This window comes from Devosia faecipullorum, assembly GCF_015158295.1.
Lineage (GTDB): Bacteria > Pseudomonadota > Alphaproteobacteria > Rhizobiales > Devosiaceae > Devosia > Devosia faecipullorum.
Map to the genome: position 1 here is coordinate 741288 of NZ_JACDXV010000001.1, position 227173 is coordinate 968460.

Below are 227173 nucleotides of genomic sequence, written 5' to 3' on the forward strand. Positions count from 1 at the left end.
GCCGGCACGATCCCGCTTGTTTTCGGCACCTCTGGAAGTGCCCTGCCGCACGACGCACTCAAGATCGGACCGGACCGCATCGCCATCATCGGTCGCCACGCCAGCGCCTCGCCCCAGTGTCTCGTCGAAGTCTGGGATCTGACCTGACCTGCACACGACCTGCTGGTGACCTGCTGGCAGGTCACAAACCGCCAGCATCCAGAATTCGCTATCAAATTCCGAGGGTTACCGAATGGACTGGGAAGCCGAAATCGCAGGACCCGCTCTCGAAGAAGACGGCGTGCCGGCACGGTACCGCAGCGCCGTCGATGGCGAGCCCGATGGCGTGATTGATCGCGAGCTGACCGTCCTCTTCCACGAAGGCTATGTCGAGAAGGTGGTCCAAGGCGCAGCGGTCGCCGGCGATGAGGTGGCTGCGCTCGCACCCAGATCGGCATTGTCGGATGCAAAGACCGGCGGCCTACTCACGGTCGACGGCAGGGTTTTTGTCGTCCGGTCGAAGCCCGAAAACGACGGCCGTGTGTGGATCAAGCTGAAGCTGGAGTTCGTCGACGTTGCTGGCTGATATCGAAATCGGAACAGACGATCTGGTGACCGTGGCTGTGGCCGCGGCTCGAGATCTGCTGTCCGGCATCGAGATCGACGGCAAACCCATCCCCGTCAGGATGGGTCAGGTCTATCCCGAGGCTGTCGAGGATCTGCCGGTGCTGCAGGTGTTCTCGACGTCCGAGGGCTACCAGTACGGCGCCGGTCGGGTCGGTCATCGCATGGTCCGCATCGACGCCACGATCACCGTCGCTTTGCTCTTCGCGCTGCCGATCATCAAGCTCGAAGAGCTCGATCGCAAGATAGGTCGCGTCCGCGGCCAGATCAAAGCCCGCATCGCCGCCGATCCGCACCTCAAGATCGACGGCAAGGTCTGGGCAACCGACCTCGAGATCCAGTCCATCCAGAAGGGCTTGGCCGGTGCCGGCAAGGCCACGCTGGCGATCAATCAGCTGCAGCTCGGCTGCAGCATCACCCATCGCGAGGGATCCCTGATCCCCGCTCACTACAACTAAGGAGGCTCTCATGCCCGCTATCGCCGATTATGGGGATCTGAGCCCCGGTCTGTACCAGATCCAGAACTGCGAGATCCTCGCCCGCAAGCCGGGAGAGGAGCATTTCGTGCAGTTCGCCGAGTGCAACACTGCTCGCATCAACATCACGGGCACGTCGATCAAGCGGAAGGCCAAGAACAAGCGCACCCGCTATGTCGTGGTCGAGCACAATATCGACACCGAGGCCACCCTCGATCTCGAGGCCATGACCTTCACCCGTATCGTCAACGAGCTGCGCCTGCAGGGCGATGGCGAGGACCTCGTCCAGGCTGCTGGCGCGTGGACCTTCAACATCAAGCACGCCCAGATCGGTGGCATCTACAACGTCGGCAAGCACAACATCGCCGCGATCGTCACCGGGACCGAGAACGTCTACGACGAGAACACCGACACCTACACACCCGGTGCCGCGCTCGCTGGCCTTCAGTACAAGGTCGTCGACGAGGCCGATGGCAACGTGCAGCTGCTGGGTGGCTTCGCCAATGGCGATTGCATCCAGATCGCCGGCAACGCCACCGAGATCACCGCCGCCGAGGCCCTGCTGGGCGTCGACTTCGGATCGAACCTCAATCAGGAGCTGGAGCTTCGCGTCCGCGGCCTGTCCGAGATCGGCACCCCGTTCGTGTTCTACGACCTGTTCTGGAAGGGCAAGCCGAACGGCATGGACCTGATCGGCGGCGACGACTACTCGGCCCAGAACTTCACCGGCACCCTGACGGGTCGCAATGGCCGCATCGGACGCTGGCAGCAGCTGAGCGTCTGATCATAGGCGGGGGCAGCCGCCCCCGCTCTCATTCCCCGGGAGAACATCATGAGCCGTTTTGAGAAGGCCGTTCCGACCGCCACGTTCGAGGTCGCCGGCGTCGCCTACCCCAACCGCAAGATGGGCCACGTCGCCATCTTCGACACCGTGTGCCAGTACGATGGCGTCGGCCCATTCATCGAGGAGTTCCTCGACGGCCTGATCGACATGAACGACGTCCGCAAGTGGATCGCCGGTCGTGTCGCCAAGGGCGAGACCGAGCTGACCAAGGACGAGATCAAGATCGCCCAGGTGCTCGCCACCAAGGTGCTTGCTCGCATCGAAGCCATGGATCTCACGATCGGAGGCGTCGTCTGGACCATCATCTACAAGTTCCCCGGGCTGATCGCCGAGCTGCTGCTCCGCTGCGCGGTGTTGAACGAGGACGAGGGCGACACCGAGGACAAGTTCCTCGCATTCATCGACGCCCGCTCCCTGCCCGAGATGTTCGACCTGTGCCTGCAGTGGTACCGGTTCCAGCTGGAGGACGACCTGCGCCCTTTCGTGGAGAAGGCGAAGGCAAAGGCCGTCGCCGCAGCCGCTTCGGTGAAGGACGCGGCCAAGCCCGACAGCAAGCCGGCAAAGGCCCCAAGCAGGACGGCAAGCAAGAGACGGGCCCGCGGCTGAAGCTGTTCGACAGCTGGAAGCTCATGGCCTTCGAGCTCATGACCGAGGGGGGGCTTCATCCAGATTGGGTGGCGAACCTGTCCCCGGGCGAGCTCAGGGCCAACTACAACGAGTTGGTGCGCCAGCGCGCCGCCCGCCAGAAAGAGCAGCTCCACATTCAGGTCTCGGCTGCTGCCGTCGTCGCGGACGGTGGCAAGATGGCGAAGGCGCAAGAAACGGCATTGTCCGATGCAGCCTCACGCACGACCGTTCGCTCCGAACCTGCGGGATCGGAGAGACCAAAGACCTTGGATGAAGCCGCCAAGGTCCAACGCGACTTCGACGAGACCGCCCATCTCTGGAAGAGCTGATGGCCGTCAACATGTCCAAGACCCCGACGATCTCCGCGCGCATGCGCGTGCGGGGCACGGAAGAGGTCAACAAGAGCTTCGATGACGTCAAGGCCAAAGGCGAACAGACCTTCGGTGCCCTCCGTCGTTCCGCTCAGACCGTGGGCACGGCCGTCCAGCAGACGGCCGATGTTGCCGTCAACACCACCAAAATAGCTGTCAGCACCGCCACCACGGGCGTGTCCGTCATCAGCAGCGTCCTATCCGGCCTCGCTGGCGCGGCGACCTTCGTCGTCAACGCCGTGCTCGGCATTGCCGGCGCCATCGCCAAGGGCGCGACGCTCGTTGCTGGTGCCGCCGTTGGTGCCTATGTCGCTGCGCGGTCGTGGGTGACCTCGATCGCCGAGGGCAATGACGAGGTGGCGCGCCAGGCACAAGCCATCGGCATGTCCGTGGAATCCTTGTCCCGCTGGCAGGCTGCCATCCGGATCGCTGGCGGCGACAGCAAGGCCGTCGTCAGCGCCTTCGAATCCGTCCGCAACAAGATGCTGGAAGTGGCGAAGGGCACGCAGGGCGCCGACACCGCTTTCCGGCAGCTCGACATCCGCGTCCGCAACAGCAACGGATCCCTGAAAAACAGCGAGGAGCTGTTCGACGAGGCCATCGATCAGCTCGCCAAGATTTCGGACGAAGGCATCAGGTCCTCGGCGGCATACGACCTGTTCGGCAGCGCCGCCACCAGCCTGCTGCCGGTGCTTCGCCGTGGCAGCGCTGGCCTGAAGGAGCTGCAGCGGGACGCGGAGCGGTATGGCACCGCGCTGACGACGGCGCAGGCAGCCGAGAACAATGCGCTACTGGAGAAGAAGCGGCGCATGGACGAGGCGCTGCGCGGTGCCAGCAATCGCATCTCCGACGCCTTCCTGCCGATCTTCACCGCGTCGGCCACCTCGATCGCGAATTGGCTGGAGGCCAACGGCGGCGCCATCGAGACATGGGCCAACAAAGCGGCGATCACGCTCAGCACCTTCCTCGACGACGTGAAGTCGCTGTTCGGCGATCCGTCCGCGCGCGAGCTGACCCATACGTGGCTGGCCGACCTGCAGGGGCCGGCTCAGGTCATGAAGGGGCTTATCCTCGACATCATCGACAGCATGGCCGGCCGCGGCGTGTCCAGGACACCGTGGCTGTACGACTTCATTGACACGATCGGCGAGGCCTACAACGCCAGCAAGTCGCTGGTGTTCATGTGGTCTGAGATGATGGGCATCCTCGACGAGGACTTCGACCTCGCCCAAAATCTGCGCGACGCGACTGCCGCTTTGATGGGCTTCCAGCAGGGCCTTGCCGGCGGCGATAGCGATGTCCTGTGGGCGTCCAACCTCGGCCAGACCGTTGCCTTGCTATCGGTTGGCGTCGGCGCTCTGGCCGGCACGGTCGCGGACAACAAAGAACAGATCACCGCATTCGCCATCGACGTCAGCTCGGCATTCGCCGATCTCGCCGATGCGATCCGGGGCATCCTGAATGGTGGTGGCGTCGCCGAGGGCAACTCGTTCGCTTGGCTGGAGCCGGTCGTGGCTCAGGTCATCGCCCTGTTCGAGCAAGTCAAAGCCGTGGGCGTCGAAGTCTGGTCCGAGATCGTTCGCAACTGGGACACGCTGCAGGCGGTCGGTCAGGGCATCATCGACGTCATGGACGGCATCGCCAAGGCCCTCGGTCTCGGCGACTGGAAGACGCTCGGCATCATCCTCGTCATCGCCCAGCTCACCGGCGCGCTGAAGCTGGTGTCGACGCTTGCGGTCTTGTTCGGTGGTTTGGCGACGGTCGTCAACAATGCGATCGGCATCATCGCCGGCCTGTGGCCAGTCATCGCCGCTGTGGGTGCGAAGGTCGGCGCCGTGCTCATGCCCATGATCGCCTCAGTAGCCGCCTTTCTCGGCATTCCAGTCGCGGTCGTCATCGGCATCGCCGCTGCCATCGCCGGCATCATCGCGCTGCTGGTGATCTTCCAGGGCGACATCGGGGCCGTTTTCCGCTTCATCTGGGACGTCATCCGCTGGCCGTTCGAGCGCCTGTGGGAGCTCAATCAGTGGGTCTGGGCGCGCATCGGCGACGCGGCGAAAGCAGCCGTCGATGGATTGAAAGTCCTATTCGCCCCGCTTGGCGGTTTCTTCGGCGCGATCTTCGACGGCATCGGCTCGATCTTCTCCGGCGCATGGGATCTGCTGTCGTCCGGGGCGCAGCGCGCTTGGGATGGCATCACCGGCGTGTTCTCTGGATTCGGAGACTTTTTCCGCGGCCTCGTCGACCAGGTCACCGGCATGTTCACCGGGCTCTGGGACGGTCTGAAGAATGGTGCCGCTGGCGCGTGGGACGCCGTGAAAGGCTTCTTCGGCTTCGGTGGCGAGCCCGCTCCCGGCAATGGTGGCCCGAGCTATGACGTCGGTACTGCCCGCGTGCCGGGTGCCGATGGCCAGCCTATGCGCGCCACGATCCACGGCGGCGAGCGCATCCTGACCGTGGCAGAGAACAAGAAATGGGGCTCGCTGCTGGACAGCCTAGCCAGCCTTACCACACTGCCAGTGAGCGAATTCGCCCTTGGTCCGACCGCGGTGCCGACCGGTGCTGGCGGTGGTGGTGGCTCTGGCTTGCAGCCCGTCAACGTGCAGGTCGGAGGCCGTACCTACAGCATGCAAGGACAGCCCCTCACCGTGCGGTCGTTCCAATCCGGTGTGCGTCGCCACGCCCGCATGATGGCAATGCCGGCACCTCGCTGGAGGACCTCATGAAGGATTCGAACTTCACACTTCTGTCGATCGGACAGATGGCCGGCAGCCATCGCGGCATCCGGCAGGAGATCTCGCCGATCGCCAACGGTCGCATTCGGCGCAAGCTCAGCGGACGGGCGTATTCGACGGCCCGCGGACAGTTCAATGTTTTCAGGACAACGGTCTATTTCGAGGACGTCTGGCCCCCTGCATTGGGTGGGCTATGGGTCGGGCAGCGCGTGACGATTGACTGCGCCGTAATGCTGCCCCAACCACAGCTCGTCGGCTCGGCACCCATCCGACCGGTCGTGCCGGGCACGTTGAAGTTCTACGACACCGACATGGACGAGGTCCTTGAGGGTGATCCTTCCGCAGCATGGTTCAACTACTGCCCCCGGCTGGAGGTCCTCGTCGAGCCTTGGAATCTGCAGGAGGACGAATGGGGCGCGGTCAGCTCTGGCGACATCACCTTCATTGAAGTCGAGGTGCCAGGTGTGGTCTGACCTCTTCATCGCCCTGGTGCCCGATGGCACCCCATTCGACCCCGTGGCCCATCGCCGCCGGGACCTCGACGTGGACGAGATCACGGAAACGTCCACGGAAGCGTCCGGGCGCACGCTCTACACGATCGTCACGGATCGAGGCGATCCCGGCATCGCTATGCTCGCGGTGACGTCGTGGTGCCATGTCAGCCGCGAGCTGGAGGACGGCACGCTCAAGCATCTGGCTCAGGGCTGGATCGATCCGCTGGTCATGCAGACGCAGGACGAGGACCTCGTCAGCCTGGACATCGTGTGCTCGCCACGCGACTGGGAAGCCGCCGTCGCTGCGGTGTTGGCACCCTACAAGGTTTTGCCCGGTTTCGACCCTGTCCTCGTCGCCCCCGACAAGCGCGACGATCCCGTCGAGATCTTGGACGGCTACAGCAAATCCGTGTTCTGCCATCCGTCGACCCACGCCATGTCCGTCGTCGACATCCACGGCGTCGGGCTGCCTGTCGTCGAGATCGCCGACCCCGACTTCCCCGGCCCCCAGCCCGAAGCCGCCACCCGCCCGATCAGCCGCGTCGATGTCAGCGTCCGCACGGAGTGGGTCGAGACCCGCAACGGCACGATCGTCTGCGGCGCCGAAGTCGAGGGCGAATTCGAGCTCGACAAGGCCAACACGCTGACGCCGGACGCCTTCGAAGCCTCCTTCCCCAAGGCGGGTTCGATCATAAACGGCGACAGCGGCTACACGATCGGACGGTCGGTGCTTATGCGCCGCGACGACCTCGATATTGGGATTTATCCCAACACAGTAGGCCCTGTCCGCGGCTCCAGCGGCGTCTACAATTACGTCACCGATCCCGACCTTCTCTCGCCAGAGGCGCAGGGCTTCGACCTCGAACGCGTCTGGTACGACCTCGAACTCGATATCGACTGGAAGGTCTCGCAGAAGCGCATCCAGATCGCCCGCTTCTCCATCGTCAACGGATCGCCCGCCGCCGCCGGGGGAAGGATTGAGGCGCTAGATCTTACCACCGATGACATCAGCCTCGACGACACCACCCCCGAGTGGACCGCCGACACCTACTACAATGTCGGTGCCATTCGCCGCGTCGGCACGCAGAACTGGCGCTGCACCGTTGCCCATATGGCCGGCACGACGTTCGGCGGCAGCCTCTACTACAGCCATGGCGGTGGCCTTGGATACGGGTCGCGCTGGGTCCGTGAGCCGGTCAATGGCTCGCCCCTCGGCAGCCTGAATGCCCAGAGCTATTTCCACCTGCCCCGCGGTCGGCAGACGCTGGAAGCGGCAGCGCTGAAGGCGCGCGCCATGCTGGCCGACAGCATCCGCAACAGGCCCTTCACGTTCGACACCGAGGTCACCGACGAGCTGCTCGGGCTGACGACGGCGACGGTGGTGAAGGTCATGAGCGACAGCGGTTGGATCACCGGAAAGGTAACCAAGATCGAACGTGTCAGCTCGCCCGACGACGAGGTCCTGACCATCACGATCTCGCCCGCTGCGGGATCCGGCATCGCCGTCGCTGGCGCCGATCCGCTCAGCCAGACAGGCGAGGACTGGGACCGCATCTTCCTGGGCGATATCGACGACCAGCAGCCGGTCGAGCTGCCGATCCCCGGCGGCACCGTCCGCATCGACAACACCGCGACCGAGCAGCTGGCATACGTGCAGGCCAATGATTTCAGCCCGGTTGATGGCCGCATCGATCCCGAAGCCAACGACCCCACCGAGCTGCTCAAGGACGTGCCCACGACGATGGTCCTGTCGCTGACGCAACTCAGTGGCCGCGAGGCGCTGGAGCAGATCATCGACGTGCCTGTGGCCGCGCCATGGTCCGGCCCAGCGCAGCAGGAGTAGAGATATGTCCCTCGTCACCGATCTGACCGGCGAGATCAGAGGCTCCAAAGCACCCGATCGCAGCAAGGGCCACACCGCGCCATCGACCGGTGCCAGCGGGCAGGCCCCCGCGGTCACGCCCCCTGCTCCCGTTGCCGCCCGCGGCAGCCAGGCGGATTTCCCCGTCGAGGGCGTCGGCGGCCCGGCTCGTCGCGATCAGGCCAATCATTTCGGCTGGAAGCTGCAGGCGGGCATGGAGATCCGCAGCTATGCGGAGACCGTGGCCGAGCGCGCCGTCGACAGTGGCGACATGCTCGAGCTCGATCCGGCCATAGCCACGATCTACGACATCAATGCCGCCGGCTCGCTGATCCTGACCGTCAAGGACATCCCCGAATCCACGGTCGGCGGCGAGACTGCCAGCCGCGTGGTCAGCCTGCTGCTCTACATCAGGCGCGTCGCCGGCGGCACCATCGTCTGGCCAGCTGGGACGCGGTGGTCCCTCGAGGTCCGCGATCCGGACGGCGACGGCGACACCGCCGACAATCTGCTCGGCCCCGCCGACGCCGCTCGCCTCGACATCTTCGTGCTGCACCGCCTGCCCAGCCTCGGCTGGATGGGGGCGATCGCAGGCATAGACATGAAGGTGCTCTGATGCTCGCCCGCCGCCTGATGATGGGCCGTCCTCGATTCCAGCGCGAGCCCGAGTTCGTGCCAGTGCTGTCGCATCTGGCCAGCACGAATTATTTGACGCCGCTGCCGCCCGAGCCGCCTATATGGGACGGATTCGTGGAGATCGCCCCGGATGGCGCGCCGCTTTTCGTCGGTCGGTCGGTACCGCAGCAATTCGTTCGCCTGCCTGCCGAAGCACCGCCGGGATCGCATGAGAACCGGACGATCACTCTGACCGATCAGAGCCTTGGTTCGTGCCTCTTCCGCTGCGAGCCAAGCGGCATCGATCCCACGCCGCTCGAGATCCTGCCCTATGGCGGCGGAAGCAACAAATTCAGGCATCTTGGGGCCTCGCCGGCGATGGAGCCCATATTCTCCGGTTCGTCGACTCTCCGCGAGACGGGGCAGATGTACGTCTTGAATGGGCGCACTGGAGTGGAGGACCTGCTCGGGCCGGTGAACATCAGGACGAACCCGGGGCGCTGGTCGCGATGGATCAACAACGGCGACCGACTCGTCTGCCTGCAGAGCATGGGCATGACGAACGACACGGAGACCACCGCGCCGGCCATCACATACGCCGGTCATGGATTGACCCGCCAGTCCAGCAGCGGGATGCTCCTCGTTGCCAACCGCGATTGGACAGGACCGGTCCGCTGCGTCATCAGCGCCCTCGACGACGTCGCCACCGACTATGCCGATCTGCGGCACGAATCCTTCGCCGAGGGCGATGTCGCGCTGACATGTTCCTGCAGCATGAATACGGGCCTGAGCGTCATCACCAACAACACCGCCCGCCGGCTAGGCCGGCATTACTCAATCGCCGACGTGGTGATAGTGGAAGTCCGGCGTACACCATTCGATGCCCCGATCAGCTCGGGCGGCTACAGCAACCTGCCCTGCACCCTGAAAATCCGAGCCACCCGCCGGAAGGGATTGCTGGTAGTGCAGCCGGACGGTGCCGTCGAATTCCACGCCATGTGCCTGGAACGCTATGCCGCCGACATAGCCGCCTGGCGGCGGACCGTTGGCAGTAGCACAGGCTTCGTGCAGGCCGGTGGCGGGGCATGGCCGATATTGCCGACCAATATTCCTCTCGCGCTCGTCGAGGACGGCACGATCCCCAGCGTCGCTCGCCCCCACGCGATGAGCGACCGGCTTGTCGAGTTGACCTCCAGCGAGATCCGCATGTGGGGCTTCGATGGCACCTATCTCGGCGCCAACGCCATTCCCACCGGCGTCAGCGTCAGCCGCCTGCAGAACACGGATCTGTTCTGGAATCGGAACACGCGCTGGCGCACGCTCGATTTCGGGGCCACGTGGGCGCAATTCGACGACGGCCACCCCGACCTCTTCCCGGGGCCCTACACGTCCGTGCAGCTCTACTGATCCAGCATTTCTGCCTTTGAGGTGGCGATTGCCAAGGCCGTCGAAATCTCGACTGGCACGTGCGTGTTCGCCGAGACGACGGCAGTGTCGTAGAAGTCGAACTTCGGCTGATACTCCAGCTCCGGCACGATCAGAGCGAGATACTGCAGCTGCTCGCCGGGCATGCGGCGAGCCAGGGCGATGACGCCCTTGCCTTGCCGTAGCTTCGTCCACCACGTCCATCCCTCATCGAGGCTCTGCTGAATGTAGCCGCGGGGGATGTTGCCATGCTTGTCCACGATGCCGTGCGGGCCGGGCATCAGGACGCCATATTCCGTTGTCGCATAGTCGCCGGCGCGCCTGACACCCCCGTCGATCTGGTATTTGAGGTATTGCGACTGCATCGACCGGACGAAGACCGTGAATTCGATGTCGTCCTGGCGCGTCCCCGACTTGTAGATACCGATGCCGCGCTTGGTGAAATCGACGGGCATGTCGATGTCGCGCTCGAGCTCGGCGGTCAGCTCCTGCCGCACTTTCTCCGCTGCTGCCTCCAGCCCCGCCGCGATCGCCGGGCGCACGGTCGTGTCGATGTACGCCGATGCCTCGGCGGCGAACTGGCTGCTGTCGTAGTCTAGATCGATCCTCATAGACGCAGCCTCGACCGCGGCCATGCATCCTTCAATGCCGATCAGCCGGCCTCGGCACCCGGCAGGTAATCGCCCCTGCCCAACTTGATCTCGAATTCCGACCGCGGGATCTCGGCGTCCATCTCGCGATGCAACCGGGTGACCTCGGCTTCGAGGGCGGCTTGATCGTCTCGCGCCACGTCCCTCTTGTCGACTGGCTTCCGCTTCGCCGCCGGCGCCACCAGCCGTGCCGGCTTCTCGACGAGATCTTGGGGCAACTCGCCGTATCGCTCCGACAACGCTAGCCAAGCGTCGACGGGATCGCCATCGACCCAGCCCGCCAACACAAGCGCGCGACGTCGGCGTCCTGGTGCCGACGCCAGCTCATAGCCAGTGCTTGCGAACGCCGCTGCGAAGCGATCGCGGAATCGCTTGTCCTTCGGCAGGACCTCTTCGATCATCGCAGGCAGATCCCTGCCCTGCAGAAGCTCTTGGGCGCCTGGCACCCTTGGCGTTACGTTGTCCGCGAGCACGCCGCCGCTGATGCGCGCCAGCTCGGCGACGGGGCTGATCTTGATCATTGACTGCATCTCGACGAGTTCGTCCACGACAATGCCTTCGGGCAGGATCTTGCCCACGGCCAGCCAGACAGGCGGCGGCAGATCATCATCGACACCGCGATAGACAGGCCGCAGACGGCCTACGAACTGCCTGATTTCTTCTTCGCGCCACGACTCCTCGAGCTCGGTCGCCCATGTCCTGTGGGTGGCCTTCAACCGGCCATCAGGCCAGCGCTCTTCCCTCTTCGGCATCTCTGGGACAAGGTGCTCGACGTCCTGACCAGACCGCATCTGGATGGTGCGCCAGCCTTGCTTGCGGAACAGGACTTTGCCTTCGGTCGTGATGCCGGTGCCAAGGATGTCGAACGGCTCTTCAGGCTCGTCGTCGTCGTAAGTGAGCGCAGCCCTATATCCATCGACGATGCCAATCGGCTGCTCGGACCTGCCGATGCTGATGGCGGCGACGTGGTGCTTTGCGAAGTCGAGGCCGCGCAGGGCACCAAAATGGACGACGTCGATGTTCGGTGGGGGCGTCCAACCACCACCGGTCAGGACTTCCCGGATGGCGATCGTGGTGCCGACAAGCACCCTGCCATGGCCATAGAGAACGGCCGTCGTCGTGATCAGGCGGCGGGCTTCGGAGATCGTCTGCGCGATGGCTTTGATCTCATCGGGCGTGGAATCGGGGCGTGGTACGAAGGACGAGTTCGACCAGGTGCGCTCGATCATCGCCACGGTCCGGACGTGCAGGGGGGCTTCGACGGAGCGGATCACCGGCTGATAGCCATAGGTCTTGCTGATGATGCGCTCGTTCGCCGAGGCGTCGAGGAGGAGCATCGGAATTCCCGACCAGTTCGGGCCACGGCGCCATGATAGTCGAATGTGCGGTGTCCACTCGACCTTCTTGCCCTCGCCAGTCTCCTTGGTCTCCCAGTCCATCACGCACTGCCACCGCATATCGACCCTCCCCTTGGCCGTGCCTGCGCGGGTCCATTCGATCCGTGAGCGGACGGTCTTCCAGAACCGGATTTCGGAAAGGAGGTGGCTGCCGACCGGCTCTTCCGAAAGCGTGACCACCTGCTGCGCGGTCAGATCGGGCCGGACCTCGCGGTCAAGGGTGTGGCTGCGGTCGCAAACCGTAATGGCACTCATCAATAGCGTGTCGCACCGGTCGTGCTTCATCAGCTCCGCGGCCACGTCATGACCGTCGATCAGCCATTTCGACGCAAGCGCGCAAAGCTCCTCTCGGTCCTGGACCATCGATTCAGCGATCTGTTCGTCGCTGGCACCGGGATTGAGCTTTCGATCGAGCTTGGTCACGTGCGGTTTCTGGCGAGGCATATTGAGCGTCGATAGGGGGAACCGGGTCTGCTGCAGCAGGCTGTATGTCGTCGACTCGTCGATCACGACGGCCCGTGGATTCTCCAGCTCCTTCGGCATCTGGTGAAGCGTCAGGTAGGCATGCGACACGATCACGATGTCAGCGGTCTTCAGCGCTTCGAATTGCTTGTAGTACTCGCACAGTCCCTGCTCACGGAAAGGGCAAAGGATCTTCATGGTCTTGAGCTTATCGCCCTCGCGCCATGCCATGCGCTGCTCGAGGTCCGTGGCTGGGCGCTGGAATTCGCCATCGTCGATCGCAGGCACTCTGGCCTCGCACAGTCCGGTGGCGCGAACGCCCTTGTCGGCCAGCGCGCGGAATTCGTCCTGCCGCTGGCAACCGCTGGCTTCACGGCCTTTGAAATGGACGATGCGGACACCGACCTTCGCGGCCTCGACAATGGCGCGGTCGATCTCCTTCTCCATAGCCGGCGTGATCATGCCCACGCGCTCGGCGGTGGCCAGCGCTTCACTGGCATTGGCGTGGGTGGGTGGCACGAACAGGATCGGACCATTCTCATGCGTCCGGGGGTTCTGCTGGCAGAAGGGGAACAGGCGACCGAGCACCGAAACCGTCTTGCCGGCACCGGTGGGCGCGCGCAGGACCCACGGCGCTTCGGGCGATTTCACTTCTTGCCGCAGGTACGGCAACACCGAGTCCGTGAGCCAATCGCCGATGTGACCACCGACCGCAGCGCTGACGGCATCGCCGGTGGCCTTCCGCTGCTGTTGGGTGTCGATCAGCTGCCGTGCCGCATAGTCGCGGAAGATCTCCTCGGCCTTCTTCTTGACGATGGTGGTCTTCGCCCGGGGCTGGATGTCGGAGAATGCCGCCACTGGGCACGTGTCGACCGGCAGCCAGTCCAAGCTGCCATCGGCCGGCCGCTCCGACCGAATGCGCTGGGGCGTGGGACGCCGGCCGTCCGATGCCACAGACCACGGCACGGTGGCCTTGTGATAGCCATTGCCGCGGGCGAAGGAATCCAGCGACGCTTTCCACTTCTCGACCGCGCGCTTGAGCTTGGTGACGACGGCACGCTCGACCGACGACTCCGTGCTGAGTGCTTTGTTCTCGCGATGCACGCTCAGGAGCTTGCGCTTCGCCAGTGAAATCAGCCCTTCTTCGATGTATTGAACACCCAGCCGATCGAGGTCATGGGCATTCGCACCACACGCCGCCCACACTTGATCTGTCAGCCACTGCTCGGCGCCGTCGATGACATTGCCATTTTCGTCGAGGGACCAGTCGCCACTGCCCGCGCTGGGAATCCACAGGCGGCGGCCATGGTGATCGCGCTTCTCGCTGAAATCAGTGATCGTCGCCTTGCCGCCGAATGGATTCGATGAGGCTCCAGCCCTCGTCTTGATGATCGGTCGGTATGACTGGACGGCATTCACGAAGTCCCGCATCATCGCCTTCGTGATGATGGGCGCATGCTCGGGCCCTGCGGCTGCAGGATGCAAGGTTCCGGTCGACCAGTCGAAGTCTCGACCCGTCTTATGATGAAGCCCGTAGGCGGTGATGATCGCGCCTTCGGCAAGGAATTCGATGATGTTGAGCGGCTTGCCTTCGGCGTCGAGATCCGGATTGCCATCGGCATCGCCGAGGACCATCGTCTCCTTCTTGAGCGCCAGATCCTCCTCGCCCTCCATGCGATAGATAAGCATCAGCTTGGGCGCGGCCCCGATACGGACGAACGGTGTGACGCCGAGGTGCTTGAACGCCAGCCCCTTGACCGTCTCGGCGACGTCGGGGGTCCTGCAGTCGATGTCGAGCGCACGGGTGTTGCCGGAAGCGGCGCAGCACTGAATCGCAAGGTTCGCCTCTAGCAGTTCGTGGAGCTGCACGAACTGGCGCAAGGTCATGAGTTGCTCGCGCCACTTCGCCGGATAGAACTGCTCCCAGAAGACCTTTGCCTTGCCCTTCGTTTCATATGAATACGGGACGCGCGAGGGCTTGCGGGTCTCGCCGCCATCTGGCGCACCCCACGTTCCTGAGCGATCCTGCGGAACGACGCTCCAGCCATTGACGAGGCAGGCCCCGCCAAGGTGCTGCACAGTATAAAGGTGGGAGTACGGACCGGGCTTCTCGACACCGAAATTGCCGATCACCTCGGCATTGTTATCGACGTAGATCTGCTTGAGCTCGTCGTCCGTCAGCGCCCACGCCGTCACCAACTTGGGATTCGTATAGCGGTGACCTGCGAGGATCTTGAGCTGCTCGGCGGGCCGGTTCGCCGGGTCGCGCCATGATGGCTGGCCCTGCCCTGCCCGGCTTGTCGACCGGTTCAGCGCAGCAAGAGAATTGAGTTTCATTGGTTCGTCCGTGGTCTCGATGTGTCAGTCGCGGCGTTTCCAGCGCCGACCATAAGATCGCCTAGTGTCTCGAAATCCGCAAGAAGAAATCGTGCAGTCCTTCAAAGTTTCTATACGACAATTTTTTGTCTTATAGATTTTGCTGAACAGCGTTCAGTAAAACAGGACAGCACAATCAATCCATCACATTTTACGGATTGTGGAACCACTGCTTGATGCTTTCATCGATTCGCAGCACGATTTCTAGGCACACGTATCGAATCGTCCGTGAGTTCTTGAAGTGCGTCCAATTAAGCCTGACAAGCATCGGTCACATCGAGAGCGGAATTTCCGCGACCAAGTGATGACGGCCGTTCGCAAGAAGATCTACGCCGAGCGCATCCCGTGCTCCGAGATCATCGTCTCTGGCCGGCCCATGCTGACGGCGGTCCGCGCCCGCATCCTGCGCGGCGAGATCGACGACATCTCGCTCTCGAGGGCCTTGCTGATCGCCGATGCGGTCGGCGTCGATCTTCGCGACGACCTCGTTCCTCGTCCTGCGCCACCAGCGCCGAAACCGGAACCGGCAGGACCGACCGCTGCCCAGGTGCTGGCCCAGATCGTCGCCGACGCCAAGGCGGCGCAGCAGGAAAAGGCGGCGAAGAAGGTCAAGCGGCCTTCGCCCATGGAAGGGACGCCGACGTTGTTCGAGCTGTCGGCCTGACGATCGGCATTGTTGGATGCATGGCTCGCCACGACCCTCCTTGAAAATTGGAGGCCGTGATGAGCCAGACCCCAGAATTGCCATGGATCGCCGAGGCTCGCCGCCATCTCGGGCAGCGCGAGATCCCCGGAAACAAGCACAACCCATTCATCGTGGGCATCTGGTCGGCCATCGGCGCCGGGTGGTTCAAGGACGACGAGACGCCATGGTGCGCGGGGTTCGTCGCCTACTGCCTGAAGAAGGTCCATCGCCCGATCCTCGGGCCGGCACAGGTCGGTCGTGCGCTGGCATGGGCCGACTATGGCGTGAAGCTCGACAAGCCGGCCTACGGCTGCCTCGCGATCAAGAGCCGCAATGGTGGTGGCCACGTCGGCTTCGTCGTCGGTCGCAATCACCTTGGCCAGCTCATGGTCCTCGGGGGCAACCAGGACAACTCGGTCTCGATCGCGCCCTACAATGAAATGGTCTTTCAATCCTTCCGCTGGCCGTCGATCTGGCCGACCGAGCAACGCTGGAAGCTGCCGGTCCTGCAGGGCAACGGCAAGCCCGTGATGAGCGAGGCCTGACCGTGCCCCGTCCCGTCCAGCGCGCCCTCGATCTGATCACAGGCGACACGTGGCCCAAGCGCCGGCGCGTCGTCTATGTCGCGTTGCTGTTCTGCGCGCTGGTGATCGCCTACGCGCTGGGCGCCGCCACGGCTGCCCGGGACATGACCGTGGTCAAGGCGATCGCGGAGATGTCGTTCTGGCTCGGTGGCGGCATCATCGGATCGTACGTCTTCGGGTCGATCTGGGACGACACGAACAAGCGCAAGCACCTGCCGCCTGCATCGACGCCGCCGGCGCAGGCAGGTGAGGAATGAATCCGCAGCTCGCCGCCATCCTCGGTGCCGGTGCCATCATGCTGGGGCTGTCCGGCATGGTCTGGATTCAGTCGCACCGGCTCGACATCGCCGAGCAGGAGCTGAAGGTCACCCAAGAACGGCTGATAGTCACCCAAGAACGGCTGGCATCGACGACCCGTGCCCTCGACGAGCTTGAGCGCGACTACGAACGGAGCCTTCAGAGAAAAACGGCCTCTAGGAACGCGCAGGAAGCCATCAAACTCGCCCCCGAGGGCGACAACGGCGCGGTCGCACCAATTCTCGTCTATGGGCTGGAGCAGGCCGATATCGTCGGTGGTGCTCCATGAGAGCGATTTTGGCCATCGCCGTTGCCGTCATGCTCGCCGGCTGCGCCTCGACGACGCCGGTCGTGCCGGCCGCACTGCTCGATTGCGAGCCACACCCCGTTTCGCCGGCATCCGATCCGGCGATCACCCAGCGCGATGTCGCTGTCTACGTCGTCCAGCTCGCCGAGGCCGGCGCGGACTGCAGATCGAAACTAGGCTCCGTGCGGCGCCTGCTGACCCCGGAGACCACCCGATGAATTGGCTTGAGAACCTGCCTTGGGGTTCCATCATCACCGCCACCGTGACCGTGACGCTGGCGGCGTTGGCATCGTGGAGCACGTACCTGGTGTTCCGCACGAAGACCGAAACCGGCCTGACCGCGATCGACGAGAAGATCGCCGACACCAATCGCCGCGTCAGCGATCTCGCCGCGGGCGTCTCGCAGATCAAAACCGAGCTGCTCGAATTCCGGCAGCACGTCGAGCGCCACTACGTCGAGAAGGACGAGATCGCCGAGCTCAAGCTCAGCTTCGAGCGGTCCATCGATCGCATGCAGCAGTCCCTCGACATCGCCACGGCCACGATGGGCGACGTGCGCGACGCCGTGCTGGTGCTGACGGCCAAGGGGAACAAGCCGTCCGTGCCACCTGCCCGGCGCAGGGCCACGACCAAGCAGGTACCGTGATGCACATAGCCCTGGACTACGATGGCACCTACACCCTGAAGCCTGCGGCTTGGGACGCCGCTATCGAGGCCCTGATCGCCGGCGGTTTCCGCGTCAGCATCGTGACGGCTCGCGACGACCGGCACGACAACAATGCCGACCTGCAGCGCCTAGCCGCCCAAGGGTTGGCGGTTCACTTCACCCGCGGCTTCGCTAAGCAAGCGTGGATGGCACGCGAGGCCACCGACCCGGTCACGATCTGGATCGACGACAACCCCGAATCCATCATCGAGAATTCCCGCATGACACGCGACGAGCTGAGCGTGTGGCGGGCCAAGCAACGGAGGACTGGCTCATGAGGAAGCCGCAGCCCGTACCGAAGAGCCTGAAGCATCGCGGCATCGACTGGCGGCTCCATGTCCACAAAGCTCCGGACCCAGTGAAGGTCGCCCAAATCATGGAATCGCATGGCTACCACGCCGCCGTCGAGCGCTGGGGCTGGTTGTCGGCCGCAACGGTGTCTCACCTTGCCGCCGAAGGCCGGAGGCGGATGGGCGCGAGATAGTCGCCTTCACGAAATCTTTCGGCTTTGCTGGCCAATTTGCCCTCGGGGATAATCTCGGGGGCGCAGGTGAAGGCATCCAGCATCAAGAAATACCTGCGTCCATCGACGATCATCGGCCGCAAGAGCACTTTCGCAAATGCCTTCGCGTCCGCGCTCGCTCCGCACGATGTCTATTCGCCAGAGCTGGTCGACGCAGCCATCCGCGATCTAGGCCAAGACCCTGATGCCGACCTCGAGTGCGTCTATTGCGGTCGGGAGGCGGCGACGTGGGACCACGTGTTCAATCGGGTGACCAAGGGCGAGTTCTCGGGACATGGTCATCGTGTCCGGAACCTCGTTCCTTCCTGCCGAACCTGCAACGAGAGCAAGGGCCAGAAGCCGTGGCGCGACTATCTCGATGCCCTCGACCCGCCCGACAAGCAGGCGCGCATCGACAGGATGGAGAAATTCCTCAGCAGCGCCGACGCCCAGCCTGTCGGAATGGACGACATGCGCCACAAGGCTCACGACGAGCTCGAGCGCTTCTTGGAGATCCGCAAGCAGGTATTCGATCTGATGGCCGAAGCGGACCGGCTGGCGGTCGTGATCAGGCAGAAAGCTTCGCACTAGCCAACGCTACGGCCACACCCATCCCAGCTTGCCCTGCAGGCGATCCTCGAACTCAGGCAGGGTCGTCGGATTGCCGGCGGTCAGGCCTTTGATGGCACCGTCGAGGGTCGTGTAGATCATCTGATCGATGACCAGCGTCGCCTTGCCGGGATCGACGGTCTCGTCGTAACCGACCACGACCCAGACGATGTCGCAGTTCGAAACGTGGTCGACGGTCTCCATCTCGTCCATGGCGTCGAGGAATGGCCTGTCGATCACTACAACCATCTTCTTGCCCCACCGGCGCAGCGAGGGCACCTTGATCATCAGCTGCGGCATGAGGCGCTTGGGGCCGCTGGAGCGGAAGTCCGGACGCCGCGCGCCACCGGGGAAAGGCACGCCATTGGCGTTGGTATGGTTGCGGATGTTGTCGTTGTCCTTCGACATCGCCTTGCCGCTGAAATAGACGGCCTGCAACTCGACGGCGCACCAATTGGTCTGGTCTTCGGGATGCACGAAGACGAGGTCTATTCGACCGACGTCCTCACGACCGGCATCGGTGCCATCGGACGAGATGACGTCCTCCTCGTCCTCCTCTTCCTCGGTCTCCGCGATGGCCTCGCTGGCTGCGCGCGACTTGGGCTTGCGGAGGAACGGCAGCTCCTTGGCGAAGCGTGGATTGTCGGTCCCAAGGATCTCCTTGGCGATGGCCTGGACCATCGTGCCACCCTCGAGGAACCGATTGGGGCAAGTGGTGACGATGGGGCCGAAGGCGATATCGCCCTCCTCGCCGACCTCGGAGAACTTGCGGAGCGAGCACACGCCGCCGGCCTTGTTGCACTTGGTCTTGGGGGCCTTGGCCTTGCTGTCCCACGGGGCCAAACTGGGCACGTCGCCCATGAATGGGCATTCGGGCGCCGGGCTGATGTCGAGCAGATCTCGTCGCCGGTCGGGGCTCAGCAGCTTGAACAGCTCGCCGTACCACTCCCCTCGACCGTAGTGCGTCTTGTCCTTAGACTTGCTGCTCTTCTTCGCCATGCATCATGCGAACGCCATCTCAGGCTGATTCGGCAATATGCGGCGGTCAGAATCTTGGGCAGCGGCAGCGCTTTCCAGCAAAGCCATCCCGATCGCACGGCCCAACAGCGGCGGCACGGCATTGCCGACCTGCACGTATTGCTCGGTTCGGCTGCCCTTGAACTCGAAGAAATCAGGGAACGACTGCAGGCGAGCGGCCTCGCGCACCGTGATGGCGCGGTCCTGCTCGGGGTGGATGTAGGCTCCCCAGTGCACGTCGCACTTGGTCAGGATGGTGCACGACAGATCGGTCTTGCGCGGGCGACCGTAGCGCTTGGTGTGGTCGCTGCGCTTCGCCCGTTTCATGCCCTCAGGCAGCAGGTCGAACGGGATGTCGCGCCAAGAGCCGCCGGCGGGAATGTGCTTCATCCGCTGCAGGTTGACCTGCGACAGGCGAGACGCGGTGTGGTTGGACAGGCGCTCGACGTCGGCGCGCAGCTCCGCCTGGTACGCGTTGACTGGCAAGGTGGCGTAAAAATCCGCGCCCGCCGTGTCGCCATTGACCAACACCGGCAGGTCCGAGATCGCGTCCCAGATCGTCACGTACGGAAGCAAGCCGGGGCCGTGCGTCGGGCGTGGAAATTCGATGGGCGCGCCAATACGGTTGGCGATGAACACGATGCGCCGGCGCTCCTGCGGGACGCCGTATTCCTCGGCCTTCAGGATCTTCCACTTCACGCGGTACCCGAGGGCGCCCATGCCCTCTTCGATCTCGCGGATGATGCCGCCATCGGCGATGGACGTCAGGCCGCTCACGTTCTCCATGACGAGCCACTTGGGCATCAGGCCCTTAACGATCCGCAGGTATTCGCGGAACAGGCCGGCCCTCGGGTCGTGAACGCCGCGGCCATGGTTGTAGACGGAATAGCCTTGGCATGGCGGGCCGCCAACGAGCACGTCGAGTTCGCCCTTCTTCAGGCCGGTGGCGCGCAGCAGCTTTGCGACGGTCAGGTCCTGAATCGGTCCGAGGAAGAACTCGGCCTCCGGATGGGTGGCGACGAACGTCTTGCCGGCGGCATCGTCGATGTCGGAGCCTGCGAGCACGCGGAACCCTGCCTGACGAAGGCCCTCGCTCAATCCACCCGCACCGCAGAAGAGGTCAACGACCGTTCCAGCGTCTCTCATTTCATCACCCGCATGCATACGCGCTCCCCAGTACAAACAGGGAACGGTTAAGGAACCGTCTCTTATCGGGTCCGGTTGCCTCTGGCCAATCACGGTTCAGAGGGGCCGCCATTGATTCTCGCGCATTATCGTAACACGCCGATGGCTCCCGCCTACCCGCCAATTTGCTGGTCGCTCCTGCCCGCGGCAAGCCGTCACCACCGGGTTTCCACCGCGCAATAGCACTCGTCGAGCGACATGACCTGTCAGCACCCTGCCCGCGACCTGCCAGCAGATCATCATGATCTGCAAATCGCCAGCACCCCGAATTAGCTATCATTTTCAACGCGCTACCTCCCCCACTTCGACGACCAAATCCTCGACGAACCCGCTATCCTCACCATGATCTGGCCCCTGATAGCCCCGGGGGTTCGCCAGAATCCTTGTGTTTCCAATGCGATAGTCGTGATGCTGGTGGACATGCCCATGCACCCACAGCTCGGGCTGATGTCGCATGATCATCTGCTCGAGATCCGAGGCAAAGGCGGCGTCGGCGAGATCGACCGCGCCGGCGATTGAACGGCGGCTGGGCGCATGGTGCGTCACCACTACCGTGGGGCCGGCGAACGGCTGAGCGAGCACGGCCTCGATGGCAGCGCGGTGGTTGGCGTGGGCTGCGCTGGTGTCCGCTGGCCAGATCGGGCTGCCGTCCGAGCGCACGACGCGCTGATATTCCGGCATGTGGCGGGCGGCCCAGCTCTCGCTGCCGTAGCGATCGTCTGCCAGCCCGAAGTCGGTCCAAAGAGTGCCGCCGACGAAACGGACGTCGTTGAGGACGACAGACTGCCCGCTCGAAATCACGTGGATGCCGCGATCGAACAAGTCCTCGTTGTTGCGATCCCATGCGTCCAGCGCGACGCCCATGACATCATGATTGCCAGGTACGAAAATGATCGGCGACGGCGACCATCGTTCCAGCATCAGCAGCGTCTGCTCGGTGTCGGCTGCGGATTTGTCGACGTCGCCTGCGACGATCATGACGTCGTGCCCGGGGGTGCGATCGGGCACCCAATATGTGCTGTCCATGTGGAGGTCGGAGACGATCCAGATCATCATCGTGACCACGCCTCCATTTCTGCAAGCGATTTCCGAACAGCAGCGATCGCAGCCGCCAGCGCTTCGTCCGCTGCCGCATCGCCATGCCTCTCCTCGACGAGATGAAGCAGCGCCCGCGCTCGCCGATGTGCCGGCCTCAGGATTTCGGTGATGCCGGGATCGAGTTCCATTTCGCGGATGCGCGGGACGAGATCGGAGCCGTACAAGCCGGCGAGGCGCTCAAGGCGTTCGGCCGGGCCGTAGAAATCGATGAGGATGGCTTGCTGATATTGAGTCTCGAGATCATCGCTCATTCGCCATCTCCCCGCGGCCGTGTGATGCTTGTGTCCTCCCAGCGCGCGTCTTTCTTGTAGACGCGGCGCAGGTACTCATCGCCGCCGTCCACGGCGATGCTGCCGCAGCTGCAGTATTTGAAATCGTGGCGATGCACGCTCACGATCTCGTCGCCGCAGTCGAGGCAGCGAGCGCTATTTCTCTCAATGATGTCGCCGTAGTTCATTCCTGTTCTCCCAATACGTCTTCAGCGCCGGCGACGCCGACCTGCGCTAGCGCTTCGAGCAGCATGGGCAGCCATGCTTTTCCGGCACCTGCAGTCAGCAGGGCGCGGACAGTGATCGGCGTCGGATGCTCGAGCGCCGCCGATGCCAGGACGGCGACGGTAGGGTCGCGCTGCGCGATCATGCCAACGGCGACGCGGTATGCGCCGACAGCGAGGCGACGGTCGGATTCACGGATGACCATGTCAGCACCTCGCCATGTGCTGCTCGCGGGTGGCGAGCATGGCGGTGACGATGCGTGTGAGCTTCCGGATTGATCCGCCGGGCCAAGCTGCCCTGATCAGCTCCATCTCGTCGCCGTCGAAAGACGGATACCATCGCCGGTCGATACCTCGCTCCCGAGCGATGCGATCAACAATCTGGTGCGTCAGCGTCCCAACGTGCTCCCATGTAGGTTCCGGCATCACCAGAATCCTCATGCGGTCGCGCAGCGGCGCCGGGATGCCGTCGATCGTGTTCGCCGTGCCGAAATGGCTGACGAACGACAGATCGACTTCGGCTTCGAGCGCGAGGTCGCGGAATCGCTTGGCTTGGTCGGCCTCGAGCAGCGGCAGCATGGCATCCAGGGGACTGCCATTCTGGCTGCCGATGCTGGCCTTTTCGACTTCGTCCCAGACGACGGCGACCGACGCGGACTTCGACCGCTTGATCACCTGCAAGGGCACGCATTCCCGTGCCGTGCTCCATTGAGCGCTGGTGCCAACGAGCGAGCTATCGGCCATGCCGGCGAGATTGTAGAGGTCGTTCGGCAGCCCGATCTGATCGCAGATCGCCCTTGCCAGCGAGCTCTTGCCCGACCCGGGGGGCCCGACGAGCAGCGTCGGTCGAAACTTGACCTCCTCGCGCGGCGCGAGGTCGCCAAGCACCACGTCGATGACGTCGGTGGCATGCGGCCAGCGCTCGACCAAAGCTCTCCGATGAGCGGCCACGTCGCCTCGAAGCACCACTGGCAGCGCCTGACCGTCCATGCCCGCCCATGACTTCTGGATGTCCTTCTTATGCCCTGTGCCGCCCTCGGGGAACGAGGGGACGACGACGATCTCTCGGACCCGCGGCGACCAGAATTCCGCACGGTCCTCCATAACGGCGCGGATGAAATCCTCGTCGTCCGGATCGGCACCGCGGACAGCTGCGAGCAGTTCAGTGAGAACCATGGGATCTCGAGCAGGAGTCTCGGCGGCCTTCTTCTCTTCGGCCTCGACGGCCGTCTGGGCCACCTCGAGCTCGATGAACAGCCGCGACCGCGTGGTCATCAGCGACGAACCGGTATTGGCATAAGCGAGCATGCTCTTGCGATTGACGCGCAGCAGCCCACCGACGACCGCATCGCACCAGGCGGCGTCATAGTCGTGCCGATAGCGGCCCGTGTCGATGATGTGCGCCGCCAGGGCATCGGCAGTGCCGTCGACGCGCATGCACGCTTGATAAACACGCATGCGCCATTGGTCATCATCGTGCTGGTCTGCGAGCAGCAGCCGGACGCGCTCGATGGCATCGGCGCTGCAGGTGTCGCGCAGGGACTTGATGGCGCGTCTCAGCACCGCCGACAGCTTGGGCGATTGCATGGCATCGTCGCACCATGCCTGGATATCTCGCTCGATGCTGTCGCCGAAGAAGGGGGCGCCTTCGAACAGCTCTTCGAGGCCCGGTAGCAGGCCGGCTCGGATGAGATTGTGGCGAGCACGACGCTCGCGGAATGCTTCCACAGCCGCCGGATTGGCGGTCGTCTTGTCCTTTGATGTCATGAATTTCTTGGGGTGGAGCCGGTTCCCAGCTCACGCCCTGTAGCCGTCCATCGGACGATGGTGTCGGCTCAGGGTGCACGGCCGGCGCACGAATGCCCGGCAATCCGAGGACATAGCTAGCCTGGAATGCGGTCGCTGTCCGGGGGATTTTTCGATGGCATTTTACGTATCAGCCAAGCGAGAGCCGTCCCAATCCCGTCCCATCGCCATAAACAACAAAGGCGACCCGAAGGTCGCTTGTCGTAAACCCTTGTCAAACAAGGAAGGCTTTGGTGGGTGCACAAGGGCTCGAACCTTGGACCCGCTGATTAAGAGTCAGCTGCTCTACCATCTGAGCTATGCACCCGAGGGCGGTTCGTGAACCGCCGTCACCAAAGTGCGGCTTCTCTAGCAAAGCGATTCCGACCTGTCCAGCACCCGATTTCACTTTGTTGCCAGAAATTGCGATGCGCCCGGCCGATTGGGCCGGGCAGCATTGGCTTATGGGCGCAAATGCCTGAAATCGTTGATTTCAACCACATTGTCGGCCGTAGCGATTGGTTCGGGGCGAATTTCGTCCAGCAATCCGATCGTACGTTCGATGATATGGCGCAATTGCCGGGAACGCTGGTCCGCCCCCTGCAGGATGGTGGCGGCGCGCTGGAGATGATCACGCGCAAGCACATAGGTTGGAGGCACAGGAACTCTCCTTCAGACTAACCGATTTTTGACAGACGCCGGGAGCTTTGGCGCCGGCACAAACTGAACCCGACCGGTTCGCGTATCCTTGCCGGAATACATCGCATTTTATCCAAACCGCCGTTTTTTACCCCCTCTCCCGGAAAGTCTCGGAGCGGCGGGCGTTTGACGGCCGCGAAGATTTTTCTGCCCTGTGCAGAAATCCGGGGATGAAAACCCGACCCGTCCCACGCTCGGGCCAGCAGGGCGAAAATCTGCCATTCCGCCGCTTTTTCGCCCGCTGGCATCCGCGCCTGGGCCGAATAAGATACCTCTCGGATTCGACCGCCCGTTGATTTGCCAGCAAGGTTAGTGCCGTGCCCGTTCCGCCCTTTACCGCCATCGTCGACGACCTGCCCGAAACCGTGCCCTTTGTCGGGCCGGAGGCGCTGGAGCGCCGGTCCGGCGTGCCGATTCGCGCCCGGCTCGGCGCCAACGAATCGGGTTTCGGCCCCAGTCCCAGGGTGATCGCCGCCCTTGCCGAGGCTGCGCCGGATCTATGGTGCTATCCCGATCCGGAGAATCACGATCTGCGCACCGCGCTGGCCCAGCATCTGGGCATTGCCCCGGACGAGGTGGTGATCGGGGAAGGCATCGATGGCCTGATGAGCCTGGTCGTGCGCCTCTTCATCGCCCCGGGCGATGTGGTGGTCACCTCGCTCGGTGGCTATCCCACCTTCAATTATCACGTCGCCGGCTTCGGCGGCGATCTGCAATTGGTGCCCTATATCGGGCGGCACGAAGACCTCGAAGCGCTCGCCGCGCGGGCGCGCAAAACCCAGGCCCGCATGGTCTATCTGGCCAATCCCGACAATCCGATGGGCTCGCACTGGCCCGCCGAATCGGTCGCGGCCTTTGCCGCCAGCCTGCCCGAAACCTGCCTGCTACTGCTCGACGAAGCCTATGGTGAAACCGCTCCCACCGGCACGCTTCCGCCTATCGACACGTCCCTGCCCAATGTGCTGCGCCTGCGCACCTTTTCCAAGGCCTACGGACTGGCCGGCCTGCGCTGCGGCTACGCTTTCGGCAATGTTCGCCTGGTCCGCGCCTTTGAACGGGTTCGCAATCATTTCGGCGTCAATCGGCAGGCGCAGATCGCCGCTCTGGCCGCACTCGCCGACCAGACCTATCTGCACCAGGCCATCGCCGCCATTGCGCGCGCCCGCGATTGCATTGCCGATATTGCCCGCGACAACGGCTTGCAGGCGCTGCCTTCGGCCACCAATTTCGTCACTGTCGATTGCGGCCGCGATGGCGATTATGCCAATCGGGTGCTCGGCGAACTTGCCCAGCGCGGCGTCTTCATCCGCAAGCCGATGACGCCCGGCCTCGACCACCATATCCGCATCAGCGTCGGACCCGATACCGAACTGGACATTCTGGCCGCGGCCCTGCCCGAAGCGCTTCAGGGTGCTGGATAGATCGCCACCTCGGCCCGCAACGGGCGATGGTTCGAGCCCAGATTGTCTCCGGCCTCCAGCGTCAGCAGCCGCGCATTGCCGCGCGTGAACACATTATCGATGGGTACGCCGAACGGTCCCAGTCGCACCGGCCATGTAGCCGGCATGGATGGCCCCGGAATCAATTGCTGCCGCTTGGCCAGCAGCGCCACCGGCTCGGTCCATGGCGCGGCATTGAAATCTCCGCCGAGCACCAGCGGCCCTTCGATCCTGCCTAAAATAGTATTGATCTCGCGCAGTTCCACCCATGAAGCCTGATCGAAATAGGGCTTGGACAGGTGCAGGCCGGCAATGGTGATGTCGTGTCCGTCGATGGTGATGCGCCCCGACACCAATCGCTCCAGCCGGAACGGGGGCACCTTGTCGATCCGCCCCTCCGAGATCGGGAAGCGCGAATGCAGCGAAATATCGCAGCTCGCGCTTTGTGAGCAGCCGATGCGGTAGGGCAAGACGCTGGCAAGCCGGTCGAGATAGTGCTCGATGCCGGGCGTTTCCATCACCAGCATGACATCCGGCGGATCGGCGATGATAGCCTCGACCAGCTCTTCCGCGCGGGCATTGCCGGTCAGGACATTGAAGCTGAGAAAGCGGAACGTCGCCATCGCCTCTTCCGTGGCCGGCGCCCGCCTTTCGTAATAGCTCCAGACCGAGGCCGCGCCATGCCCGGCGCCCACCAGCACCGCCAGCAGCACAAGCAGGCCGCGCCAGCGCGCGCCGCTTAGCATCGCCAGAACGGCCAGCACCAGTCCCGCCACCACGAGGTGAAAGCGCAGGCTTTGCAACAGCAATTCGCCCGGCAGGCCGGGCGTTGCCGAAACCACGGCGAGAACTACAATCAGGATTGCCGAAATGGCCAGTATTCCGCCGCGAAACTCCGCCTTGCTCAGCATCGGGCCCCCAGAATTCGGTGCGCAATGGCTAGAGCAGCTTCCAAACCGCCGCGCAAGCGTTTCTGCGATGCACGGAAGCCCGCTTGCCGGGCTTCCTTCCATCCGTCGTCATTGCCCGGCTCGTCCGGGCAATCCCGCTTGCGCTTTAGCCAGCCAGCGCGCCCTGTGCTGAGGCGCCGCGTTCGATCATCACCCGGTTGAGCGCGTTGAGATAGGCGCGCGCCGAGGCGACCAGTGTATCCGGCTCGGCAGCATTGCCCGAGGCGATCCGGCCATTCATCTCCAGCCTCACATGGGCCGAAGCCTGCGCGTCGGTGCCCCCGGTCACCCCGTCCACGGCATAGAGCACCAGATGCGGATTCTGTCCCGATGCCTGCTTGATGGCGTTGAAGATGGAATCCACCGACCCCGTTCCCTCATAGGACACGGCGGTTTCTTCGCCATCGATGGTCACCACCAGATTGCACTTGTGGATGCCGCCGGTCTTGCTGACCACTTCCATGTCCACCAGCCTGATCCGGTCGCCCACCGAGCCGACTTCGTCATCGACCAAGGCAATGATGTCGGCGTCATAGACGTGCTTCTTGCGGTCGGCCAGATCCTTGAACCGCTGGAAAGCTTCCTGGAAAGCATTGTCGCCCAATTCGTAGCCCAGTTCCTTGAGCTTGTCCTTGAAGGCGGCGCGGCCCGAATGCTTGCCCATGACCAGCGTGGTTTCCTTGATGCCGACGCTGGCCGGGGTCATGATTTCATAGGTCTCGGCATTCTTGAGCATACCGTCCTGGTGGATGCCGCTTTCATGGGCGAAGGCATTCTTGCCCACGATGGCCTTGTTGTACTGGACCGGGAAATTGGAGGCCGCCGAAACGATCTTGCTGGCGCGCGACAGATGCGTGCTCTCGATCTCGGTATAATAAGGCATGGCGTCGCCCCTTGTGCGCAGCGCCATCACCACTTCTTCCAGCGCCGCATTGCCGGCGCGTTCGCCCAGGCCATTGATCGTGCATTCGATCTGGCGCGCACCGCCCGCCACACCGGCCAGCGAATTGGCGACGGCCATGCCCAGATCGTCATGGCAATGCACCGAGAAGATCGCCTTGTCGGCGCCCGGCACGCTTTCGATGATCTCCTTGAACATGCGGAAATGCTCTTCGGGCACCGCATAGCCGACCGTATCGGGCAGGTTGATCGTCGTCGCACCGGCCTTGATCGCCGTTTCCACGCAGCGCTTGAGGAATTCCATCGGCGTGCGGGTCGCGTCCATGGCCGACCATTCCACATCGTCGATCAGGTTGCGCGCCTGGGCCACTGTGCGGGCGATGATCTCGATCACTTCGTCTTCGGTCTTCTTCATCTGGTGTGCCAGATGAATGGGCGAGGTGGAAACGAAAGTGTGGATGCGTCCCTGCTGGGCATGGCGCACCGCCTCCCCCGCCCGGTCGATATCGGCGCTGATTGCCCGCGCCAGCCCGGCGACCCGCGCGCGCTTCACATGCTTGGCCACCGCGACCACGGCCTCAAAATCGCCTACCGAGGCAATGGGGAAACCGGCCTCGATAATATCGACGCCCATCTCGTCCAGCGCGTCGGCCACCTGGAGCTTTTCTTCCAGCGTCATCGTCGCGCCGGGCGATTGTTCGCCGTCGCGCAGCGTGGTGTCGAAAATGAAAACGCGTTCTTTGTTGGAATTGGTGGCGGAAGCAGTCATTTCAGGCTCTTTTCTCATCGGCCCCGAGGCAATGGCTCGCTGGACCGGACATTTTTACTGTTCGGTTGATGGCGCATTCCCCTGACGACCCGTTCGGTTATCCGAACTGCCGGTGATCAGGGGCTGATAAGAAGGAGGAGCAGCGCGGGCAGCAGCAAAAGGCCGGCAGCGATCGCCAGCCTGGTCTGGACGACCTGCTGTTGTGCGATGGCAATGGCTTTGGCCTGGCGGCGTTGCATAGGGGTACGCTCTGGTACGCTAGTCTTCTGCAAGAAACATGCGCCAAACCATCCCGCCTTGCAAGGCCAATGCTCGGAATTTTCGGGATTTTATTTCGCCCCGCCCAGCGCCATGCCGGTTCGTGCACCATTGCCCGCGCGCTGGGCCTGCCATTGGCGGCGTCGGCGAACCGTCACCGCCCCGCTATTCGTCCAGGTCCAGCACGCCTTCCGCCACCACCACCGCATGGCCGCCTATGGCGCCATGGGTCAGCGCATCGTCCTGCTTGCGGAATTGCAGCGCGATCCGGCATGGTCGCCCCATCTCGACACCCTGCCGCAACACCCGGTCGAACTGGCCGCTGCCCGCTTCCTGCTCGGCCAGCAGCCCGATCAGCGCCGCAGCGGCCGAGCCGGTGCCGGGATCTTCGCCCAGCCCCATGCCGAACATACGCGCGGCAATGTCATTGTCTGGCTCGTCCGGCGTCAGCGTGAAGACATAGGCCGAATGATGATCGTGGTGGAACACCTCGTTCCATGCCGTCCGGTTGGCCGAGACGCGCCGCAGCACATCGGCATTGCGCACTGGCACCAGATGAAACGTCACCCCTGCCGAGAACACGGCCGGCTTGAACATGTCGCAGCCGATATCCTCGACCTCGATGCCCAGCGCCTGCGCCAATGCCAGCCTGTCGGCAAGATCGGCGATCCGCACCGGCAATTTCGGCAGCGCGAACCGCGCCTCGCCGCGCCGCCGATCGGTGCGCTCGAACAGGGCCGTCACCAGCCCCACCTTTTCCTCGATGCGCAGCGCCGACACCTTGTTCTGCAAGCCCAGCACCACCGCTGCGCCCACTGTAGGATGCCCGGCAAAGGGCAATTCTTCATAGGGCGTGAAAATCCGCACCGAAGCCGAATTGCGCTCGCGCTGCGGCTTGCACAGAAACACCGTCTCGCTGAGATTGAACTCGCGGGCAATGGCCTGCATCTCGCCATCGAGCAAGCCGTCCGCCTTCGGCACAACCGCAAGGGCATTGCCTTGCAGCGGATTCTGCGTGAACACGTCGAGGATCAGATAGGGCAGCTTCAATTCTATGCCTCCGGCAGCGCATAATCGGCGCGCGCCATGCCGAGATGGTCACAGAGCGCGTCCACCGCCACGCCATGGTCCTTGCGCCCCGGCAGCCCCGAAATCGTCAGCGCCCCGACAATACCCGCACCCTGCACACGAATGGGAAAGCCGCCGCCCGCGATCACGTAATCGGCCGGATCGGCGCCTGATTGCACGCTGAACGGCCCCTCGCCCCGCTCCAGCACCAGCCGATAGCTGGCGCGCTGGAACCTGCGCACCGAATTGATCTTGCGCCGCACCCATTCGGCATTGTCGGCGCTGGTCCCCGGCGTCGCCGAAAAGAACAATTGCCGGTCCCAGGTCCGCAGATCCACCACCAGCGACAGCCCCTCGGCCAGCGCTCGGGCGCGAATGGACGAGCCGATTTCGAACGCCACCGCCTCGTCGAACACGGACAGGACAAGCTTGTTTTCCTGCCGGATTACGCGGGCGATTTCGTCATTGTCACTCATGTCTTGCTCCTGCCACGAGCCGATGCCCGTCCCCTGATGCATAAAGCTCTAGAGCTTTTGCGGCGCGAGTTGAAGCCGTCCCGCCATCGCAACCAGGAGCACGCTGTGGCGCACATTCGCTCCAAAAGAAAACGGGGGCCGCAGCCCCCGTTCCCTCGTCTCTTAGTTCTTCGCCTTGTCCACCAGGGCGCCGGCCTTGATCCAGGGCATCATGTCGCGCAGCTTGCTGCCGACTTCCTCGATCGGATGCTCGTCGGCAAGGCGGCGGGTAGCCTTGAAGCGGGCGCCGCCGGCCTTGATTTCCTGCATCCACTCGGAGGTGAAGCGGCCCGACTGGATATCGTGCAGCACGCGCTTCATCTCGGCCTTGGTTTCCGAGGTGATGATGCGCGGACCGGTGACATATTCGCCCCACTCGGCCGTGTTGGAGATCGAGTAGTTCATGTTGGCGATGCCGCCCTGATAGATCAGGTCAACGATCAGCTTCACTTCATGCAGGCATTCGAAATAAGCCATTTCCGGCGCATAGCCGGCTTCCACCAGCGTTTCGAAACCGGCGCGGATCAGTTCCACCAGACCGCCGCACAGCACAGCCTGCTCGCCGAACAGGTCGGTCTCGCATTCCTCGCGGAAATTGGTCTCGATGACGCCCGAACGACCGCCGCCGACACCCGAGGCATAGGCCAGCGCGATGTCATGGGCATTGCCCGAAGCGTCCTGATGCACGGCGATCAGGCACGGCACGCCGCCACCCTTCTGATATTCGCCACGCACGGTGTGACCCGGGCCCTTGGGCGCGATCATGATCACGTCGACGCTGGACTTGGGCTCGATCAGGTTGAAATGCACGTTGAGGCCATGGGCGAAAGCCAGCGCGGCGCCGTCGCGGATATTGGGCTCGATATGTTCCTTGTAGATATCGGCCTGCAATTCGTCGGGCGTCAGCAGCATGATGACATCGGCCCAGGCGGAGGCTTCGGCGACGCTCATCACCTTGAGGCCTTCGCTCTCGGCCTTCTTGGCCGAAGCCGAACCGGGACGCAGGCCGACCGCCACATTGGTCACGCCGCTGTCGCGCAGGTTCAGCACATGGGCATGGCCCTGCGAACCGTAGCCGATAATGGCCACTTTCCGCGATTTGATGATGTTGAGATCGGCATCACGATCATAATAGACGCGCATTGGGGCACTCCCTCGGAAAAGCGGCTTGTTATGTGTTTGTCTTGGCGCCGTAAAGGGCCAGGAACTGGTCCGTTGCGATCTTCACATCGGCTTCGACGTTGGATTCGACATTGGATTGGGTGAGGCCCTTGTCGCCGAGCAGCAGACGGATTTGCACGTCGCGCACGACCAGGCCAAAAAAACTGCGATAGGCTTCCTCGCTGGAGGTAAAGCGCAACAGGCGCGCATCGCGCGCCGCCTCAAGAATCGGTTTCAGCCGGCGGCGGATCGCCATCGGGCCGTTTTCGAGCACGATATTGCCCAGGCTGTCCTTTTCCTGCGCCGCATGCGTGACCGCGGTGCGGTTCAGCGTGATCGACACTTCCCCGATGATCGTGGTCAGCAGGTCGCGCGCGAATTGTTCCAGGCTGGAGCGCAGCGTCTTGGCGCTGAGATGGGTCCGATCCACGAAGGGCATGCGCACCTTGGCCGCCTGCCATTGCACCGTGGCCGTCAACAGCCCCTCGCGGTCGCCGAACCATTTATAGAGGGTCTCCTTGGAGCAAGACGCCCGCCGCGCCACCGCCGTCATGGTCAGCCCGTCGCCATTTTCGACGAGCAGGTCCAGCGCCGCCGTCAGCACGGCCTGCTGGCGGGGGGTGAACGTCTCCTCAATGACCTTGATGGCCAGCGCCACGGGAACTCCTCCAAACCGGCGCGCAAAAGCCGCGCCACATTTTCCTGAGCAGGCGTACCGTACGGTACGGTTCTAGGCAAGCCCCTTTCTGCCTCGCTCCACGAAATGACTTGGATGAACGAGTCCGCCATGATCCAAAGTCTTTGGCGAATATCGCTGAAAAACTTCACCCAGATCTGCAAAGTGCGATTATTGCCCCTCCGCGGCACCTGCGCCAGGGAAACGGCGTCTACCGCTGCTGACGGCCGCAGCGTCTCCCGCGATACGGAGCGACCTTCTCACCGCGAATTCTTTCCCGCCTGTTCGGCAGAAAAAAGCCATAGGACAAGCAAGTTCGACAAGCGGCAGGTTTTCGTGACCACGCACACAATGTGCCAGTTGGGCCTGCTCAAGGATCCGACGATCGCTCCCGGATCTATGGCCCTCATCGCCGCCAATTTAATGCGCCTATCCTGGCCTCGGACGCAGATCGCGGCGACGGCCGTCGGCGCGTCAAGGCCAATTGTGTTCAGCTGCGCATGCGCCCTACCAGCCTAGCCGACTTTCCATCCGGCGGGCGCTTTCGCGTACCAGCGACACCAGATTCGGCTCCTGCTGATGCACCTTGTTTTCCGGAACCACGATCGACATGGTCGCCTGACATATGCCGGATTTGTCGCAGACTGGCGCCGCAATGCAGGCCACGGCGAAGTCGGATTCCCCCGCCTGGATGGATAGCCGCTGTTGAAGCGCCTGCCGAGCACTGGTGGCGAGCACATGGGGGTCGGTTTCGGCGCGGCCCGTCGGTGACGGGCGAGCGATACGCCGGAACAATTCTACCAGCTCGTCCTCTTCCATATAGCCGACCAGCAGCCTGCCAGAGGCCGACCAATTGAGCGGTGTGCGTGAACCCACGCGGGAGGTAACCGAAAAGGCGCCGCTGCCTTCTTCCATGGCCAGTACGATCATCACGTCCTGGTCGCGGGCGCAGACCTGCACCGTTTCTCCCGAAGCGCGGGCCAGCTCGTGCATCTCCCGGGTCGCCGCTCCCAGCAGGTCCAGATTCCGCGCATAGGACAGCCCATAATGGTAGAGGCGGCGACCGAGGCTGATCGTTCCGTCCCGGTTGCGGTCAAGCAGGTTCTTTTCCACCAGATCGTCGATGATTGTATAGACCGTCGAAATCGGCGCGCCGACGGCGCGCGCAATCTCGTAGGCCGTGGCCTCCTGTTCGGCCTCCTGCAGATGGTCGAAAATCTGCAATGCGCGGTCGATGCCGCTGGTGCGTGAACGCCGTGCCCCGCTCGATTTCGTGTCAGTCATGGGCGTTTCCGTTCGACACGGCCGCTGGCTAGTCCGGCCACTTGAGGATGTTCTTCTCCTGCGCCAGCAGATGCTGGGCATGCGGGGTGCTTATGGTCTCGTTCGAGCGGCGGGCACGATCAAGTTCCTCCAGCAGCCGCGCGGCGACGATGCTCTCTTCATCCGGGTGCAGATTGCACGGATCCAAGAGTAAATAACCCTGCTCGGCCTCATGGTCACGCACAATCACCGGGTGCGGGCCGCTGGCCAGCATGCTGGCCAGATCCCAGGCGGTAACGCGAGCCGCTTCCGGGTCCACCACGACTTTCAGCCGGTCAAGCGGATTGCCCGTCGGATCGGGCACGATGTGCGCGGTGATGCCGTCCCTGCCCGTCAGTGTCTTTAGCCAAAGATCGAGTGCCCGTCGTTCGCGGGCGCGGATGCCGGCATGGTCGCGGTTCTTCCATGCCTGCAAGGCGGCAATGACGCCCGCAACACCCTCCTTGCCCACTTTCATGCCGCGCCCGATGCCGCGATTTTGCAGGTATATGTTGCGGATAAAGTCCTTGCGACCAGCGCAGATGCCAGAGGTCGGGCCGCCGAGGAACTTATGGCCCGAATAGAGCACCACATCGGCGCCGTCGGCCAGGAAGCGCCGCAGGTCATATTCCGATGCCGCATCGACGATGACCGGAACGCCGCGAGCATGGCAGATATCGGCGAAGGTCTTGAGGGGAATCTGTCCGTAGTCGACCACGTGGTGCGAAACGACGTAGACAGCTGCCGCCGTCCGCTCGCTGATGGCGCCATCAAGCTGATAGCCATGCGCACTGGTCGCCTGACCGACCGGCACGACCTTGGCACCGGCAAGACGGATCGCCTGATCGACCGGCGCGCCGTAGCTCACGATATGGCCGGCCTGGATCAGCACTTCGTTGCGCAAGGTGCCGGTATCGGGCAATTGCTCGATGGCCCATAGATTATTGCCGGTCATCGCTGCGGCCACCGCCAGGCTGATACCCGCCGAGCATGACGCGGTGACAAAGCCGGCCTCGGCGCCGGTCAACTCGGCAATGGTGTGGCTGGCCTGCCGGAGCAGGTCACCCATTTCGACGAATTCCGTCATCACCCGGGTTACCGCGGTCACGGCCTCGGGCACCACGATCGATGCGCCGAGCGAGGTCATGGTGCCCGAAACGTTGATCACCGGCCGCAATCCCAGTTCGGCCCGAATGTCGTCGTCGGACGCCTTGGTCATTTGCTGTTCCCCCCTAATCAAATGCCACGATGGCTTCGATTTCGACAGTAATCTGGTTTGGAAGCGATCCGAAGCCAACTGCCGAACGCGCGTGGACGCCCTTGTCGCCGAACACGGCCAACATCAAGTCCGAGCAGCCGTCGATCACCGCCGGATGGTCGTTGAAATCCGGCACCGCGTTGACCATGCCGAGCAGCTTGACGATGCGGCGCACCCGGCGAAGGTCGCCGAGCGCGGCTTCCAGAACCGCGATCAGATTGATGCCGGTCAGCCGCGCATGGGCATAGGCGTCCTCAAGCGAAACGTCTCCGCCCACCTTGCCCTTGTGCAGGCGCCCATTGACCTCGCTTGGCCCCTGGCCCGACAGAAACAGCAGCTTGTCCTCGGTCACATGGGTGACGAAATTGGCGATCGGCGCTGGCGCTGCCGGCAGGACGATCCCCAGCGCCGCAAGGCGCTCATAGGGGCTGGCATCGGGGCGCGCGGCAAGCTCGGAATCACTCATGGGATACAACTCCGGATCAGGCGAGTTCGCCGTGTCGAATACAGGCGACGTGATGATTGCCACCGACATGCTCGACAGGTGGAACTACGCTGGCGCAGGCCTCGATGGCCATTGGACAGCGGGTGCGAAAGACACAGCCCGAAGGCGGGTTGATGGGCGAAGGAATGTCGCCGGCCAGCGGCACATGGGTTCGTTTGCGGGTCGGGTCCGGTATCGGCGCGGTCGCCAGCAGGGCCCGCGTATAAGGGTGCCGTGGTTGGGCATAGACCTGGCGCGACGGCCCCCGCTCCATCACCCGGCCCAGATACATCACCACCACCTCGTCGCAGAGATATTCCACCACGCTCAGGTCATGGGCGATGAACAGCATGGTCAGGCCCAGTTTGCTCTGCAATTCGCCGAGCAGGTTGAGCACCTGAGCCTGCACCGACACGTCGAGCGCCGAAACCGGCTCGTCGGCCACGATGAAGTCTGGTTCCACTGCGATAGCACGGGCAATGCCGATGCGCTGGCGCTGGCCACCGGAGAATTCATGCGGAAAGCGACGCGCATATTCGGTGGGCAGGCCCACCAGCGTCATCAATTCGTCCACCCGCGCCTTGCGCGCCGCGCCGCGTGGATAGCCGCAGGCATCCAGCGCCTCGCCCAGGATGGCGTCGATCCGCATGCGCGGATTGAGGCTCGAATAGGGATCCTGGAACACGATCTGCAACCGCTTGCGCCAGGCGCGCATATCGCGGCCATTGAGCGCAAAAATGTCGGTACCATCGAAGATGGCCTGGCCTTCGGTCGGCTCCACCAGGCGCAGGATGGAGCGTCCGACAGTGGTCTTGCCCGAACCGCTTTCGCCCACCAGCCCCACCGTGCTGCCGCGGCGGATATCGAAGCTGACATCCTCCACGGCATGGACCACGCGGCCATTGCGGCCCGGGAAACGCTTGACCAGGCCCCGCAGGCTGAGCAGCGGCTTGTCGTCGATTGGCTCGCTCATAGCTCATGGCTCCGGATACAGCGCGAAAAGGTTCCGGGTACCGCTTCAATCAGCGGTGGCAGGGCGCTGCGGCAGGCTTCGATGGCCATAGAGCAACGCGGCTCGAACGCGCAGCCTGGCGGCAGATTGGTAATGGGCGGCACCGACCCGGGGATGGAATAAAGCGCCCGTCGCGCCCCATCGACACCCAGATCGCGGCTGGCGTCGGGCGTACAGGCCAGCAGACCCTTGGAATAGGGATGGCGCTGATGGGCGAAAAGATCGTTGACCGGCGCCTGCTCCACCACGCGCCCGCCATACATCACCACCACGTCATGGGCGATCTCCGCCACCACACCCAGATTATGGGTAATGAACATGATCGACATGTCGAACTGGGCCTGCAGGCGCTGCAGCAGGTCGAGGATCTGCGCCTGGATGGTCACGTCCAGCGCCGTGGTCGGCTCGTCGGCAATCAGCAGCGATGGATTGCAGCTCAGCGCCATGGCGATCATCACCCGCTGGCGCATGCCGCCCGACATCTGGTGCGGATAGTCGTCCAGCCGCCGCGCCGCATCGGGAATTTCCACGTGCCGCAGCATTTCCAGCGCCCGCGCCCGGGCTTCTGCCCGGTTGAGCGTGGTGTGTAGGGCAATCATCTCGCCGATCTGGTCGCCCACCGTATAGAGCGGGTTGAGCGAGGTCATCGGCTCCTGGAAGATCATGGCGATTTCGCTGCCGCGCATGGCGCGCATCTGCCGCGGGCTGAAGCGCGCTAGGTCATGCACGGCGCCGGCGCGATCACGGAACAGCACTTCGCCGCTCTCGATGCGCCCCGGCTTGGCCAGAAGGCCCATGACTGAAAGGCTGGTCACCGATTTGCCGGACCCGGATTCGCCCACCACGGCCAGCGTCTTGCCGCGCTTGAGGTCGAAGGTCACGCCATCGACGGCCTTGGCCGTCAGGTGCCGGCCCTTGAACCAGGTCTTGAGGTCGCGGACAGATAGGATCGTGTCCTGTGCCAGGGGCGCGCTCATGCCGAGCCTCCGCAATAGGGGCAGTTCCGCCCGGTCGTTAAGCGATTATCGAGCATCACACGTCCTTGGCGAGGCGCGGGTCGAGGAAGTCGCGCAGCCCGTCGCCCACCAATTGCAGGGATAGAACGGCCATGATGATGGCGCCGCCGGGGAACCACATGATCCAGGGAGCCTGTTCCATGTATTGGCGGCCCGCCGAGATCATCGTGCCCCAGGTGGGAATGTCGGGCGAAATACCGACGCCCAGGAATGACAGGCCGGCTTCGGCCAGGATCGCATTGGCGAAGATGAAGGTCGCCTGCACCAGCAGCGGCGAAGTGATATTGCGCAGCACGTGGCGCACCAGCGTCACCTGCGTCGGCACGCCCAGCGCCCGCGCCGCCTCCACATAGGGCAGTTCGCGGATCACCAGCGTCGAGGCGCGCACCACGCGGGCCAGGCGCGGCGCATAGACCACGCCGAGCGCGATCACCACATTGATGGCCGAAGCGCCCAGCGCCGCCACCAGCGCAATGGCCAGAAGGATGTCGGGGAACGCCATCATGGCATCGATCAACCGCGATACCGGGGCGTCGAGCTTGCGGAAAAAGCCCGCCATCAGCCCCATGAACACGCCGATGATCGAGGCGAAGATCACCACGGCAAAGCCGACGGCGATCGACGTGCGGCCCGAATAGAGCACCCGGGTGAAAATATCGCGCCCCAGATCGTCAGTGCCGAACAGGTGCAGCCAGCTCGGCGGCTGCATGCGATTGCGTACGGCCAGTTGCGCTGGGTCATAGGGCGAGATCAGCGGCGCCAGCAGCGACAGCGCGATCAGGGTGACCAGCACCACCAGCCCCGCCATGGCCGTCGGCCGGCGGGCCATCTTCATCAGCAGATTGGGTTCGCGGAACCCGCTTTGAGCAATAGCGGCCATCAGTAACGCACCCGCGGATCAACGATGAGATAGAGCATGTCGATGATGAAATTCACCAGCACATAGAGGCCGGCCACCACCAGCAGCGCTCCCTGGATAACGGGATAGTCGCGCCGCAACACGGCCGAGACGATCAGGCTGCCGACACCGGGCAAGCCAAACACCGTCTCGGTGACAATGGCGCCCGAGATCAGCAAAGCCGCGGTCAATCCAACCACGGTCAGAATGGGAATGAGCGCGTTCTTGAGCGCATGCTTGACCACCACGCGCCATTCGCTCATGCCCTTGGAACGTGCGGTGCGCACATAGTCGTCATTGAGAACATCGAGCATCGAGGCGCGGGTAAAGCGGGTGATCAGCGCCGAGCTGATCAGGCCCAGCGTCACCGCCGGCAGCACCAGATGGTGCATGCGCTCGGCAAAGCTGGCGCCGGGCCCGCCATAGCCGGAAGCATCGAACCAGCCCAGTTGCACGGCAAAGACCTGCATCAGCACCAGGCCAAGCCAGAAACTGGGGATGGAGGCGGCAAACATCGCCATGGTCGTCGCCGCCTGATCGAAGAACGAGCCGCGCCAATGGGCCGACAGCACCCCCACTGGCAGGGCGATCAGCATGGCGATTGCCAGCGAGAACAATGTCAGGAAAAACGTCGGCTCCGCGCGCTGCATCAGCGCCTCGGTCACCGGCATATTGAGAAAGATCGACTGTCCGAAATCGCCCCTCAGGATGCCTCCCACATAGGAGACGAATTGCTCGGGGATCGAGGCATTGAGCCCCAGCCGCTCGCGCAGGCTTTCAATATCGGCGGCGGTGGCGTCGGGACCGAGCATCACCGCTGCCGGGTCGCCCGGGGTGACGCGCACGATCACAAAGACGATGGCCACGACCAACGCCATCACCACCAGCATCCCAAGGATGCGGTTGAGTGCGGAACGAACCATAAAATGCTCCTCTGGACCCGCTCTGGCTCCGGCCGGGCCGGAGCCGCGCGTGCTGATGCCGCCGCAGCCCGAAGGTTGCGGCGGCGCTCGGTCAGCTTACGGCGCGGTGACGTAGGCGTTCCAGAAATACGGCCACGGTGCCGGGGTCACGCCGTCCAGTTCTGAAGACTGGGCAGCCAGAGCATTGAAATTGCCCACCTTGTAGGAGGGAGCTTCGTCGTAGATGACCTTCTGGACTTCCGCGAACAGGGCGATGCGCTTGGCCGGGTCGCTTTCGGCATTGAAGGCATTGACGGCGGCGTGCTTGGCCTCGCTTACCCACCAGCCGGGCGACGCATCCGACATCACCGCGTTCAGCGATGGCTCCGGCAGGAACGGGCTGTGGGTGATATAGATATCCCAGAGCGCGGAATCCGCGCGGTTGGTGGTGAGGGTCGCCCATTCCACGACGTCGAGCTGCACCTTGAAGCCGGCGAGTTCGAGATAAGCCTGGGCCACCAGCGCCATCTTGTAGTGGAATTCATACTGGCGGCTGGTCAGGATGCGCACGGGCGAGCCGTCATAGCCGGCTTCGGCCAGCAAGGCCTTGGCGGCTTCGGTATCGCCCATGGGCTTGTACGCCTCGGTGCCGGCATCGGTGTGCCACACGAAGCTGTCGGGATACCAGGCGCCGTCCACCGAGAAGAAGTCATCCGAGCCAAAGGCGGCCAGCATCATGTCCTCGGGCGCGAGCGCTGCCTGGATGGCCTTGCGGTTGCGGATGTCCGAATTGAGCCCCTCCTTGGTGTTCATTACGAACATCGGCCAGCCGAACGGAGCCAGCAAGACCGGGTCGGTCGCGCCATCGGCGATTTGCTGGAACGACTCGACCGGCAATTGGTCGACATAGTCGTACTGGCCGGCCATGGCCACGCCGATACGGGTGCTGGGGTCCGGCACGGGAACGAAACGGATCTCGTCCAGATACTGGTTGCGGGCGCCGCCATAACCGTTGGGCTCGCCGCCCAGCGACTGGTAGCCATCGAAGCGCACCAGCTGAATATATTGGTCAGGCACACGCTCCTGCAGCTTGTAGGGGCCGGTGCCGACAAAGGTTTCCAGCGGGTCCTGTTCGGCATTGGCAGCCGGGATCACGATGGCGGCAGCATTGTTGAACGACAACAGCGCGACCAGAGGCGCATAGGGCGCACTGAGCGTGATGGTTACGGTGGCATCGTCGGTCGCTGCGATGCTGGTGATCACTTCGGCGGCCTGCTTGCCGCGGGTCGCGATACGCGTCCAGCGCTGCAGGGACGCCACCACATCGGCTGCGGTCATGACGCTGCCATCATGGAACTTGATGCCGGTGCGCAAGGGGATCGTATAGGTCAGGCCGTCTTCCGAAATGGTAGGCAGTTCGGCAGCCAGCAGCGGCGTCGCGCCCCACTTGGCATCGAAGGTGTAGAGCGTTTCGAACATATGCTGGCTGATGATGCCGACCAGGTCAGCCGTGGACGCCATCGGATCCAGGGTCGGCGGCTCGCCGACAGTGGCGACGTCAATCGTGCCGCCCTGGGTCTGGGCGAAAGCAGCAGCGTTCACCGACAGAAGTGCCGCGATACTGGTGGCCGCAAGCAATGCCATCTTGTTCATTAAAGTTCCTCCGCATTCCATTATTGTGGAATATATTTCGTAGTTGCGATGTAAAATGTCATCGTCACTTGTTGCCGTCAAGTATATCGGGACAACCGATACTTCCCGGGCCGCACGCCAACCACCACCCTGTCAGTGGCCAGGGCCAGGGCCATCTACAGCCCGAACGTCCCGGATCTGGTGCTATAGCCGCCTCGTTCCAACGGTTCGGGCATTGTCAACCAGGCCGCTATCTCGTTGTGACACCTGAATTTTGGTTCGCGCGGATTGTTGCCGTCCAGGCATGAATGACGTCCCAGCGTGTTGTAGAACTCGCTGATGTACTGGACGATGGCAGCGTTCAATTGCGTGCCTGTGGATCATTTCTGCCGCTGGCTCACGAAGAACTGCGCAGCCTTTTTACGATATCCCGCCCGCCCAGAAGTGCGCTTCTATCAAGGCAAAGGCGCTCGTTCTCGCGGGCCAGATTCGCCTGCCGCGCCGACTGTAAATCAGTTGGCCAATAGCTTGCTGGCCACTTGCCAGATGTGGACTTGCCCATCCCCGGATCGGCAGCACCCTGCTCACGCGAAAGGCCTCTGGTCGGCGTAAAACCGGCACAAATCCACCCGACGCCAGCCTCCTAAATTCTCAGCCCGGTGGTCCAAGATCGGGTCAATCGCCGTGCGGCGGACTTTGCCAAAATCTGGCAGAGGCACGGGAGCTTGGGTCACCAGGCTTTTTCTATTTGTCAGTCTTCGGACTACGGCGGGCGGCTAGATGACTTGGCGCTTCCACAGCACCATGAAACGTCCTAAGCCAGCGTCAAATATCAAACCCGGACTTATTGCCATGACCGATACCGTCCTCGACCGTTTTCTCCGCTATGTCGCGATCGACACCCAGTCGGACCCCAATTCGCTGACCCAGCCCTCGACCGAGAAGCAGAAAGATCTCGGCCGCCTGCTGGAAGCGGAATTGCAGGCCATCGGCCTTGCCGACGCCCATCTCGACGAACATGGCTATGTCTATGCCACCATTCCGGCCAACACCGACAAGCCGGACGTGCCGGTCATCTGCTTTTGCGCCCATATGGATACCGCGCCCGATTTCACCGGCACCGACATACGCCCGAAACTGCATCGGAATTATGCCGGAGGCGACATCGCGCTGGGCAATTCCGGCCGCGTGATCCGCGTCGCCGAGCATCCCGAACTGAACAACCAGATCGGCAATGACCTGATCACCACCGATGGCACGACCCTTCTGGGCGCGGACGACAAGGCCGGCATCGCCGAAATTGTCACCGCCGCCGAAATCCTGCTCAACGACACCTCGATCCGCCATGGCGCCATCCGCCTGCTCTTTACCACCGATGAGGAAATCGGTCGCGGCGTGGACAAGGTCGATCTCGAAAAGCTCGGCGCCCGCTTCGCCTATACGCTGGATGGGGAAACCGCCGGCACCATCGAAGATGAAACCTTTTCCGCTGACATGCTGGTGCTGGACATTACCGGCGTCGCCATCCATCCCGGCTTTGCCAAGGATCGGATGGAAAACGCCATCAAGATCGCCTCCGCTATTGTCGCCCGCCTGCCCCGCAACGTCGCCCCCGAAGGCACCGAGGGCCGCGACGGCTTCGTCCATCCCGTCGATATTTCCGGTTCCATGGATCAGGCGCAACTCAGCCTCATCGTCCGCGATTTCACCGAGGCCGGGCTCGCTGAAAAGCATCTCATGGTCGAAGACATTGCGCGCGATGTGCTGACCGGCTTCCCCGGATCATCCTTCACCGCCACGCGCAAGCAGCAATATCGCAATATGAAAGTGGTGCTCGATCAGCACCCCGAAATCGTCGACAACGCCGTCGAAGCCATTCGCCGCGCTGGCGTGGATCCCATTCGCGGCTCGATCCGCGGCGGAACCGATGGCTCGCGCCTTTCCTTCATGGGCCTGCCCTGCCCCAACATCTTCGCCGGCGGCCACGCCTTCCACTCCCCCCTCGAATGGATCAGCCGTCAGGACATGGAAAAGGCGGTAAGAACTGTGATCGAGCTGGCCAAAATCTGGGAAGAACGCGCCTGACGCCGAAACAGGCGTTTTGCGCGACCGAAACAACTCCGACAAAACGCCCGGCTCCATCGCTCCCTCGCCCCTCCGGGGAGAGGGATGGGGTGAGGAGAAAAGGAACTTCGACGGCAGCGTTTCCATCCTCCACACACGCAATCCCATCCTGCGTCACCACCGGGCTTGTCCCGGTGGTCCACGCCGCCACGAACCGGGTCGCCAAAAACGCCGGACAGCCCCCTGCTCAGCCCCGATACCCCAACACCCGGTCGGCAATGCGTGCATTGCGTCCCGCCACGATGCCGGGGATCAGCAGCGCGTCCACCAGCCACCACAACCCGACGATGACCCAGAGAAAGCTCAGGAAGCCGAAGCTGACCAGTGACAGGACCAGAATGATGGTGGAGAGCGCCAGCATGACCAGCCCGCTCAGCGGCCTGCCCAGATAGAAGCGGTGCGCGCCGACATAGCCGAGAAAGGCCCAGAGCACATAGGCTACCAGCAATGATTTCTTCTCGATGTCGTATTGGGCATAGGCGCGATCGAGTGTCATCTCTTCTCCTTGCATTGTCAGTTCATCTGGTATTGCTGCGGCCTCCGTTCAAGTCCGGCGATTTCCGGCGTAAACATAGTGCCCCCGCCCCAATCCTGCCCCGAATATGGGGCCAAACAATCCAGCAAAAAGAGACCCGACCATGCCCAACGACCCCCAAACGCTGATTGGTCTTGCCGTCGGCGCGGTCATTGTCGTCTGGCTCGTCTTTTCGGTATTGCGCAAACTCTTCGGCCTTGCCCTGCTTGCCGCCATCGTCCTTGGCGCCGCCGTGCTGTGGTTCAATCCCGGCCTGGCCCAGCTCGCATGGACCAATCTGCAAGCCTTCCTCGGCACCCGCTGATCGCTGCCATGCGAAACCCGCAACGCGGCCTGCCATTCATCGGCACTTGCCGATGAAGCACAAAAGAGGCATTTAGCACTCCAGAACCGTCCTGCCTTTTTCCGCCAAGGAACCATCATGTCCAAGCTGATGTCGCCCATTGCCCTGCGCGGCCTTACTCTGCGCAATCGCACTGTCGTCGCCCCCATGTGCCAATATTCAGCCGTGGATGGCTTCGCCAATGACTGGCACATGGTCCATCTTGGCCGCTTCGGCATTGGCGGCTTTGGCCTCGTGATCCTCGAAGCAACAGGCATCCTGCCCGAAGCCCGCATTTCCTATGGCGATCTTGGTCTGTGGAAGGACGAGCATATCGCCCCTCTCGGCCGCATCGTCGATTTCCTCCATTCTCAGGGCGCGGCAGCCGGTATTCAGCTCGCCCATGCAGGGCGCAAGGCCTCGACGCCGGTTTCATGGCGCGGCGCCGCCGACCTCGCCACCGATGAACAGCGCCACGCTGCCGGCTACGAGCATTGGCTCCCCGTTGCTCCGAGCGCAGAATCGCATGATCCCGCCAATGCCGATTACCAGGTTCCCGCCAAACTGGACGCGGAAGGCATTGCCCGCGTCATCGACGGCTTCGTCGCCGCCGCGCGGCGCGCCGATCAGGCCGGTTTCGACACGGTCGAAATCCACGCCGCCCATGGCTATCTGCTCAACCAATTCCTCTCCCCGCTCGCCAATCACCGCACCGACGCCTATGGCGGCTCCCGCGAAAATCGCATGCGGCTGGTTCTGGAAGTGACCGAAGCCGTGCGCGCCGTCTGGCCCGAGCACAAGCCGCTGCTGGTCCGTCTTTCTGTCAGCGATAATGCCGAGGGTGGCTGGAGCGTCGAGGACAGCGTGGCGCTGGCCCTCGAACTCAAGGCGCGTGGCGTCGATGCCATCGATTGTTCCAGTGGCGGGCTCGCCCAGGGGCGCATCCAGTCCGCCCCCTCCTATCAGGTGCATTTCGCCCACGCGGTGAAGTCCGGCGCGAACATCCCCACCATGGCGGTTGGCGTGCTCGGCGACTTTGCCGCTGCCGAAACCATTCTTGAAAACGGCGAGGCCGATTTCATTGCCCTGGCCCGCGGCGCTCTCGCCGATCCCAACTGGCCGCTCCATGCCAATACGGCCCTTGGGGGTGATCATTCCATCTGGCCGGTTCAGACCCGCCGGGTCGCCGATTATGACCGGATGATCGCGGCCGCCAGGGTTTGACATCTGGCCTGGCCGAAATGTTGGCAATGTGTTGGCACTTGGCCGTCAGATGATGACCTGCGTCCCGATTTCGACGACTCTGCCGGTGGGAATGTGAAAATATTCGGTGGCATCGCTGGCATTGCGCGCCATGCGGATGAACAGCCGGTCCTGCCAGAAGCCGAACAAGCCCTTGCGCTCGCCCAGTTTCAGCGAGCGCCGGGACAGGAAGAACGACGTGGACATGATGTCGAACTTCCAGCCCAGCTTCCGCGCCAGCGCCAAGGCCTTGGGAATATTGGGGCTTTCCATGAAACCGAAGGTCACCACCACCCGGAAGAACAGTTCGTTATAGGCGTCAATGGTCACCTTTTCGTCGTCCGGCACGCGCGGCGAGGTCGAAGTCCGCACTGTCAGGATCACGTTCTGCTCGTGCAACACCTTGTAATGCTTGAGAGAATGCAGAAGTGCCGTCGGCGCACCCTCGACATCCGAGGTCAGGAAAATCGCGGTGCCCGGCACGATGGTCGGCTTCTTCTTGGCCAGATTATTGACCAGAAATTCCAGCGGCACCTCGTCGCGCCGTGTCTTGTCCGACAGCCGCTTCCGCCCCGCCATCCAGCTCCACATGATCACCGCGACGAAAGCCGCGACCACGGCCGGCACCCAGCCGCCCTGGAACAATTTGGCGGCATTGGCGGCAAAGAACGAGCCGTCGATCACCAGAAAGAGCAGCGCGAAACCGACGACGACGGCGGGATGCCATTTCCAGTTGCGCCACATCACCACGACCAGCAACGCCAGCGTCACGATCATGACGCCTGACACCGCGATACCATAAGCATTTGAAAGCGAAGCAGAACTTCCAAAGGTTGCCACGAGGATCAGCACGCCGATCATCAGCATGGTGTTGATCTGGGGCATGTAGATCTGCCCGCTCTGGGTCGCCGAAGTGTGTTGCACCACCATGCGCGGCAGCATGTTGAGAGCAATGGCCTGCTGGGTAAGACTATAGGTGCCGGTGATCACCGCCTGGCTGGCAATGATGGTCGCCAGTGTCGCCAGAATGACAAAAGGCAGCAGCGCCCATTCCGGCTGCATCTGGAAAAACGGGCTCGCCACATTCTCGATTCCGGCATTCAGCACAAAGGCGCCTTGGCCGAAATAGTTAAGCAGCAAGCACGGGAAGACCAGCGAAAACCAAGCCAGAACAATGGGTTTGCGGCCAAAATGCCCCAGATCGACATAGAGCGCTTCGGCGCCGGTCACCGCCAGGAAAACCGCCCCCATGACCACGAAGGCGATGCCGAAATGATTGAACAGGAAGCCGAAGCCCAGCAACGGGTTAAGTGCCTGCAGCACCGACGGATAGTCGATGATCTGTACCAGCCCGGAAAAACCCAACACCAGAAACCAGACGGCGGTAATGGGGCCGAACACGATCGCCACTTTCGCGGTGCCGAAGCGCTGTACCGCAAACAGCCCCACAATGAGCACCAGCGTGATCGGCACCACCCAGCGCCCCATTCCGGGCGCCACCAACTCCATGCCTTCGACCGCCGAAAGCACTGAAATTGCTGGGGTAAGCAAGGCATCGCCATAGAACATCGCCGCGCCGAGCACGCCGAGCACGGTGATCCAGGCCGGCGGATTGGTGAAGGTCTTTCGTGCCAAAGCCATCAGGCTCAGCGTGCCGCCCTCGCCATTATTGTCGGCGCGGGTAACAAAGAAAATGTACTTCAGCGCCACCGTCAGCGTCAGCGTCCAGACGATCAGCGACAGCAGACCGAGGATTTCGATATCGGTCGATGTCGCGCCGGGCCGCACATGCGTCGCCTGGCGAAAGGCATAGATCGGGCTGGTCCCGATATCGCCATAGACCACACCGATGGCGCCAAGTGTTAGAAGCGGCAAGCTGCTTTTTTTGTGGCTTGCCAGCGGGTTCGCCACGTCGCCAGCATGTTGGCCGGCATTGTCAGTGCGCGTCATGAGCTTTGGCGCTCTCGTTGTTTCAAGGCGGGCGCCGCTATACACCCGCCGCCCGAGACAAACAACACCCCGACCGGCGAATGGTTCAAAAGCCGGCAGGGATCGTCCCTTTCGGAGCGATCCCTGCCAGACAAACGATGATTTGGAGGCCTTCGCGAAGTTACGCGGCGGCGCGGGCAGCCTTGGCGGCATTGCCCCACCAGGTGAGCTGGTCGAGCATATCCTTGGCCGAGTTGCCGATCGAGGCTTCAATATCCGCCAGCGATTTCGTACCGCCGAAACCGGGATGAACGGACATGAAATCGGCGCCGGCAATGTGAACAGCCGAGCGTGTGGAAACCATCTGCAATTCCACGCCGATGGTGCGCAGGTTCTCGACGGCGCGGGCTCCACCCACGCTGCCATAGCCGATCGCGCCGAACGCCTTCTGGTTCCAGTTGGTATAGGCCTGATCGATCGCGTTCTTCAGCGCACCGGTAATCGCGCGGTTATATTCGGCGGTGACAAAGATATAGCCATCGAACTCGGAGATCTTTTTCTGCCACTTCACGGCATTGGCGTTCTGCGATGGCGCCCACGCATTGGAGGCGACTTCGTCAAAGAACGGCAGGTCGAATTCGCGCAGATCGACGATTTCGGCTTCGATTTCGGGGCGTTCATTGGCCTTGTCCAGAATCCACTTGGCAGGGATTTCACCGAAGCGCGTGGCGCGGGTGGACGAGATGATGATGCCGATCTTGAGCTTGGACATTAAACTGCCCTCCTTGGTAACAAATCGTAACTGAGGCGGTATATGTGCCTGCCACCGAATTGCTCAAGAGGGCACCGTTCTGTCAGCGAGGGACAAATAGGTGCCCCGGTTACATTTTTGTAAGCATTTGCAATATAAGGAATTTTTTAGCAGCCACGACCTACGGACCTCCATCCGCAGGCGAATGCGCTCATTTCCCAAACGGATTGTTCTCGGTGTACGAACGACGCCGGCTAGTCTTTCAGCACGGCGATATAGCGCCGCGTAGCCTCGGCAAACCCCATCAGCAAGGCATCGGCGGTCAATCCGTGCCCGATGGACACCTCGGCCACGCCGGGCACCGCTGCCTGGAACGCCGGCAGGTTATCCAGCGTCAGGTCATGTCCGGCATTCACCCCAAGTCCCGCCGCCTTCGCCGCACGACAGGTTTCCGCCAGATCGCTCAGCGCCGCCTGTGCCGCTACGGTATTGTCGTAGCAGGCTCCATAGGGCCCGGTGAACAATTCCACCCGATCGGCGCCGGTGCTTTTGGCCGCCAGCACGCCCTCTTCGCCGGCATCGGGATCGCAGAACAGCGAAATGCGGCGCTCGGGGCGCTTCAGCCGCTGCACTACCGAGCGCAAAAAATTGCCCTTGCCGACAAAATCCCAGCCATGATCGGACGTCGCCTGCGCCGGATCGTCGGGCACCAGCGTAACCTGCTTCGGATTGACCGTCTCGATCAGTTCGAGAAAGTCCTCGCTCGGATAGCCTTCGATATTGAATTCGGCCTGTGGATAGTCCCGGCGCAGCAATTCGGACAGCTCGAAGACGTCGCTGCGGCGGATATGCCGCTCGTCGGGCCGGGGATGGATAGTGATGCCACTCGCGCCCGCGTCCAGCACGACCCGCGCAATGCCGGTAACGCTGGGCCAGGGCAGGTCGCGCCTGTTGCGCAGCTGAGCGACGGCATTAAGATTGGCTGATAGCAGGGTCATGGCAGGTCTCGAACACTTCGAGCCCTGCCATACACCAGACTTCACGCCGCGCCCAATCGAACCTTGTGATAAGGGCGATCAGATTTGGCGTTCACATGCCGTCTGGGCCGCGCGCAATGGCGGCAAGCCCAGTGCGCACCACTTCGACCAGCCCGAGCGGCGCCATCAGTGCGATGAAGCTGTCCACTTTTTCCGGCTTGCCGGTCACCTCGAACACGAAACTTTCCACTGTCGCATCGACGATATGGGCGCGGAAGGCATCGGCCAAGCGCAGCGTTTCGGCGCGATGGTCACCTGAGCCCTTCACCTTGATCAGCGCCAGTTCACGTTCGAGATAAGCGCCCTCGGCGGTCAGGTCATGCACCCGATGCACCGGCACCAGGCGCTCCAGATGCGCCTTGATCTGCACCAGCGTCTTGGGTGTCGCCACCACGACCACGGTGATGCGGCTGAGCCGCCTGTCATGCTCGGTCTCGCTGACGGTCAGGCTTTCAATATTATAGCCGCGCGCCGAAAACAGGCCGACCACGCGGGCGAGAATACCGGGCTCGTTATCCACGAGGACCGAAAGCGTATGGCGCTCGGATTGCTGGGTTTCCTGCGTCAGGAAATAGGCGGAGCCGGTGGGCTGCAAATGTGCGTTCATGTCGTATACCTCCGCAGCCGGCCTAGACCAGCGCGCGTCCCTTCTCGTCGATGATGTCGCCGATATTGGCGGTGTCGGGCAGGATGATTTCGTTGTGCGGCTTGCCCGAGGGGATCATGGGCAGGCAGTTCTCATCCTTTTCGACAATCACGTCGAACAGGACCGGGCCGTCATAATCGATCATTTCGGCAATGGCCGCATCGAGCTCTGCCGGATTTTCGCAACGAATACCCTTGGCGCCATAGGCCTCGGCCAGCTTGACGAAATCGGGCAGCGATTCCGAATAGGAATGCGCATAACGTGAGCCATGCAGCAGATCCTGCCATTGGCGAACCATGCCCATGCGCTCATTGTTGAGGATGAACACCTTGATCGGCAGCCGATATTGCACTGCCGTGGACAGCTCCTGCATGGTCATTTGCACCGAGGCCTCGCCGGCAATGTCGATCACCAGCGCGTCAGGATGCGCCACCTGCACGCCCACCGAGGCCGGCAGGCCATAGCCCATCGTGCCCAGCCCGCCCGAGGTCATCCAGCGATTGGGCTGCTCGAAGTGGAAATACTGGGCCGCCCACATCTGATGCTGACCCACTTCGGTGGTGATATAGACTTCCTTGTCCTGCTTTTTCGTCGCATCGTAGAGCCGCTGGATCGCCCATTGCGGCTTGATGACCGAATCCGAATTCTTGTAATTGAGCGAACCGACTGCCCGCCAGGCCTCGATCTGCGCCCACCACGGCGCAATCGCCTCGCTGCGCGGCTGGTTGGTCCGGCTGCGCCAGATGCGGATCATCTCTTCCAGGACGCGGTTGCAATCGCCCACGATCGGCACGTCCACGCGAATGATCTTGTTGATCGAGCTGGGATCGATATCGACATGAATCTTGCGGCTATGCGGCGAGAAGGCATCCACCCTCCCGGTAATGCGGTCATCGAAGCGCGCGCCGATATTGATCATCACGTCGCAATCGTGCATCGCCAGATTGGCTTCGTAGGTGCCGTGCATGCCCAGCATGCCCATCCATTGCGGATTGGAGGCGGGGAAGGCCCCCAGCCCCATCAGCGTGGAGGTGACGGGGAAGCCGGTCAGCTCGGCCAGCTCGCGCAGATTTTCCGACGCTTCCGGCCCGGCATTGATCACGCCGCCGCCGGTATAGAAAATCGGCCGCTCCGCCTTGAGCATGAGATCGACGGCTGCCTCGATGGCCGCGAGATCCCCGTCCATCTGGGGACGATAGGACTTGTGCCGCAGCGTGCCGGGCTCGGGCTTGTAGTAATCGCCGACAGCGAATTGCACGTCCTTGGGAATGTCGATGACCACGGGGCCGGGCCGGCCGGTCGTGGCAATATGGAAAGCCTCATGCAGCACGCGCGGCAGGTCGGCGACATTCTTCACTAGGTAATTGTGCTTGGTGCAGGAGCGGGTAATGCCAACGGTGTCGCATTCCTGGAAGCCGTCCGTGCCGATCAGCGTGGTCGGCACCTGCGCGGTGATGCAGACCAGAGGAATGGAATCGAGCAATGCGTCGGTGAGCCCGGTGACCGCGTTGGTGGCGCCGGGGCCGGAGGTGACCAGGACCACGCCGGGCTTGCCGGTCGAGCGCGCATAGCCCTCGGCCATGTGCGTCGCGCCCTGCTCGTGCCGCACCAGGATATGCTTGACGAAATCCTGCTGGAACATTGCGTCATAGATCGGCAGCGCCGCCCCACCCGGATAGCCGAAGATATGTTCGACACCCTGATCGGTCAGCGCCTGGATCACCATTTCAGCGCCAGTCATTTTTTCGGCCATTGTCAGCCCTTCCTGAATTCCTGCCCCTCCCGGGGGTCTGTCCGTCATTTCCCGCCTCATCCCGCGCGGCGGAAAAAGGCAATAAAAAAAGGCAATAAAAAAGGCCCCATTCGGGACCTGTTTTCGGCGCACCAGCATTCGCGCGGGGTTTTACCCCACGTCGCCGATGCGCCTGCATACTACGAGAATGAGTGCCCGCACTGGACCGCTCCAAAATTCTAGACGCGGCATTGTTAAAAGTAATGCAGCCGCAAAGTCAAGCCAAAGCCACCATGCCCCCGAACGCCCCGCAACAGGGGGTAAAGCCGATGCGTGGCGTTTTGGGGGATTGCAGTGCCGCGCAGGGATGCTAAAGCCCCAGCCAAATTCACGATGACAGTGTGATGAAATGAGCAAAAGCGCGCTGGACAAGGACTTGCAGCGGGTCACGGGCCTGGAGATCGCCACGCACGATCTGGGCCGCAAACTCGCCGCGCCGGGCATTGCGCTGGTCTTCCTGCTGCTCGCGGCGCTGTGGGGCAGTTTCGTCGTCGGTGATGGACCCTCAGCCTATATCGTGATCATCGGAGCCGCCATTGCCGGCTATATGGCGCTCAATGTCGGCGCCAATGACGTGGCCAATAATATGGGCCCCGCCGTGGGCTCCCGCGCCCTCACCATGGTCGGCGCATTGATCATCGCCGCCATATTCGAGGCCGCTGGCGCCCTTCTCGCTGGCGGCGACGTGGTCAATACCGTGGCGCGCGACCTGCTGCTGGCGCCGGAAATCGAGGCCACCACCTTCATTCTCGTGATGATGGCGGCTCTGCTCGCTTCGGCCCTCTGGGTCAATCTGGCCACCTATATCGGCGCGCCGGTATCCACCACCCACGCCGTGGTCGGCGGCGTGGTCGGCTCGGGCATCGCCTCCGCCGGCTTTGCCGTGGTAAACTGGCCGACGATCGGCGCCATTGCCACGTCCTGGGTCATCTCCCCCGTCCTGGGTGGCTTGTTCGCGGCCCTGTTCCTCATCATTGTCCAGAGCACCATTACCGGGCGGCTCGACAAGATTTCCGCGGCGCGGCTCTGGGTGCCCATCTTCGTTGCCGCCATGACCGGCATCTTTGTCATGTATCTGGCCACCAAGGGGTTGAGCCGGATCTGGAAACCGGACGGCGTCACCACGCTCCTGCTCGGGCTCGGCTTCAGCATTTTGGGCTGGCTCGTGGCCATGCCGTGGGTCCGCAAGCAGTCGCAGCACATGGAAAACCGCAAGAAACACGTGGCGACTTTGTTCCGGCTGCCGCTGATTGTCTCGGCGGCGCTGCTGTCCTTCGCCCACGGCGCCAATGACGTCGCCAACGCCATCGGCCCGCTCGCCGCCATTGCCAGCGCCGTCGAAACCGGCACTGGCGATGTCGCCGGGATCACCTTGCCCTTCTGGGTGCTGGCCATCGGCGCCATCGGCATTTCTCTGGGCCTGGCGCTGTTTGGCCCCCGCCTCATCCGCACCGTGGGCGAACAGATCACCAAGCTTAATGAAATCCGCGCGTGTTGCGCCGCCCTCTCCGCCGCCATCACCGTATTGGTGGCCTCGGCCCTGGGCATGCCGGTCTCGTCCACCCATATTGCGGTGGGCGCGGTCTTCGGCGTTGGTTTCCTGCGCGAATATGCGTCGCGCCGCGACATGGATGGCAGCTCCGTTCCGGTCAATGCGCGGTTCATGGATGCCAGCCAGCTCAATGCTACACCCGAAGACGCATTGGCCAATGCCCGCCAGCGCGAGGGCCGCCTGCTGGTGCGCCGGCAGCATGTCTACAGCATCTTCGCCGCCTGGGTCGTGACAGTTCCGGCATCGGCCCTGCTGGCCGGCCTGCTTTATCTGGGGCTGGACCTGATTATTTAGGTCTTGCCGATGCGCTGGACGTGCAGCATCTCGGCGAGGCGGGCGAGCGAACGGTCCGCCAGCAGGCGCCTGGCTTCGGACAGCGTCGCCCAATGGCGCAGGCGCTGATTGTCTTCGCGCCAATTGTCATGCTGCTGGGTCACCCGCAGCGGATATAGATCGACATCGACCAGCGTCACGCCATCATTGCCGATGCTGGCTCGATAGCTGCCGACCGGCGATTGCTCGATATCGCCGGAAACGCCCGCCTCTTCCAGCGCCTCGCTGGCCGCGCTGTCCCAGGGGGTGAAGCCCGGCTCGATCGCGCCCTTGGGAAAAATCCACTTTCCGCTGCGCCGCGAGGTGATGAGCAGGAAAGCCATGCGCCCGTCTACGATTGCATAAGGCATCGCCCCCGCCTGCCGCAGCCCCTCCGGCGTTTCCACCTTCGGGCTCCAGTTCTTGAGAAATTCGCGCATCGCCTCACCACAATATCATGTCAGCGCCGTTTGGCACGGCTGGGCCGCCGGAGTCCACCGTCCCGACGAAAAACAGGCCCCGAAGGGCCTGTTCGAATTCTTTGATGCGGGAGCGCGCCGCAAGCTGGCGACAAATGCCGCCTCGTCTTAGCTCAGCAGCGTCAGCTGGCCGGCGGAAACCTTGCCGTCACGGCCAGTTTCCAGCTCGAAGCTCACCTTGTCGCCTTCGTAAAGGCCCTGCAGGCCCGACCGCTGCACGGCGGAAATGTGCACGAATGCATCCTTCTCGCCATTGTCGGGCGAAATGAAGCCATAGCCCTTGGTGGTGTTGAAGAACTTCACGGTCCCGGTAATGGCGGCCATGGAAAACCTCTTGGTCTGTTATGCCGCATGTTGCGGCGTAAGGATCTATCCGGTGCAGGGCACCGCATTTACGATTCACGAGATCAGGAGGTAGCCTATGGTCCGGTCGAGCCGAACATTCAGGTAGCGCAAGACAAGTGGCACGCAAGCGATACTATCTCTTGGCGTCTTTGCTTTTTCAAGATCGATTCCGCTACACGAAAACACCCGGCTGGGGGGCCAGCCGGGTGTTTTTGCGCCGGGGAGGCGCTGAGCCGCAGGGGGCGCTGCGGCATTCGGAAATTCTTATCCGCGCGGTGCGCAGGTATCGATGAACTCGCGGCCATAGCGATCGACATAGACGCACTGATTGCGGGCCCGGTTGTGGACGCGAACCGCGTCGCCAACGGCAGCGCCTGCTACCGCACCGATACCGGCACCCACTGCCGTGCCGACGAGGCTGCCGCCAGTTGCGGCTGCGCCGACGACGCCTCCGCCAATGGCACCGACGGTTGCGCCCTGCTGGGTGGTGGTGCAGGCCGCCATCGACAGCGCGGTCACGGCAATGATCAGAATTTTGTGCATGGGATCCTCCAACAGCATATTTCTGCAATCTCGCAGTCTGAAATGCGCCTTCTCCTGAAAGGTTCCAGCGCGATTTTAATCTTTATTGATCTTTTTTCGATTGGGCCCGAAAAATCCGGCAAGTGCGACGAAGGCCCAACCCAGCATCATGCCCCCGCCACCAAGGGGCGCGGCGCCAGGGAAAAGACCATTCCCTGTCCATTCGCGCAACCCCAGATCGCCTGCGAAGACCAATGTGCCTGCCGCAAGAATCCAACCGGCAGCCAGCAACATGCGCGAGTTCCCAAACAGGCCCAGCGCCAGCAATGCCGGACCATGCGACAGGCCGATGGCGGCAATACCGGCCAGATTACGCGACTCCGCCATGTGCGAAGACCCCGCCGCTGCAGCGACCCCGGCAGCGCCCACAAGCCCCGCAACGACCAACAGAAGACCCTGCTTATAATGATCCATGATTTCCCACTGCTTTCCCACCGGGCCGGTTTCGACTACAGCATGGCTCGCAAGTGTAGGAAAAGACAATGAGTGACACAGTCGCGCCGGTCGAACGGGTGCAATCCGTGCCATCCGCGGCATTGAGCTGGGGCGAGGAACTGCGCGCGACCTTTACCCTGGCCTGGCCATTGGTCATCGCGCAATTGGCGCAGAACGCCCTGCACACGACGGACGTGATCCTGCTCGGCTGGCTCGGGCCCGCCTATCTCGCCGCTGGCACGCTGGGAACCACGTTTTTCATGCCCTTCCTGCTGTTTGGTGTCGGCGTCGTTGGCGCTGTGGCGCCGCTGGTGGCGCAGGCGCGCGGCGCCCGCAACATCAAGGCCATCCGCCGCATCGTACGGCAGGGATTCTGGGCGACGATCGTGCTGGCCACTCTCCTGCTGCCCCTGGTTCTCCAGATCAGGCCGATCTACCTGTTTCTCGGGCAGGATCCGGCCGCAACCGAGATGGCCGAGCAATTCGTCCAGATCGTCGCCTGGTCGCTTTTTCCGGCTATCGGCATCATCGCGCTGCGCTCCTTCCTCTCCGCCTTCGACGCCACCCGCATCATTCTGGTGATCACGCTGATGGGCGTCGTCATCAATGCGCTCATCGCCTATGCGCTGATTTTCGGCAATTTCGGTCTCCCTCGCCTCGAATTGCGCGGGGCGGGCATCGCCACGCTCACCACCAACATCATCATGTTCCTGCTGATGCTGGCCTATGTCGTGCGCCATCCCCGATTCGGGCGCTTCCATATCCTCATGCGGTTCTGGAAGCCCGATTGGGGCCATTTCCGCTCCATCTTCGCTATCGGCACGCCGATTGCCCTCACAATTCTGGCCGAGGTCGGCATGTTCACCGCCGCGGCGCTGCTGATGGGCCTGATCGGCACCGATGAAATCGCCGCCCACGCCATCGCGCTGCAATGCGCCTCCATGGCCTTCATGGTGCCGATGGGCCTCGGCATCGCCGCCACCGTGCGTGTGGGCGTCGCCTATGGCCGCCGCGACCGCGAAGGCATCCGCAAGGCCGGCTGGATGGCGCTCATGCTCGGCACCGGCTTCATGACCCTGTCCTGCCTCACCTTCCTGTTCTTTGGCCGGCCCATCGTCTCGATCTTTCTCGATCCGTCCGTCGAGGCCAACGCCCATGCACTCGGCCTCGCCGTGTCCTTCCTTGCCGTCGCTGCCATCTTCCAGCTGGTGGATGGCGCGCAGGTCACCGCCGCACACGCCCTGCGCGGCCTCAACGACACCAAAATTCCGATGGTGCTGGCCATTATCGGCTATTGGATGATTGGCTTGCCGACCAGCTATGTTCTGGGTTTCGTGTTCGACCTGCGCGGCGTCGGCATCTGGCTCGGCCTCGCGGTCGGCCTCACCTTCGTTGCCATCGTGCTGCTCACCCGCTTTGCACTGCGCGAAAGGCTGGGCCTTTTGGAAAAGATCGGGGTGGCACGGGGTTAAATCACCTGCGCCTCTCGCGGGGCCTTCCGACGGACCTGCCCACCCCATTGTCATTGCCCGGCTTGTCCGGCAATCCAATTCCCCTGCCGCCTAACCCGGCACGATGCGCGGCCAGTCTCCCATGCGGTTGCGAAACCAGGTCCGCTGCCTTTTGGCATATTGCCTTGTGGCGATGATGGCGCGCTCGATGGCTTCGTCGCGGTCCAGTTCACCGGCCAGCCATGCCGATATCTCCGGCACGCCGATCGCCTTCATTGCCGGCAACGACGGATCGAGCTGTTGTGACAGCACCGCCCGGACCTCGTCTACAGCCCCCGATTCGAACATGGCCTCGAAGCGCCGCGCGATCCGCCCCCTCAAGATCTCCCGGTCCGGCCACAAAACCATTTTTTCCAGCGACCACTCGGCGAGGAGCCCCGGTCGCTGATCGGCCTGAAAGCTGGAAAGTGTCCGCCCTGTTGCCCGCTTGACCGCCAGCGCCCGGATCGCCCGCTGCGGATCGGCCACGCTCAGCCGCGCCGCCGTTTCGGGATCTTCCTTCAGCAGCAATGCCATGCGCCCCGCTTCGTCCAGCGCTTGAATCTCTTGTTGAACTTGAAGCACGGCCGCCTCGCCGATCTCGGGAATATCGGCAAATCCCTTGGTCAGCGCATCGAAATAAAGCCCTGTCCCACCAACGAAAATCAGCTCGCGCGCTGGAGAGGCTTCGGCAATTATCGCCTCCACTGCCCGCACCCATTGTCCGGTCGAGAACCGCTGCGTCACCGGCACAAAGCCATAGAGCCGGTGTTCGGCGGCGGCCTCGTCCTCGGAGCTCGGTCGGGCGGTGACGATTTGCAGCGTGTCATAAACCTGCATGGAATCGGCATTGACGATGAGCCCGCCGCCACGCCGCGCGCGGTCCAGCGCCAGCGCCGACTTGCCGCTTGCGGTTGGACCCGCTATCAGCACTGCGCGCCTCTGGCCCATCAAATCCCGCCTCCGAAAGCTGCTGTCGCCATGCCGGTTCTATCCCTGATCGCCAATCCTGCCGACCCCGAACTCGACGTGGCCCTCGTGGCCAAGGTGGTCGCAAAAACCGGCGGCGAACTCAACTGGCAAAACCACGGCATTGCCTGCGAGATCTTTGAGCCTACCGCGCCGGATGCGCTTGAAATCGCTAGGGAAATCCTTTCCGGCAGGGCCGTTGACGCCAATCTGCTGCCCAGCGAAGGCCGCCGCAAGCTGTTGCTGGTCGCCGACATGGATTCCACCATGATCGAGCAGGAATGCATCGACGAACTGGCCGCAGCGCTCGATCTCAAGCCCCAGGTGGCCGAAATTACCGAACGCGCCATGCGCGGTGAACTCGACTTCGCCGAGGCTTTGGACACGCGGGTCGCCCTGCTCAGGGGCCTCGAAAACAAGGTCATCGAGGAAGTTCGCCGCGAGGCCATCACGCTGGCTCCCGGTGGCCGCGCCCTGGTGCAGACCATGAAGGCCTATGGCGCCTATACCTCTCTGGTCTCGGGCGGCTTCACCTTTTTTGCCGACTATTTCGCCAGGCGCATCGGCTTCGACGAGGCCATCGCCAATGTCCTCGAATTCGATGGCGACCGCCTCACCGGCACCGTCGCCAAGCCCATCGTGGACAAGAATACCAAGCGCGAACGGCTTCTGGCCCTGGTCGAAGAACGCGGCCTCGACACCAGCCAGACCATCGCCGTCGGCGACGGCGCCAATGACCTCGACATGATCGGCGTCGCCGGTTTCGGTGTCGCGCTGCATGCCAAGCCCGCCGTGGCCGAGGCCGCCGGCATCCGCATCGATCATGGCGACCTCACTGCCCTGCTCTATCTGCAAGGCTATGCCGAGGACGAGTTCGTTCGCTAGCGCATGTCTTCCGAAAGTGGCTCCGGTTTCAGGACGAAGACATGCGCCAAAACAAGATCTAAAGCGCAGGGCGCGAATCTGAAAGATCGCGACGCGCTTTTGCCAATCCTCTGGACATGATCGGCGTTTGTCCGCTTAGCTTTCCCGGGGAGCCGACGCGGCAGGAGGTACGTCCATTGTCGATGACCATTTTGGACGACCGAAGCTGCGGCACCTGCACCGCATGCTGTTCCTTCGCGCCCATCCGGGTCGAAACCCTGCAAAAGCCGGCCAATTCGCTTTGCCGCCATTGCGCGCCGGGCCGGGGTTGCACGGTCTATGAAGCGCGCCCCCAGGTTTGCCGTGGCTTTTATTGCGGCTGGTTCTTCCTGCCCGAACTTGGCCCCGCCTGGCATCCGGAATTGAGCGGCGTCGTCATCCGCTCCGAATCCTTCAACAACGACACCATCACCATTCTGGTTCTGCGCCTGTCGGAATTCCTCATTTCCGAGGATTTCGCCGGTCTGGTCGGCGCCTGGATCGAGGCCGGCATTGCCGTCGAATTCGAACGGGTCGGCCCCGAAGGCCACCTGCCGGCCAAGATGCGGGTCAACGAATTGCTTGAGGATGCGGTGGCCGCGCGCGACCTGCGGGAAATGCAGAAGATTTTCGCCTGGTCGCTGGCCCATATCGAGCAGTCACACACCTGGGAACGCGACGACACCGAATTCTTCAGCGCGCTGGTATAGCTTCCAGTTCACAAACCATCCGCGCATGCGGCAGCGCGTGACGAATCGCACTAGATTGACGTCATGCAGCCCTATCTGAAGCTTCTCTCCGACATTCTCGAACACGGCACCGACAAGTCGGACCGCACCGGCACCGGCACGCGCAGCCTGTTCGGCTACCAGATGCGCTTCGATCTCTCGAAGGGCTTCCCGCTGGTCACCACCAAGAAGCTCCACATCAAATCCATCATCTATGAACTGCTCTGGTTCATTCGCGGCGAGACCAATGTGCGCTGGCTGCAGGAGCGTGGTGTCACCATCTGGGACGAATGGGCTGACGAGAACGGCGATCTGGGGCCGGTCTATGGCAGCCAGTGGCGCAACTGGCCCGCCCCCGATGGCCGCAAGATCGACCAATTGCAGAATGTTGTCGACCAGATCAGGGCCAAGCCGGACAGCCGCCGCCACATCGTTTCCGCCTGGAATCCGGCGGAAGTGGACAATATGGCGCTGCCGCCCTGCCACGCCCTGTTCCAGTTCTACGTGGCCGATGGCCGGTTGAGCTGCCAGCTTTATCAGCGCTCCGCCGACACCTTTCTCGGCGTGCCCTTCAACATCGCTTCCTATGCGCTGCTCACCCATATGGTGGCGCAGGTCTGCGATCTTGAGGTCGGCGATTTCGTGCACACTTTGGGCGATGCGCATATCTACAGCAATCATTTCGAGCAGGCACGGCTGCAACTGAGCCGTGAGCCACGCCCCCTGCCCAGGCTGATCATGAATCCTGAGCGCCGTCGGCTGGAGGATTTCGTCTTCGAGGACTTTGCCTTCGAAGGTTACGATCCCCATCCACGTATCGCCGCGCCCATCGCCATATGAACCGCTCTCTGGCCGAACTCACCGCGCTGGTGGCGCAGGTATCCGACATTTATGCCGAGCGGAACGACATCGACCGCGACGACGATTGGGCGATCCTCAAATTGCAGGAAGAGCTTGGCGAATTGACCGCCGAACATCTCCGGCTCTCGGGCCGCGGCCGGCGCAAGGACCAGGACGAGGAGACGATCCTCGAAGCGCGCGAGGATGAGGCGGCCGACCTTCTGGCCATGCTGCTGCTCTATGCACGGCATAATAGCATCGACCTCGACAAGGCCCTGCAACGCAAATGGTTTCGGTATCTGAGCGAGTGATCGCCGCCGATGAAATCGCGCGCGCTCCCGGTCTTTGCCACCTTCTTGCGGGCGAATACAAATCTGCCCTTCGCACCGTCACCGGGAAACGCTAGCCTGTGTGCCGGAGATGCGCCTGACACATAAGGGAAGCAACATGCAGAAACTGGTCGTCGCACTGGCGATGAGCGCCTTGGCCCTGCCTGCCATGGCCAATGACACCATGGCCCAGCTCGGCACGGGCGGGCTGATTTTCGTCACCAGCGACGATATCAGGATGGCCTCCGAGCACCTGTTCGTGTCGCGTGACGAGATCAAGGTTGTCTACGAATTCGACAATGAGCTCGACGAGGCACAGGACATTCTTGTCGCCTTCCCCATGCCGGACCTCGAAGGCGGGCCCGAGCGCATGGTCGCCATTCCAGGTCTCTACGATCCCGAAACCGGCACCGAATCGAGTGATCCGGACAATCTTTTCCGGTTCCGGACCACGTTGAACGGCGAGCCCGTCGAGGCCCAACTGCATCAATATGCCTATCACAACAATATCGATTATTCAGCGATGCTGACCGGCTTCGGCGTGCCGCTAAATCCCAATATTGAGGCCACCCTTCCCGCCTTGGCCGCGCTTTCTGAAGAGCAGACCGCCGAGCTTCTCCATCACGGTCTCATCTTCGTGATGGAATACGATGCCGGCGACGGCTGGGTTTCAGAGCGCACGCCGCTTTGGTCCCTGCGCTCCACCTATTCCTGGGAAGCGAATTTCCCGCCCGGCGTCTCGGAGGTCGTTCACACCTATCTGCCCAGCGTTGGCGGCACGACCGGGCTCTCCTTCCTGCCCTATAATGACGAGGACGACTGGACCGAGCGCAATTTCCGCGACTACACCAACAAATATTGCATGGACGAAAAGTTCATTGCCGCCGCCAAGCGCGGCGCAGTCGAGAACGATGGCTGGACGCACTATCCTTACATGGAAAACTGGATTTCCTATGTCTGGTCCACCGGCAATAATTGGTCCGGACCCATTGGCAAGTTCACCCTGACCATAGACAAGGGCAAACAGGACAGCCTTGTCTCTTTTTGCGGAGAGAACGTGAAGAAAATCGGCCCCACCACCTTCGAGATGACCGAGACCGATTGGTATCCGCCCTGGAACCGCGAACTCGAAATCCTCATCCTCGACAAGCTGGATTGAGGCGATCCTCGATTGCGTGACCATGCTCCCGCTGCGGCGGGAGCAGATTTTTCCAAGGGCCGATATTCTGATTCACGAACGCCTCACCATCCGCCCCGCCATCGCCGCCGATGCTGCCACGATCCTGGACTTCATCCGCGCGTTGGCCGACTACGAAAAACTGCTGCATGAAGTGCAGGCCACGGAAGCCGACATCGCGCGCGATCTTTTTGGCACCGATCCCAAGGTATTTTGCGAAATCGCCGAATGGGACGGCAAACCGGTCGGCTTCGCGCTCTGGTTCTATACCTATTCCACCTTTCAGGGCCGCCACGGCATCTGGCTCGAAGACCTCTATGTCGACCCGTCCATGCGCGGCAATGGCATCGGCAAGGCCATGCTGGTCAATCTCGCCGCCCGCTGCCTGCGCGAAAGTCTGGGGCGCTTCGAATGGTGGGTTCTCGACTGGAATGCGCCCAGCATCGACTTTTACATCAGCCAGGGTGGCGTCATGCAGGACGAATGGACCAAGGTGCGCGTCGAAGGCGGGGCACTGGTAAAGCTGGGGCGCTCATGATCATCTCGCTCATCGCCGCCGTCGCGCGCAACAATGTCATCGGCGCCGCACAGACCATTCCCTGGCGCATTCCCTCCGATTTCGCCTGGTTCAAGCAGACGACGATGGGCAAGCCCATGATCATGGGCCGCAAGCAGTTCGAGACCTTCCCCAGACCCCTGCCCGGTCGCCCCCATATCGTCGTCACCCGCCAGCGCGATTATGCGCCCGAAGGCGTCATTGTCCGCCATTCGCTTGAGGAGGGGCTCGAGGCGGCCCGCGGCATGGCCGAGGCCATGCAGGGCGACGAAATCATGGTGATCGGCGGCGGCGACATTTACGCGCAGGCCCTGCCCCGCGCCGACCGGCTCTATATCACTCATGTCGATCTGGCACCGCAGGGCGACGTGCATTTCCCCCCGATCGATCCCCATATCTGGGAAATTGTCGCCCGACCGGACGTGCCGCGTTCCGAAAAGGACGATGCCGCATATTCCATCGCCATCTATGAGCGCGTTCACGCCTCCGCGCATTGATCGCGCGCCCGCCTTGCTTATATATGGCAGCACAGTTTCTCTTAGACACCGAAAGGAATGCGATGCCTTGGGAGAATAATGGAGGCGGGGGTGGCCGCAATACCGGCGGTCCCTGGGGCCAGGCACCTGGCGGTGGCGGCGGCGGCCCACGCCGTCCGGGCGGGAATACTCCCAATCTCGAAGACATCCTGAATCGCGGCCGCGACCAGTTCAAGGGCGGCGTGCCCGGTGGCCGCTGGGCCATTGTCGGCGGCGTGCTCGCGCTGCTGGCCTTTTGGGGCGTCAATTCCGTCTATACGATCAACCCGCAGGAAGTCGGCGTCGAGTTGCGCTTCGGCAAGCCCAAGGCTGAATTGTCCGGTCCGGGCCTGCATTTCATGCTCTGGCCCATCGATACGGTCGAGCGCGTCGTCACCACTGTCAACCAGACCCAGATCGGCGTGCAGAGCAGCGGTTCGCGCGCCAGCGCCGGTGATGGCCTGATGCTGTCGGGCGACCAGAACATCGTCAACGTGCAGTTCTCGGTCTTCTGGTTCATCAGCCAGCCGGTCGATTACATCTTCAATGTCCGCGACCAGGGTTCGCTGGTGCGCTATGCCGCCGAAAGCGCCATGCGCGAAGTCGTCGGCCGCCGCCCAGCTCAGGAAGTCTATTCGGACGACCGCGCCGGCATCCAGGCCGATGTGTTGCGCATCACCCAGAACACGCTGAGCAATTACGGTCTCGGCGTCACGGTCAGCCAGATCCTGATCGAGAATGCCAGCCCGCCGGCTGAAGTCATCGACGCCTTCAACGAAGTCCAGCGCGCGCGCCAGGACGAAACGCGCCTCCAGGAAGAAGCTCGCTCCTACGCCAATACCCTTTTGGGTGATGCGCGTGGCCGTGCTGCGGCCCAGCGTGAAGAAGCCGCCGCCTACACCAATCGCGTGGTGCAGGAAGCAACCGGTGAAGCCGAGCGTTTCAATTCCATCTATGCCGAATATGTCAATTCGCCGGACGTGACCCGCACGCGCCTTTTCCTCGAAACCATGGAAGAAGTGCTGGGCGGATCGGAAAAGGTCTTGATCGAGAACGGCACGCAGGGCTCGGGCGTCGTGCCCTATCTGCCGCTGCCCGAACTGCGTTCGCGCTCTAACTCGGCGGGGAACTGATCATGACCAATCGTCTCTTCATCATCGGCGCGGTCATTATCGGCGCGCTCTATGTCCTGTTCTCCTCCATCTACATCGTGGACGAGCGCGAGCAGGCCATCGTCATGCGCTTCGGACAGATTACCGATGTACGCACCGAACCGGGCCTTTATTTCAAGATCCCGACCGACATCGTGGATAGTGTGCAGATCGTCGATGATCGCCTGCTGCGCTACGACATCGCCAATATGCGCGTTCAGGTCTCGGGCAACGCCTTCTATCAGGTCGATGCCTTCCTGACCTATCGCATTGCCGATGCAAGGCTGTTCCGCGAGCGCGCCACTGGCCAGCTCTCAGTGGCCGAAGCCCGTATCGGGGCCAGCCTCGATGCCGCCCTGCGTCAGGTCTATGGTCTGCGCGAATTCACCGACGCCCTGTCCGACCAGCGTACGCAGATGATGCAGGAAACCCGCAGCCTGATCCGCCCGGATCTGGCTGAATTGGGTCTCGACATTGTCGATGTGCGCATTCTGCGGACCGACCTCGATTCCGACGTTTCCGCCACGACCTTCGAGCGGATGCGCGCCGAACGTCTCGCCGAAGCCGCCCTGCTCCGCGCCCGCGGTCAGGAACAGGCCCAGAGCCTGCGCGCCATCGCCGACCGTCAGGCCGTCGAAATCGTCGCCGCCGCCACCCGCGATGCCGAAATCATCCGCGGTCAGGGCGACGCTGACCGTAACCGCATCTATGCCGCGGCCTATGGCCAGGATCCGGAATTCTTCGAGTTCTATCGCTCGATGGAAGCCTATCGCAAGGCGATGCCCAATTCCGGCACCACCATGGTTCTGTCGCCCGATAGCGCCTTCTTCCGCTATTTCGGTTCGGACGGCGCGCTGCCGGAAGCCAGCACGACTTTTGGCACGCCGATCCAGCCGCAGGCCGTGCCCGAACTTCCGGCCACGACCGGCGAGCCCGCGCTCGATGGTCTTGGCATTGAGGAAACCGCCGCTCCCAGCCTGACGCTGGAAGACGGTTCGGAACTGGTCCCCACCCAGGGCACGGAAACCCCGGCCCCCGCCGAGCAGACCGCTCCGGCCCAATAGGGCAGGACGACCCACTCAAACAAAAGGCCGGCGCAACATCCTGCGCCGGCCTTTTTGTTTTGCGTCACCCATTTGCATCCCGCCCCCGGCTCACCTATATAGGTCTTGCCCGCAAGGGCTATGGCGATAAATGGTCATTGTAATAAACCCATCGGACCCGGGGGCAGTACCCGGCGTCTCCACCATCTTCCCCCTCGCGGGGAAGCCAATGGGGACGAAACAGGATCGACGAGGGCGTAAAGAGTGTGCTTTTGCTCGGTGAGGTACCACCGTTATCGGTCCGAAACTTATAGTTGCTAATGACAACAATAAGGCTCCGGTCGCTCTCGCCGCGTAAGCGGTGCTAGCACTGGGAATTAAAGTCCTCCGCTCCTAGCCGGGCGTCAGGCGGGGTTCGCAGGCACCTGGCAACAGAAGCCTGCACTTCCCTTTCAATCTTGTTCGTCTGCGGCCCCTTTCTCCTTGAAATATCATGGAACGTAGGGCTGATATGGGCCGTTCGGGATTCTATCGAAGGCCCGCAGCGTGCCGGGGAAAAGCGGAGCCCCCTTTTCCGGGTCGGTACCGCAATGACGACCACAAGGAGCAAGAGGCATCATGGCCGAAGACCACATGCGATACGACATTCTCGCCCAGGAAGCCCTGCGCGGCGTCGTGCGCAAGGTGCTGGCCGAGGTCTCTCGCACCGGCCTGCCGGGCGAGCACCATTTCTTCATCTCGTTTTCGACCCGCGCTCCCGGCGTTCGCATTTCCGAGGAATTGCTCAAGCAATACGACAAGGAAATGACCATTGTACTGCAGAACCAGTTCTGGGATCTCAAGGTCAATGAAAGCAGCTTCGAGGTGGGCCTGAGCTTCAACAGCCAGCCCGAATTGCTGGTCATCCCCTTTGCCGCCATCAAGGGCTTTTTCGACCCCTCCGTGCAGTTCGGCCTGCAATTCGATCCGGCCACCGCCGCGCGCGACGACGAGAGCGTCGAAGAACGCGCCGATGCAGCCACCGAAGCCGCCGCTGCCGGCGAGCCCGAAAGCACCGGCGAAAAAGTGGTCAGCCTCGACGCTTTCCGCAAAAAGCCCTGATCCGTCCGGGACCATGCAGAAGCGGTCCTTCTCCATTGCTGGTCACCGCACCTCGATTGCGCTTGAGCCCGATTTCTGGCGCGGCCTCGAAATCATCGCCGAAGCGCGCGGACTGAGCCTCGCCGCCCTGGTCCGCGACATCGATGAACACCGCGAGATCGCCAATCTGTCGTCGGCGGTGCGGCTAGCCGTTCTGGCGTTTTACCGCGACCGGGCCGAGATCATATCTGCGGCGACACCCCCGGCTGAAAACCGAGATTGAGCGGCATCGAGGGCGCGGTCGCGCCCGGCTCGATCTCCGGCTCCACCAATTCCTGCTCCTGCTGCAAGCGTAGGGCTTCTTCTTCCGCAGCCCGGCGCGCCGCCTCTTCCGCCGCCCGCTTGCGCTGTTCTTCGGCCAGCCTGTTGCGCTCCTCGGCGGCGGCGCGCTGACGCGCCTCGTCTTCCAGCCGCAGCCGGTCGAGACGATCCAGCTCCAGTTCATTCGCCCGTACCTGAATGGCCGCGACCATTTCCGCCAGATCGAGGTTAATGACCGGCGCCAACAATGTTCCGCCGATCCGGGTGATGATCCGCGCCGTTTCCGTCTCGATCAGCCCGCCCGGATCGACATAATTGCGCGGCGTCATCACGAAGCCACCATCGAGCCCCAGCCGGCTCAGGGCCAGGTTGAGACTGCCCGCCAGCCGCCCGCCCATCCCCTCGATGATCAGATTGGCGAACCGTGCCGAGCCGCCGGCAATGGTGAATGCGCCGCGCGCTTCATCGGCCTGAAACGCGCCCTGCGACAGCGCCAGCCCGATCAGCGTCTCCAGCGCGTCGGCATCCATGTTGAGCGGATCGTCGAGCCCCGCCAGCGTCGGAAAGGCCAAGGGAGTCAGCCCCGAGGCAGCGAAATCGGCAATGGCAAAATTGCCCTCACCACTGAGGCTGCGCACCACCTCCGCCAGGCTCTGCCCGCTGCCTTCGAACTGCGCCCCGGCGCTCAATGAACCATCCAGCCCCAGAACCGACAGCGGCAGCGCGGCAATCTCGATGCCGCTCAGCGAGAGCCGACCGCTGACGCTGCGCTCCGTCAATGGCCCGGAACAGCATTGGGAGAGGCTGAGGCCCAGCGTGCCGCCACCCGCCTCGGCCTCCATTCGCTCGAGGGCAATCGTCTCGGGAGACCATACATAGGAAAAGCGCGTATCGCCGAACAGCTTGAGGCCATTGGCCACCATTTCATCGGCGACAATGGCGATCTCCCCGCGCGATCCGCGCAGTGCCACATCCATTGCCAGCGGCCCCTCAGGCCAGATTCCGTCGCCGGGAGCGGCGATCGCCGCATTGCCGAACAGGGCCTTGCCGAGCCCGATGGCATCGACCGCTTGGGCGTGCAGCGTGCCGCTGACGCTCGGCAATTGCCCGAGCATTTGCATGGACAGCTCGCCCGAAAATCCGACATCCCCGCTCAATCCGGCAATATCGCTGAAGGCAAAGGCCCTGCGGCCGGAAAATTCCAGTGCCGCCGATGCGTCCACCTGCGGCAAGCCGCTTCCGGCCAAGCCCGCCAGCGCCCCCAGGCCGCTCGCGTCGTCGAGCACCACGTCCAGCGTGCCCTGCCCGCTCAATTCGCCATTGCCCGCGACATCGAGATTGCCGAAATAGCTGATCGATTGCTCCCCCTGGCTCAGCGTCGCCCGGCCGACAAATCCATCGGCGCGGCTGCCTTCCATGAACAGGCTGGCCAGAATACTGCCATCACCGTCGAAGAGAGCGACGTCCCCCAGCCCGAAATGCGCCTGCGCCGCGAGCGCGTCCTCTGCCTCCAGCGAAGCGATCAGCCGCAGATCGTCCTCTGCCAGCGCGCCGAGACCGCCCGCCATCTCGGCCCGCAGGTCGAGCGCCGCTTCGCCCAGCCTGCCCCCGAGCGCCAGCACCTGCCCGATGCCGTTTTCCGCATCGGAGAGCATGATCTGGAAATCGCCGGGCCAGGCCGCCGCCAGCCCCTCCTGCCAGACATAGGGCAATCCGCTCATTTCATAGATCACGGCGAGGCCATCGGCGTCCGCCGAAGCGATGCCGACCTGCCCCGATCCGCTGATGCGCGGCTCGGCCAAAGAACCGGAAAGGCGCAGCCCGCCATTGACCGACACGCCGCCCCAATCACTGGCAACGATCCTGGGCAGGCGCAATTCCGATGGCACCCATTGCCCTTCGACCGCCAGGTCACTGGCCGTCAGTCCAAGCAGATCGATGGCCTGCGCGGTCAGCGAAAAACTGCCATTGGGAAAGCTGACGGCAAAACTGCCGTCATTGGCGGCGTCGGGCAGCAAGGCGAGCAGACCGGCGGTTTGCGTCGGATTGAGCGAGCCGAGATGCACCACGCTGTCGAGCCGCTTCTCCTCCCCGAATCCCAGTCGGATTTCCACCGCATGGCTCTGCCCGGCGAAGTCCAGCCGGCCATTGCTGAAGCCGAAGGCGTCCCCCGCCAACATGAGCCGCCCGCTCAGCGCACCCGGCCGGTTGAACAGCGGATTATTCTCCCCCGTGCGTCGCCAAAGCTGGGCCAGCGCGTCGAGCCGCTGCGCGGTCACCGAAAGATCGCCCCGAAACCCCGCGCGGCCATTCTCATTGGTGGCAATGCCCGAGAGGCGCACTTCCGTGTCTCCGGGCATATGCGCCACCGCCTGCTCGATTTGCCAACTGCCGCCATCGGTGCTGGCGTCCAGACGAACCTCGCGCAGCGAAAAACCACGCAGGCCGATCTCGGCCAGGTCCAGGTCCAGGCTGCCCGGCATGGGCGGCAGCGGCGGCGGACCGATTTCGGAAAGGAAGCGCACCAGTTCATAAGGCAATTGCGACGCGACTTCCGTCGCCGGGCGCGGCGGCAGCGAAAACACCCCGCCCGATATGACCGCATCGAAGCGGCGACGGGCGCCGAGCTGGATATTGGCCGAGCCGGTCAGGCGCATTCCGGCGCGGTTCTCGTCGGGATGCAGCGTATAACCGGACAGCACCAACCGGTCGGTGGAGGCAAGAAGGCTGCTTTCCAGCACCAGCGCGCCTCTGATCCCATCGGCGCTTTCGGCGGCTGGGGGCGCCTGTCGATAGGTGATCGCGCCGTCAAATCGTGGCGCCATGCCGGGCGTCAGCATGCCTTCCGCCGTCACCGAATAAGCGCCGCCCGCCTCGCGCAGAAAGGCGGAAACCCGATTGGCCCCCACGGCGTCGCTGGCGGCGGCATTGAAACGCACGTCATAGCGGCCCGCCCCGTAGTCGGCCGCACCCTGAAACTGGAACGGACCGGCAAAACTCGACAGGCGCAGATCGCCATCAATATCGGTGACGGAAAACACCTCGTCGGCGCGCAGATCGGTCAGGCGGATCGCGCCATCGGCAATGCGCGCATGGCCCAGCATGACGCTATTGCCCGCGCCCGATAGATCGACCCCGCTGCTGAACAGCCCGTTCTCGTCGAGGACAAGATCGACGACCGGCTGCACCAGGGTGAGCGCAGTGACGTTGTAGTTGTCGCGCAGGAAATCGAACAGCGCGAATTCGGCCTCGACCGCCGCCACCCTCGCCGCCGGCGATTCGATGTCGCCCACGATGACATCGGAGAATTCGAGCCGCGGACTGGGCAAAAGCGAGAATTCGATGTCGCCCCTGATAGTGACATCGGCGCCAAGCACATTGCTGGCCAGAATTTCCATGCGGTCGCGATAATCGCTCCACTGGATGAAGAGCGGCGCGACGAAAGCGCCGGCCAATACCAGAATGGCGAAAATGCCGACCACGATATAGATGCGATTGAGCACTGTGCGCGTTCTGTCCCGGCTGAAATCGGAGGGGAGTGTAGGCACTTGCGCCCGCTGCGCAAGCCGGAACCGGGCGATTTGAGCACGGGAAATGCAGCCGATGCCCGCAAGCGTGACCCGCGCCGCTTCTATACAGAGCCGGACGCGATCCCTATATTGCCAATGAGAACAAAAGAAGATTCGTCAAGCGCCGCCGTCGCCCCGGCCCGGCGCCATTGGAACATCAAGACAGGCATGGCCGACTTCGCCCCCCCTTTCCGCCCGCAAGGCGGACCGATCACCAGCCAATTGCGGCGGCAGGAGCCCGATTACCTGTCCGGGCTCAATCCCGAGCAGCGCGACGCCGTGCTCTCGACCGAGGGTCCGCTTCTTGTTTTGGCTGGCGCCGGCACCGGCAAGACCCGCGTCCTGACCACCCGCATCGCCCATATTCTTAACCAGCGCATGGCCTGGGGCAGCCAGATTCTGGCGGTGACCTTCACCAACAAAGCCGCCAGCGAGATGAAAAAGCGCATTCATGAGCTGGTCCCGAGCCTGGATGGCCTGCCCTGGATGGGCACTTTTCACTCCATCTCCGCCCGCCTGCTGCGCCAGCATGCCGAATTGGTGGATCTCAAGCCCAGCTTCACCATTCTCGACACCGACGACCAGATTCGTCTCATCAAGCAATTGCTCGCCGCCGAGAATATCGACGAGAAGCGCTGGCCTGCCCGGCAATTCGCCGGCATGCTTGACGCCTGGAAAAACCGTGGCCTCCTGCCCAAAGACGTGCCCGCCAGTGACAGTTCCTATTTCGCCAATGGCAAGGGCGGCAAACTTTACTACGATTATCAGGCGCGCCTGAAGACGCTCAATGCAGCCGATTTCGGCGACCTGCTGCTCGAGTGTATCCGCCTGTTCCGCGAAAACCCGGACGTTCTGGCCAAATATCACCGCCAGTTCAAATATATGCTGGTGGACGAATATCAGGACAGCAACACCGCCCAATATCTCTGGCTGCGCCTGCTGGCGCAGGGCAAGCCCGCCGCCGAGGCGAACATTTGCGTCGTGGGCGACGACGATCAATCCATCTATGGCTGGCGCGGCGCCGAGGTGGACAATATCCTGCGCTTCGAGAAGGATTTTCCCGGCGCCAAGGTGATCAAGCTGGAGCGCAATTATCGCTCCACCGCCAATATCCTCAAGGCCGCCTCGACGCTGATCGCCTTCAACGAGGACCGGCTGGGCAAGACGCTCCACACCGACATTGCCGAGGGCGGCGAGCCGATTTCCTTCACTCAAGTTTACGATTCCGAGGAAGAAGCACGCAATATCGGCGAGGAAATCGAGCAATATCAGCGCCAGGGCGAAGCGCTCAATTCCATGGCCATCCTGGTGCGCGCCTCCTTCCAGATGCGCGAATTCGAAGAGCGCTTCATCACGCTCGGCCTCAATTATCGCGTCGTCGGCGGTCCGCGCTTCTATGAGCGCAAGGAAATCCGCGACGCCCTTGCCTATCTACGGCTCGTCGCCCAGCCCGCCGACGATCTCGCGCTCGAACGCATCATCAATGTCCCCAAGCGCGGCTTGGGCGATTCCACGGTCAAGACGCTGATCGAGACCGCCCGCCACCAGAACATTCCGCTGCTCGCGGCCATCCGCCTGCTGACCGAAACCGAGGAATTGAAGCCCAAGCAGCGCACGACTTTGCGCGCTCTGGTCTCCCAGTTCGACGATTGGGCCTACCGCGCCGAAAGCCTGCAACCCTATCAGCTCGTCGAGCAGATTCTCGAAGAGAGCGGCTATATGGACATGCTGACGGCGGACAAATCCGCCGAGTCCGAGGGTCGCAAGGAAAACCTCAAGGAGCTCAGCCGCTCCATGGAGGAATTCGAGACCCTGGGCGGCTTTCTCGAACACATCTCCCTGGTCATGGATCGCGACAGCGCCGAAGCCAGCGACGCCGTCACCATCATGACGCTCCACTCGGCCAAAGGTCTCGAATTCAACACCGTTTTTCTTCCCGGCTGGGAAGAAAGCCTTTTCCCGCATCAGCGTTCGCTGGACGAGAGCGGGCGGGCCGGCCTGGAAGAAGAACGCCGCCTTGCCTATGTCGGCATCACCCGCGGCCGCAAGCGGGTGCGCATTTCCGCCGCGCAAAACCGCCGCATTCACGGCCTCTGGCAATCGGCCATCGCCTCCCGCTTCGTCGATGAATTGCCCCCCGACGTGGTGGAGGTGATCGATCGCGGCTCCGCCTATGGCGGCTATGGCTATGGCGGGGGCGCCGCCAGCCGCTTCAACAAGGCCGATCCCTTCGAGAGCCTTTACGAAACTCCCGGCTGGCAGCGCGCCCGCGCCAATCAGGCCAGCCGCAAGGGTGGCGGTCCGCTGACCATCGAGGGCGAACTCGTCGCCCGCTCGGTCGATCTGGGGGGGCAATCGAGCAGCTACAGCCTCGGCGATCGCGTCTTCCACCAGAAATTCGGCTATGGCGCGATCATGAGCATCGAAGGCAACAAGCTGACCATCGATTTCGAAAAGGCCGGCACCAAGAAGGTATTGGAGAGCTTTATCAGCAAGGGCTGATGGCCAAAGCCGCCATCTGCTTGCGGCCATTGACTTGCCGTCGTCTCCTGCGTCATTGGAAGCTCAACCAGACCGAGGACAATCCATGTCAGTAGACCAGCTTTCCGTGTCCCTCACCAAGGACCAGGCCTATGCGCTGGTCGACGCCGTTTCCGAGCGCGACGAATTGGCCCTCACCGCCTCCGCCCATGAAAACGAAGAGACCGGCGAGTGGATTTTCGAAGCCACCTGCGAAAGCCCGCCCGATCTCGACGCCTTCGCGGCGCTGGCGCAGGAAGTGCTGGGCGGCGATGTGACCTTTTCGGTCGAACCGATCGACCCGGAGGTCAACTGGGTTGCCAAATCGCTCGAAGGGCTGGCGCCGGTCATTGCCGGCGGTTTTTACGTCTATGGCGGCCATTCCACCGACCCGGTGCCCGAAGGGCTGACCCCGATGCGGATCGAGGCGGCGCAGGCTTTCGGCACCGGCCATCACGAGACCACGACCGGGTGTCTCGAAGCCATGGAAATGGTGCTGCGCAAGCGCACACCCAGCCGCATGATCGACATCGGCACCGGCACCGGCGTTTTGGCCATCGCCCTGGCCAAGCGCGTCGCGACGACCATTCTCGCCACCGACATCGACCCCATCGCCGTCACCACCACGATTGAAAATGCCCGCGACAATGGCGTGAACGAACAGATCCTCGCCATCGAGGCCACCGGCCTCGACCATGAAGAGATCGCCGCCCGCGCGCCCTACGATCTGCTCGTCGCCAATATCCTCGCCGGCCCGCTGGTCGAGCTGGCCCCCGGCATGGGCAAGATCGCCCAGACCGGCGGCACGGCCATTCTTTCCGGCATCCTCAATACTCAGGCCGATGGCGTCATCGCCGCCTACGAGGCCGCCGGTTTCGCGCTGGTCGACCATCTCCAGCGCAAGGACTGGACCATTCTGGTTCTGCGCAAGCTTTAGGCGCATCGCGCCACTTTCGCCCAACGGCAAACTGGATTGCCGGGACAAGCCCGGCAATGACGGCCGCGGCTAACGAGCGAACACATTTGCCGAGAGCCCGCTCCAGTCCCCTCCCCCTTGGGGGCAGGGTTTGGGTGGGGGTTCAATGACCCTGCCACGCCCTCATTCCCGCGTTCAAACCAAGACCGCACCCCCAAAAAACAAAATCCCCGAAGCATGCTTCGGGGATCGGGGCCTGATCGTCAGCGTTTCGCTTGCAGCAACCTTACGGGCGCTTTGTAACCGCGCCGATCAGCTGATGCTGCATGCGGTAGCTGACCTGACGGCTGGCTTCGCGACCACGGGCGTCGATAAGACCACCCAATGCGATGCGGAAACCATTCTTGCTCTCGATCATCTTCTACTCCATGCGCCGAGGTTTTTTGCCCCCGGCATCCTCTATCTAGGCTATTTGCGCTCGCCCGGTTAGGGCCGCACCGGCAAGCCAGCCATGCCTTTCCTGCAAGGCGGCATTAACGCCCGTTTACCTTGCCGCGCTGGTTGGGAATGTCGCTGTGAAACTGGGCGACATAGCGCTCCGCCTGGCGCATACGGCCTTCGATCACCGCATCAAGGGCCCGCTGGAAGAAATTACGGTTCTTGTTCATTTCACACTCCTTGTTCCTCCCGCTAAGATAGGATGCAATTTCGCGGCGACCACCGCCAAACCATCAAGCCAGCCATGACCGGAGCGCACTCCGGTGCCAGGATATTGTGATGAACGCCTCCGCTTTCCCGCCCGCCCGTTTTCAGTCCTTTGAGGAAAAAACCGATTCCTCCCAGGTCGCGCCACGCCTTGCCGCGCTCCGCGCCGCCATGAAGGCGGCGGGTGTCGACGCCTTCCTGATCCCCCGGGCCGATGCCCATCGCGGCGAATCGGTTCCTGCCAGCGAGGCGCGTCTGGCCTATATCACCGCCTTTACCGGCTCGGCCGGACTGGCCGTGATCGGCGCCAACAAGGCAGGTCTGTTCGTGGACAGCCGCTATACGCTCCAGGCCCCTGCCCAAACCGATACGGCGCTGGTCGAGGTGCATGAGGTCAATCAGGGCGGCATCAGCCCCGATGTGAAGCTCTATGTGCCCCAGGGCGGCACGCTCGCCTATGATCCTTGGCTGCACACGCCGGGCGAAGTGCGCGACCTACGCGAGAAGCTGGCTGGTCATGCCGAAATCGTCGCCCATGCCAATCTGGTCGATCAGGTCTGGGCCGACCGCCCCGCCCCGCCGGTCAGCGCCATCGAATTTCTTGGCCACAATCGCGCCGGGCGCACGGCCCAGGACAAGATTGCCGATCTGCATGAAGTGCTCGTCACCGAGGCCGCCGACGCAGTTGTGTTGACCCTGCCCGAATCGATCTGCTGGCTGTTCAACATACGCGGGCGCGACGTGCCCAATACGCCCTTCGTGCTCGGCTTTGCCATCGTGCCAAAATCCGGCCTGCCGGTACTTTATCTCGACGCGGCCAAGATCAATCCGGAGCTGGTCAAGGCGCTCGACGGCGTCGCCAAGATCGAAGCGGGCACCGATCTCCCCGCCGCGCTGGCGCAATTGGGCGCGGCGCAAAGCAAGGTGATCGTCGATCCCCAATCCGCCCCCGCGGCCATCGCCGATACGCTCGGCAGCGCCGGCGCCAAGGTGCTTGAAAAGCGCGATCCGGTTCTGGGCCCGAAATCCCGCAAGAACGAGGCCGAACTTGCCGGCATGCGCGAGGCACACAAGCTCGACGGCGTGGCCCTCGCCAAATTCCTCTGCTGGTTCGATGCCGAAGCCCCAAAGGGCGAACTGACCGAAATCGGCATCGTCACCGCACTCGAAGCCTTCCGGCGCGAAGAGGAAAGCTGCGTCGATGCCAGCTTCGATACCATTTCCGGCGCCGGCCCCAATGGCGCCATCGTCCATTATCGGGTAACCAACAAGACCGACCGCCGCCTCAATCCGGGCGAATTGATGCTGCTCGACAGCGGCGCGCAATATCTCTCGGGCACCACCGACATCACCCGCACCCTCTATACCGGCTCCGTCAGCGCCGAAGAGCGGGATCGCTATACCCGCGTGCTCAAGGGCATGATCGCCATTTCCGCCGCGCGCTTCCCCAAAGGCACGACCGGCGCGCAGATCGACGTCCTGGCACGTCAATTTCTCTGGCAGGACGGGATCACCTATAGCCACGGCACCGGTCACGGCGTCGGTGCCTTTCTCGGCGTGCATGAAGGCCCGGTCGGCATCGCGCCGCGCTACACCACGCCGATCGAGGCGGGCAATGTGCTTTCCAACGAGCCGGGCTATTACAAGGCCGGCGCCTACGGCATCCGTATCGAAAACCTGATCGTGGTTCAGGACGCCGAAAAATTCCCGTCCTATCTCGATTTCGAAACGCTCACCCTCGCGCCCATCGAAACGCGACTGATCGACATGTCCATGCTCACACCGAGCGAAAAGGACTGGCTCAACACCTTCCACGCCCGCGTCTGGTCCGAGATCGGCCCCCGCCTGGAGGGCAAGGTAAAAGACTGGCTGCAACAGGCAACGCGTGCGATTTAAAGCGCCCCGGATCTTCTCGAAAACCCGCCCTCCTTCGCGCTCCCCACCCCATCGTCATTGCCCGGCTTGTCCGGGCAATCCATTCCACACCTCTGTCGCAATGCCTGAAAAGGAATGCCCACTTCATCCGGGCAATAACGAATAACGCGCTGAATTAGGCCATCCGGGCGTTCTCAAACGCCCCACACCCTTCGTCGCCTCCGCCCCGTCGTCATTGCCCGGCTTGTCCGGGCAATCCATTCCACACCTCTCTGTCCATCCCATCGTCATTACCGTCGTCGAGGCAATGACGCATTCGGGACTGACTTCGCCCCCTATTCCGCGCCGGCTGAGGCCGCGAAGATCGCGCTCAGTCGATAGGGATATTCGGCCAGCTCGGATGCCACGTCGTCTATCTTCCAACCGCCATTTTCGAACACCAGGTCATAGATCAATGCGGTCGGCCGGCCGAAATTGTCGAAACTGACATTCACCTGCGCACTGTTCCCGGACAAAACCGGCTCGCCGATCACCAGATTGTCGATCTCATAGTCCTGGCCGTCGACATAGGGGTCAAAATCCAGCGCCCCCATTTCGCCAATGGGCGTGCGCGCGTCATCGTCGGCATAAAGTCCGTTGAGCGCCGCCGAGCGGAAGACGCTTTCGTCCTCGGCGAATTCATCGGTGAAATAGGGCTGGTAAAACGCCTCCAGCAAAGCCTTGGGACTATTGAACACCTGCGCCGCGACCATGCTGGTCAGCGCCAGAAACAACCCCACCGCAACAGTCACAAGACGCATGCGCCCCTCCTCGATCCTCAATTGAACCAGATGGCGAAATTCGGCCATCTGTCGCCAAACACCGCATTGCCCGCGGCAAAGCTATCCGCATCGGCGACCGGCCCTTCGCGCAGGAATGGCAACGCCCCCTGCCCGGTGAACAGCATGACCAGATCGGTTTCCTCTGCCGTTTCGAAATAGGCAGGAAGGCTGATACCTTGCGCGAAGCGCCAATGCGGCAGCAGCAATTCCCCGGCAAGAATGGCATCGACGCGCTCAAGTGTTTCCATCCATGCTGCGACAACCTCTTCGCTGACCTCCATGCCGGGCACAATCGAGGTCTGGCGCGGCGAAGGCACCAATTCACGATTGTCGTCGGTTTCGGCCAGGATCGCCTCCCAATTGCGCCGCGACAGGCCGGTCACCTCCTGCATGCGCGCCAGAACGCCTTGCAGCCGGACGGCATCGGCGACCGGAAAATCGGCCAGGTGGATCGCCGCGATCGCATCGGCCAGGAATGTATCGGTCTGCGGGTCCACGAACAGCGAACTATTGCTCTGATAATTCTGCATCGGCAGTCCCGCACTGGGGAAGACGCGATGGCCTATCGCGGTGAAAAATTCCGAGAAATCATGGGCCAGCAACAGATCGACCGGCGCAGCAATGATTTGGGTATAGCCAGCGAACCAGAACGCATCGGCCCGGTCGAAACCGATGGAGGTGTCGACCTCAGCCGTCTTGCCGCCCTTGCTCCTGGCTTGCGGCAATTCGATCATATCGCCCAGCAACACGGCCAGGGTTTCGGCCTCATCGGCCACGCCATCGCCATTGAGGTCCAGCCGGACGCGCAGCGGATCGATAGTGATGACGAAATCGTCTCCCTCGCCCGCCAGCAGAAAACTCTGCCGAGCCGCGTCGAGGCCGGTGATGAATTCATCGAGAATGGCGCGCAGCTTCTCATAGGTGATCGGCTCGGCGCCATCAGGCGGCGCGCCGCCCTCGACACCATCGGGAATGCCCAGCAACATCGCTGCCGCCGGCATGTCCGGCGCTGTGGCTCCGTGGCGATATAGGGCTCCGGCAAGCCCCTCCGCGGCTTTGACCACATCGATCATCCCGGTGCCGAAACAGGCATCGGCAGCGCCCGCTCTGCAATCGGCGGCGAAAAGGTCGCGCTGGTCCTTGGCGGTGCCGGCATAGAGCAGTTCGGGCAATTGCGCGCCCATAGGGCCCGCGAGCGCCAGCCCCGGCGCCATCAATCCTGCCAGCGCCAGTCCTGCCAATAAACGCATCATTCTCTCCTCGCTACGACCGGCCGACCCGCTCGAACCATTCGTCCTCGCTGATCACCTCGACGCCGTGTTCCTGCGCCGTTTTCAGCTTGGACCCTGCGCCGGGACCGGCCACCAGAATATCGGTCTTGGCCGAAACCGACCCGGCCACTTTCGCGCCCAACCGCTCGGCCATGGCCTTGGCTTCCGATCGTGTCATTTTTTCGAGCGACCCGGTAAACACCACGGTCTTGCCCGCAATCGCGCTGTCGGCGGCGACATTGATCACATAGGGCCTGGGCCGCACCTGGGCCAGCAGCGCTGCCAGCACCGCTTCGTTCCGCTCATTGCCGAAAAAATCGGCCAGGGCCTCGACCACGGTGCCGCCAATGCCGTCAACCGATGGAAATACTGCCATCGCATCCTCGGAAGCCGCCACCTGCTTGCCGACCCGGATAAGCTCGTCCATCGTCCCAAAGGTCCGCGCCAGTGCTGCCGCCGTGGTTTCCCCGATATGGCGGATGCCGAGCGCGAAGATGAAGCGGTCCAGTTCCGGTTCGCGCCGCGCATCGATGGCGGAAAAGAGCTTGTCCAGCCCCTCGAAATTGCGGCTTTCGGCGCTGCGCACGTTCTTGCGCACCTTGCCCGAGGCCAGTTCGCGCGCCCGCGCCTGCTCCTCGCGCCGCTCGGCCAAAGCCGCCTGCACCTCGGCGCGTCGCTCATGCAGCGTGAAAATTTCCGCCGGGTTGTGCACCAGATCCTTGGCGAAGAACAATTCGATATTCTCGGCCCCCAGACCTTCAATATCCAGCGCCCCGCGCGACACGAAATGGCGCAATCCCTCGACCGCCTGCGCCGGGCAGCTCAGCTCGCCCGTGCAGCGGCGCCGAGAATCTTCCTTGCCGGTCTTGTCATTGACCTCGCGCGTGGCGGGCGAGCCACAGACCGGGCAGGTATGGGGAAATTCATACGGCACGGCATCAGCGGGACGCTTGTCGAGCACGACGCTGACAATTTGCGGAATGACGTCGCCGGCTCGCTGTACGAGGACGCTGTCGCCGACGCGAATATCGATACCCTCGCGGATCGGCAGGCCGTTGCTATCGAGGCCCTTGATATAATCCTCGTTGTGCAGGGTGACGTTTTCCACCACCACGCCGCCCACGCTCACCGGTTCCAGCCGCGCCACCGGCGCCAGCGTGCCGGTGCGTCCCACCTGGATGTCGATCTTCCTGATCACGCTCGTGGCCTGTTCGGCCGGAAACTTGTGCGCGATAGCCCAGCGCGGTTCGCCCGTCACAAAGCCCCAGCGCTTTTGCAGCTCGATCTGGTCCACCTTATAGACCACGCCGTCGATATCGTAGCCCAGCGAAGCACGCTGCGCTTCGATCAGCCGGTAATGGGCGATCAGTTCGTCGGCGGAGGTGGCGCGCACCATGAGCGGGCTTATCGCAAAACCCCATTCGGCGAATTTCTGCACCGCCTCATACTGGCTTGCCGCTGGCTCGCCGCTGGCCAGCCCCCAGGCATAGGCGAAAAATCTGAGATTCCGGCTGGCGGTGATCGCGGGATCTTTCTGGCGCAGGGAGCCGGCCGCCGTATTGCGCGGATTGACGTAATCCTGCCCGCCGCTCGCCGCCGAACGCGCCTTCAGCGCCTGGAATTCGGCATAGGTCATATAGACCTCGCCGCGAATTTCGATCACCTCCGGCCAGCCCGATCCGGCCAGACGCTCGGGAATGTCCCCGATGGTCCGCAGATTGGCGGTGATGTCCTCACCCACGCTGCCATTGCCGCGCGTCGCGCCCTGCACGAAGACGCCATTCTCATAGCGCAACGAGGCGGAAAGCCCGTCGATCTTCGGCTCGGCGGTAAAGGCCAGTTCCAGCCCCTCGTCCCGCTGGAAAAACCGTTGCCCGCGCTCAATAAAATCGACCACGTCCTGGTCGGTATAAGCCTTGGCGAGGCTGAGCATGGGTGCGCCATGACGCACCTTGGCAAAGCCCTCGGCGGGCGCGGCGCCCACCCTGCCAGTCGGGCTGTCCTGCCGCACCAGTTCGGGAAAGGCTTCCTCGATGGCATCGTTGCGCCGCTTCAGGGCATCATAAGCAGCGTCGGTGATCTCGGGCGCATCGTTCTGATGATAGGCAATATCTGCCGCCGCGATCGCCGCGGCCAAATGCTCCAGCTCGGCACGGGCTTCCTCCTCGGAGAGATCGGCAACGTCTTTTTGGATCAGTTCGGACATGGGGATACTCAACGCTTCAATTGACCGGCGGATCGCGCCTCCCTCAAGACAAAAAGGCGGCTGAGGCCATCGCCTCGCAAGCGCTGCCACCGATCCGTCTCGCGCGGCGCTTCACCTTCTCCCACAGCGGGCGAGGGGACGAAAGCCTCAACCTATCCCACTGCGCCGAGCAATTTCTTGGCAGCAGCGCGCGCCTCATTGGTAATTTCAGCACCGGCCAGCATGCGCGCCACTTCCTCCTGCCGCGCCGGCTTGTCAAGCGGACGAACATGGGTGCGCATGAAGGCCCCCTCCTCCACCATTTGCTTTTCGATCAGCAGATGCCGATTGGCCCGTGCCGCCACTTGCGGCGCATGGGTCACCGTCAGCACCTGCACGCCCTGGGCCAGCCGCGCCAGCCGCCGCCCGATCGCATCGGCCACCGCGCCGCCCACGCCGGTGTCGATTTCGTCGAAGATCAGCACCGGCGCCGAGCCGCGATCGGCCAGCACCACTTTGAGCGCCAAAAGAAATCGGCTCAATTCACCACCCGAGGCCACCTTGAGCAAGGGGCCGGCAGCGGTTCCCGGATTGGTCTGCACGTGGAAAGTGATCTGGTCGAGCCCGGTCGCGGCCACCCGGCCCGCCTCGACCAGATGATCGACGATGAACTTTGCCGCGCCCAGCTTCAGATCGGGCAATTCGGCCTCCACCGCCACGCTCAGCGCCTGCGCCGCGTCCCTGCGGCCCTTGCTCAGGATCCCCGCTGCCTCGCGATAGCGGGCACGCGCATTGGCTTCTTCGCTCTCCAGGGCCCGCAGCCGGCTCTCTCCGCTTTGCAGATTGTCGAGGTCGCCCTGATATTTTTCCAGCACCTCGGCCAGCCCGTCGCAACTGGTCTGATGCTTGCGCGCCGCCGCGCGCAGCGCAAAGAGCCGCTCCTCCACCGCCTCCAGCTCGTCCGGATCGAAGGCCATTTCCCGCTTCAGCTCGTCCAGCGCCAGCCCGGTGCGGTCCAGCACTTCGAGCGACGCATCCAGCGCATCCACCATCGGCTGGAACAGGCTGGCCCCGCCATCGATCTTGCGCATCAGCCGCCGCATCAGCGAGGCCAGCGCCGGTGTCGGCGCATTGGGGCCATTGAGGATTTCGTCGATTTCCACCACGTCGGAAGCGGCCTTTTCGGCCTGCTGCAATTGCTGCCGCCGCGCCGCCAACTCTTCCTCTTCGCCTATATTCGGGTTGAGCTTGCCCAATTCCTCGACGCTGTGGCGGGCATAATCCTCGGCGGCGACCGCCGCCTCCACCAGCGCTTTCTGTTCTTCCACCGCCTGCTGCGCCTCGACCAGCAAAGCCCAGCTTTCCCGCACCGCCGCGACTTCGGCGCTGAGCTCGCCGAACGCATCCAGCGCCGCCCTGTGGGTCGCGGCATCCACCAGCGCCCTATCATCGTGCTGGCCGTGGATTTCGATGATCTGGCTGCCGACCTTCTGCAACAGCGAAGCGGAAACCGGCTGGTCATTGATGAAAGCGCGCGTGCGGCCATCTGCGAACTGCACCCGGCGCAGGATCACGTCCTCATCGTCGGCGATGGCATTGTCGCGCAACAGCGCCCGCGCCGGATGCTGGGCCGCCAGTTCCAGAACCGCAACGACCTGCCCGCTCTCCTGCCCCTGTCGCACCAGGGCGGCGTCACCACGCCCGCCCAAAGCCAAGGCCAGCGCATCGAGCAGGATGGATTTTCCCGCCCCGGTCTCGCCGGTCAGCACCGTCATGCCGGCATCGAGCGCCAGATCGAGCTGGTCGATAAGAACGATATTGCGGACCGACAGCGCGTTGAGCATGCGCGAATTCCCGAAAATGGACGTCTAGCTCAATATAGCATCGCCCCTGCCTCGGGACGGGGCGGCTGATCCCCATCCACAACAAAGACCGATGGCTGGAATCATAGCAGAAAAGAACAAAATGGCAACAAGATGCGCCACCGAAACAAGCGCCTCCCAGAGCGTCGTCATTGCCGGGTTCATCTCGACAATCCAGCGTGCCGCAATATCAAACGACCAAAGCGTCAAACCCAGCGCGACCGCCTGGGCGAAAGCAATGGCCAGTCAACGTAATAAAGAAGGGCTCATCGGGCCCTTCAAAATCGGCGATAACGGGGCATCCCGGCAATGACGATGGCAGGACAGCGTCCGTCGAAATGCTTCGTCGGAAACCTAGCTCCGGTGCGCCGCCAGCCAGCTGCCGGAATTGAGCTGCGGCGCCAGTCCCTGCTTGCCCAGCAATTCAAAGCTCCGCTTGTACCAGTCACTGGACGGATAATTGTGCCCCAGGACGGCGGCGGCCGACATGGCCTCGTTGGTAAGGCCGAGCAGCAGGTAGGATTCGGTCAGCCGGTACAGCGCTTCCTCGATATGGGTCGAGGTCTGCCACTTCTCCACCACTTCGCGGAAGCGGTTGATGGCGGCAGCATATTGCCCGTTGCCAAGATAATAGCGGCCCACCGACATTTCCTTACCGGCCAATTGATCATAGGCGACCAGCAGCTTTTCCTTGGCGTCGATGGCGTGTTCGGACTTGGGATAATTGTTGATCAGCAATTGATAGGTGTCGATCGCGTCACGGGACAATTGCTGGTCGCGGGTAATATCCTTGATCTGGGCGAAATAGGCCGTGCCCTTGAGCCAGAGCACATAGGGAACGTCCTTGCCCCGGGGATAGAGCGCCAGGAAGCGGTCCGCCGCCAGAATGGCCTCGTCCAGTTTGCCGCTGCGATAATTGGCATAAACCAGCATCAACTTGCCCTGCTCGACCATCGGGTCGCGCGGATGCTGGCGCTCAAGCTGTTCCAGCTTCTTGATCGCGGTCTGATAATATTGCCGATCCATGTCGTCCAGTGCGCCCTGATAGAGCGAGGCGGCGGGCACGATCGGCTCTTCCTTGACCTTGGGAGGGCTGAACAGGCTGCAACCGGCAAGCGCCGCGGCCACAAGTCCGATAGCGACGATCCGGGCGGCCCGGCTGGAAAACTGGCTCAAGTCGACAAGCTTCACGAACTGCCCCGTTCCTAAATCATTCCGCATGAGGGCTGCGGGTTAGTTGGCAAATAGATCAAAACTGTGACGCGGCTTTCCCGGGAAGAACCGGATCAGCGCACGGACCGCAGATAGTGATGAACCTCCAGGCCGTCCGGCTGGTCATCGAATGCCTCGAATTCCAGCGGCAGGTCTTCGGCGTTCACTATCTCATAATTGGCTTCGCTCGAAAAGAGACCGGCGAGAACCTGTGCATTGAGCGCATGGCCGCCCTTGTAGGAGCGGAAACGCCCCCAGATCGGCAGCCCGCCCAGCGACAGGTCGCCGATGGCGTCGAGCAGTTTGTGGCGCACGAATTCGTCTTCATAGCGCAGCCCGTCGGGATTGAGGATGCGGTCCTCATGCACCGTAATGGAATTGTCGAGGCTGGAGCCGAGCGCATAGCCGGCCTGGCGCAGGATCTTGGCGTCGCGCACGAAACCGAAGGTGCGGGCGCGCGACACGTCTTCGAAATAGCGGCGCGGGGTCCAGTCGAAAATCATCCGCTGCCGCCCGATGACCTTGGAATCGAAGTCGATCTCCAGGTCGAGCGCGCGGCCATTGTAGGGCTCGAGCGCGGCGAAGGCGTCATTGTTGCGCACGGTAACCGCGCGCATCACCTTAAGAAATTTGCGCTGCGCCGGCTGGATTTCGACGCCCCGCTCCATGATGGCGACGGCGAAGGGATAGGCCGAGCCGTCCAGGATCGGGCATTCGGGCGCGTCCAGCGTGATCAGCGCGTTATCGATGCCCATGCCGGACAGCGCCGAAACGACATGCTCCACCGTGGCGACACTGATGCTGTCGCCCAGATCGAGCGTGGTGCACAAAGTTGTGCGGCTGACACGCGAATGATGGACGGGCACGGGATTGGTCAAATGACCGTCGCCGAGATCGCGGCGGATAATAAAACCGCTGTCCGGTGCTGCAGGTCCGATAGTAAGCGTGACCGGCTGGGCGCTGTGAACACCATAACCGGCGAAACTGATCTCACCGGCGAGCGTGCGCTGGCGCGTGGTTAGCCTGTTCATATGTTGAAGTACCCCGCGAAATCGTCACGCTCAAAGAACTGTTAGCCAAAAAAAACTCGGTGCGGAAGCCGCACCGAGTCTGCATTTGATGAAAGATCAACAGAAGATCAACCGTGTTTACGCAGGAAGGCCGGAATTTCCAGATGCTCCTTCTGCGCCGACGCTGCCGGTGCGCGGCCCTGCGGGTCGAGTGCGCCACGTGCGCCCTCGCTGGAGGGGGGAACCCGCGAAGTCCTTGCGCCACCAGCCTCGATGGCGCTGCGCGCTGCCGCGTCATCGGCCATGGACGGCCTCGGCTCATTGCGCGGCTCGGCCTGTGCCGGGTTCAGATTGAGGCCCACATTGGAGGCCAGACGCTTGAACAGTGCCCGTGCATTGCGCGGCTCGGCATCCTGGCGTTCCGGCGCCGCCTGTGTCCTGCGGGCAACAGCGGGCAATTCGTCGGTGCGCGGCATGCGGCGCTGCCCATCGGGACGGGCGGCATGGGAAGGCACATAGACGCTCGGAATCGGCTGCTCCTGCATCACCGGCAGCTCTTCCGGCTCGGCAACGGCTTCCGCGGCGGGAACATAGGGCTCCACCACGATACCATCATCCTCATGCGCATAGGCGGGAGTCGGCTGCTGGGCGGCGAAAGCTTCGGCAACCGCCGCTTCCATCTGCTGGCCGATTTCCTCTTCCATCATGACCGGCTCGTGGGCCACGGCCTGCGGCACGACCGAACGCTCGGCCGGCACATGGCGCTTCACCGCCAGCGGGGTGCGCGAAGCATGCGGACGGGCCGGCTCGAGTGCCTGCACCATGGTGGCGTCAGTGCCCGTCGCGACCACCGAAACGCGGATCGTGCCGTTGAGATTGGGATCGTAGGTGGCGCCCAGAATGATATTGGCGTCGGTATCGACTTCCTCGCGAATGCGGCTGGCGGCCTCATCCACTTCGTAGAGTGTCAGGTCCGGGCCGCCGGTGATCGAGATCAGCAGGCCGCGCGCGCCATGCATCGACACATCGTCGAGCAGCGGATTGGCGATCGCCGCTTCGGCGGCGTGGCGGGCCCGGTCTTCGCCCGATGCCTCGCCGGTACCCATCATCGCCTTGCCCATGCCGCGCATCACGGCGCGCACGTCGGCGAAGTCGAGGTTGATCAGCCCTTCCTTGACCATGAGGTCGGTGATGCAGGCCACGCCCGAGAACAGCACCTGATCGGCCATGGCGAAGGCGTCGGCGAAGGTGGTCTTCTCATTGGCGACGCGGAACAGGTTTTGGTTGGGGATGACGATCAGCGTATCGACATGGCGGTGCAATTCGTCGATGCCGTCATCGGCGAGGCGCGTGCGGCGATTGCCCTCGAAATTGAACGGCTTGGTCACGACGCCAACGGTAAGGATACCCTGCTCGCGAGCTGCGCGCGCCACCACGGGCGCCGCGCCGGTGCCGGTGCCGCCGCCCATACCCGCGGTGATGAACACCATATGCGAGCCGGAAAGGTGATCGTTGATTTCGTCCCAGCTTTCTTCGGCTGCGGCCCGACCCACTTCCGGGTGCGAACCGGCGCCCAGCCCTTCGGTGACGCCGACGCCGAGCTGGATGATCCGCGGCGCCTTGCTGAGCGCCAGCGCCTGCGCGTCGGTATTGGCAACGACGAAATCGACCCCGTCCAGGCCGGATTCGATCATGTTGTTGACGGCATTGCCGCCGCCGCCGCCGACGCCGAATACGGTGATGCGGGGCTTGAGTTCCTGAATGTCCGGAATGGTGAGGTTGATGGTCATAGAAGGCCCCATACTGGCGTGTTGGTGAAGATTTACCCTCCCAAACGTTAACCACGCCCTAACAATTGAACCTTCCGCGTTAACGTGAACGCAATTTGCGACACTTTCCGGTTACGCTTTGACGCAACATTAACCACGCGAGGCGGGGCCCCGACGCCTCTACAGCCAGCCGCGGCGCTTGAAATAAAGATAAGGCAGGATGGCGGAAACGACCATCAATCCCAGCGAAAGCGGATAGCCGAAATCCCAGTGCAATTCGGGCATGATGTCGAAGTTCATGCCATAGATGGAACCCACCAGCGTGGGCGGCAGCAGCACCACGGCCACGACCGAGAAAATCTTGATGATCTGGTTCTGTTCGAGATTGATCAGGCCCAGCGTGGCATCGAGCAGGAAATTGAGCTTGTTGGTCAGGGTGCGCGCATGTTCGCCCAGCGATAGCGCGTCGCGCTGCACCAGCTTGCCCATCTGGCGGGCATCGCGCGCCGCCTTGCCTCCCTCCGCGATGGCAGCGCCATGATAGGCGGTGAGGCGGGAAATGCTGACCAGGCTTTCCTGGATCATGGTCAGCAATTCGGCCTTCATGCCGATCTGCTCGATGACCGAACGCAGGTCGCGCTGGAATTTTTCCGCCGACGTGCTCTTGCGGCGGAAGACGTGGCGCGAGACCTGGTCGATCTCATTGCCCAGCTTTTCCAGCGCGTCGGCGGTGCGATCGGTGAGCGATTCCAACAGGCCCAGAAACACCTCGGTGCCGGTGGCGCAGGGAATGGCACGGGGCCGCAGGGCACGCGTGAGATAGGCGTTGAAGGGGCGCGGATCGGCAAAGCGCACCGTGACCAGCACGCGCTCCTTGATCACGAAGGTGATCTCGGCCTTGGCCGGATCTTCTGTGTCCAGCCCCGACAGGGCCGTCATGGTCATGAATTCGGCCCCGTCCTCGGAATAGAGCCGCGAGGAGAGCTCGATCTCGGCCATCTCGGCCTGCGTCGGCATGGTGATGCTCAAAAGCGTCTCGACCAGGCCGATTTCGGCGGATGTCGGATGGAGAAGGTCGATCCACACCAGATCGGGGATGGTCTCGATGGCATCGCGGTCGACCTCGACCAGCATGTCCATATGGCTCTTGTAGCAGCGCAGCATGGGCTCACTCCTGGGCATTGGCCACCCAGGCCGGCCCGGACGTGATGGTCAGGCGCGGCAGGCGACCGATAGCGGCGACGTCGAACTTCGACTGTCGGGGTTCATTGGTTTCTTCTCGTGAAAGAAAATTGGCGTAACGCCGGGGCGCGGCCTTGATGCCCGCGCCGCCAGGCTCTGTCAATCGTTTCAAAAACTGCTGCGCAGCCAGTTTCCCACCCGCGCGATATAGCCATCCGTGCCGGTGAGCTTCCCCCTGCCCCGCGGCTCGACATATTCCTGCGCGCAGACCTGCGGATAGACCAGCATCCCGGCCATGGTGGCGAAGGCGGCGGTCTTGGCAATGTCGGGCAATCCGGCCACGCCCATGGGCCGGCCATTGCGCACATTGCGCGCCAGCGTGCGCCGCGCCACTTCCGGCAGACCGGTCATTTCGCTGGCCCCGCCGGTCAGCACGAACCGCCGCCCGCACACATCCATCATGCCGGTGGCCTGCATCCGGTCGCGGATGGCGGTGAGGATTTCCTCGATGCGCGGTCGCATGATCCGGGTCAGCACGGCGCGCGGAATCTGTCCCGGCGCTTCGTCATGGCTGGCGCCTACCGGCTGGATCGGGATCATTTCCCGCTCGTCGGCCTGTCCCGGCAGCACCGAGCCATGCAAGGTCTTGAGCCGCTCGGCATCGGCCACGCTGACCGAAAGCTGCCGGGCAATGTCGAGCGTCAGGTGATGGCCGCCAATGGCAATGGCGTCGGCATAGACCATGTGCCCGTCATTGAACACAGAGACCGTGGTGGTGGCGCCGCCAAAGTCGATGCAGGCCACGCCGAGCTGGGCCTCGTCATCCACCAGCGTTGCCAGCCCCGAGGCATAGGGCGTGGCCACCAGCGCCTCGATTTGCAGATGGCAGCGATGCAGCACCAGTTCGAGATTGCGCATGGCCAGCGTTTCCGCGCTCACCACCGCCACATCGACCCCCAATTGCTCCCCGACCATGCCCTTGGGGTCGAGAATACCCTTGCTGCCATCGAGCGAATAGCCGATGGGCAGCGCATGGATGATCGAACGTTCGGGCCGCACCGAGCGCGAATTGACCGCCTTGAGCACGCGGACGATGTCTGCCTTTTCCACCTCCTGGCCGTCCAGCGAGACGGCGGCGGAAAAGGTCTCCGAGCCGAGCCGTCCGGCGGTCACGTTGACCAATACGCTTTCCAGCGTCAGCCCGGCGGCGCGCTCGGCCATGCCCACGACATTGCGGATCGCCTGCTCGGCCTTTTCAATGTCGACCACCACCCCGCTCTTGACCCCGCTGGACGGGCCATAGCCGAAGCCGATGACCTCGGCCTGGTGCGTGCGGCCGCGAAGCGAGCGCCCTTCGGCGCGCGGGGACAGCCGGGCGATGACGCAGCAGATCTTGGTGGAGCCGATATCGAGCACCGCCACCAGCGTGGTCTTGCCGGGCTGAACCGGCCGCAGCCGGGATGTCATGGCATCGCTCATCATGATTTGTCGGCGTCTTCGTTTTTATTGGGACGGATGGCAACGGTATGGTCGATCCGCAGATCGATGATGGAAATGTCGCGGTCGAGAAGTTGGTAATCGGTCTGGTAGGACACCAGCCGGCGCAATGCCTGCGCCACGCCCTGCTCGGGCAATTGCACCCTGAGGCCGGTATCGTAGAGCATGTCCCAGCGCCGGTCGGCGATGCGCGAGAGCGCGATCAGCCCCTGCTTGAGGCGCGGCACGGTGTCGAGCGCCCGGATCATTGCCAGGGCGTCGTCGGCTGCGCCGTCCCCGATCACCAGTGGCAATTCTCCATAGGCGCCGCGATCCTCGCCGATCTGGTCGCCCTTGCCGTCGATCAGGAAAGTCACCCCATCCACCCGCCAGCGGGCCACCGGCGTTTTTTCCGTGATCACCACCGAGACGTCGCCCGGATAGGTCTTTCGCACCGTCACGGCGCTCACCGCCGGCAATTCGGCTATGCGCTGCCGGGCTTCTTCAACGTCGAAGCCAAGCGTCGAAGTATGGGGTGCGATGCCCAGCGCGTTGAAAATCGCCTGTTCGGAGGTCAGCGTCTGGCCGCTGATCGAGATTTCTCCGATAGCTAGGCCGGCCTGCGCGAAATTGCCCTGCGCGGCCTCGCCCAGCGTCCCGGCAAGAACCCCGATCGGTTCGCGCATCTGATAGAGGCCCAGCATGGCGGCGGCGAGCACGGCCAGCATGGCGCCGCGGCGAATGAGATTGCCATGCAGGACGAAGGCGCGGTTCAGCCTGTTGGCGATGCGCTTGTGCGGCGTGCGGACAGGAACAGGCAGTGCGCGTGGGTGAACCACCTGCGCTCCGGCGAGAAAGGCCTCGCTTTTTACCTGTTGCAACTCGCGTCCTCCACCATCCAGGAGACCAGATCTTCAAAACTGTGCCCGACATGGGCGGCCTGCTCGGGAGCCAGCGAGGTCGGCGTCATGCCTGGCTGGGTATTGATTTCCAGACAGACCAGTTCGCCATCCTCGCCCGCCGCGTCGTTGTAGCGGAAGTCCGTCCGCGTCACGCCACGACAGCCGAGCGCCGCATGGGCGGCAAGGCTAAGCTTTTGCACTTTGTCGTAAATTTTAGGTTTAACCTCGGCCGGCAGGATGTGACGTGATCCACCTTGGGCATATTTGGCTTCGTAATTGTAGAAATGCAGATCGGTGACGATTTCCGTCACCGGCAGCGCCACGTCGCCCATCACCGCGCAGGTCAGCTCGCGGCCCGGAATATAGCGCTCCACCATCAGTTCTTCGCCACCATTCCAGTCCTCGCCGAGGATTTCCTGCGGCGGGTGGGCCTGGTCGGCCTTGACGATGATGACGCCGAAACTGGAACCATCGGCAATCGGCTTGACCACATAGGGCGGCGGCAGCACATGGGCGCGCGCCACCTCGGCCCGGCTGGCGATCACATGGTCGGTCACCGGGATACCGGCGGCCTTGAGCACGATCTTGGCCTGATGTTTGTCCATGGCCAGCGCCGAGGCCAGCACGCCCGAATGGGTATAGGGAATGCGCAAAAATTCCAGCACGCCCTGGATCGTCCCGTCTTCGCCATAGCGGCCATGCAACGCATTGAACGCCACATCCGGGGCCAGTGCGCGCAATTGTTCGGCAATGTCATAGCCGACATCCACCTCGCTCACCCGATAGCCCGCCCGCCGCAACGCCTCGGCGCAGCCCTTGCCCGTGCTCAGCGAAACCGGACGCTCATTGGAGAGCCCGCCCATCAGAACGGCGACGTGCTTGGTCATGGGGATGTCCTGTCGAGAATATGGGAAGCGGGAAGAATATGCCTTGCGCGCCGCATACCTTCCGCGCTGGTTCTGGTTTTGCCGTCATTGCCCAACTTGTCGGGGCAATCCAGCGGGAGCCCCGCGATCGCGTGGATCACCCGGACAAGCCGGGTGATGACGCCGTGGTGGAACAAGTGATGTGCACCCCGAGGCCAGGGCTCGACCGCCATCACTTCGTCTCTTGCCCCATCAGCGCACCCAATTCCCCCGGCAGGGTCGCCGCCCATTGCGTGATATTGCCCGCGCCGAGACAGACGACGTAATCGCCGTCCGCGACGCGCGCCGCCACCGCCTTGGCCAGCGCCTCCTGCCCTTCCAGCACCCGTGCGTCGCGATGCCCGCGCGCCATGATGCGGTTGACCAGTTCCTCATGGGTCACACCGGCAATGGGCTGCTCGCCCGCCGCATAGATCGGCGCCACCAGCACGGTATCGGCATCGTTGAAACAGGCGGCGAAATCGTCGAACAGGTCGCGCACCCGGCTGAAGCGATGCGGCTGCACCACCGCCACCACGTCGCGCCGCGCCGATTGCCGTGCCGCCTTCAGCGCGGCGGCGATTTCCACCGGGTGGTGGCCATAATCGTCGATGATGGACACCCCGCCCACTTCGCCGGTCTTGGTGAAGCGGCGCTTGACCCCGGTAAAGCCCTTGAGGCCGCGGCGGATCGCTTCTACCGGCACATGCAACTGGTCGGCGACGGCGATGGCCGCCGTGGCGTTGAGTGCATTGTGAATGCCGGGCATGGGCAGTTCGAGCCCGTCGATGCGCAATTGCGTCTGGCGGATACGATCGCGGATTTCGACGGAGAAATGCTGCACCCCGTCGCGGTTTTCCAGATCGATCAGTCGCACGTCGGCCTGCGGATTGCGCCCATAGGTGATGACGCGGCGGTCGCGAATATCGCCCACCAGCGCCTGCACTTCCGGATGATCGAGACACATCACCGCAAAACCGTAGAACGGCACATTCTCGACGAATTGGCGGAACGCCTTCTTCACCCCGTCGAAATCCCCGTAGTGATCGAGATGTTCGGGGTCGATATTGGTGACCACCGCGACGTCGGCGGGCAGCTTGACGAACGTGCCGTCGCTTTCATCGGCTTCCACCACCATCCATTCGCCGCCGCCCAGCCGGGCATTGGTGCCATAGGCATTGATGATGCCGCCATTGATGACGGTAGGATCGAGATTGCCGGCATCGAGCAGCGTCGCCACCAGCGTCGTCGTCGTGGTCTTGCCGTGGGTGCCGCCAATGGCGATGGCGGTCTTGAAGCGCATGATTTCGGCCAGCATTTCGGCGCGGCGCACGATGGGCAGCGCCTTGGCCCGTGCCGCCATCAATTCGGGATTGTCCTTGCGGATGGCAGAGGACACCACCACCACTTCAGCCCGGCCCAGATTGTCCCCACTCTGGTCGATCTCGACCTTGATCCCCATGTCGCGCAGGCGCTGCACATTGGGATTGAGCGAGGCGTCGGACCCCTGAACTTCATAGCCCTGATTGTGCAGGATTTCGGCGATCCCGCTCATGCCGATCCCGCCAATGCCGATAAAATGCACCGGCCCGATATTACGCGGCATCTTCATGATTTCGGTCCTTTTTCAATCTTGGCATTCTTGCCCGCCAGCGCTTCTGCCAGGTCGGCAAGTTTCTCGACGGCGCGCGGCTGGCCGAGCGACCGGGCCGCATTGGCGGCCTGCTGCAGGCGCATCGGATCGGTCAGCAGATCCTCCAGCCGAGTGGCAAGCGATTGCGGTGAAAGCGTGGCCTGCTCCAGCACCCAGCCGCCGCCGCCCTGTTCTAGAAACAGCGCATTGTGTTTCTGGTCGGCATCGAGCGCGCCCGGCAACGGCACCAGGATCGCCGGCCGGCCCAAAAGCGCGAGTTCGGCGATGGTGGAGGCCCCAGCCCGGCAGATGACCAGATGCGCATCGGCGATGCGCTCCGGCAGGTCGGGAATGAAATTGGCGATTTCCACACTGGTCCGCGACCGGCGGTAACAGTCTGTTACCCGATCGATGTCTTCGGGTCGTGCCTGCTGCACGATTTGCAGTCGATTGCGCAAATCCTGCGGCAATAATGCGATAGCCTCGGGCACCACGTCCGACAGGATGCGCGCGCCCTGGCTGCCACCCGTAACCACCAGTTTTATAGGACTTTTTTCGTCCAGCAGTGGATAAGGGCGGCCCACTACGGCCCGCACCCGGTCGCGCACCGGATTGCCGGTGAGCACCTTTTCCAGTGCCCGCTGATTGGCGAATTTGGTTTCGGAAAAGCTCATGGCCAGCATGTCGGCAAAGCGCGCCAGCGCCCGGTTGGCCCGGCCCATCACCGCATTCTGCTCATGCAAAATGCCAGGGATTCCAAGGACATTGGCGGCAATGAACGGCGGAAAGGTCGGATAGCCGCCAAAGCCGATCACGGCATCGGGCCTGACCTGGCGCAGCTTGCCATGCGCCACCGCCATGCCGCGCAGGATCGTCAGCCCGGCCCCGATCAGTTTGAGAGGATTGCCCCCCGAAGGGGTCGCGGCCGGCACGATATGGATATTTCTCGCTGGAAAATCAGCACCATAGCTCTCCACCCGGTGATCGGTCATCAACTCGACCGCATGGCCGCGCCGGATCAATTCCTGGGCCAGAGCCATGGCCGGGAAAAGATGGCCGCCCGTACCGCCTGCCATAAGCACAAATGTTTTCATTCTGCGGGGGCTACCACGGCGCTGCGGTAGGAGGGAAGCCCGGTCGCCATGCGTTCTTCCGGCTTGGTGCGGGTCAGTGCCAACATCAGGCCCATGCCAAACGCGACCGCCAGCATGGACGTGCCACCATAGGAAACGAAGGGCAGCGTCATGCCCTTGGCCGGCATAAGATTGAGATTCACCGCCAGGTTAATGCCCGATTGCATGGCGAACTGCACCGCGATGGTCGAGGCGGCAAGGCGCGCAAACAGGCTGGTCTGCCGCTGCGCAGCGACCATGGCGCGCACCACGATGAAGCCGATCAGCCCCACCAGACCGATGCAGAACAGGATGCCGAACTCGCCCGCCGCCGCCGAAAACACGAAGTCAGCATGGGCGTCGGGGATCAGCTTCTTGGCCATGGATTCGCCCGGCCCCCGCCCGAACCAGCCGCCTTCGCTGAGCGATTGCAGGGCGCGATCGGTTTGATAGGTATTGCCGCCGCCATCGGGGTTGATGAAGGAATCGATGCGGCGGGCGAAATGCGGGAAGAAGGCATAGGCACCGAACAGCAACGCCCCGCCAATTCCGGCCAGGGTGATGATGATCCACCAGGAAATGCCGGAAAAGAACAGCAGGACTGCCCAGGTCGCCATCACCAGCGCCGTCTGCCCAAGATCGGGCTGCAACAAGAGGGCGCCGACAATAGAAAGCATGATGGCGGTGGCGATCAACCGCCCCGGCACGTTGCGATGGATCATATATTCAGAGAACAGCCACGCGCCGATCACCGCGAAGGCGGGCTTGACGAATTCGGTCGGTTGCAGCGACTGCCCGGCAATGGACAGCCAGCGCCGCGCGCCCTTGACCTCGGTACCGAAGCGCAGGGTCGCCCAGAGCAGCAGCACCATGACGATCAGAACGCCCAAAGCGGCGAAGCGCGCCTGTCTCTGGTTCATCAATGAGGTAACGACCATGATCGGCACGGCAAGCATGGCGAACATGGCGTGCCGAATGACGAAATGCCATTCATCGAGGCCGATGCGCTCGGCCACTGCCGGGCTGGCGCCGAAGCTGAGCACCACGCCGATCGCCAGAAGCATGATCAGCGCGCCCAGCAATTCCTTGTCGATCGACCACCACCATTCGGAAAGCGGGGTCTTTTCTGCACGGGAAAACATCATCGGGGCGGCCAGGAACTCGATACAAACTGTCTCGAATTGTAAGGCCGCTTTGGTTACCGATTTGCCAAGGTTTTCGCGTTTTGCGAGTCACAAGATGAAGAAAGTGTCCCGAGCCTAGCGCAGCTTGAGGCTGGACAGTCCGATCAGCGCCAGCACGAAGGAAATGATCCAGAAACGGATCACCACCTGGCTCTCGGTCCAGCCTAGATGCTCGAAATGATGGTGGATTGGCGCCATGCGGAACACGCGCTTGCCAGTCAGCTTGAAGGAGGTGACCTGCACGATCACCGAGACGGTTTCCAGCACAAACAACCCGCCGATGATCGCCAGCACGATCTCATGCTTGGTAGCGACGGCAATGGCTCCCAGCGCGCCGCCCAGGGCCAGCGAGCCGGTGTCACCCATGAAGATTTGCGCGGGTGGTGCGTTGAACCAGAGGAAACCCAGCCCTGCCCCGATCAGCGCGCCGCAGACCACGGCCAGTTCCGCCGTACCGGGAACCGCGTTGAGCAGCAGATAATCGGCATAGTTCTGCGAGCCGACCAGATACGCGATCAGCGCAAAACAGGCCGCCGCGACCATGACCGGCACGATGGCCAACCCATCGAGGCCGTCGGTGAGATTGACCGAATTGCCCGCCGCCACCACGACGAAACCGCCGAACAGGATGTAGAAATAGCCAAGATTCAGCGCCAGATCCTTGGCAAAGGGGAACAGCAGCGATGTGCCATAAGCCCCCTGTGCCAATTGGGAAATGGCGAAGGCGGCAATGCCGCCGATCAGCGCTTCCAGCAGCAGGCGCTGCTTGGAGCCGAACCCGGCATGGGTCATGCGCTTGACCTTGAGATAATCGTCATAAAAGCCGATGGCGCCAAAGCCGACGGTGACGAACAGCACGACCCAGACATAGCCATTGGAGAGATTGGACCACAACAGAGTCGAGATCACCGCGCCCGACAGGATCATCAGCCCGCCCATGGTCGGCGTGCCCTTCTTGGTCAGCAAGTGCCCGGCCGGACCATCTTCACGGATGGGCTGGCCGCGTCCCTGCTTGATGCGTAGCATGGCGATCATGCCGGGCCCGAACAGGAACACGAAGAACAAGGCCGTCACCACCGCACCGGCTGTGCGAAACGTGATGTAGCGGAAGACGTTGAAGGCGGTGAATTGTTCGCCCAGTTGGCCAAGAAAATAGAGCATTTATTCCGCTGTTCCGCCAGGGATGTCAGGTCTGTTCGAAGCGCGCGACAATTGCGCTTACGATGCGCGCCAGCCCGACACCATTGGACCCTTTGATCATGATTGCATCGCCATAGGCAAGATCGGCGACGATAACGTCTTCGGCTTGTTCAGCCGTTTGCGCATGGCTCGTCACGAGGCCGGCGGGCAGCGCAGAGGCCAGGGCCGCCATGTGCTGGCCGACCAGATGCACCCGTTCCGCTCCGCTCTCCCGAACCGCATCGGCGAGACCGGCATGGAGCGCATCCGCCTCGGCGCCCAGTTCGCGCATATCGCCCAGCACCAGCACCTTGCGTCCGCCGCGTGGCTCGATTGCTGCAAAGACCGACAGCGCGGCGACAACTGCCACCGGATTGGCGTTGTAGCTCTCATTGACCAGCAATAGCGGCGTATCCACTGGCCCCAAAAGTACCTGTTGACCCCGGCCCGCCTGCGCCCGCAGCCCCGCCAGGGCCCGCAGGGCATCCTCGGGGCGGATGCCGGCGACATGGGCAGCGGCCAGCGCCGCAGTGGCATTGGCCAGCATGTGCCGGCCCGCTATCGGCAGATCGAGATCGCAGTGCCGATCCAGATGCTGCACTTTTGCCGAACTGCGCTCCGCAGAGGATTGTGGATCGAGAATTTGCCAATCGACCCCGCGTGCGAAGCCATAGGTGATGACATTGCCGATATTCGCCGCTGCCGCCGCATCCAGAAGGAGCGGCAATTGCCCATGGTCGGCATTGATGATGGCGGTGCCACCCGGCTCTACCCCGGAAAAGATCTCGGCCTTGGCGCGGGCAATCGCCTCGATGCTGCCTAGCCCCTCAAGATGGACCGGCGCGATGGAGGTGATCACGGCCACGTGCGGACGCACCATTTGGCTCAAAGGCCGGATTTCCTCCGGCGCGTTCATGCCCATCTCGAAAACGCCGAACTGGGTGTTTGCTGGCATCCGCGCCAGCATCAGCGGCACGCCCCAATGATTGTTGAAACTTTTGATGGAAGCATGAGTCTGGCCGGCGGCTTCGAACACGACGCGCAAGGCTTCCTTGGTCGTGGTCTTGCCGACGCTGCCGGTCACCCCGACGATCAGCGCCCGGCTGCGCGCCCGCGCCGCCCGGCCAAGGTCGCGCAATCCACCCAGCGCATCGGCCACGAAAATACGCCCGGGCCCGGCGCTGCACCCCTCGCTGACCAGCGCCGCCACGGCGCCATTGGCCAGGGCTGCATCGACAAAATCGTGCCCGTCGAACCGATCACCCTTGATGGCGACGAAGAGGGCATCGGGGCCCAGTTCGCGGCTATCGATGGAGATTGAATTGATCTCGCGGGCCTCCACGCCCTCGGCCCGCCCGCCGGTGGCATCGAGAATTGCATCGAGGGTGAAAAGGGGAGTGGTCATAGCTCTAGCCGCAAACGCGATATGGCGCCCTGCCCCCCATGGGCAGGGTTGGAACCGGGCTGCCTATAGCGCGATGCATGAAGGCGCGCCAACATTCTCTCCCCCCTCCGTCACCGGCAAGGTGAGGCCGGAGGCGAGCCGAAGCCGCCGCGCGACTACTTTTTGACAGCCGCCTCGACCACTTCATGGTCGGAGAAATGATGCTTGGTGGTGCCGATGATCTGGTAGGTTTCGTGCCCCTTGCCCGCAACGAGCAGCACGTCGCCCGGCTGCAAAGCCTGCACGGCCGCCTCGATTGCCTCTTTGCGGTCGGCAATTTCACTGGCCCCCTTTGCCCCTGCCAGCACTTCCGCCCGGATGGTCGCCGGGTTTTCGGTGCGCGGATTGTCGTCGGTGACGATCACCACATCGGCAAGCTCGCTGGCAATTTCGCCCATTTGAGGGCGCTTGCCCTTGTCCCGGTCGCCCCCGCAGCCAAACACGACATGCAGCTTGTTGCTGGCATAGGGGCGAAGGGTCTTGAGCGCCGTGCGCAATGCCTCGGGCTTGTGTGAATAGTCCACGAAAATAGCCGCGCCATCATGTTCGGCCACCAGTTCCAGCCGCCCGCGCGCGCCGACCAGCTCGGACAGGGCCGCAAAGGCATCCGCCTTGTCCACACCCGACGACATAGCCAGAGCCGCCGCCACCAGCGCGTTGGACACCTGGAATTCGCCGGGAATCCGCAGATGAAAGCTGACCTTTTCGCCGATATGGCGAATTTCCACGCGTTGCCCATAGCCTTCGGGCTCGATGGAGAGGATTTCGATATAGGCGCCTTCACGCCCCACCGTCAGCAGCGTCGCGCTGGCCGAAAGCGCCGCGAACATGAACTGCTCGTGCTCGGGGTCGTCCACATTGACGATTGCCGCGCCACCATCGACCAGCAGGTCGGTAAAAAGGCGCAGTTTGGCATTGCGGTATTCATCCATGTCCGCGTGGTAGTCGAGATGATCGCGGCTGAGATTGGTAAAGGCGACGGCCTCGAAATGAATCCCGTCCATCCGGTGCTGGTCGAGACCGTGACTGGACGCTTCCAGCGCCACGTGGTCGATGCCCTGCGCCTTGAGCGCCCGCATCGCCTGGTGCAGCGTGCGCGAATCCGGTGTCGTCAGCGCCCCGTCTATCCGCCGCTTGGCCGTTTCGATCCCCAGCGTGCCGATGCTCGCTCCGGCCAGACCCGCATAGGTCCAAATCTGACGCACAAAGGAGGCGACCGAGGTCTTGCCATTGGTTCCGGTGACCGCGACCAGGATTTCCGGCTGTGGCTCGAAGACCCGCGAAGCGGCGCGCGCATAGGAGGCGCGGGCATCCTTGACCACGATCACCGGCACGCCCGGATCGCCGGGCGGCGCAATGTCGGTGACAATGGCCAGCGCTCCGCGCTGCACCGCGTCGTTCACAAACTGATTGCCGTGGACCTTGGCGCCCGGCAAGGCGAAGAAAATGTCGCCCGGCTCGATCCGCCTGCTGTCCGAATTCAGGCCAAAGACAGCGCCAAGACCCTTTTTGGGGCGGGCGCCGGAGCCTTCGAGCAATTGGGTTACACTGAGTGACACAGCTTCAAATCCTTCTGGATCGAACTAACGGAGAATGGGTGGAACAATCTGACGATCCAGCGCTTCGCTGAAGTCAGGTGCAATCCCCAACATGGGCGCCACGCGCTGGATCAACCGGCCGGTAATAGCGCCCGCGTTCCAACCCGCAGTGGTGCCCGATTGCGGATTTTCCGCCTTGGGCTCATCCACCATGATGACGATGGCATAGCGAGGATTGTCCAGCGGAAAAGCCGAGGCAAAGAAATTCGTGACCTTGCTGGAGGAATATCGGCCATCGACCACCTTTTCAGCGGTGCCGGTCTTGCCCCCGGCGCGATAGCCCTGCGCCGCCCTGTTCATCTGTGAACCCGAGCCTTCCAGGGCGTTGAGACGCATCAGGTAGCGCATGGAATCGCTCGTCTGCGGCGAGACGACCCGCTCATAGGAGGCTTCCGCTTCCGCGGCGTCGCGCTTGTAAAGGGTCGGCGCGATGTAATTGCCGCCATTCACCAGCGCGCCATAGGCAGCGACCATGTGCAGGGGCGACACCGACAAGCCATGCCCGAAGGATGCCGTCGCCGCTCCGACCTCCGAAAGCGACTTGGGCACGGTGGGCACGCGCATTTCCGGCAGCTCGAACGACACGCGCTCATCGAATTTCATTCGGCTCAGAAACTCGCGGAAATTGTCCTTGCCCATGGCCTGCATGATGCGGATCGTGCCGATATTGGACGAGTATTTATAGACCTCGGGCAGGCTCAGGATGCGGTGCTTGCCGTGAAAGTCGTCGATCGTGTAGCGGCCGAAGCGGATGCCGTAGCGAGCGTCGAGCTGGTCGGTCACCCGCACCGATCCGCTATCCAGCGCCCCGGCAATGGTGATGGTCTTGAAGATCGAACCCGGCTCGAAAATGCCTGAGGTAATCCGGTTGAACGTATCCTTGACCAGGGCGCTGGCCGGCTCGTTCGGGTTGAAATCGGGCAAGGATGCCAGCGCGATAACCTCGCCGGTATAGATGTCGGTCATCACCCCGGCTGCGGCAATCGCCTGATAGCGGGTCATGGCGTCCATGAGCTGATCGTGCAGCACATGCTGCACCCGCATATCCACCGACAATTCCACCGGTGTCAGCGCATTGCCCCGCGCCAGACCAAGTTCCTGCAACAATGCGATGGATTCGCTGTCCATGTGCCGCTCGATGCCGGCAATGCCCTGATTGTCCACATTGGTGGAGCCCAGAATATGCGCGGCCTCGTTCATGCCCGGATAGAAGCGCTTGGATTCAGTGATGAAGTCGATGCCGGGTATGCCCAACCGCATCACCTGTTCCTGCACCGCCGGCGTCAGTTCACGCCGTACCCAGACGAAACCCTGATCGCCGGTCAGCCTGTTGCGCAGCCAGGTTTCGTTGAGATCGGGCAGCACGGTGCGCAGCTTTTGTACCGCCTCCTCGACATCAATGATGCGGCGCGGCTCGGCATAGAGGGAGGGCACGCGAATATCGACGGCCATTTCCAGCCCGTTCCGGTCCAGAATCGGCGGACGACTGGCCTGGATGGCGTCGCGGGTCTGCCCCTCGATGGTCTGGTCGGTCTCGACCATGCCCAATTGAACCAGACGCCCCCCCACAAGAGAAAAACCGATCAGGACGCCGAGTATCATCCAGCGGATGCGCGCCTGCGTGAGGTTGCCGCGCTGCTTGCGCGCACCGTCCAGGGCGATTGTGGGCGAAAAACCTTCGCTGGCCAGGGCCATCACTCGATCCCCTCAAGTTCAAGAATTGCGTCGATGGGGTCGATACCCTGGGCAATGGCCTGAAACAGGGCGTCCATGGCCGCGCTGTCCGGCTTGGCGGGGCGCATGGGCAGGGCTGCGAAGGAGCCGAACTGTTCCTGTTTCACCGGCGCGATCAGCAATTCCGCCTCATGGCGGCGCACGATGGGATCGATATGGCCGGGCTGGTTCAGCACCGCCCAATCGGCCTTAAGCAGAGACAGCGCGCCCTCCTGCTCGGCGATCTTCACCACCAGAGCCGTCCGTTCGGCAGCGGTCCCCTCGATGGAGAACTTGAGCGCATAGACGCTGGCCAGCATGACAATGGAGACGACGATCAAAAAGATATTGATATTGCGGATCATTGCGTCCCCCCGATTGCCGGAACGCCAAGGCCACGCATCTGCACAGGCCGCGCCGGCTCGGCTGTACGGACCGCGCTGCGCAGCACGGCAGAACGCGCGCGCGGATTGGTCGCCAGCTCCGCCGCCCCCGCCTTGACCGCCTTTGCCACGCGCTGCCAGCGGCGCGGCGCGCTCTCGGCTTGCGGCAGATGCCTGGACATGGCCGGGCCGCCCTTGTCGGGGTCGAAAAACCGTTTAACGATCCGGTCTTCCAGCGAATGAAAACTCACCACGGCCAGCGTGCCGCCTTCACCCAGCAGCCGTTCGGCGGCGAACAGGCCCTCGACCAATTGGTCGAACTCGCCATTGACGGCGATGCGCAGGGCCTGGAAGGAGCGCGTCGCCGGATGGGCATCGCCCGGCTTGCGCCCGATGGCCTTTTCAACGATCCGCGCCAATTGCAACGTCGTGCGGATCGGCTCCTGCTGTCGCGCCGCGACGATGAATTGCGCGATGCGGCGCGACTTGCGCTCCTCCCCGAAGGCATAGAGCAGGTTGGCCAGGTCTTCGGCGTCGAGATCGTTGACCAGATCGGCGGCGCTGGGCCCCGAACGGCTCATGCGCATATCGAGCGGCCCGTCCCGCATGAAGGAAAAACCGCGCTCGGCTTCGTCAAGCTGCATCGAGGAGACGCCGATATCCAGCACGACCGCATCGACCGGCCCATGACTGGCGGCCAGATCGTCCAGTTCGGAAAAAGTGCCCGCGACGAAATTGAACCGGTCGGAAAATTCTTCCTTGAGGGCCGCTGCATAAGGCAGAACCGATGGATCGCGGTCAATTCCGATGACCTGCGCGCCCGCCTTGAGCAAGGCGCGCGAATAGCCGCCGGCTCCAAAGGTGCCATCGACGATGATACTGCCAGTCTCTGGCGACAGGGCCGCCAGAACCTCATCGAGCAGGACAGGAACATGAGGCCCGTCCGCCGCCTCGGTTTCGGGCAGGGATGGCTTGCCCATATCCGCCACAACTCCACTCCCGGCCATTGCCGGTTACATAAACTCCGGCGCAATTTGCCATGCCGACGCTTAACATTCTGTTTCCCATTTCCGAGGCGTGAAAAGAGGTTCGCGGCAGCCAAATCCCTGTGCTTTACTGGGGGCATATTGCCCTTGCCCCCGCTTCAGGCGATTAAGGCAGACAGAAACGAGGTGCCTATGCCGATAACCAGCAAGACCTTCGTACGTTCAACAGCTCTGCTGCTCTTTGTCGGCCTGCTCGCGCTGCTATCCATTGTGGGCACCACGCTTTGGCTGGTGGAGCGCACCCAAGTCTATTTCAACGAAGTGATCGAGGCACGCACCGTCCGCGCCGTGGCGGTGGATCTGCGCGCCCTGGTTCAGGATGCCGAGACCAGCCAGAGGGGCTATATCATCACTCTGGAGCAATCCTATCTTCAGCCCTACGAGGAAGCTCTGCCGCAGATCGAGGACACGCTCCGTCATCTCGAAGAGGTGCTGAAGACTGAGCCCAGGGCCGCCGAGCCATTGCGGCAATTGCGCCGGGACATCGCGATCAAGCTCGAGGAAATGGCCCTTACTCTTTCGCTGGCCCACGAGAATCGGCGCGCCGAAGCTATGGCGATCATTCGCGAGGACACCGGCAAGGAGGCCATGGACCGCTCGCGCCAGTTCTTTGCCGCAGCAATCGAAGCCGCCGACACGCGGCTAACTGAAGGCGCGGAGTCCCAGCGCAGTACGGCGAACCTGCTGCGTCTCGTTTCGCTGATCGGCGGCATCGTCATTCTTGCCGTGGTCGGCGGCGCCATCTGGGCGGTGCTGAACTACACCCAGGCGCTGAATCAGGCGCGCCGCGCCGTGGAACACGCCAATACCAGCCTTGAAGACCGCGTGCAGGAAAGAACCAACGATCTTTTCCGCGCCAATGAGGAAATCCAGCGTTTCGCCTATATCGTCACCCATGACCTGCGCGCGCCCCTGGTCAACATCATGGGCTTTACCAGCGAACTGGAAAACAGCGTCGGGGCGGTAAAAGCCTATATAGAAACGCAACCCGAAACCGACAACCCGCTCGCCTCCGAAGCGCGTCTTGCCGCCATCGAGGATCTGCCCGAAGCCGTCACGTTCATCCGCGCCGCAACCCGCAAGATGGACGGACTGATCAACGCCATCCTCAAGATTTCCCGCGAAGGCCGCCGTAAACTGAAGCCCGAGCCGGTCGATCTTCGCGAAATCGCCGATTCTGGCGCGGCCGCGCTTCATCATCAATTGGCCGAGAATGGCGGCGAAATCGCCACCGACATCCGTATCGGCAAGATCGTTACCGACAAGCTGTCCATCGAGCAGGTCTTGGGCAACATACTGGATAATGCCGTCAAGTATCAGCAGCCGGGCCGCCCGCTAAGGGTCAATGTCAGCGCCCGGCACCTGCCGGGGGACAGGGTTTTGATCGAGGTCGAGGACAATGGCCGCGGCATTGCCGAAACCGACCAGGAGCGGGTTTTCGAGCTTTTCCGCCGCTCCGGCTCCCAGACGCATCCCGGAGAAGGCATTGGCCTTGCACATGTGCGCACCATGGCACGCAGCCTCGGCGGCGACGTCACCTTGACCTCGACCTTTGGCCAAGGCACCACTTTCACAATCAACCTGCCGCGCGACCTGCGGTATTACCTGGGGAGTGCCTCGGCATGAACAACGCCCGTCCGGTCACCATCATCATGATCGAGGACGATGAGGGACACGCCCGCCTCATCGAAAAGAACATTCGCCGCGCCGGGGTTGCCAACGAAATCGTGCCCTTTGCCAATGGCACTGATGCGCTGGCCTATCTGTTCGGCGACGATGGCTCCGGCTCGATCAACAAGGGGCGCCAATTGCTGGTGCTGCTCGACCTCAACCTGCCCGACATGACCGGCATCGATATTCTCGAAAGGGTAAAGGCCAACGAGCATACCCGCCGTTCGCCCGTCGTGGTCCTGACCACCACCGACGACCAGGGCGAAATACAGCGCTGCTACGATCTTGGCGCCAATGTCTACATTACCAAGCCGGTGGACTACGACGGCTTCGCGAACGCCATCAAGCAACTGGGTCTTTTCTTCTCCGTCATGCAGATACCTGAGGCCGAATAATCCGTCATGCCGAACAGAACGCCACATGTGCTTTACATCGACGACGATCCGGGCCTGACCCGGCTGGTGGAAAAGGCCATGCAGCGGCGCGGCTATCTCTTCAGCCAGGCGGATAGTGCCGAAGCCGGGCTGGAAATCATGCGGCGGGAGGGCATCGATGTGGTCGCGCTCGACCACAACCTGCCCACCGGCACGGGTCTGGACCTGCTCAAGGGCATGGAAAATCTGGAAGACAGGCCCGCCGTGGTCTATGTCACCGGTTCCGCCGAAATGTCGATTGCGGTTGCCGCGCTCAAGGCCGGCGCGACCGATTTCGTCCCCAAATCAGGCACCGAGGAGTTCATGGAACTGCTCGGTGCCGCCATCGACCATGCCATCGCCCATGTTCGCCTCAACCGGGCCAAGGCGGCGGCGGAGCGCGAGATGCAGGAGGCCCGCGAGCGCGCCGAAATGCTGCTTGGGGAAGTCAATCACCGCGTCGCCAATTCCCTCGCCATGGTCGCCGCCCTGGTCGGCCTGCAAGCCAATGCCGTGGAAGACCAGGAAGCCAAGCGCGCCCTCAGCGAAACCCAGGCGCGTATTCAGGCAATCGCCGGCGTGCACCGCCACCTCTACACATCCGACGACACCCGCTGGGTGCAGATCGCCGACTATCTCAACGGCCTCGTCGGCGAACTCGAAACCTCCATGCAGTCGGAGGACCGCACCGCGTCCATCATGGTCAGGGTGGAGAGCTTTCCCCTGCCCACCGACAAGGTGGCGTCGCTCGGCGTTATCGTCACCGAACTGGTCACCAATGCGCTCAAATATGCCTATGTTGATCGTGACCCTGGGGAGGTCCGGATATTCCTGAACCGGGAGGGCGATCAGGTCCGACTGGTGGTGGAAGACGATGGTGTCGGCTGGAGGGGTATCGGCAAGCCGCAGGGCACGGGCCTGGGCAGCCGCATCGTCAAGGCCATGGCCCATAGTCTCGATGCCGAGATCGCCTATGGCGATGGGCCGGGCACCAGGGTGTTGTTCACCTTCGCCGCCTGAACCTGCCACCAACGAAAAACGGCCGGGAAAGTCCCGGCCGTCAGATCATCAGGCTCCGGCGCGGGCGATCCTGCGCCGCTCGTCACGGAACTCGACCGGGTCGAACGCCCTGTCGCCCTTGGCATCGCGAACCCGCGTCGGCAGGCCGATCCTGCCCAGCAGGTCGATGAACGGCACTGGCGGCAATTCCTCGACATTGGCCATGTGGTGGCAATCCCAATCGCCTTTGGCGATCAGCATGGCCGCGGCGATGGCAGGCACACCTGCGGTGTAGGAAATCGCCTGGCTATTGGTTTCGGCAAAGGCCGCCTCGTGGTCGGAAATGTTGTAGACCAGCAATTCAGTCTCGACCCCGTCGCGGACGCCCTTCACCAGGTCGCCGATAAAGGTGTTGCCGGTATAATCCGGCGCCAGCGACATCGGATCGGGCAGGACGGCCTTGACCACTTTGAGCGGCACCACTTCCAGCCCCTCGGCGGTCAGAACCGGCTTCTCGGACAGCAGCCCGAGATTGTTCAGCACCGTGAAGACATTGATATAGTGCTCGCCAAAGCCCATCCAGAAGCGGATGTCCGGCACGTCCAGATTGGCCGAGAGCGAGTGCACCTCGTCATGGCCGGTCAGATAGGTGGTATGCGTCCCCACGACCGGCAGATCGTCGGTGCGCTTGACCTCGAACATCTTGTTGGCGCGCCACTGGCTTTCCTGCCAGCTCCACACCGTTCCGGTAAATTCGCGGAAATTGATCTCGGGGTCGAAATTGGTCGCAAAATAGCGGCCATGGCTGCCGGCATTGACATCGATGATGTCAATGGAATCAATCCGGTCGAAATAGGCATTGGCGGCCAGCGCCGCATAGGCATTGACCACGCCCGGATCGAAGCCCGCGCCAAGCACGGCAGTCACGCCCTTGCGCTCGCATTCCTCGCGATGCTTCCATTCGTAATTGCCATACCAGGGCGGCGTTTCGCATACCTTGGTGGGGTCTTCATGGATGGCCGTGTCGATATAGGCGACGCCCATGTCGATACAGGCGCGCAACACGCTCATATTGAGGAAGGCCGAACCGGCATTGAGGACGATCTGGCACTTGGTCTGACGGATCAGGGCCTTGGTGGCCTCGATATCCATGGCGTCGAGTTGATGGGCGGCCAGGATGCCCGGGCGCTTCAGCGCCTTTTTGTCGAGTATCGAGCCAATGATGGCCTCGCATTTCGACAGCGTGCGGGAGGCAATGTGAATGTCTCCGAGCACATCATTGTGCATTGCTGCCTTAAACGCAGCGACTTGCGCGACACCTCCGGCGCCGATGATCAGCAGATTCTTTTTCAATTGGCACGAAACACCTTTTCAAGGGGTAACGGGATCAGCCTGTCCTAGGACAGACTGGCGACATAGTCGGCATACACGAATTCTTTCACAAGATCGATTGTGCCGTTTTTCCTGGCTATGGCTATAGCGGGCATTGCCACACCATTGAACCAGTTTTTCTTCACCATCGTATATCCGCCGGCATTGAGCAGCGAGATCCGGCTGCCGATTTCCAGCTTTTCGGGGAAATCGAACGCGCCGAACACGTCGCCAGCCAGACAGGATTTACCAGCGATTTCATAATGATACGCCCCCTCGCTGGGTGCGACAGCCGCCGATTCCCGGTAAACGAGCAAATCCAGCATATGGGCCTCGACGGCACTGTCGACAATGGCGATGGGTTTGCCGTTTTCCACAATGTCCAGCACCGACACTTCGAGCGTGGTCGTATCGGTCACGATCGTGTCACCGGGTTCGAGATAGACCTGAACCTCGAATTTTTTGGCAAAAGCTTTTAGCCGCGCCGCCAGCGCGTCGATGTCATAGCCCGGCTTGGTAAAGTGAATACCCCCGCCCAGGCTCACCCAGTCGAGGCGCGCCAGCAAATCGCCGATCCGGCTCTCGATCTGGTCGAGCAGGGCGGAAAACGCCGCCACGGAATCATTTTCGCAATTGCAGTGCAGCATGAAGCCGGAAACCCGGTCCATCACCTTCTCGACTTTGGCGCGGTCACTTTCGCCCAGCCGGCTGAACGGTCGCGCCGGGTCGGCCAAGTCGAAATGCGAATGGCTGACGCCGGGATTGACCCTCAGGCCCATGGGCAGGTGGCGGGCCTTGTCGCCAAACCGCTCCAACTGGCTCACCGAGTTGAAAATGATCTTGTCGGCATTGGCGATGGCTTCATCGATTTCGCCATCCGACCACGCCACCGAATAGGCATGGGTTTCGCCGCCGAACTTTTCCCGGCCCAGCTTCAATTCGTTGAGCGAGGAAGACGTGGTGCCGTCCATATGCGGCGCGATCTGCGCGAAAGTGGACCAGGTGGCAAAGCATTTGAGCGCCAGAAGGCACTTGGCGCCGGAAGCGGCACGCAAAAGGTCGACACGTTCGAGGTTTCGCGCCAGCGCATTTTCGTCGATCAGATAATAGGGGGTAGCCAGGGGCATCGCGCCGCAACTCCAGGGAGGGTCTCCAGAAAAGTGCCGCTTTCGCGGCCTGGAAACTCGACCAACAAAAAGGGCCGCAAAGGCCCCAGCGTGAGCCCGCCGGTTGAAGACGGCGGAAAGCAAGGCCATCGTTTAGCGACGATGGATGGGAGAAGTCAACGCCAGTTGACCTATAAGCCGGGTTCTGTAGGGCCGCTTGCGCGACGTGGTGACCATTCATCTATGGCGGCCATTGCTGGACGCGCTCGTGCAACCAACCCGGATGATCTGGCCTCGAAACAGGCTGGGCCGAAGCCCGCGTCATCCCTATTTGGTCTTGCTCCCGGTGGGGTTTACCGTGCGGCCTCTGTTGCCAGACGCCCGGTGCGCTCTTACCGCACCCTTTCACCCTTACTCCGGCGGACCGGAGCGGTTTGCTTTCTGTGGCACTTTCCCTGGGGTCGCCCCCGGCGGCTGTTAGCCGTCACCGTGTTTCGATGGAGCCCGGACTTTCCTCCAGCATGGAGTTACCTCCATGCCAGCGGCCACCCGGTCAACTGGCCGCGCTTATGTGCGCGAGCCGATTGCCGCCGTCAAGTGAGCAGCGGCTGCGGCTTGGGCCGGATGATCGCCTGATAGGCCAGATTGATGGCGGACATCTTGGCCGTCGCCATGTCGATCAGATCTTCCGGCACGCCCCTGGCGATCAACCGGTCGGGATGGTGCTCGGCCACCAGCAGGCGATAGACCCGTCGCACTTCCTCGGGCGGCGCATCGTGGGCAAGGCCGAGAACCTTATAGGGATCGACACCCGCTTCCAACACCACATGCTGGGAGGCTATCTGTTCGAACCTTGCCTCATCGAAGCCGAAAATCGCGCTGACCTCGCGCAGATAATCCAGTTCCGCTTCGTGCACGAGGCCATCGGCAGTGGCGATGAAAAACAGCCCGTCGAGCACGTGTTCAAGCGTCTCGGGGGTATCGGCGAAGAACCGCGCCACTTTGCGGGCATAGGCGTCGTAGCCGGCCACGTCCTGCTTGGCGAGGTTGAAGAGCTTTTCCACCTGCGGCGCATTGCCCTCGGCAATGTCGACACTGGCATTGAAAGCCCGCACTTCCGAGGCGGTCACCGCGCCGTCGGCAACCGCCATTTTGGCCGATAGCGCGATCAGCGCCAGCGTGAAGGCAGCCTCCCTTCCACCCGGAAGCCAGGTGTCGGGATCAAGAATATTGGCAATGCGTCCTGCAAGCCCGGTGCGGGCGGAAAACGAGCCGAGAAAGCGCGACAAATTCTGCCACACATCCCGGTTTTCTTCTGCCTTGCGCACGCAGCACAACATTTCGGACCTCTTCCAAATCAGCGAAAGACTAGCGCCTGCCGCCAGTCGGGTCCATGCCCCGACAAACATGGCCAACCTGCTCTATTGGCCGAATTGATAGTAATAGTAATCGTCATCATAGGCCGGAGGCAGTCGCCGATTGCCGCCATTGCCCGGCCCCTGGTCAAGCCAGAAGCCGCCCGGCTCATAATCGTTCGGCGCTGGAGCCGCCCTTTGCCCGCCGCGATTGGCCAGGAAATCGGACAATGGCCCGGTTTCCCAATCATCCAGATCCTGCGCGGTAGTGACCGGGCCCGCATCCTCGATGATCAGCGGCGGGTTAGCCGGCGCAATTGGCACGACCGGCGTTGCGGGAGCCGCCGCCACGCGCGGACGCTCCGAAACCGGGGTCGGGAATCCCGTCACCGCGCGCGGCATGGCGATCACGGGCCGCGTCGGCTGCGCTTCTGGCTGCGGCGCGGCATCGGCCTTCGGGACCGGGTTGGGAGCCGGTGCAGGCTCCGGAAGGGGTTGCGTCACTGACGGACGGGGCTGGGCATTGCCCGATGCAGGGGGCGTCGAACCACTGCCATTGCTGATATAGCTGGGAAGGGGTCGGCCCGATTGAAGATAGGAGTCGACCGCATCCCCCGCAGTCGCCGCCATATCTGCCGTCCGCGCCGGTTTAGCCTTGTCCGCAGGCTGCGCGGGCGGCACCGGACGAGGCTCAGGCCGTTCGACGGTCGGGGTCGGCAATGTGACAGCGCTTTCTGGCGCTTCCTGCACGATGGCGACCTGCGGCTCAGGCGCCGATGCGAACTGGCGGGCGATCAGATCGGCAACGGGAACCGCGACAATCAGCGCGGCCCCGGCCCAGGCCAGTCCATTCACGATGCGGCGGCGATCTATCAGCATAGGCTTTTTCCGAGGGCTCATGCCCAGAGGGGGAACATGCCCTTGTTCATGGCCAGAATATGGAAGGGCGGGAATCTCATCATCCCGCCCTATGCCTGAACCGGCGATGAACCAGCCCACCGGAGGCTGATCTAGGCTCGCCGCCCGAGCAGTCGCGCCAGCGCCAGCACCAGATTGGAGCGGTTGAGCGTATAGAAATGGAACTCCGTCACGCCCTCATCCAGCAATTCGGTGACCTGTTCGGCCGCGACGGCGGCGGCAACCAGCGCATGGGTTTCGGGATCGTCTTCCAGCCCTTCGAACCGCTCCGCCAGCCAATCCGGGATCGAGGCGCCGCACCGGGCGGCAAAACCGGAGATCTGCTTGAAGGAATGGATCGGCTGAATGCCGGGCACGATCGGCGCCGTCACCCCCGCCTTGCGGGCACGCTCGAGGTAACGCAGGTAATCGCCATTGGAGAAAAACATCTGCGTGATGGCGCGATCGGCCCCCGCATCAAGCTTGCGCTTCAAATTGTCGATATCGGCGTCCCAATCCGCGCTTTGCGGATGCTTTTCGGGATAGGCGGCCACCGAAATATCGAAATCCCCAATGCGCCTTATGCCCGCCACCAGATCGGCGGCATTCTGATAGCCATCGGGATGCGGCGTGAATTTCTGCCCCACGCCTTCTGGCGGATCGCCCCGCAGCGCCACGATGCTGCCGACGCCCGCCGCCTGGTAGAGGCGCACCACGTCATCGACCTCGGCCTTGGTCGCGCCAACGCAGGTCAGGTGGGCAGCAGCCGGAACGCCGGTATCGGCCTTGATGCGGCTGACCATGCGCAGGGTGCGCTCGCGCGTCGATCCGCCCGCGCCATAGGTCACCGAGACAAAGCGGGGATGGAGCGGAGCGAGCTTGTGAATGCTGTCCCAGAACCGCTCTTCCATCACATCCGTCTTGGGCGGAAAGAATTCGAAGGACAATTGCAGGTCCGGGCGCTGGTCGGCCGTCTGGCGGCTGGCGCGGAGATTGTCGTCAAGCATATCGTCTAGTCCGTTCTATAGCGGTCGCCGAGATGCCAGAGGCATACCGTCAGGCCGCGATCCTTCGTGTCACTGGGAAAGGCGCGCATGGACAGGACATCGAGCCCCGCCGATGACGCCCAGCCATTCATCTGTTCCGGCGACAGGCCGAGCCGGCGATGGGCATGCTCGCTGCGCAAAAATTCGAGATCGTGAGGCGCGAAATCAACGATGAGGATTTCCCCGCCCGGTTTCAGCAAAAGGCGCGCCTGCGCCAGCATGCGGCCCGGATCGTCGAAATAATGCAGAACCTGATGGATGACGATGACGTCAGCCGGACCGATCGCCGGATCGAGTGCGGCAATGTCGCCCAGCCGCACCTGCGCATGCGTCACGCCAGCGGCGGCAAGTCGCGAACGGGCCACGGCCAGCATTTCCCGGCTGGAATCGATCCCGATGCCATGCCGATAGGCCGGAGCCAGAACCTCCAGGATGCGCCCCGTGCCGGTTCCCAGATCGATCAGCAGATCGACGCTGCGCCCGCCCAATTGCGCCAGAACGGCCGCCTCCACCGCCCCCTCGGGCACATGCAGGGTCTTGAGCAAATCCCAGCTTTCCGCAACCTTGGCAAAATAATCCGCCGCCAAAGCCTGCTGCGCTTGCCGAATCTCGACCTGCCGCGCCCGGTCGCGCACGCGCTCGGCATCGTGCTGGTCGACACGCGCCGTCAGCCAGCGGGCGAGATCGGCCCCCTGCCCGGCCGGCGCCAGTCGATAATAGGCCCAGGCGCCCTCGGCGTGGCGCTCCACCAGCCCGGCATCCGCCAGCAATTTCAGGTGTCGGGACACGCGCGGCTGGCTCTGATCGAGGATTTCCGTGAGATCCTTGACCGAGTGGTCGCCGTCGGCGAGAAGCGCGAGCAGACGAAGCCGCGTGCTTTCGCCCGCGGCTTTCAACACTCCGACGAATTTGTTCAAGCTGCCCATGACGCCCTCGGATATAAAGATGTCTTTATATCCAGAATGGAGTTGAGGTCCAGCCCGTTTTTGGGTGATCGAATGCCTTCAGGCGCTCTGTCGATCTTCGGTCACGGCGCGCTTGCGGAAAGAGTGCGCGCGCCACAATTCAAAGATGTTGCGGGCATCGTCACCATCCAGCGCTTCGAACCGCGATAGCACCATGCGCTTGTCGGCTTCGCTCGGCAGGTCACGCCAGGGTAAAGTGGCGACGATGGCCTCGAATAGCGACGGGCTGAGCCGGGCCGCGCGCAGGGCGACAGTGACCGCAACATAATCCTGGCTGGCCAGCCATTTCACCACCACTTCGGGAGAAACGCTGAGGATCACTCCCATGGCCGCCGCCGCATGGTGCCCATAGCCGAAGCGGGCAAAACGGGCCAGCGCACGATCATCGAGTTGCTTGCGGTCGGCCAGGCCCTTGACCTGATTATAGGCGACCTTCCACTCCTGCGCATTGAAGCCGGCGCGGTTGCGGATGCGATTGTAGACGACGGTATTGACCTTGCCGGCAGCAACCGGGTCGAAGCGGCGCTCCACCTCGCCCAGCGATTCCAGCACCTTGCCGGCAACCTCATCGATCTCGCCGCGCAGTGACTTCCAGTCGATATCGGTGCGGCCGCGCAGGTCGGCGGCGATTTCGGCATCCCGGGTGGCGCGTTCCACCAGCTTTTCCAGCGTCGCGCGGTCGAGTTCGGCGCGATTATTGCGCACCAGTCGCACCACCGAGGCGGTTTCGCCATGCTCGACAATCGCTTCGCCCACGCGCTCATTGAGCCCGGCACGACCGGCAATGGCCAGGCGATGGCCTTCCGATTGCTTGGCGATGATGTCGATGAGATCGTCGTCGCTGAGCACGCTGGAAAATTCCAGCAGCGGCCGGGCGACTTCGATGTCGTCATTGGCCAGCTTCAGCACCACCGTGCCCGGAACCCGCTCCAGCGGGGCCAGCAGCTTGGCGACGTGAGCCCGCGCTTCGACCTCAACCAGTTCGGCGAGCTGACACAGCACCTCGTCATATTGGGCGACCTGTTCGTCGTCGCAGCGATCGGAGACGAAACTGAACAATTGCGCCATATTCCGAAACAATTGCTCGCGTTCGGACTGGTTGTCCTCGCCATTGAGCACACGGAAATTGGCGAATGCCCGGTGGCCTTCATCCAGTTCGGTCATCGCATCGCTCATCATCGTTCTCCCGGCTTCTGCCGTATATTCCTCCGCCACAATGATGCCGACCTGCTTGCGCGCCCTGAAGGCGGAAGCAGCGATTTTATTCAAATTGTATCTTTCTCTGTTCCGAAGCCCGTCAATGGCCAGCACAGCTCCGGAAAACGCAAAAGGCCCCGGATCGCTCCGGGGCCTCTCTTCTGGTCAATGGCGCGATCAGCGCAGGTCGAAACGGTCCGCGTTCATCACCTTGGTCCAGGCGGTGACGAAGTCGCGCGTGAACCGGGCCGGCGAATCGGCCTGCGCATAGACCTCGGCAAAAGCGCGCAATTGCGAATGCGAGCCGAAGATCAGATCGACTCGGCTGCCGGTCCATTTGATCTCGCCACTCTGGCGGTCGAGACCTTCGTAAATACCCTCTTCCCCATCCTTGGGCCGCCAGACCAGATCCATGGTCAAAAGATTGGTGAAGAAGTCATTGCTCAGCACTTCGGGGCGCTCGGTGAAGACGCCATGCGCGCTGACGCCGATATCGAGCACACGCAGTCCGCCCAGCAGCACCGTCAGTTGGGGGCCGGTCAGGCCGAGCAATTGCGCGCGGTCCACCATCGCCTCTTCGGGCCGCATGAACTGGCGGCCGCTGAGATAATTGCGGAACGCATCGGTGCGCGGCTCCAATGCAGCGAAGGATTCCACATCGGTCTGTTCGGCCGATGCGTCCATGCGGCCGGGCGTGAACGGCACATTCACCGCCTGCCCGCCGTCCCGCGCCGCCTTTTCAATGCCGGCGCCACCGGCCAGCACGATAAGGTCGGCCAGCGAGATCTTCTTCCCGCCGACCGAAGCGGCGTTGAACTCCGCCTGGATGGCTTCGAGCGTTGCCAGCACCTTGGCCAATTGATCGGGCTTGTTGACGGCCCAGTCCTTTTGCGGCGCCAGCCGGATGCGCGCGCCATTGGCGCCGCCGCGCTTGTCCGACTTGCGGAACGTCGATGCGGAAGCCCAGGCGGTGCCGACCAGTTCGGACACCGAAAGACCAGAGGCCAGAACCTTGGCCTTGAGCGCCTCCACATCCGCGTCATCCACCAGCACGTGATCGACCGGGGGAATGACGTCCTGCCAGATCAGGTCTTCCGCTGGGACTTCCGCGCCGAGATAGCGAGCCTTGGGGCCCATGTCGCGGTGCGTCAGCTTGAACCAGGCGCGCGCGAACGCATCCGCGAACAGATCCGGATTTTCCATGAAGCGGCGTGCGATTTTCTCGTAGACCGGATCGACTCGCAGGGCGATATCGGAGGTGAGCATGCGCGGCAGGTGCTTCTTGTCAGGATCGAACGCATCGGGAATGGTCGCACCGGCACCCTTGGCGCGCCATTGCTTGGCGCCCGCCGGGCTCTGCTCCAGCTCCCATTCATAACCGAACAGGTTCCAGAAGAAATTGGTGCTCCACTTGGTCGGCGTGCTGGTCCAGGTGACTTCGAGACCCGAGCCGGTCGTGTCGGGGCCGATGCCGGTGTTGAAACCGTTCTTCCAGCCAAGGCCCTGATTTTCCAGCGCCGCGGCTTCCGGCGCGGCGGCAATCAGCGACGGATCGCCGGCACCATGCGTCTTGCCGAATGTGTGGCCGCCTGCGATCAGCGCCACGGTCTCTTCATCGTCCATCGCCATGCGACGGAAGGTTTCGCGAATGTCGCGCGCCGAGGCCAGCGGGTCCGGATTGCCGTTCGGGCCTTCCGGATTGACGTAGATCAGGCCCATCTGCACGGCGGCCAGCGGATCGTCCAGCTCGCGCTCGCCGCTATAGCGGCTATCGCCCAGCCAGGTGCCTTCCGGCCCCCAATACAGCTCTTCCGGCTCCCACACATCCGCGCGGCCGCCGGCAAAGCCGAAGGTTTTGAACCCCATCGATTCCAGCGCCACATTGCCGGTGAGGATCATCAGGTCGGCCCAGGAAATGGCATTGCCATATTTCTGTTTGATCGGCCAAATCAGGCGGCGGGCCTTGTCGAGATTGACGTTGTCGGGCCAGGAATTGAGCGGCGCGAAACGCTGCTGCCCCATGCCGGCGCCGCCACGGCCATCGGTGATGCGATAAGTGCCGGCGCTGTGCCAGGCCATGCGGATGAACAGGCCGCCATAATGGCCGAAATCGGCCGGCCACCAATCCTGGGATTCGGTCATCAGCGCCTTCAGGTCCGCCTTGATGGCGGCCAGGTCGAGCTTGCTGAAGGCTTCGGCATAATCGAAGTCCGGTCCGAGCGGGTCAGACAGGTTGGAATTGGTGTGCAGCACCTGCACGTCAAGTACCTCCGGCCACCAGTCGCGGTTCGTCGGACGGCTGCCGCCACCATGAGGGAACGGACATTTGGCGGCTTCAGGCTTCACATTTGGATCGGTCATTTGAGGGCCCCTTTGGAATAGTTTGCACCCCTTATATGGGGATGGCATCCATTAGGCAAATCGATTAAACTTGGCATATCGATAGGAAAAAATTATTGTGCAGATATCCCTCAAGCAGATGCGTTATGCCGTGGCATTGGCCAAGGCCGGCCATTTCGGCAAGGCAGCAGAAATCTGCGCCATCTCGCAGCCGGCGCTGTCACAACAGATCCTGATGCTCGAAGCCCATTGCGGCGCAGCCCTGTTCGACCGGCTCAAAAGCGGCGTGCGTCTCACCCCGTTCGGGCGGGATTTCCTCGATCTGGCGCATGAAGCCATCCGCAGTGCCGATGCGCTGGAAGGCTTTGTCCTCAGTCATGGCGGCAAGCCCAAGCATCCGCTGCGCTTCGGCCTCATCCCCACCGTCGCGCCCTATCTGCTGCCGACGATTTTTCCGGCGCTGACGCGCAAGCTGCCCGAACTGAACTTCACCATCAGTGAAAACCGCACCGAGGCGCTGTTGTCCGGCCTGCATGAAGGCAGTCTCGACATCGCGCTGATCGCCACCGACCTGCCCAGCAGCGGGCCGAAATTGGTCAGCGCGCCGCTTTTCGACGATCCATTCGTGCTGGCTACGGCCAGCCATGAACGCAGCGCTGAACCCCTGTCCCTGGCCAATCTCTCGCCGGACCGCATCCTGCTTCTGGATGAAGGCCATTGCTTCCGCGACCAGACCATCTCGGCCTGCCGGCTCGACCCGGAGCGCAACGCCCGCACATTCGCCGCGACTTCGCTGTCCACCATCGTGGAATTCGTCGCCAATGGGCAGGGCGTGACGCTGCTGCCTCAGATCGCCTTGCAGAAGGAAGCCAGGGATCCGCGCATTGCCGTCCACCGGCTGAACGAGCCAGGCGCCGGGCGGCAATTGCGGCTGGTCTGGCGCGAAGCAACGCCATTCGGCGCGACCTTCGCCCAGATCGCGGCGATCATCCGCGACGCAGGGAAGTCAGGCCAGCCGCGCGCGCCGCTGGCGGAAACTGTCATAGCTGAACACGACCAATGACACCCAGATCAGCACGAAACTGAGCAGGCGCAGCCCGTTTAACTGTTCGCCGAACAACAGGATGGCCAGCAGGAACTGGATGGACGGCGCCAGATATTGGAACATGCCGATCGTGGTGAGCCGCAAGCGCCTAACGCCATAGGTGAAGAGCAGCAGCGGCACCGCCGTTGCCGGCCCCGTCAGGACCAGCAGCAGCAGCAAGGTGGGATCGGCATGCACGCCGGGGCCATTGGTAGCGAGGTCGAAGATCACATAGCTCATGGCAAAAGGCGCAACCACCAGGGTTTCGGCAAACAGTCCCGTCGCCGGACCCGCCTCGGCGGTCTTGCGGATGTAGCCGTAGAAACCGAAAGTGAATGCCAGGCCCAGTGCGATATAGGGCACATTGCCCAGGCCCACCGACTGGATCACGATGGCAATCGCGGCAATCCCGATGGCGATGGTTTGCAGCCGGTTCTGTCGCTCGCCGAGAAAGATCATGCCGATGGCGACATTGACCAGCGGATTGATGAAATAGCCGAAACTGGCTTCAAGCACCTGCCCGCTCTCAACGGCCCAGACATAGAGCAGCCAATTGGCCACCAGCAGAATGGCCGACAGCCCGATGATGCGCATCTTGCGCCAATCGCGCAGCAGATTGCGCACATCGGCCATGCCGCGTGTCGCCACGATGATCCCCACCAGCAGCAGCAATGACCAGAGCGTCCGCTCCGCCACGATCAGCACTGAACCCGCCTGCTCCAGCAGGCGGAACAGAATGGGCAGGAACCCCCAGAGCAGATAGGCCGACAAGGCCGCCGCGACGCCCTTGCTGGTTTCGCTGCTGCCAGCATTGGAGAGAGAGGCGGCCGGTGCGGCGACCTCTGGCGACTGCTCTGGAAGGGTCATGAATCAACTCCGCGCCACGCGGGCGCTCAGTCGATTTATCAGTCCCGCGCTGCTGCGACAAATCAGTCTTTGTGATCGCCATCCCTTGCAAAGCTTATGAGCCCCGCCAACCTTTTCCCCTAGTCGGACGTTTGGCTCAAAGGCCGCGACCCGCCTGTCGCGCTCGAACCCGTCCCAACGTGAGGAGCAGCAGATGAAAAAGACCGTAACCTGGATCCTTCTTGCCGATGGCACTCAGGCGCGCGTGCTGGAACATGCCGGCCCCGGAAAGGGGCTGGCCAGTATCAAGGGACTGGAATGGTCCATCCCGCCGCTGCAATCGAAAGAAATCGACACTGATCGTTCAGGCCGCGGCCCCACGGGCGGCGCGATGGAACCGCGCACCGACCCGGCCCAACACCGCGAAGCCGAATTCATCCGCGCCATTGCCGGCGCCCTCGACGAACAGGCCAAGGCCGGCACGTTCAACCGCCTGGTCATCGCCGCCGCCCCCATAGCCCTGGGCAATCTGCGCAAGGCGCTGTCCGAGCATGTGAAGAAAACCGTAGTGGCCGAACTCGACAAGGATCTGACCAATCTACCGACGCCGCAATTGACCCGGCATCTCGACGGCATCATCGCCGTCTAAGGTGGGGCCTAAGACCCGATTTCAGCACCTGCTGAATATCGCATTCCTTCGTCATTGCCCGGCTCGTCCGGGCAATCCACCTCTCGACGGAAATCTATTCACGATCAATGGATTAACAAGACACACTGAATCACTAAGACAATCACCTGAATCAGCCTCTGAGCGATCTGAATCACTTCATGATCGGCGCCGCGACCGATGTCCGAAAACGCGCCTAGTCCTCTGAATCCTCGTCGCTTTCATCGCCATCGAAAGCATCGAGGAATTGCAGCAGCAGGGAGTTGACCAGATCGGGACGCTCGATGCTCGGAATATGGGCCGCGCCCTCCAGCAGCATCGCGAAGGCATTGGGCATGGTCTCGGACAGCGTCTCGTGCCGATCGATGATGGCGGAAAAATCCTCGCTGCCGACGATCAACAGCGCCGGCGCATTAACCGCATCGAGGCGGCCCCAGGCATCGGGACGGTCTTCTTCCTGGGTGAGGTTCGGCTTGGCCAGCGCCAGCCCGTTCATGTCGAGAAACAGCGCCCGCGCCGTGCCGCCGACCCGACCGCTCTGGCTGCGCGGACCGTCCAGCCATTCGTGCGCCTGCACCTTGTTGATGAGCTCGAGATCGCCCCGTTCCCAGGCGTCTTCTTCGGCCATTTCGATGGCGCTCTCTTCAGCCGTGGCGCTCCACGGCGCCCCGGTGACCGAGGTGCCGACAAGCACCAGCCCCAGCACCCGACCGGGATGGCGCAATGCGAAATCCAGCGCCAGCCCACCGCCCAGCGAACTGCCCACGAACAGCGCCGCGTGAATGTCGAGCGCATCGAGAACAGCTTCGAGATCGTCGAGATGGCTAAACGCCTCGTCCGGACTTTGGCTTTCGCCATAGCCGCGCCGGTCATAGGCAATAGCGTGCCAACCGGCATCGGCGACAACCTGCATCTGGCTCAGCCACATGCGCTTGTCGCACACCCCGGCATGGAGAAACACGACCGGCAGGCCTTCGCCCTGTTCAATCGCGGCCAATACCGCATTGCCGATTTCAATCGAGAATGGCTCGGCGGGCTCCGCTGCGTCAGGGCTCACTGCAACAAAGCCGCGCAGAACTTGATATTGGCCTTTTCGCCCAGCCAGCAGCCGGGCTCATCCTCGATGGGCAGGAACGAGCCCAAATCCTGAGGATAGCGCTGGCCTTCAATGCCGAGATAACCGATCCCCGCGCCATCGGCGACATGAGCGAAGACAAAATTCTGTCCATCTGGGAGGGTGAAGGTGATGCCGCCGCCATCGACGGTCACATCGCAATCGAATGTGTCATAGCCGGTGAGCGAGCATTGTCCCGGTGCGGCATTGGCCGGAACGGCGAAGGCAAGGCCAGCCAGCAGCATCGCCCCCGTCACGAAAATCTTCATCCATTCCCCCAGACGACAAACCCTATCGGCCATTCTCGCCGTTTTGCACAGCTTATCGCAGAAAGTCCAGCGGACCCAATGGCTTTTCGCAAGGGCTTGGCCGTTTGGTAAAACGGGCGCAACTCTCCGTTGCGCCCCTTTCCCATCAGTTCCGAACCACCAGATCGGGCGCTTCTTCGCCCTCCGCCTTTGCCAAAGGCGCGGCTGGTGCTGGGCGCAAGGCTGGCGCGGTCACCGGCGGCTGGGCCGGCGGCGGGGGTGGCGCCAGTTTCGACGCCTCGCCGGGACGTTGCGCGGGCGGCGGCGGCGGAGCCGCCTTGACCGGAGCGACAGGCGCACCGGCGGCGCAGGGCGCGCCCGCCGCGCAGGGGGCGCCTGCAGCGGCGCTCGTCGTCTGCCCATAGACGGGGCGCGGTGGCACCGGCTTGCTCAGATGATCCGCGGCAATGGCGGCAGTGGTGACGGCCAGCGCCGCACCGAAAAGCAGAGTATTGCGGCCACTCATTTCTTGAACCCATCCAGACCGAAAACGGGGCGCAGCCAGACGCCACCGATGGAACCGACAAAGGCGGCGGCGAACCACAGCCAGCCATGCACGCTGCCGGTGGCGATGCCGGAGAACAGTGCCCCGATATTGCAGCCAAAGGAGAGACGCGCGCCATAGCCCATCAACAGGCCACCGATGATGGCGGCGAGCAGCGAGCCGAGCGGCAGCTTGGCCTTGGGCGCGAACTTCCCGGCAATGGCGGCAGCGGCGGCAGCGCCGAGCACGAGGCCGAAATCCATCACCGAAACGCTGTCCGCCAGCACGCTGGAATTGAGCGCCTGCGCCTGTGCCGGCCAGGTCCAGAATTCCCAACTCGCCACATCCACGCCGACGGCCTGGGCGATTTTCGCGCCCCAGAGGCCAAATCCATAGGTGATCGACCAGGGATGGCCGGCCAGCAGCAGCGTGGCGATATTGAGCAGCGCCAAAACCAATCCGGCGCCGATCAGCGGCCAGGGACCATAGAGCACCCAGCTCCAGCCCTGCCGCGCCGGGGCGGGTTCGGGCTCGATATTGCCATGCACGCGCTTTTCGATCAGCGCGGTGATCAGGGCGACGATGGCAAGCCCGGCAATGGTGGCGGCCAGGGCTAAGCCGACGCCCAGTTCCGCGCCGAGGCTGATCGCCGGCAGCGCCGGCTGTTCCAGCCAGAACGGCAGATGCGCCGTGCCGATAACGGCCCCGATGATGAAGAAAGCCAGCGTTACCAGCATGCGCGCCGAGCCACCGCCGACGGTGAACAGCGTGCCCGAGCCGCAGCCGCCGCCCAATTGCATGCCCAGCCCGAAAATGGCTGCGCCGAGCAGCACCGAGACCCCGACCGGAGCCATGGCCCCGACCATGGGCTGGCCACCGATATTGCCCGCCACCACAAGTGGCAGCATGGCCAGCGCGGCAACGCCGATGGTCAGCATCTGCGCCCGCATGCCGCGACCGCGCTTTTCCACCACCATGCGCTTCCAGCCGCCGGTAAATCCGAACGAGCCGTGATAGAGCGCCACGCCCAACCCGCCGCCGATCAGAAACAGCGTGCCCTGCCGCAGATCGACCTGCCAGGTGATGAAAAGAAAGCCCGCCACAAGGAAAGCGGCGGCAACGAGGAGAGGCGCGCGGTCCACTGCCACCGGGAGCAGGAATTTGGGCGCTGACGCTGAAATATCGCTCATGTTTCTCGAAAGTGAAGTGTTCAAAAAGAGTCTGGATGCTGCGACCTGCGGACGCAACATCCAGGATATGTCCGCTGTATTTTCGTCACCACCCGGCCTATCCGGGTGGTCCATCCTGAGTGACGCCGAAGCGCGTCATCGCGTCTTACTGGATCGGGCGAGCCGGATCGGCAGCCCATTCGGCCATCGAGCCGTCATACATGGCGGTGTTCTTGTTGCCGCCCACTTCGCTCAGCCCGAACCAGGCAATGGACGCCCAATGGCCGGTATTGCAGAAGACGATATTCTTCTCATCGGCAGCCAGCCCGGCGCCCGCTGCCAGAGCAGCGACGGTTTCGGGCAGCGCGAAGCTGGCATAATCGGCGCTGTAGAAGCTCGAATGCGGAATATTGCGCGCACCCGGAATGGTGCCTTCAATGCGCACGACTGGGCTCTTGCCCTGGCCAAGGAATTGCGCTTCCGGCCGGCCGTCGATCAGCGCCGTGCCGTCGGCCAGTGCGGCCTCGACATCCGGGGTGGTGGCGCGCAATTCGGGACGCACATTGATCGGGAACGTGGTGGCCACCGGCACGAAGGCTTCGGCGACGCGCTCGCCGCCGGCCGCGTCATATTGGCGCCAGCCGCCGTCCAGGATCGAGACCGCGTCATGGCCAAGATATTTGAACGTCCAGTAGACGCGGGTCGCGCCGCCGAATTCCGAGGAATCGGTGCCCCAGGGAATGATCACCACATGATCGTCGCCATCGATGCCGAGGTCGCCGATCAGCTTGGCGATTTCGGCATCGCCCGGAATCTGCGCCGGAACGCCCTGCACTTCCGTGCGCCAGCCATAGGAGCCATAAGGCGCGACGGGCGCACCGGCGACATAGGGCAGCTCGCCCAGATCGGTGTCGGCAACATTGTCGCGAATATCGAGCAAGACGACATTATCGTCGCCGGCATGGGTCTTGACCCATTCGGCCGTCACCAGCGGCGTCACATCCTGCGCCTGAACGAATACGGGGGCCGCAACGACGAAAGCGGCGGCGGCGACGAACGATGCGATACGCATGGCGAACACTCCAGAATTAGAAATTCATGCTTTTTCTACACTGGATTGATCGGGTTTTCGTGGATGCTTGCTCCAAAATGCGCAGGGGTCGGAGCAAAATAGGCTCATTCTGCGACCCAAAAAGAAAGAGCGGACCCATGGCCCGCTCTCCTCATGGCTACCGTGTCAGCGGCTTGTAGGTCGCCCGCCTGGGATTGACCGCATCGGCCCCCAGGCGCCGCACCTTGTCGGCCTCATAGTCCTGGAAATTACCTTCGAACCATTCGACATGGCTGTCGCCTTCAAAGGCCAGCATATGGGTGGCCAGACGGTCGAGGAACATGCGGTCGTGGCTGATGATCACAGCGCAACCGGCGAATTCCTCCAGCGCCTCTTCAAGCGCGGCGAGGGTTTCGGTGTCGAGGTCGTTGGTCGGTTCGTCGAGCAGCAGCACATTGGCGCCGCTCTTGAGCATCTTGGCCAGGTGCACGCGATTGCGCTGTCCGCCCGAGAGATTGCCCACCTTCTGCTGCTGATCGCCGCCCTTGAAGTTGAAGGCCGAGGTATAGGCGCGCGAATTCATTTCACGCTTGCCCAGCATCAGCACTTCGTCACCCTCCGAGATTTCCTCCCAGACGGTCTTGTTGGGGTCGAGCGCGTCGCGGCTCTGGTCCACATAGCCCAGATGCACGTTCTCGGCGACGGTGACACTGCCGCTATCGGGCTGTTCCTGACCGGTCAGCATCTTGAACAGGGTGGTCTTGCCCGCCCCGTTCGGCCCGATAATGCCGACAATGCCGCCCGGGGGCAGCTTGAAGCTGAGATTGTCGATCAGCAGGCGATCGCCAAACGACTTGGAAAGCCCTTCGACGTCGATGACATTGTGGCCGAGGCGTTCGCCGGGCGGAATGATGATCTGGGCGGTGTGCGACTGGGTGCGGGCCTCGTTGAGCTTGACCAGTTCGTCATAGGCCTTGATACGCGCCTTCGACTTGGCCTGCCGCGCCTGCGGCGACTGGCCCATCCATTCCTTTTCGCGCTCCAGCACCTTGGCGCGGGCCGCGTCCTCGCTCTTTTCCTGGGCGAAACGCTTGGCCTTGGCATCGAGATAGGCCGAGTAATTGCCCTCATAGGGCACGCCGCGGCCACGGTCGAGTTCGAGAATCCAGCCGGTGACATTGTCGAGGAAATAGCGGTCGTGGGTGATGATCAGCACTGCGCCCTCGAATTCGCGCAGGTGCCGTTCGAGCCATGCCGTGGTTTCGGCGTCGAGATGGTTGGTCGGTTCGTCCAGCAGCAGCAGGTCGGGCTTGGACAGCAGCAGCGCACACAGCGCCACACGGCGCTTCTCGCCGCCCGAAAGATTGGTGACATCGGCATCGCCCGGCGGGCAGCCCAGAGCCTCCATGGCCACTTCCACCTGGGATTCGAGATCCCACAGATTCTGCGCATCGATGATGTCCTGGAGCTTGGTCGCCTCGTCGGCGGTCTCGTCGGAATAATTCATCATCAATTCGTTGTAGCGATCGACGACGTCCTTCTTTTCCTTGACGCCCATCATGACGTTGCCGAGCACGTTGAGCGCCGGGTCGAGCTGGGGCTCCTGGGCGAGATAACCGACGCGGGCGCCATCGGCGACCCAGGCTTCGCCGGTGAATTCGGTGTCGATGCCGGCCATGATCTTGAGCAGCGTCGATTTACCCGAGCCATTGGGGCCGAGCACGCCGATCTTGGCGTCGGGATAGAAGGAGAGGTTGATGTTATCCAGCACCTTCTTGCCGCCGGCATAGGCCTTGGACATTCCGTGCATGTGATAGATGAACTGGCGCGCCATGGCGTCGAAACCTTTTGAAAATTGGGCGTGATTTGGCGCTTATGTAGGCTAACCGGCAGGAAGGGGCAACGGGGCGCGGCGTTTCGCCGATCCGGTCTCCAACCTGATGGCCGCGCGCTCAGCGCCTGGCGAAGCGCGGCATGGTAAAGTCACCGGAACCCACGACACGATTGCGCCCGCCGTTCTTGGCGGCATAGAGGCGACGATCGGCCTCCTCCATCATGGCGCGGCCGCCCGTTTCCACCGAATCCACCATGCCGATACTGGCAGTGACCATGAGGCCCTGCCCCAGATCGCCCCAGAATGTCGTGCCGATCGCTGCGCGCAAGGCGTCGAAAACCGGCCATGCCGCCGCCGCAGTGAAATCGGGCAGCAGCAGCGCGAATTCCTCGCCGCCGAGCCGGAAGGCCTGCATCTCCTCGCTCCAGCCAAGCAGCAAATGCCCGGTGCGCGTCAGCACGGCATCGCCCACCATGTGGGAATAGCGGTCATTGACCAGTTTGAAATGGTCCAGATCGAGAATGGCGAGCGAGAACACCTGCCCCTGCAAAGCATTGAACCTTGCATCGAATGCCCTTCGATTGGGCAGGCCGGTCAGGGCATCTTCATGAGCTTCGGTTTCGAGCCGCGAGACCTGGGCGCGCCATTGCCGGTTCTGCAATTGCATTTCGGCGATCTGGGCCCGGCGGCGGGTCAGATCGCCCATCTGCCGGACGAAAATCTCATGATAGGCGCGATAATGCTCGAGCGCCGACTGGAAGTCGCCCAGCCTTGCCTCGACCTCCGACAGGCGGCGCAGCGTATTGGCCTTGTTGTCGAGCTGGGAGCTGTTGGCGGCCAGCCGCGCCGCTTGATGGCATACCTGCAAAGCCTCTTCGGGCTGACCATTGCGCAGGAGAAATTCGCCGCGCGTATAGAGATAATGGACCTCTTCGCGCGGGCCGGTCCGGCCATCCAGATCGGCGCATTCGTCCAGATAGGCTTCCGCGAGGCCCAACTCGCCCATGACGGTATAGGTTTCCGCGCCATTGCACAGGGCAATGCGCAAATTCCACAAATCGCCATAGCCGCGCGCCACTTCAATGGCCCGGTCATTCGCCATGGCGCTGCGCTCCCACAGCCTCCGGCCCAATTCGACGTCGCCCTCATTCTCGGCCGCCTCGGCCTGGCTGGCCAGGGAATAGCCGATATTGATGAGGTTGAGGGCAATGGTGCACGCATCGCCGGCCCTGTCCGCCAGTTCCAGCGCTTCTTCCAAAATGGGCGTCGCCAGTTCGTCCTGCCGGCAGACGAGCAAGGTCATGCCCTTGCAACTCATGACAAAGGAGCGCAGGGACAGGTCATCGGTGCGCTCGGCAGCATCCAGCGCCAGCTTGGCTTCCTCGAAGGCCAGGTCGCTGAGCCCCAGTTCCAGCATGATCCAGGAATGGACGGCACTGGACAGCGCCAGTCCCCAATCGACCTCGAGCTGTTCGTAGATGCTGCGCGCCTCGACGACGCAGTCGATGCCTTCCTCGGCATAGCCCAATTGCAGGCAGAACCAGGCATTGCAGGTCAAGGCAAAGGCGATGGCCTTCTGGTCGCCAACGCGCCGCGCCTCGATCAGCAAAATCTGCGCCTCGACCAGCGCCTCGGGCGAACGGCCGGTCCGGCCCATCTCCCAGCACAAATCTAGACGTGACTTCAGTTCATTGCTCATGGCACTCGCCAAAAGGTATCAACCGGCAAGCGTGACGCCTTCACGTAAACAAAGCCGAAATGAAAACCGAAAATTCTCGATCAAGCAGGGCTTATGGTCACCGGCACCGATTTGAAGGCCGGCGTCTTGCTGCGTGCATCCACCTCTGTGCCCACCAGAACATTGGCCTCTGGATAATAGGCGAGCACCGAGCCCGCAGGCAGGTCGAACAGTGTCGCCACCCCTTCCATCCGCCCCGCATCGGAGCTGACGACAACCCGCTGCCCTTCCACCAGGCCGTGCGCCGCCATGTCTGCCGCACCGAGGAAAAAGGCCTGACGCCCCGCCTTGCCGCGATAGGAATCGGTTTCCTCATAGATGATGGAATTGAACTGCCCTTCGCTGCGCACCGAGGCCAGCATCAGCCGGTCTTCGTGTCTCTCGGGGATGGGCGTCACCACAAAATGCCCCTTGCCGTCCATCGTGCCGAATTCGGGCACATGCAGAACCCGGTTGCGAATGTGGAATTCGCGCTTGGCGACGTCGATATCGGCCAGTTCCTCCATGCCCGGCACGATGGCGGCGATGGCGTCGCGAATGCGCGCATGGCCGGAAAAGGCGGTAAAATCGATGGGCGAATGCGGCAGGATACGCTTGCCCAATTGCCCCAGGATCCAGCTTTCGGGGCGCACACTGCCGATGCGCTCGATGCCGCCATCGGAGAGGCGCACAAAATTGAACATGGATTCCTGCGTCGTCGGCTCCCATTCCTCGTCGCGGGCGGTGACCGGCAGGATCATCACCTCGCCATCGCCCAGCCCATGGACATGCCCCTGATTGAGCGTGGTGGTCAGGAACAGTTTGAACCCGATGGCTTCCATGGCGCGGGTGGAAAAAGCCGTGTCGGGCGTCGCCGCCCAGAGATTGCCGCCCATGATCACAGCGGCGTCGATTGCTCCGGCCTCCGCCCGCTTGAGGCAGGCCATGGTATCGAGCCCCTGCTCCTCGGGAAAACGCACTCCGAACGTCTCTTCCATTCTCGTCAGCACGTCGCGCGCCAGAACCGGCTTCACCCCGATCGTGCCGATGCCCTGCACATTGGAATGGCCGCGCAGCGGCAACAGCCCGGCAAAAGGCTTGCCGATCATGCCGCGCAGCAGCGCCAGATTGGCGATGGCTTCGACATTGGCGGTGCCGTGGATATGGTGCGTCATCCCCATGCCCCAGGCGAAAACCGCATTTTCGGCCCGGCCATAGGCGGCGGCGACACGGGCGATCTCATCGCGGGAAAGACCGCAGGCCCGTGTGATCTCATCCCAGTCCAGCGCATCCAGATCGGCCCGAAAGGCCTCGTAATCGGCGCCATGGGCGGCGATGAAGGCGCGATCCTCCCTGCCCTGCTCCACCACCGCCTTAGCTAGCCCCTTGAACAGCGCGATGTCCGAGCCGATGCGCGGTTGCAGATAGTCCGAGGCAATTTCGCTGCCGCCCTTGAGCATGGATGATGCCGATTTGGGCACCGCGAATTTCACCAGTCCCGGCTCCTTGGCCGGATTGATGACGATGACCTGCCCGCCCCGCTCGCGGCATTTTTTCAGCATGTGGATGAAGCGGGGATGATTGGAGGACGGATTGGCACCGATGACGAAAATCAGGTCCGTGCCGGTCAGGTCTTCCAGCTCGACCGTCGCCGTGCCCTTGCCGATCGTCGTGGCCAGCCCTTCGCTGGTCGCCTGATGGCAATAATAGGAGCAATTGTTGACATTGTTGGTGCCATAGGCCCGCGCCAACAATTGAAAGAGAAAGCCCGCCTCGTTGGAGGAACGGCCCGAGGAATAGAAAAAGCTCCGTCTCGGATCGGTTTCCGCCAGCCGGTGCGCCGCATGTTCAAGCGCACTCTCCCAATCGATGGGCGTGAAGTGCGAGGCCCCGGCACGCCGGAACAGCGGCGTGCCCAGCCGTCCGAGATGCTCCATCTCCCTGCCGGTCAATTCGGCCAGGTCGTCGATGGAATGCTCGAAGATCGGGTGCGGAATGGGCGGCTGGATATCGGTCGATTGCGCCTGCACGCTCTTGTTGCAGACCGATGGAAACTCGTCGAGTTCATTGGTCATGCCGCCGCGCTGCCCGCCCATGCCATAGGCGCAGGCTTTGCAGGTATTCTTGGCGGTCAGCGCTTTGGCGGCCTTGCCCACGCCCATCTTGCCGATTGTCGCCAGCGTATAGAGCACCTTTTTGGGGCCACCCCCGACAATTTGACTGGTATTGGGCATGCAATTCTCCTTGCCCGCATTGTGGGATGCAAGGCGGCGGGGCACAAGCGCCCCAGGAGCGGAATCCGTCTTCTTACACGGGAAGCCCGGTTCGCGCCTTGACGGTGCGGATGCTGAGATTGGAATGGATACGCGCGACACCTGGCAGGCGGGCGCTGAGACGCCGGTGCAGCCGCTCGAAATCTTCGTGGTCACGGCAGACCACGCGCAGGATGTAGTCGGACTGCCCCGCCATCAGATGACATTCCAGCACTTCGGGAATGTCACCCACCGCGGCCTCGAACGCTTCCAGCGCCGCTTCGCTCTGGCTGGTCAGGCCCACTTCGATGAAAAATTGCATCGTATAGCCCAGCCGTCCCGCATCGAGCCGTGCGCAATAGCCGGAAACCAGCCCCGCATCTTCCAGCGCCTTGATGCGGCGATGGCAGGCGGAAGCCGAAAGCCCCACCGCTTCGCCCAGAACCTGAACGCTGCGCCGTGAATCCGCCTGCAATTCCCGCAGCAATTTGCGGTCCGTATTGTCGATCAGCAAAGCCATTGCGCACGATCATGAAAAATTCGAACTCAATCCGAATTGAGAAGGATCAGGCGCAACAATGCAAGTGCCATAGGTAAAGGGTGCGAAACCGAAGCTTCGCACCCCATCGGGGACATCGGACAAAGGAGCGTCAGCCTTCACCCGCGTCCACCGTTCAAAGGTGAAGGCTCTGTTGGCGCTCCACCGGTTGCGGCCCGGGTCAAATCCCGGTTCGCTTTCAAAACGATGGAGGGTAGGCTCGGTTCCCATAAAATTGGGCGGGGCGCCATTCGTGATCGCCGGTCAGACCTTGCCGGCCAGCATCAGCCCGATAGTGCTGACCTCATAGGCGGCGCCCGTCTCCTCCACCTGCGCATGGCTGGCCTTGATTCCTGCTTCCAAGCCGGAGGCAAAGCTATGGGACACCGCGCCCCGCACCGTCCGATTGGTTTTTGTCGCGCTGTCGTCGTAAAGCCCCCGCTCGTGGCTGAGGCCCAGCCCCGCCGACACGGCGATGCTGTCCGTAAGTGCGAACCGTGCGTCCAGATCCGCCTCCAGCCGCCGGCTCGCCACCCCGTCCAGCGGATTGAACAGTTCGACGCCGGCAAGAGCGCGCGCGCTGATTGTCAATTGCTCGGAGACCACCATTTCGGCCTTCGCGTCGAGATAGGGCCAGAACTGCGTCAAATGCGGCGCGGCCTCCGGCCAGACCAGATCGCCGCCGGCCCGCGCCTCGACGCTCAACAGGCCTTGCCGCAGGCGAAATCCGCCCGCGAGCCGCGCGACACTGGCCGGTTGACGGCCGAAATCGAACCGGTCCGCTTCGGGGACGCTGGCAATTATCCAATGCAGACGCGCCAGACCAATGACATCCTGGCCGATTGCCCATTCGCCATCGACACGGGCCGTCACCTCACGCACTTCGGGGTCGATGACGGTCGGCGGGATCGGCAGACCGACGAAATCGGACAGGCCCGGTTGCCGGTGGCGCAGGTCCATTCCCATCGTGACCGCCCGCCCCGCATCCCCGACGATCAGTTCGCCCAATATTTCATGTTCGAGCGCCGGGCTGTTTATCACCAGCATGAGCGGACCCAGATCGAGCATTTTTCCGGTCCATTCCCCCGTCAGCGCGTAGCCGGTGCGCAGGCGCATGCCCTCGAACAGGTCGAGGCCGGCCTCGACGCCGCCGGTGATCGAAAGATCGTTCTCGCCATGATGCTGGCGAAAGACCTGCTGCTCCAGCAGCAATCCGGCGCGCAGCGACAGCGGCCCCATCACGCCTCGGGCGGACAGATCGTGATTGTGGCGAAGGTAAAAATCGGCCGCGCCGCCCGCGCTTTCCGTCGCATTCGACGTCCAGCCAGTCTCGACGCTGCTGACCAACTCGACAGGCGCCTGCCCCATGGCCGCGACCAGGCCCAGCGCATTGACAACCAGCACGATCAGGACACGCATCACCTTCTCCATCTCCATGCGGAGCAATATGAAACGCGCCGGTAACCAATATTATGCGTAGAAACTACGGACTTTCCCTAGGATATTCTTGGTTCAGATTAATGGTGAACACCACCAATAGCCTACGTAAGTATTTGATTAACTATATTAAATTTCCCAGCGCGCAAATCCTCGTCCGCATTCGGAAGGATTTGCGATGCACCAGCAAGCAAGCGATGTCTGTCAGGCCCTGCGCCATTGGCGCATCCGCTCCCGGCTGGGTCAGGCGGCGATTGCGCAATGTCTGGGGGTAACCCAGAGCCAGGTCAGCCGCTGGGAAAGTGGCCGCGACCTGCCGCGCCCGCATAATGTGGAAGCCATTCGCCGCCTGATCTGGGGGCCTGAAGCCGATCCGCTCCTGGCGCTCAGGCATTTCGTGGAGCAGTCCGGCCAGCACTTGCTGCTGATCGACATGCACCACACCATCATTGCCCGCAGCTTGCCCTTGCGCACCCAGACCAACCTGCTCGACCGCTTCGGCTGGGTTTTGGATCCGGCGCGCAATGCCGGTTTCGCTCCGGCCTGGCGGCGTTTCGTCGCCATTCTCGAACAGCCTTCCGGCGCAGTAGGGCTGACCGTCACCCTGCCCTTCACCCAGGAGGGCGAACAATGGTGCCTGACTTTGGGCATGATCGTCTATTCGCTAGGCGGCATTCGAGTTTGTCTGGCCGAACCGAGCTTCACCCCTTGCGATGCTCCCGGCGATATCCGCTTCGAGGAAGTCCATATCGCCGCCGATAATGGCCGGCGCCATGCGCTGACCCTGTGGCCGCAATCCCCCCGCCATTGACGTTTTCCCTGTTCCGCCATTGCCCCGCCAAAAATGGCGACCCGCGCCGAGGGCTGCGGCGCGGGTCAGTGAGGGAAAGGAGGCAGGTTCCCTCACGGGGTAGGAAGGCTTTACCAGCGCATGCCGGGCGCGCTCTTGTTGAAGCTGTTCCAGTTGGTGGACTGGCTGTTGCCGGAATTGACGTTGGTATTTTTCGTATTGCCCGAATTGATGTTCGTGCTGTTGCCGGAATCGACGTAGCTGGTGTTCTGCCCGCCAATACCCAGAATGCCGTTGCCGCTGCCGATATTGTTCAGGATCGAGCTGTTATTGCCGACGGCGACGGTGGTGCCGTTGAGCACATTGATCTTTTCCAGCCCGATGGCGGCGGTGACATTGCCGAGCAGCCCGCCGCTGCCCTTGCTGAAGAAGCCTCCGGCCTGGGCGGCAGGGGTCATGGCCAGAGCCGCGACGACGGAAAGAGCAATAATCGCTTTCATCTCAGGTACTCCCTTTTTCACTGATCCCTGAAGGACATGGATGAGGGAGCATCAGCCGTGGCGCCGAAGCAATTTCCGACCCCGATTTAATGCGTTGCATGCGCAAGATGCGCGAAAATAAGGGAAAGTGCGGAGCAATCGTCCAGTGTTCGCCACAGAAAACGGGCAGCACAAACGAAAGCACCCGGCAAGAGCCGGGCGCCTTGGAACAGAGCTGAAAGGGTCGATCAGTCGACCAGGCCAGCCGTGCGGCAATCTTCGAGGGTGATCGTGTCGAGATCCACCTTGGTCGAGGAATTGCGGGCCGCCGTGTCGGCCTCGAGACCGGTCGGCTCGCTGTCAGCCGCTTTGGCTTCGTCGCCCGTCGTCATTTCGGCGGCGAACTCATTCTGCTCATTGAGCAGCAGGGCGTCACATTGAGCCTGAACGTAAGGCAGGTCGGCGTCGGAAACGTCATTATTGCCAACCATGGTCTGCGCATAGGCGGAACCAGCGAAGGCCACGCCACTCAGCAGCGCGACAACACTCAGTGCGGATTTGATGTTCATTTCACTAATCTCTTGAAATTGCTAATTGAAAGAGCTTTTTGCTCCCCAAATGAACGGATGATCCCGCAGATCGTTGCAAGGAAAGCCGCGCCATTCGGAAAAGTGATTGGCGCTGGCCCGCTCCGCGCCGGCCGCCTTGGCCCATCCTCAACCCGCCAGATCATCGCCGCCGAAAAAAGGCCGCTGCCATGGCGCGCCGGAACGAAACCTGCTTTAAGGGCGCGAGTATTTTGAGATAGCGAAAAACAATGGCACACGATCACGCCCCCGATCCACAAGACCTGTTCCGGCGCCACCTCGCTGAAGTGCTTGCGGACCTGCAACAGGTTGTGGCCGATGACGGCGAGGCGGTGGCGATGATCGGCAGTCTGGCGACCGAGCTGTCCAGCACGCTTGGCGCGGTCAGCTGGGGCGCGGCCAAGGATGCCATGTCCGCTGCCAATTACGACGAATTGCTGCAATCCTTCGAAAAGAAGGGCAATGCCCTGCATCAGGCGGGCCAGACGAGGCAGGCCTATGCGGTCCAGGCTCTGGCGACTTCGCTGGTCGCGGCCACCATGCGCGGCGACCGCGTGATCGCGGAGGGCGAGGGCCTGCTCGACGCCCTGATCGACCGCGCTGTCGTGCTTTATCGTCGCCACCTAGCCAGCCTCAACTAGCCAATTCCCTTTCCGATGCCGCCGATTGGGCGTCCCTGGCACCAAGCAACAATAATGCGCCGTCTCACTTCCGCCGCCACCGGCTTGTGCAATACTGGCTCCGACCGCAAAAGGAGTCGCTTCATGAATCGCTTTTCCGTTCTGCCGCTCGCCACACTCCTCCTGGCGGTTTCTGCCCCGCTGGCCTTCGGCCAGACGACGACCGGCGCCAGCCTGACGCTGACCCTTGAGAGCGCGGGCAATATCGAGCGCAATATCGTCACCTATCAATGCGCCGACGAAGCGGCGCTGGTGGTCCAATATGTCAATGCCGCGCCCAATTTCCTCGCCATCCTGCCGGTGGATGGGGTGAACCACGTTTTCGCCACCACCCTTTCAGGCTCCGGTGCGCGCTATGTGTCCGGCCCTTATGAATGGTGGAGCCATCAGGGCGAAGGAACTTTGCGCGATCTGATGCAGGACGAGGACGCCGAGCCGCTGGCGGTCTGCAACGAAATCAGCAACACACCCTGAGGCCGGAAAGGCTCTAAATGGATCTCGCGCTTAGCCAGGAATTGTTCCCCCACGTGCGCGTCGTCATGGGCACGGTCATCGGGCTCGGGATCACGCGCCTGCTGATGACCGTCGCCGGCATCATCCAGCATCCGATGCGGGGCAAGGTTTCGGCCCTGCACATGTTCTGGGTCGGCTCGATGCTGCTGGAACTGATCTTGTTCTGGTGGTGGGAATTCGCCCTGCGCAGCTTCCAGTTCTGGAGCTTCGGCGTCGTCCTGTTCCTGATGATCTATGCGATAACGCTGTTTCTCATGGCGGCGCTGCTCTCTCCCGACAACATCTCGGAATATAAGGGCTACGAGGACTTTTTCCTCAAGCGCCGGAACTGGTTCTTCGGCCTGCTCGCCACCACTTTCCTGCTCGATCTGGTCGACACCATGATCAAGGGCGAAGCCCATTGGACCCGTTTCGACTGGACCTATTTTGCACAGGTGCCCATCGGCCTGCTGCTTTGCATCATTGCCTGGAAGAGTCGCGACCGCAGGGTGCATCTCATCATCGTCGGGCTGCACCTGCTGCACCAGCTCGCTCTCGTGCTGAACTTTTTCACCCCGGTCCCCTGAAGCGGGACGATCGGTGCCCGCATGTTACACTGGACGCTATCTGGGCGCTGGCATATGGCGCCGATAGCGCGTAAATGAAGCACGAAACGCGACGGACGAGGATTTGCCGCTCATGAACATGCTCATCTCGTCCTTCATGTTCATTGCGCTGTTCGCAATTGCCATCGCCCATTTCCTCTGGGCCTTTGGCCGGACATGGCCGATCCGCGACGAGAAACTGCTGGCCCAGACCGTGGTGGGCTTCAAGGACATCCAGTCCATGCCGCCGAAACTGGCCAGCTTCGGCGTCGGCATCGCCACCTTCACCGCCGGCATATTTGCCCTGGCTTTGGCCGACCACGACAGCGGCGGGCTCTGGCTCAATCTGGCGGGACTGGCGCTGGCGGCAATATTTTTAGCGCGCGGCATTGTCGGCTACACGCCCTGGTGGGCCGGCCTCACGCCCGAGCCCAATTTCCGCCTCAACGACCGCCGGGTCTATTCCCCGCTCTGCCTGTTCCTGGGCCTGGGTTTCCTCGTCCTGCTCTATCTGCGTCTCGCCTGACGCCATGGCCCAATATGTGCGCATGCGCCGGTATCTGGACGCAACGCTCACGCCCCCGGCCGCGCCTGCCGGCATCGCCCTATTGCCGCTCTGGCGGGCAAGACCCATCGAACTTCATGCCCTGCTGCGCGAGAGCTATGCTGGGGGTGGCGGCAGCGTTGGGGATTTTGACACCTGGTTCTGGCCGCTGGTGGAAGACAGCGAATTCGACCCCGGCCTCATGCTGATCGCCGCCGATGGTGAGGATCGCCCGCTCGGGCTGGCCCAATCCTGGACCAGCGGCTTTCTCAAGGATCTCGTGGTGGCGCCCGGAGCGCGGCGGCAGGGGGTCGGCGCCTTCCTGCTCGAAACCACCTTCAATGCCTTCCGCACCCGCGGCCTCGACCATGTCGACCTCAAGGTGGAAGCCGACAATTACGCCGCCCGCCTCTTCTATGCCCGCCATGTCATGGTCGAGATAGACCAGTAGATCAGGCTGGCGCGCCGGGGCGGATCAGCGCCACGACCGAACGCGGCGGCAGGATTGCGGTGCCCTCGGAGAACGCCACCGGGGCCGTATCGTCAGATTGAAGCCCCACGTCCCATTCCCCTTCGGGCAGGCGCGCCACCACTGGCTCTATCCGCCGGTTGAACCACACCAGAACCTCGTCGTCCTTGTGCCGCAGATGCATGCCCAGCACCGAGGCCCCGGACTCGTTCCAGTCGCCGTCATTCATCTCGCGCCCATCCGGGTGCAGCCAGATAGCATCGCGCAGCCCATGGCGCTCCTGCCCCGTCAGCCAGTGATCGTGGTGGACCGCCGGATGCGCCTTGCGGAAGGCGTGGGTCGCCGCGACGAAATCCACCAGCGTCCCATCGGCATTTTCCCAATCCAGCCAGGTGATCTCGTTGTCCTGCGCATAGGCATTGTTATTGCCCTGCTGGCTTCGATACATCTCGTCGCCCTGCTGGATCAGCGGCACGCCGCGCGACAGGAACAGCGTCGCCAGCATGGCCCGCACGTCGCGCTTGCGCGCCGCATTGATGCTCTCGTCGTCGGTCTCCCCTTCGACCCCGCAATTCCACGACTGGTTATTATTGTGCCCGTCCTGGTTGTTCTCGCCGTTCGCCTCGTTGTGTTTGTCGTGATAGCTGACCAGATCGCGCAGCGTGAAACCGTCATGGACGGCCAGCATATTGACGCCGTGATGCGGCTTCCTTCCCGCCACGTCGAACAATTCCGCCGAGCCCGAAACCTTTCCTGCCAGCGCGCCGATCTTGGCTGGCTCGCCCCGCCAGAACGCGCGGATCTGGTCGCGATAGGTGTCGTTGTGTTCCTGAAATTCCTGGCCAAACTGGCCCAGCGCATACCCGCCCGGTCCCGGATCCCAGGGCTCGGCCACAAGGATAACCTGGCTGAGCACCGGGTCTTGCTTGATCTTGCGCAGCATTTCGGCTTCGGGGTTAAAACCCGGCTCGCGCCCCAGCACCGTCGCCAGATCGAAGCGGAAACCGGCGACCCCAAGCTCCTCCACATAATAACGCAGGCTTTCGATCACCAGCCGCTGCACGGCGGGATGGTCGCAACGCAGCGTATTGCCGGTGCCGGTATCGTTGACCAGGTGCTTTTTTCCATCCACCTCGACCCAGCGATAATAGGTCTGCGGATCGAGCCCCATCATGGAGAGGATTGGCCCCTGCTGGTCGCCTTCCCCGGTATGGTTATAGACCACGTCGAGGATGACTGAGATGCCGGCCTTGCGATAGGCGTCGGTCATCACCCGCAATTCCTGCGGCCCGCGCGGCACGAGGCGGGGATCGACGGCGAAATAGGCAACCGGATTATAGCCCCAGGCATTGGTGAGCCCGAGTGCCGGCAAATGCCCCTCGTCGATCCAGGCCGCGATCGGCATCAATTGCACGGTATCGACGCCGAGATATTTGAAATGGTCGATCACGCGCCTCGTGGTCAGCCCCGCCACGGTGCCGCGCAGCGGCCCCTGCACGCTGGGATGGCGCATGGTGAAGCCGCGGACATTGAGTTCGTAGAAAAGGTTGGGCACCTTCTTCTTGCGCTGCTTGGCCTTGTCCTCGGCTTCGCCCCGCACGATGGCCTTGGGCACCAGCGGCGCGGTGTCAACCGCGTCCTCCCGCGCCAGCCGCAGCCGTGGCGAGCGCACGAATACCCGGTCGAGATAGCGCGCATAGGGATCGACCAGAAGCTTGTTGGGATCGAAGAACAACCCCTGATCCGGATCGTAGGGGCCATCGGCCCGCAGACCGTAGCGCGCGCCCGGCCCGACATTGGCGATCAGCCCGGCGCGGATATTCTCCGCGTGGACGTCCAGTTCGAACCGCTCGATTTCCTGATCCGCCTCATCGAACAGGCACACCCAGATATGGGTGGCGCTTTCCGAATAGACGGCAAAATTGACGCCGCCTTCGGTGATGGTGGCGCCCAGATGCTCAATGCGCCCGGCATTGGGCACCAGTTCCGGTTTCATCGACAAGGCTCGCTTAGGTGATGACGCTGGGTTCGCTTCGGCCAGTGCGCGCTCGGATTCCGGCAAGGCTTTCGATGATCCCGATAAGGGGCTCGAGGGCGAGCTGGGTATCGAGATCATGCCGTCCATCGGGAGCTTCATAACGTTCAAGGTAGACCCGCAACGTCGCACCCACGGTCCCGGTTCCTGACAGGCGCAGAACTATTCTCGATCCATCGGTAAAGCCGATGCGGATGCCCTGCCTGGCGCTGGTCGAGCCGTCCACCGGATCGAGATAGGTGAAATCATCGGCATAGGCGATCTGCAGGTCATCCTCGAACACCCTGCCCGGCAGTGCAGCCAATTGCCCCCGCAGGTCATCAACCAGATTATTGGCGATGGCGGCATCGACCTCCTCGTAGTCGTGCCGTGTATAATAATTGCGGCCATAGAGGCGCCAATGCTCGCGTACGATCGCATCGACGCCCTGCTTGCGCACTGCCAGAATATTGAGCCAGAGCAGCACCGCCCAGAGCCCGTCCTTCTCGCGCACATGGTTCGAGCCCGTGCCCGCGCTTTCCTCGCCGCAAATGGTCACCCGGCCCGCATCGAGCAGGTTGCCGAAGAATTTCCAGCCCGTCGGCGTCTCGTGCATCTCGATGCCGAGCTTTTCCGCCACCCGATCGGCGGCGGCGCTGGTCGGCATGGAACGGGCGATCCCGGCAATGCCGCCGCGATAGCCGGGCGCCAGATGCGCATTGGCCGCCAGCAGCGCCAGCGAATCCGAGGGCGTGACGAAGCGGTTCTTGCCGATGATCAGATTGCGGTCGCCGTCGCCATCCGACGCCGCGCCGAAATCGGGGCCGTCCGGCGTCATCAGCAGGTCATGCATCTCCTTGCAATAGACCAGGTTCGGATCGGGATGCCCGTGATTGAACGTGGGCGACGGCACGCCATTGATCACCGTTCCCTTGGGTGCGCCAAGCATCCCTTCAAGAATGGCATGGGCATAGGGCCCGGTCACCGCATGCATGGCGTCGAACGTCATGCGGAAGCCGGAGGCGAACATGCCGCGGATCGCGTCGAAATCGAACAAGGTCTGCATCAGCGCAGCATAATCGGCGACCGGATCGATGATTTCGACCGCCATGCCGCCCACCTGCTGGGTGCCGATCGTGTCGAGATCGATGTCCGGCGTGTCGAGCGTCCGGTAACTCTCGATCACCTTGCTCCGCTCAAACACCGCATCGGTGATCTTTTCGGGGGCGGGACCGCCATTGCCGATATTGTACTTGATGCCGAAATCTCCGTCCGGCCCGCCGGGATTGTGGCTGGCGGAAAGAACCAGCCCGCCGAACGCTCCATAATGGCGGATGATATGGCTGGCCGCCGGGGTGGACAGGATACCGCCCCGCCCCACCAGCACCCGGCCGAAGCCATTGGCCGCGGCGATGCGGATGGCCTTCTGGATGGCGACGTCATTGTAGAAACGGCCATCGCCGCCGATCACCAAAGTCTGGCCCTCGATCCCATCCAGGCTATCGAAGATCGACTGGATGAAATTCTCGACATAATTGGGCTGGCTATAGGCCTTGACCCGCTTGCGCAGGCCGGACGTGCCGGGCTTCTGGTCGGAATAAGGATTGGTCTTAACTGTCAGGATCGTCATTGAGCGTCATTCCGGTAAGCGAAGCGTAGATCTGGGCATAATGGGCGGCGCTGGAGGCCCAGCTCACGTCCGATTTCATCCCCCGCCTCTGCATTTTCTTCCAGGATTTCTGGTCTTTGTAGAGTTCGAACACGCGCCGGATCGCATTGGCCAGGGCCTGCTCGTCCGGCGGCGCGAATTGCACGCCCGTGGCCACCTCGGCCTGCAATGCCGCCACATTGGCGTCAATCACCGTATCGTTGAGCCCGCCGACGCGGCTGACCAGCGGAATGCTGCCATAACGCAGCGCATAGAGCTGGGTCAGCCCGCAAGGCTCGAACCGCGAGGGCACCATCATCACATCGGCGCCCCCCTGCATGAGATGGCTCAGCGCCTCGTTATAGCCGGTGATCAACCCCACCTTGCCCGGATGGCGCAGGCTTGCCGCGCGGATGGCGTTTTCCAGTTCGGCATCGCCCGAGCCGAGCACGGCGAGCTGCCCGCCCTGCGCCACCAGCATGTCGATATTGGCGGCCAGCAGGTCGATGCCCTTCTGCCAGGTCAGGCGGCTGACCACGGCAAAGAGCGGGCCGTCGAGCACATCGAGCCCGAAGGCTTCCAGCACCGCCCATTTGTTATCCGTCCGCCCCTGGATGGTGCCGGCGGAATAATTGCGCTTCAGCGCCGGATCGGTGGCGGGATTCCAGGCCTGCATGTCGATGCCGTTGAGCACGCCGAACACGGTGCCGGACCGGTTGTTGAGCAGCCCTTCCAGCCCCATGCCGAAAGCCGGTGTGCGGATTTCGTCGGCATAGGACGGCGACACCGTCGTCACCACATCGGCGCATTCGACCCCGGCCTTGAGATAGCCGACGCCGCCGTAATATTCGACGCCCTCCACCGAAAAGGCATGCAGCGGCAGGCGCAATTGCGAGAAAATATCCGCGCCGAACGTGCCCTGGAACGCCATGTTGTGGACGGTCATTACCGTCTTGAGCGTCGCGGAGGGACCGAATTTGACATAGGCGGGAACCAGGCCCGCCTGCCAGTCATGGGCATGGATCACTTGCGGGCGATAACCCTCCACAAGCCCCAGCCCAAGCTCCGACGCGACCCAGCTCAGGGCGGCGAAGCGCTTCCAGTTGTCCGGCCAATCCCAGCCCTCCGGCCCCATATAGGGATTGCCAGGCCGATCGTAGAGCGCGGGCGCATCGAGCACGATGAGGTCGAGCCCCTCCACCCGCCCGGCGATCAGCCGCCCGGTCACGCCGAACAGATCGTCGAACCGCGCCACTTCCCGCCCGCCCGCAATCCTGCCCACGACGGCAGGATAGCCCGGCAGCAGCGTGCGCATGGTGACACCCGATTCGACCAATGCCGCCGGCAGCGCTCCCGCCACGTCGGCCAGCCCGCCGGTCTTGATCAGGGGATAGATTTCCGAAGCGACCGAAAGAACCTCGATCATCGGTCCGCCAGATATTTGTTGATCATCGGCTGGGTGATCAACGTCACCCCTTCATCGGTGCGGTGGAACCATTTGCTGTCGAATTCGGGATCTTCCCCGACCACCAGGCCTTCGGGGATGTTGACCCCGCGGTCGATCACCACCTTCTTGAGCCGCGCATTGCGTCCGACATCGCAATAGGGCAGCACCACCGCCTCTTCGAGCACCGAATAGGAATGGACCCGCGAGCCGGTGGACAGCAAAGTGCGCTGCAAATGCCCGCCCGAAATGATGCAATCGCCCGACACCAGCGAATTGACCGCCGAGCCGCGCCGCCCGTCGAAATCATGCACGAACTTGGCCGGCGGGGTGATTTCCGCATAGGTCCAGATCGGCCAGTCGCGGTCATAAAGATCGAGCTGCGGATTGATGTCGGTGAGGTCGATATTGGCCTTCCAATAGGCATCTACCGTCCCCACATCGCGCCAATAGGCGATCTTTTCATTGCTGGAACGCACGCAGGAGCGGTTGAACCGATGCGCCCAGGCCGTGCCGTTCTTGACGATATAGGGGATGATGTCCTTGCCGAAATCGCGGCTCGATCCTTCGGTTGCGGCGTCGCGCTTGAGCTGTTCCATCAAGAAGCGCGTCTCGAAGATATAGATGCCCATTGAGGCCAGCGCCATGTCGGGACGGTCGGGAATGCCCGGCGGGTCTTTCGGTTTTTCGACGAAATCGACCACCCGGTCGCGTCCATCCACATGCATCACGCCGAAGCCGGTGGCTTCCATGCGCGGCACTTCCAGACACCCGATGGTCACGTCAGCGCCGGTATCCACGTGCTGGCGCAGCATGATTTCGTAGTCCATCTTGTAGATATGGTCGCCCGCGAGAATGACGATATAGCGCGCGCCGTAATCCTCGATGATGTCCATGTTCTGATAGACGGCGTCGGCGGTGCCTTCATACCATTGGGTTTCCGACACCCGCTGGGAGGCCGGCAATACGTCAAAACTTTCATTGCGTTCCTGGCGCAGGAAGTTCCAGCCCCGCGACAGGTGGCGGATCAAGCTGTGCGCCTGATATTGCGTCGCCACCGAAATGCGGCGAATGCCCGAATTGATGGCATTGGATAGCGCGAAATCGATGATGCGCGCCTTGCCGCCGAAATAGACCGCAGGCTTGGCGCGCCGGTCGGTCAGTTCCATCAGGCGGGTGCCCCGCCCACCGGCGAGCACATAGGCCATGGCTTCACGCGCCAGCGGCGACGGGACTCGATAATCTGCCATTCTTCTTCCCTCCACTTTTGCCCGGATTGAACCGGAACGTATCCAGATAAGCCGGCCCTATTCCGGCTCGTATTTCAGGAACAGGGTTGCGAGCGGCGGCAGATGCAGTTCCGCCTCCGCCGGCAAATGCCGCCCCTCAACGGCATAGGCGTTGATGCCACCCTGATTTCCGCTATTGCCGCCGGCATACCAGCCGGCGTCTGTATTGATCCGCTCCACCCAGCGCCCCACCAGCGGCAGCGGCACCTTGTAGCCGCTGCGCGGCACCGGCGTTAAATTGGAGATCACCAGCACCGGATCGGCGCCCGGCGCCTTGCGCAGCCAGGCCAGCACCGAATTGGCATGGTCATTGGCGATCACCCATTCGAACCCTTCCGGCTCGCAATCGCGTTCATAGAGGGCCGGCAGGCTACGATAGGCGGCGTTGAGATCGGCGACCAGCCGCCGCAGCCCCTCATGACCGGGCGCATCGAGCAGCCACCAGTCCAGCGCCTTGTTCTCCGACCATTCCTCGCGCTGCCCGAATTCCTGGCCCATGAACAGGAGCTTCTTGCCCGGATAGCCCCACATATAGGCGAGATAGGCGCGCAGGCCGGCAAATTGCTGCCAGTCATCGCCCGGCATCTTGTTGAGCAGCGAGCCCTTGCCATGCACCACTTCGTCATGGCTCAGCGGCAGCACGAAATTCTCGGAAAAGGCATACATCATGCCAAAGGTCATGTCGCTGTGATGGAACCGGCGATGCACGGCATTGCGGCTCATGAACCGCAATGTGTCGTTCATGAAGCCCATGTTCCATTTGAACCCGAACCCCAGGCCCCCGGCATAGGTCGGCGCGCTGACGCCCGGCCATGAGGTGGATTCCTCGGCGATCATGAAGGCGCCGGGAAATTGCCGATAGACCTCGGCATTGACCCTTTGCAGGAAGGCCACGGCTTCCAGGTTCTGGTTGCCGCCATGCTGGTTGGGCACCCATTCGCCCGGCTGGCGCGAATAGTCGAGATAGAGCATCGAGGCCACCGCATCGACGCGCAGCCCGTCGATATGGAATGTCTCGAACCAATAGAGCGCATTATTGGTGAGGAAGGCCGAAACCTCCTTGCGCCCGAAATTGTAGATCGCCGTATTCCAGTCCGGGTGATAGCCCTGCCTGGGGTCTTCATGCTCATAGAGCGCCGTGCCGTCGAACCGGGCCAGCCCGAAATCGTCGGTGGGGAAATGGGCGGGAACCCAGTCGAGGATCACCCCCAGCCCCGCCTCGTGCGCCGCATTGACCAGCCGCGCGAAACCGGACGGATCGCCGAACCGCGAAGTGGGCGCATAGAGCCCGGTCGGCTGATAGCCCCAGCTCGGATCGAATGGGTGCTCGGAAATGGGCAGGAATTCGAGATGAGTATAGCCCATATCGGCGGCATAGGGCACCAATTGCTCGGCCAATTGGTCATAGGACATGAAGCTGCCATCGGGGCGGCGGCGCCATGAGCCTAGGTGCACCTCATAGATGGCCATCGGCGTGCGCCGCCAGTCGCGGCTGGCGCGCTCTTCCATATATTTGTTATCCGTCCATTTGAACGGGGTGGGGTCCGGCACCACCGAGGCATTGCGCGGCCGCATCTCGGCCTGCCGGGCAAACGGGTCGGCCTTGAGCGGCAGCACCATTCCATCGGGCCCGACGATCTCGTATTTATAGATCGTGCCGGTGCCCAGCACCGGGATGAACACTTCCCAGATGCCATTGCGATTGCGCATCGGATGGCGGCGTCCATCCCATTCATTCCACGGCCCCACCACCGAGACGCGCAGCGCATTGGGAGCCCAGACGGCGAAATGGGTGCCGTGAATGCCCTCGAATTCCATTTCGTGGGCGCCCATCTTGTCGAACATGCGCAAGTGGCTGCCTTCGCCGATATAGAAATCGTCCATCGGTCCCAGCACCGGCCCGAAGGAATAGGCGTCGAACAATGTCCATGTGCCACCGGCATTTTTCGCTTCATAGCGGATGGGCTGGCGGGCTCTTATGTCGACCTTGGCCTCGAAGAAGCCGGCGGCGTGGCGCGGGATCATATGGCCCAGCTTCGTGCCATCCAGCGTATAGGCATTGAGGGATTCGGCATGTGGCACAAAGGCCCGCAACACCCAGTCGTCGCCGACCTGATGCAGTCCGAGAAAGGCAAAGGCGTCGGCGTGACGGCCGGCGACAATGGCCTCCACCTCGCTCCCGTCAGCCTGCCAGTTTTCCTTGTTTGAACTCACGCCCACTTTCCCCCACTCACTCCCCGCCTGCCGCGGGAAGCATATGAACAACGCGACAGGAGGCCTTCTCGTTCAACCCTTCCTGTCCTCGCGCGCCTCGATCTAAGATGTCGGCACGTTCCATATATCGGCAGCATATTGCCGTATCGTGCGGTCCGAAGAGAAGAAGCCGACATTGGCCGTGTTGCGGATGGCCATGGCGTTCCAGCGGGCCGGGTCGCTCCAGATCTGGTCCACCCTTGCCTGCGCCGCCGCATAGGCGTCGAAATCGCGCGCCACCATGAACCAGTCATGGTCGTAGAGCCCGCCGATCAGGTCGCGATAGCGATGCGGATCGTCCGGGGAAAACACGCCCGAGGCGATGGTCTCGAGGGCTTCGCGCAGGCGCGGCGAGGCATCAATCGCCGCCCTTGGCACTTCCGAACGGCCGCGCTTCTCCGCCACTTCATCGGCGGTGAGGCCGAAAATGATGATATTGTCCGCCCCCACTTCCTTGTGCATTTCGACATTGGCGCCGTCCATGGTGCCGATGGTCAGCGCCCCATTGGCCATGAATTTCATATTGCCGGTGCCCGAGGCTTCCATGCCTGCGGTCGAGATCTGCTCGCTGAGATTGGCCGCCGGCACGATGACTTCGGCCAGGCTCACATTGTAATTGGGCAGGAACACCACCTTGAGCAGGCCCCGCACCGCCGGATCGTGATTGATCACCCGCGCCACGTCATTGATCAGCTTGATGATCAGCTTGGCATTCCAATAGCTGGGAGCGGCCTTGCCGGCAAAAATCTTGACGCGCGGCACCCAATTGCGCTCGGGATGAGCGCGGATGTCGTCATAAAGCGCAACTGCCTGCACGATATTGAGCAATTGCCGCTTATATTCGTGGATGCGCTTGATTTGCACGTCGAACATCGCTTCCGGCGAGACGGCAATGTTCATCCGGTCCTTGATCAGCCGCGCCAGCTGCACCTTGTTCTCCAGCTTCACCGCGGCGAACTGCTGCTGGAACCCGGGATCTTCCGCATGCGCCGACAGCGCCTTGAGCTTGTCGATATCGTCGAGGAATTCAGGACCGATGCGGTCGCTGATCAATCGGGTCAGCCCGGGATTACACTGCATCAGCCAGCGGCGCGGCGTGATGCCATTGGTCTTGTTGTTGATGCGCTCGGGATAAAGATCGTGCAGGTCCGAGAACACGGTCTGCTTCATCAATTCGGTATGGAGCCCAGACACGCCATTGATCGAATGGGAGCCCACAAAGGCCAATTGCCCCATGCGCACGCGCCGCCCGCCATGTTCGTCGATCAGCGACACCGCCGCCACGCGCTGGTCGGTAAAGCCAGCCTTGGCGCGCGCCTCGGCCAAGACATCGGCATTGATCTGGTAGATGATCTGCATATGGCGCGGCAGCAGCCGTTCCAGCAGCGCGACCGGCCAGCTTTCCAATGCCTCGGGCAGCAGCGTGTGGTTGGTATAGGCGAAGGTGGCCTTGGTCAGCCGCCAGGCGTCAGCCCATTTCAGCCCCTTCTCATCGATCAGGATGCGCATCAGTTCGGCCACCGAAATGGCCGGATGCGTGTCGTTGAGCTGGATCGCCACCTTGTCCGGCAGGGAGTGCAATTCGCCATATTGCTGGAGATGGCGGCGCACGATGTCCTGCAACGACGCAGAGGAGAAGAAGAATTCCTGACGCAGCCGCAATTCCTGGCCCGCCGCCGTCGAATCTGCCGGATAGAGCACGCGGGTAATGGCTTCCGCCTTGGCGCTTTCCTCCAACGCCCCGATATGGTCGCCGGAATTGAACTTTTCGAGCAGGATCGGATCGATGGGCTGCGCGCTCCACAGGCGCAGCGTGTTCACGCGCGCCCCGCGCCAGCCGACGATGGGCGTGTCATAGGCCACGGCCAGCAGATGCTCGTTGGGCCGCCATTCCTGCCGCATTTCGCCATCGGGGTCGGTCACCGGCTCGACATGCCCGCCAAACCCGACTTCATAGGCGCTTTCCCGGCGCTCGAATTCCCACGGATTGCCGTGCGCCAGCCATTCCTCGGGCAGTTCCACCTGCCAGCCTTCGCTCATTTCCTGGCGGAACAGGCCGTGCACATAGCGGATGCCATAGCCGTAGGCGGGAATATTCACCGAGGACATGGATTCAAGGAAACAGGCGGCGAGACGCCCCAGCCCACCATTGCCCAAAGCCGCATCGGGCTCCAGGTTGATCAGGTCGCCCAGATCGACATTGAGGTTCTTGAGCGCCTGCCGCACCGGCTCCATCAGCCCCACATTGCTCATCGCGTCGCGCATGAGCCGGCCGATCAGGAATTCGAGGCTGAGATAATAGACGCGCTTGTGCGAGGTTCGCCAGGTTTCGCGCGAGCTTTCCATCCAGCGGTCCATGATGCGGTCGCGCACCGCCAAGATAGTGGCCCGCAGCCAGTCATGGGGCCGGGCGACTATGGGATCCTTGCCAACCGAATAGATCAGTCTTTCGAGGATTTCGGCCTGGATGGCCTCAACGCTGCTGGCACGGGGCTCGGGGGTGGGAGCATCGTAGACGATCGGCTGTTGCGGCATCACGCGATCCAATGTTCATGACGATATTCCCCTCAGAATGCAGCCAGTCTTGCACTTAATTTGTGCACGGAAAAGCCCCCATGCGTCTGGCGCCAATCCGGCTCGGACAGCCATGCGCCGAATGGGACGAAGCCCCATCCGCCTCCGGCGCTCGCCGTCGCGCCCCGCTCCGCCCAAAAGCATGGGGTCGAACCCTGCCTTAACCCATTCGCGTAACGGTAAATTACTGAACAGCCTCGGATAATGGTCGCCGATACGGAGCATGCCATGTCTGATGACGAGAAAATCCCTCCACAGATCTTGAACCAACTGCTCTCCAGCATGTTCGCCATATCGCCCATCGCCATGTCGATCACGACCAGCGAAGGCCGCGAATCCCGCTATCTGCGGGTCAATGATGCCTATCTGTCACTGGTCGGCAGAAGCTGGTCGGAATTGCGCGGGGTCAGGGTTGTCGAAAAAACCGTCCATGAAGACGAGGCGCGGGCCAGACGCCACGACAGGCTCGAAAAAGAGGGTGGATATGTCGGCGAATATGTCGAAATTCACCGTGCCGATGGCGTCGTCGTGCCGACCCTTATCTCGTCCCAGCGCAGCGTCATCGGGGGCACGCAATATGACGTCGAAATCATTGTCGACATTTCCTCGCGCGTAACCGAGCAGCGCAAGCACGAAGAAACGCTGGAAACGCTGGCCCGCACCGACGTCATTTCGGGGCTCCCCAACCGACGCGCCTTCGATGAACAGCTCAACAAGGCCTTTCGCAACCCCACCGCCGCCCCCCCGATCCTGGCGCTCTTGGACCTCAATGGCTTCAAGGCCATCAACGACATCCACGGTCACGCCATTGGCGACGAAGTGCTCCGCCTCGTCAGCACGAGATTGCATGAAAGCCGGCGCGGCAATGATTTCGTCGCGCGCATCGGCGGCGACGAATTCGCTATCCTGTTCCATACCGGTGGGCAGGATTTGCCTCAGGCGCGTATCGATGACCTGCTCGCCGCGATCGGCAAGCCCATGAATATCAATGGCATTATCCTGTCTGTCGGCAGCGCGATCGGCATGGCCCGTCTGGAGCCGGGCGAGGATATTGCGGCGCTCTATCAGCGGGCCGATGCGAAAATGTATGAAATGAAACGCGGTGCGCCGCTCTAGCCGGCGCTCGGCTCAATGCCCGTTGGCCCGGTTCCGCGCGGTGGCACCATCCGCTCCTGCTTGCGCTCCTCGCCGGTTTCGTCCTGACGCTGCTCACGGATCGCCTGTGCCGCATTGGCCAGCAATTCCTCGCGGTCGCTCATATTGCGCGTGCGCCGCACCGGGCGGCGCGGCATGACCGGCTTGCTGGGCAGCGCATGGGCGATGATCGATTGCGCGATCAATAGCGTCGGCACCGCCACTAGCCCGCCCACCGGACCCCAGGCCCAGATCCAGAAGGTGATCGAGAGGAAGATGATGAAGGGATTGAGCGTCAGCGTCCGCCCGATGAAATGCGGGGTAAAAATCTGCCCTTCGACAAAATTGATGCTGGCATAGCAAATGACCGGCAACAGGATCGCCAGCAGATCGGTCTGCGTGCCCAGCCCCACCGCCAGCAACACCGTGATCATGATCGCCTGGCCCACATAGGGCACGTAATTGAGCACCGCCGCCATCGCTCCCCACAGCAGGGGCGAAGGCATGCCGATGGCCCACATGGCCAGCGTCACCGCCGTGCCGACGCAGAAATTGATCATGGTCACCGATAGCAGGAAGCGGCTGACCTTGAACTCGACGTCGCGGAACACATGCGCCGTGCGCCAGCGCATCCGGCGGGTGACGCACATCGACAGTACTGACATGCGGATATGGTCGCGCGTGGCGACGAAGAAATAGAGGCTGGCCAGAAAGATCGCCACCTGTGCCAGCGCCGCCGGAGCAAGCATGGCGACGCCCGTCACCGCGCTGCTGTCCTCCACGGTCACCGCCATGGCGCCGCCGCTGCCCAGCACGTCCCCGATCTGCGCCTGGAATGCGCTGATCGATTCCAGCGGTTCGCGCAGATTGGCCAATTGCTCCTGCAATTTGGACCAGATCAGGGGGGCCCGCGCCACCCATTCGCTCAGCGGCACGGCAAAGAGAGTCGCAAAACCGGCAATCACCGCCAGCAGCAGCAACACCACCACCCCCGCCGACAGTGCTGGCGGCACGCCCCAGCTTTCCACCCTGTCGGCCACCGGCCCGAACATCAGCCCGATGACGATGGCCAGCGTAACCGGCGCCAGAAACACCTGCCCGGCCTGCAACACCATGAGTAGGACGGCAAAGCCGATCCCCACCACCGCCAGCCGCGCCGCATTGTTGAGGACACGCTCGAACTGGCTTTCATTCATCTCGGCAGGATCGGCCTTGACCGGGTTTTGGCTCATGGGAATTCCGTCTCGAAATTGTGGCCGCAAAACGCCCCGGCCCGCGCTTTCGTTCCTCCCCCGCCTGCGGGCCATCGACCATTTCCGGGCGCTTCGATAAGCTCCGCGGCGAATCTTTCCCGTTTGCCAGAAGAAATCTCATGTCCCGCAAGATCATCATTGATACCGACCCCGGCCAGGACGATGCCGTCGCCATCCTCCTCGCCCTGGCCTCGCCCGAGGAACTCGACGTGCTCGGCGTGGTCGCGGTGGCGGGCAATGTCGGCCTCGCCCAGAACGCCATCAATGCCCGCAAGGTGGTGGAATTGTCCGGCCGCACCGATATTCCGGTCTATGCCGGCAGCGTCCGCCCCATGCGCCGGCAATTGGTCACCGCCGAGCATGTGCATGGCGATACCGGCCTCAACGGCCCCGACCTGCCCGAACCCACTATTCCGCTTCAGGCCCAGCACGGCGTCGATTTCATTATCGAGACGCTGATGAATGCCGAACCGAAGACCATCACCCTGTGCACGCTCGGGCCGCTGACCAATATCGGCATGGCGCTGATCAAGGAGCCGCGTATCGCCGAGCGCATCCAGGAAATCGTCATGATGGGTGGGGCCTATTTCGAGGTCGGCAACATCACGCCGGCCGCCGAATTCAACATCTATGTCGATCCCGAAGCCGCCGACGTGGTGATGCGCTGCGGCGCCCCGATCACCATCCAGCCGCTCGACGTCACCCACATGATTCAGTCCACGCCATCGCGGCTTAACGCCATCAGGGCGCTGGGAAACAAGAGCGGTCAGGCGGTCTATGACATGCTGACCTTCTCGGAGAGTTTCGACCTCAAGAAATATGGCTGGGAAGGCGCGCCGCTGCATGACCCCACCGTCATCGCCTGGCTGCTTCAGCCCGAACTCTTCGAAGGCCGCCATTGCAATGTCGCCATCGAGACGGCGAGCGAATTGACCATCGGCATGACCGTGGTCGACTACTGGCACGTCACCGGCCGCGCCCATAACGCCAATTATCTGCGCTCCGGCAATGCCGAGGGCTTCTACAAGCTCCTGACCGAGCGCCTGGCACGCCTGCCTTAAACGGTCAGTCGAGAATAGCGCCACAACCACGATGCTGCCCTCGGGCTCGACCCGAGGGCAGCACGGTTCTTGTGACGGGCAAGTGCCACACGCAGGGTTTTCACCCCAGCCGCACCTCCCGCGCCACCCCGATCGCCTCCAGAAACGCCCGGTCGTGGCTGACCACCAGCAGCGCCCCGTCAAAGGCGCGCAGCCCCGCTTCCACCACTTCGATCGCCTCGACATCGAGATGGTTGGTCGGCTCGTCCAGCACCAGCAGCATGGGGGCCGTCTTGCCGCCCAGCGCACAGGCCAGCCCCGCCCGCAGCATTTCTCCGCCGCTCAGCGTGCCCACTTTTTGCAGGGCCGCGTCATTGCGGAACATGAAGGCCGCCAGCACCGTGCGGCAATCATTGATGGAACTGTCGGGGTTGAGCCGCCGGAAATTCTCCACAATGGTTTCGTCGCGCTGCAACAAAGCCACCTGCTGATCCAAGAGCGCCATTCTGCCGCCGATCTGCACCGTTCCCGCAAGCGGCTCCAAACCGCCGGTCAGCAGTTTGAGCAGCGTCGTCTTGCCCACGCCATTGTTTCCGGTCAGCGCCACCCGTTCCGGCCCGATCATTTCCATCGAAAAATCCCGGATCACCGGACGATCAGGGTCGTGCCCGCCCGCCAATCCCTGCGCCCGCAGCACCATCTTCCCGCCCGGCAACCCGCTGGGGGCGAGCTTGACGGCAAAGGGCGTCAGAACTTCGATCCTCGCCCGCGCTGCTTCCGCCTGCAAAGCTGCCGTGTCGGCCTGCTTTTCCGCCAGCCGGTCCAGTCCGCCGGCCGTGGCCTCCGCCTGCCGTTTCAATCCGCCGAGCAGGATTTTGGGTGCATCGCCTCGCGCTGCCTTCCGGCGTCCGCCGGCATCGCGCCGATCCTGTCGTTCCCGCGCCTCCTGCGCCGCTTTCGCCCCATCGCGCACCTGCCGTTCGGCGACGTCCAGATCACGCTGCGCCCCCACCAGTTCCAGCGCCTTGCGCTCCCGGTAAAAGCTCCAATTGCCGCCATAGCTCGTCGCGCCGAGCCCGGTCAGTTCGACAATGGCATCCATGCCATCCAGCAATTCGCGATCATGGCTGATGACGATGGCCGCGCCGCGCCATTGCGCCAGCATGTTCGCCACGGCAGAGCGTCCCTCCGCATCGAGATTATTGGTCGGCTCGTCGAGAAGGATCAGCTCGGGCTCGTCAAACACCAAGGCCGCCAGCGCGGCCCGAGTCCGCTGCCCGCCGGACAATTGCGCCAATAGCTTCTGCGGCCCGGCATCGAGCCCGAGTGCCGCCAGCGCTCCGTCCAGCCGCGCCTCCAGCGTCCAGTCGGCCTCCGCCAGTTCGTCGGCGCTGGCCTCGCCCATCATGGCGCGCTCCACGAGCTTGAGCGCAGGCCCGATACCGAACAGATCGGCGATATTCTCCTCGGGGCCGGGCTGCACCTGCTGACGCAGGACACCGATCCTTCCGGCAACGCTGATCGAGCCCGAGCCGGGGACGAGATCGCCGGAAATGAGCCGGAACAGGCTCGTCTTGCCCACGCCATTGCGGCCGACAAGCCCGGTGCGCCCGGGGCCGAAATTCAGATCGAGATTGGAAAAAAGCGTGCGGCCGTCAGGACCGTTATAGGTCAGCCGCGAGATCGTGACGGAAGAAGGCATGGATCGGAAAATCCCCATTGGCAGAGCAGGCTGGCTTTGCGTTGGGGTAGAGATCCATTGGGTACCGTCCGGTCGAATTGCGATGCCTTAAAAAATAGTCCTCTTCCGCCCCGCGTCAACCTCTGGCAAATCGGCAAACACAGGCGTAGTGTCCGCCCGCCTTCAAGCCGGACCCGCCCAGATGGACCTTTTCACCCTCGCCGCCTTCACCATTGCCTATGCCATTGCCGTGCTGGTGCCCGGCCCCGGCGTCGCCGCCGTCGTCGCCCGCGCCCTGGGTGGCGGGTTCAAGGGCGCCTTCCCCATGGTGCTGGGCATTCTGGCGGGCGATCTGGTCTATTTTCTCTTCGCGGTGTTCGGCCTCGCCGCCATCGCCACTCATTTCGGCGCCGTGTTCGTTCTGGTCCGCTGGGCCGGCGCGGCCTACCTGCTCTATATCGCCTGGAAATTCTGGACCGCGAAGCCGGGCGCCGAGCAGATGAAGCCGAAAAACGAGGATGGCTGGAAAACCTTCCTCGCCGGTTTTTCGCTGACCATGGGCAATCCGAAGACCATCGTCTTCTATCTGGCCATCCTGCCCACCGTGGTACCGCTGGGCGAGATGAACCCGCTGGCCTTTGTCGAATTGACCGCCATCGTGGTGATCGTCCTGCTGGTCATCGGCTGCGGTTATGCCTGGCTGGCCTCCGCCGCGCGGGAAATGTTCCGCAGCGAAAAGGCGCTTGGCCGCCTCAACAAGACCGCCAGCGCCATGATGGCCGGAGCCGCCGGACTGGTCGTCCTGCAACATTAACCCGGCATTAATTCTTGCCGACCATCCTTCCCTTCATGGCAGGCTTGGGAAGAATCACGCGCTGGAGCGTCACGCAGCTCTCGTCCTACGAGCAGTTGCAGTTTCACCGCGACCGCCGCGCCCAGGCACGGGAGGCCATCGCCAAGATGAATGCGCAGGCCAGCACTTTCGGCAATATCCAGGTCAATAAATCCGTCGCCATGGGGGACATCACCTCCCGCATCGCCATGAACCGCATCAAGCTGTCCAAGCAGGCCTGACCGCTTCCATCAAAGATCTTCCGCGGCCTGTCGCGACCGCTTCCAGGACCAGAGCAGGCTGGAACACGTTGCCCAGGCGGCAATTTGGTGATTGTCGCCGGCCGCCATATCCGCCTAAAGTTATGGGTCATCAATGGATCAAGATATGACCGACACACCCGACATCGATAATCCGCCTGCCAGTTCACCGGCTCTTCGGGTCGTGGGCGGCGTGGTGCGATGGTTGATGATCATCCCGGTCATCGCGACCTTCTTCGCCGCAACTGCACTCATGATCTACGGCGCCGTTGAAACCTACAATCTGGGTATCGATCTGTTCGGCCCCGGCCAGAGGATCAGGCACGACCAGGCCTTGCTGCATGCCATTGAGATTGTCGATCTTTTCTTGCTGGCAACGGTCGTTCAGGTGGTCTCTCTCGGGCTTTACCAGCTATATTTCAACCAGGACATTCCGCTGCCGAAATGGATCAAGATCGAAACGCTTGATGATCTGAAGTCGAAGCTGGTCGGCGTCGTCATCACCGTTCTGGCAGTGTTTTTTCTCGGCGAAGCCATGGTGTGGTCCGGCAGCCCCGACATCATCTACCTTGGAGCCGGCGTCGCGATCATGATCGCAGCGCTCACCTATTTCCTGCGCACGATCCACAATTGATCCACCCGGCCCCGCCTCCGGCGCCCCGGCATCATCGCCCGCGGGTCAGTCGTGACGATGCAGGAAAAGAAAATGGTGGGCCCACCAGGACTCGAACCTGGAACCAGAGTGTTATGAGCACTCGGCTCTAACCATTGAGCTATAGGCCCCTGCGCGGAGGTCTTAGCAGGGTAATTGCCGGTGTCAAATGCTGAATTGGTGCATTTGAACATTGACGTTTTCCCACGACACCTGCCGCCACGCACCAGCGCCGCGCCTCCCGATCCCTCCTCCCGGCGCGGCCAAAATGCGCGCCTTGCGCTTCCCCAACCCACTCCCTCCCACCGTGCGGCCCTTGAGCCCGCCCCCGAGAGCTGTTTGCCCCACGCTTTGGCATCCATGCCCCCACGGCAGCATTCCCTTGGCCTGCAAAACCCAATAGCAATGCGCTATCCGCACGAAATCCGGTAGGCGCACATGCGACAGGGCGACATCATCCATGGTCTGGTTCGCGGCCTCGCCGTGGTCGAATGTTTCGACGCCGAACATGCGCGCATGTCCATCACCGACGTGGCCCAGCGCACCGGCCTCGAACGCGCCACCGCGCGTCGCTGCCTGCTGACGCTCGTCCATCTGGGCTATGCCACCTATGACGGCAAATTCTTCGAATTGACCCCGCGTATTCTCAATCTGGGTCATTCCTACCTCGCGGCGACGCCCCTGCCCCGCCTGCTTCAGCCGTTTCTGGAAGAACTTGCGCATGCCACCGGCGAAAGCAGTTCCGCCGCCGTCCTCGAAGGCACCGACATTCTCTATGTCGCGCGCGCCTCCAACCGGCGCGTCATGTCGATCAATCTGGCGCCGGGCGCGCGGCTGCCGGCCTATTGCACCTCCATGGGCCGAACCCTGCTCGCCGCCCTTCCCGCCGACGAGGCAAACGCGATCCTCGAACGCTCCGAACTCGTGGCCTATACGGAAAAGAGCAAGGCCGACATGGCCAGCATCACCACCGAACTGGCCGTCATCGCCGCACAGGGCTTTGCCGTCATCGATCAGGAACTCGAACTCGGTCTCTGCTCGATCGCCGTGCCGTTGCATGATTCACGCAACCGGGTGGTCGCCGCCATCAATATCGGCGCCCAGACAGCCCGCTCCCCCACCTCCCGCATGATTGCTCAATTCCTGCCGCTGATGCGCAAGGTCCAGGCCGAAGTCCGTCCGCTGCTGCGCTGAACCGGGCGCTGCAAGCCCGATTTCAGCATGTGTCACAGAGTGCGAAAAGTCCCATTGTTCAATAAAATAACGTTATATTTCAATAACATCGACTGTCACAAACCAGTCACGCAATTGCAATAAAACCGTCGTCACGCACTTCTATGTTCGGCCGCGTCACAGGGCGGCCCCAAGGAAATGGCTGGCCATGTTTGCAATGAATTCCGAAAGGGAAATCCCCATGAAGACCGCACTCCATGCCAGCGCCGCAATCATCGCGCTCGCCGCCCTCGGCGCCGCGCCGGCCTACGCCCAGTCGCGCGACACCATCCAGATCGCCGGCTCCTCCACGGTCCTGCCCTTCTCCTCGATCGTCGCTGAAGAATTCGGCGCCACCTTCCCCGAGTTCAAGACCCCGGTCGTGGGTTCGGGCGGCACGGGCGGCGGCTTCCGCCAGTTCTGTGAAGGCGTTGGCGACAACACCATCGACATCGCCAATGCCTCCCGCGCCATCAAGGATTCCGAGCGCGAAGCCTGCGCGGCCAATGGCGTCACCGACATCCGTGAAATCCAATTCGGCTTCGACGGCATCGTCTTCGCCTCCGCCGCGACCGGCGGCGACTTCGCCCTGACCCCGGTCCAGCTGTTCAAGGCCATCGCCGCCAAGGTTCCGGTCGATGGCGAACTGGTCGACAATCCCTATACAAGCTGGGACCAGATCGATGCGTCGCTCCCCGCCCAGCCGATTGCTCTGGCCATCCCCGCCTCCAATCACGGCACCCGTGAAGTCTTCCAGGAAAAGGTCATCACTCCGGGCGCCAAGGCTGCCGGCCTTCCCGATGGCCTGACCGATGAGGAAAAGCTCGCCGTCGAAACCACGTTCCGCCAGGATGTGGTGGTGGAAATCGCCGGTGACTATACCGAGACGCTGGCCCGCCTCACCGCCGATCCCAACACTGTCGGCGTCTTCGGCCTCTCCTTCTACGACCAGAACCGCGACAGTCTCAAGGTTGCCACCATTGATGGCATCACCCCATCGCTGGAAACCGTTGCCGCCGGTGAATACCCGGTCTCGCGCCCGCTCTTCTTCTACGTCAAGGGCCAGCATATCGGCGTGATCCCCGGCCTTGTCGACTTCACCGAATATTTCCTCTCCGAGGGCGTGTCGGGCAATGGCGGCATTCTCGAAGCCGCTGGCCTCATCCCGCAGCCGGCAGAGGTCACCGCCGAAGTCCTCGCTGCCTTCCAGAATTGATCGAACTGAGCGGGCCGCCTGACCAAAGGCGGCCCGCATCCACGCCCAGGACCAATCGAGGAAGCCTGACAATTGAACACTTTCATCGTCGCCGGACTCCTCCTCGTTCTGCTGAGCGTCGCCTATCAACTGGGCTGGTCCAAAAGCCGCGCCCTCGTCACCCCGCAAGGCATGCGCGTCCATTCGCGCGGCCAATATCACGGCGCGCTGGTCGCTCTCTGGACGCTTATCCCGGCCGTTCTGGTTCTGGCCATCTGGGCCTTCTTCTCCCCGGGCGTCACCCACTGGTACATTGTCTCGCAGATTCCCGCCGACGTGCTGACCAGCCTCGATCAGGTGGGCCTCAACCAGCAGATGCAGCGCATCCGCGACCTGGCCTCCGGCTTCGGCGTCACCGGCGAACTGCGCCCCTTCGAGCCGGCGGCCGGTGAAAATCTCGCCCGCTTCCAGCTTCTGTCCTTTCTCATCATGATTGCCGCCGCGGCCGGCCTGGGCATTCTCGGCCTTGGCTTCGCCCGGCGCCGCATCAATCCGCGCCTGCGCGCCCGCAACGAGGTTGAACGCTTCATCTCCTGGGCGCTGATCGCCTGTTCCGCCGTGGCGATCCTGACCACTCTGGGCATCGTCGCCTCGCTGGTCACTGAAGCCTTTCGCTTCTTCACCTATGTCAATCCGCTCGATTTCTTTTTCGGCACCGTCTGGGCGCCGAAATTCTCATCCACCGGCAGCGGCGACGCGGGTCAGTACGGCCTCCTCCCCTTGCTGACCGGCACGCTGATGATTTCGGCCATCGCCATGCTGGTGGCCGTACCGGTGGGCCTGATGACCGCCATCTATCTCAACCAATATGCGCACGCCAATGTGCGCCGGCTGGTCAAGCCGGTCATCGAAATCCTCGCCGGCATTCCCACCATCGTCTATGGCTTCTTCGCCCTGGTGACGGTCGGCCCCTTCCTGCGCGATCTCGGTTCGGGGATCGGCCTCTCGATCAGCGCCACCTCCGCCCTCACTGCCGGGCTGGTCATGGGCGTGATGATCATCCCCTTCATTTCCTCGCTCTCCGACGACATTCTCAACCAGGTGCCGCGCTCCCTGCGCGACGGGGCCTATGGCCTGGGCGCCACCCAGTCGGAAACCATCCGCAATGTGCTGCTGCCCGCCGCCCTGCCCGGCATTGTCGGCGCCTTCCTCCTCGCCGTCAGCCGCGCCATCGGCGAAACCATGATCGTGGTGCTCGCTGCCGGCAATGCCCCGATCCTGCGCGGCAATCCGCTGGAGCCGGTCTCCACCATCACCGTTTCCATCGTCAACCAGCTCACCGGCGACACCGATTTCACCGGGCCACAATCGCTGGTCGCCTTCGCGCTGGGCCTCACGCTCTTCATCATGACGCTCTGCCTCAACATCGTCGCCCTCTACATTGTCCGCCGCTTCCGGGAGCAGTACGAATGACCGACACGACGCTCGCTTCCGCCGCCCAACGCCGCCAGCTCGTGCGCTCGGGCCTCGCCCGGCGCCATCTGAACGAGCGCCTGTTCCGCCTGTTTGGCATCGTCGCCATCTGCCTGGCTTTGGGCTTCGTCGCCCTGTTGTTCACCGACGTGCTGCGCAAGGGCATTCCGGCCTTCACCCAGTCCAATCTCCATCTCGAAGTCAGCTTCGACCCGGAGCTGATCAAGGTGGACCCGGCCCCGGTCCGCACCGCCGGCCAGTCCGATGCCGATTTCCGCGCCGCCCGCCTCGGCTGGGAACGGCAGGTGGCCATGCTCAACTGGAACAATGTGATCGAGGCTGCCCTGCGCGACGCCGCACCGGCTGGCTTCGAGATCGATGCCCGCCAGATCCTGACCATTGCCGAGACCGATGCCCGCCACCGCGTCCGCGAGCTTTTCGTCAACGATCCTGACCTGCTCGGCCAGAGCGTCGGCATCGACGTGCTCGCCTCGGCCAATACCGACAATTGGGTCAAGGGCAATATCAATCGCGACCTCGGCGACGCCCAGCAGCAGCTCTCCGCTCCCGCCCGCGCCCTCATCGACACCTTTGTCGAAAACGGCACCATCACCCAGGGCTTTGCCTGGTCGCTGTTCACCAATGTGGATTCCCGCTCGGCCCCCGCTTCGGCGGGTCTGCTCGGCGCGCTGATGGGCACGTTCTGGATGATGCTGATCGTCATCATCCTCGCCGTGCCGCTCGGGGTCGGCAGCGCCATCTATCTCGAGGAATTCGCGCCCAAATCGCGGCTGACCGATCTCATCGAGGTCAATATCAACAACCTCGCCGCCGTGCCATCCATCGTCTTCGGCCTGCTCGGCGCAGCCGTCTTCATCAACTGGTTCCGCCTGCCGCTCTCCGCGCCGCTGGCCGGTGGTCTGGTGCTGACGCTGATGACCCTGCCCACCATCATCATCGCCACCCGCGCCGCGCTCAAGGGCGTCTCCCCGGCTTTGCGTCAGGCCGCCCTCGGCATGGGCGCATCGCGCACGCAGATGGTGTTCCATCACGTCCTGCCGGTCACTTTCCCCTCCATTCTCACCGCCACCATTATTGGTGTCGCCCAGGCTATGGGCGAAACCGCCCCGCTCCTGCTCATCGGCATGAATGCCTTTGTCGCCGCCGTGCCCGGCACGCCCATCGAACAGGCCACCGCCCTGCCGGTGCAGATCTATCTCTGGCAGGGCAATGAAAACCGCAATTTCTTCGAGCCGCGCACCTCCGCCGCGATCATGGTGCTGCTGGCCTTCATGATCAGCCTCAACGCCATCGCCATCTTCTTGCGGTCGCGTCTTGAAAAGCGCGCTTAAGGAGCCGACCATTGGATTTGCTGGCCAACGAGACCAAACCGCCCGTTACCAAGCCCCGCAGCGCTCTGGACCCCATGAACATGCCCGACCCTAATATCCGCCTCACCGCCCGCGACGTCATTGTCCATTACGGCGCCAAGCAGGCCCTGCACGGCATTTCGATCGACATTCCCGACCGCGCCGTCACCGCCTTTATCGGCCCCTCGGGCTGCGGCAAGTCCACCTTCCTGCGCTGCATCAATCGCATGAACGACACCATTGAGGGCGCGCGGGTCGGCGGCAGGATCGAGCTGGACGGGCAGGACATCTACGCGCCCGACCTCGACGTGGTGGAATTGCGCGCCCGCGTCGGCATGGTGTTCCAGAAGCCCAATCCCTTCCCCAAGTCGATCTATGACAATGTCGCCTATGGCCCGCGCATCCATGGCCTGGCCCGCAACAAAACCGATCTCGACGAGATCGTCACCTCCTCGCTGCGCAAGGCGGGCCTGTTCGAGGAGGTCAAAGACCGCCTCAACGAGCCCGGCACCGGCCTGTCCGGCGGCCAGCAGCAGCGCCTCTGCATCGCCCGCGCCATCGCCGTGGGCCCCGAAGTCATCCTCATGGACGAGCCCTGCTCGGCGCTGGACCCCATCGCCACGGCCATCATCGAGGAATTGATCGACGAATTGCGCACCAATTACACAATCGTCATCGTCACCCATTCGATGCAGCAGGCGGCGCGCGTCAGCCAGAAGACCGCCTTCTTCCACCTCGGCAACCTGATCGAGCAGGGCGACACCGAGGAGATTTTCACCAATCCGGTGAACAAGCAGACCCAGGACTACATCATGGGCCGTATCGGCTGATCGCGGCAAAGGAGATCGTCATGCCCAATACCGGCGCCGAACACATCGTCACCGCCTATAGCGAAGAATTGCAGACCCTGGCCCAGTCCATCGCCGAAATGGGCGGTCAGGTCGAAGTCGCCATCGAAAACGGCACCCGCGCGCTGCTTAAGCTCGACCGCGAACTGGCTGACATCACCATCATCGCCGACCAGCGCATCGACGCCATGCAGCGCAAGATCGATGACATGGCCGTGTCCATGATCGCCCGCCGCCAGCCCATGGCCAGCGATCTGCGCGCCATCATCACCGCCATCCACGTCGCCAACGATCTTGAACGCATCGGCGACATGGCCAAGCAATTGGCCCGCCGCTCGCTCAAGCTCGAAGGCATCAACCTGCAACCCACCTTCTATAACGGCGTCAAGAACATGACCGCCCTGGTGCTGCGCCAGGTCAAGGACGCCCTCGATGCCTATGCCAATCGCGACGCTGCGGCCTCCATCGATGTGTGCAACCGCGACGACGAGGTGGACGCCATGCACACCTCCCTGTTCCGCGAATTGCTCACCTACATGCTGGAAGATCCCCGCAACATCACCACCTGCACCCATCTGCTGTTCTGCGCCAAGAACCTCGAGCGCGTCGGCGACCACGCCACCAATATCGCCGAACGCGCCTATTATCTGGCCACCGGCAAGCAATTGACCGCCGAAGAACAGCAATTGCAGCGCCAGCAGATCAAGGCGTGACTGAACGCCGGCGCATCGATCTGCGCCTCCCTCCCCCTTGAGGGGAGGGGGAGGGAAACAAGAAACAAACATCGGACCCATCAGTCCGACCGACGGAGCACATCCATGCCCGCGACCATTCTCATCGTCGAAGACGAAGCCGATATCGCCATTCTCCTGCGCTACAATTTCGAGGCCGAGGGCTATGCCGTTGTCACCACCGAAAGCGGTGATGAAGCGCTTGAAGCCATTGCCGAAAAACTGCCCGACCTGATCCTGCTCGATTGGATGCTGCCCGAGATTTCCGGCATCGAACTCTGCCGGCGCCTGCGCGCCCGCACCGAAACCGCGCGCGTGCCAATCATCATGCTGACGGCGCGCGGCGAGGAGGAAGAGCGTGTGCGCGGTCTCACCACCGGCGCCGACGATTACATCGTCAAGCCGTTCTCGGTGCCCGAACTCATCGCCCGCGTTCAATCCCTGCTCCGCCGCGCCAATCCCAATCTGGTGACCGAGGCGCTCAAGGTCGGCGATCTCGAACTCGACCGCACCACCCACCGCGTCCGCCGCGCCAGCCGCGACATTCATCTCGGCCCCACGGAATATCGCCTGCTGGAATATCTGATGTGCAATCCCGGCCGCGTCTATTCGCGCGAGCAATTGCTCGATGGCGTCTGGGGCAATGACGTATATGTCGATGAGCGCACCGTCGACGTCCATATCGGCCGCCTGCGCCGCGCCATCAATCGCGGCAAGGATCCCGATCCCATCCGCACCGTCCGCGGCGCCGGCTATGCCTTCGACGAGAGATTTGCCCAGCTGGCATGAACAATGCCGCCAAGTGCACTGGCCCGACCATGAATGTCGGGCCAGGCAGGGCGTTCGAGGCTTTCAATCATAACCGGCTTTACAGCCCTCCATCCACCGCTCTCGTCACCCTCGGGCTTGACCCGAGGGTGACAAGCCGGGCAGGACCGGCATCCAGGCCAAAGGCGGTGGCCATCCAGCTGAACGAAAAAGTGGTCTACGGAAACAGGTTCACCTTGGGCAAATCGATATCCCGAGGTGTGCCTTTCCAGACCGAATCCAGACCGCCCGCGTTCGGAAGGCGCTCGACATTGACCACCCGGTCCATGGCGATACCATTTTTGGCGATCCAGCCCTGGTTCCCGCCTTCAATGAAAACGTAGCAATAATCGCCCTTGCAATTGTCGCGTTTGACGCGCACTCCCGCATGGACCTCGCCCAGAGCAACTGAACCTAGAGTGGGCAAGGAGCGGATGTTCAGAAAACGCTCGACACGGCCAAATCCCTCGGTGGGTCGGTCTGGAAATGCTGACGGTTCAGGCCGTGCCCTAAACGCGTCGATCACATAGCCGGTTTTTGTCGACCGCGGGTGGGAGACATAGCACATCCCCCTTTCGCATTTGTGCACCAGCACCATATCGTTCCGCAGAACTTTGGCTTCAATGTCGCTGTTCTGGTCAGCCTGCCAGAAAAGCGCAAAACTGTATTCAGCGAACCTGATTGTGAAGTTCGCGGCCGAGGACGGCCCCACGAGCAAGAAGCTGGCCATCAGGCCACAAACGAGCAATGCAAATCGCCGTTTCATAATCATCTCCTGAAAGCCGAAATGCCGCGAAACCTTGTCCCAGCGCGCATTCCGGCCAAAATCCCTGATTTCTGCTGCTATCTGGCTGGCAAATGCCAGCCTTGGCCTATTGCAGGCGCAGCTCCACGCGACGGTTCTGCGCTTTGCCCGCGGCGCTGCTATTGGAGGCGACAGGCTCGCTGAGTCCCTTGCCGCTCGATGTCAGGCGACCGCTCTCGATGTCGAACCCTTCCACCAGCGCCCGCACCACGGAAGCCGCGCGGCGCTTGGAGAGATCGAGATTATAGGCCGCGCCGCCATCTGAATCGGTGTGCCCGACAATTTCCAGTTTCAGGCTATCGTCTTCACGCAGCATCATGGCGATTTCAAAAATCTGGTCGCGCGATTCCGGCAGCAAAATATCGCTGCCCACATCGAACAGCAGGTTGTTGAGCGTTACCGTCTTTTTCTCACGCAATTCCGTGAGCAGGCGCGACGCACCGCTGAAGCCCGAACCGCCACCGGTGATCACGCTCTTGGTCACCGCCATCACACCCTTTTCCGGCGTGTCGGCAAGCGCCACAGCAACGTGAACAACCACGTCATCCAGCGTCTTTTCTGCATAGGTATAGCGCGCGCCGCCGCTGTTGAAATAATTGCGCACCATGCTCATGTTCTGCGCATCGAGGCTGGGCATGTTTGTTGGCTTGTCGAGCAGGATGCCGAGCGTATTTCCCGGCTCCGCGCCGGTATTGGTGAAGCAATTGCCGCGGTCGGTGGCGCAGGAGAATTTTACCTCATACCCGCTTTCGGCCAGCCAGCCTTCATATTCGCGCTGGATCTGCAAACCGGTCGAGCCGGGATCAAACCGATAATAGGCAAAGACAAGCTGACCTTCCAGAAACTGCCAGCCATCGCCCTTGGTGGCATCATTTGAAAATTCAGACACCGGGCCGGTGATCAGCCAGGTTTCGTCCAGATCGACGATGCGGGGATTTTGCGGCTCCGGATTGGCAATCCGGAAAAAATCGAGCGCGTCCGGTATAGCGCCATCCTGCGCCTGCACGCCGGAAATCATCGCGGCGGCGACAAGAAGAGAAAGAAACGGCTTCATTGTGAGTTCACCAAAGGCTTGAGGCTCCCCGCCATCTCCCATCTGCAAACAGACGGCAGACCTTGCTGAACATTCTTGGATCGGCGCGACGGCGCAGTCGTCCACCAAACAGATGACATCGCCTGAGCGGCTTCACATTCGAATGGAACACCCCTGACGCGATGTCGCCCCCGCCCAAGGGGTCGCTTCGCCCCGAGGGTCCGGAGGATGGCGTGGGTGGAGGCCATCACGGTTCCTTCAGAACCTGAAACGCACCGGAGCGTTTCCAGAAAAAGTGCACATCAGTTTTCCGGTTCGGAAGCGCGATAAAACAAACACTTAGATCTGTTCAACGTTTCTGCTAAACGCTGAAAAGATCTAATGTCTCACCATGGGCCTGAAGGCAGCTGCCAAAGCCACTAGCTCCGCCTGACGGCCACAATTGGTCTTGGCGAAAATCCGCAACAGATGCGTTCTGATCGTGCTCTCGGCCACACCCAGACGCCGCGCCGTTTCCTCAACCGCCTGCCCGCTGGCAATCAGTCCGAACACCCGCCGCTCGGCCTCTGTCAGCCCAAAAAGGGACGCGACCATCTCCCCGGCATTGTCGAGCGCCGCCGAAGCCGGCGACAGGATGATGGCGAAAATCGGCTCGCCCTGCCCTTCGCGGGGCAATGGCAGCACATGCAGGCTCTGCATCTGCTCCTGCGGTGTGCCGATAGGCATGCCGAATGCAGCCTCTCCATCGATCCGCCCTTCGCTTGCACATCGGTTTAGCGTGGCCGCCAACAGCGTCTGCGCCGGTCCAAACCGAAGCCTCAGCCGATTGTTCACCAGGTCGAGATTGCGCTCGGCCGCCGCCAGAAGATCGGTAAGCGCCGGATTGGCGAATCTGACGCTCAGATCGCTGGCCACCAGCGCCACCGGGATTGCCAGACTGGCCAGAGCCGCCTCGATCTGCCGAGCCGCGATAGACCGCGCCTCCAGCACCCGGCTGATCGTGGCTGCACGCTGCAGATGCGGCATCAGCAGCCGCATGATCTCGATTTCCCGCGCGCCGATCAGCCCGGCATCGGCATGTCGGTTAAATCCGATAGTGCCGATGGATTGGTTGTCGCGCGTCAGCCCGATCGCCAGCGCATCGACAAAACCTTGCGGCTTGTTGAACGCTTCGTGGAAAGGATGGGCCGTATCTTCGGCCAGCGCCGCCGGGTTGATGACCGACAATACCGCCGGTTCATCCAGCGGCAATTGTCGAATGACTTCGTCGCCGCCCCAAAGATCGACCAGTTCGTTGGCGTAGAAAAATACCCGATCCAGCCACGGCTCTTCAAAGCCCGTCGTCGCGGCCAGAAGCGGCTCGCCGCTGGGAAGAGCCAGAATGCTGATCACGCCAGTGCGAAAGTTCAATTCATCACAGATGCATTGCATGACCTCGGGCCAGCGCGGCGGTTCGAGGACACATTGATAGATCAGGCCGATCAGATGCGAGAGCCGGTCGGGAGAAATCACATTAAGTCACCTGAAATGGCGGATGTGGTGAGCTTTTCAGCTTATGGCGCGCCTCACAAGCCTTTGATGAACAACAAATTCCTCCGCTCGCCCCAGTCGTCCCAATGGTGGCGTGCCACCGCACAAGACATGATAGCGTGACGAAATTCCTGTTCGAGTCGATTTCTATGACCTCCTTTTCGCCGCAACGCCCCAAGCCGCTGCATCTGCTCGCTGCCTTTGCTTCGGGTGGTCTGCTCACCTTCATCGTTTTCATCAATGCTGAAGCCGGCCATTATGGCGGCGCGCTCTATTCGTCATGGCTGGCGCATGGCACCGGCACGGTCGCTTCCATTATCGTGCTGGCCATGCTCTGGCGCCGCGATAAGCCCGCTTTGGCCGCCATCCGCAACAAGGCGCCGCTCTGGGCCTATCTTGGCGGCATTTCCGGTGCGGCCACCGTCATGCTCACCTCCACCACGGTCAACACCCCTCTTGCTCTCGCCGGCACTCTCGCGCTCGGGCTCGCCGGTCAGGTCGTCTTCGGCCTCGCTGCCGATCAATGGGGCCTGTTCGGCCTCGCCAAGCGCCGCCTCACGCTTCGCGACGCGGCGGCGGTGGCACTCATCGTTTCGGGGAGCCTGCTTATCATCTTCATCGGCATGGGGAGCTGAGCCATGACGCTCTTTGTTGCCTACGCCATATTTGCGGGCCTGCTCGTCGGCCTCAGCCGCCAGCTCAATGGCCGCCTGGCCATTTCCACCACCCCGCTCATCGCCTCCTTCTTCAATCACATTGTCGGCTTCGCCTTCCTCACAATTCTCGGCCTCGCTCTCGGCAACCTGATCCTGCCCGGCGCGACGGACGCCCCTTGGTGGGTCTATTTCGGCGGTCCCCTCGGCGTCATTTTCGTCACTGCGGGATCGTGGCTGATCCCACGGATCGGCGCGGTCAATTCCGCGCTGCTCGTCATCGGCGGGCAGATGGTGACGGGGGTCATTTTCGATCTGGTGCGCGGCGCGCCGATGACTTTCTGGGCCAGCGCGCTCGGCGTCGCCCTCATTCTGGGCGGCGTCGCGCTCACCCAGCGCCAGAAGTGAACAATGCGCTAACCAAGACGGGGCCCATGTGGGCCCCGTGATAATTTTTATCGCGATTTTGCGACTTAACCGGCAGAAATATAGGCGGTTTTGACAATGGTAAAAAACTCGGCGGCATAGCGCCCCTGTTCGCGCGGCCCATAGCTCGAACCTTTGCGCCCACCGAACGGCACATGGAAATCCACCCCGGCGGTCGGCACGTTCACCATCACCATACCGGCTTCAGAATTGCGCTTGAAATGCGTCGCATGTTTCAAGGAAGTCGTGACAATTCCAGCACTTAGGCCGAAATCGGTGTCATTCGCCACCGCCAGCGCTTCCTCGTAATCCTTCACCTTGATGACGGCAGCCACCGGTCCGAAGATTTCCTCCCGCGCTATCCGCATCTGATTGTTCGCACCGGTAAACAGCGCCGGCTGCAGGAAATAGCCTTCCGTCTCGGCATTGACGCGGTTCCCCCCCACCCGCAACTCCGCACCCTCGTCCCGGCCGATCGCGATATAATCCATGTCCTGCTTGAGCTGGTTCGGATCGACCACAGGGCCAATTTCCGTATCTTTTTCAAGGGCATGGCCCACGCGCAGATTGCGGGTCCGCTCGCAGAGCGCGTCCACGAACGCATCGTGAATGCCCTCGGTGACGATCACCCGGCTCGACGCCGTGCAGCGCTGTCCGGTAGAGAAAAATGCTGACTGGGCAACACTTTCCACCGCAACCTTAAGGTCGGCGTCGTCGAGAACTACGGTGGGATTCTTGCCGCCCATTTCCAGCTGGAACTTGCGGCCATGCTCGATCGAAGCCGCCGCCACCCGCTTGCCGGTGCTCACCGATCCGGTAAAGGAAATCCCAGCAATATCGGGGCTTTCGAGCATGGTCTGGCCCACCACCGAACCCTTGCCCATGACGAGGTTCAGCACGCCCTTGGGCAGGCCGGCCCGCACCAGAATATCGACAATGGCCCAGGTCGAACCCGGCACCAGATCCGCCGGCTTGATCACCACACTATTGCCATAGGCCAGCGCCGGCGCGATCTTCCAGGCCGGAATGGCGATGGGAAAATTCCACGGCGTGATAATGCCGATAACGCCCAGCGGCTCGCGGGTAATTTCGACGCTTACCCCCGGCCGAACCGATGGCAGCGCTTCTCCTGCAAGGCGCAGCACTTCACCGGCGAAGAAGTCAAAAATCTGAGCAGCACGAGTAACTTCGCCGATGCCTTCCGGCAGCGTCTTGCCCTCCTCCCGGCTCAGCAATTCCCCCAATTCCTGCTTGCGCGCCAGAATTTCCTGGCTGGTCTTGGAGAGGATTGCATGACGCTCGAGAATACCCGAGCGCGACCAGGCCGGAAACGCCGCCTTCGCCGCCGCTATTGCCTGCTTAGTTTGCTCGACGCTGGCGCGCGCATAGACGCCGACCACCTCATCGATATTGGACGGATTGATGTTTTCGACGCCGTCCGCGCCCACCCATTCGCCATCGATCAGGTTCTTGTGCAATGCAGTCATAACGATGCCTTTGTCGGTAAGCGCCCAGAAGAAAAGCGCTGAAATCAGAGTAGGTTGGCGCGCGCCAGGTCGCGTAGCAGATGACTGGCGCCATAGGTCCAGGGCGCGCATTTGGTGGAGAGATTTACCCGGTTGGACAATGTGCCAAGGCTTGGTGTCGAAATGGAGACCATGTCTCCAACCTTGTGGGTAAAGCCCTTGCCCACGCCGTCCCGGTCCTGCACCGGCGCGAACATGGTTCCGAGATACAGCACCAGCCCGTCGGGATATTGATGATGCGCCCCGATCGTCGCGGCAACCAGCGATTCCGGGCTTCTCGAGATTTCCGCCATGTTGGAATGGCCTTCGAGCACGAAGCCGTCGTCGCCCACGACGCGCAGCGAAATTTCCGCCTGCTTGACCGTTTCCAGCGTAAAATCTTCGTCGAAAAGCCGCACGAACGGCCCCAGCGACGCTGACGCATTATTGTCCTTCGCCTTGCCCAACAGTAGGGCTGAACGGCCTTCGATGTCGCGCAGATTGACGTCATTGCCCAGCGTCGCGCCAATAATTTCGCCTGTGCTGGTCACCAGCAGAGCCACTTCAGGCTCGGGATTGTTCCAGCTCGAACTGGGATGCAGGCCCACTTCTGCACCATGGCCGACAGCGCTCATCGGCTGGCCCTTGGTGAAGATTTCCGCGTCCGGCCCGATACCGACCTCAAGATACTGGCTCCACACGCCTTTTTCGATCAGCGCCGTCTTCACCTTCATGGCGGCGTCCGAGCCGGGCACCAATTGCGACAGATCTGTGCCGATCAGCTCGAGAATTTCCGAGCGCAATGCATCGGCGCGGGATTTATCGCCACGCGCCTGCTCCTCGATCACCCGCTCCAGCAGAGACACGACGAAGGTGACGCCAGATGCCTTGATGGCCTGCAGATCGATTGGAACCAGCAGACGCGGCAGATCGTCCCGTGCATTTCCGGCTAAGGCATTGGCGAGCACCGCGTCGATGTCGCCTACAATCCGGCCCGGTGCATTGCGCACATGCTGGGCGGCACGCCTGGATTCGGCCACGTCCCGCACGCTCGCCATGCCGCGCGCGGTGATATCCACCAGCTTGCCCTCCCGAACCGTAACGATGCGCGGATGGTCAAATCCACCAATCCAGGCTCGACCGACAAGCAGGCCATCGGGAATGTGATCGATGCTCATTTTCGCCCCCTAGCATGTCAGTCATTTTTGACCAGCGCGGCCGATCCGGCAAGACCCGGCCAATTTGGTTCTTCGGCCGACCACGTCGTCCCTTGTTCAAGTCCGGTTCATCTGCGCCGCAATATCGACGCATTGGCTCGGGAATCCTCCCCCGCGCAAAAACCAAAGGAGTTTGCCATGCCTTACCTCAGCGCTCTCGTCCCCTTCGCTCTGCTTGCCACTGCCCTGCCTGCCTATGCCGGCACTATCGCCATCGAGGGCCGGGGCGAAGTGCGGGCGGCGCCGGACATGGCGACCATCAATTCCGGCGTCACCACCCAGGGCGCAACGGCACGCGAGGCGCTCGACGCCAATACCGGCGCCATGACCGAATTGATCGCCGCCCTCAAGGATGCCGGCATCGAGGCGCGCGACATCCAGACCTCCGGCTTTTCGGTCAATCCGAACTACGTCTATTCCGATGCTCGCGACGAGCTCGGCTATTCCCTGCCGCCGCGTATCAATGGCTATCAGGTGTCCAACTCGGTGACCGTAGTGGTGCGCGATCTTGAAGATCTGGGCGCCATTCTCGACAAATCCGTCACCGTCGGCGCAAATACCATCAATGGCGTATCTTTCTCCATCGCCGATCCTTCCGAACTGCTCAATGAAGCGCGCAAATCCGCCTTTGCCGATGCTCGCGCCAAGGCCGAGCTTTACGCCAGCGTCGCCGGCGCGGAATTGGGGGAGCTTGAATCGATCACGGAACGCCAGGATTTCAACGGTCCTCAGCCTTATCCGATGTATGCGCGCGCCGAAGTTCAGGCCGCCTCAGCTGTTCCGGTGGAGGCAGGCGAATTGAGCTTCGCCATCACGGTCAACGTGGAGTGGGATTTGGACAACACAAAGAACTAATCCACAATTGATCGGCTGGCCTGCCTTGTTTTGGCCAAACCAGATCGGCCATTGGCTCGTTGTTACATGAAGGCAGGGCGAGTCCTCCTCCTGCCTTCGTGTTCCCGGATCCCCTCATGCAGGGGGCTTGGGCGGTGGGGACGGTTCCACCGTAGTCAACTCCGTCCCCACCAACCCTTCCCGGCGCAAGTCCGTCGGCAGAGGAAAGTCTATCCCTGCAACACCGTCCACAGCATGTTGGTGCCCACGACAGTTAGGAAGGCCGCGAAGACGTATTTGAGCGTTTTCTGATCGAGTCGATGCGCCAGCGCCGCACCGGCCGGCGCGAAGATGGCGGCCAATATGCCGACAAGCGCGAGGGCCGGCAGATTGATGAACCCGACGCTGCCAGGCGGCAGGTCGGCAGCGCCCCAGCCGGAAATCAGAAATCCTGCCGTGCCGGAAACGGCAATGGCCACCCCGATCGCCGCAGATGTCCCGACAGCATTGTGCATGGTCCGCCCGAAGGCGAGCAGCGTCGGCACGGTCAGCGAGCCGCCGCCAATGCCCATCAGCGAAGACAGATAGCCGACAACGAAAGCCGACAGCCGGTGCACCCAGGCGACATCCTTGAGGTGGCCCATCAGCTTGGTCTGAAACGAAAAAATGATGTTCGCCGCGATGAGGAAGGCAAGCACCGCGAAGACGATGCGCAGCAGGTCTCCTGAAAACCAGCCCGCCAGCAAACCGCCGATGAAGGTTCCGGCGACGATGAAGGGCACCCAGAGCTTCAAGACGCCGACGTCGAGCGCGCCGCGCTTGTGATGCGCCCGGGCGCTCATGATGCCAGTGGGAATGATGATGGCCAGCGATGTGCCTACCGCCACGTGCTGCACCACGGCAGGATCATAGCCCATCAGCAGCAGGCTGTTGGCGAGTGCCGGCACGATGACTGCCCCACCACCGATGCCCAACAACCCCGCGGCTACACCCGACAGTACGCCCGTGATCCCCATGGCCAGCGCGAACGGCCAATAGCTGGCGACCAGTCCCCAATCCATATTCAGTCTCCAATAATGTGCAGCACGATTTCACGCCGGTGCCGCTGGTGCCGATGCTCGAACAGGTAGAGGCCTTGCCAAGTGCCCAGAACCGGCCGCGAGCCGCTGACGGGAATGCCTATGGAAGTCTGGGTCAGCGCCGCCTTGATATGGGCCGGCATGTCGTCCGGCCCCTCATTCGCATGCGCCACCCAGTCCATGCCCTCGGGCACCAGGCGCCGAAAAAATCCCAACAGGTCCGCCTGCACGTCCGGATCGGCATTTTCCTGAATCAGCAGCGAACAGGACGTGTGCCGGACATAGGCGGTCAACAGCCCCGTATTCAGTCCGGACTGGGCGACAAAGCTCCGCAGCGCGTGGGTGAGATCATAAAACCCCTGCCCTTCCGTCTGCGTGACGATGGTGTCGATAGCCTGCTGCATGAATACGCACTACCATGTTTGAGACTTGGATTGGGAGACCGTCTCCGCCCAATCCGTCCATTGCCCAATTCCCGCCCCAATGACCCGGCCATTTCCGTCGGGACAGCGCGATGGGAACCATGAGGAAAGCCCGGCGTTCGGGCTGTGCGGGGCCAAACGGGCGTATTCACTGACGCCCCCTTGTCCATTCAGGGTGGGTTCAGGAAACACCCACGATGCTCGACAGAAGTGTGCCAAACACAAAGGAATCAAGAATATGCGCCTCAAGACCTGGCTGCTCACCGGAACCAGCATCGGCTTCATGGCCTTTGCGCCGCTCTTGGCACTGGCCCAAGACGCCGAATTGCAATCGGCCTACGGCGCCTATATCGCCGCGCAGGCGTCCGGGGATGCTGCAGCGCTCGAAGCAGCGCGGGCCGAATTGACCGAATTGTGTATCGTGGGCGGTTTTTCCAGCCTCGATGAGTGTATCGCTGCCTTGAACGCCATTGCCGCCCCTGCCCCCGCGCCGGTATCGGAGCCAGAGCCGCAGCCTGAGCCCGAGCCCATCATCGAAGAGCCGGCCCCTCCGCCAGAGCCTGCTCCGGCGCCTGAACCCGCACCCCAGCCCGAACCGACACCTGCGCCGGAACCGGCACCCGCGCCGGTAGTCGAGGCGCCTGCACCACAGCCTGAACCCGCTGTTGAAGCACCTGCACCTCAACCGCAGCCAGAGCCGCCTGCGCCCGAACCGGTTGTGGAGGCACCTGCTGCACCTGAGCCCGAGCCCGCAGTGGAAGAACCGGCAGTGCAAGAACCTGCCGCGCAGCAGCCTGCCATCGAGCAGCCGGCCGCCCCGACGCGAGACTATGCCGGTTTGCTGGACGAGCAGGTGACGCTTTATGAGAATGCCGTCTTTGACCTGCTCGCAGGCGGCGATGCCGATGCGGCACGAACCGAAATGGCCGCGGCTCGCGACGGGATCGCTGCGCTCTGTGCCGAACTGGGCCAGACGGACATTGCTGCCTGCCTTGCGCAATATGGCCTCGAACTGCCGGCCATGCCGGCAATCGACCAGCCTGCCGCGCCGGTAGAACAGCCTGCCGTCGAACAGCCTGTCCTTGAGCAGCCCGCCGTAGATCAGCCTGCGCCGCTTGAAGAGGTGACCTCCGAAGGCGAGATTGCCGAGCCCATCGTCGAATTGCCCAAGGGCGTGACTGCCGAGCAGATCGCTCCCGTGCTTGACAGCGTCAAGGATGAAGAGGTCCTTCCGGCTGCAGAGACCACCGAAGCGGTGGCCGCGCCGGAGACCCCTCCCGCACCGCCCCCGGCCAGCGACGAACAGGCCCAATCGGAAGCAATTCGGACCCTCGCGGTCGAGCCTGTTGCAGCCGTCACGGCGGAACAGGGCACCGAGATTACGGCTACGACGAACACCACAATCAACCAGACCGTCATCAACAATTACATCAACAACATCACCAACAACGTCACCAACACGGTCACCAATGTCGATAATTCGACCAATGTGACGCAGAACAACATTGGCCAGCAGAACAATGTCACCGTGGTGGAAGCTCCCGTCGTGCAGACCAATACCGGTGACATGATCGCCCAGGTGATCCTGCAGGTCGGCACGCAGTTGATCGTCAATTCGATCGGCCAGGACACCGACCGCTTCTACAATCCGCAGCAGGACGAGATTTTCTACGAAAACCTCTCCAATGGCCGCGTCCGCGAGGTGATTACCCGCCCCGACGGCACTCAGATCGTCACCATCCGCAACCGCAATGGTGATATTCTCCGCCGCTCGCGCATCGACCCCAATGGACGTGAATACGTGCTGGCCTATTTCGACGACCGCTATGGCAACCAGCTCGATACCTGGCGCGATCCTGGCCTCGACCTGCCGCCGCTGCGGCTGAACATTCCGGTGCGTGACTATGTTCTGGATGCCCGCTATGCCGATGACCGGCAATTGGAGCAGTTCTTTGCCCAGCCGCCGGTGGAACAGGTCGCACGCCTCTATTCCATTGACGAGGTCAAGCGCTCAGCCCGCCTGCGGGACAGCGTGCGCAAGCTGGAAGTGGGCAATCTCACATTTGATACCGGCGCTGCCACTATCGGTCGCGATCAGGTCCGGGCCCTGTCAGGCGTCGCCAACGCCATGCTGGCCCTTCTGGATCGCAATCCCAACGAAACCTTCCTGATCGAAGGTCATACAGACGCGGTGGGGTCCGATATTTCCAACCTGCGCCTGTCGGACTTGCGCGCCGCGACCGTGGCTCGCGTCCTGTCCGACTTCTACGGGGTGCCGCCGGAAAATCTGGCAACACAGGGCTATGGCGAACGCTATCTCAAGATCCGCACCGAAGCGGCGGAACGCGAAAATCGTCGTGTCACCATTCGCCGCATCACTCCGCTGATCACCGTCGCCAGCCGATAGACGGTTCAACAATGACAAAAGGCGGAGGCCGGGCGCAATGCCCGGCCTTTTGCGTTGCGCTGCACTGCAAACACAAATTCCTTGGAAAAGCCGCAATCCAAGCAGGAGGACCTCGCCCGGAAACAAATCTAAGTTATTGTCGAACATAAAGAATTTCTTAGAAAATTACGCATCCACAGTGGAATCACAATATCGGGAACAATTCCCCGGTCCCTCGCGTTTTTTAGCCAGCGTTGAAACAAAGGAGCGCATGATGGCTACCCCCGAACGCGATAATGTTTATAGCAATGACGGCAATCGGACCGTCTATACCCGCGAGAGCAATGGTACTGGCTGGTTCGTCGGCATCATTGTTGCGCTGGCCCTGCTGGCAATCGGCTATCTGGTCTTTTCGGCCAATTCCGGCCCTACCACTACCGTTGATGTGAATGGCGCCCCGGCGGTGACCGCTCCAGCGACCGATCCCGCCTCGGCTCCGGCCCCCGCCCCAATGACGGAAACTCCGATGGCACCCGAAGTTGCCCCGATGACCGAAGCTCCGGCGATTGATGCCGCTCCGGTTCCGGCCGAAGCCCCCGCTGCCACGGATATTCCGGCAGCTCCAGCCGCTGAACCGGCTGCTCCGGCCGCCGCACCGGGCGCCTAAAAGTCGTCCCTGAGGCCTGCCTCTCCCGGTATGGCCTCCGAAGGCCCCGGCTTCCCACCGGGGTCTTTCTATTTGATGAGCGGTCGAACCTTCTGTCTGAGGATGGTTCGCAGTTTCTCCGGCGCGGTCCTGCGCGGATCGCTGAGATAAATTTCATGATGTGGCCCAGCGAAATCGAACCCCATTTCCGGCATCAGTCGATCATGAAGATAGACAAGAACCGGGCCCTCATCGTCGTATCTGCCAATATGCAGCGCCTGCAGACACAGCCCTTCCTCTAGAACCGCCACACGCAGGCTTTCCGGCGTCGCGCCCAATTTTCCTGCGGCCTTGGCCCACGCAGCGTCCTCAATCTCCTCGTCCACCCATTCAGGCAACATGATCATCGCGGTCCAGCGCCATTTATCCTTGCGCCGCGCGACGAAATCTCCGGGATTTTCGGAATACCAGAGCCCCTCGAGCGGCGGCACGACGTAGTCAATGGCACGGGATGCCTTCACCGCGAACTTGGCCGAATAGCTCAAGGTGTAAAGCCATTGCACGGCGCGTGCGTAGTCAGGGTGGGTGTTGGGGTCGCCGGCGCCGTCGATCATGGCGAAACGAATTGCCGGCACGACGATTGGCGCGAATTCCCGATTTTTGGGGGCGTATAGCGCCTTCATCGTCTTGCGGACGTCGAATTTTTTCATATCCGTCCCCGATCCGCCCTACTTTTTAGTCATCGCCGTTGCGAAAATCTTAGCCGATCCCCATCTTCGACCGCAATCCACGGGAGCCGCCATGTTCAATATCGACCAAATTCTCAAGACCCTGCAGACAGACCAGAACGCGCAGCGCAACGCCATGAGCGGCGCAGCCGGCCTTGCCGCAGGCATGCTACTTTCCGGCGGCAAGCCGGGCAAGCTGCTGGGCAATGCCGTCAAGGCCGGCGCCCTGGCCGCCGTCGGCGGCCTCGCCTACAAGGCATGGCAGAATTATCAGCAAAACCAGACTGGTAACGGCCCAGGCCTCAGCGAAGACGCCTTCATCCCCTCCGCAACCGACGGCGCGGCACATGAGGAATTGGGCAAGACTTTGGTCCGTGCCATGATCGCCGCCGCCAAGGCCGATGGCCGGATCGACGCCGAAGAAAAGGAAGCCATTTTCGAGCGGCTGAAAACCATGCCGCTGTCCGCCGAGGAAAAAGCCTGGGTCTTCGATGAATTGTCGACCCCGCTCGACATCAATGCGGTCGTGGCCCGCGCCGACACGCCCGAACACGCTGCCGAGATTTACGCGGCCTCCCTTGTCGCCATCAGCGCCGATACTGCCTCAGAACAGGCCTATCTCGAGGCGCTGGCCGGCAAGCTGAAGCTCGATCCGGCCCTGGTGGCGGAAATCCACAGGGCGGCAGGCGAAAAGGCACCGCATCCAGCGGCAAGCCCGACCCCGTCCTGGGCCTATACGCCCAACCAGAATAATCTCTAAAATGGGTCGGCTCCCGAAAGGGAGCCGCCCTCATTGCCCCGTCAACAGCACGAAGCGCCGATTGAGCGGCTGCAAGGGCCGTGAATTGTTGGAATAACGGGCGGCAAAGGCGGCAATCTGCGCCTCGGAAACCTCAATGGGCTGCGCGAACACATTCCAGAAGGCAACTTGCGAACAGGGCGGCGTGGTCAGCGATCCTTGATAGTGGAACGCGGCTGCCTCGGCCGGCAAAAGACCCGATGCATTGAGCAGATCAGTTCCGGCGATGAACGAGCCGGTCGTTTCGGGCCACGCGGCCAGAACCTCGGCAAAGACCGGGTTTTTCTCCCCCGCCTGCATCATCACGCCAAGCACCAGCAAATCACCCGCATCAGACTGATGCACGAAATGCACCTCCAGCGGGCTGCGCGCGCCATCGATGGTGTGCTCGGACTGATGGTGGAAATGAAATTGCAGCAAGTCATACCGCACGCCATCTAGCGCGGCGAACCCACCCTCGCCCCGGGCATTGACCTGCAGACTGTGCCCATTGTCTACAATTTCAGGGACAAAGGGGGTCCAGACGATATCGATCGACCGTCCAGCCGTCACAATCGCGGCGTCACGCACCAGATCGATCGGCGATTGTTCCGCGCCGAGCGTGCAAAGCTCGAAAGCCGAGGCCAGGTCGCCCCATCGATCAGGGCGGCCTCGCCGTCATAGGTCCAGGTTTCATCCGCCGCGACCGCCGATACGGCCAAAATCCCGAAGACAGCCAGCGAGCCGATATTTCGCATTTTCATGATCGCGAGCCCCAAGCGATGTGAACGCCGCCTATCGCAGCGAGGTTAGCTTCCTTGCACATCTTTAAATATTCATTGCCGCTCCGCCGCCAAGACAGGCGCAATCCTGTGCGCTCTTGAAGCCGTGCCGACCGGCGTCCAAATGTTCGCGCAAGGAGACTGCCATGGAATTGGGACTTTATTCCTTCGCCGAGAACACACCCGACCCGCTAGGCGGCAATCGGGTGCAATCACCTGCCGAGCGCTTGAGAGACCTGCTTGAAGAAATCGAGCTGGCCGATCAGTTGGGCCTGGCCTTCTACGGTCTGGGCGAACATCACCGGGCCGACTACGTCGCTTCCGCCCCGGTCACCATCCTGGCCGCCGCCGCGGCGCGCACGAAATCCATCCGCCTCTCCACCGCGGTAACGGTGCTGAGTTCTGACGATCCCGTCCGTGTCTGGCAGCAATTTGCCACGCTGGACCTGATCAGCAATGGCCGCGCCGAAATCATGGCCGGCCGTGGTTCCTTCATCGAAAGCTTCCCTCTCTTCGGCCTCGATCTCAACGATTACGACGACCTGTTCGAAGAAAAACTCGAAATGCTGCTCAGTATCCGCCAAGGCGGCAAGGTGAGCTGGCCGGGCAGCAAGCACACGAAGCCCATTCCGGGCCTCGAAATTTTTCCCAAGCCGATCCAGTCGCCACTTCCGCTCTGGATTGCGGTGGGCGGAACACCCAATTCCGTCGCCCGCGCCGCTTATTACGGCCTGCCGCTGATGATCGCCATCATTGGCGGCCGTCCGCGCCAGTTCCAGCCCCTGACCGAGCTTTATCGCCAGACCGGCGCCAGGAGCGGCCATGACGGCGCCACGCTCAAGCTCGGCATATCCGGTCACGGCTTCATCGCCCAGGACAGCCAGGACGCCCGCGACATCGCCTTCCCGGCCCATAGCGCCGCCATGAGCCGCATCGGCGCCGAACGCGGCTGGCCCGCAACCACGCGGGTGCAATTCGAGGCCGGGACCACGCCTGAAGGCGCCTATTACATGGGGTCGCCTCAGGAAGTGGTCGACAAGATTCTCATGCAACACGAATGGTTCGGCCATGACCGTTTCGGTCTGCAATTGAGCGTTGGCACCCTGCCCCATGACAAAGTCATGAAAGCCATCGAACTTTATGGAACGGTGGTGAAACCGGCCATCGACAAGGCACTGTCATGACCAGACCCCGGCAATTCCAATGTGGAATTAGATTTTAATTAACGACGTTCTCGTAGTCATCCGGCCTATCAACGCCGCTGGAAGGTTACAAAAATTTCTCAGGCAAGCCTCCAGCGTTCAAGAGAAAAGTCGTCTTTCGGCTGGACCCAATTCCTGCCGGCATTCCTGTTTGCCACGTTTTCGGCTGTGGCGCTGGCGGCCCCGATGCGCGCGCCGGAAACCGGGGAGATGGCCGTAATCTTCCCCCCATTTACGACTGAAGAAACGGCCTGGGCCATTGTGCGCGATGCTGGTGGCGCCTTTGTCGCCCCAACGCGCATTCCCAACATTATCGTCGCTCACACCAATGATACCGGCTTCCAGCGCCGCGTGCAGGAAATGGGCGCAATATTCTTCCTTGCAGCAAATGGCCTTTGCGCACCCCTGATCTTTTCCGGAAATACTAAATGACCTTCGCCCATATCCGCACCATTGCCACCTTGCTGGTCTCGGGGCTCGCGCTCATTGCCGGCCTTGCGGCAATCATCACCGACTTCATCACGCAGCAAAAGCTCGCTACGCCGGGCTTCATCGCCCTGGCCGGCATTGTCACACTGTTGACGAGCTATCCATTCCTACGGAAGACCCCCGCCTTCCGCTATCTCTCGGTGACCATCCTGATGAGCGGCATTGCAGCCACGCTGGCAGCCTCCACCGGAACACCCTGGCAGACTGACCTGCACATGGCCTTTTTCGCCGCGCTGGCGATCAGCGCCCTGCTCTATGACGTGCGCGCAATCCTGATCGGCACCGCCTTCGTTGCCGTCCATCATCTGGGCATCGGCATGATGCTTCCGGAAATGGTATTTTATGGCGGCGGCGGCCTGCCGCGCATCCTGCTCCACGCCATCATTCTGGTGATCGAGGCAGCCGGCCTCATCTGGCTCATGGTCAATACGTTCAAGCTGCTCGATATCGCCCGCGAGCAATCCGAGCAGGCCGAGAACCACGCCGAGCAATCGCGCAATCTGGCCCGCGAGGTTGAGGAAGGCGAAGTGCTGCGGCTCGAAGAGCGCAGTCGCACCCTGGCGGAACTGCGTGACCAGTTCGGCAGCGTCGTCACCGCCGCGCTTGATGGCGATTTCAGCCGCCGCGCTCCCACCAGCTTTGCCGAGAAAGATCTCAACGAGCTGGCACGCTCGATCAACATGCTGGTAGAAAATATCGAAGGCGGACTCAGCGAAACTGGTTCGGTCATGGCGGCATTGTCGGCGCAGGATCTGACCCGCCGGGTCGAGGGCAATTATCGCGGCGCATTCGCTCGCCTCAAGCAGGATACCAACACTGTCGCCAATCGCCTCGCGGAGGTGGTTAACGCCATTCGCGCCGCTTCCACCAATCTGGCCCACGCGACGGGAGAATTGCTGACCGGGGCCGACAACCTGTCCCGTCGTACCGCCCAGCAGGCCAGCGCTGTGCGGGAAACCTCCGGTTCCATAGAAACGCTCGCCCACGCCGTGCGCAACAATGCCGAGCGCGCCGACGAGGTGAGCGCCGCGACAGCGCGGGTGGTCAGCACCGCAGAAACCGGTGGCCTGGTGATGGTGGACGCCACCGACGCCATGATGCGTATCGGCAAGTCCTCCGAACAGATCTCCGGCATTATCGGGCTGATCGACGACATCGCCTTCCAGACCAACCTGCTCGCGCTCAATGCCTCGGTAGAAGCCGCCCGCGCAGGAGAGGCCGGCAAGGGCTTTGCCGTGGTTGCCGTCGAAGTGCGGCGCCTGGCGCAATCAGCCGCCGAGGCGTCTGCCGACATCAAGGCGCTAATCGAGCAGGCCACCAGCCAGGTGGGAGAAGGCTCACGCCTGGTTGGGCGCGCAGCCGATACCTTGACCCAGATTGCCGAAGCGGCCCGCGCCAGCAATGCCATGATGCAGGGCATTGTCGAGGCCGTCACCGACCAGAACCACGCCCTGGTCGAGGTCAATAGCGCCGTGCGGCGCATCGATGAAATCACCCAGCATAATGCCGCGCTGGCCGAGGAAACCAACGCTGCCACTGCTCAGGCCCAAAGCCAGGCAATCAATCTGGATGAAATCGTCGGCGTCTTCCGGGTGGCCCCAGCGCATCGGGGCGCCTCTACGCGGGCGGCATGACACCAGCGCGAATTACAACTTGTGGCGGACGGGGCACTGCATCCCCGTCCTGCCCGACTTATTTGGCAGAACGCTTGATCGACTTGATCGCCAGGGGCGGAATGCCGGATTTTTCCGAAATGGCGCGATCCTGGTCCATGATGGCTGTGCGCGCGGGATCATCTCCATCAAGGCCGCCAAGCAGGCTCGCATCGACCTTGCGGTTGGAGCGCTGCGAGCCATCCTCATAAACGACGTCGAACATCACGAATTCAGAGCGGGCGGTTGGCTTCCTGGCCATTTTGATGGTCCTTTCAAAACATGACCGCGAGCCGGGGCGGCTCGCGGTCATCACATGCGAAAAATGTTCGAGCTTAGCGGAAAATAGACTCGCCCTGCTCGTCCACGATCTGGCGGCCCTTGCTGAGGGCCAGCGGAATAAGGTCGTCCAGCGAACTCATGCGGTCGGCGCGGATAAAGCGATAGGTCTTCACTTCGCCGCCGACATCCTTCTCGATCACGCCCGCAAGCTGCAATTCGCTGCCGGCCTTCATCTCGATGGCCTTGATGACGAAGCCCTTGTAGCCTTCCTCGCCCAGCACCTTGTCACCGGCCGGAACGGCACTGTCGGACCCGCCGAACAGCTTCTTGAAGAACGACATGGCTTGCCTCCGCTTGCTTGATTACCGGCGCGTCGGGCGAGGTCGCTCCAGAACGCCATTCCTGTCCATCTCCTCCTGCAACCAAAGCGGTGAGATGTCAAAATAGTTCGGCCAGGTTGGCACTCCATTGGCGAGGGCCACCTTGGCGAAATAGGCCCGATCCCGCAACGGCTCCGTGCCCTCCCCGCGTTGCGCCAACATGGGCGCGGCGTTGAAAGTGCCGGAGGTACCGTCGGTAAACGCTACCACCAGCTTGAACGGAATCGCCGCCCGGATCGAAACCAGCTTGAGCGGAGCCACCATTGGGTCGCGCCTAATTGTCCAGGAAGCTCCGCAGCTTCCGGCTGCGGCTCGGATGCTTGAGCTTGCGCAGCGCCTTGGCTTCGATCTGGCGGATACGCTCGCGCGTCACCGAGAATTGCTGGCCCACTTCTTCCAGCGTGTGATCGGTGTTCATGCCGATACCGAAACGCATGCGCAGCACGCGCTCCTCACGCGGAGTAAGCGAAGCCAGAACGCGGGTCGTGGTCTCGCGCAGGTTGGACTGGATCGCCGCATCGATCGGCTGGATCGCATTCACGTCCTGAATGAAATCGCCGAGGTTGGAATCCTCCTCGTCGCCAATCGGCGTTTCGAGGCTGATCGGCTCCTTGGCGATCTTGAGCACCTTGCGCACCTTGTCCAAAGGCATTTGCAGCTTTTCGGACAATTCTTCCGGTGTCGGCTCACGACCGATCTCGTGCAGCATCTGGCGGCTGGTGCGCACGATCTTGTTGATCGTCTCGATCATGTGCACCGGAATACGGATGGTGCGGGCCTGATCGGCGATGGAACGGGTGATCGCCTGACGGATCCACCAGGTCGCATAGGTCGAGAACTTGTAGCCGCGCCGATATTCAAACTTATCGACTGCCTTCATCAACCCGATATTGCCTTCCTGGATGAGGTCGAGGAATTGCAGGCCGCGATTGGTGTATTTCTTGGCGATGGAAATCACGAGACGCAGATTGGCCTCGACCATTTCCTTCTTGGCGATGGCAGCTTCCCGCTCACCCTTCTGCACCTTGTGCACGAGGCGACGATATTCGCCGACATCGAGGCCAGCTTCGGTGGCCAAGGTCGCGATTTCGCGGCGAATGTCGGCAATGGTGTCGGTTTCGCGACGGGCGAATTCCGCCCAGCCCTTGCCTTCGAAGCTCTCCAGCGACCATTCCCAGCTCGGGTCCAGTTCGCGGCCATAATAATTGTCGAGGAAGGCTTCGCGCTTGACGCCATAGCTCTCGGCCAAGCGCAACAGCCGCCCTTCGAGACGCACCAGGCGCTTGTTGATGTCGTAAAGCTGTTCGACCAGGCTTTCGATACGGCCATTGTTGAGCGACAGCGACTTCACATCGGTGATCACATCGGCGCGCAATGTGCCCAACCGCGCGGTCTCCGCATCGGACACGGCGGCGCTGCGATCCTCGGCGTGACGATCCTGCATTTCGCGCATCTGCCCATAGGCTTCAGCGATGCGGTCGAAGGTCTCCACCACCTGCGGCTTCAGCTCGGCTTCCATGGCCGACAGCGACAGGGCATTGTCGAATTCGTCGTCGTCGTCCTCGACCGGATCCTGCGGCGCCTGCGGTTCTTCGGGCACGTAATCGTCATCGTCCCCGGAACTCGCACGACGCGGCGCGGGCTTGGTCTGAACCGGCGCTTGCTCCGCCTTAGGCGCCGGCACCGGAATTTCGGGCGCAGCCTGCTTGGCATCGGGGCCGGCATAAGTCGCTTCGAGGTCGATGATGTCGCGCAGCAGGATTTCACCCTGGGCGAGCTGGTCGCGCCAGATGATGATGGCCTGGAAGGTCAGCGGGCTCTCGCACAGCCCCTCGATCATCGTCTCGCGGCCCGCCTCGATGCGCTTGGCGATGGCTATTTCGCCCTCGCGGCTGAGCAATTCCACCGAGCCCATTTCGCGCAGATACATGCGCACCGGATCGTCGGTACGGTCAGAACCGGCCTTGGTATTGGAGGTATTGGCGACGGCCGTGCCGGTGGCGGTAGCAACTTCGGTGCCGCCCTCGTCCTCGTCCTTCTCGACCTCGGTTTCCTCGACCTCGTCCTCATCGACGACATTGATGCCCATTTCCGAGAACATGGACATGAAATCCTCGATCTGCTCGGAACTGGTTTCGTCCGAGGGCAGAACGGCGTTCAATTCTTCGTAAGTGACATAGCCGCGCTTCTTGGCGACCTTGATCAGCTTTTTGACCGCAGCGTCGTTTTGATCGATCAACGGACCGTCATTGGACGTCTCGACCGCGCCGGTTTCCGGCTTTTCGGTATCCTTGGAAACTTTGTTCGCTGCCTTGGTGGCCATCATTTACTCCTCGGAACCCATGGGCGTGCGGTCCCGGCTGTGTCTTAGGTGGTGACAACTCAAGACAAGGTAAAGGTCTGGTCACCGGACCGTTAACGATCCATCCCAGTTTCGGTCGCTTCGGATGCCATGACGAAGTGATTCGCCATAACGCAAAATCGCGCATCATCGCCGCCTTCAAGGATTAACCCCTAAAAACTGCGAGTTGCGCGTCCCGATAGCGAACCAAATCCTTCGATCAATGCCTCTGTGCCATCGACAGTGGTAATCTGGTTCTTGATGTCACGCAGCCTTTCAAAGGTTTCTTCGCTCGGGTCTTCGCCCAGCGCGGCTTCGGCTGCTTTCAGTTCCCTATTTAGCTGAACTTTCTTGTTATGCAAGGCCAGCGCATGGCTTAATCCGGTCTCAGCGTCCGCGCGCGCCGTTTCCGCGCTCACTTGCCACACCCCCTGCCGGGAAAGCGTGTCCGCCATCCGGTCTAGCGCCGGGCCATGCCCGCGCACGCCCAGGGCAGCGCGCAGGTCGTCGGCGGCAATATCGTGATGCCGCACCGCCAGCGCCAGAATGTCGCCCAACACTTTCTGTGCCACGGGAGTTTCACAATCCAGCGCCGCCAGCGCCTCGAAACTGTCTTCGACCAGAGCCGGATGATTGACCAGCGCCATGATGATCGTCGCCTCGCGAGGAGAGGCGTCGGCAACCGCGCTGGGCCGCAGCAGGCGGGAATTTTTCAGCGTATCCGAGACGACCAGCCGCGGCGTGCCCCGCCCCGGATAACCATAGGCGCCGCTCTGCCCATAGGCCGGCTTGCCGCCGCCGCGCCAATTGTCCCGGCCACCCTGCCGCAGCGGGGCGAAGAACGCCTTGATCTTCTCGTCGAACGCCTGACTGTAATGGAACCGGACCGTGGAATCCTGGATGGAATTGGTCCGTTCGCGCAGCCGCGCCTGAAGCGCCGCACGTTCCTCGGGCGCTTCCGGCACCAGCCCCCCGCCGGTCTCGAAGCTCCACACCATATCGGAGAGCGAGCGCGCCTTCTCGATCACCTCGGTAAAGGCGGCCTTGCCTTGCGACTTGATCAGGTCGTCGGGATCCTGCCCTTCCGGCAGGGTGGCGATCTTTACCGTCTTGCCCGGCTTTAGATGGGGCAGAACCAGGTCGGCGGCCCGCTCGGCGGCCTTCAAACCGGCCTTGTCGCCATCAAAGCAAAGGACCGGCGCATCGCTCATCCGCCAGAGCAATTGCACATGTTCCTCGGTCAGGGCCGTGCCCAGCGGCGCGACCGCGCCCTCAAAGCCGGCGGCAACCGAAGCGATCACGTCGAGATAGCCTTCCACGACAATAACCGTCGCTCCATCCCGCGCTGCCGCCCGGGCTGCCTGCCCGTTGTAAAGCGTCTGCCGCTTGGAAAAGAGCTGGGTTTCCGGGGAGTTGAGATATTTGGCCGGCACATCCGGGCTCATCGCCCGCCCGCCAAAGGCAATCACCCGGCCCCGAAAGTCGGTGATCGGAAACATGACGCGATTGCGGAACCGGTCATAGGTCAATGGATCGCCGTCGCGGCTGGTGACGAGTCCAGTATCGACCATGGCCTGCGCCGAGACGCCATTGGCGGCCAGATGCTCCTTGAGCCCATTGCGGCTGTCGGGGGCGAAGCCGATCCGGAAACGGGACTGGCTTCCCGCCGAGACGCCCCGCTCGAACAGATAGCCCCGCGCCCGCGCCCCGATATTATGCGCCAACGCCGCCTCGAAATATTTGGTGGCAAGATCCATGACCTCGACCAGCGATTTCTGCTCGGCCTCGCGCCTCTCGCTGCGCTCGTCGCGCGCCGGCATCGGCACCCCGGCCATGCCCGCCAGCTTCTCGACGGCCTCGGGAAAGCTCATTCCTGCCTTTTCGGTCAGGAACCGAAAGTGATCGCCCGAGGCGCCGCAGCCGAAGCAATGATAGATGCCGCGCCGGTCATCGGCGTGAAAGCTCGGGCTTTTTTCGGCATGGAATGGGCAGCAGGCCCACATGTCGCCCTTGCCGGGCTGGCTTTTGCGTTTGTCCCACAGCACATGCTCGCCCACCACCTGCGTTATCGGCAGGCGCTGACGGATCTCGTCCAGAAACTGATCGGTAAAGCGCATTTGTGTTATCTAGGCGCTGCAGCGCCCGGAGTCATCAACAAGGAACTTATCCACAATCATGCCGCAGACGAAAATGCCACCCGCTATCTTGCTGGCCTTGACCATCGGCCCCGCTTTGGCCATCGGCATGACGCTCTGGTTCGTCAATGACCTTCTCCCCGAATGCATAGTCAGCGAGCACCAGCGCCTGACTGCGCCTGACAGCCAATTCGATCTCGTCACCTTCTCCCGCGCCTGCGGCGCCACCGAAGCCAATATTCAAGCCGCGCTGGTGCCGCAGGGTGAAGAAATCCCCTTCGACGCCGCCAGCTTTGTCTCGGTAGCCAGCAATGCAGGCCTTGAGCCCGCCTGGAATGCCAATGGTGATATCGAGCTGACTCTGCCACAAGGCGCTGAAATATACCGGCAGGACGACAGCGTCGCCGGGATCAGCGTGATCTACCGCTAGAGACGATCAGCCTTTCCCGGTTATCCGGCGCAAGAACTCCACTTCGTTGTCTCGATAGGGCCGCCCATCGGTGTGGAATACGTCATGAAACCATGGATCGGGCATGGCGGCGACATAGGGATTTGCCCAACTGTCCCAAGGATAAAGCGTCTGCGAGCGCCCCGCGACGAGGCCCCAGCAATAGGACGCGATATTCTCGCGCTTCGCGATCGGCAAAATGCCTTCAAACGTGCTGCCGGGCGTCCGTGCCATGAACTCGGTCAGAAACAGCGGTCGGTCGCGCGGCAGGTCGAGCAGCTTGGCTTCGAACAGCTCCGGTGTCTGATAGTCGTGGAAGCTGACAATATCGGAATTCTTGATCTGGATGCGCGCATGCGGATCGTCATAGAGCGTCGTGCCGGCCCAGACACCAGAGGTCAGCGGCTGATCGGGATTTCCATTCCGCGCCCAGGCGAAGACCTGCGGCAGCAAATCCGCGATCAAGGCATGCTTGTCCGACAATTCCTCGAACCGCCCGCCATTGAGATTGCTCGGTTCGTTCCAAATATCCCAGACGATGACGCGCTCGTCCTGGCCGAAACTGGCGACAACATCCTCGACATAGCCGCGCAGCCGTCCATGTTGGGCCGGATCGGCCAAAGCCCGGCCCGGACCTTGCACCCATTGTGAATTATGCACACCCGCGCGCGGCTCGGGCTGCTTGCCCAGCGCCACATCCGGGTTCCACACCGAGTCGAACAGCACCAGCATGGTACTGATCCCCTTGCTGTGGGCAATATCGAGATATCGCGCGATCCGGTCCTTGAGACCACCGGCATCCTGGGCCCAGAGCAGGTCGTGCAGAAACACTCGCATGGAGTTCATGCCCAGTTCCGCCGCCCAGCCCAGTTCCGTTTCAATCTGCGCGGGGTCGAAAGTCTCGGCCTGCCACATCTCCAATTGGTTGGAAGCGCTGGACGGCACGAAATTGGCGCCAACCAGCCAGGGTTGGCGAGCGTACCATTCCTGTGCCCGGGCCGCCGACCAGCGCCCCGGGGCCGAAATATCCGTCATAAAAATGTCCTCGAAACCAGATTCAGGCCTTGCTGGACTGATAGAGCCGCCAGGCCCAACCGAACAGGCCGATGGCAAAGGTGATCAGCAGCACACCGCCGACGATCATGCCGACCGAGGCGCTGAGCAGCGGAAAGATCAGGAAGACGAGGCCCAACAGAACATACGAAATACCCGAGAGCACCACCGGCCAGATTCGGGCATAGCTTTCGCGCTCGCGGACCACCACGACGATCTGCATCACGCCGACAAGGATCGCCGCGATTCCGACCAGCGCAGAAAGGAACGTGACTGTGAAGATCGTGGCCAGAAACGGGCTGATCAAAATCACAATGCCCAGCAGCAGCGACGCCACATTGGCCACCACGTCGAACCAGTAATTGCCGCTTTTTCCGCCGCCGAAGGTCAGACTCCACAGACCCAGCACACCATCGATGATCAGCAGGATGCCGCCGAACAGCACCAGCACTGCCAAGGCATCCATCGGCCAGATGACGGCGTAGATACCGCCCAGCAGCATCAGCAGGCCACGCAGGGCGGTCGCCAGCGCGAAGCGTTTTTTAGTTTTGGAAGAAACAGCCATTCCTTGTCTCCTTGCGGGCCAGCCGCAGCCACTCACGTAGGCCAGCCTAAACCTTTCGCGGAGTCGCGCCAACAGCTCTACAGACAGAGTTTTCCGTCAACCCCGCTGAAAATTGAGGATTGCCCTTGCCGCCCGGACATGGAATGTGGCGGCTCCATTCCAAACGATGCCTGCTGTTTCATGTCTCTGCCGCTTATCGCGCTGTTCCTCGTTGCTTTCGCCTTTGGCACGGCCGAATTCGTCATTGCCGGCGTGTTGCCCGACGTCGCGCTCGGCCTGGGCGTCTCCATACCCATGGCGGGATTCCTGGTCTCGGGCTATGCCATAGGCATTGCTGTCGGCGGCCCGCTCCTGACGCTGGTCACCAAGAAACTGAACCGGAAGTTGCTGGTATTGCTGCTCGGGGCCGGGTTCACGCTGGGACAGGCGCTCTGCGCATCGGCGCCCAATTTCGAATTGCTGATGCTGGCCCGCATCTTCGTATCGGTCCTGCATGGCAGCTACTTCGGTATCGCCTTCATCCTTTCCACCAATATCGTTCCGCCCGAGCGTCGCGGATTTGCCATGGCGCTGATCCTTGCCGGCCTGACCGTCTCCAATATTCTTGGCGTGCCCGCCGGAACCGCCATTGGCAATGCTTTCGGCTGGCGCACCACATTCTGGGCCGTGGGCGCGCTGGCACTGGTGGCCACGCTCATCATCGCCGCTGTCCTGCCCGCCAATACTGGTGCCTCCACGGGCCAGGGCAGTCTGCGGCGGGAATTCACTGTCCTGGGCCGCCAGCAGGTGGCCACCAGCCTCATCGTGTCCGTCCTGGTCATGGTAGGCCAATACAGCCTCTTCACCTATATCGCGCCTCTGCTCACCGACGTTACCGGGCTCGATTCCCAGGCCATTCCGCTTATCCTGCTGCTTTACGGCATCGGCTCGACCATCGGGGTATTCATCGGCGGCCGTCTGGCTGATTGGCGTTTGCTGCCTTCTCTCATCGTCGTCTTGGCCATCCAGACCGTCCTGTTCACCGGCCTCTATTTCGTTAGCCCCTATCCCGTAGCCATGTCGATCATGGTTGTGCTCTGGGGGGGCGCCAATTTCGCCTTCGGTTCGCCACTGCAATCGCGCATGCTGATGTGGGCGGCCGACGCGCCGAACCTGACCTCGTCGCTGATCCCCACCGGCTTCAATCTCGGGATCGCCATCGGCGCCTTTCTCGGCGCAAGCCTGCTCGATGCCGGCACCGGCTATCGCGCCCTGCCTCTTATCGGCACGATCTGCCTGGCGCTTTCGGTGATCATCATCATTATTTCCGCGACGTTGGAAAAGCGCAGCGGCGCCAGGCCACCGAGACCGGCCCCGGCTGAGGCGCGATAATATTTTTGTCACTATCAGCGTATTTTGACAGCGCCTTTAGCAATCTCTTGCCGTTTCGGCGCTAAGACAGCCCCGCCCCTCAACACTTGCGCAAGGCATAGGCAACATGCTGGACAATGCTTCTTTGCTGATCGGCATCGCTTTTTCCAGCGCCTCCCTGACGGTGGCCCTGCTGATCGGCTGGCTGCATGCCCGCCAGCAAACCTACCTGGTCTATGGCGCCTCCGGTATCGGGCTGGTGGTCCTTGCGCTGCTCGCCATGGGCATCCGCGACGGCCGCTACGATCTCGTTTTCCAGGCCGTGCCTTTTTCGATGTTGCTGGCGGGCTTTGCTCTCGTCTATGCGGGCTCCCGCCTGTTCCGCGACGCCAAGGCCGACCTGCGCCCGGCGCTGCTGGTGGGCGGAACCGCCATCGTCGCGACGGTCACTGCCTTCCTCCTCGGTTATTCCGGAATCGGCACCATCCTGCTCAATGTCGGATGCGCCATCCTGATGTTCCTATGCGGACTGGAATATTGGCGCGGCCGCGACGATACCCGGGTTCCCATGGTGACCAATGCCGCGCTCTATACGCTTGCGTCTCTGTCCTTCATGGCCTGCGCGGCCGTTCTTGCAATTGAGGGCAAATGGAAATTGTCCGCTCCGCCCAGTAACTGGGCCGAAGACGTCAATTCCATCCTCTCGCTGGTCGGCCTGACGGGCATTGGCGCCATTACCCTGACGCTGCATCACGCCCGGGCAGCACGCCTCCACCGCGACGAAGCCCATACCGATCCGCTCACCGGCGTGCTCAACCGGCGCGCGCTGTTCGACCGTATCCGAGAAACCGATTCGGTCAGCGGACTTGCCGTGCTGATGTTCGACCTCGATCATTTCAAGCAGATCAACGATCGGCTGGGCCATGCGCAGGGCGACGTGGTGTTGCAGCATTTCGCCGATGTCCTCAGCACTCAATTGCGTGCTGAGGACATCATCGCTCGCATTGGCGGGGAGGAATTCTGCGTGATCCTGCCCGGACTCGATCGCGAGGCGGCGCGCCGGGCCGCCGAACAGATTCGGCTGGGCTTCGCCGCACTACAGATCCCGATTGGGGACAATGGCGAGATCGCCACTGTCAGCGCGGGCCTGGCGACCGGGGGCACCAACGAAACCTTTTCATCCGTGCTCCGCCGCGCCGACGACGCGCTCTACAAGGCAAAGCGCGCCGGCCGCAACCAGGTGCAACTGGCAGCCCTTCAACGGGTCGCCTGACACATTCAGGCGCTCAGCGCCGCCCGCACCTGCCCGCTGACCTTGCCGAAATCGATGCGGCCGGGATAGTCGACCTTGAGCTGAGCGATCACCTTGCCCATGTCCTTGGGCCCTTCCGCCCCTGTCGCACTGATCGCAGCGGCGATGGCGGCCGTGACCTCGTCCTCGCTCAATCCCTTGGGCAGGAATTCATTGAGAATATCGATCTCTTCCTTTTCCACCGTGGCGAGGTCGGCGCGTCCGGCCTGCGCATAGATGGCAAAGCTCTCCTCGCGCTGCTTCACCATTTTCTGAATCATGGCGAGAATTTCATCGTTCGTCGCCGGACCCTTGCCCTCGCCGCGATTGGCAATATCGCGGTCCTGGATAGCGGAATTAATCGACCGCAAGGTGAGGGTGCGCCGCTGGTCGCGGGCCTTCAACGCCTGCTTGAGCCCTTCACTGATGTCTTCGCGCATGTCCCGATGGCTCCTTGTCCTGCAAATTTGTCGCTCCCATATAGGCAAGAAACGCGATCTGCGCCACTTGCGCTCCCCGCGCCAGGCTTCTAAAGGGAAGCCTCAACCGACATCATCGCTGCAACAGTGAGGCAGGCTCCCGCCACCGCCCCTTGTCGCGCGACCTCAGTAAACCGAGCTTGGAGACCCATCGTGACCGGCTGGCAGCAAAAACCCGCGACCGCAGTGCTGATTCTGGCAGACGGCACTCGATTGGAAGGTCATGGCCTCGGCGCCGAAGGCCATTCGGCCGGCGAAGTCTGTTTCAACACCGCCATGACCGGCTATCAGGAAGTCTTGACCGACCCCTCCTATGCCGGGCAGATCGTCACCTTCACCTTTCCCCATATCGGCAATGTCGGCACCAATGACGAGGACATCGAAACGGTGAACATGGCCGCGCTGTCGGGCGTGCGTGGCGTGGTGCTCAAGGCCGACGTCACCAATCCGTCCAATTACCGTGCCGCCGAAAAGCTCGACGTCTGGCTCAAGAAGCGCAATATCGTTGGCATTGCCGGCATCGACACCCGCGCGCTGACGGCCTTGATCCGCGAAAAGGGCATGCCCAACGGGGTCATCGCCCATGAGCCTACCGGCCAGTTCGACTACCCATCCATCGAGGCCGAGCTTCGGGCCTTCCCGGGCCTTGTCGGGCTCGACCTCGCCAAGGAAGTCACCACAGCCCAGACCTACCACTGGGACAAGACCTCCTGGAAATGGGACAAGGGCTATGGCACGCTCGACAATCCCCAATTTCACGTCGTCGCCATCGATTACGGCGCCAAGCGCAATATCCTGAGCTGCCTGGTCGATCAGGGCGCCAGAGTAACCGTAGTTCCTGCCACCGCGACCGCCGCCGATATTCTGAGCCATAATCCCGACGCCATCTTCCTGTCCAACGGCCCCGGCGATCCGGCCGCTACCGGCGTCTATGCCGTGCCGACCATCCAGAAATTGATTGAAACGCAGAAACCGATTTTCGGTATCTGCCTCGGCCACCAATTGCTCGGCCGCGCCCTTGGAGCCACCACCTCCAAGATGCATCAGGGCCACCACGGCGCCAATCACCCGGTCAAGGATCTGACCACCGGCAAGGTCGAAATCACCTCCATGAACCACGGTTTCGCCGTGGACGCCGAAAGCCTGCCCGCCGGCGTCACCCAGACCCATGTGTCGCTCTTTGACGGCTCGAACGCCGGCCTCGCCGTCGATGGCAAGCCGATCTTTTCGGTGCAATATCACCCGGAGGCCAGCCCCGGCCCCAGGGACAGCCATTATCTGTTCACCCGCTTCCTCAACCAAGTGCGCAAGCAGAAGGGCCTTCCCGAAAGGCCCGAATATTCCGCGCCCGGCGACGCGGCCTGATTGCAAAGCCCCGGTCCATGACCGGGGCTTTTCTCATTTCCATCTATCCGGAACCGGCCCGCCATTGACTGGGCCAGCCATTGAAGTCGAACAAATGCTCCAGCGCTTCGGCTGAAACAGCTTCGCCCGCCAGGGCCCTCCGGTAGATCACTACCGGCAAGAGGCTGTTGGGGAACAGACCATCATCGGCGAAATATTCAAGCGAAACCGCAGCGATATTGCCTTGCATGGCGTCCTCCTGTTTCAAGGAGAACGCCCAAATGTCCGTCCGGTTCGGCGCTGTAACTGCGCCTCCTAGACCGAGCCGGAGAACGTATCGCAATCTCCCGGATTGCCCGACTGGAAACCGCGCTCGAACCAGGCCTTGCGCTGCGCTGAAGTGCCGTGGTTGAAGGTCTTGGGTACAGCGAACCCCTGCATGCGCTTTTGCAGCGTGTCGTCGCCGATTTGGTTGGCGGCGTTGAGGGCTTCCTCGATATCGCCCTGCTCCAGGAGGTTCTTCTGGCCCGCATAATTGGCCCACACACCCGCATAGCAATCGGCCTGCAATTCCACCCGCACCGAATAGGCATTGGCCTCGGTCTGGCTCATGCTCTGGCGCCGCCGGTTAAAATCGGGCAGCACGCCGGTGAGGTTCTGCACGTGATGGCCCACCTCATGCGCCAGCACATAGGCCTGGGCAAAGTCGCCCGGCGCGCCGAACTGGCGATGTAGCTGATCGTAGAAGGCCAGGTCGATATAGACCTTGCTATCGCCGGGGCAATAGAACGGCCCAACCGAGGAATCGGCCAGCCCGCAGGCCGAGTTCACCCTGTCGGTGAACAACACGACATTGGGCTCGGGATAATTCTCGCCAATGGCGGCGAATTGCTGGCTCCACAGATCCTCGGTTTCCTTGATCACCACGGCAACGAAATCGGCCAGTTCATCCTGTCCCTGCGCCGGCAATTGCTGCGATGTCGCCGAGGATGGCGCGGTGGTGGCCCCACCCGTCAGCATGTCGAGCGGATTCTGCCCAGTCGCAAACCAGATGATTCCCAGAACGACGATGATGCCGACAAGGCTGGAAATTCCGCCCCGCGACCCTCGTCCACCGGTCGGAATACGGATATTGCCGCGATTGCCGCCGCCGAGCCCGCCCAGACCGCCAAGCCCGCCTCCGGCCCGCTGGCCCCGACGATCTTCGATATTGGAACTGCGCTGCCTGCCCTGCCACTTCATTGCCGACGCCTTTCGATAGTCTCTGCAAACGCTAGCAGTAAGTGCGGCGCGGGGGAACCGGTTCCAAAAACCGCGATACGGTTGGACGACTTTTGGAGAAACGGAAAGCCTATCCAACCACCTTGGCGACGCTGGCCCGCACCCCCAGATCGAAGAGATTTTCGAGATGGTTCACTACTGAAGCTCTGAAAGCCCCATTCTCCGCCAGGTCCGTGCCGAACACTTCCGTCAGCGCCACCAACCCGTCAAACAGCGCTCCGGGATCATCCCCCGCATCTGCGGCAATAGCGTGCATCTTGAGGGCGTGGGGGTCGCGCACATCGATCTCGCCGCCATCCTCGGCCACGCCGGTCACATAGCGCATCCAGGCCGCGACGCCCAAGGCCAGCCGCTCGATCCCCTGCCCCGCCTTCAGCCGGTCGCGGATGGTGCCGAGCAGGCGCTGCGGCAGTTTCTGGCTGCCGTCCATGGCGATCTGCCAGGTCCGGTGCTTGAGCGCCGGATTGCGGAAACGCTCCAGCAATTGATCGCGATAGGCGCCCAGTTCAACGCCGGGCATGTCCAGCGTCGGCATGACTTCTTCAGTCATCAGCCCATGGATCAGTTTTACATAGGCACCATCGCCCATGACCTCGGCGATGTAATCGTAGCCGCCGAGATAGCCCGCATAGGCCATGGTGGAATGCGAACCATTGAGCATGCGCAATTTCATATGCTCGAACGGCTCGACATCCTTGACCATCTGCGCACCGGCCTTTTCGAAGGCCGGGCGGCCTGAGGGAAAGTGATCTTCGATCACCCATTGGGTAAAGGGCTCGGTCATGATCGGCCAGGCGTCCTCGGCCCCGATCAGTCCGGCGATTTCGGCTCGATCCGCGTCCGTGGTCGAGGGCACGATCCGGTCCACCATGGTAGAAGGAAAGGCCACATTCCCGACCCATTGCCCCAATTCGGGGCTCCGCAAGGCGGCCAGCCTGGTGACGATGCGCTTGGCCGTCTGCCCGTTATTGGGCAGATTGTCGCAGCTCATCACGGCAAAAGGGGCGATGCCCGCCGCCTTGCGCCGCGCCAGCGCCTCGACCAGCATGCCCGGCGCCGATTTCGGCGCACCCGGATGGGCCAGGTCATGCACGATGTCGGGATGCTTTTCGTCCAGTTCGCCATTGGCCGGGTCGTGGCAATAGCCCTTTTCGGTGACAGTCAGCGAAACAATGCGAATGGCTGGATCGGCCATGAGCGCCAGCAAGTCTTCGCGCTGACTGTTCGCATCCATGACCGACAGGATCGAGCCGATCACCCGTGGATGGGTTCCCGCGGCGTCGCGAACGGCAATCGTATAGAGCCCGTCCTGCGGCTCCAGCGCCTCCTTCGTGTCGGGCCGGCGCAGGCTGGCCCCGACAATGCCCCAGCTCGGATCGTCCGCCAGCAGATCATCGACATAGACCGCCATATGGGCGCGATGAAACGCGCCGATCCCCAGATGCACGATCCCGGCGCTCACCGCGCCCCGATCATAAGCAGGGGCCGTGATGCCCGCAGCAAGAGTGGCAAGGCTGTTCCGGCTGAGGCGGGGCTTGGTCACATCGGTCTCCACTCGTCGATGCGCAGTCTTGTATGGAAGTTTTGCGCAGGTTAGGTGCTGTGTAGTTGGAAGCCCTTGCGGGGGCAAGCCCATAGCGGCATAACCCAGCTAACCATTTAGCAGGAGAGCCGTTCGTGACCAGACGCATTGTCTCAATTGGAGAATGCATGATCGAAATGAGCGGCGGCGAAGACCGCGCCTATCGCCTCGGCTATGCCGGCGATACGCTCAACACCGCCTGGTATTTGCGCGCTTTGCTCAGCACGGACTGGTCAGTCGATTACGTCACCGCACTCGGCGAAGACCGCTATTCCAACGACATCCGCGCCTTTCTCGACGACAATGGCATCGGCACCGGTCACATCCAGACCATTCCCGGCCGCCGCCCCGGCCTCTATATGATCCATCAGGAAAAGGGCGACCGGCACTTCACCTATTGGCGCGACACATCGGCCGCAAAACTGCTGGCCGACGACAAGCAAGCCCTCGCCAAGGCCGTCGAAAAGGCGGAACTGGTGTATTTTTCCGGCATTACCCTCGCCATTCTTGCCCCCCGCGCCCGCGGACGTCTTCTCGGCGCCATCGTCAAGGCCCGCGACAATGGTGCGAAAATCGCGTTCGACACCAATATCCGCCCGGCCCTCTGGACCAGCCAACGCGTCATGACCGGCGTGCTCACCGCCGCCGCCAGCCTCTGCGATATCGTCCTGCCGACCCATGGCGACGAAGCCCCCCTGTTCGGCGACAAGAGCATCGACGACACAGCCGACCGCTATCTCGAACTGGGCGTCGAGGAGGTCGTCGTCAAGGACGGCAGCAACGAGGCGCTGATCGCCACGACCAGCGAGCGGGTCCGCGTCGCGCCGCCCCCCGGCGCCAATGTGGTCGATGCCACCGGCGCCGGCGACAGCTTCAATGGCGCCTATCTCACTGCCCGCCTCAATGGCGACGGCTTGCAACAAGCCGCCGAAGCCGCCCACCGCACGGCCGGCATCGTCATCGGCCACAAGGGCGCGCTGGTCGAACCCAGGCTGGTGCGATGACATTGCGGACGGCAGCGCTCGTATTGTGTGCCATTGCAGCGCTGGCGCTTCCGGCTCGCGCCGAAATACCCCTCTCCGGCACCTTTACCGCTGATCGGGCCTGCCCGGCGCTGCAATCGATCTCCCGCGAAACCAATCCGGGCAATGTCATCCTGACGCCGGGCGAAAATTATGAATTGCTGGCGGGAAACAAAAGTCCACCATCGCATCTGCGTATCGTCGTGCCCGGCGCCAGCCCGGCACAGCGCTGGGTCGCGGTCAATTGCGGCAAAGGTCCGGCGCTCGCTGTCAGCGAGCCCGAAGCCAGGCCCGCTGCCCAATCCTATCGCGGCACCCAATATATTCTCGCCGTGAACTGGCAGCCCGCCTTCTGCGAATTGAACAGCCGCACGCGCGAATGTCGCGACCAGCGCCCCAATGCGTTCGAAGCCACCAATTTCACCCTGCATGGGCTCTGGCCGCAGCCGCGTGGCAATGAATATTGCGACGTGTCCAATCGCGACCGCATTGCCAGTCAGGACAATCGCTGGCGCGAGCTACCGCCGCTCGATCTCACCATCGCCCAGCGCCGCGATCTCGATATGGTCATGCCGGGCAGCCAATCGGGCCTCGACCGCCATGAATGGGTCAAGCACGGCTCATGCTATGATGGCGGCCAGCGCGAATATTACGCCGATTCGCTCGATCTGATGCTGGCGCTCAACGCTTCCCCCGTTGCCGAGCTGTTTGCGGCCAATATCGGCAAGCGCCTGACCCTCACCGAGATACGCGGCGCCTTTGACCTGGCCTTTGGCGCAGGAGCCGGTGAACGTGTGGCCATCAATTGTGCGCCGGACGGCAATCGCACGCTGATCACCGAATTGCGCATCGGCCTCACCGGCGACATCACCGGCCCCGACGACTTCGCCGCCCTGCTTCTCGCCGCCGATCCGGCCGAGGCCAATTGCCGTTCCGGGCAGGTGGATGCCGTGGGCTTGCGCTAAGCCTAAAGCGCCACGTCGAGCCGTTCCCGCAGCGCCAGCAATTCATGGCGCAGGGCGTCGGCCGCTTCATCGCTCAGGCCGGTGCCCTTCATGGCGGCGAGCGGCACCGATTCTGCCTTGGCTTTCAATGCCTTTCCCTCGGCTGTCAGCCTGATACGCACCTGCCGCTCGTCATCCTCGTCGCGCCGCCGCGTCACCAGCCCCCGCGCCTCCAGCCGCTTGATCAGGGGGGTAATGGTTCCAGAATCGAGGAACAAACGCTCGCCCAGCGTCTTTACACTGATGTCATCCCGTTCCCACAACACGAGGAACACCAGATATTGCGGATATGTCAGGCCCAGAGCTTCAAGCCGCGGTTTGTAAAAGCGGGTAAAGGCGTGTCCAGCTGAATAGACCGCAAAACACAGCATCTGATCGATCGTCGCCATCGGCTTTTCGGCCATTCTCAATCCCCGGAAATCCATCAGTGTAAACTAGCATGTAAAATTATATTGCACGCAATTTAATTGTGCAATATACATCTCTTGTCCAACCAGGGAGCTGATCCATGAGCATCAAGTCCGCAGTCTATACCGCCCACGCCCACACCACGGGCGGCCGCACCGGCACCAGCAAGACCGATGACGGCCGCCTTGAAGTCACGCTCGACACACCCAAATCCATGGGCGGCAATGATGGCCCCGGCACCAATCCGGAACAGCTTTTCGCCGTCGGCTATTCCGCCTGCTTCCTTGGCGCACTCAAGGCTGTTGCGCGCGGCGAGAAGGTGAAAATTCCCGACGAAACCAGCATCGACTCCGCAGTATCCTTCGGTGACAACGCCAACGGCGCCGGCTTCAATATTGCCGTTGAGCTCAAGGTCGCCATTCCCGGCCTCGACAAGGCGCAAGCACAAGACCTGGTGCAGAAAGCCCACCAGATCTGCCCCTATTCCAACGCCACGCGCGGCAATGTCGATGTGACGCTGACCGTCGCCTGAGCGGAAGCGGCAATCCGTTAACGATTGTCCTTCACCCACCCGAAAGGGCGGCAGACTAGGCTGAGTCCAACAATGGAGCCATCATGTCCGCCGCCCTCGTTTTATCCGGCCTCGCCAAGTCCTTCGACCGTCCCGTGGTCAAGGGCGTCGATCTCACCATCGGCGCCGGTGAGTTCTATGCGCTTCTCGGCCCCAATGGCGCGGGCAAGACCACGATATTGCGGATGGTGGCGGGTCTCCTGAAACCCGATGCAGGGTCCATTTCCATCTTCGGAGTGGATGCGCTGGCCGATCCGGTTGCCGCCAAACGCCTCATGGCTTGGGTCTCGGACGAGCCCATGGTTTATGACCGGCTGACCCCGCTCGAATATCTCGAATTCGTTGCCGGTCTCTGGCAGGTCGAGCCGGAGCAGGCCCGACAATCGGCGCAAGAGTTGATCGACTGGCTGGGGCTTGCGCCGCACGCCAATGAATTATGCGGCGGCTTTTCCAAGGGCATGTTGCAGAAGGTCGCGCTGGCCGGCGCCCTCGTCCACGACCCCAGGCTGATCATCCTCGACGAACCCCTCACCGGCCTCGATGCCGGCTCCGCCCGTCAGGTCAAGGACGTGCTGCGCCAAAGAACCGCTGCAGGCGTTACCGTCATCATGACCACCCATATTCTCGAAGTGGCAGAACGGATGGCAGAGCGCATCGGCGTCATTGCCGAAGGGCGCCTCATCGCCGAGGGCAGTCTGGGCCAGCTACGCGCACGCATCGGCCGGGAAACCACGCTTGAGGAAATCTTCCTGACGCTGGTGGCGGAAGGCCACGACGCAGCATGAATATGGCGTCCCTGGCCTGGCTGGCCCGCCACGAACTGCGCCTGACCTGGCGCGAATGGATGGCCCTGATGACCGGCGGCAAGCGTAGCAGGCTCGCCGGCTGGATCATCGGTGGCCTTTCCATCTATGGCTTCATCACCCTCATCGCCTGGTTCGCCATCAAGCCCTGGATCGATGCCGGCGCCATCATCGACAAGCAGACCCTGCTAGTGATTTCCGGCATGGGTCTCTTGTTCTGGGCGGTCACGCTGTCGCAGGCGCTCGAAGCCGTAACCCGCGTCTATTACACCCGCTCCGATCTCGATCTCATCCTCTCTTCGCCCACCCCCTCCACCCGCATTTTCGTTATCCGCGCCGGCGCGGTACTTCTCAGCACTTTCGCCCTGGGCGCATTGCTGATCAGTCCCCTGATCCTTTCGCTGGTGTTGCAGGCGGGCTGGCGCTGGCTTTCTGCCTATTTGCTGTTGGCCGCGCTGGCCGCTCTTTCCGTCGCCATCGCCATGTCCACTACCCGGCTGCTATTCCACCTTGCCGGCCCGAAACGTACGCGTCTCCTGGCCCAGATTGTCGCCGGTATTGTCGGCGCCGGTTTCGTCATCGGCATCCAGGCCGCCGCCATCCTGTCGCATGAAGGATTTTCGCGTTTCGCCTTCTTTCAATCCAGCGACATCCTCGAAGCCGCGCCCGATGAAGCTAACCTGCTCTGGCTCCCCGCGCGCGCTGCCATGGGCGATATGGGAGCCGCATTCCTCATCCTCGCGATCGCACTCGCCGTCTTCGCGCTGATAGTGGGGCTCATCGCTCCCAGCTATGGGCGCCTCGCCACCGCCGCCGCCGGGCTCAACCATGTCCGCGCCCAGCGCCGCCCCGCTCGACAGGCCTTCCGGTCCATGAGCCAGCGACAGGCGCTACGCCGCAAGGAATGGAAGCTGCTCCAGCGCGATCCATGGCTCTTGTCGCAGACGCTGATGCAATTGCTCTATCTGGTCCCACCCGCGCTGCTGCTCTGGGTCAATTATGGGGCCGGCGAGGGCGCTTTTATCGTGGTCGTTCCGGTTCTGGTCATGGCGGCCGGACAATTGGCCGGCGGCCTCGCCTGGCTCGCAATTTCGGGTGAAGATGCGCATGACCTCGTCGCCACCGCCCCGATACCTCCCGCCACCATCCTGCGCGCCAAGGTGGAGGCCGTGCTGGCAATCATCGCACTTGCCCTCGCCCCGGTGCTCGTACTTCTGCTCTTTGCCTCATGGTCCATGGCGCTGATCACCGCCATCTGCGCCGGATTGGCCGCGAGTTCCGCCACCGCCATTCAGCTCTGGTTCCGCGTCGTTGCCAAACGTTCGATGTTTCGTCGCCGCCAGACCGCGTCGCGCGCAGCCACCCTCAGCGAAGCCTTTTCATCCATCCTCTGGGCCGGAACCGGCGCGCTTTGGGCCGCTGGCTCGCCTTTGGCCATTCTGCCCGCGGCTCTGGCATTGGGCGTACTCGGTTTTGCCCGTCTCGTCGCGCCAAGGCCCGTCTGACATTGCTCCCTAGGGCTTCAGCGCCATCGGCACCGGCGGCGGCGCCTGGATGACGCTGATCCGCACCCGTTCATTGGCGGCCATATAGGGATCGTTGGGGAAGAATGGCTCGTCCGTGGCCCGCCCGATCACGGACTTGATGCGGTCGTCGCTGAGGCCAAATTCACCCAGTGTGGAGCGCACCACATTTGCCCGGTCCGCCGATAATTCCCAAGGGCCGTAGCGCGGATTTTCATACCGTCCGCCCGCCGCGGTATGTCCGGAAATATTCAACTGCGAATTGAGTTGCTGCAAGATCGGCCCGATAGCGGCAAGAGCCACCCGCGTAACCTCCGTCGGATATTTCGAGCCCTCGGGGAACATCGGCCGGCCCTGCTGGTCCATGATCTGGATGTCGAGGCCATCTTCCGTCTTCTCGACCAGCAGATTATCCATGAACGGGGTCAGCTCCGGCAACGCCTGCCATGCTTGCTTGATGCTGGCGGCAGCGCTGTGGAATGCCTGATCCTGTTCCGAGCTGAGATTGACGTCGTTATCGCTGCTGGCGCTCTGCCCGCTGCCACTGTCTCGCGTCACCCCACCGACATTGTTGTCGGTAGTGCCCTTGTCCGCGCTTTGCGGCGAGGCCTCCACATCGGTGATCACGTCAGCCGACGAACCCGACATCATGCTGCCCGAATTGTCCATCGCCGTTCCACCCAAAATGCCGCCGGAACCGGACGTCGAATTGCTGGCCGAGGTGGGCGCGAAATAATCGGCCAGCCCTTCCTTCTGCTCCGGCGTGGTCATGCTGATCAGCCACATGAGCAGGAAGAAGGCCATCATCGCCGTCACGAAGTCGGCATAGGCGATCTTCCAGGCGCCACCGTGATGGGCGTGCTTGTTCTTCTTGATCTTCTTGATGATGATCGGCTGATCGTAGTTCGCCATTCTGGCTTACTTTCTCGGGACGCTTCAGGCAGTGGCCGGCAGGTTCGCCGTGGCAGCCTCGACTTCGTTGAAGGTGGGGCGCACTTCGCTCATCAGCGCCTTGCGGGCGAATTCGATTGCCATCACCGGCGGCTGGCCGCCGATATGGGCGAGCAGGCCGACCTTGAGCGCCAGGTAATATTTAGATTCCGCCTCAAACGTATTCTTGAGCGACTGTGCCATCGGCCCGAAAAAGCCATAGGCAACGAACACGCCGAAAAATGTGCCCACCAACGCGCCGCCGATCAGGTGGCCGAGCACCTCGGGCGGCTCCGTAATCGCGCCCATGGTCTTGATCACGCCCAGGACGGCGGCGACGATGCCCAGCGCCGGAGTGCCGTCGGCGAGCGCCTGAACCGAGGCGACCAGACGTTCCTGCTCCTGATGGTGAGTTTCCAGTTCCTCATCCATCAGCATGTCCATTTCATGCACATTATTGGACCCCATAGTGACCATGCGCATGTAATCGCACACGAATTCCACCGCATGATGGTTCTTGGCGAAGGTAGGAAAGGCGTTGAACAGGGTGGAATTTTTTGGATCTTCGATATGCGCTTCGATCCCCAGAATGCCCTTCTGCTGGATCAGCTTGTACATTGAATACTGCATGCCCAGCAGCTCGACATAGGCCGCCTTGGTATATTTGGGGCCCTTGAACATGACCCCGAACATATAGGGCACCGCTTTGAGCACGGGCGAACCATTGGCGATGATGAAAGCGCCGATCGCCGCGCCCAGAATGATCACGAATTCAAAGGGTTGCCAGAGCACTTCCACGTGCCCGCCCATGGCCGCATAGCCACCAAAGACGCTGCCGAAGACAACGATGATACCGATGATCAGACGCATGAACTCAATACTCGCATTCGAACGCATTCTGCGTTTTCGGGACCATCCAGTCCCGCAGACGAGTAGCCATATTGCGCGTCACAGGCTTAACAGCGCGTGTATTTGGGACTGTGGGTCGGTAAATCTCTCTGCGCAGCAATGGCTTCGTGCGAGCGGAAGGAGATGGAGCGTTCCCGCCGGCCCCTTATGGGTCAGGCCGGAACGCTCCGCCAACACATTCAGACGGTTCCGCGTTGCTTGCGGATCGTCACCACCTTGTCCACATCCGCCGCCGAATGACGCTCGTGCAATTGCTCATCTTCCGGTCCGTGCCCCGTATTGACGCAGCGCCCGCGCTTGACCGGTTCGCGCGCATCTACCTGCCGTGCCCAACGCAGGACGTTCTTGTAGCTGGCGACGTCAAGAAATTCTGCAGCGTTGTAAGACCGACCCAGAGCCAGTCCGCCATACCAGGGGAAAATCGCCATGTCGGCGATCGAATATTCGCTGCCGGCGATGAATTCATGATCGGCCAATTGCCGATCCAGCACGTCGAGCTGTCGCTTGGTTTCCATCGCATAGCGGTTGATCGGATATTCCAGCTTTTCCGGGGCATAGGCATAGAAATGGCCAAAACCGCCGCCAACGAAGGGCGCGCTGCCCATCTGCCAGAACAGCCAGTTCATCGTCTCGGCGCGCTTGGCAACGTCCTTGCTGAGGAACGCGCCGAACTTGTCCGCCAGATAGACCATGATCGAGCCGCTTTCGAACAGGCGGATCGGCTCGGCCGGACCGTAATCGATCATGGCCGGAATTTTGGAGTTCGGATTGATGGCGACAAAACCGGAACTGAACTGGTCGCCCTTGCTGATATTGACCAGGTAGGCGTCGTATTCCGCATCGTGCCCGGCCGCCAGCAATTCTTCGAGCAGAATGGTCACCTTCTGCCCATTGGGCGTGGCCAAGGAATGCAGCTGGAGCGGATGGGCGCCGCGCCGCAGCGCCGCCTCATGCGTGGGTCCGGCTATGGGCCTGTTGGTGCTGGCGAAAGCCCCGCCATTGGATTGATCCCAGGTCCAGACTTTGGGCGGCACATATTCAGTCATCAAGCAGGCTTTCTGTGTTGCGTCAGTTCCGGCGACATCTTCATCGCCTTCTGCCGATATAAGCACAGTTCGAACCATAGGTAACCCTGTTCAGAGCGAACTGGACAGCTATCGCGCCCCCGGCTAAGCCTCCGCCATGACATCCGCTCCCTTTGACATCTTCCTCGTCGCCACTCCCGGCCTCGAAATCCCCATGGCCGAGGAAGCCCGCGAGGCCGGGTTTTCCGGGGTACAGGTCATCGATGGCGGCGTCGCCTTCCAGGGCCATTGGTCCGATGTCTGGCGCGCCAATCTGGTCTTGCGCGGCCCCACCCGTATCCTGGCCCGCCTCGCAGCGTTTCGCGCCGTGCACCTGGCCCAGCTCGACAAGCGCGCCCGCAAACTCGACTGGGCGGGTTTCCTGCGGGCAGATATGCCGGTCCATGTCGAAGCCAGTTGCAAACGCTCGCGCATTTATCATGCCGGCGCCGCCGCGCAGCGGGTCGCCCGAGCCATAAGCGACACTATCGGCGCGCCCATCAGTGACGATGCCGGCCTCCGGGTCATGGTGCGCATCGAGGACGATCTGGTCACGATCAGCGTCGATACGACCGGACCATCCCTGCACAAGCGTGGTTTCAAGGAGGCAGTCAGCAAGGCCCCCATGCGCGAAACCATGGCAGCCATGTTTCTGCGCCAATGCGGTTTTAGCGGGGACGAGCCGCTGCTTGATCCGATGTGCGGCTCGGGCACATTCGCCATCGAGGCCGCCGAAATCGCCCTCGGCCTTCCCCCCGGTCGGGAACGTGGTTTCGCGTTCGAACAATTGCCCGACTTCGACCCTGCGGCTTGGGCCAGCTTGCGCGCGCCCGCACCGCCGCGCGCCACGTCTTTCCTGTTCCATGGCTCGGACCGCGACCCCGGCGCCATCCGCATGGCCGAGGACAATGCGCGGCGCGCCAGCGTCGATGCCGTCACCCGTTTCCAGACCTGCTCCATTGAAGACCTGACGCCGCCGGAGGGCAGACCGGGTCTTGTCATCGTCAATCCGCCCTATGGAGCGCGCATCGGCAGCAAGGGCCCGCTGATCGGTCTGCACCGTACGCTGGGCAATGTGCTCAAGGCTCGCTTTCAAGGCTGGCGCGTCGGTATCGTCACCGCCGACCGCCAGCTCGCCCAGGCGACTGGCCTCGTCTTCGAACCCGTGTTGCCCTCGGTGCTGCATGGCGGCATCCGCGTGGCGCTCTACCGCACGTCGCCGCTCTGAGCCTGCGGTTCAGAACAATTTGAACCAAATGCTAACCATGATGGCAGCCATGCAGTGGGCGCGTGCAACCAAAGCCCTCGCCAATCTCTTGCCCACCTAGATGAAATTCATGCTGGAAGGGATTGCGCCCATGGCCCGCCTCTCGCGAATCCTCGTGGTCGAAGACGAGGTTCTGCTCCTGCTCGATCTGATCGACAATCTCGCCTTGCGTGGCTTTGACGTCGTGCCGGTCAGTACCGCGCGCGACGCGGTGAGCCTGCTCGACACCGACATCGACGCCCTCATTACCGATATCGAACTGCCCGGCGCCTATCATGGCCTGCAATTGGCGCGGCTCGCCGCCGACCAACGCCCCGGCCTGCCAATAATCGTGGTCTCGGGCGGCGTGCGCCCCTCAGAAGGCCAATTGCCCGCCGGCGCCAACTTCTTCCCCAAGCCATATCGCATCACCGACATTCTGGCGGCCCTCGAACGCCGCAGGAGCGCCCTGGCCGCCTGACCTGAAAATTTTGTGATCAGCCAATAGAGGAACGCTCCTTCCCCCCTCACGTTGATGAAATGACAACAATTCGAAGGAGACGTCACATGGATTGGAACCGCATCGAAGGCGGCTGGAAACAGTTCGCAGGCAAGGCCAAGGAGCAATGGGGCAAGCTCACCGACGATGACATTGTCCAGATCAACGGCAATCGCGAGCAGCTCGAAGGCAAGATCCAGGAGCGCTATGGCAAGGCCAAGGACGAGGTCCGCAAGGAAATCGACGATTGGTCCGGCCGCATGCACTAAGTAGCCGCCTCCCTTCAGAAGGCCCGGTCCGCGACCGGGCTTTCTGCCGTCCGGCTTTCGCTGCTACATATTGCATCATCAAAGTGAGGACCATGTCATGGCCGGCCATCGAATTTATGCAACCAGCGTCGCCAGCGTCTATCCGCTTTATGTCAGCAAGGTGGAGCGGAAGGGCCGCACCCGGTCGGAAGTCGATGACATCATCTTCTGGCTGACCGGACATGATGAGGCCTCGCTTGCGGCCGAACTGGCCGGAAATACCAATTTCGAGGATTTCTTTGCCCGCGCCCCCAGGCTTAACCCCGCGCGTTCCCTGATCAAGGGCACGATCTGCGGTGTCCGCATCGAGGAGATCGAGGAAGATACGATGCGCGAAATCCGCTATCTCGACAAACTCGTGGACGAATTGGCCAAGGGCAAGTCAATGGAAAAAATTCTGCGCGCCTGACTGTCCTCGGATCTGCAAACAACCCAAGCTCCCCCCTTCCCTTCCGCGCGCTCTTCCGCTAAACCGCCCGCTTAACCACCATGTTCGGTCTCTTCCCCCGCGCTGCCGTGCTCAACGGCCACGTGGGTTTCGCGCGGACGGGTGTGTCCGGGCGATTCTCCCCTCGCCCGCCTATAATGAAATATAGCCAGAGCGAGCCCCCTATGCCGAAGCGTACCGACATCAAATCGATCCTCATCATCGGCGCGGGCCCCATCATTATCGGGCAGGCTTGCGAATTCGACTATTCGGGCACTCAGGCCTGCAAGGCGCTCAAGGAAGAGGGCTACCGGATCATTCTGGTGAACTCCAATCCGGCGACGATCATGACCGACCCCGATCTGGCCGACGCCACCTATATGGAGCCGATCACACCCGAGGTCGTGGCCAAGATCATCGAGAAGGAGCGCCCCGACGCGCTGCTCCCCACCATGGGCGGGCAGACCGCACTGAATTGCGCCCTGTCGCTGCGCAAGATGGGTGTGCTGGAAAAATTCGGCGTCGAGATGATCGGCGCCACCGCCGAGGCCATCGACAAGGCCGAGGACCGCGAGCTGTTCCGCGACGCCATGAAGAAGATCGGGCTTGAAACCCCGCGCTCCATGCTCGCCCATAACAGCATCGAAGCGTTGCAGGCTCTCGAAGTCATCGGCCTGCCCGCCATCATTCGCCCCAGCTTCACCCTGGGCGGCACCGGCGGCGGCATCGCCTATAACCGCGAGGAATATCTCGCGATCTGCGAGAGCGGCATCGACGCCTCGCCCACCAATGAAGTTCTGGTCGAGGAAAGCGTGCTCGGCTGGAAGGAATACGAGATGGAGGTTGTCCGCGATAAGAAGGACAATTGCATCATCATCTGTTCCATCGAGAACATCGATCCGATGGGCGTCCATACCGGCGATTCCATCACCGTCGCCCCGGCCCTGACGCTGACCGACAAGGAATACCAGATCATGCGCGACGCCTCGCTGGCCGTCCTGCGCGAGATCGGCGTGGAAACCGGCGGCTCCAACGTCCAGTTCGGCATCAATCCGGCTGACGGCCGCATGGTCGTCATCGAGATGAACCCGCGCGTGTCGCGCTCCTCGGCGCTGGCCTCGAAGGCCACCGGCTTCCCCATCGCCAAGGTCGCCGCCCGTCTCGCCGTGGGCTACACGCTCGACGAGCTGGAAAACGACATTACCGGTGGTGCCACCCCGGCCAGCTTCGAGCCATCCATCGACTATGTCGTCACCAAGATTCCCCGTTTCGCCTTCGAAAAATTCCCCGGTGCCGACGATCGCCTGACCACCTCGATGAAGTCGGTCGGCGAAGCCATGGCCATTGGCCGCACCTTCCAGGAATCGCTGCAAAAGGCGCTGCGCTCGCTCGAAACCGGACTTACCGGCCTCAATGAAGTGGGCATTCCCGGTCTCGGCGAAGGCGATGACAAGAACGCCATCAAGGCTGCGCTCGGCACGCCCACGCCCAATCGCCTGCTGCATGTCGCCGAAGCCATGCGGCTGGGCGTTTCCAACGAGAACATTTTCGAAGCCTGCAAAATCGATCCCTGGTTCCTCGAACAGATGCGCGGCATCGTCGACATGGAAGAGAAGGTTCGCGAAAACGGCCTGCCGCAGGACGCCGCCAATCTGCGCCTGCTCAAGTCCATGGGCTTTTCCGACGCCCGCCTCGCCCAGCTCGCCGGTCTCAAGGCCTCCGACGTCCGCAAGCTGCGCCACACCCTCGAAGTGCGCCCCGCCTATAAGCGCATCGATACCTCCGCGGCCGAATTCGCTTCGCCCACCGCCTATATGTATTCGACCTATGAAGTGCCCTTTGCGGGCCAGGTCGAGGACGAGGCCCGCCCCTCCGACCGCAAGAAAGTGGTCATCCTCGGTGGCGGCCCCAACCGGATCGGCCAGGGCATCGAGTTCGACTATTGCTGCTGCCATGCGGCCTTCGCGTTGGCCGATGCCGGTTACGAGACCATCATGGTCAATTGTAACCCAGAAACCGTTTCGACCGACTACGACACCTCCGACCGTCTCTATTTCGAGCCGCTGACCGAGGAAGACGTCATCGAAATCCTGCTCACCGAAAAGCAGAACGGCACGCTCCACGGCGTCATCGTCCAGTTCGGCGGTCAGACTCCGCTGAATCTGGCCGAAGCCGTGCAGAAGGCCGGTGTAGCGATCCTGGGCACCCAGCCCGACGCCATCGACCTCGCCGAAGACCGCGACCTGTTCATGAAGCTGCTCAACCGTCTCGAGCTGACCCAGCCCAAGAACGGCATTGCCTATAGCCTTGAACAATCCCGCCTCGTCGCCGAGCGCCTGGGCTATCCGCTGGTCATTCGCCCCTCCTACGTGCTGGGCGGGCGCGCTATGGCCATCGTTCATTCGGCCAAGGAATTTGAACTCTATGTGCAGGACACCCTGACCGGGCTGGTTCCGCCCGATATCCTGCTACGCTATCCCAACGACAAGACCGGGCAGATCAATTCCGTCCTCTCCGACAACCCGTTGCTGTTCGATGCCTATCTCTCGGGCGCCACCGAAATCGACGTGGATGCGCTTTGCGATGGCGAAGACGTCTTCGTGGCCGGCATCATGGAGCATATCGAAGAGGCCGGCATTCACTCCGGCGACAGCGCCTGCACCCTGCCCCCGCGCACCCTGCCGCCTGCCATCATCGACGAGTTGAAACGCCAGACCCGCGAACTGGCCTTTGCGCTCAAGGTCGGCGGGCTGATGAACGTGCAATTCGCCTATAAGGATGACACGATCTATCTGATCGAAGTGAACCCCCGCGCCTCCCGCACTGTGCCCTTCGTGGCCAAGGTGATCGGCGAACCCATCGCCAAGATCGCCTCCCGCATCATGGCCGGTGAAAAGCTCTCGAGCTTCGGCCTCGTCGAAAAGTCGCTCAAGCACATTGCCGTCAAGGAAGCCGTCTTCCCGTTCAACCGCTTCCCCGGCGTCGATACGGTTCTCGGCCCGGAAATGAAGTCCACCGGCGAAGTCATAGGCCTCGATCGCGATTTCGCCATGGCCTTCGCCAAGTCGCAGATGGGCGCCGGCCAGAAAGTACCGACCTCGGGCAAGGCCTTCATCTCGGTGCGCGATGCCGACAAGGAGCACATCGTCGACATGGCCCGCCATCTGGTCGAATGCGGCTTTGAAATCCTGGCCACCGGCGGCACGCAGCGTTATCTCAGCGACAACAATGTCCCGGCCACCAAGATCAACAAGGTGCTCGAAGGTCGCCCGCATATCGTCGATTCCATGAAGAATGGCGGCGTGCAGCTGGTGATCAACACCACGGACGGCCTGAAATCGATCAGCGATAGCCGCGACATCCGCCGCACCGCGCTACTGTCGAAAATCCCCTACTACACCACCATCGACGGCGCCCTCGCCGCCGTGGAAGGTATCGTCGCCCTGCACAATGGCAGCCTAACGGTCCGGCCCCTGCAGGACTATTTCGCCGCCTGATTTTCTACTGGCGGGCTTCCGGCCCGCCAGTCATCTCCCGTTCAGATAGCGGCCCGTAAGACGGCCTTGTTGAATATTCGGGGGACGACATGATCCGCTACACCATTATCCTGGCCGCGCTGCTCGCAACGACCGGCCTTGCCACTGCCCAAACCATTGACGAGCAGATCGCCAGCTTCATCGGCGGCAAGGGCTTCGTCTTGCAGTCAGCGGATCACCTTGAGATGGAATTGGCCAATCTCTGGCTCGATGACAGTGCCATGTCGCCGGGCGGTCTCGTCGGTCCCATCGAAAAGGCCATGATGATCGCCGAGGGCGCTATTCCTTCGATCCGGACCCGCACCGCCATTGCCTATGGGCAGATCATCGACAACGAAGACGGCGCGCCGGCTCCCTACAGCTTCATCGAAGTGCGCCACTACAATTTCGGCCCCATCATCCATGCCGAAACCGCCGACGCCTATGGCGAGGAAAACACTGCCGACATCGCCGAATTCGGCCTTGGCAATCATATGGCCTGGCGCTTCGTCTTCCGTCCGGTCATGGGACACAGCGCCATGCTTCTCGATGCCAGCAGCCGCGTCATCACCGATGACGATGCCTCCGATGACGATTGCAACGGCGTGCCTTGCCTCGATTCCGGGTCAAGTCCGGACGAGGTGGCGCAATGGCAGGTCATCAATGGCAAGCTCCCCACCTGGCCGCCACTCTATCCTACCGAGGCCAACGAAGTGACCGCGCCGGCTTATGCCATTTCCCAGCTCGCCGTCCTCGGCTTCTGGGCCAATGCCGAGAGCGGCCATTATCAATGGACCGATGGCGAGCACCCCGAGGCGGCGCGCGGCTACGAGCCCTATCGTTTCATCGCCATCGACCGCAATCTGGGTCAGGAATTTGCCATCGACGCCGTCTGGCGCGAAACCGCGCTCAACGATGACGCGCTCGCCGCTATCTCGTTTCGGCAGCTCGACATTGCCGGCGACATCACGCTGATGCGCGCCGCGGAGCCACGCTAGACCGCGACCTTCCGGCTGATCCGCGGCAGGCCCAATGCCACCACCCTCAGTCCCTCGCGCCGCAGCACCAGCACCAGCGCCAGAGACCGGCAGCCCATGGCTGCGGCGCTGGCCATGGCCGCGCCCATGATGCCGAAAGACGGCACCAACGCGAACGCCAGAACGGCGATGACCACCAGCACGATCAGCGCCACCAGCAGCCCTTCGCGCTGCCGGCCCAGCACGATCAGCGCCTCCCCGGCCTGTCCTGCCATGGCCCGCACCACCATGCCCAGGCCCAGCACGACCATGACACCATAACCGGCGACGAAGTCCGGCCCGAACGCGCCCAGCAGGAACGGCCCCGCCAATAGGGCCAGCGCTACGCTGGCCAGCGTCGCCCAGAAGGTCAGCCTTGTATTGTGGAGGATGCTGTCTTGCAGATCGGCGCGGGATTTGCCGGCAAGGTCCAGCGCAAAGCGCCGTCCGGCCACCAGCGTCATCGCATAGGCGACGAACCCCGCTAGCGCCAGGCTGCGCGCCGCCGCGAAATAGATGCCCACTGCGCCCGGCTCCACCAGGAGGCTGAGCACCAGCACATCGCCGTAACCGGCCAGATCGTCCAGCCCCGACAGCAAAAGCAAGGGCAGTGACGCCATCAGCCACAGGCGCTTCTGGCCGGGTCGCGCGCTTTCCCCCTCGGGCGCCAGTGCCTGCAATCGCCGCGCCAATATCAGCGCCAGCATGGCCGTCACCAGCGCCATCGAGCCGATCAGCACCCCGCCAACGACCGGCAGGCTCAGAACCACGCCCGCCGCGCTGAGCGCCAGACAGATAAGCCCGATCAATATGGGTCGCAGGACATAGACCGGCAAAGCAGCCAGCCGGAACCAGCCAAAACTGCGCGCCACCCCTTCGAGATAATATTCCATGCCGAGGAACGGCAGGCCCAGAGCCACCAGCAGCACCATCAGGCCCGGACCATCCGAAATGCCGATGCCCAGCGCCACGCCGATGGCGGCAAGCATCAGCACGAGGCTCGCCCCGACCACCACCGACAATCCGAACCGCCAATAATTCCGCAGGGCCGAGCTCCGCCCCCGCACATGATAGCGCGGCAGGAAGCGAATGCTGGATTCGGCAAAACCCAGCGCGGCAAAGCTCCCCAGCGCCAGCATCCAGGTCCACAGCGTCACGAAGCCGCCATAGCCATCGGCCGGCATCAGCCGCGCCAGCAGCACCTGCATGGCAAAAACGAGGCCCGCGCTCAGCACACGGATAAGGATGGCGATTGCGGCGTCCAGCATCCTGGGACGCTTCAGATGAAAAGCAGCAGGCAGACGGCGGGCCGCAACAGATTGGCCGCCCGGTCCATCATGGACGGCAGCCAGCCATGCAGCTTTTTCAGCGCCGGCCGCAGCCTCGGCAACCACGCCAGCGTGTAAAAACGCCCGCGCCAGCTCAATGCCTCGGCGCGGCTATTCACCGTCAACGATTTATTGGCCCAACTTGCCTTGTAATCGGCCATGTTGATCAAGAGGTCATAGGCGCCGGCATCCCGGTCGATCAGCCAACCGACGGTCATGTCCATCTGCACCTTGCCCGGTGACAGATCGCGCAAGTCCCAATCGAAACCGCCGATATAGGCATAGTAGTGGCGCTGCTGAAGAAAGCCCAGTTCCAGCGCCACCACACGCTCGCCGGCTTTCAGCACCGAAAGACAGGCCCCGCTGAGCCTGCCCTCATCGCCATGCAACGAGGCCAGGAAATCTTCATATCCCCCCATCGCGAAGCCGGTGCTGAACCGTCCGGTTTCCACCAGCCAACGGCGCTTCATTGCCGCGCATAGCCGCACCAGTGGAGCAAATTGCTCATGATCAGGCCAGATGACCTCAAAGCTCAGTTCCCCCATCCGCGCCAGGTGGTTGCGCCGCCGGTTGCGGTTGCGTTTCTGTAGCTTGCCCAATTGCGCTGCATAGTCCTCGGCCGAGGCAAAGCCGGACAGGTCGAGCATCGAGGCAATATTGGCCGACCCCTCAACTTCCGGTTTGTCGGCCAGGACCGCCGCCAATAGTGAGCCTTCCGGCACCGCGCGCGAAATCGTCACATCGCATTTGGAGGCACGAACGGCGGCGCGCAGCATTTGCGCGATCTGGTTCAGCGGCATGGCGTCCTGCCGCACCAATATGCCGCAATACTGGCTATGCGGCCCGCCCAGCGTTTCCAGCCGCTTGATACCGGCCCGTATGACAATCATGCGGGGCCAGAGCGCGATCAACCGCTCGCCCTGCCAGATCGTCACCACATAGGGTTCATGCATGTCGCCAAACTGCGCCACCCAGTTCCGGCACCAGTCATAGCTCTGGAAATAGGCCAGGGGATCGGCGCAATGGTCTTCGAGCGCGCGCCATGCCTCGGCAATGACCTCGATCTCTTCCAGCGTGCCGAGCACGCGGCTGCTTGTGCTGCCGGTTTCGGGCACCGCACTTCCCCTTCTAGTCGCGGCAAGACTAGCCTCAGAGGCTAAACATGGCGTTGCCGCCATGGGTAAACGAAGCCTTTCCGTTTTGCCTGAGAAAATTCAGTCGCCCTGAAGAGAAACAGGCCGGAATTCCCGCGCCGGGCACTTACGCCGCGACGTCTCCGCCACTGTCGCCGTCATTGGCGGCGCTGAGATCCATGGCCGGCTTGCGCGCCACCACCAGAATCCCGGCAATGGGCGCCCCCCGGTCGAGCCGCAAAATTGCCGTCTCGAACCGCAGCACGTCCAGCCCCGCCACCACCAAAGCGTCGCGCGTGGCCGCGATTCCATGGGCGTAGCGCAGGCTGGGCCGCAGGAATACCGCTTCCTCGCCTTCATGGGCTTCCAGCGAAAACGCCACCAGCCCACCGGGCTTGAGCGCAGGCACCAGCGCCGAGAGCACCGGCGGCAGCGCCCCGCAATAGATCAGCACATCGGCCGCCGTCATCAGGTCCGCTTCCGCCCGCCGGGCATTGAGCGCGGCAACCAGTTCCGCCTTTTGCAGGCTGTCATAAATACCCTTGCGCGCCGTTTCCGCGATCATGGCGGCGGAAATATCGACGCCCTCGAGAATGCCGACCTTTTCGCGTAGCCGCATCCCCATCAGGCCAGTGCCGCATCCGAGATCGAGGGCCTTGTCGAACCAGGCAATACCAAGGTGGGCCATTTCCTCCTCGACCAGGCGATCGAGCATTTCGGGCACCCGATAGCCGAGCTTGCCCAGTAATGATTGCTCGAATTGCGGCGCATATTGATCGAACAGGGCCTCGACATAACCAAGGGCTGTGCCGCCGCCGGCGGGAGCGGCATCATGCGCCGCCAGTTTGAGCCGTGCGCCGAAGAGACCACCATCATCCAGCGCCTCTAGACGCCGCCAGGCGGCAATCGCCGCCGCCGCATTGCCCGCCTTTTCCTGATAGGAGCCGAGCAGATCCCAGCCAGCCGGCCAGGACGGCATGATCTCCAGCGCCTGTTCCATGAGTTCGGCCGCCGCTGCATGATCGCCGCTATCGGCCAGCATGCGTGCATAATCCGCACGCCGGTCGGCAATCGCATCACCGGAAGAAAAGGACGCCCTGCTCAAGACCAATGGCTTTCATGCGTGGCCGGCCCTGTTGGCGCGGCGCGCGGGATTTGCCGCAAGACATGGAAAAACGCAAGCAAAATGCGAATGGACCGCATTGATCGATTTCGCCCTTCCCAAACGCGCCGCTTCCACTAAAATGTTAGCTGTTTCGCGCGCCAGAGGGCGGCCCTCGGCCGCAGCCACGCCGCGACAGTCGTTTCCGTCCCCTCCGGACGGGAATTTTTTAAGATGCGATCGTGTTTTACCTGCAAAACTGTTGTTTTGGCGGGCGCTTTGTCACGACAACACGACATATTGATGCACTCGAAATTTCGCGCTAGGCTTCGCCATCGAATATTGCGGCCGACTGATCTGAAAACGCGAATGCCATTCGCCATTGCTGACGTCATCTTCCGATATTTCGATATCAACCGGGAACCGGCCGGGTGCACGGCAGGACCCGCAACCAGCAGCGACTGCACGAGGGAACGCGCATTATGGCAACTGGCACCGTTAAGTGGTTCAATGGCCAAAAGGGTTATGGCTTCATTCAGCCAGACGAGGGTGGTGCGGACGTATTCGTCCATATCTCCGCCGTCCAGCGTTCGGGCCTTAACGGCCTGGATGAAGGCCAGAAGGTGAACTACGAGATCGTCAAGGACAAGCGGACCGGTAAATCCGCCGCCGACAATCTCACTGCCTCCTGAACCACCAGCGATTGATGTAAGGGGCGTGCCCGGCATCCGGTGCACGCCCTTTTTGTTTTTCCATCATGTTTTGATGGGCCCGAACGATGGCTGCACGTAGCCGCGAACCGTTCCAAACGCCAGCATCCCCACCAGCAACCACAGGAACCCAGCATATATTATGCCGTCCAGCGCTGCTGAATAGCGCCATTGCAGACTACAGATCATGGCAAGGCTTGTTGTTTGCACGAGATATGTCGACCAGACCTTGAAGCGCCAGGTATGGGAGTTTCCAAACTCGCTGGTGTTTCGTTCATTCGCACTTGGCTCCTGCCCTGCCTCCAGGATCAGATCCTCGGGCTGGCCGCCAATTTCCAGAACGGCCCGGTTCTGAAAATATCGATAGCGCGATCGCTCTTCGGTCAGGGACTTGTAGTTCGCCCGGCAAAAACCGAGAAGATAACTCAGCCCAATTACGACATAAAATAGCACAAGAACGACCGGCGCAAACGAAGGCAAAGGGAAAAGGCGGTCGGCATTGGCAATGGCGGTGACCGTACTGACACCGACGCCGGTCCACAGGGCGATTGCAATGTGCCATTCGTTCTTGTGCAACATCGTGGCGCGTTGACGATGCGCCTCGGACGCCCGAAGGTAAATGTCGGCCCGCTCCCTGCCCCCCGTATCGTTCACCCAGCCCCCCAAGCCCGACATGACGAACAATAAACTGCCTCGCTATCAGCGTTTTGTCGAGATGACCAAGTCTAAACGCCTTCCGGTCATCGCCGGAGATTTGGCTCATGATGGCAAACACCTCGGATACGCCGTCTCCGCTGACGCATTTCTTGTGCCGCCACACACTATCTTTGCTGAAATCGGCACGGTCTTGCAGACCACCTCTTGGACTAGGTGGCTGGACAGGATCATCGGCACTGAGTTCGATGACCTGTCGTTTCTTGACTACGAATATGGATGGTACGCCAACGCGCTGATCCGTTCCGGCCATTTTTCCACCGGCATCGATCCATTCCGAATCCGGAAATGGGCTAATTTCGAGCAGGAATTTGTCGACGCCGAAAGCCGCTTTTCGGCCTGCGCGACGTTGCATGACGCGCTTCTAGGAGCCTTGCTGGGCAACAGTGCCGATCGATCGCAAATTCAGCAGGCAGCGGACTTTGTATTGCTTGCCGAGCCAAAGCTCGAAATGCTGGACCGCAAAGCGACATTGTCAATAGTGGCGGACAATTTCGGCAGAGAATTTTTGGACGATCTGATTTTGGCCATTCGCTTCCATCAAGAAACTGGTCAAAAAATAGAAGTACACGTAAAAAAACTACCAATATTCGTATCAGACACCACGATTAACGATTGTGATAGACTGTTGCAATATACACTCAAAAATGAAACAAAACTTTCAGAGGCAATTAACTCGCTCCACAACAACAAGAAATTGTTATTTAAGTGCGATGAATTCTGGTCGTCACCTCTCGGTTTCAGCGAGATCCCGCATGAGATTTTCCAGGCGAGCACAGGAACAATTATCATCAAGGGTGACCTGAACTACCGGCGCGCGATTGATGATGTGGTTGTAGCGGCGGATACGCCCTTCGCTGATTTGCCGTCGCTTCCCAGGCGTCCGCTCCTCTCCCTACGTTCAGTCAAATCCTATTGCCTCGCCGGTGTCGGCTCGCATCAGGTGGATCCGTGGGAATTTCCGATGGATGGCAGCATATTCCTCGCCCAGGAGGTGCCAGCGGCAGGCGGGCACTAGGGGTTCTGTTCTAGCGTGTGGAGAGCCAGGCCTCCTTGAGCGCACCGGCTTGACCGCAACGTGGCAGCGGGGCAAGCTGGCTCCCATCTCCCTGAAAACCTATCGTGAAGCGCTCGCCGAACGAAGCTTGGCAGGAAGAAGTCATGTCGTGCGGCCCTGGACCGCCACTGACAATCAGCAGTTTCGTATCGTGTCGCGGCCGCGAAACCGGCCGCGCACAGGTTTTACTTTTCCGAGCCGATTGGAGGCAGGACCATTATGGACAAGATCCCGATGACGGTGCGTGGGCATCAGGCCCTCACCGTCGAATATGAGCACCGCACCCAAAGCGAGCGCCGCCGGATCATCGATGCCATCTCCGAAGCGCGCGCCCATGGCGACCTTTCTGAAAACGCCGAATATTCCGCCGCCAAGGAACAGCAGAGCCTCAATGAAGGCCGCATCCAGGAACTGGAAGCCATGCTTGCTCTGGCCGAGATTATCGATGTCACCAAGCTGAGCGGGGACAGGGTGAAGTTCGGCGCCACCGTCACCTTCATGGACGAGGATACCGAGGAAGAAAAGATCTACCAGATCGTAGGCGATCCCGAGACTGACGCCTCCGCGGGCCGCATCTCGATTTCCTCTCCCATCGCCCGCGCCATGATCGGCAAGGAAGAAGGCGACGCCTTCGAAGTGGCAGCGCCCGGCGGCGCCCGCAGCTACGAAATCGTCAAGATCGAATATATCTGACCGCCATGCGTGGTCACCCTTTGGCAACGAGCGCCGAGGGTGACCATGCTTCCGGGATCGACCTCTTCAGGCCGGCCCCAAACGATTCGCTAGTCACGTGCGTCGCGTACGCTCCTGGGCCGCCGCTGCCGCAAATTCTCTTGCCGACGCAATATCCTGTGTCTTTCCGGTCTAGCCGCGCCGGCATTCGTCTTGTGCGCGAGACTTGGCCTTGAAACCTGCCCGCTTCGCCCCTTAACTAGAGGCGAGGGAGTGTCCCCGTCTTTTGGAGAAGCCTCGCGATGCACGCGAAAGTCATCATCATCGGCTCCGGTCCTGCCGGTTATACCGCCGCCATCTACGCGGCGCGCGCCATGCTCGAACCGGTGATGATCCAGGGCCTCCAGCCGGGCGGCCAGCTCACCATTACCACCGATGTCGAAAACTATCCCGGCTTCGCCGACGTCATCCAGGGCCCCTGGCTCATGGACCAAATGAAGGCCCAGGCTGAGCATGTCGGCACGAAGATCGTCAGCGACATCATCACCTCCGTCGATCTCGACCGCCGTCCCTTCGTGCTGACGGGCGATAGCGGCGACACCTATACCGCCGACAGCCTGATCATCGCCACCGGCGCGCAGGCCAAGTGGCTGGGCCTGCCGTCCGAGCAGAAATTCCAGGGCTTTGGCGTCTCCGCCTGCGCCACTTGCGACGGCTTCTTCTATCGCGGCAAGCAGGTGCTGGTGGTCGGCGGCGGCAATACCGCCGTCGAGGAAGCCCTGTTCCTCACCAATTTCGCCGAGAAGGTCATCGTCGTGCATCGTCGCGATGAATTCCGCGCTGAGCGCATCCTGCAGGACCGCCTGTTCAAGCATCCCAAGATCGAGGTGCGCTGGAACACCGAAGTGGCCGAAATCGGCGGCGCGCCCATGCCGCCTTCGGTCAACAGCGTCACCCTGCGCAACCGGACCACAGGCGAAACCTATGAGCAGCCGATCGACGGCGTCTTCGTGGCCATCGGCCATGCGCCCGCGACCTCGATCTTTGCCGGCAAGCTCGACATGAAGCCCGGCGGCTATTTGCAGGTGACGCCCGGCACCACCGAGACCAATATTCCCGGCGTTTTCGCTGCCGGCGATGTCACCGACGACGTCTATCGGCAGGCCGTCACGGCGGCGGGCATGGGTTGCATGGCCGCGCTCGATGCCGAACGCTTCCTCGCCGCGCACGAACTGGCCGAAGCGGCGGAATAGGGCGAGGCCGAGATGATTTTGGAAAAGCCCATTCCTGTCACAATTCCTGCGTTCCCATCCGCTAAGGCGGCGAACTTGGTTCGACCCGGCTGAACAGAAGTAGAGAAAGCGTCATGAAAATGCTCGACTGGGACAAGCTTCGGATTTTCCATACGGCCGCCGAGTCGGGCTCTTTCACCCATGCCGCCGAAAAGCTGGGCATGAGCCAGTCTGCCGTGTCCCGCCAGATTTCCGCGCTCGAAGACGATTTGGGGCTGAAGCTGTTCATCCGCCATGCGCGCGGGCTGGTGCTGACCGAAGTGGGCGAGCAATTGTTCCGCACCGCCCATCGCATGCACTGGGAGCTTCAGCAGGTCGAAACCCAGATGTCCGAAAGCCAGGATGTCCCCACCGGCCCCCTGATCGTCACCACCACCGTGGGCATCGGCTCGACCTGGCTGTCCTCGCGGCTCGACGAGTTCTTGAAACTCTACCCGCTGATCCAGCTCGAAATCCGTCTCAACGACGCCGAACTGGACCTGGCCATGCGCGAGGCCGACGTGGCCATCCGCCTGCATCGCCCCAATCAGTCGGAGATGATCCAGCGCAAGCTGTTCACCGTCCACAATTATTTCTATGCCAGCAATTCCTATATCGACGAACATGGCATGCCCAGTTCCGCCGAGGATCTGGACAATCATCGCATCATCAGTTTTGGCGAGCCGGTGCCTTCTTATCTGGGCGACATCAATTTCCTCGAACGCATGGGCCGCTCCGATTCCAGCCCGCGCCGCGCGGCGCTGCGCGTCAACGCCATCTATGGCATGATGCAGGCCTGCCGGGCCGGAATTGGCGTCGCCATGTTGCCCGCCTATGTCACGGAAAAGGAAGACGGCCTGGTCCAGGTTCTGCCCGAAATCGAGCTTCCCGCCTATGAGGCCTATTTCGTCTACCCCCCCGCCCTCAAGAATTCCAAGCGCGTCGGCGTGTTCCGCGACTTCCTCGTCTCCAAAGCGCGTGAATGGAGCTTCTGATTGCCCCGTAGCGGAAATCATGCCGATGGAGCGATTATCGTCATCACCCGGCCGATCCGGGTGATCTATCGATAGGCCCTCATGCCCCGCATCACCACCATCGCCCTCGATGCCGATGACACGCTCTGGCAGAACGAACAATTCTTCCGCCTGACCGAACAGCGCTTCACCACCCTCTTGCGCGACTACACCGACGCGCCGGACCTCACCGAACGCCTGATCGCCGCCACCACGAAAAACCTTGCCTTTTACGGGTTCGGCGCCAAGGGGTTTGCGCTCTCAATGGTGGAAACCGCCCTCGAAGTCACTGACCACAAAGTCCCCGGCACAATCATCGCCGAGATCATGGCGGCAGGACGGGAATTGCTCAATTTCCCTATCGAAACCCTGCCCTATGTCGATCAGGCCCTTGATCAATTGCAGGAACGCTACCGGCTGATTCTCGTCACCAAGGGCGATCTTTTCGATCAGGAGCGGAAACTTGCCGCCTCCGGTCTGGCTGATCACTTCGCCGCCATCGAAGTGGTCTCGGACAAGAATGAAGCCACCTATCGCCGGATTTTCGAGCGCCATACCGAAGGCGCGCGCCACTCCGTCATGGTGGGTAATTCGCTCAGGTCCGATATTTTGCCCGCCATCGCCGCCGGCGCCTGCGCCGTCTATGTGCCCCACGACCTCACCTGGTCCTATGAGCATGCCGAGGAGCCGCAACAGGAACCGCTTTATGCCCGGATCGAGCATCTTGGCCAATTATCGCGCGTTCTGACGGATTTCGAAGCGTTGCCCTGAATCGGCGTCCCGAGACGCTCCATATCTCGACCCTCTGGCGCAAAAAGCGGCAATTGCCCGCCGAATAAGCAGCTATTCCTTCCTCGCCAAATCGCCAATCATTGAAAACATTAACGAATTCCGCTCCACATGCGGAAATCGCATGGCTGACATAACCTAAGGCGGCTTGGCGGACCCAATCATGCGTCCTATATCGCCACTCATCACAGCGGGTGTTTCTCCTCCCTCCCTTGCGTCCGCTGCGTTCCCTCCTGGCAGGCTTGCCCTGTCACTTAGGCCCCGCTCTCCCCTCGAGCGGGGTTTTCTTTTGCCTGCATTCCGCCATGCAAAAATGCATAGCTGACATGTTGGTTTTAGGATTGTCTATCGATCCGGTAGAGTTCATATATCCCCTCGTTGCTGAGGCGCGCTCCGATCTCCTCCTCCCTTCGGACCCCGTATCGCAACAATGAGCTGCGGATCTTCTCCTCCTCCCTTGATCCAAGGCTCACTGGCAGAGCGCATACCCTCCTCCCTTGCTCTCTGCCCCACTTTCGATTTGGCTTCGGCCCAGTCATCAGGCCCTATCTTCGGATAGGGCCTCTTTTTTTGCCCAAACATCCGGCGCTTTCCAGCCTGACTCTTTCTCGGACAGATTGTCGCTGTGCCCGCTGCATGGCTGGCATGACCTCTCATGCATTGCTGACCGGGCAGTCAAAACCTATATTGGCCTTGTCGCTGCGGCGCCGCTCCGTACCTCCTCCCTCGGACCCGCGCTGCCGACAATTGAGTTTGGAACCGTATCCTCCTCCCTCGGTTTTAACTCAACCGGTTGGCCGCCAACCCTCCTCCCTGGCGCCGGCCATTACTAGCGATTTGGCTTCGGCCCTATCAAAGGCTCCAACTTCGGTTGGAGCCTCTTTTTTTTGCGTCCCATTCATTCATCCTGCGAATCTGCATGGCAGCCTTGCCGATTGCGCGTTTGTGATCGAGGCGGCGACGCGGGATAATTCACTCAACGGCGGCGTTCGTGGCGACGCCGCTTCCTCCAAGGTCAGCGGCCCCGGCCGAAGACCTCCGGCCCTGCCCATCCCCTCGGGCGGGGCCTTTTTTCTTGCAGAATGCGCTATTTGCCTGGCAGCTTTTGCCGAGAACCATTCTTTCCCGCCCCAATAAACTGATTTCATTCGTCTTTTGGCGGCATGCCTCTTGCATCGCGCTTCCCATATACTGGGAGACAGGCCATGGTCAGCGTCACATCCACTTCGCCCTACGCCGCCTATCAGAATTATGCGGCTAGCTATTCCGGCACTGCAACATCGTCCACGACGCCGCAGCAGCCGCAGAGCCAGTCAGGCACAGATAGCGCCGCCACTTCGGTCACCCTGTCCGACGATGCCCTTGCTGCCCTGGCGGAGCGGGATTTTGCCGCCGTCCTCGCCGAGGCCCATGCCAAACTCCTCGCCCTGCTCGAGGAAGCAGGCCGCACCAGCCCCGTCAAAGGCGGCAAGCTGGCGCTCGATCTCTCCGGCCTCGATCAGCGCGAGCTTTTCGCCATGTCGAGCGACGCCAGCTTCTCGCCGGATGAGCGCGAGGCCGCCGGGCTCGAAATGCAGCGCCGCTTCGAAGCCGCCCTGTCCGGCCCTGCCGCTATCGCCGAAGTCATCGGCAATTATGTCGGTCTTTACAAAGCCGCCGCTGCCTATCTCGACAGCCTGGGCGCCGAAGAACGCGCCAGCGCCGATTGGAGGGCCGGCCGCGATGCAATTGCCGAGGGCCTGAAGCAGCTGCAAACCAGGCCGGGCACCTTGCCCGATCTCGGCCCCAACGATCCGGTCGCGCTATATCTGGCGCTCACCGAGGCCGGAAAAGGTGTGGAGCCGTCCATGCCCGATCTGGCTTCCAATGCCAGAACGACGCTCGACCGCCTCTATGCCGACGCCCATGCCAGAGGCAAGGTGCCCACCTTCAACCGCAACACCATCGTCGGCCAATATATAGATGTGTCCGGCTTCTCCAGCGGAGCACTATCTTCAATCGTGCTCGACACGGCCGGCCAGTTCAACGCCGAGGAAACCAGCGCAGCCCGCTCGGCGCTTCATGCCCGCAGCGGCGCGACACTCCTTGCCGGTTTCCAGGATGCCAATAAATCCGGTGACCCCACCGCCTTCAGCCGCAACATCATCACCGCCTTCTCGTCCCTCTCCGCCGAGGAAAGACAGGCCGCCGGCTGGTCCGATCAGCTCTATCAGGCGGCCATGCAATCCTATGTCACGACGACCAAGCTGATGGACATGTTCAGCCAATCCACCGGCGGTAATAATAGCGGCGCACCAAATCTGGCGAGCTTGCTGGGCGGCATGCAGTAAGCGGGAACCGCGAGGCCGCCAGCGCCATCACTGAATTCCGGCGCAGAAGCCCTGAATGCGCCGCACCGCTTCTTCCAGTTCGGCATTGCTCGCCGCATAGCTGAGCCGGAAATGGCCGGGCAGGCCGAAGGCGGTGCCATGCACCAGTGCCACGCCGGTTTCGTCCAGCAGCGCCATGACGAAATCCTCGTCCGTCTTCAGCGCCGCGCCGCCCGCGCTTTTCTTGCCCAAGAGCCGCTGGCACGACGGGAACACATAAAACGCGCCTTCGGGCGCGAGGCAATCGAGCCCGGTATTGGCGTTGAGCCCGGCCACGACCAGGTCGCGGCGCTGCTGGAACACATCGCGCCAGTCCTTGAGGAAGTCCTGCGGCCCGTTCAGCGCTTCCACCGCCGCCCATTGCGAAATCGACGAAGCATTGGTCGTCGACTGTCCCTGCAATTTGGTCATTGCGGCAAGCAGCGGCCTCGGCCCCGTGCAATAGCCGATACGCCAGCCGGTCATGGCATGCGACTTGGAAACCCCGTTCATCGTCAGGGTTCTGGCCTGCAATGCCGGCTCGACCTGCGCGATGGTCGCGAACGTCCTGCCGTCATAGACCAACACTTCATAAATGTCGTCGGTGAGAATATGCACGTGCGCGTGCCGCATCAGCACCTCGGCCAGCCCCTTCAATTCCTCGGCCGAATAGGCCGCCCCGGTCGGGTTGGACGGCGTATTGAGGATCAGCCACTTGGTCTTGGGCGTGATCGCCGCTTCCAGTACTTCCGGCTTGAGCTTGAACCCGGTCGAGGCATCGGCCACGGCGAATACCGGCTCGGCGCCGCAAAGCCTGACGATTTCGGGATAGCTCACCCAATATGGCACCGGCACCACGACTTCATCGCCGGGATTGAGGGTCGCCATCAGCGCGTTGAAAATGATCTGCTTGCCGCCCGAGCCGACAAAACAATCGGCCGCCGTGACTTCGAGCCCGTTATCGCGGCGGAACTTGGCGGCCACCGCCTCCTTGAGTTCGGCAATGCCATCGACATTGGTATAGCGCGTCTTGCCCTCGTCCATGGCTCGCTTGGCGGCGTCGCGCACATTTTCCGGCGTATTGAAATCCGGCTCTCCGGCGGAAAGCGCGATAATGTCCTTGCCGGCCTCTGCCATCACCCGCGCCTTCTGGCTGATCGCTACGGTCGCCGACGGCGCCACGCGCCCCAATGCCTCGGACAGAAAAGTCATCGTCATCTCCACACCAATTGCGGCATTGATCTAAAGCATCGGGCCGAAAAGTGCGATGCGGTTTTAGGATTAGTCCCATGCACCGGGTCCGGGGCGCCGAACACCCGCGGCGTTGGAGGCGTCGCCACATTTATGCCCTCAAATGACCCCCGCACCTTCATACTCGAACCGCATTGAACTGGTTTCCTTTTGGCGTTGAAGCGAGGATAGCGACGTCGATCCCATGCACATATCTGCGTCTCCCAGACGAAGGAAAATCGGGCTGATCGCCCTGTTCGGCATTCTGGTGCCGGTGTCTGCCGCCATGGCGCTCATGGCCGGCATCACCCCTGCCCTTGCCGCCGACATCGCCCGTCAGCCCGATACACAGGTGGCCGTTTTCATGGTGCCCCTGACCCTTCTGGTTCTGGCCCTGCTCTTCGAAGCCGCCCGTTTCATTCGACGTGGCGCCCTCCCGGCTCAATCTTCCGTTCGACCCGCCCGTCCCCTGCATTGGCCGCAGGATCGGCGCAAAGGCTGAGCGCGCAGACAAGCACTCCCTCCTGACGTACTGGCCGGCAGCTCTGCCGGCCTCTTTTTTAGTGCTGGCCTATTGCCCGGCCCGGCGCTGCGGTCCACACTCATGGCCTATTTGCGAGGAGGATTGACCATGCACGTCGAGAACATCTTGCAGACCAAGGGCGTCGTCGTTCATACGCTCGCCCAGACCGCCACCATTGCCGACGCGGTCGCCCTGCTCAATACCCACAATATCGGCGCTCTGGTCATTACCGGCCATGGCGGTGCCGTTGCCGGCATCCTGTCCGAGCGCGATGTCGTGCGCCTGCTCGGCAAGAATCCGCTGAGCGCGCTCGACACCAGGATCGACGCCTGCATGACCAAGGACGTGGTGACCTGCGAGCGCACGACCCGGATCGCAGATGTCATGGAGCGCATGACCCGCCGCCGCATTCGCCACATGCCCGTGGTCGAGGACGGCGCGCTGGTCGGCATCATTTCCATCGGCGACGTGGTCAACCAGAAAATCCGCGAAGTCGAACACGAGGCCGAGGCGCTGCGCGATTACATCGCCGGCTGATCCCGGCGCGGACCTTACTAAACTTACCAAGTCTTCATGCAGCCGCAAGGTCGCGAAGACTTGGCGTTCCCTAATGTCCTTTGCGTGCCGGATAACCGGTCAATCCCATGCAAAGGATGACGATAGATGAAGATCATTTCGACCCCCGCGATCGTCGCGCTGATGACGGCGACGCTCGGCCTTTCCACCCTGCCTGCCGCTTTTGCCCAAGAGACTATTCAAGGCCCCGACACCGCCCAGACCCAGCCCCGTCATTCCGATGAGCGCGGTTTCCGGCCCGGCGGCAATGGCCACCAACGGACCTTTGGCGGGGGCACCATTCTCGGCCTCGAACGCGGCGCCGAGGCGGTGGAGATCGCCCTTGTCCGCCTCGGCCATCGCCTCGATTTGACCGAGGATCAGGCGGGACTTCTCGACAATCTCAAGAGCGTTTCCCTCGCTGCTGCCGAAGATCTTGCCGCCACTTTCGATACGATCCGCTCCGCTGCCGGCGAAACCGCCGAACGCCCGGATCTCCCAGTCCAGCTGGAAAACCGCATCGCCTTCGACAAGGCGCACCTTGCCGCCCTTGAAAGCGTCCAACCCGCCCTCACCGCCTTCTTCGACAGCCTCGATGATCAACAGAAAGCCGCGCTTGCGCCAGACCGCAGCCCGCGCGCAGACGCCCAGCGCGGTCACGAGAGCCACCGCCACGATTCCAAGCGCCACGAACACACCCCCAGTCGGCGCTGATCCGCGCCACGAAGAACCCCGGCTCTCAACAGCCGGGGTTTGCTTTTCTCCAAAGCTCGACTACCAATTCATGGACCCTAATTAGAGCCGTCCATGACCAAGCTGCCTCTCGATCCCGCCCGCCTCCGCGCCCTTTTTCCCGCCTTTGCCGAACCGCGCCTGGCCGGACAGGCGTTTTTCGAGAATGCTGGCGGCTCCTATACGGTCAAGCCGGTCCTCGATCGGCTAGATCACTATTACCGCGCCAGCAAGGTGCAGCCCTACGGCGTCTATCCCGCCTCCATCGAGGCCGGCGAAGCCATGGACATGGCTTTCGAGCGCATGGCGCAGGTCTTCAACGTCACCGCCGACTGGATACATTTCGGCCCCTCGACCTCTGCCAATACCTATGTCCTCGCCAATGCCTTTTCCGGCTGGCTGAAGCCGGGCGACGCCATCATCGTCACCAATCAGGACCATGAGGCCAATAGCGGCAATTGGCGGCGTCTGGCGCGGCATGGCATCGAGGTGCGCGAATGGACCGTCGACAAGGGCACTGGCCGACTTTCGCTCACCGCCCTCGACGCGCTGCTCGACAATAAGGTGAAGCTGGTCGCCGCGCCCCATTGCTCCAATGTCGCCGGCGAGATCAATCCCGTCGCCGACATTGCCGCCCGCGCCCATTCCGTCGGTGCCGTTCTGGTTGTGGACGGCGTCGGCTATGCGCCCCACGGCATCCCCGATTTGAAGGCGCTCGGCGCCGACATCTACCTCTTTTCGGCCTATAAGGTTTATGGCCCCCACCAGGGCGTCATGGCCATCCGCCCCGACCTCGCCGCCGCCCTGCCCAATCAGGGGCATTATTTCAACGATGCCAAGCCGCGTTATCGCCTGACCCCCGCCGGTCCCGATCACGCCCAGATCGCCGCCAGCGCCGGCATTGCCGATTATCTCGAACAGGTCTCGCTGATCGCCGGCGACGTCGTTGAAGGAACCGATCCCTTCCGCCGCGCCAACGCCGCCATGCGCGCGCAGGAAATGGCGCTCGCCCGGCCCCTGCTCGATTTCCTGCGCGCCCGCAACGACGTGCGCATCATCGGTCCGGACGATCCCGAACTGCGCGCGCCCACCATCGCCCTGCACCATGCCGAGCCGGGCATCGAACTGGCAAAGCGTCTCGTCAAACACGGCATCATGGCGTCGGGGGGCAATTTCTACGCCGTGCGCCTCCTGGAAGCCTTGGGCATCGACCCGCACAATCATGGCGTCCTGCGCCTTTCCTTCGTGCACTACACGACGCCCGAAGAAATCCAGCGCCTTATTGAAGCGCTAGACGCCGAGTTGTAGCGCAAGAGCAGAAACCTCGCCGCGCTGCCCCCGGGTCGATCCGGAAGCAGACCCCAAGCCACCAGAAATCCGATAAACTGAACCCCACATGTCCCGCCCGCTCGCCACGCTCCTGCTTCTCGTCTGCACCATGTTCTGGGGCTTTGCCTTCATCGCCCAGAAATCGGCGATGGATTCAATGGGACCACTGAGCTTTGCCGGCGTGCGCTATCTCATCGGCGGCCTTTTGGTCCTGCCGCTGGCCCTGCATGAACGCCGCCGCCGGCCCATCACGCTCAACCGCAATCATTGGCTGCTCATTATTGCCATGAGCACGGTATTCTTCCTCGGCTCCTGGCTGCAACAGGCGGGGCTGGCGACCACCACGGCCACCAATGGCGGCTTCCTCACCGGGCTCTACGTGTTCTTCGTGCCCCTGCTCGGCTATGCGCTGTTCCGCACTCGCCCGCATCCGATCATCTTCATCGGCGTGCCGCTGGCGCTGATCGGCATCTATTATCTCAATGGCGGAGGGCTCGATTCCTTCAATGCCGGCGACTGGCTGATCGTAGGCAGCGCTATCTTCTGGGCCCTGCATGTCATCCTGCTCGGCCAGGTCGCTCGCATGACCGGACTGCCGATTTTCGTCTCCGCCATCTCGTTCCTGTTTGCCGGCACCCTGGCCAGTGCCATGGCATTGGGCACGGAAACCCCGACCATCGAGGCGATTTCCGCCGGCTGGATTGAGATCGGCTATGCGGCGATCTTCTCCACGGCTTTGGCCTTCACCTTCCAAGCCATCGGTCAGCAGCATGTCCCTGCCGCCAATGCCGCCATCATTCTATCGGCGGAAAGCCTGTTTGCCGCCTTGGGTGGCGCGCTCATTCTGGGCGAGCGCCTGCCGATGATCGGCTATGCCGGCGCCACGCTGATCTTCGTCGCAATCCTGCTGGTTGAGGCGCTGCCCCCGTTCTGGGCCCGGCGCAGGACGCACGAGCCCCGCATCAGCAACTGACCTATTCGGCCATGCGGTACATCTTGAAATTCTTGCACAGCACGAAGGCGATGCAGCCGCGCACATTCAACTGATCGGCGCTGACATGGCTGATCGTGCCATCGGCGGTCTGCCCGAAAAGATGCAGCTTGCCCTTCCACTGCCCCGGCTTGGATGGCGTGGCGCGGTCGATCAGCAGGGTGTTGAGATAGGGCATGTTTTCCGCATTGTCGGCCCCATTGCCCAGCCAGATCAACTCCGCACAAAGCTGGGTGCCGTCTCCGCACATGGTCACGTCATAGCGCGAATCCCGGAACTCGATTTCCCACTTGCCGGCCGGCGAGGCCATGGCCGGCAGCACGGACACCAGTCCGAGCAGCGCTGCGAGACAATAAGTGATCAATCTGGTCATCGAAAACTCCTGCAATCCTGAGCTTATATCTGTCGCCCTTCGGCTGAACGTCATCTGAACGACATCGTCATGCCAACGTCACGCAGCTTCAATATCGTCATCCCGTCCGGGCTCCCCCAATCGCCCGGGCAGTCAGGCCCACGCTTCCCCGGCTTTGGCCTTCTTGGGCCCGGTCGTCCATCCCGTGCCTTCATGAACCGCGCCATCCGGTTCTGGCCGCCTTCGGGCGGCCTTTTTTTGTGGACGCCCCGGTTTTGCCCTCGCGCCGCGCCCGCTGCTGCGCCACAAAGAAGCCAGTTTCCGGGCAGGGTCATGGCCAAGCTTTATTTTTCTTATGCGGCAATGAATGCGGGCAAATCCACCCTGCTGCTTCAGGCCGCCTATAATTACCGCGAGCGCGGCATGCGCGCGCTGTTGTTCACCTGCGCCGCCTATGCCGGCGGCCAACCCGGCACCATCAGTTCCCGCCTGGGCATTTCTGAACCCGCCGAATTGTACGATGACGGGGACGATCTGTTTCAGCGCATCCGCGACCATGCGGAGGAATCCAAGGTCGATTGCGTTTTCCTCGATGAGGTCCAGTGCCTCACCCGCGACCATGTCTGGCAATTGGCCCGCGTGGCCGACCGCCTAGACATTCCGGTCATGTGCTATGGCCTGCGCACCGATTTTCTCGGCCGCCCCTTTCCGGGCGCGGTGGAATTGCTGGCCATTGCCGACACCCTGCGCGAAATCCGCACCATCTGTCATTGCGGTGCCAAGGCCACCATGGTGGTGCGCCGCAACGAACATGGGCGGGTGCAGACGGAAGGCAGCACCGTCGCGCCGGAAAAGGCCGATTATGTCTCACTGTGCCGCCGCCATTGGGAAGAAGCATTCGGCCGTTGGCCGGTGAAAGGACCGTGATGACCTCCACTCCCACCGAGCCGAAAGGCGCCCTCACCATCCGCACCCTGGCCATGCCGGCCGACACCAATCCGTCCGGCGACATTTTCGGCGGCTGGGTGCTGAGCCAGATGGACATTGCCGGCTCCATCGCCGCTTTCGAGCGGGTCCACGGCCGCACGGTCACCGTCGCGGTGGAAGCCATGACCTTCATTTCCCCGGTCAAGGTGGGCGACGTGCTCTGCATCTACACCACGATCGAGCGGGTCGGCACCACCTCCATCACCGTCAGCATGGAGGCCTGGGCCAGGCGCAATCGCCAGGATGACCGGGTCAAGGTCACCGAAGGCCGCTTCGTCTATGTGGCGCTCGATGACAACGGCGCCAAGCGCGCCATTCCGCCGGCCTGACCATCGTTCAGACTGCGTTCAGGCGGCGGATGCTTTTCATTGTCCCAA

220 protein-coding genes, 2 tRNA genes and 2 other RNA genes (1 of these 224 running past the window's edge) are annotated in these 227173 nt (G+C 62.4%); 101 read left to right on the plus strand and 123 right to left on the minus strand.

Going from position 1 to position 227173, the window contains the following annotated elements; translation table 11 throughout:
- The 11 genes from H0482_RS03700 to H0482_RS03750 form a co-directional block, all read left to right on the plus strand.
- On the plus strand, positions 1-147 hold the 3' portion of the coding sequence (locus tag H0482_RS03700; protein WP_193728651.1) for a hypothetical protein. It extends 1164 nt beyond the left edge of the window; 147 of the gene's 1311 nt are visible here — the last part of the coding sequence; the start codon falls outside the window, past its left edge; it ends in the stop codon at positions 145-147.
- Positions 148-232: 85 nt separating this feature from the next.
- Positions 233-565, plus strand: coding sequence for a head-tail joining protein (locus H0482_RS03705; protein WP_193728652.1), 333 nt, complete (start codon positions 233-235; stop codon positions 563-565).
- Positions 555-1061 carry a hypothetical protein gene (locus H0482_RS03710; RefSeq protein ID WP_193728653.1) on the plus strand — a complete coding sequence of 169 codons (507 nt, stop codon included), beginning with the start codon at positions 555-557 and terminating at the stop codon, positions 1059-1061. Before H0482_RS03705 ends, H0482_RS03710 begins: the two co-directional genes overlap by 11 nt.
- Positions 1062-1071: 10 nt before the next feature.
- A complete protein-coding gene (locus tag H0482_RS03715; protein ID WP_193728654.1) occupies positions 1072-1863 on the plus strand; it encodes a hypothetical protein in 792 nt (263 codons plus the stop codon).
- A 48-nt stretch (positions 1864-1911) separates the two neighbouring features.
- Entirely contained in the window at positions 1912-2529 is a 618-nt protein-coding gene (locus H0482_RS03720; protein ID WP_193728655.1) for a hypothetical protein, read from the plus strand.
- Between the two features lie 23 nt (positions 2530-2552).
- Entirely contained in the window at positions 2553-2879 is a 327-nt protein-coding gene (locus H0482_RS03725; RefSeq protein ID WP_193728656.1) for a hypothetical protein, read from the plus strand.
- Positions 2879-5647, plus strand: a complete 2769-nt coding sequence (locus H0482_RS03730; protein ID WP_193728657.1) for a hypothetical protein — start codon at positions 2879-2881, stop codon at positions 5645-5647. Before H0482_RS03725 ends, H0482_RS03730 begins: the two co-directional genes overlap by 1 nt.
- Entirely contained in the window at positions 5644-6129 is a 486-nt protein-coding gene (locus tag H0482_RS03735; RefSeq protein ID WP_193728658.1) for a hypothetical protein, read from the plus strand. Before H0482_RS03730 ends, H0482_RS03735 begins: the two co-directional genes overlap by 4 nt.
- Entirely contained in the window at positions 6119-7993 is a 1875-nt protein-coding gene (locus H0482_RS03740; RefSeq protein ID WP_193728659.1) for a hypothetical protein, read from the plus strand. The genes H0482_RS03735 and H0482_RS03740 overlap by 11 nt, the downstream gene beginning before the upstream one ends.
- Positions 7994-7997: 4 nt before the next feature.
- Positions 7998-8627 (plus strand): hypothetical protein, encoded by a 630-nt coding sequence (locus H0482_RS03745; protein ID WP_193728660.1) that lies wholly within the window; start codon positions 7998-8000, stop codon positions 8625-8627.
- Positions 8627-10033, plus strand: coding sequence for a hypothetical protein (locus tag H0482_RS03750; RefSeq protein WP_193728661.1), 1407 nt, complete (start codon positions 8627-8629; stop codon positions 10031-10033). The genes H0482_RS03745 and H0482_RS03750 overlap by 1 nt, the downstream gene beginning before the upstream one ends.
- Here H0482_RS03750 and H0482_RS03755 read toward each other — a convergent pair.
- Together H0482_RS03755 and H0482_RS03760 are read right to left on the minus strand one after the other, a co-directional pair.
- On the minus strand, positions 10027-10686 hold the full coding sequence (locus H0482_RS03755) for a hypothetical protein (protein WP_193728662.1): 660 nt from the start codon (positions 10684-10686) through the stop codon (positions 10027-10029). The genes H0482_RS03750 and H0482_RS03755 overlap by 7 nt on opposite strands.
- Before the next feature lie 17 nt (positions 10687-10703).
- Complete coding sequence (locus H0482_RS03760; RefSeq protein ID WP_193728663.1) at positions 10704-14897, minus strand: ATP-dependent DNA helicase; 4194 nt, start codon at positions 14895-14897, stop codon at positions 10704-10706.
- Between the two features lie 343 nt (positions 14898-15240).
- Between H0482_RS03760 and H0482_RS03765 the strand changes: the two genes are divergently transcribed.
- The 8 genes from H0482_RS03765 to H0482_RS03800 all read left to right on the plus strand — a co-directional run bounded on the left by H0482_RS03765 (position 15241) and on the right by H0482_RS03800 (position 18608).
- A complete protein-coding gene (locus H0482_RS03765) occupies positions 15241-15600 on the plus strand; it encodes a hypothetical protein (RefSeq protein WP_193728664.1) in 360 nt (119 codons plus the stop codon).
- Positions 15601-15659: 59 nt separating this feature from the next.
- Positions 15660-16166 (plus strand): TIGR02594 family protein, encoded by a 507-nt coding sequence (locus H0482_RS03770; protein ID WP_193728665.1) that lies wholly within the window; start codon positions 15660-15662, stop codon positions 16164-16166.
- Between the two features lie 2 nt (positions 16167-16168).
- Positions 16169-16462, plus strand: a complete 294-nt coding sequence (locus H0482_RS03775) for a hypothetical protein (protein ID WP_193728666.1) — start codon at positions 16169-16171, stop codon at positions 16460-16462.
- Entirely contained in the window at positions 16459-16791 is a 333-nt protein-coding gene (locus H0482_RS03780; protein WP_193728667.1) for a hypothetical protein, read from the plus strand. Before H0482_RS03775 ends, H0482_RS03780 begins: the two co-directional genes overlap by 4 nt.
- Positions 16788-17027, plus strand: a complete 240-nt coding sequence (locus H0482_RS03785; RefSeq protein WP_193728668.1) for a hypothetical protein — start codon at positions 16788-16790, stop codon at positions 17025-17027. Before H0482_RS03780 ends, H0482_RS03785 begins: the two co-directional genes overlap by 4 nt.
- Positions 17024-17455 (plus strand): hypothetical protein, encoded by a 432-nt coding sequence (locus tag H0482_RS03790; protein WP_193728669.1) that lies wholly within the window; start codon positions 17024-17026, stop codon positions 17453-17455. Before H0482_RS03785 ends, H0482_RS03790 begins: the two co-directional genes overlap by 4 nt.
- Positions 17455-17793, plus strand: coding sequence for a hypothetical protein (locus H0482_RS03795; RefSeq protein ID WP_193728670.1), 339 nt, complete (start codon positions 17455-17457; stop codon positions 17791-17793). The genes H0482_RS03790 and H0482_RS03795 overlap by 1 nt, the downstream gene beginning before the upstream one ends.
- A 272-nt stretch (positions 17794-18065) precedes the next feature.
- Positions 18066-18608, plus strand: a complete 543-nt coding sequence (locus tag H0482_RS03800; RefSeq protein WP_193728671.1) for an HNH endonuclease — start codon at positions 18066-18068, stop codon at positions 18606-18608.
- Between the two features lie 6 nt (positions 18609-18614).
- Here the strand turns inward: H0482_RS03800 and H0482_RS03805 are convergent, their stop codons facing one another.
- The 9 genes from H0482_RS03805 to H0482_RS03845 all read right to left on the minus strand — a co-directional run bounded on the left by H0482_RS03805 (position 18615) and on the right by H0482_RS03845 (position 24864).
- A complete protein-coding gene (locus H0482_RS03805; protein ID WP_193728672.1) occupies positions 18615-19625 on the minus strand; it encodes a NotI family restriction endonuclease in 1011 nt (336 codons plus the stop codon).
- Between the two features lie 3 nt (positions 19626-19628).
- Positions 19629-20741: a DNA cytosine methyltransferase gene (locus H0482_RS03810; RefSeq protein ID WP_210319062.1), complete on the minus strand. Its 1113-nt coding sequence runs from the start codon at positions 20739-20741 to the stop codon at positions 19629-19631.
- A 369-nt stretch (positions 20742-21110) separates the two neighbouring features.
- A complete protein-coding gene (locus H0482_RS03815; RefSeq protein ID WP_193728673.1) occupies positions 21111-21884 on the minus strand; it encodes a metallophosphoesterase in 774 nt (257 codons plus the stop codon).
- Entirely contained in the window at positions 21881-22177 is a 297-nt protein-coding gene (locus tag H0482_RS03820) for a hypothetical protein (RefSeq protein ID WP_193728674.1), read from the minus strand. The genes H0482_RS03815 and H0482_RS03820 overlap by 4 nt, the downstream gene beginning before the upstream one ends.
- On the minus strand, positions 22174-22383 hold the full coding sequence (locus H0482_RS03825; protein ID WP_193728675.1) for a DUF7695 domain-containing protein: 210 nt from the start codon (positions 22381-22383) through the stop codon (positions 22174-22176). Before H0482_RS03825 ends, H0482_RS03820 begins: the two co-directional genes overlap by 4 nt.
- Positions 22380-22625, minus strand: coding sequence for a hypothetical protein (locus tag H0482_RS03830; RefSeq protein WP_193728676.1), 246 nt, complete (start codon positions 22623-22625; stop codon positions 22380-22382). Before H0482_RS03830 ends, H0482_RS03825 begins: the two co-directional genes overlap by 4 nt.
- A gap of 1 nt (position 22626) precedes the next feature.
- Complete coding sequence (locus H0482_RS03835) at positions 22627-24186, minus strand: AAA family ATPase (RefSeq protein WP_193728677.1); 1560 nt, start codon at positions 24184-24186, stop codon at positions 22627-22629.
- 270 nt (positions 24187-24456) lie between these two features.
- Positions 24457-24532, minus strand: a tRNA-Lys gene (locus H0482_RS03840).
- A 134-nt stretch (positions 24533-24666) separates the two neighbouring features.
- Positions 24667-24864, minus strand: coding sequence for a hypothetical protein (locus tag H0482_RS03845; protein ID WP_193728678.1), 198 nt, complete (start codon positions 24862-24864; stop codon positions 24667-24669).
- A gap of 356 nt (positions 24865-25220) precedes the next feature.
- On the opposite strand from H0482_RS03845, the gene H0482_RS03850 reads away from it, so the two are divergent.
- Positions 25221-26324: a pyridoxal phosphate-dependent aminotransferase gene (locus tag H0482_RS03850; RefSeq protein WP_193728679.1), complete on the plus strand. Its 1104-nt coding sequence runs from the start codon at positions 25221-25223 to the stop codon at positions 26322-26324.
- Here the strand turns inward: H0482_RS03850 and H0482_RS03855 are convergent.
- The 15 genes from H0482_RS03855 to H0482_RS03920 form a co-directional block, all read right to left on the minus strand.
- The gene (locus H0482_RS03855; RefSeq protein WP_193728680.1) at positions 26309-27253 is read right to left on the minus strand and encodes an endonuclease/exonuclease/phosphatase family protein; all 945 of its coding nucleotides are present in this window, start codon (positions 27251-27253) and stop codon (positions 26309-26311) included. The two genes, H0482_RS03850 and H0482_RS03855, sit on opposite strands and share 16 nt — an antisense overlap.
- A 145-nt stretch (positions 27254-27398) precedes the next feature.
- On the minus strand, positions 27399-28961 hold the full coding sequence (locus H0482_RS03860) for a 2-isopropylmalate synthase (protein WP_193728681.1): 1563 nt from the start codon (positions 28959-28961) through the stop codon (positions 27399-27401).
- 116 nt (positions 28962-29077) lie between these two features.
- The gene (locus H0482_RS16740) at positions 29078-29200 is read right to left on the minus strand and encodes a hypothetical protein (RefSeq protein ID WP_269144654.1); all 123 of its coding nucleotides are present in this window, start codon (positions 29198-29200) and stop codon (positions 29078-29080) included.
- 184 nt (positions 29201-29384) lie between these two features.
- Positions 29385-30269: a PhzF family phenazine biosynthesis protein gene (locus H0482_RS03865; protein ID WP_193728682.1), complete on the minus strand. Its 885-nt coding sequence runs from the start codon at positions 30267-30269 to the stop codon at positions 29385-29387.
- A 2-nt stretch (positions 30270-30271) separates the two neighbouring features.
- The gene (locus H0482_RS03870; RefSeq protein ID WP_193728683.1) at positions 30272-30763 is read right to left on the minus strand and encodes a heme-degrading domain-containing protein; all 492 of its coding nucleotides are present in this window, start codon (positions 30761-30763) and stop codon (positions 30272-30274) included.
- Between the two features lie 162 nt (positions 30764-30925).
- Complete coding sequence (gene ilvC / locus H0482_RS03875) at positions 30926-31945, minus strand: ketol-acid reductoisomerase (RefSeq protein WP_193728684.1); 1020 nt, start codon at positions 31943-31945, stop codon at positions 30926-30928.
- 28 nt (positions 31946-31973) lie between these two features.
- Positions 31974-32621 (minus strand): TetR/AcrR family transcriptional regulator, encoded by a 648-nt coding sequence (locus H0482_RS03880; RefSeq protein ID WP_330998184.1) that lies wholly within the window; start codon positions 32619-32621, stop codon positions 31974-31976.
- A 525-nt stretch (positions 32622-33146) separates the two neighbouring features.
- On the minus strand, positions 33147-33923 hold the full coding sequence (locus H0482_RS03885; RefSeq protein WP_193728685.1) for an IclR family transcriptional regulator: 777 nt from the start codon (positions 33921-33923) through the stop codon (positions 33147-33149).
- A 28-nt stretch (positions 33924-33951) separates the two neighbouring features.
- Positions 33952-35160 carry an aminotransferase class V-fold PLP-dependent enzyme gene (locus H0482_RS03890; RefSeq protein WP_193728686.1) on the minus strand — a complete coding sequence of 403 codons (1209 nt, stop codon included), beginning with the start codon at positions 35158-35160 and terminating at the stop codon, positions 33952-33954.
- 13 nt (positions 35161-35173) lie between these two features.
- Positions 35174-35665 (minus strand): RidA family protein, encoded by a 492-nt coding sequence (locus H0482_RS03895; protein ID WP_193728687.1) that lies wholly within the window; start codon positions 35663-35665, stop codon positions 35174-35176.
- A gap of 16 nt (positions 35666-35681) precedes the next feature.
- Positions 35682-36656: an ABC transporter ATP-binding protein gene (locus tag H0482_RS03900; RefSeq protein ID WP_193728688.1), complete on the minus strand. Its 975-nt coding sequence runs from the start codon at positions 36654-36656 to the stop codon at positions 35682-35684.
- Positions 36653-37660 (minus strand): ABC transporter ATP-binding protein, encoded by a 1008-nt coding sequence (locus H0482_RS03905; protein WP_210319091.1) that lies wholly within the window; start codon positions 37658-37660, stop codon positions 36653-36655. Before H0482_RS03905 ends, H0482_RS03900 begins: the two co-directional genes overlap by 4 nt.
- A gap of 67 nt (positions 37661-37727) precedes the next feature.
- On the minus strand, positions 37728-38591 hold the full coding sequence (locus tag H0482_RS03910) for an ABC transporter permease (protein WP_193728690.1): 864 nt from the start codon (positions 38589-38591) through the stop codon (positions 37728-37730).
- Positions 38591-39532 (minus strand): ABC transporter permease, encoded by a 942-nt coding sequence (locus H0482_RS03915; protein WP_193728691.1) that lies wholly within the window; start codon positions 39530-39532, stop codon positions 38591-38593. Before H0482_RS03915 ends, H0482_RS03910 begins: the two co-directional genes overlap by 1 nt.
- Before the next feature lie 96 nt (positions 39533-39628).
- Positions 39629-41155, minus strand: a complete 1527-nt coding sequence (locus tag H0482_RS03920) for an ABC transporter substrate-binding protein (protein WP_407925691.1) — start codon at positions 41153-41155, stop codon at positions 39629-39631.
- Between the two features lie 840 nt (positions 41156-41995).
- Between H0482_RS03920 and pepT the strand changes: the two genes are divergently transcribed.
- A complete protein-coding gene (pepT, locus tag H0482_RS03925; RefSeq protein ID WP_193728693.1) occupies positions 41996-43228 on the plus strand; it encodes a peptidase T in 1233 nt (410 codons plus the stop codon).
- A gap of 226 nt (positions 43229-43454) precedes the next feature.
- Here the strand turns inward: pepT and H0482_RS03930 are convergent, their stop codons facing one another.
- Positions 43455-43763, minus strand: coding sequence for a TM2 domain-containing protein (locus H0482_RS03930; protein WP_230989426.1), 309 nt, complete (start codon positions 43761-43763; stop codon positions 43455-43457).
- A 142-nt stretch (positions 43764-43905) separates the two neighbouring features.
- On the opposite strand from H0482_RS03930, the gene H0482_RS03935 reads away from it, so the two are divergent.
- On the plus strand, positions 43906-44106 hold the full coding sequence (locus H0482_RS03935) for a hypothetical protein (protein WP_193728695.1): 201 nt from the start codon (positions 43906-43908) through the stop codon (positions 44104-44106).
- Between the two features lie 117 nt (positions 44107-44223).
- Positions 44224-45348 (plus strand): NADH:flavin oxidoreductase/NADH oxidase, encoded by a 1125-nt coding sequence (locus tag H0482_RS03940; protein WP_193728696.1) that lies wholly within the window; start codon positions 44224-44226, stop codon positions 45346-45348.
- A gap of 45 nt (positions 45349-45393) precedes the next feature.
- Here H0482_RS03940 and H0482_RS03945 read toward each other — a convergent pair whose 3' ends face one another.
- From H0482_RS03945 to H0482_RS03965, 5 genes are all read right to left on the minus strand, one after another.
- The gene (locus H0482_RS03945; RefSeq protein ID WP_193728697.1) at positions 45394-47316 is read right to left on the minus strand and encodes a potassium transporter Kup; all 1923 of its coding nucleotides are present in this window, start codon (positions 47314-47316) and stop codon (positions 45394-45396) included.
- A gap of 160 nt (positions 47317-47476) precedes the next feature.
- A complete protein-coding gene (locus H0482_RS03950) occupies positions 47477-48067 on the minus strand; it encodes an NADPH-dependent FMN reductase (protein ID WP_193728698.1) in 591 nt (196 codons plus the stop codon).
- Between the two features lie 233 nt (positions 48068-48300).
- Complete coding sequence (locus H0482_RS03955; protein WP_193728699.1) at positions 48301-49044, minus strand: pyridoxine 5'-phosphate synthase; 744 nt, start codon at positions 49042-49044, stop codon at positions 48301-48303.
- Positions 49045-49135: 91 nt separating this feature from the next.
- Entirely contained in the window at positions 49136-49690 is a 555-nt protein-coding gene (ilvN, locus tag H0482_RS03960) for an acetolactate synthase small subunit (protein ID WP_193728700.1), read from the minus strand.
- A gap of 22 nt (positions 49691-49712) precedes the next feature.
- The gene (locus tag H0482_RS03965) at positions 49713-51482 is read right to left on the minus strand and encodes an acetolactate synthase 3 large subunit (protein WP_193728701.1); all 1770 of its coding nucleotides are present in this window, start codon (positions 51480-51482) and stop codon (positions 49713-49715) included.
- A gap of 388 nt (positions 51483-51870) precedes the next feature.
- On the opposite strand from H0482_RS03965, the gene H0482_RS03970 reads away from it, so the two are divergent.
- Positions 51871-53367 (plus strand): inorganic phosphate transporter, encoded by a 1497-nt coding sequence (locus H0482_RS03970; RefSeq protein WP_193728702.1) that lies wholly within the window; start codon positions 51871-51873, stop codon positions 53365-53367.
- On the opposite strand, the gene H0482_RS03975 is transcribed toward H0482_RS03970, so the two are convergent.
- The 4 genes from H0482_RS03975 to H0482_RS03990 all read right to left on the minus strand — a co-directional run bounded on the left by H0482_RS03975 (position 53364) and on the right by H0482_RS03990 (position 55205).
- On the minus strand, positions 53364-53825 hold the full coding sequence (locus tag H0482_RS03975; RefSeq protein WP_193728703.1) for an NUDIX hydrolase: 462 nt from the start codon (positions 53823-53825) through the stop codon (positions 53364-53366). The two genes, H0482_RS03970 and H0482_RS03975, sit on opposite strands and share 4 nt — an antisense overlap.
- A gap of 147 nt (positions 53826-53972) precedes the next feature.
- On the minus strand, positions 53973-54188 hold the full coding sequence (locus H0482_RS03980; RefSeq protein WP_193728704.1) for a cold-shock protein: 216 nt from the start codon (positions 54186-54188) through the stop codon (positions 53973-53975).
- 285 nt (positions 54189-54473) lie between these two features.
- Positions 54474-54752: a glycine zipper domain-containing protein gene (locus H0482_RS03985; protein WP_193728705.1), complete on the minus strand. Its 279-nt coding sequence runs from the start codon at positions 54750-54752 to the stop codon at positions 54474-54476.
- Between the two features lie 75 nt (positions 54753-54827).
- Positions 54828-55205, minus strand: coding sequence for a DUF423 domain-containing protein (locus H0482_RS03990; protein ID WP_193728706.1), 378 nt, complete (start codon positions 55203-55205; stop codon positions 54828-54830).
- Between the two features lie 68 nt (positions 55206-55273).
- Between H0482_RS03990 and H0482_RS03995 the strand changes: the two genes are divergently transcribed.
- Positions 55274-56698, plus strand: coding sequence for an MATE family efflux transporter (locus H0482_RS03995; protein WP_193728707.1), 1425 nt, complete (start codon positions 55274-55276; stop codon positions 56696-56698).
- A gap of 90 nt (positions 56699-56788) precedes the next feature.
- Here the strand turns inward: H0482_RS03995 and miaA are convergent, their stop codons facing one another.
- On the minus strand, positions 56789-57667 hold the full coding sequence (gene miaA, locus H0482_RS04000) for a tRNA (adenosine(37)-N6)-dimethylallyltransferase MiaA (RefSeq protein WP_193728708.1): 879 nt from the start codon (positions 57665-57667) through the stop codon (positions 56789-56791).
- A 30-nt stretch (positions 57668-57697) separates the two neighbouring features.
- On the opposite strand from miaA, the gene serB reads away from it, so the two are divergent.
- The 12 genes from serB to H0482_RS04060 all read left to right on the plus strand — a co-directional run bounded on the left by serB (position 57698) and on the right by H0482_RS04060 (position 66290).
- Positions 57698-58570 (plus strand): phosphoserine phosphatase SerB, encoded by an 873-nt coding sequence (gene serB, locus H0482_RS04005; RefSeq protein WP_193728709.1) that lies wholly within the window; start codon positions 57698-57700, stop codon positions 58568-58570.
- A 176-nt stretch (positions 58571-58746) separates the two neighbouring features.
- On the plus strand, positions 58747-59298 hold the full coding sequence (locus tag H0482_RS04010) for a YkgJ family cysteine cluster protein (protein ID WP_193728710.1): 552 nt from the start codon (positions 58747-58749) through the stop codon (positions 59296-59298).
- 63 nt (positions 59299-59361) lie between these two features.
- Entirely contained in the window at positions 59362-60156 is a 795-nt protein-coding gene (locus H0482_RS04015) for a thymidylate synthase (RefSeq protein WP_193728711.1), read from the plus strand.
- Complete coding sequence (locus H0482_RS04020) at positions 60153-60467, plus strand: nucleoside triphosphate pyrophosphohydrolase family protein (RefSeq protein WP_193728712.1); 315 nt, start codon at positions 60153-60155, stop codon at positions 60465-60467. The genes H0482_RS04015 and H0482_RS04020 overlap by 4 nt, the downstream gene beginning before the upstream one ends.
- Before the next feature lie 136 nt (positions 60468-60603).
- Positions 60604-61644, plus strand: coding sequence for a DUF4424 family protein (locus tag H0482_RS04025; RefSeq protein ID WP_230989427.1), 1041 nt, complete (start codon positions 60604-60606; stop codon positions 61642-61644).
- Positions 61645-61666: 22 nt separating this feature from the next.
- Complete coding sequence (locus tag H0482_RS04030; protein WP_193729085.1) at positions 61667-62200, plus strand: GNAT family N-acetyltransferase; 534 nt, start codon at positions 61667-61669, stop codon at positions 62198-62200.
- On the plus strand, positions 62197-62715 hold the full coding sequence (locus H0482_RS04035; RefSeq protein WP_193728713.1) for a dihydrofolate reductase: 519 nt from the start codon (positions 62197-62199) through the stop codon (positions 62713-62715). Before H0482_RS04030 ends, H0482_RS04035 begins: the two co-directional genes overlap by 4 nt.
- A 62-nt stretch (positions 62716-62777) precedes the next feature.
- Positions 62778-63866: an FtsH protease activity modulator HflK gene (gene hflK / locus H0482_RS04040; RefSeq protein ID WP_193728714.1), complete on the plus strand. Its 1089-nt coding sequence runs from the start codon at positions 62778-62780 to the stop codon at positions 63864-63866.
- Between the two features lie 2 nt (positions 63867-63868).
- Complete coding sequence (gene hflC, locus H0482_RS04045; protein WP_193728715.1) at positions 63869-64948, plus strand: protease modulator HflC; 1080 nt, start codon at positions 63869-63871, stop codon at positions 64946-64948.
- Positions 64949-65016: 68 nt separating this feature from the next.
- Positions 65017-65373, plus strand: a transfer-messenger RNA (tmRNA) gene (ssrA, locus tag H0482_RS04050).
- Between the two features lie 172 nt (positions 65374-65545).
- Positions 65546-66028, plus strand: coding sequence for an SspB family protein (locus H0482_RS04055; RefSeq protein WP_193728716.1), 483 nt, complete (start codon positions 65546-65548; stop codon positions 66026-66028).
- Positions 66029-66041: 13 nt separating this feature from the next.
- The gene (locus H0482_RS04060) at positions 66042-66290 is read left to right on the plus strand and encodes a ribbon-helix-helix domain-containing protein (protein ID WP_193728717.1); all 249 of its coding nucleotides are present in this window, start codon (positions 66042-66044) and stop codon (positions 66288-66290) included.
- Here the strand turns inward: H0482_RS04060 and H0482_RS16865 are convergent.
- On the minus strand, positions 66250-69831 hold the full coding sequence (locus H0482_RS16865) for an AsmA family protein (RefSeq protein ID WP_193728718.1): 3582 nt from the start codon (positions 69829-69831) through the stop codon (positions 66250-66252). The genes H0482_RS04060 and H0482_RS16865 overlap by 41 nt on opposite strands.
- Before the next feature lie 234 nt (positions 69832-70065).
- Here H0482_RS16865 and H0482_RS04070 point away from each other — a divergent pair, with 234 nt between their 5' ends.
- Together H0482_RS04070 and H0482_RS04075 are read left to right on the plus strand one after the other, a co-directional pair.
- Entirely contained in the window at positions 70066-72399 is a 2334-nt protein-coding gene (locus tag H0482_RS04070) for an ATP-dependent helicase (RefSeq protein WP_230989428.1), read from the plus strand.
- An 85-nt stretch (positions 72400-72484) separates the two neighbouring features.
- Positions 72485-73354 carry a 50S ribosomal protein L11 methyltransferase gene (locus tag H0482_RS04075; RefSeq protein ID WP_193728720.1) on the plus strand — a complete coding sequence of 290 codons (870 nt, stop codon included), beginning with the start codon at positions 72485-72487 and terminating at the stop codon, positions 73352-73354.
- 265 nt (positions 73355-73619) lie between these two features.
- Here the strand turns inward: H0482_RS04075 and H0482_RS16755 are convergent, their stop codons facing one another.
- The gene (locus H0482_RS16755) at positions 73620-73751 is read right to left on the minus strand and encodes a hypothetical protein (RefSeq protein ID WP_269144655.1); all 132 of its coding nucleotides are present in this window, start codon (positions 73749-73751) and stop codon (positions 73620-73622) included.
- Between the two features lie 115 nt (positions 73752-73866).
- Complete coding sequence (locus H0482_RS16760; protein ID WP_269144656.1) at positions 73867-74001, minus strand: hypothetical protein; 135 nt, start codon at positions 73999-74001, stop codon at positions 73867-73869.
- A 109-nt stretch (positions 74002-74110) separates the two neighbouring features.
- On the opposite strand from H0482_RS16760, the gene H0482_RS04080 reads away from it, so the two are divergent.
- Complete coding sequence (locus H0482_RS04080) at positions 74111-75934, plus strand: aminopeptidase P family protein (protein ID WP_193728721.1); 1824 nt, start codon at positions 74111-74113, stop codon at positions 75932-75934.
- A gap of 314 nt (positions 75935-76248) precedes the next feature.
- Here H0482_RS04080 and H0482_RS04085 read toward each other — a convergent pair whose 3' ends face one another.
- From H0482_RS04085 to rsmH, 21 genes are all read right to left on the minus strand, one after another.
- A complete protein-coding gene (locus H0482_RS04085; RefSeq protein ID WP_193728722.1) occupies positions 76249-76713 on the minus strand; it encodes a DUF3828 domain-containing protein in 465 nt (154 codons plus the stop codon).
- Positions 76714-76730: 17 nt separating this feature from the next.
- Positions 76731-77984, minus strand: a complete 1254-nt coding sequence (locus H0482_RS04090; RefSeq protein ID WP_193728723.1) for a hypothetical protein — start codon at positions 77982-77984, stop codon at positions 76731-76733.
- 13 nt (positions 77985-77997) lie between these two features.
- Entirely contained in the window at positions 77998-80211 is a 2214-nt protein-coding gene (gene ligA / locus H0482_RS04095; protein ID WP_210319063.1) for an NAD-dependent DNA ligase LigA, read from the minus strand.
- A gap of 152 nt (positions 80212-80363) precedes the next feature.
- Positions 80364-82034: a DNA repair protein RecN gene (gene recN, locus H0482_RS04100; protein WP_193728724.1), complete on the minus strand. Its 1671-nt coding sequence runs from the start codon at positions 82032-82034 to the stop codon at positions 80364-80366.
- Between the two features lie 372 nt (positions 82035-82406).
- Positions 82407-83243 (minus strand): outer membrane protein assembly factor BamD, encoded by an 837-nt coding sequence (locus tag H0482_RS04105; RefSeq protein WP_193728725.1) that lies wholly within the window; start codon positions 83241-83243, stop codon positions 82407-82409.
- Between the two features lie 95 nt (positions 83244-83338).
- Positions 83339-84295 carry a UDP-3-O-acyl-N-acetylglucosamine deacetylase gene (lpxC, locus tag H0482_RS04110; RefSeq protein WP_193728726.1) on the minus strand — a complete coding sequence of 319 codons (957 nt, stop codon included), beginning with the start codon at positions 84293-84295 and terminating at the stop codon, positions 83339-83341.
- A gap of 107 nt (positions 84296-84402) precedes the next feature.
- The gene (gene ftsZ, locus H0482_RS04115; RefSeq protein ID WP_193728727.1) at positions 84403-86064 is read right to left on the minus strand and encodes a cell division protein FtsZ; all 1662 of its coding nucleotides are present in this window, start codon (positions 86062-86064) and stop codon (positions 84403-84405) included.
- Between the two features lie 159 nt (positions 86065-86223).
- A complete protein-coding gene (locus H0482_RS04120) occupies positions 86224-87207 on the minus strand; it encodes a magnesium transporter CorA family protein (protein WP_193728728.1) in 984 nt (327 codons plus the stop codon).
- Positions 87208-87211: 4 nt separating this feature from the next.
- Positions 87212-87397: a hypothetical protein gene (locus H0482_RS04125; RefSeq protein ID WP_193728729.1), complete on the minus strand. Its 186-nt coding sequence runs from the start codon at positions 87395-87397 to the stop codon at positions 87212-87214.
- On the minus strand, positions 87394-88692 hold the full coding sequence (gene ftsA, locus H0482_RS04130) for a cell division protein FtsA (protein ID WP_230989430.1): 1299 nt from the start codon (positions 88690-88692) through the stop codon (positions 87394-87396). The genes H0482_RS04125 and ftsA overlap by 4 nt, the downstream gene beginning before the upstream one ends.
- An 11-nt stretch (positions 88693-88703) precedes the next feature.
- Positions 88704-89582 (minus strand): cell division protein FtsQ/DivIB, encoded by an 879-nt coding sequence (locus H0482_RS04135; protein WP_193728731.1) that lies wholly within the window; start codon positions 89580-89582, stop codon positions 88704-88706.
- On the minus strand, positions 89570-90490 hold the full coding sequence (locus tag H0482_RS04140; protein ID WP_193728732.1) for a D-alanine--D-alanine ligase: 921 nt from the start codon (positions 90488-90490) through the stop codon (positions 89570-89572). The genes H0482_RS04135 and H0482_RS04140 overlap by 13 nt, the downstream gene beginning before the upstream one ends.
- Before the next feature lie 211 nt (positions 90491-90701).
- Positions 90702-92120, minus strand: coding sequence for a UDP-N-acetylmuramate--L-alanine ligase (gene murC / locus H0482_RS04145; RefSeq protein WP_193728733.1), 1419 nt, complete (start codon positions 92118-92120; stop codon positions 90702-90704).
- A complete protein-coding gene (gene murG / locus H0482_RS04150; RefSeq protein WP_193728734.1) occupies positions 92117-93235 on the minus strand; it encodes an undecaprenyldiphospho-muramoylpentapeptide beta-N-acetylglucosaminyltransferase in 1119 nt (372 codons plus the stop codon). Before murG ends, murC begins: the two co-directional genes overlap by 4 nt.
- Positions 93232-94398: an FtsW/RodA/SpoVE family cell cycle protein gene (locus H0482_RS04155; protein WP_330998188.1), complete on the minus strand. Its 1167-nt coding sequence runs from the start codon at positions 94396-94398 to the stop codon at positions 93232-93234. The genes murG and H0482_RS04155 overlap by 4 nt, the downstream gene beginning before the upstream one ends.
- Before the next feature lie 114 nt (positions 94399-94512).
- The gene (mraY, locus tag H0482_RS04160; protein WP_193728735.1) at positions 94513-95598 is read right to left on the minus strand and encodes a phospho-N-acetylmuramoyl-pentapeptide-transferase; all 1086 of its coding nucleotides are present in this window, start codon (positions 95596-95598) and stop codon (positions 94513-94515) included.
- Positions 95599-95623: 25 nt separating this feature from the next.
- Positions 95624-97021 (minus strand): UDP-N-acetylmuramoyl-tripeptide--D-alanyl-D-alanine ligase, encoded by a 1398-nt coding sequence (locus H0482_RS04165; protein ID WP_193728736.1) that lies wholly within the window; start codon positions 97019-97021, stop codon positions 95624-95626.
- A gap of 155 nt (positions 97022-97176) precedes the next feature.
- Positions 97177-98619 carry a UDP-N-acetylmuramoyl-L-alanyl-D-glutamate--2,6-diaminopimelate ligase gene (locus H0482_RS04170; RefSeq protein WP_330998189.1) on the minus strand — a complete coding sequence of 481 codons (1443 nt, stop codon included), beginning with the start codon at positions 98617-98619 and terminating at the stop codon, positions 97177-97179.
- Positions 98620-98643: 24 nt separating this feature from the next.
- Positions 98644-100353, minus strand: coding sequence for a peptidoglycan D,D-transpeptidase FtsI family protein (locus H0482_RS04175; protein ID WP_193728737.1), 1710 nt, complete (start codon positions 100351-100353; stop codon positions 98644-98646).
- Positions 100353-100736 (minus strand): cell division protein FtsL, encoded by a 384-nt coding sequence (gene ftsL, locus H0482_RS04180; RefSeq protein ID WP_193728738.1) that lies wholly within the window; start codon positions 100734-100736, stop codon positions 100353-100355. Before ftsL ends, H0482_RS04175 begins: the two co-directional genes overlap by 1 nt.
- Positions 100733-101734 (minus strand): 16S rRNA (cytosine(1402)-N(4))-methyltransferase RsmH, encoded by a 1002-nt coding sequence (gene rsmH, locus H0482_RS04185; protein ID WP_193728739.1) that lies wholly within the window; start codon positions 101732-101734, stop codon positions 100733-100735. The genes ftsL and rsmH overlap by 4 nt, the downstream gene beginning before the upstream one ends.
- A gap of 198 nt (positions 101735-101932) precedes the next feature.
- Here rsmH and H0482_RS04190 point away from each other — a divergent pair, with 198 nt between their 5' ends.
- The 3 genes from H0482_RS04190 to H0482_RS04200 are packed head-to-tail and all read left to right on the plus strand — an operon-like array spanning position 101933 to position 104904.
- Positions 101933-103426 carry a sensor histidine kinase gene (locus H0482_RS04190; protein WP_193728740.1) on the plus strand — a complete coding sequence of 498 codons (1494 nt, stop codon included), beginning with the start codon at positions 101933-101935 and terminating at the stop codon, positions 103424-103426.
- Positions 103423-103866 carry a response regulator gene (locus H0482_RS04195; protein ID WP_193728741.1) on the plus strand — a complete coding sequence of 148 codons (444 nt, stop codon included), beginning with the start codon at positions 103423-103425 and terminating at the stop codon, positions 103864-103866. Before H0482_RS04190 ends, H0482_RS04195 begins: the two co-directional genes overlap by 4 nt.
- Positions 103867-103872: 6 nt before the next feature.
- A complete protein-coding gene (locus tag H0482_RS04200) occupies positions 103873-104904 on the plus strand; it encodes a histidine kinase dimerization/phosphoacceptor domain -containing protein (RefSeq protein WP_193728742.1) in 1032 nt (343 codons plus the stop codon).
- A gap of 48 nt (positions 104905-104952) precedes the next feature.
- Here H0482_RS04200 and H0482_RS04205 read toward each other — a convergent pair whose 3' ends face one another.
- The 9 genes from H0482_RS04205 to katG all read right to left on the minus strand — a co-directional run bounded on the left by H0482_RS04205 (position 104953) and on the right by katG (position 115181).
- Positions 104953-106236 (minus strand): saccharopine dehydrogenase family protein, encoded by a 1284-nt coding sequence (locus H0482_RS04205; protein ID WP_193728743.1) that lies wholly within the window; start codon positions 106234-106236, stop codon positions 104953-104955.
- Positions 106237-106280: 44 nt separating this feature from the next.
- On the minus strand, positions 106281-107381 hold the full coding sequence (locus tag H0482_RS04210; RefSeq protein WP_193728744.1) for a carboxynorspermidine decarboxylase: 1101 nt from the start codon (positions 107379-107381) through the stop codon (positions 106281-106283).
- Between the two features lie 157 nt (positions 107382-107538).
- Positions 107539-107921, minus strand: an RNA gene (rnpB, locus tag H0482_RS04215) — RNase P RNA component class A.
- A 32-nt stretch (positions 107922-107953) separates the two neighbouring features.
- Positions 107954-108700, minus strand: a complete 747-nt coding sequence (locus tag H0482_RS04220) for a J domain-containing protein (RefSeq protein ID WP_193728745.1) — start codon at positions 108698-108700, stop codon at positions 107954-107956.
- Positions 108701-108781: 81 nt separating this feature from the next.
- Positions 108782-109594, minus strand: coding sequence for a hypothetical protein (locus H0482_RS04225; RefSeq protein WP_193728746.1), 813 nt, complete (start codon positions 109592-109594; stop codon positions 108782-108784).
- 131 nt (positions 109595-109725) lie between these two features.
- Positions 109726-110619, minus strand: a complete 894-nt coding sequence (metF, locus tag H0482_RS04230; protein WP_193728747.1) for a methylenetetrahydrofolate reductase [NAD(P)H] — start codon at positions 110617-110619, stop codon at positions 109726-109728.
- A gap of 5 nt (positions 110620-110624) precedes the next feature.
- Positions 110625-111584 carry an ArsR/SmtB family transcription factor gene (locus H0482_RS04235; RefSeq protein ID WP_193728748.1) on the minus strand — a complete coding sequence of 320 codons (960 nt, stop codon included), beginning with the start codon at positions 111582-111584 and terminating at the stop codon, positions 110625-110627.
- Between the two features lie 78 nt (positions 111585-111662).
- A complete protein-coding gene (locus tag H0482_RS04240; RefSeq protein WP_193728749.1) occupies positions 111663-112892 on the minus strand; it encodes a DUF2336 domain-containing protein in 1230 nt (409 codons plus the stop codon).
- Between the two features lie 105 nt (positions 112893-112997).
- On the minus strand, positions 112998-115181 hold the full coding sequence (katG, locus tag H0482_RS04245) for a catalase/peroxidase HPI (protein ID WP_193728750.1): 2184 nt from the start codon (positions 115179-115181) through the stop codon (positions 112998-113000).
- Positions 115182-115278: 97 nt separating this feature from the next.
- Here katG and H0482_RS04250 point away from each other — a divergent pair, with 97 nt between their 5' ends.
- A complete protein-coding gene (locus tag H0482_RS04250) occupies positions 115279-116223 on the plus strand; it encodes a hydrogen peroxide-inducible genes activator (RefSeq protein WP_193728751.1) in 945 nt (314 codons plus the stop codon).
- Here the strand turns inward: H0482_RS04250 and rarD are convergent.
- A complete protein-coding gene (gene rarD, locus H0482_RS04255) occupies positions 116167-117111 on the minus strand; it encodes an EamA family transporter RarD (RefSeq protein ID WP_193728752.1) in 945 nt (314 codons plus the stop codon). The genes H0482_RS04250 and rarD overlap by 57 nt on opposite strands.
- Positions 117112-117304: 193 nt before the next feature.
- Between rarD and H0482_RS04260 the strand changes: the two genes are divergently transcribed.
- Positions 117305-117739, plus strand: coding sequence for a host attachment protein (locus H0482_RS04260; protein ID WP_193728753.1), 435 nt, complete (start codon positions 117305-117307; stop codon positions 117737-117739).
- Between the two features lie 214 nt (positions 117740-117953).
- On the opposite strand, the gene H0482_RS04265 is transcribed toward H0482_RS04260, so the two are convergent.
- From H0482_RS04265 to H0482_RS04310, 10 genes are all read right to left on the minus strand, one after another.
- Positions 117954-118814 carry an alpha/beta fold hydrolase gene (locus H0482_RS04265; protein WP_193728754.1) on the minus strand — a complete coding sequence of 287 codons (861 nt, stop codon included), beginning with the start codon at positions 118812-118814 and terminating at the stop codon, positions 117954-117956.
- Positions 118811-119140, minus strand: coding sequence for a hypothetical protein (locus H0482_RS04270; protein WP_193728755.1), 330 nt, complete (start codon positions 119138-119140; stop codon positions 118811-118813). The genes H0482_RS04265 and H0482_RS04270 overlap by 4 nt, the downstream gene beginning before the upstream one ends.
- Before the next feature lie 145 nt (positions 119141-119285).
- A complete protein-coding gene (locus tag H0482_RS04275) occupies positions 119286-119645 on the minus strand; it encodes a hypothetical protein (RefSeq protein WP_193728756.1) in 360 nt (119 codons plus the stop codon).
- A complete protein-coding gene (locus H0482_RS04280) occupies positions 119642-120853 on the minus strand; it encodes a YeeE/YedE family protein (RefSeq protein WP_193728757.1) in 1212 nt (403 codons plus the stop codon). The genes H0482_RS04275 and H0482_RS04280 overlap by 4 nt, the downstream gene beginning before the upstream one ends.
- 145 nt (positions 120854-120998) lie before the next feature.
- Positions 120999-121904, minus strand: coding sequence for a sulfurtransferase (locus H0482_RS04285; protein ID WP_193728758.1), 906 nt, complete (start codon positions 121902-121904; stop codon positions 120999-121001).
- A gap of 157 nt (positions 121905-122061) precedes the next feature.
- Positions 122062-123717, minus strand: a complete 1656-nt coding sequence (ettA, locus tag H0482_RS04290; RefSeq protein ID WP_193728759.1) for an energy-dependent translational throttle protein EttA — start codon at positions 123715-123717, stop codon at positions 122062-122064.
- A gap of 118 nt (positions 123718-123835) precedes the next feature.
- Positions 123836-125416 carry a tetratricopeptide repeat-containing diguanylate cyclase gene (locus H0482_RS04295; protein WP_193728760.1) on the minus strand — a complete coding sequence of 527 codons (1581 nt, stop codon included), beginning with the start codon at positions 125414-125416 and terminating at the stop codon, positions 123836-123838.
- 80 nt (positions 125417-125496) lie between these two features.
- Complete coding sequence (locus H0482_RS04300) at positions 125497-127668, minus strand: FdhF/YdeP family oxidoreductase (protein ID WP_193728761.1); 2172 nt, start codon at positions 127666-127668, stop codon at positions 125497-125499.
- Positions 127669-127741: 73 nt separating this feature from the next.
- Complete coding sequence (locus H0482_RS04305; protein ID WP_193728762.1) at positions 127742-128206, minus strand: Lrp/AsnC family transcriptional regulator; 465 nt, start codon at positions 128204-128206, stop codon at positions 127742-127744.
- 282 nt (positions 128207-128488) lie between these two features.
- Positions 128489-129643 (minus strand): hypothetical protein, encoded by a 1155-nt coding sequence (locus H0482_RS04310; RefSeq protein WP_193728763.1) that lies wholly within the window; start codon positions 129641-129643, stop codon positions 128489-128491.
- Positions 129644-129839: 196 nt separating this feature from the next.
- On the opposite strand from H0482_RS04310, the gene H0482_RS04315 reads away from it, so the two are divergent.
- Positions 129840-130472, plus strand: coding sequence for a helix-turn-helix domain-containing protein (locus tag H0482_RS04315; RefSeq protein ID WP_193728764.1), 633 nt, complete (start codon positions 129840-129842; stop codon positions 130470-130472).
- A gap of 110 nt (positions 130473-130582) precedes the next feature.
- Here H0482_RS04315 and H0482_RS04320 read toward each other — a convergent pair whose 3' ends face one another.
- Together H0482_RS04320 and H0482_RS04325 are read right to left on the minus strand one after the other, a co-directional pair.
- Positions 130583-130951 carry a hypothetical protein gene (locus H0482_RS04320; protein WP_193728765.1) on the minus strand — a complete coding sequence of 123 codons (369 nt, stop codon included), beginning with the start codon at positions 130949-130951 and terminating at the stop codon, positions 130583-130585.
- A 227-nt stretch (positions 130952-131178) separates the two neighbouring features.
- The gene (locus tag H0482_RS04325) at positions 131179-131499 is read right to left on the minus strand and encodes a hypothetical protein (protein WP_193728766.1); all 321 of its coding nucleotides are present in this window, start codon (positions 131497-131499) and stop codon (positions 131179-131181) included.
- Between the two features lie 248 nt (positions 131500-131747).
- Here H0482_RS04325 and H0482_RS04330 point away from each other — a divergent pair, with 248 nt between their 5' ends.
- From H0482_RS04330 to H0482_RS04350, 5 genes are all read left to right on the plus strand, one after another.
- Entirely contained in the window at positions 131748-132158 is a 411-nt protein-coding gene (locus tag H0482_RS04330; RefSeq protein WP_193728767.1) for a hypothetical protein, read from the plus strand.
- A gap of 123 nt (positions 132159-132281) precedes the next feature.
- Entirely contained in the window at positions 132282-132671 is a 390-nt protein-coding gene (locus H0482_RS04335) for an MliC family protein (protein WP_193728768.1), read from the plus strand.
- 17 nt (positions 132672-132688) lie between these two features.
- Positions 132689-133276, plus strand: a complete 588-nt coding sequence (locus tag H0482_RS04340; protein ID WP_193728769.1) for a hypothetical protein — start codon at positions 132689-132691, stop codon at positions 133274-133276.
- A gap of 112 nt (positions 133277-133388) precedes the next feature.
- Positions 133389-133820 (plus strand): DUF3995 domain-containing protein, encoded by a 432-nt coding sequence (locus tag H0482_RS04345; RefSeq protein ID WP_193728770.1) that lies wholly within the window; start codon positions 133389-133391, stop codon positions 133818-133820.
- A gap of 22 nt (positions 133821-133842) precedes the next feature.
- Entirely contained in the window at positions 133843-134289 is a 447-nt protein-coding gene (locus H0482_RS04350) for a GNAT family N-acetyltransferase (RefSeq protein WP_193728771.1), read from the plus strand.
- A gap of 1 nt (position 134290) precedes the next feature.
- On the opposite strand, the gene glgX is transcribed toward H0482_RS04350, so the two are convergent.
- From glgX to H0482_RS04380, 6 genes are all read right to left on the minus strand, one after another.
- Entirely contained in the window at positions 134291-136303 is a 2013-nt protein-coding gene (glgX, locus tag H0482_RS04355) for a glycogen debranching protein GlgX (RefSeq protein WP_193728772.1), read from the minus strand.
- A 13-nt stretch (positions 136304-136316) separates the two neighbouring features.
- Positions 136317-137951, minus strand: a complete 1635-nt coding sequence (locus H0482_RS04360; protein ID WP_193728773.1) for an alpha-D-glucose phosphate-specific phosphoglucomutase — start codon at positions 137949-137951, stop codon at positions 136317-136319.
- Entirely contained in the window at positions 137932-139392 is a 1461-nt protein-coding gene (gene glgA, locus H0482_RS04365) for a glycogen synthase GlgA (RefSeq protein WP_193729089.1), read from the minus strand. The genes H0482_RS04360 and glgA overlap by 20 nt, the downstream gene beginning before the upstream one ends.
- The gene (glgC, locus tag H0482_RS04370) at positions 139392-140663 is read right to left on the minus strand and encodes a glucose-1-phosphate adenylyltransferase (RefSeq protein ID WP_193728774.1); all 1272 of its coding nucleotides are present in this window, start codon (positions 140661-140663) and stop codon (positions 139392-139394) included. Before glgC ends, glgA begins: the two co-directional genes overlap by 1 nt.
- 57 nt (positions 140664-140720) lie before the next feature.
- Positions 140721-142916 (minus strand): 1,4-alpha-glucan branching protein GlgB, encoded by a 2196-nt coding sequence (glgB, locus tag H0482_RS04375; RefSeq protein ID WP_330998192.1) that lies wholly within the window; start codon positions 142914-142916, stop codon positions 140721-140723.
- Positions 142917-143018: 102 nt separating this feature from the next.
- Positions 143019-145490 carry a glycogen/starch/alpha-glucan phosphorylase gene (locus H0482_RS04380; RefSeq protein ID WP_193728776.1) on the minus strand — a complete coding sequence of 824 codons (2472 nt, stop codon included), beginning with the start codon at positions 145488-145490 and terminating at the stop codon, positions 143019-143021.
- Between the two features lie 267 nt (positions 145491-145757).
- On the opposite strand from H0482_RS04380, the gene H0482_RS04385 reads away from it, so the two are divergent.
- Positions 145758-146645: a GGDEF domain-containing protein gene (locus H0482_RS04385; protein ID WP_193728777.1), complete on the plus strand. Its 888-nt coding sequence runs from the start codon at positions 145758-145760 to the stop codon at positions 146643-146645.
- Here H0482_RS04385 and H0482_RS04390 read toward each other — a convergent pair.
- The gene (locus H0482_RS04390; protein ID WP_193728778.1) at positions 146642-147895 is read right to left on the minus strand and encodes an AI-2E family transporter; all 1254 of its coding nucleotides are present in this window, start codon (positions 147893-147895) and stop codon (positions 146642-146644) included. The two genes, H0482_RS04385 and H0482_RS04390, sit on opposite strands and share 4 nt — an antisense overlap.
- Before the next feature lie 140 nt (positions 147896-148035).
- On the opposite strand from H0482_RS04390, the gene H0482_RS04395 reads away from it, so the two are divergent.
- A complete protein-coding gene (locus tag H0482_RS04395; protein ID WP_193728779.1) occupies positions 148036-148977 on the plus strand; it encodes a nucleoside hydrolase in 942 nt (313 codons plus the stop codon).
- Between the two features lie 100 nt (positions 148978-149077).
- Here the strand turns inward: H0482_RS04395 and H0482_RS04400 are convergent, their stop codons facing one another.
- Positions 149078-150658: an ABC-F family ATP-binding cassette domain-containing protein gene (locus H0482_RS04400; protein ID WP_193728780.1), complete on the minus strand. Its 1581-nt coding sequence runs from the start codon at positions 150656-150658 to the stop codon at positions 149078-149080.
- 181 nt (positions 150659-150839) lie between these two features.
- On the opposite strand from H0482_RS04400, the gene H0482_RS04405 reads away from it, so the two are divergent.
- The 3 genes from H0482_RS04405 (at position 150840) to H0482_RS04415 (ending at position 152363) form a co-directional block, all read left to right on the plus strand.
- Positions 150840-151451 carry a LysE family translocator gene (locus H0482_RS04405; protein WP_193728781.1) on the plus strand — a complete coding sequence of 204 codons (612 nt, stop codon included), beginning with the start codon at positions 150840-150842 and terminating at the stop codon, positions 151449-151451.
- A gap of 14 nt (positions 151452-151465) precedes the next feature.
- Positions 151466-151711 carry a hypothetical protein gene (locus H0482_RS04410; RefSeq protein ID WP_193728782.1) on the plus strand — a complete coding sequence of 82 codons (246 nt, stop codon included), beginning with the start codon at positions 151466-151468 and terminating at the stop codon, positions 151709-151711.
- Between the two features lie 145 nt (positions 151712-151856).
- Complete coding sequence (locus H0482_RS04415; protein WP_193728783.1) at positions 151857-152363, plus strand: YqhA family protein; 507 nt, start codon at positions 151857-151859, stop codon at positions 152361-152363.
- Positions 152364-152436: 73 nt separating this feature from the next.
- Here the strand turns inward: H0482_RS04415 and H0482_RS04420 are convergent.
- Positions 152437-152512: transfer RNA gene (locus tag H0482_RS04420), tRNA-Ile, on the minus strand.
- Between the two features lie 307 nt (positions 152513-152819).
- Here H0482_RS04420 and H0482_RS04425 point away from each other — a divergent pair.
- From H0482_RS04425 to phoB, 7 genes are all read left to right on the plus strand, one after another.
- Positions 152820-153575, plus strand: coding sequence for an IclR family transcriptional regulator domain-containing protein (locus H0482_RS04425; RefSeq protein WP_193728784.1), 756 nt, complete (start codon positions 152820-152822; stop codon positions 153573-153575).
- A 220-nt stretch (positions 153576-153795) separates the two neighbouring features.
- Complete coding sequence (locus H0482_RS04430) at positions 153796-154809, plus strand: PstS family phosphate ABC transporter substrate-binding protein (RefSeq protein ID WP_193728785.1); 1014 nt, start codon at positions 153796-153798, stop codon at positions 154807-154809.
- Positions 154810-154881: 72 nt separating this feature from the next.
- The gene (pstC, locus tag H0482_RS04435; protein ID WP_193728786.1) at positions 154882-156261 is read left to right on the plus strand and encodes a phosphate ABC transporter permease subunit PstC; all 1380 of its coding nucleotides are present in this window, start codon (positions 154882-154884) and stop codon (positions 156259-156261) included.
- Complete coding sequence (pstA, locus tag H0482_RS04440) at positions 156258-157613, plus strand: phosphate ABC transporter permease PstA (protein ID WP_193728787.1); 1356 nt, start codon at positions 156258-156260, stop codon at positions 157611-157613. Before pstC ends, pstA begins: the two co-directional genes overlap by 4 nt.
- Before the next feature lie 74 nt (positions 157614-157687).
- Complete coding sequence (gene pstB, locus H0482_RS04445) at positions 157688-158461, plus strand: phosphate ABC transporter ATP-binding protein PstB (RefSeq protein ID WP_193729090.1); 774 nt, start codon at positions 157688-157690, stop codon at positions 158459-158461.
- Positions 158462-158481: 20 nt separating this feature from the next.
- Complete coding sequence (gene phoU / locus H0482_RS04450; protein ID WP_193728788.1) at positions 158482-159192, plus strand: phosphate signaling complex protein PhoU; 711 nt, start codon at positions 158482-158484, stop codon at positions 159190-159192.
- 105 nt (positions 159193-159297) lie between these two features.
- Positions 159298-159999 (plus strand): phosphate regulon transcriptional regulator PhoB, encoded by a 702-nt coding sequence (gene phoB, locus H0482_RS04455; protein WP_193728789.1) that lies wholly within the window; start codon positions 159298-159300, stop codon positions 159997-159999.
- Positions 160000-160195: 196 nt separating this feature from the next.
- On the opposite strand, the gene H0482_RS04460 is transcribed toward phoB, so the two are convergent.
- The 3 genes from H0482_RS04460 to H0482_RS16870 form a co-directional block, all read right to left on the minus strand.
- Positions 160196-160783, minus strand: coding sequence for an SH3 domain-containing protein (locus H0482_RS04460; RefSeq protein WP_193728790.1), 588 nt, complete (start codon positions 160781-160783; stop codon positions 160196-160198).
- A gap of 106 nt (positions 160784-160889) precedes the next feature.
- Complete coding sequence (locus tag H0482_RS04465) at positions 160890-161876, minus strand: OmpA family protein (protein WP_193728791.1); 987 nt, start codon at positions 161874-161876, stop codon at positions 160890-160892.
- A gap of 357 nt (positions 161877-162233) precedes the next feature.
- Positions 162234-163367 carry a helix-turn-helix transcriptional regulator gene (locus H0482_RS16870; protein WP_193728792.1) on the minus strand — a complete coding sequence of 378 codons (1134 nt, stop codon included), beginning with the start codon at positions 163365-163367 and terminating at the stop codon, positions 162234-162236.
- Positions 163368-163534: 167 nt separating this feature from the next.
- Here H0482_RS16870 and H0482_RS04475 point away from each other — a divergent pair, with 167 nt between their 5' ends.
- Complete coding sequence (locus H0482_RS04475) at positions 163535-164020, plus strand: DMT family transporter (RefSeq protein WP_193728793.1); 486 nt, start codon at positions 163535-163537, stop codon at positions 164018-164020.
- Between the two features lie 3 nt (positions 164021-164023).
- Positions 164024-164446 (plus strand): DMT family transporter, encoded by a 423-nt coding sequence (locus H0482_RS04480; RefSeq protein ID WP_193728794.1) that lies wholly within the window; start codon positions 164024-164026, stop codon positions 164444-164446.
- Positions 164447-164511: 65 nt separating this feature from the next.
- Here the strand turns inward: H0482_RS04480 and H0482_RS04485 are convergent, their stop codons facing one another.
- Together H0482_RS04485 and H0482_RS04490 are read right to left on the minus strand one after the other, a co-directional pair.
- Positions 164512-165951: an aldehyde dehydrogenase family protein gene (locus tag H0482_RS04485; protein WP_193728795.1), complete on the minus strand. Its 1440-nt coding sequence runs from the start codon at positions 165949-165951 to the stop codon at positions 164512-164514.
- A 44-nt stretch (positions 165952-165995) separates the two neighbouring features.
- Complete coding sequence (locus H0482_RS04490) at positions 165996-167147, minus strand: fumarylacetoacetate hydrolase family protein (protein ID WP_193728796.1); 1152 nt, start codon at positions 167145-167147, stop codon at positions 165996-165998.
- A 177-nt stretch (positions 167148-167324) separates the two neighbouring features.
- On the opposite strand from H0482_RS04490, the gene H0482_RS04495 reads away from it, so the two are divergent.
- Positions 167325-168041 carry an SIMPL domain-containing protein gene (locus tag H0482_RS04495; RefSeq protein WP_193728797.1) on the plus strand — a complete coding sequence of 239 codons (717 nt, stop codon included), beginning with the start codon at positions 167325-167327 and terminating at the stop codon, positions 168039-168041.
- 209 nt (positions 168042-168250) lie between these two features.
- On the opposite strand, the gene H0482_RS04500 is transcribed toward H0482_RS04495, so the two are convergent.
- Both H0482_RS04500 and H0482_RS04505 read right to left on the minus strand, forming a co-directional pair.
- The gene (locus H0482_RS04500) at positions 168251-169081 is read right to left on the minus strand and encodes a sulfite exporter TauE/SafE family protein (protein ID WP_193728798.1); all 831 of its coding nucleotides are present in this window, start codon (positions 169079-169081) and stop codon (positions 168251-168253) included.
- Between the two features lie 2 nt (positions 169082-169083).
- The gene (locus tag H0482_RS04505) at positions 169084-169503 is read right to left on the minus strand and encodes a secondary thiamine-phosphate synthase enzyme YjbQ (RefSeq protein ID WP_193728799.1); all 420 of its coding nucleotides are present in this window, start codon (positions 169501-169503) and stop codon (positions 169084-169086) included.
- A gap of 256 nt (positions 169504-169759) precedes the next feature.
- Here H0482_RS04505 and H0482_RS04510 point away from each other — a divergent pair, with 256 nt between their 5' ends.
- The gene (locus H0482_RS04510; protein WP_193728800.1) at positions 169760-171928 is read left to right on the plus strand and encodes an OmpA family protein; all 2169 of its coding nucleotides are present in this window, start codon (positions 169760-169762) and stop codon (positions 171926-171928) included.
- Between the two features lie 37 nt (positions 171929-171965).
- The gene (locus tag H0482_RS04515; protein WP_193728801.1) at positions 171966-172574 is read left to right on the plus strand and encodes a hypothetical protein; all 609 of its coding nucleotides are present in this window, start codon (positions 171966-171968) and stop codon (positions 172572-172574) included.
- 68 nt (positions 172575-172642) lie between these two features.
- Here H0482_RS04515 and H0482_RS04520 read toward each other — a convergent pair whose 3' ends face one another.
- On the minus strand, positions 172643-173263 hold the full coding sequence (locus H0482_RS04520) for a GyrI-like domain-containing protein (RefSeq protein WP_193728802.1): 621 nt from the start codon (positions 173261-173263) through the stop codon (positions 172643-172645).
- A gap of 91 nt (positions 173264-173354) precedes the next feature.
- Between H0482_RS04520 and H0482_RS04525 the strand changes: the two genes are divergently transcribed.
- Entirely contained in the window at positions 173355-174041 is a 687-nt protein-coding gene (locus H0482_RS04525; protein ID WP_193728803.1) for a tellurite resistance TerB family protein, read from the plus strand.
- A 30-nt stretch (positions 174042-174071) separates the two neighbouring features.
- Here H0482_RS04525 and H0482_RS04530 read toward each other — a convergent pair whose 3' ends face one another.
- Both H0482_RS04530 and H0482_RS04535 read right to left on the minus strand, forming a co-directional pair.
- The gene (locus H0482_RS04530; RefSeq protein ID WP_193729091.1) at positions 174072-174707 is read right to left on the minus strand and encodes a carbonic anhydrase; all 636 of its coding nucleotides are present in this window, start codon (positions 174705-174707) and stop codon (positions 174072-174074) included.
- Positions 174629-174823 (minus strand): hypothetical protein, encoded by a 195-nt coding sequence (locus H0482_RS04535; protein WP_193728804.1) that lies wholly within the window; start codon positions 174821-174823, stop codon positions 174629-174631. The genes H0482_RS04530 and H0482_RS04535 overlap by 79 nt, the downstream gene beginning before the upstream one ends.
- A gap of 164 nt (positions 174824-174987) precedes the next feature.
- Here H0482_RS04535 and H0482_RS04540 point away from each other — a divergent pair, with 164 nt between their 5' ends.
- The 3 genes from H0482_RS04540 to H0482_RS04550 all read left to right on the plus strand — a co-directional run bounded on the left by H0482_RS04540 (position 174988) and on the right by H0482_RS04550 (position 178166).
- A complete protein-coding gene (locus H0482_RS04540; protein WP_193728805.1) occupies positions 174988-176025 on the plus strand; it encodes an LLM class flavin-dependent oxidoreductase in 1038 nt (345 codons plus the stop codon).
- A 204-nt stretch (positions 176026-176229) separates the two neighbouring features.
- Positions 176230-176475: a hypothetical protein gene (locus H0482_RS04545; protein ID WP_193728806.1), complete on the plus strand. Its 246-nt coding sequence runs from the start codon at positions 176230-176232 to the stop codon at positions 176473-176475.
- Positions 176472-178166, plus strand: coding sequence for a methyl-accepting chemotaxis protein (locus H0482_RS04550; protein WP_193728807.1), 1695 nt, complete (start codon positions 176472-176474; stop codon positions 178164-178166). The genes H0482_RS04545 and H0482_RS04550 overlap by 4 nt, the downstream gene beginning before the upstream one ends.
- Positions 178167-178224: 58 nt before the next feature.
- On the opposite strand, the gene H0482_RS04555 is transcribed toward H0482_RS04550, so the two are convergent.
- From H0482_RS04555 to dnaG, 5 genes are all read right to left on the minus strand, one after another.
- Positions 178225-178446 carry a hypothetical protein gene (locus H0482_RS04555; RefSeq protein WP_193728808.1) on the minus strand — a complete coding sequence of 74 codons (222 nt, stop codon included), beginning with the start codon at positions 178444-178446 and terminating at the stop codon, positions 178225-178227.
- A 73-nt stretch (positions 178447-178519) separates the two neighbouring features.
- The gene (locus tag H0482_RS04560; RefSeq protein WP_193728809.1) at positions 178520-178807 is read right to left on the minus strand and encodes an HlyU family transcriptional regulator; all 288 of its coding nucleotides are present in this window, start codon (positions 178805-178807) and stop codon (positions 178520-178522) included.
- Between the two features lie 21 nt (positions 178808-178828).
- Entirely contained in the window at positions 178829-179110 is a 282-nt protein-coding gene (locus tag H0482_RS04565) for a DUF2442 domain-containing protein (protein WP_193728810.1), read from the minus strand.
- Between the two features lie 10 nt (positions 179111-179120).
- Positions 179121-181169, minus strand: a complete 2049-nt coding sequence (gene rpoD / locus H0482_RS04570) for an RNA polymerase sigma factor RpoD (RefSeq protein ID WP_193728811.1) — start codon at positions 181167-181169, stop codon at positions 179121-179123.
- A gap of 191 nt (positions 181170-181360) precedes the next feature.
- The gene (dnaG, locus tag H0482_RS04575) at positions 181361-183304 is read right to left on the minus strand and encodes a DNA primase (protein ID WP_193728812.1); all 1944 of its coding nucleotides are present in this window, start codon (positions 183302-183304) and stop codon (positions 181361-181363) included.
- Positions 183305-183377: 73 nt separating this feature from the next.
- Between dnaG and H0482_RS04580 the strand changes: the two genes are divergently transcribed.
- On the plus strand, positions 183378-183752 hold the full coding sequence (locus H0482_RS04580; RefSeq protein WP_193728813.1) for a hypothetical protein: 375 nt from the start codon (positions 183378-183380) through the stop codon (positions 183750-183752).
- A gap of 6 nt (positions 183753-183758) precedes the next feature.
- On the opposite strand, the gene H0482_RS04585 is transcribed toward H0482_RS04580, so the two are convergent.
- Together H0482_RS04585 and H0482_RS04590 are read right to left on the minus strand one after the other, a co-directional pair.
- Complete coding sequence (locus H0482_RS04585) at positions 183759-184805, minus strand: glycoside hydrolase 5 family protein (protein ID WP_193728814.1); 1047 nt, start codon at positions 184803-184805, stop codon at positions 183759-183761.
- Between the two features lie 22 nt (positions 184806-184827).
- On the minus strand, positions 184828-185388 hold the full coding sequence (locus H0482_RS04590) for a DUF308 domain-containing protein (protein WP_193728815.1): 561 nt from the start codon (positions 185386-185388) through the stop codon (positions 184828-184830).
- Between the two features lie 180 nt (positions 185389-185568).
- Here H0482_RS04590 and H0482_RS04595 point away from each other — a divergent pair, with 180 nt between their 5' ends.
- Positions 185569-186759, plus strand: coding sequence for an MFS transporter (locus H0482_RS04595; protein ID WP_193728816.1), 1191 nt, complete (start codon positions 185569-185571; stop codon positions 186757-186759).
- Between the two features lie 106 nt (positions 186760-186865).
- Positions 186866-188011, plus strand: a complete 1146-nt coding sequence (locus tag H0482_RS04600; protein WP_193728817.1) for a GGDEF domain-containing protein — start codon at positions 186866-186868, stop codon at positions 188009-188011.
- A 5-nt stretch (positions 188012-188016) separates the two neighbouring features.
- On the opposite strand, the gene H0482_RS04605 is transcribed toward H0482_RS04600, so the two are convergent.
- A complete protein-coding gene (locus tag H0482_RS04605; RefSeq protein WP_193728818.1) occupies positions 188017-188469 on the minus strand; it encodes a GatB/YqeY domain-containing protein in 453 nt (150 codons plus the stop codon).
- Positions 188470-188658: 189 nt separating this feature from the next.
- Here H0482_RS04605 and carA point away from each other — a divergent pair, with 189 nt between their 5' ends.
- Complete coding sequence (gene carA / locus H0482_RS04610) at positions 188659-189873, plus strand: glutamine-hydrolyzing carbamoyl-phosphate synthase small subunit (RefSeq protein WP_407925692.1); 1215 nt, start codon at positions 188659-188661, stop codon at positions 189871-189873.
- A 43-nt stretch (positions 189874-189916) separates the two neighbouring features.
- On the opposite strand, the gene H0482_RS04615 is transcribed toward carA, so the two are convergent.
- The 3 genes from H0482_RS04615 to H0482_RS04625 all read right to left on the minus strand — a co-directional run bounded on the left by H0482_RS04615 (position 189917) and on the right by H0482_RS04625 (position 192676).
- Positions 189917-190102, minus strand: coding sequence for a cupin domain-containing protein (locus H0482_RS04615; protein WP_193728820.1), 186 nt, complete (start codon positions 190100-190102; stop codon positions 189917-189919).
- A gap of 65 nt (positions 190103-190167) precedes the next feature.
- Entirely contained in the window at positions 190168-191094 is a 927-nt protein-coding gene (gene ypfJ / locus H0482_RS04620; RefSeq protein WP_193728821.1) for a KPN_02809 family neutral zinc metallopeptidase, read from the minus strand.
- A 109-nt stretch (positions 191095-191203) separates the two neighbouring features.
- Positions 191204-192676, minus strand: coding sequence for a mannitol dehydrogenase family protein (locus H0482_RS04625; protein ID WP_330998195.1), 1473 nt, complete (start codon positions 192674-192676; stop codon positions 191204-191206).
- Between the two features lie 134 nt (positions 192677-192810).
- On the opposite strand from H0482_RS04625, the gene H0482_RS04630 reads away from it, so the two are divergent.
- Together H0482_RS04630 and H0482_RS04635 are read left to right on the plus strand one after the other, a co-directional pair.
- A complete protein-coding gene (locus H0482_RS04630; RefSeq protein WP_193728823.1) occupies positions 192811-193719 on the plus strand; it encodes a sugar kinase in 909 nt (302 codons plus the stop codon).
- Positions 193716-194702: a ribonuclease T2 family protein gene (locus H0482_RS04635; RefSeq protein WP_193728824.1), complete on the plus strand. Its 987-nt coding sequence runs from the start codon at positions 193716-193718 to the stop codon at positions 194700-194702. Before H0482_RS04630 ends, H0482_RS04635 begins: the two co-directional genes overlap by 4 nt.
- A 2-nt stretch (positions 194703-194704) precedes the next feature.
- Here H0482_RS04635 and H0482_RS04640 read toward each other — a convergent pair whose 3' ends face one another.
- The gene (locus H0482_RS04640; RefSeq protein WP_230989431.1) at positions 194705-195145 is read right to left on the minus strand and encodes a MarR family winged helix-turn-helix transcriptional regulator; all 441 of its coding nucleotides are present in this window, start codon (positions 195143-195145) and stop codon (positions 194705-194707) included.
- A gap of 104 nt (positions 195146-195249) precedes the next feature.
- Here H0482_RS04640 and H0482_RS04645 point away from each other — a divergent pair, with 104 nt between their 5' ends.
- From H0482_RS04645 to H0482_RS04655, 3 genes are all read left to right on the plus strand, one after another.
- A complete protein-coding gene (locus tag H0482_RS04645) occupies positions 195250-195681 on the plus strand; it encodes an organic hydroperoxide resistance protein (RefSeq protein WP_193728826.1) in 432 nt (143 codons plus the stop codon).
- 83 nt (positions 195682-195764) lie between these two features.
- Positions 195765-196505, plus strand: a complete 741-nt coding sequence (locus H0482_RS04650; RefSeq protein WP_193728827.1) for an ABC transporter ATP-binding protein — start codon at positions 195765-195767, stop codon at positions 196503-196505.
- Positions 196502-198028 (plus strand): permease, encoded by a 1527-nt coding sequence (locus H0482_RS04655; protein ID WP_193728828.1) that lies wholly within the window; start codon positions 196502-196504, stop codon positions 198026-198028. The genes H0482_RS04650 and H0482_RS04655 overlap by 4 nt, the downstream gene beginning before the upstream one ends.
- A gap of 9 nt (positions 198029-198037) precedes the next feature.
- On the opposite strand, the gene H0482_RS04660 is transcribed toward H0482_RS04655, so the two are convergent.
- The 3 genes from H0482_RS04660 to yghU all read right to left on the minus strand — a co-directional run bounded on the left by H0482_RS04660 (position 198038) and on the right by yghU (position 200931).
- Complete coding sequence (locus H0482_RS04660; protein WP_193728829.1) at positions 198038-198958, minus strand: flagellar motor protein MotB; 921 nt, start codon at positions 198956-198958, stop codon at positions 198038-198040.
- 24 nt (positions 198959-198982) lie between these two features.
- The gene (gene motA / locus H0482_RS04665) at positions 198983-199846 is read right to left on the minus strand and encodes a flagellar motor stator protein MotA (RefSeq protein ID WP_193728830.1); all 864 of its coding nucleotides are present in this window, start codon (positions 199844-199846) and stop codon (positions 198983-198985) included.
- A gap of 218 nt (positions 199847-200064) precedes the next feature.
- The gene (gene yghU / locus H0482_RS04670; protein ID WP_193728831.1) at positions 200065-200931 is read right to left on the minus strand and encodes a glutathione-dependent disulfide-bond oxidoreductase; all 867 of its coding nucleotides are present in this window, start codon (positions 200929-200931) and stop codon (positions 200065-200067) included.
- Between the two features lie 136 nt (positions 200932-201067).
- Here yghU and H0482_RS04675 point away from each other — a divergent pair, with 136 nt between their 5' ends.
- The 6 genes from H0482_RS04675 (at position 201068) to H0482_RS04700 (ending at position 207942) form a co-directional block, all read left to right on the plus strand.
- Positions 201068-202177 carry a THUMP domain-containing class I SAM-dependent RNA methyltransferase gene (locus tag H0482_RS04675; protein ID WP_193728832.1) on the plus strand — a complete coding sequence of 370 codons (1110 nt, stop codon included), beginning with the start codon at positions 201068-201070 and terminating at the stop codon, positions 202175-202177.
- Between the two features lie 130 nt (positions 202178-202307).
- Entirely contained in the window at positions 202308-202676 is a 369-nt protein-coding gene (locus H0482_RS04680; protein ID WP_193728833.1) for a response regulator, read from the plus strand.
- 86 nt (positions 202677-202762) lie between these two features.
- On the plus strand, positions 202763-202963 hold the full coding sequence (locus H0482_RS04685; RefSeq protein ID WP_193728834.1) for a CsbD family protein: 201 nt from the start codon (positions 202763-202765) through the stop codon (positions 202961-202963).
- Positions 202964-203060: 97 nt separating this feature from the next.
- Positions 203061-203411: a DUF2200 domain-containing protein gene (locus tag H0482_RS04690; RefSeq protein WP_193728835.1), complete on the plus strand. Its 351-nt coding sequence runs from the start codon at positions 203061-203063 to the stop codon at positions 203409-203411.
- 203 nt (positions 203412-203614) lie between these two features.
- On the plus strand, positions 203615-206926 hold the full coding sequence (carB, locus tag H0482_RS04695; RefSeq protein ID WP_193728836.1) for a carbamoyl-phosphate synthase large subunit: 3312 nt from the start codon (positions 203615-203617) through the stop codon (positions 206924-206926).
- Positions 206927-207015: 89 nt separating this feature from the next.
- Entirely contained in the window at positions 207016-207942 is a 927-nt protein-coding gene (locus H0482_RS04700) for a hypothetical protein (RefSeq protein ID WP_193728837.1), read from the plus strand.
- Here the strand turns inward: H0482_RS04700 and H0482_RS04705 are convergent.
- From H0482_RS04705 to H0482_RS04715, 3 genes are all read right to left on the minus strand, one after another.
- A complete protein-coding gene (locus H0482_RS04705; RefSeq protein ID WP_193728838.1) occupies positions 207939-209228 on the minus strand; it encodes a lipopolysaccharide biosynthesis protein in 1290 nt (429 codons plus the stop codon). The two genes, H0482_RS04700 and H0482_RS04705, sit on opposite strands and share 4 nt — an antisense overlap.
- A gap of 11 nt (positions 209229-209239) precedes the next feature.
- Positions 209240-210403: a GNAT family N-acetyltransferase gene (locus H0482_RS16875; protein ID WP_193728839.1), complete on the minus strand. Its 1164-nt coding sequence runs from the start codon at positions 210401-210403 to the stop codon at positions 209240-209242.
- Between the two features lie 145 nt (positions 210404-210548).
- Positions 210549-211526, minus strand: a complete 978-nt coding sequence (locus H0482_RS04715; protein ID WP_230989432.1) for a class I SAM-dependent DNA methyltransferase — start codon at positions 211524-211526, stop codon at positions 210549-210551.
- Between the two features lie 479 nt (positions 211527-212005).
- Between H0482_RS04715 and H0482_RS04720 the strand changes: the two genes are divergently transcribed.
- A complete protein-coding gene (locus H0482_RS04720; RefSeq protein WP_086470158.1) occupies positions 212006-212215 on the plus strand; it encodes a cold-shock protein in 210 nt (69 codons plus the stop codon).
- A 63-nt stretch (positions 212216-212278) separates the two neighbouring features.
- Here H0482_RS04720 and H0482_RS04725 read toward each other — a convergent pair whose 3' ends face one another.
- Positions 212279-212887, minus strand: a complete 609-nt coding sequence (locus tag H0482_RS04725) for a hypothetical protein (RefSeq protein WP_193728840.1) — start codon at positions 212885-212887, stop codon at positions 212279-212281.
- Between the two features lie 19 nt (positions 212888-212906).
- Between H0482_RS04725 and H0482_RS04730 the strand changes: the two genes are divergently transcribed.
- From H0482_RS04730 to H0482_RS04755, 6 genes are all read left to right on the plus strand, one after another.
- On the plus strand, positions 212907-213965 hold the full coding sequence (locus H0482_RS04730) for an ARMT1-like domain-containing protein (protein WP_193728841.1): 1059 nt from the start codon (positions 212907-212909) through the stop codon (positions 213963-213965).
- A 258-nt stretch (positions 213966-214223) separates the two neighbouring features.
- Entirely contained in the window at positions 214224-214697 is a 474-nt protein-coding gene (greA, locus tag H0482_RS04735; RefSeq protein WP_193728842.1) for a transcription elongation factor GreA, read from the plus strand.
- Positions 214698-214978: 281 nt separating this feature from the next.
- Positions 214979-215929 (plus strand): thioredoxin-disulfide reductase, encoded by a 951-nt coding sequence (gene trxB, locus H0482_RS04740; protein WP_193728843.1) that lies wholly within the window; start codon positions 214979-214981, stop codon positions 215927-215929.
- Positions 215930-216042: 113 nt separating this feature from the next.
- Positions 216043-216942 (plus strand): LysR family transcriptional regulator, encoded by a 900-nt coding sequence (locus tag H0482_RS04745; protein WP_193728844.1) that lies wholly within the window; start codon positions 216043-216045, stop codon positions 216940-216942.
- An 81-nt stretch (positions 216943-217023) separates the two neighbouring features.
- Positions 217024-217731: an HAD family hydrolase gene (locus tag H0482_RS04750; protein WP_193728845.1), complete on the plus strand. Its 708-nt coding sequence runs from the start codon at positions 217024-217026 to the stop codon at positions 217729-217731.
- A 1223-nt stretch (positions 217732-218954) separates the two neighbouring features.
- A complete protein-coding gene (locus tag H0482_RS04755; protein ID WP_193728846.1) occupies positions 218955-220079 on the plus strand; it encodes a hypothetical protein in 1125 nt (374 codons plus the stop codon).
- A gap of 27 nt (positions 220080-220106) precedes the next feature.
- Here H0482_RS04755 and H0482_RS04760 read toward each other — a convergent pair whose 3' ends face one another.
- Entirely contained in the window at positions 220107-221309 is a 1203-nt protein-coding gene (locus tag H0482_RS04760) for a pyridoxal phosphate-dependent aminotransferase (RefSeq protein WP_193728847.1), read from the minus strand.
- A gap of 223 nt (positions 221310-221532) precedes the next feature.
- On the opposite strand from H0482_RS04760, the gene H0482_RS04765 reads away from it, so the two are divergent.
- The 5 genes from H0482_RS04765 (at position 221533) to H0482_RS04785 (ending at position 225439) form a co-directional block, all read left to right on the plus strand.
- Positions 221533-221829 (plus strand): hypothetical protein, encoded by a 297-nt coding sequence (locus tag H0482_RS04765; protein WP_193728848.1) that lies wholly within the window; start codon positions 221533-221535, stop codon positions 221827-221829.
- A 129-nt stretch (positions 221830-221958) separates the two neighbouring features.
- Positions 221959-222387, plus strand: coding sequence for a CBS domain-containing protein (locus tag H0482_RS04770; protein ID WP_193728849.1), 429 nt, complete (start codon positions 221959-221961; stop codon positions 222385-222387).
- Between the two features lie 126 nt (positions 222388-222513).
- The gene (locus tag H0482_RS04775; protein ID WP_193728850.1) at positions 222514-223119 is read left to right on the plus strand and encodes a Spy/CpxP family protein refolding chaperone; all 606 of its coding nucleotides are present in this window, start codon (positions 222514-222516) and stop codon (positions 223117-223119) included.
- 93 nt (positions 223120-223212) lie between these two features.
- Positions 223213-224445, plus strand: coding sequence for an aminotransferase class V-fold PLP-dependent enzyme (locus tag H0482_RS04780; protein ID WP_193728851.1), 1233 nt, complete (start codon positions 223213-223215; stop codon positions 224443-224445).
- An 88-nt stretch (positions 224446-224533) separates the two neighbouring features.
- Positions 224534-225439, plus strand: a complete 906-nt coding sequence (locus H0482_RS04785; protein ID WP_193728852.1) for a DMT family transporter — start codon at positions 224534-224536, stop codon at positions 225437-225439.
- Position 225440: 1 nt separating this feature from the next.
- Here the strand turns inward: H0482_RS04785 and H0482_RS04790 are convergent, their stop codons facing one another.
- Positions 225441-225830, minus strand: coding sequence for a DUF2147 domain-containing protein (locus H0482_RS04790; RefSeq protein ID WP_193728853.1), 390 nt, complete (start codon positions 225828-225830; stop codon positions 225441-225443).
- Between the two features lie 312 nt (positions 225831-226142).
- Between H0482_RS04790 and H0482_RS04795 the strand changes: the two genes are divergently transcribed.
- Both H0482_RS04795 and H0482_RS04800 read left to right on the plus strand, forming a co-directional pair.
- A complete protein-coding gene (locus tag H0482_RS04795; RefSeq protein WP_193728854.1) occupies positions 226143-226736 on the plus strand; it encodes a thymidine kinase in 594 nt (197 codons plus the stop codon).
- Positions 226736-227125 (plus strand): acyl-CoA thioesterase, encoded by a 390-nt coding sequence (locus H0482_RS04800; protein WP_193728855.1) that lies wholly within the window; start codon positions 226736-226738, stop codon positions 227123-227125. Before H0482_RS04795 ends, H0482_RS04800 begins: the two co-directional genes overlap by 1 nt.
- Positions 227126-227173 lie beyond the last annotated feature (48 nt).

Coding starts and splice junctions, on each gene's coding strand:
- H0482_RS03705 (WP_193728652.1), top strand. CDS start 233: ATGGACTGGGAAGCCGAAATCGCAGGACCCGCTCTCGAAGAAGACGGC.
- H0482_RS03715 (WP_193728654.1), top strand. CDS start 1,072: ATGCCCGCTATCGCCGATTATGGGGATCTGAGCCCCGGTCTGTACCAG.
- H0482_RS03720 (WP_193728655.1), top strand. CDS start 1,912: ATGAGCCGTTTTGAGAAGGCCGTTCCGACCGCCACGTTCGAGGTCGCC.
- H0482_RS03725 (WP_193728656.1), top strand. CDS start 2,553: ATGGCCTTCGAGCTCATGACCGAGGGGGGGCTTCATCCAGATTGGGTG.
- H0482_RS03730 (WP_193728657.1), top strand. CDS start 2,879: ATGGCCGTCAACATGTCCAAGACCCCGACGATCTCCGCGCGCATGCGC.
- H0482_RS03735 (WP_193728658.1), top strand. CDS start 5,644: ATGAAGGATTCGAACTTCACACTTCTGTCGATCGGACAGATGGCCGGC.
- H0482_RS03745 (WP_193728660.1), top strand. CDS start 7,998: ATGTCCCTCGTCACCGATCTGACCGGCGAGATCAGAGGCTCCAAAGCA.
- H0482_RS03750 (WP_193728661.1), top strand. CDS start 8,627: ATGCTCGCCCGCCGCCTGATGATGGGCCGTCCTCGATTCCAGCGCGAG.
- H0482_RS03755 (WP_193728662.1), bottom strand. CDS start 10,686: ATGGCCGCGGTCGAGGCTGCGTCTATGAGGATCGATCTAGACTACGAC.
- H0482_RS03760 (WP_193728663.1), bottom strand. CDS start 14,897: ATGAAACTCAATTCTCTTGCTGCGCTGAACCGGTCGACAAGCCGGGCA.
- H0482_RS03765 (WP_193728664.1), top strand. CDS start 15,241: ATGACGGCCGTTCGCAAGAAGATCTACGCCGAGCGCATCCCGTGCTCC.
- H0482_RS03770 (WP_193728665.1), top strand. CDS start 15,660: ATGAGCCAGACCCCAGAATTGCCATGGATCGCCGAGGCTCGCCGCCAT.
- H0482_RS03780 (WP_193728667.1), top strand. CDS start 16,459: ATGAATCCGCAGCTCGCCGCCATCCTCGGTGCCGGTGCCATCATGCTG.
- H0482_RS03785 (WP_193728668.1), top strand. CDS start 16,788: ATGAGAGCGATTTTGGCCATCGCCGTTGCCGTCATGCTCGCCGGCTGC.
- H0482_RS03790 (WP_193728669.1), top strand. CDS start 17,024: ATGAATTGGCTTGAGAACCTGCCTTGGGGTTCCATCATCACCGCCACC.
- H0482_RS03795 (WP_193728670.1), top strand. CDS start 17,455: ATGCACATAGCCCTGGACTACGATGGCACCTACACCCTGAAGCCTGCG.
- H0482_RS03805 (WP_193728672.1), bottom strand. CDS start 19,625: ATGGCGAAGAAGAGCAGCAAGTCTAAGGACAAGACGCACTACGGTCGA.
- H0482_RS03815 (WP_193728673.1), bottom strand. CDS start 21,884: ATGATGATCTGGATCGTCTCCGACCTCCACATGGACAGCACATATTGG.
- H0482_RS03820 (WP_193728674.1), bottom strand. CDS start 22,177: ATGAGCGATGATCTCGAGACTCAATATCAGCAAGCCATCCTCATCGAT.
- H0482_RS03825 (WP_193728675.1), bottom strand. CDS start 22,383: ATGAACTACGGCGACATCATTGAGAGAAATAGCGCTCGCTGCCTCGAC.
- H0482_RS03830 (WP_193728676.1), bottom strand. CDS start 22,625: ATGGTCATCCGTGAATCCGACCGTCGCCTCGCTGTCGGCGCATACCGC.
- H0482_RS03835 (WP_193728677.1), bottom strand. CDS start 24,186: ATGACATCAAAGGACAAGACGACCGCCAATCCGGCGGCTGTGGAAGCA.
- H0482_RS03855 (WP_193728680.1), bottom strand. CDS start 27,253: ATGCTGAGCAAGGCGGAGTTTCGCGGCGGAATACTGGCCATTTCGGCA.
- H0482_RS03860 (WP_193728681.1), bottom strand. CDS start 28,961: ATGACTGCTTCCGCCACCAATTCCAACAAAGAACGCGTTTTCATTTTC.
- H0482_RS16740 (WP_269144654.1), bottom strand. CDS start 29,200: ATGCAACGCCGCCAGGCCAAAGCCATTGCCATCGCACAACAGCAGGTC.
- H0482_RS03870 (WP_193728683.1), bottom strand. CDS start 30,763: ATGAGTGACAATGACGAAATCGCCCGCGTAATCCGGCAGGAAAACAAG.
- ilvC (WP_193728684.1), bottom strand. CDS start 31,945: ATGCGCGTCTATTATGATCGTGATGCCGATCTCAACATCATCAAATCG.
- H0482_RS03885 (WP_193728685.1), bottom strand. CDS start 33,923: ATGACTGACACGAAATCGAGCGGGGCACGGCGTTCACGCACCAGCGGC.
- H0482_RS03890 (WP_193728686.1), bottom strand. CDS start 35,160: ATGACCAAGGCGTCCGACGACGACATTCGGGCCGAACTGGGATTGCGG.
- H0482_RS03895 (WP_193728687.1), bottom strand. CDS start 35,665: ATGAGTGATTCCGAGCTTGCCGCGCGCCCCGATGCCAGCCCCTATGAG.
- H0482_RS03900 (WP_193728688.1), bottom strand. CDS start 36,656: ATGAGCGAGCCAATCGACGACAAGCCGCTGCTCAGCCTGCGGGGCCTG.
- H0482_RS03910 (WP_193728690.1), bottom strand. CDS start 38,591: ATGGCCGCTATTGCTCAAAGCGGGTTCCGCGAACCCAATCTGCTGATG.
- H0482_RS03915 (WP_193728691.1), bottom strand. CDS start 39,532: ATGGTTCGTTCCGCACTCAACCGCATCCTTGGGATGCTGGTGGTGATG.
- H0482_RS03920 (WP_407925691.1), bottom strand. CDS start 41,155: ATGGCATTGCTTGCGGCCACCAGTATCGCGGCACTTCTGTCGGTGAAC.
- pepT (WP_193728693.1), top strand. CDS start 41,996: ATGACCGATACCGTCCTCGACCGTTTTCTCCGCTATGTCGCGATCGAC.
- H0482_RS03930 (WP_230989426.1), bottom strand. CDS start 43,763: ATGACACTCGATCGCGCCTATGCCCAATACGACATCGAGAAGAAATCA.
- H0482_RS03935 (WP_193728695.1), top strand. CDS start 43,906: ATGCCCAACGACCCCCAAACGCTGATTGGTCTTGCCGTCGGCGCGGTC.
- H0482_RS03940 (WP_193728696.1), top strand. CDS start 44,224: ATGTCCAAGCTGATGTCGCCCATTGCCCTGCGCGGCCTTACTCTGCGC.
- H0482_RS03945 (WP_193728697.1), bottom strand. CDS start 47,316: ATGACGCGCACTGACAATGCCGGCCAACATGCTGGCGACGTGGCGAAC.
- H0482_RS03950 (WP_193728698.1), bottom strand. CDS start 48,067: ATGTCCAAGCTCAAGATCGGCATCATCATCTCGTCCACCCGCGCCACG.
- H0482_RS03955 (WP_193728699.1), bottom strand. CDS start 49,044: ATGACCCTGCTATCAGCCAATCTTAATGCCGTCGCTCAGCTGCGCAAC.
- ilvN (WP_193728700.1), bottom strand. CDS start 49,690: ATGAACGCACATTTGCAGCCCACCGGCTCCGCCTATTTCCTGACGCAG.
- H0482_RS03965 (WP_193728701.1), bottom strand. CDS start 51,482: ATGGCCGAAAAAATGACTGGCGCTGAAATGGTGATCCAGGCGCTGACC.
- H0482_RS03970 (WP_193728702.1), top strand. CDS start 51,871: ATGAGCAAAAGCGCGCTGGACAAGGACTTGCAGCGGGTCACGGGCCTG.
- H0482_RS03975 (WP_193728703.1), bottom strand. CDS start 53,825: ATGCGCGAATTTCTCAAGAACTGGAGCCCGAAGGTGGAAACGCCGGAG.
- H0482_RS03980 (WP_193728704.1), bottom strand. CDS start 54,188: ATGGCCGCCATTACCGGGACCGTGAAGTTCTTCAACACCACCAAGGGC.
- H0482_RS03985 (WP_193728705.1), bottom strand. CDS start 54,752: ATGCACAAAATTCTGATCATTGCCGTGACCGCGCTGTCGATGGCGGCC.
- H0482_RS03990 (WP_193728706.1), bottom strand. CDS start 55,205: ATGGATCATTATAAGCAGGGTCTTCTGTTGGTCGTTGCGGGGCTTGTG.
- H0482_RS03995 (WP_193728707.1), top strand. CDS start 55,274: ATGAGTGACACAGTCGCGCCGGTCGAACGGGTGCAATCCGTGCCATCC.
- miaA (WP_193728708.1), bottom strand. CDS start 57,667: ATGGGCCAGAGGCGCGCAGTGCTGATAGCGGGTCCAACCGCAAGCGGC.
- serB (WP_193728709.1), top strand. CDS start 57,698: ATGCCGGTTCTATCCCTGATCGCCAATCCTGCCGACCCCGAACTCGAC.
- H0482_RS04015 (WP_193728711.1), top strand. CDS start 59,362: ATGCAGCCCTATCTGAAGCTTCTCTCCGACATTCTCGAACACGGCACC.
- H0482_RS04020 (WP_193728712.1), top strand. CDS start 60,153: ATGAACCGCTCTCTGGCCGAACTCACCGCGCTGGTGGCGCAGGTATCC.
- H0482_RS04025 (WP_230989427.1), top strand. CDS start 60,604: ATGCAGAAACTGGTCGTCGCACTGGCGATGAGCGCCTTGGCCCTGCCT.
- H0482_RS04030 (WP_193729085.1), top strand. CDS start 61,667: ATGCTCCCGCTGCGGCGGGAGCAGATTTTTCCAAGGGCCGATATTCTG.
- H0482_RS04035 (WP_193728713.1), top strand. CDS start 62,197: ATGATCATCTCGCTCATCGCCGCCGTCGCGCGCAACAATGTCATCGGC.
- hflK (WP_193728714.1), top strand. CDS start 62,778: ATGCCTTGGGAGAATAATGGAGGCGGGGGTGGCCGCAATACCGGCGGT.
- hflC (WP_193728715.1), top strand. CDS start 63,869: ATGACCAATCGTCTCTTCATCATCGGCGCGGTCATTATCGGCGCGCTC.
- H0482_RS04055 (WP_193728716.1), top strand. CDS start 65,546: ATGGCCGAAGACCACATGCGATACGACATTCTCGCCCAGGAAGCCCTG.
- H0482_RS04060 (WP_193728717.1), top strand. CDS start 66,042: ATGCAGAAGCGGTCCTTCTCCATTGCTGGTCACCGCACCTCGATTGCG.
- H0482_RS04070 (WP_230989428.1), top strand. CDS start 70,066: ATGGCCGACTTCGCCCCCCCTTTCCGCCCGCAAGGCGGACCGATCACC.
- H0482_RS04075 (WP_193728720.1), top strand. CDS start 72,485: ATGTCAGTAGACCAGCTTTCCGTGTCCCTCACCAAGGACCAGGCCTAT.
- H0482_RS16755 (WP_269144655.1), bottom strand. CDS start 73,751: ATGATCGAGAGCAAGAATGGTTTCCGCATCGCATTGGGTGGTCTTATC.
- H0482_RS16760 (WP_269144656.1), bottom strand. CDS start 74,001: ATGAACAAGAACCGTAATTTCTTCCAGCGGGCCCTTGATGCGGTGATC.
- H0482_RS04080 (WP_193728721.1), top strand. CDS start 74,111: ATGAACGCCTCCGCTTTCCCGCCCGCCCGTTTTCAGTCCTTTGAGGAA.
- H0482_RS04085 (WP_193728722.1), bottom strand. CDS start 76,713: ATGCGTCTTGTGACTGTTGCGGTGGGGTTGTTTCTGGCGCTGACCAGC.
- H0482_RS04090 (WP_193728723.1), bottom strand. CDS start 77,984: ATGCGTTTATTGGCAGGACTGGCGCTGGCAGGATTGATGGCGCCGGGG.
- ligA (WP_210319063.1), bottom strand. CDS start 80,211: ATGTCCGAACTGATCCAAAAAGACGTTGCCGATCTCTCCGAGGAGGAA.
- recN (WP_193728724.1), bottom strand. CDS start 82,034: ATGCTCAACGCGCTGTCGGTCCGCAATATCGTTCTTATCGACCAGCTC.
- lpxC (WP_193728726.1), bottom strand. CDS start 84,295: ATGAACAGGCTAACCACGCGCCAGCGCACGCTCGCCGGTGAGATCAGT.
- ftsZ (WP_193728727.1), bottom strand. CDS start 86,064: ATGACCATCAACCTCACCATTCCGGACATTCAGGAACTCAAGCCCCGC.
- H0482_RS04120 (WP_193728728.1), bottom strand. CDS start 87,207: ATGCTGCGCTGCTACAAGAGCCATATGGACATGCTGGTCGAGGTCGAC.
- ftsA (WP_230989430.1), bottom strand. CDS start 88,692: ATGACATCCCGGCTGCGGCCGGTTCAGCCCGGCAAGACCACGCTGGTG.
- H0482_RS04140 (WP_193728732.1), bottom strand. CDS start 90,490: ATGACCAAGCACGTCGCCGTTCTGATGGGCGGGCTCTCCAATGAGCGT.
- murC (WP_193728733.1), bottom strand. CDS start 92,120: ATGAAGATGCCGCGTAATATCGGGCCGGTGCATTTTATCGGCATTGGC.
- murG (WP_193728734.1), bottom strand. CDS start 93,235: ATGAAAACATTTGTGCTTATGGCAGGCGGTACGGGCGGCCATCTTTTC.
- H0482_RS04155 (WP_330998188.1), bottom strand. CDS start 94,398: ATGATGTTTTCCCGTGCAGAAAAGACCCCGCTTTCCGAATGGTGGTGG.
- mraY (WP_193728735.1), bottom strand. CDS start 95,598: ATGCTCTATTTTCTTGGCCAACTGGGCGAACAATTCACCGCCTTCAAC.
- H0482_RS04165 (WP_193728736.1), bottom strand. CDS start 97,021: ATGACCACTCCCCTTTTCACCCTCGATGCAATTCTCGATGCCACCGGC.
- H0482_RS04175 (WP_193728737.1), bottom strand. CDS start 100,353: ATGGCCCTGGCCAGCGAAGGTTTTTCGCCCACAATCGCCCTGGACGGT.
- ftsL (WP_193728738.1), bottom strand. CDS start 100,736: ATGATCCGCAATATCAATATCTTTTTGATCGTCGTCTCCATTGTCATG.
- rsmH (WP_193728739.1), bottom strand. CDS start 101,734: ATGGGCAAGCCATCCCTGCCCGAAACCGAGGCGGCGGACGGGCCTCAT.
- H0482_RS04190 (WP_193728740.1), top strand. CDS start 101,933: ATGCCGATAACCAGCAAGACCTTCGTACGTTCAACAGCTCTGCTGCTC.
- H0482_RS04195 (WP_193728741.1), top strand. CDS start 103,423: ATGAACAACGCCCGTCCGGTCACCATCATCATGATCGAGGACGATGAG.
- H0482_RS04200 (WP_193728742.1), top strand. CDS start 103,873: ATGCCGAACAGAACGCCACATGTGCTTTACATCGACGACGATCCGGGC.
- H0482_RS04210 (WP_193728744.1), bottom strand. CDS start 107,381: ATGCCCCTGGCTACCCCCTATTATCTGATCGACGAAAATGCGCTGGCG.
- H0482_RS04220 (WP_193728745.1), bottom strand. CDS start 108,700: ATGTTGTGCTGCGTGCGCAAGGCAGAAGAAAACCGGGATGTGTGGCAG.
- H0482_RS04225 (WP_193728746.1), bottom strand. CDS start 109,594: ATGCTGATAGATCGCCGCCGCATCGTGAATGGACTGGCCTGGGCCGGG.
- metF (WP_193728747.1), bottom strand. CDS start 110,619: ATGCTTGACGACAATCTCCGCGCCAGCCGCCAGACGGCCGACCAGCGC.
- H0482_RS04235 (WP_193728748.1), bottom strand. CDS start 111,584: ATGGGCAGCTTGAACAAATTCGTCGGAGTGTTGAAAGCCGCGGGCGAA.
- katG (WP_193728750.1), bottom strand. CDS start 115,181: ATGACCGATCCAAATGTGAAGCCTGAAGCCGCCAAATGTCCGTTCCCT.
- rarD (WP_193728752.1), bottom strand. CDS start 117,111: ATGACCCTTCCAGAGCAGTCGCCAGAGGTCGCCGCACCGGCCGCCTCT.
- H0482_RS04260 (WP_193728753.1), top strand. CDS start 117,305: ATGAAAAAGACCGTAACCTGGATCCTTCTTGCCGATGGCACTCAGGCG.
- H0482_RS04270 (WP_193728755.1), bottom strand. CDS start 119,140: ATGAAGATTTTCGTGACGGGGGCGATGCTGCTGGCTGGCCTTGCCTTC.
- H0482_RS04275 (WP_193728756.1), bottom strand. CDS start 119,645: ATGAGTGGCCGCAATACTCTGCTTTTCGGTGCGGCGCTGGCCGTCACC.
- H0482_RS04280 (WP_193728757.1), bottom strand. CDS start 120,853: ATGAGCGATATTTCAGCGTCAGCGCCCAAATTCCTGCTCCCGGTGGCA.
- H0482_RS04285 (WP_193728758.1), bottom strand. CDS start 121,904: ATGCGTATCGCATCGTTCGTCGCCGCCGCCGCTTTCGTCGTTGCGGCC.
- ettA (WP_193728759.1), bottom strand. CDS start 123,717: ATGGCGCGCCAGTTCATCTATCACATGCACGGAATGTCCAAGGCCTAT.
- H0482_RS04295 (WP_193728760.1), bottom strand. CDS start 125,416: ATGAGCAATGAACTGAAGTCACGTCTAGATTTGTGCTGGGAGATGGGC.
- H0482_RS04300 (WP_193728761.1), bottom strand. CDS start 127,668: ATGCCCAATACCAGTCAAATTGTCGGGGGTGGCCCCAAAAAGGTGCTC.
- H0482_RS04305 (WP_193728762.1), bottom strand. CDS start 128,206: ATGGCTTTGCTGATCGACAATACGGACCGCAAATTGCTGCGGGAATTG.
- H0482_RS04310 (WP_193728763.1), bottom strand. CDS start 129,643: ATGCGTGTCCTGATCGTGCTGGTTGTCAATGCGCTGGGCCTGGTCGCG.
- H0482_RS04315 (WP_193728764.1), top strand. CDS start 129,840: ATGCACCAGCAAGCAAGCGATGTCTGTCAGGCCCTGCGCCATTGGCGC.
- H0482_RS04320 (WP_193728765.1), bottom strand. CDS start 130,951: ATGAAAGCGATTATTGCTCTTTCCGTCGTCGCGGCTCTGGCCATGACC.
- H0482_RS04325 (WP_193728766.1), bottom strand. CDS start 131,499: ATGAACATCAAATCCGCACTGAGTGTTGTCGCGCTGCTGAGTGGCGTG.
- H0482_RS04330 (WP_193728767.1), top strand. CDS start 131,748: ATGGCACACGATCACGCCCCCGATCCACAAGACCTGTTCCGGCGCCAC.
- H0482_RS04335 (WP_193728768.1), top strand. CDS start 132,282: ATGAATCGCTTTTCCGTTCTGCCGCTCGCCACACTCCTCCTGGCGGTT.
- H0482_RS04340 (WP_193728769.1), top strand. CDS start 132,689: ATGGATCTCGCGCTTAGCCAGGAATTGTTCCCCCACGTGCGCGTCGTC.
- H0482_RS04345 (WP_193728770.1), top strand. CDS start 133,389: ATGAACATGCTCATCTCGTCCTTCATGTTCATTGCGCTGTTCGCAATT.
- H0482_RS04350 (WP_193728771.1), top strand. CDS start 133,843: ATGCGCCGGTATCTGGACGCAACGCTCACGCCCCCGGCCGCGCCTGCC.
- glgX (WP_193728772.1), bottom strand. CDS start 136,303: ATGAAACCGGAACTGGTGCCCAATGCCGGGCGCATTGAGCATCTGGGC.
- H0482_RS04360 (WP_193728773.1), bottom strand. CDS start 137,951: ATGACGATCCTGACAGTTAAGACCAATCCTTATTCCGACCAGAAGCCC.
- glgC (WP_193728774.1), bottom strand. CDS start 140,663: ATGGCAGATTATCGAGTCCCGTCGCCGCTGGCGCGTGAAGCCATGGCC.
- H0482_RS04380 (WP_193728776.1), bottom strand. CDS start 145,490: ATGCCGCAACAGCCGATCGTCTACGATGCTCCCACCCCCGAGCCCCGT.
- H0482_RS04385 (WP_193728777.1), top strand. CDS start 145,758: ATGTCTGATGACGAGAAAATCCCTCCACAGATCTTGAACCAACTGCTC.
- H0482_RS04390 (WP_193728778.1), bottom strand. CDS start 147,895: ATGAGCCAAAACCCGGTCAAGGCCGATCCTGCCGAGATGAATGAAAGC.
- H0482_RS04395 (WP_193728779.1), top strand. CDS start 148,036: ATGTCCCGCAAGATCATCATTGATACCGACCCCGGCCAGGACGATGCC.
- H0482_RS04400 (WP_193728780.1), bottom strand. CDS start 150,658: ATGCCTTCTTCCGTCACGATCTCGCGGCTGACCTATAACGGTCCTGAC.
- H0482_RS04405 (WP_193728781.1), top strand. CDS start 150,840: ATGGACCTTTTCACCCTCGCCGCCTTCACCATTGCCTATGCCATTGCC.
- H0482_RS04415 (WP_193728783.1), top strand. CDS start 151,857: ATGACCGACACACCCGACATCGATAATCCGCCTGCCAGTTCACCGGCT.
- H0482_RS04425 (WP_193728784.1), top strand. CDS start 152,820: ATGCGACAGGGCGACATCATCCATGGTCTGGTTCGCGGCCTCGCCGTG.
- H0482_RS04430 (WP_193728785.1), top strand. CDS start 153,796: ATGAAGACCGCACTCCATGCCAGCGCCGCAATCATCGCGCTCGCCGCC.
- pstA (WP_193728787.1), top strand. CDS start 156,258: ATGACCGACACGACGCTCGCTTCCGCCGCCCAACGCCGCCAGCTCGTG.
- pstB (WP_193729090.1), top strand. CDS start 157,688: ATGAACATGCCCGACCCTAATATCCGCCTCACCGCCCGCGACGTCATT.
- phoU (WP_193728788.1), top strand. CDS start 158,482: ATGCCCAATACCGGCGCCGAACACATCGTCACCGCCTATAGCGAAGAA.
- phoB (WP_193728789.1), top strand. CDS start 159,298: ATGCCCGCGACCATTCTCATCGTCGAAGACGAAGCCGATATCGCCATT.
- H0482_RS04460 (WP_193728790.1), bottom strand. CDS start 160,783: ATGAAACGGCGATTTGCATTGCTCGTTTGTGGCCTGATGGCCAGCTTC.
- H0482_RS04465 (WP_193728791.1), bottom strand. CDS start 161,876: ATGAAGCCGTTTCTTTCTCTTCTTGTCGCCGCCGCGATGATTTCCGGC.
- H0482_RS04475 (WP_193728793.1), top strand. CDS start 163,535: ATGACCTCCTTTTCGCCGCAACGCCCCAAGCCGCTGCATCTGCTCGCT.
- H0482_RS04480 (WP_193728794.1), top strand. CDS start 164,024: ATGACGCTCTTTGTTGCCTACGCCATATTTGCGGGCCTGCTCGTCGGC.
- H0482_RS04485 (WP_193728795.1), bottom strand. CDS start 165,951: ATGACTGCATTGCACAAGAACCTGATCGATGGCGAATGGGTGGGCGCG.
- H0482_RS04490 (WP_193728796.1), bottom strand. CDS start 167,147: ATGAGCATCGATCACATTCCCGATGGCCTGCTTGTCGGTCGAGCCTGG.
- H0482_RS04495 (WP_193728797.1), top strand. CDS start 167,325: ATGCCTTACCTCAGCGCTCTCGTCCCCTTCGCTCTGCTTGCCACTGCC.
- H0482_RS04500 (WP_193728798.1), bottom strand. CDS start 169,081: ATGGATTGGGGACTGGTCGCCAGCTATTGGCCGTTCGCGCTGGCCATG.
- H0482_RS04505 (WP_193728799.1), bottom strand. CDS start 169,503: ATGCAGCAGGCTATCGACACCATCGTCACGCAGACGGAAGGGCAGGGG.
- H0482_RS04510 (WP_193728800.1), top strand. CDS start 169,760: ATGCGCCTCAAGACCTGGCTGCTCACCGGAACCAGCATCGGCTTCATG.
- H0482_RS04515 (WP_193728801.1), top strand. CDS start 171,966: ATGCCCGGCCTTTTGCGTTGCGCTGCACTGCAAACACAAATTCCTTGG.
- H0482_RS04520 (WP_193728802.1), bottom strand. CDS start 173,263: ATGAAAAAATTCGACGTCCGCAAGACGATGAAGGCGCTATACGCCCCC.
- H0482_RS04525 (WP_193728803.1), top strand. CDS start 173,355: ATGTTCAATATCGACCAAATTCTCAAGACCCTGCAGACAGACCAGAAC.
- H0482_RS04535 (WP_193728804.1), bottom strand. CDS start 174,823: ATGAAAATGCGAAATATCGGCTCGCTGGCTGTCTTCGGGATTTTGGCC.
- H0482_RS04540 (WP_193728805.1), top strand. CDS start 174,988: ATGGAATTGGGACTTTATTCCTTCGCCGAGAACACACCCGACCCGCTA.
- H0482_RS04545 (WP_193728806.1), top strand. CDS start 176,230: ATGCGCGCGCCGGAAACCGGGGAGATGGCCGTAATCTTCCCCCCATTT.
- H0482_RS04550 (WP_193728807.1), top strand. CDS start 176,472: ATGACCTTCGCCCATATCCGCACCATTGCCACCTTGCTGGTCTCGGGG.
- H0482_RS04555 (WP_193728808.1), bottom strand. CDS start 178,446: ATGGCCAGGAAGCCAACCGCCCGCTCTGAATTCGTGATGTTCGACGTC.
- H0482_RS04560 (WP_193728809.1), bottom strand. CDS start 178,807: ATGTCGTTCTTCAAGAAGCTGTTCGGCGGGTCCGACAGTGCCGTTCCG.
- H0482_RS04565 (WP_193728810.1), bottom strand. CDS start 179,110: ATGGTGGCTCCGCTCAAGCTGGTTTCGATCCGGGCGGCGATTCCGTTC.
- rpoD (WP_193728811.1), bottom strand. CDS start 181,169: ATGGCCACCAAGGCAGCGAACAAAGTTTCCAAGGATACCGAAAAGCCG.
- dnaG (WP_193728812.1), bottom strand. CDS start 183,304: ATGCGCTTTACCGATCAGTTTCTGGACGAGATCCGTCAGCGCCTGCCG.
- H0482_RS04580 (WP_193728813.1), top strand. CDS start 183,378: ATGCCACCCGCTATCTTGCTGGCCTTGACCATCGGCCCCGCTTTGGCC.
- H0482_RS04585 (WP_193728814.1), bottom strand. CDS start 184,805: ATGACGGATATTTCGGCCCCGGGGCGCTGGTCGGCGGCCCGGGCACAG.
- H0482_RS04590 (WP_193728815.1), bottom strand. CDS start 185,388: ATGGCTGTTTCTTCCAAAACTAAAAAACGCTTCGCGCTGGCGACCGCC.
- H0482_RS04595 (WP_193728816.1), top strand. CDS start 185,569: ATGTCTCTGCCGCTTATCGCGCTGTTCCTCGTTGCTTTCGCCTTTGGC.
- H0482_RS04600 (WP_193728817.1), top strand. CDS start 186,866: ATGCTGGACAATGCTTCTTTGCTGATCGGCATCGCTTTTTCCAGCGCC.
- H0482_RS04605 (WP_193728818.1), bottom strand. CDS start 188,469: ATGCGCGAAGACATCAGTGAAGGGCTCAAGCAGGCGTTGAAGGCCCGC.
- H0482_RS04615 (WP_193728820.1), bottom strand. CDS start 190,102: ATGCAAGGCAATATCGCTGCGGTTTCGCTTGAATATTTCGCCGATGAT.
- ypfJ (WP_193728821.1), bottom strand. CDS start 191,094: ATGAAGTGGCAGGGCAGGCAGCGCAGTTCCAATATCGAAGATCGTCGG.
- H0482_RS04635 (WP_193728824.1), top strand. CDS start 193,716: ATGACATTGCGGACGGCAGCGCTCGTATTGTGTGCCATTGCAGCGCTG.
- H0482_RS04640 (WP_230989431.1), bottom strand. CDS start 195,145: ATGGCCGAAAAGCCGATGGCGACGATCGATCAGATGCTGTGTTTTGCG.
- H0482_RS04645 (WP_193728826.1), top strand. CDS start 195,250: ATGAGCATCAAGTCCGCAGTCTATACCGCCCACGCCCACACCACGGGC.
- H0482_RS04650 (WP_193728827.1), top strand. CDS start 195,765: ATGTCCGCCGCCCTCGTTTTATCCGGCCTCGCCAAGTCCTTCGACCGT.
- H0482_RS04655 (WP_193728828.1), top strand. CDS start 196,502: ATGAATATGGCGTCCCTGGCCTGGCTGGCCCGCCACGAACTGCGCCTG.
- H0482_RS04660 (WP_193728829.1), bottom strand. CDS start 198,958: ATGGCGAACTACGATCAGCCGATCATCATCAAGAAGATCAAGAAGAAC.
- motA (WP_193728830.1), bottom strand. CDS start 199,846: ATGCGTCTGATCATCGGTATCATCGTTGTCTTCGGCAGCGTCTTTGGT.
- yghU (WP_193728831.1), bottom strand. CDS start 200,931: ATGACTGAATATGTGCCGCCCAAAGTCTGGACCTGGGATCAATCCAAT.
- H0482_RS04675 (WP_193728832.1), top strand. CDS start 201,068: ATGACATCCGCTCCCTTTGACATCTTCCTCGTCGCCACTCCCGGCCTC.
- H0482_RS04680 (WP_193728833.1), top strand. CDS start 202,308: ATGGCCCGCCTCTCGCGAATCCTCGTGGTCGAAGACGAGGTTCTGCTC.
- H0482_RS04685 (WP_193728834.1), top strand. CDS start 202,763: ATGGATTGGAACCGCATCGAAGGCGGCTGGAAACAGTTCGCAGGCAAG.
- H0482_RS04690 (WP_193728835.1), top strand. CDS start 203,061: ATGGCCGGCCATCGAATTTATGCAACCAGCGTCGCCAGCGTCTATCCG.
- carB (WP_193728836.1), top strand. CDS start 203,615: ATGCCGAAGCGTACCGACATCAAATCGATCCTCATCATCGGCGCGGGC.
- H0482_RS04700 (WP_193728837.1), top strand. CDS start 207,016: ATGATCCGCTACACCATTATCCTGGCCGCGCTGCTCGCAACGACCGGC.
- H0482_RS04705 (WP_193728838.1), bottom strand. CDS start 209,228: ATGCTGGACGCCGCAATCGCCATCCTTATCCGTGTGCTGAGCGCGGGC.
- H0482_RS04720 (WP_086470158.1), top strand. CDS start 212,006: ATGGCAACTGGCACCGTTAAGTGGTTCAATGGCCAAAAGGGTTATGGC.
- H0482_RS04730 (WP_193728841.1), top strand. CDS start 212,907: ATGACGAACAATAAACTGCCTCGCTATCAGCGTTTTGTCGAGATGACC.
- greA (WP_193728842.1), top strand. CDS start 214,224: ATGGACAAGATCCCGATGACGGTGCGTGGGCATCAGGCCCTCACCGTC.
- trxB (WP_193728843.1), top strand. CDS start 214,979: ATGCACGCGAAAGTCATCATCATCGGCTCCGGTCCTGCCGGTTATACC.
- H0482_RS04745 (WP_193728844.1), top strand. CDS start 216,043: ATGAAAATGCTCGACTGGGACAAGCTTCGGATTTTCCATACGGCCGCC.
- H0482_RS04750 (WP_193728845.1), top strand. CDS start 217,024: ATGCCCCGCATCACCACCATCGCCCTCGATGCCGATGACACGCTCTGG.
- H0482_RS04755 (WP_193728846.1), top strand. CDS start 218,955: ATGGTCAGCGTCACATCCACTTCGCCCTACGCCGCCTATCAGAATTAT.
- H0482_RS04760 (WP_193728847.1), bottom strand. CDS start 221,309: ATGACTTTTCTGTCCGAGGCATTGGGGCGCGTGGCGCCGTCGGCGACC.
- H0482_RS04765 (WP_193728848.1), top strand. CDS start 221,533: ATGCACATATCTGCGTCTCCCAGACGAAGGAAAATCGGGCTGATCGCC.
- H0482_RS04770 (WP_193728849.1), top strand. CDS start 221,959: ATGCACGTCGAGAACATCTTGCAGACCAAGGGCGTCGTCGTTCATACG.
- H0482_RS04775 (WP_193728850.1), top strand. CDS start 222,514: ATGAAGATCATTTCGACCCCCGCGATCGTCGCGCTGATGACGGCGACG.
- H0482_RS04780 (WP_193728851.1), top strand. CDS start 223,213: ATGACCAAGCTGCCTCTCGATCCCGCCCGCCTCCGCGCCCTTTTTCCC.
- H0482_RS04785 (WP_193728852.1), top strand. CDS start 224,534: ATGTCCCGCCCGCTCGCCACGCTCCTGCTTCTCGTCTGCACCATGTTC.
- H0482_RS04790 (WP_193728853.1), bottom strand. CDS start 225,830: ATGACCAGATTGATCACTTATTGTCTCGCAGCGCTGCTCGGACTGGTG.
- H0482_RS04795 (WP_193728854.1), top strand. CDS start 226,143: ATGGCCAAGCTTTATTTTTCTTATGCGGCAATGAATGCGGGCAAATCC.
- H0482_RS04800 (WP_193728855.1), top strand. CDS start 226,736: ATGACCTCCACTCCCACCGAGCCGAAAGGCGCCCTCACCATCCGCACC.